The organism is Solirubrobacter soli DSM 22325, assembly GCF_000423665.1.
GTDB classification, from domain to species: domain Bacteria; phylum Actinomycetota; class Thermoleophilia; order Solirubrobacterales; family Solirubrobacteraceae; genus Solirubrobacter; species Solirubrobacter soli.
Map to the genome: position 1 here is coordinate 1 of NZ_AUIK01000027.1, position 178,838 is coordinate 178,838.

Sequence of the window (178,838 nt, forward strand, 5' to 3'; positions counted from 1 at the left end):
TCCTCGGCCGAGGCGGAGGACTGCTCGGCGACCGCCGCGACCTCGGTGATGTCGGACTCGGCGCGGGTGGCCTCGGCGCTGATCTGGTGCACGGCCGTCGCGATCGCGCTGACGCGGTCGGTGACGTCGGCGACCGCGGTGCCGATGGCCTCAAAGGCCTCCCGGGTCTGCTCGACGGTGGCGACACCGTCGGCGGTGCGCTGATTGCCTTCCTCGACGACGGTGACGACGTTCTGGGTCTCGGCCTGGATCTCGCCGATCAGCGACGAGATCTGACTGGCCGCCGACTGGGACTCCTCGGCGAGCTTGCGCACCTCCTCGGCCACGACGGCAAAGCCCTTGCCCTGCTCACCCGCCCGCGCGGCCTCGATCGCGGCATTGAGCGCGAGCAGGTTGGTCTGCTCGGCCAGACCGGTGATCGTGTCCACGATCCCGCCGATCTGCTCAGACTTGGTCGCCAGCCCCAACATCGCCGTCCCGACCTGGGCGCTGGAGCGCTCGACTTCACGGATCGCCTCCGTCGCCTGGGTGGCGGCACGGACGCCGTCCTCGGCCGCACCGCGCGCCTCCTCGGCCGCACCCGCCGTCGCGGTGGCGGTCTCGGCCGAGGCGCCCGCGGCGCGAGCGGCCTCCTGCACGGCCTCACGCGTGGACTCGACCATCCGCACCTGCCGCTCAGCACCCTGCGCGACATCAGAGACCGCAGACGCGATCTCACCCACGGCCCGACCAGCCTCCTCAGACGTCGACGCCATCTGCTGCGACGCCGACGCCACCGTGCCCGCGCCCTCGGCGACCTCGCTGAGCACGGAGCTGAGCTCACCGCGCATCGTGTTGTAGCCGTTGATCGAGTGCTGGGCCTTGCCGAGCATGTTGTTGAAGGTGGCCGACAGGCGGCCGAGCTCGTCCTTGCTGGAGACGTCGATCGGCTGCGTCACCGGCACGACCGGGATCGTCAGATCGCCCTGGGCGACGGCGTCGAGGCTCGTGGAGAGGTCGCTCAGGCAGTGCGTGTCGAGGCTCTCCATGCCCGTCGCGAGCCTGCGGACCGGGCCCACGATCGAACGCGTGACCCAGAGCGCCAGCACGATCGCGACGATCAGCGCCAGCACCGCGATGATCACGATGAAGCGGGTGCCGCTGGACGCGGTGGCCTCGGCCTCGGACACCGACTGCGCGGCGGCGGCGGTCGACGCGGCGATCAGCTTGTTGCCGGCCTGCTCGAACGCGGTGTCCGCCTCGAGCAACTTGTTGCGGTAGAGGCCGCGCGAAGCGTCGCGCTCCTCCTCGTTCTTCACGGTCTCGGCGCGTGAGAGCGCGACCGCCTGCTTCTGCGCGGCGACGAACGTGTCGCGCAGCTTCGCGTACTCGGCGAACTCGTCGGCGAGGTCCGTGCCCTTCACGAGCGCGGCGAGCTTCGGCATGTCGGCCTTGTTCGCCGCCCAGTTGGCCTTGAGCTCGCCGTTCACGCGGTCCTGGTTGGTGAGGTCGCCGTCGTAGACGTAGAGGTGCTGCGCGGTCAGGCTCATGTTGTCCTTGGCGCGCTGTTGGATCCCGCCGATCAGCTCGGCGACGCGGAGGTGGCGGTGGGCCAGGTTCTGCGAGTCGTCACGCACGCCGTTCATCGAGTGCACGCCGGTGACGGCGACCAGCGCCAACATCAGGCAGAGTGCACCGAAGGCGCCTCCAAGCCTTGCGGCGAGCGGAAGATTGCGAATGGAGGTCATGCGAATGACATCGGCCTTCTTCTGCGGTAGATAAAGGCAATGAGAAGTTCGCTAACGGAAATGGGAGCTTTTTGAGTGAGATCGGCGTGGTCGGCGCCGGCACGGCCGGGCTGGCCGCAGCCGCGCTCCTGGCCAAGGCGGGGCACCAGGTCCAGGTCCTCGAACGCGCCCCGAGTCCGGGGCCGGTCGGCGCCGGGCTGCTGCTGCAGCCGACCGGGATCGGCGTGCTGGAGCGGCTCGGCGTGCTCGACGAGATCACGGCGGGCGCGACGCGGGTGACGGAGGTGCACGGCACGACGGTCGCGGGCCGGCGCTTCATGGATCTCGCCTACGAGCGGATCGGGGCCGGGGTCCACGGCCTCGGCGTGCACCGCGGCGCCCTCTTCTCCGCTTTGCGCGGCGCGGCGGAGCGGGCGGGGGCGACGATCCTGCCCGGCGTCGAGATCGTCCACCGCGCCGACCGGACCCTGATCGACGCCGGCGGTGCCCGCTTCGGCCCGTACGACCGGATCGTCGGCGCCGACGGCGCCCGCTCGACGATGCGGCGGTTCCTCCCGTACCGCGCCCGCATCCACGAGCACCGCTGGGGTGCGCTCTGGGGCGTCTTCGACGACCCGCGGAGCACCTTCGACGGCACCCTGGACCAGTACTACGACGGCGCGCGGCGGATGGTCGGGTTCCTCCCGACCGGAACGCGAGCCGTGTCGGTCTTCTGGTCGGTCCGGCTGGACCGGATCGACGCCGTCCGCGCCGCAGGCGTCGACGCCTTCCGCGACGACCTGCTGTCGCTCGCCCCGATGGCCGAGGACGTGATCGGCGGGCTGCGCTCGACCGACGAGCTGCTGCCCGCCTCCTACCGCACGGTGATGCTCCCGCACTGGCACGACGGCACGCTCGTCCTGCTCGGCGACGCGGCGCACGCCTTCAGCCCGCAGCTCGGCCAAGGCGCCAACCTCGCGCTCCTGGACGCGGCGGCGCTCGCCGACGCCGCCTCACTCGACGCGTTCGAGGCGGCGCGCCACGCCCACGCGCGCTTCTACGGCTTCGCGGCGCGGACGCTCAACACGATGTTCCAGAACGACAACGACCTCTACGCCTGGCCGCGCGACCACCTGATGCTCACGGTCTCACGGCTGCCGTGGTTCCGGCGGCGCGCCATGGACGTGCTCGCCGGAATCGCCACCGGGCCGTTCTCCAGTATGTAAAGAGGCTATTTCTTTGTCCAAGTCACGGGCTGGAGCGGCAGCGCCAGGACCGCCTGCCACGTCGCCGCGTCGGTCTCGCCGCTCACCGGCAAGCCCTTGGACGTCTGGAAGTTCCGCAGGGCCGTGTCGGTCGCCGCGTCGAAGGTCGCCGTGACCGTCACGGCCGGGTCGAACGACGCGAGGTGCTGCTGCAGCCAGACGACCTGGTCGCCCTTGTTGCCCTGGGCCAGCGGCGGCCAGCCCGGGTCGGGCGGGGGCGCGGGCACGGGCTCCAGCGGCAACGCGAGCACGCCCCACTCGGCCTCGCCGGTCGCCTGCCAGGACCACCACGACAGACCCGCGCTGCCGTAGGCCGCCCACAGCGAGCGGAAGCGCGCGAGGTCCTCGGCCGGCGGGTTGGAGTAGGTCTGGCCGAGCGGCGCGATCGGCGTCCCGTAGATCCGGTTCTGCGCGACCGTGCGCGCCGAGACGGCGTCGACGGTCCCGCCGATGTCCTTCCAGTAGACCTGCGGCAGGTTCGCCTGCGCCGCGCCCGGGGCGAGGAACACGGAGTAGGGGAGCCGTGCGTGGTAGTCGACGTAGGGGAACGAGGTCAACCCGATCGGGTACGCCGGGCCGACCGCGGCCCGGAGCGCGGCGACGTACTGCTGCGCCGCCGCGTACTTGCCCTCGTACTGGGACTCGGCGTCGATCACGAGGCAGTCGGCGCCCGAAGCGACGGCGTCGACGCCCATCGCGGCCTCACCGGCGGGGTCGTTGCCGTAGACGAACTGCCAGGCGCAGACCTTCAGCCCCTGCGCCTTCAACGCGGCGACGAACGTGGGGTTGAACTGTGCCCAGCGGCTCGAGCCGCCGTCCGAGCTCTTGACGAACACGGTCGAGATGCCCGCCGAGCGGGCGCGGTTGGCGATCGCGACGGGGTCGCCACCCTCGCTGCGGCCCACTTCCCAGATCCACATCCCGTTGCCCCTGAAGACGTCCGGCAGCGCGCCTGGCGGGACGACGGTCCCGCCGCTCGGCTTCGGCGGCGCGAGCACCGTGATCGTGCGCGCGTTCGAGCGCCGGCCGGCGCGGTCGGACACGGTCAGCGAGACCGAGCCCGCCTTCGTTCCCGGGGGCACGCGCGCGACGTAGCCGACCCGCGTGTGGTCGAGCTTGGTGGCCAGCGCGCCGCGCGGCCAGCGGAAGGAGACGCGCATCCCCTTGTAAATGCGTTTGCCGGAGATCTGAAGCTGGCGCCCGATCGTCACCTTGATCGCGCCCTTGCACGTCGCCGAGGTCGCGGGGACGCACCGGATCCGGGTCAATTCCGGGGCTTTCTTGCGTGCCGCGCTCGCCGGCGCGGGGGCGGCGAGCGCGAGCAGAGCCGCGGCCGCGGTAAGTGTTCGGCGTCCGTTCACCACTCGCTGCCAACAGGCTAGGCGGTCGGAAGTTCCGGACCTCTCGTTACGCTTCTCCGCGAATGTCATGGCGCCGCCACCGCATGGAACGGCCGCCGCGTGTTGGCGCCGCCGTGCTGGCGAAGGGCCTCGCAGGCGTGTTCACCATCTTCATCGCGACGTCCGCGGGGGTCGCCGGCGCCGGATATCTGCAGATCCAGCCGCCTGAGGTGCCGCCGGGCCAGCCGCCCGCGCCGCCGCCGATCCAGGAGATCCCGGACAAGGAGCTGCCGGACGTAGAGCCCGGCGGCCCGCGCACGCTGCTCGTGCTCGGCTCGGACCGCCGCGCGAAGACCTCGACCGACGCCAAGCTCTACGGTCAGGCCGACCAGCCGCACTCGGACACGATCGTGCTGGTCCGCCTCGATCCGAAGCGCAACCGGATCGCGGTCATGTCGCTGCCGCGCGACCTCGCGGTGACGATCCCGGGCTACGCCGACAACACCAAGATCAACCAGGCCTACGACGAGGGCGGCCCCGGGCTCACCCTGGACACGGTGAAGCTGCTGTTCCGGAACGCGACCGGCACGCCGATGACGATCAACAGCGTCATCGACGTCAACTTCAACGGCTTCCAGCGGGCGGTCAACTACATCGGCGGCGTCTACGCCGACGTCGACCGCCACTACAACAACCCCGAGGGAACCGGGTTCGCGGCGATCGACATCCAGCCCGGCTACCAGCGCCTGGTCGGCTCGGACGCGCTGGCGTATGTCCGCTACCGCCACACGGACTCGGACATCTTCCGCAACGCGCGCCAGCAGGAGTTCCTGCGCCAGGCCTCGCTGTCGCCCAAGATCGACGATCTCAAGAGCATCCCCGCCGCCGAGAAGTTCCTGGGCACGATGCGCAGCTACTTCCGCTTCGACAAGAAGTTCCTGTCGCGGCGCAACCTCGCCGGGATGATCAAGACCGCGATCTACCTCGCGATCCATCACGCGCCCGTCAACCAGATCTCGCTGGCGTCCGGCATCACCGAGTCCGAGGACCCGACCGCGGACACGCGCCTGTACATCTCCAACGAGCGCCTACAGAAGGCCTATGACCAGTTCATGACCGGCAGCGCGGCGACGAGCAACCCGAAGCCGACGAAGAAGGTCAAGAAGGTCTCCAAGAAGGAGGCCAAGAAGAGCGACTCGGTCACCGGCCTCGAGAACGCCCGCCGGCTCGGTGAGGACATGGCGGTGATCGCCACGCCGAAGCTGAAGAACCTTCCGTTCTACTTCCCCGAGCTGCGGACCGTCGGCTCGCAGTACGCGAACGAGACGCCGCGCGTCTACTCGCTGCGCGACGAGAACAACCAGCTCCAGCGCGCGTACCGGATCGTCATCTCCGCCGGCGCGCCGGGCGAGTACTACGGCGTCCAGGGGATGACCTGGCGCAACCCGCCGGGCTTCGACCAGCCGGACCGCGTCCGCGAGATCAACGGCCGGAAGCTGCTGCTCTTCTACGACGGGTCGAAGATCCGCCAGATCGCCTGGCGCACGCCGAAGGCGCTCTACTACGTCACCAACACCCTCGATCGCAAGATCACCAACGAGCGGCTGTTGGCGATCGCGTCGTCATTGAGACGACTCAATAGTTAGGGCCCGCCGCCGAATAACGGTGCGCCCGCCGCGGCACATCCGCGGCGTCTCGCGCCACCCGCGCTGCTCACGGCCCAGAGGGCCGCATCGCGAGCGCGGCCGTCGCGAGCCACTGGCGGCTGCACCACGTCGGTCGGACCGACCATTCGTCGGCGAACCCAGCGAGACTTCTCGCCTCCGACGGGGTTGGAGTCGCGATGCGCTTCTTCGTCGCCGCGCTCGCGGCTGCCCTGATCCTGCTCGCCCCGGGGGTCGCGACCGCGGCCTGCCCCGGCGCCGACCCGTGCCCGTACTCCGCCTCGAGCGTCACCGGCCAGCGATCGGGCGGCGTCCTGCGCTTCCCGCAGGCGACCGCGCTCGGCCCGGACGGGTCGATCTACGTCGGCGACCAGCTCTCGCACGTGATCCAGGTCTTCGGCCCTGACGGCGCCTTCCAGCGCGAGATCGGCGCGCCCGGCACCGGGCCGGGGCAACTGACCGCGGTCGGCGGCGTAGCGGTCGCGGCCGACGGCACGGTCTACGTCGTCGACGGCAGCGACCGTGTGCTGCGCTTCGCGGCGGACGGGACCTTCCTGAGCCAGTTCGGCTCCAGCGGCAGCGGACCCGGGGAGTTCCACTTCGGCGCCGGCGGCGGCAACGACGCGCCGGCGGGCGGCGGGATCGCGCTCGGCCCGGACGGGACGGTCTACGTCGCCGACACCCGCAACGACCGGATCCAGCGGTTCGCCGCCGACGGCTCGTCGCCGGTCGTGATCGTCCCGGCCGGCCGGGTGAAGCGTCCGCAGGGGCTGGCGGTGAGCAAGTCGCGGCTGATCGTCGCGGACGACCTCAACCACAGGCTGGCGATCTTCGACACGGGCGGGCGCTTCATCCGCACCGTCGGCACGGGCGAGGGCAACCAGCCCGACGAGTTGCAGAACCCGTACGACGTCGCTGTCGACCCGTCCGGGCGGGTCTACGTCGCCGACAACTCCAACCACCGGATCGTCCGCTACGGGCCGGCACCGGCGTACACGTACCGCGCGCGCTGGGCCTCGTTCGGGCCACAGCCCGGGCACGTGCAGTTCCCGCGCGGGATCGCCGTCGACGCGTCCGGCAAGAGCTTCATCGCCGACCCGGGCGGCAACCGGATCGATCTCTTCGACGTCGGCGGCACGTCGCTGGGCGCGTTCGGCATCGACGGCCGCGCGTCCGGGCAATTCATCCAACCGCTCGGGGTGGGCGCCGACGCGAGCGGGATCCGCGCCGTCGCGGACTCGATCAACGGGCGGATCGTGCTGCTCAACCCGGACGGGAGCGTGGCGTCGATGTACGGCGCTCCCGCGCCCGGGCCGACGCTGCTGCCGGACCCGGTCGGCGTCGCCTTCGACGCGTCCGGCGAGATCTACGTCGTCGACCAGGAGCGCTCGCGCGTGCTCGTCTTCGACCGCACCGGGCGGATCGTCCGCAGCATCGGCTCGCGCGGGCGCAACCCGGGGCAGCTGCTGGCGCCGTCAGCGGTCGCGGTGTCGCCGGGCGGGACGGTGTACGTCGCCGACGAGGGCAACGGCCGCGTCGTGCGCTTCACCACCGCCGGCACCCACCTCGGCTCGTTCGGCTCCTACCGCTCGCTGCGCGGCATCGCGGTCTCGCCGGACGGCTCGCGGGTCTACACGGTCGACTCGGCGCGCAACAAGATCACGGTCTCGACCGCCGCCGGCGGCGATGTCGCCGAGTTCGGCGCGACCGGTTCCAAACTCGGTCAGCTGCGCTCGCCGAGCGGGATCGCCACGGACGCGGCCGGAAACGTCTGGGTCGCCGACCGCGGGAACGACCGCGTGCAGGAGTTCACGCCCGACGGCACACCGGTGACCGCGTTCGGCGAGTGGGGGACCCAGCCGGGCCAGTTCATCGAGCCGGTCGGGATCTCGGTCGACTGCCGCGGGCTGGTGACGGTCGGCGACTCCGACAACAACCGCGTCCAGACCTTCCAGGCGGCGACGCCCGGCGCCTGCGCCACGCTGCCGCAGATCCAGAGCCCGCCGGCGCCGATCCTCTACACGCAGCCCGGTCCGGTCCCGCCCGTGATCGACGTGACCGCCACGCGGACGGCGAACATCCTCGGCATCCGGCAGTTCCCGCTGCGGGTCAACAGCGACACACCGGTCAAGCTGGCCGTCACGGTCACGCTGAAGCCGCGCTCGGGCTCCAAGCGCTCGGTGAAGTTGACGCTTTCGCAGCCGCTTGCGGCCGGCAAGACCGTCACGGTCCGCCCGCGGCTGAGCGCGTCCGGGGCGGCGACGTTGCGCCGCGCGCTCGGCAAGCGGCGCGGTCTCACGGCAGATGTGCGGGTCACCGCCACGCCGACCGACGGTCCCGTGGCCGTCTTCGCGAAGCGACTTGACATAACGGGCTGAAATCTCACTCGACCGGTTGGGGTGGTTGAATCCCGGCCAATGGTCCGCCGTCTGACGTTGTTCCTCGCCCTGTTCCTCACCGTGGGCGGGGTCGCCCGCGCGGCCGAGCCCCCGAACCAGAACGATCCCTGCTCGAAGGCCGGCCGCAACACCTGCGGCACCGCTGGGGAGGGGTCCTACCGGAACTATCGGTATGGCATCCGCTGGTTCGGCGACTACCGCGGCGCGGTCGAAGGCGTCACCGGCGGGACCTTCTGCATCGACCTGCGGTTCTGGTACCCGTCGAAGAAGTTCGAGTACGAGAAGCGTTCCGCGTCCGGGCTGAAGAACAAGGACGGGGACGCGATCTCGGCGGTGAACCTGCGCCGGATGAACCGCGCGCTGTGGCGCTACGGGCGCTCCAACGACGCCACCCAGCAGGCCGCGGTGATGGTCTACGTGCACCGGTTGATGGGCGACGGCGCGCCGGGAGAGGCCGACCCGAAGGCGCTCTCGGCGGCGAGCCAGTCGATCTACGCCAAGGTCGTGTCCGACGCGGAGCGCTTCGCCGGGCCGTACAAGGTCAAGGCGACGCTCCCGGACAAGCTGGTCGCGGGCCAGGAGGCGCAGCTGACCGTCGAGGTGCTGACGGCGGGCGGGCGCCGCGTGCCCAACGTGGATGTCGACTTGAAGGCGACCGGCGCCGAGGGGCTGCCGGACTCGGTCAACACGGGCACGAGCGGCGTCGCAAAGGCGCCGATCACGGGCACCGATCCGGCGAAGGGCATCGACCTCGACGCGACCGCGGCGTCGCTGCCGGACGTCCTGCCGACGCTGTTCGCCCCGACCAAGGGGCAGTCGGTGCGCAACGCGCAGCGGCTGGTCCAGGCGGCGGTCGCGAAGCCGAGCGCGTCGGTCCAGGCGCCGGTCCGCGCGCAGCCGACGCTGGCGACGCAGATCAGCGCCCAGACGGCGGCGCCCGGCTCGGAGATCTCCGACACGATCCTCGTCCAGGGGCTCGCCGGGCAGCGGGCGACGATCCAGGCCGCGCTCTACGGCCCGTATCCCTCCCGCGAGGCGATCAAGTGCGACGACACGCCGGTCTGGACCGGCACCGTCGAGGCGACGGCCGACGGGAACTACAACACGGCGCCGGTCAAGCTCGACACGCCGGGCTACTACACGTACCGGGAGTCGATCGCCGAGAGCGACACGATCGCCGGGGTCGTGACCGCGTGCGCGGAGGTGTCGGAGACGACGATCGTCCGCGGCACCCCCAAGATCACGACGCAGGTCTCCGCCCAGGAGACCGCGCCCGGCGCCCAGATCACCGACTCGGCGATCGTGACCGGGCTCGGCAAGCTCGCGGCGACGGTCAACGTCGAGCTGTGGGGGCCGTTCCCGACCCGTGACGCGATCAAGTGCGAGGGCACGCCGTTCTGGACGGGCACGTTCCCGGCGGCCGGCGACGGGACGTACACGACCGCCCCGGTCGCGCTGACCGCGGCGGGCTACTACACGTACCGCGAGTCGATCGCGGCCACGGAGGCCTTCGACGCCGTGGTCACCAACTGCGGCGAGGCGTCGGAGACGACCATCGCCAAGGCCGCCCCGCAGGTCGAGACGGTCGTCTCGGACGCGGTGGTGCGCCCCGGCTCCGACCTCTCGGACACCCTGAAGGTCTCCGGGCTCGGCAAGACGCCGGTGCAGATCGAGGTCGAGCTCTTCGGCCCGTACGCGTCGCGGGCGGACATCGACTGCGCGGGCACGCCGTACTGGAAGGGCACGGTCGACGCGAGCGCCGGCGACGGCACGTACACCTCGCCCAAGGCGACGGTGCGGCGGGTCGGCTTCTACGTGTTCCGCGAGAAGATCGCGGGGAGCGAGACCGTCGCGGCCCATCAGGCGGAGTGCCAGGTGGAGTCCGAGACCTCGCTCGGCGCGCCGGCCATCCTCGGCGGCCGCGGCGACAGCGTCGCCTACGTCGCCCAGGGCGGGGGCGGCCCGTCGAAGGTCAAGCTCGCCCGGCTCGGCATCGACGCTCCGGTCTCCGCGATCGGGATCGACATGAAGTCGGGCGCGCTGGGCATCCCCGAGAACATCAAGCGGGTGGGTTGGTGGCGTGACGGCGCGACCCCCGGCGACGAGGCCGGCACGGCGCTGATCGCCGGCCACGTGGACAGCGCCAAGGCCGGCGCTGGGGCGTTCTACGCGCTCAAGAGCGCCCGCCGCGGCGACATCGTGACCGTCCAACAGGGTGGCAAGACCCTCAAGTACCGCGTGACGACGATCAAGATCATGCGCAAGGCGCAGCTGCCGACCAACATCTACACCCGCGCCGGCTCGCCGAAGCTCGTCCTGGTGACGTGCGGCGGCCCGTTCGACGCCAAGATCGGCCACTACCGCGACAACGTCGTCGTGACCGCCGTCCCGGCCTGATGCTCCTCGCGCATCGGGGGAAGTCGCCGACGGTCGATCCGAGCGCCTACGTGGCGCCGAACGCGATCGTCTGCGGCGACGTCCGGATCGGCCCGGACAGCCGCGTCCTGTTCGGCGCGGTGCTGACGGCCGAGGACGGGCGGGTGGATGTCGGCGCGCGCTGCGTGATCATGGAGAACGCGCTCGTCCGCGGGCGAGCGCAGCACCCGGCGGACATCGGCGACGACGTGCTGATCGGCCCGCACGCCCACGTCAACGGCGTGCGGATCGAGAACGGGTGCTTCATCGCGACCGGCGCGGCGCTCTTCCCCGGCGCCCGCGTGGGCGCGGGCAGCGAGGTCCGCATCCACGGCGTCGTCCAGGTCAACACCGTGCTCGACCCCGGATCGACCGTCCCGATCGGCTGGATCGCGGTCGGCGACCCGGCACAGATCCTCCCGCCCGACCGTCACGAGGACATCTGGGCCATCCAGCGCGAGCTCGACTTCCCCGGCACCGTCTACGGCATCCCGCGCGGCACCGACGCGACGACGATGATGCGCGGCCAGGCGGAGTGGTTCGCCGCCCACCGCGGCGACGCCGAGACCTAGGCCAGTGCTCCTGCCGATCTCTCCCGACGACGTCGCGGCGGCGGCCCGGCGCCTCGAGGACGTGGCGAACCGCACGCCGGTGCTGACGAGCCGAGCGCTCGACGAGCGCCTCGCCGCGACGGTGTTCATGAAGGCGGAGTCCTTCCAGCGCGGGGGCTCGTTCAAGTTCCGCGGCGCGTACAACAAGGTCGCGTCGTTGTCGGAGCGCGAACGCGCCCGCGGCGTGGTCGCGTCCTCGTCGGGCAACCACGCGCAGGCGCTGGCGATCGCCGCCTCGCTGGCGGGCACGCGCGCGACGATCTTCATGCCGCAGGACGCGCCCGCGTCCAAGCGCGCCGCCACCGAGGGCTACGGCGCGCGGGTGATCGAGTGGGACCGCTACGCCGATGACATCGAGACGATCGTGGAGGAGTTCGCCGAGCGCGAGGGTCTCGCGATGGTCCACCCCTACGACGACCCGTTGATCATGGCCGGGGCGGGGACCTCGACCCGGGAGCTGCTCGAGGAGGCCGGCCCGCTGGACCTGGTGGTGGTCCCGGCCGGGGGCGGCGGCCAGATCGCGGGCGGCGCCGTCGCCGCGGCTCCCACCCGTGTGATCGGCGTCGAGCCGGCCGCGGTCGGCCAGTGGGCCGCGGCGATCGCCGCCGGCCGCCCCGCGCCGATCGATGTCCAGCGGACGATCGCCGACGGTCAGCAGGTGCGCGCGCCCGGGCACCTGACATTCGCCGTCACGAAGGCGCTGGTCGAGGACGTCGTCGGCGTCAGCGACCCGCAGCTGCTGGACGCGATGCGGTACCTGTTCGAGCGGCAGAAGCTCGTCGTCGAGCCGAGCGGAGCGAGTGCGCTCGCGGCGATCCTGGCCGGCTTGATCGACGTCCGCGGCCTGCGGGTGGGCGTGATCCTCTCCGGCGGAAACATCGCCATCGACCGCTTCCTGCAACTGATGTCATGACCGGCCGGCGGCGAGCCACGCCCAGAACGCAGTCGTCGCCGCGCTCGCCCGGCCCCGCCGGCGGACGGCGCGCAGCTCGCGGTGCAGACCGCCGTCGCGCAGCGGCAGCGCGTGGACGGTGCCGGCCGTCAGCTCGGCCTCGATCGCCAGCCGCGACAGCAGCGTGAAGCTCCCGCCGTCGAGCGCGCGCTTGACGCTCTGAAAGCTCGCGAGCTCCAGGGCGGGGGTGAGTTCGATGCCGGCCTCGCGTAGCGCGGCGGCGGCGACCGCGCGGGTGCCGGAGCCGGACTCGCGGGTCACATAGGCGTCCGTGACGAGCTCGCGGGCGGTGACCGACGTGCGGCGCGCCCAGCGGTGGCCGGAGGCGACGACGACCACGATCTCGTCGCGCCACACGTCGATCGCCTCGAACTCGTCGAGCGGGTCGAGACCCTCGACGAGGCCGATGTCGACCTCGCCCGCGCGCAGCCGCGCGAGCACGCCGGTCGAGTTGACGATGTCGACCGTCGCCCGCAGGCCCGGGTGGGCGAGCCGGAACTCGGCGAGCCAGCCGGGGAGGAGGAACTCGCCCGTCGTGTGGCTGGCGGCCAGCGACAGGACGCTCGCGGTCGCGGCCCGGCGGTCGGCGATCGTCGCCTCCGCCCGCACGAGCGCCAGGACCGCCTGCTTGGCCTCCGGGTACAGCAACCGCGCGTCCTCGGTCGCTCGCAGCCCGAACCGCCCGCGTTCAAAGAGCGTGACCGCGAGCCGCTTCTCGAGGTTGCGGATGCGCTTGGTCACCGCGGACGCGGTCAGGTCGAGCGCGTCGGCGGCGCCGTGGATGCTCCCGACCTCCATCGCCACCGTGAACGCCACGAGCTCTGACCCGGAGAGTGGCGTGGCGTTCATCGGCGACCATTCTGGCGGTGTTGGTCGCGGCGGTCAGCCACGCGCCGACCAGGAAGACATAGAGCGCGACGGCGAGCCACCCGAGCGCGATCGAGCCGCTGTGGCGGGCGAGCTCGCTGGTTCCGGTGACCACCGTGCCGACGGGGAACGTGAAGCTCCACCACGTCAAGGAGAAGCGCAGGCCCGGCGTGCGGATCGTGATCGCTGCCGCGATTGCCATCCACAGCAGCGCGAAGCCGAGGACCGGCATCCCGTAGAGCACGCCGGCGAAGCTCGGGAGGCCGGCGACGTCGGCCAGCAGGTTGGCGGCGGTGATCGACTGGCCGAGCGGGCCGAGCACGATCCAGAGCGTCGGGACCAGTGCCGCCGGCCCAACTCCGTGGTGCAGCAGCTTGTTCCAGAGCACGGCGATCACGACGAACGCGGCCAGCAGGCTCAGCCCGAACATCGCCCCGCAGGCGAGCAGCAGGTCGAGGCGGGCCTCGCCAGGCGGCAATCGGTCGATCAGTGCCGCTCCGGTCGCCGCCGACACCATCGGCGCGACGACCGGCATCAGCCACGCGCCCCACGCGCTGTCGGGCGCGAACTCGTGGCGAGTGAACATCAGGTACGGGACCGCGACCGCCGCGGCGAGCCCGGTCAGCGTGCCCGCGGTCCACAGCACCACGTCGATCCCGACCGGCAGGCCGAGCAGCAGCGAGCCGGCGCCGACGGTCATGAGCGCCATCGGCGGCGCGCCGTAGAACGGCACCATCGCGGGGTTGCGCGCGTGCGCCAGGAACTCCCGCCAGCGCAGCGCGGTCGCCACGACCAGCCCCGCCAGCAGCGTCGCGGCGAGGCACCAGACGCTGAACGCCGCGTCGTGCAGCGTCTCGGAGCGGTGGGGGAGGAGCAGCGCGGCGTTGGCCACGATGCCCGTTCCCATCACCGTCGCGTACCAGTTGGGAGCCATGCCGCCAGCTTGCCCGAGCCCGGCGGCACGTCCCAGTCGGATCAGGCCGCGTTCGTTTCCAATCTGGAAACGACTAGCGGTTGCCGAACAGGTTCAGCAGCGAGAGGAAGATGTTGATGATCGAGACGAAGATGCCCGTCGCGAGCCAGACGACGTCGTCCTCGGTGGCGTGCTTGCGCACGTAGTTGAAGTCGACCAGGATCAGCAGCGCCGAGGCGGCGAGGATGATCAGTGAGATGAACGGCGAGAGCGAGCCGATCCCGCCCACGAAGATCGCCACGATCGAGACGACGACGGCGCCGAGGACGATGAACGACAGCGGGCGCGCCCAGCCGGACACGTCCTTGCTCCAGGCGAAGCCGGCCGCGCCCATGCCGACCACGGTCAGCGCGGTCAGCGCGGCGGCGCTGGTCACGACGCCGGGCTGCGACTCGAAGTAGTAGTTCAGGACCGGCCCGAGCCCGAACCCGATCAGCGCCGCGAGCGCGGCGAGCCAACCGATGCCCAGCGGGCCGTAGCGCAGCGGGCGCACGAAGTTCTGGACCAGCAGCATGCCGAGGCCGGCGAACGACAGCAGCCGCGCGGTCCCGAAGCTCAGATCACGGCCGAGGTAGGTCCCGAGGGCACAGAGCCCGAGGGCTGCGCCGACGAGGAACAGGACCTGGCCCATGATCGTGGGCACACTCCGCGCGCGTACGGAAGATGAGGCCGCAATGAAAGACATGCACTACAGGATAGTTCAGCCGCCCGTCACGTCGCGCCGGATGAAATGGGTGAAAGCCCAGGCCAGAGCGGGCACGGCGAACAACGCGCTCGTCCACGCCGCGCGAATCACCGGAGTCCAGTCGATCGGGTCGCGCAGGAGGCCCTGCCACGCGTTGAACTGGGTCGGCAGCAGGTAGGGGCGCAGGAAGTCGAGCGCGGAGATGATCCCCAGCAGCTGCATGATCAGCGACAGCATCAGGGTCGCCACGACCGCGGCGGCGCTGTTGCGGGTGACGGTCGAGAGCAGGAGCGCCAGCGAGGCGACCGCCATCGTCGGCAGGAAGTACGTGAGCGTGGTCGCCCCGAGCAGCACGAGCGAGCGCTCCGTGGAGATCTTGTTGCCCGACAGCGAGACCAAGGGGTCGAAGCCCCAGATCAGACCGCCGATCACGAGCCCGATCCCGACATAGAGCACCAGCGCGGCGAACGCATAGGTGAAGGCGGCCAGCACCTTGGCCACGAAGATCTGCCAGCGGTCGACCGAGCGGGTGAAGATCGTCTTCAACGTGCCGTTGCCGTCCTCGTTGGCGACGATGTCGCCCGCCACGAGCGCGGTGATCAACGGGAAGAACCAGAACGCGGCGAAGTACAGGCCGACGAGCGGGATCGCCACGCCGGACTCGCGCACATAGTCCGCGAACGGGATGCCCTCCGGGCCGGAGTCGTCGGCCAGCAGCGCGGTGATGAAGATCAGCGGGACGAGCAGCGCGCAGCCGAGGCCGATGAACGTGCGCTTCTGCGCGCGCAGCTTGCGCAGCTCCCACGCGTAGACGGTGCGCACGCCAGGACGTCGCACGACGTGCTGCGCCGCCACTTCGCGCGGCCGGGCCACCTCTGAAGCATGCGCGCTCACGCGGCGGCCCCCTCGGTCATCCGGAAGAACAGCTCCTCCAAGGTCGCGGTGCGGGGGACGAGCGCGAGCAGCCCGATGTCCGCCTGCGCCAGCTCCAGGGTAAGCGCCGCGACCTCGCGCTCCTCGGCGGCGAACTCGATCCCGCCGCCATTCACGGTCACGTCGAAGGCCCGCGAGGCGATCTCCGCCGCGGCCTCGTCGTCGGTCGTCCGCAGCGTGTAGCGCCCGCCGGTCGAGGCGATCAGCTCGTGCAGCTCGCCCTCGTAGACCACCCGCCCGCGACTCACGATCGCGACGCGATCGCAGAGATCCTCGACCTCGTCCATCAGGTGCGAGCTCAAGAGCACCGTCAGCCCGTCCTCGGCCAGCCGGTGCACGAGCGCGCGCATGTCGCGCATGCCCGCCGGGTCCAGCCCGGTCGTGGGCTCGTCGAGCAGCAGGAGCTTCGGATCGCGCAACAGCGCCCCGGCGATGCCGAGGCGCTGCTTCATGCCGTGCGAGTAGCCGCGGACCTTGTCGTGCGCGCGGCCCGCGAGGTCCACGGTCTCCAAGGCGTCGTCGATGCGTTCAGGCGCGTCGCCGCCGTCGAGGGCGGCGACGAGCTCGAGGTTCTTGCGCCCCGACATGTACGGGTAGAAGCGCGGCGCCTCGACGAACCCCGCCACCCCGTCGAGGGCGCGGGCGCCCTCGAGCAGCGGGTCGCGGCCGAACAGCGCCGCGGAGCCCTCGTCGGGCCGGATCAACCCGAGCAGCATCCGCAGCGACGTCGTCTTCCCGGCCCCGTTGGGCCCGAGGTAGCCGTAGACGTCGCCGGCCCGGACCGTCAGGTCGACGTGGTCGACGGCGGTCACCGGCCCGTAGCGCTTGACGAGGCCGCGCGCCTCGATCGCCGCGCTCACTTCAGTCCCCGCGCGGCGTTCTCGGCGGCGACGGGCGGGACCGAGCCGGCGACGAGGTAGTTCACGTCGCCCGACTGGAACGTCACGAGCGTCCCGAGCGCGGTCGCCAGCTCCTGCCCGGTCGCGCCATCGATATTGACCTGGGGGAGGGTCACGCCGTCGCGGCCGTTGCCGAAGAGCGGCTTCTGCTCGCCGTCGGCCTTGCGCTGGAAGACGAGGATCTGGCCGAAGCCCTCGCCGTAGGTGACCAGCGCGCCCTTCTCGGAGCCGTACTTGACGAGGGTGACCGACCGGCGCGGCAGGCCGGCCAGCTCGGCGGGGGCGGAGAGCTGGAAGTCGAGCTGCTTCTGGACGTTCTCGGCGCCGGTGACGTGCACGGGCTTGCCCTGCTGGTCGACGCCCGCCGGCGGGTTGAGCTCGGTCACCTTGGCGCCCGCGGGCGGCGTGGTCGAGATCATCGAGGCCGGGATCGGGCCGTAGGCGACGTCGGTCGCCTTCAGCTCGAGGACCGGGTCCTGCGAGCCCTGCGCGTAGATCGCCGCGCGCAGCGGCACGCCGCGGGTGGCGTCCCAGGCCAACTCGGCGGCGCCGAGCAGCCCGCCGTCGTCCTTCGGGGCGATCCGCACGGTGTAGGTCGGGCGGTTGCCGGTCACGCTGGGGATCGCGCCGGACAGCTGCCACACCTTGCCGAGACGGGCAAGGCCTTCACGGACGCCGGCGAGGGTCGCGGGCTCCTTCTTGGCGGTACGCGGCGTCTCGTCCTGGGGGAGCGCGCCCGTGAAGGCCGTTTTCGAGGTCGCGTCGTAGAACAGGAACTTCTTGCCGTCGGAGACGATCTGGGCGTCGCCGTTGGTCGACTGCAGCTCGAGCCGCGCGCGGCCGTCGTTCGCCAGCCACACGCGACCGGTGGCGCCGGTCAGCGTGGGGGAGGCGGTGTCGCGCGGCAGCGAGCCGCTGGGGAGCAGGTTGTTGGTGAACTCGATCCGGGCGCTGACGCCCTGCACGGCGGGTGCGTTGGCGGCGTCGAGGATCGCGCGGTCGAGGGCCTTGGGAGCGGGCTTCTGCGCGCCCGTGAGGGCGGCTTGGGCAATGCCGGCTCCGGCCACCACAGCCACCAGCACGGCGACGATCGCCAGCAGGCGGGGGGAGGATGCGGTGCGGAGTCTTCTCATCGTGGAGGCAGTTGTACGGGCGGAGTTGGAGAGATCTCTGACAGTGCCGATATAGCCTCAAGGATGCGCCGGATCGCCCTGATCGCCCTCGTCGTGCTCGCCGGTTGCGGCCAGACGGCCTCGGAACCGCTCCCGGACGTGCGCCCGGTCGCGCCGACCCCGCAGCAGTCCGCGGCGCTCACCCGCGTCGTCACCGACTTCACCCGCGGATTCCGCAGCCGCGACGGCGAAGCGGTGTGCGCTCTCCTGACACCGGTCGCGCAGAGCTACCTCGCCGGCACACGCGGCACGGGCTGTGCGGACGTCGTCATCGGCCACGAGCGCGTCCCGGCCAAGACGCGCGCCGTCACGGTCTCGACCGACGGGACCGGCGCGACGATCGTCTTCGCCGACTGCCGCCGCTGGCGGCTCGTCCTGCAGGGCGACGCCTGGCTGATCGACGACCTGCCGCTCAGTCGCCCGCGCTGCGAGGCCACTGATCGACCCACAGCGTGAACGCCGGGCCGTCGACGGTGACGGCGCCGCCGTGCCGCTCGACGATCGCCTTCACGATCGCCAGGCCGAGGCCTGAGCCCTCGCCGCGCGCGGTCGGCCCGCGGGCGAAGCGCTCGAAGACGTCCTCGCCCGGCGCCGGACCCGGGCCCTCGTCGGCGACCCGCAGGAACGCCCGGCCGTCCTCGCCGCCGACCGTGATCGTCACCCGCCCCTCGCCGTGCTTGCGCGCGTTGCGGACGAGGTTCTCGACCGCCCGCTCGAACGCCGGCCGTTCCACCCGCACGGTCACGTCCTGCTCGACGATCAGCTCGTCCGCGCCCCGCGCCAGCTCCGACAGCGCGACCGGCTCGCCCTGCGCGGGGGCCGCGGCGTCCTCCCGGGCCAGTGCGAGCAGGTCGTCGAGCAGCTCGGAGAGCCGTTCCGCGCCGGCCTCGATGTCGGCCAGCACGGCCGGATCGGCGCCGTGGCGGGCGATGTAGGCCGCGTTGCCGCGCAACGCGGTGAGCGGGGTTCGGAGCTCGTGCGAGGCGTCGCCGACGAACCGGTGCTCGGCCTCCTGCGCCCGTTGCAGCGAGGCGAGCATGGCGTTGAGGGTCCGCGCCAGCTCGGCGACCTCGTCGCGGGTGGGCGTCTCGGGGAGGCGCTCGCCGATGTCGCCGGAGTGCTCGATCGCCCGCGCGCCGGAGGACAGGCGGGTGAGCGGGCGCAGCGCGCGGCGGGTCAGCCACGCCGCCATCAGCGCGGCCAGCGCCGCGGCGAGGAGCGCGAGCGGTGCGATCAATCGCCGCGTCTGGTCGAGCGTGCGCTCGATGTCGGCGAGCGAGCCGGCGACCAGCACGGCGCCGCCCGACGCCTGACCACGGCCGAGCTCCCCGAGCGGCGCCGCGTACATCCGCAGTCGCTCGGAGCCGAGGTCGCCGTCGGCGAACGAGGACTGGCGCTGATCGAGCGCCCGCTCCGTCGCGCCGTCGGCGTCCAGCACGCGGCCTCCGAGCGCGCTCGATCGCCCCAGGATGCGGCCGTTGCGGTCGATCACCTGCACATAGAGCGCGCTGCCGGACAGCGTCCCTTCGAGCGCCCCGGGGGCGGTCAGCTGGTCTGGCGCCGTGGCGTTCAGCCGCGCGACGTCGGCCGCGCGCCGCACGAGCGTGTCCTCGAGGCTCGAACGCAACTCGCGTTCGAGCAGCTTCGGCACGGCGATCACGAGCAGCGCGACCGCGAGCGCGATCGACGCCGCCGCGGCGAGGGCGACGCGCCTACGTAGGGTCACTCCCTATCGAACCTGAAGCCGACGCCGCGGACCGTGTGGATCAGCGGCGGGTCGCCGAGCTTGCGGCGCAGGTAGGCGACGTAGCGGTCGACGGCGTTCATCGTCACCTCGCCCTCGCCGCCCCATTCCTCCAGCGCCAGCTCGCGGGTGACGACGCCGCGGGCGTTGCGCAGCAGCAGCGCGAGCAGCTCCGCCTCGCGGCGCGTCAGCTCGAGGTCCGTGCCGCCTCGGCGCGCCGTCCCGGTCTCGAGGTCGAGCGTGACGTCGGCGAAGGCCAGCTGCTCTGTGGCGAGCGGCGCGTTGCGGCGCAGCAGGGCCCGGACCCGCGCCCGCAGCTCGTCGACGTCGAACGGCTTCACGAGATAGTCGTCCGCGCCCGCGTCCAGTCCGGCGACCCGCTCGTGGACCGCGTCGCGGGCGGTCAGCAGCAGGATCGGCACGCGCAGGCCCTTCGCCCGCAGCCGCCGCGTCACCGCCAGGCCGTCGAGGCCGGGCATCGTCACGTCCAGGACGATCGCGTCGGGCACGCTGCGCTCGACCGCCGCGAGCGCCGCCCCGCCGTCGGCGGCCGCGACCACGTCGTAGCCCTCGGCGGTCAGCGTGCGCTCGAGCATGCGCCGGATCGGCGCATCGTCATCGACGAGAAGGAGTGCGGCTTCGGACATTTCAGAGAAGGTACGTCACAAATCCAGGTCCATCAGAGTCCTCTCAAAGATGCTCCGTAGAACTCGGCCTGGGTGATGGGCTTGCGCGAACTAGAGACTTTGATTGGAACCGCGACCATGCCGGTGGCGCTCGACCGCGCCGGCGAGCCGCGGCGACTGCCGCACGTCGTCGACCACAGCGCGTACCGGGTGGTGCGCGAGACGCTGGCCGGTGCGCGCAAGGCGACCGGCGCGACCGTCGCGATCGAGTACATGCCCGGCGCGCTCGCCGTGCAGGTCGACCACGACGGCTGCGGCTCCTCGCTGGAGGAGGTCGCGGAGCTGGCGGCCGCGCTCGGCGGCGGGCTCACGGCCGCCCGGGCGCAGGGAGGCTTTCGGGTGCGTGCCTGGCTGCCGACCGAAGCCCAGCCGCTGTATCCCGCAGGGCTGCTCGCAGCGCATTGAGCGCAGGCCGCCGCGCGCTGCCGTGGCGGATCGCCCCGAACACGGTGCGGGTGAGCGTCGCCTCGGCGACCTCGCGGGCGACGACCGACGGCTCGCGGTCGGCGCCCACCAGATCCGGCAGCAGCGTCACCGCCTGCCCGTTGGCCACCAACGCCAGGAGCATCAGCAGGTCGTTGGAGTGGTGGCGGACGTCGGGCTCGAAGCCGCCGAGCGTGCGGCACGCCCGGATCATCAGCTCGGCGTAGGCGCTGTCGTCCTTGCCGATCGCCCACGGCTCGTCCTTCAGCGCGGCGAGCGCGACCGGTCCTTCACCGCGCGCCAGCCGATGGTCGGCGGGGATCACGAGGTGGAACTGCTCCTCCAGCAGCGGCTCGAGATCGAGCCGGTCATCGCGCGGGCGCGGGAGGAACGGGTACTGGTCGGCGAGGACCATGTCGAGCGTGCCGAGCGCGAGGCTCGGCAGCGAGGTCTCGGGCTCGGCGTCGGTGACCTCGACGCGCAACGCCGGGTGCTCGGCCCGCAGCCGCCGCAGGGCCGGCGCGAGCAGGTACAGACCGGCCGACTGGATCGCGGCGACCCGCAGAGTCCCGGTGATCTGCTCGTGGGTCGCCTCGAGATCGGACTCCGCCTCCTCCATCCGCTCCAGCAGCGCGTCGGTGTGGTGGACGAGCTGCTGCGCCGCGGCCGTGAGGCGGACGTTTCGGCCGACGCGCTCGAGCAGCGGCACGCCCGCCTCGCGTTCGAGCAGCGCGAGCTGCTGCGACACCGCGGACGGGCTGTAGTCGAGCGCCAGGGCCACCGCGCCGATCGTTCCGCGGGCGTTGAGCTCGCGCAGCAGGCGCAGGCGCTTCAGGTCCAGCATCGTGAAGAAGAACTACACGATCATCGTCAGAACTTCCAGTGGGAATGGATGATCATGCGCGCTGGAATGACCCACATGAACCAGCGCACCGGAGCCCTCCTCGTCCTTGCGTCGGCGGCCGCGTTCGGTGTCATGCCGATCTTCGGCAAGCTCGCCTTCGAGGCGGGCGTCGGCGTCGCCACGCTGCTGTTCGTCCGCTTCGCGATCGCGGCGCCGGTCCTGTGGGCCGCCGTCGTGGCGCGTCGCAGCTTCCCACGCGTGGCGCGCGGCGTGCTCTACCGCGCGCTCGCGCTCGGCGCCGTCGGCTACGCGGCTCAGGCAGGTCTGTACTTCATGGCGCTGCGGCGGATGGACGCCTCCGTGCTCTCGCTGATCCTCTACAGCTACCCCGCGCTCGTGACGGGGGCGGCGATCCTCCTCGGACGCGAGCCGGCCAACCGGCGGCGTCTCGTCGCCCTCGTCACCGCGTCGGGCGGGCTCGTCCTGGTCCTGGCGGGCGCGGGTGCGGGGGACTTCGACCTCGTCGGCGCCGCGCTCGGCGCCGGCGCGGCGCTGACCTACACGACGTACATCCTCGTCAGCGACGGCGTGACCGGCGAGCTCGACGCGCTGCCGCTGGCCGCGCTCGTCTCGACCGGAGCGGGCGTCTCGCTCGGCGTCGTCGCGTTCGCCACGGGCTCGATCGACCTCGGCTTCGACCCCGCGGGCTGGCTGTGGCTGGCGCTCGCGGCGCTGGTCTCGACCGTCGGCGCGGTGGTGCTGTTCTTCAGCGGCATGAGCCGTGTCGGGCCGTCGACGGCGGCGATCCTGAGCACGCTCGAGCCGCCGGTGACCGTGACGCTCGTGTTCGTCACATTCGGCAGCGCGCTCGGCGCGGTCCAGCTGCTCGGCGCCCTCGCCGTCCTGTCGGCGGCGGTGATCGTGAACCTCCCGTCGCGGACCGCATCGCTCGCCTGAAATCCGGGTATTCGGTGGGCCATGCTCAAGCTCACCGCCGCAGCAGCCTTGTCCACGCTGTTGATCGCGACCGCGCCGGCGGAGGCGAAGACCTTCCGCGGGAAGACCAGCCAGGGCCGCACCGCCTCGCTGGTCACCGGCGCGGACGGTGTGCCCAAGAGCGTGCGCGTCTCCTGGCGCGCGCCCTGCAAGAAGAAGGGCTACCGCGCGACGGGCGGCACCCGGTTCACCGCGCCGTTCTCCTCGGTGAGCGCGGACGTCGTGACCGACACCGGCAAGAGCTACCGGGTCCGGATCAAGGGCGGCATGCGCGGGCGGATCACGACGAACCTCGTCGTCAACCGCTCCGGCGAGCAGTGGGTCGGGACGCTCGGCGTGCGCGAGCTGTTCTCCCGCAAGGGCCGCGTGATCGACGTCTGCGAGGTCAAGCGGGTCCGCTTCACGCTGGGCTAGCCTTCGGGGCGTGGCGAGCCTCGTCTCCGTGAACGTCGGCAGGCCGCGGGAGATCTCGTCTCGCCGCGGCAAGCCCTTGATGTCGGCGATCTGGAAGGCACCGGTCGAGGGTCGCGTCCGGGTCGAGGGCGTCAATCTCGCCGGCGACGACCAGGCCGACCGCAGCGTCCACGGCGGCCCCGAGAAGGCCGTCTACGCGTACGCGCGCGAGGACATCGACTGGTGGGAGAACATCCACGGCGACCTTCCGAACGGCGTCTTCGGCGAGAACCTGACGACGCTCGGGCTCGACGTGTCCGGCGCGCTGCTCGGGGAGCGGTGGCGGATCGGGACGGTCGTGCTGGAGGTCTGCCAGCCGCGTCTGCCGTGCTCGAAGCTCGGCATCCGCTTCAACGACCTGCGGATGGTCAAGGCGTTCGCCAAGGCCAGCCGCCCCGGCGCCTACATGCGGATCGTCGAGGAGGGTGAGCTCGGGGCGGGCGACGAGATCGAGGTCGTCTCGATCCCGGACCACGGCGTCACGCTCGCGTTCGCCGCCGACGCGTGCTTGAAGGACCGCTCACTCGCGCCGGCGGTGCTGGCCGTGCCGGGCCTCTCGCACGAGCTCCGCGCCGAACTCCTCGAAGCCGCTTAGCCATGGACCGGCGAGCGGTGCTCGCGGCCTTCGACGAGCAGATTCGTCGCGATCCGACGCCCGAGCCCGACGGACTCATCGAGCACGACGGCCGTGTGATCCGGCGCATCGGCGGGGTGGATGGATGGAACGGCGTGGTCTGGAGCGGCTTGGACGCCACCGACGCCGACGCCGTCATCGCAGCGCAGGTCAGCCGGTTCGCAGAACTGGCTCGCCCGTGGGAGTGGAAGCACTACTCACACGACCGACCCCTGACCTCCCGGAACGGCTCCTCGCCGCCGGTTTCACACCCGAGCCCACCGAGGCGCTGCTCGTCGCCGAGATCGCCGACCTGACACTCGACGTGCCGCCGCCCGCCGGCGTGGAGCTGCGTGCGGTCGTCGACCAGCCGGGCGTCGACGCGCTCGTGTCGGTGCACGACGAGGTGTTCGGCGAGGACCACGCCGCGTTGGGCAGGGCCTTGCTGTCCGCTCTCGAGCGCGGGTCCAGCTCGGTCGCGGCCGTGATCGCCACCGCGGCGGACATTCCGATCGCCGCCGCACGAGTGAATTTCCACGCCGGAACCGACTTCGCCAGCCTCTGGGGCGGCGGCACGCTCAGCGCATGGCGCGGTCGCGGGGTGTTCCGAGCGTTGATCGCCCACCGGGCGGCCCTGGCGTCCGCCCGGGGCTTCCGCTACCTCCAGGTCGACGCATCGGCCGACAGCCGGCCGATCCTCGAGCGCCTCGGTTTCGTCGAGCTGGCCGCCACGACGCCGTTCGTGCACCCCGGTCGTCGCTGACGGGTCAGAACTTCTTCGACTCGGCGACCGCGAGCTGGTCGGCGCGGTCGTTGAGCGCCTTGTACTCGTTGCCCGCGCCGGTCTCGTGGCCGCGCACCCAGTGCCAGCGGACGTTGCCGAGGCGGTTGACCTCAGCCTCCAGTGCCACGATCAGGTCCTGGTTCTTCACGGGCTTGCCCGCCGCGGTCTTCCAGCCCTTGCGCTTCCAGCCGGGCAGCCAGACCGTCATCGAGTTCAGCATCAGCTGGGAGTCGGTGACCACGGTGACGTCGGCACCGTCGGGGAGCGAGCGCAGGCCCTCGAGCGCCGCGGTCAGCTCCATCCGGTTGTTCGTCGTCTGGGGCTCACCGCCCGAGTGCTCGACCGGTTCGCCGCCGTCGGCGGGGATCACGATCGCGGCCCAGCCGCCGGGCCCGGGGTTGCCCGAGCACGCGCCGTCGGTCCAGACCAGCGCCTCTCCGGGGCGCTGCTCGACGGGGGTCTCCTTGATGGCGGGGCGACGGCGAGGGGCAGGCATCGGCCGGAGAAGATAGAGGGGGGTGGGGACAACCTCAGTACGAAACGCCATCGCGCCCCAGGGAGAACGTGACGATTCGGCGCGATGGTTGACACCATGGGAAACACGTACATGGAAGAGCACGACGAACCCCGCTCGGAGATCGACTGGAAGCTCGCCCGCACGATGCAGCTCAGCTTCTCGGCGCTGATCGTCTTCGTGATGGTCGTGATCTGGATCGCGACGGGGTTCGGCGATTATTTCTGGCCGATCTGGGTGTGGTTCGGCCTCACCGTGCCGATCGCGGTGCAGTACGCGATCCGAAGGGCCGGCGCGGGACCGCGCCAATGGCGCGCGCTCAACACCCACGCCAGCCTGGCGGTCGTCGCCGGCGGCATCCTGACGTTCATCTGGGCGATGACCGGGTTCGGCTTCTGGCTGTTCTGGCCCCTGTTCGGCATGGTCGCGTTCCTCGGCCTGCATGGGCTCTCGACGGTGTGGTGGCGCGCGCTGCATCCGCAGCGTGAGAAGGAGCTGACCGAGCGGGTCGAGACCCTCACCCGCACCCGCCGCGGCGCGCTGGACGCCCAGGCCGCCGAGCTGCGCCGGATCGAGCGCGACCTGCACGATGGCGCGCAGGCCCGCCTGGTGGCGCTCTCGATGCAGCTCGGCCGCGCCGAGGACCGGCTCGACGACCATCCCGAGGCGGCGGAGCTCGTCCGCAACGCCCGCATGGAGGCGTCCAACGCGATCAAGGAGCTGCGCGACCTCGCCCGCGGCATCGCCCCGCCCGTCCTCTCCGACCGCGGCCTGCCGGCGGCCGTCGTCTCGCTCGGCGAGCGCAGCGCGCTGCCCGTGAAGGTCTCCGCGCGGCTGAACCGCCGGCTCTCGCCCGTGGTCGAGTCCGCCGCGTACTTCGTCGTGGCCGAGTCGCTGACCAACGCCGCCAAGTACGGCAACGGCGCCGAGGCCAAGGTCTCGCTGTTCGAGGAGGGCGGCCGACTGGTCGTCGAGATCGACGACGAAGGGCCGGGCGGCGCCGACCCGAACGGCAACGGTCTTTCCGGCCTGCGCAACCGCGTCGAGGCGCTGGATGGCATCCTCGTGGTGGTGAGCAACCCAGGAGAAGGAACGACCGTGCACGCCGAGCTGCCGTGCGAGTAGTCATCGCCGAAGACCAAGCACTTTTGCGCGAAGGCATCGTCGCGCTTTTGAGAGACAAGGGGATCGATGTCGTGGCGCAGGCGGAGGACGCCGACGGCCTGCGCCGGATCCTCGCCGGGCACAAGCCGGACCTCGCGATCTGCGACGTCCGGCTGCCGCCGACGTTCACCGACGAGGGCATCCGCGCGGCTCTGGAAGCGCGCGCGAAGTACCCCGGTCTCGGCGTCCTGATCCTCAGCCAGTACGTCGAGCCCGTCTACACCGCCGAGCTGCTCGACTCGGGCGAGGGCGGGATCGGCTACCTGCTCAAGGAGCGGGTGGGGGACGTGAAGGCGTTCATCGGCGCGGTCGAGACCGTCGCGCGGGGTGGAACCGCGCTGGACCGCGAGGTCGTCTCGGAGCTGGTCCGGCGAAGAGACCCGTCCGGCTCCGGCGGCGCGCTCGGCGCGCTGACCCCGCGAGAAACGGAGGTCCTCGGCCTGATGGCCGAGGGCCGGACCAACACCGCCATCGCCCGCGCCCTGGTCGTTACGCCGGGCGCGGTGGAGAAGCACATCTCGAACATCTTCAGCAAGCTGGACCTGCCCGCCACGGACGAAGACCACCGGCGGGTTTTGGCCGTTCTGACGTTCCTCCGCGACGAGGGGTAGGGAATTCCACAGGGTCAGACACCCGTGCTCCGCATGGTCGCGGAGCACGGATCGGGCGAGCATGAAACCCATGCTGATCCCCGCTCTGAACCGCACCGCCCGTGACGCCGCCTACCTGACCCTCGGACTGCTCACCAGCGTTCTCGCCTTCGGCGTCTGGGTCGCCGCGCTCACGCTTTCACTCACGCTCGCGATCCTGATCGTCGGCATCCCCGTGATCATCGGCTCGGCCTACGTCATGCGCTGGACCGCCGAGCTCGACCGCCAGAACGCGGCGCTTGTCTTCGGCCGGCCCGTCCGCGGCCACTACCGCTCGCACCGCGGCGGCTCGCTCGGCACCCGCGTCATGAAGACGCTCCGCGACCCGCAGGTCTGGCGCGACCTCGGCTGGCTGATCACCCACTCGATCGTGGGGTTCGCGTTCGGCGTCGCCGCCGTCACGCTCGTCGCCGTCGTCGCCGGGGTCGCCGTGCTCCCGCTCTGGTACTGGGCGCTGCCGGACGGCTTCGACATGGGCATCTACAACGCCGACACCTTCCTCGAGGCCGTCGGCACCGCGTTCCTGGCCATCCCGGCCGGCTTCATCACCGTCTGGGTCCTGCGCGGGATGGCCAAGTTCCACGCCTCACTGGCCGTCGAGTTCCTCGGGCGGCGCTAGGACGTGGCCGAAGCGCAGGTACGTGTGGATCTCGCCGGGCTCGGACCACTCGAGCAACTCGCTGGTCGTGGGGGAGAAGAGCACGCGCACGGTGGCGCGCCCGGTCGGGATCTCGACCCCGTTGCCCGCGCGGCCGCGGTGGTCCTTGACGTTCTCCAGCGGCGTGACGCCCTCGTAGTTGCGCAGCACGGTGATGAGGGCCGCACGCTGCGCGGGCGTCGCGTTCGCCTCGGTGAGGAGCAGGATGATGTCCCGGAGCACGTCGTACTTGACGTCGCTCCCGAGCGGGCGCCATGACCCGCCAGGCGTCCACCGGCCATCCCGGTGGGCGTCGATCAGCAGCGCCCCGAGCTGCGCCGGGTCGGTGGGGAGGTCGCGCAGCGGGACCTTGGCCAGCGCGCCGTCGCCGTAGAGGTTCGGCATGTCCTTCGGGGTCTCGAGCCGGCGGTCGGCCAGCATCCGCTGCGACTGGTCGGTGAACTTCGCCTTGGCCAGCGACGCGAGCGCCTTCTTGCGCTGCTCGGCCGGCAACTTCTCGAAGCGCCGCGCCCAGTCGGCCCGCTCCTCGTCCGGGGTGGGGAAGTGTCCGGAGACGAGCTTCGCGCCGGTCGTGAGCCGCACGCCCTGCCAGTCGCTGCTCGTCCAGCTCTCGTCGGTCGTCTCGAGCGTGTAGCGGTCGTTGGTGCGCCGCTCGACCTGCTCGACGTAGCGGAAGCCGGTCCAGGCCGCCGGGCCGGGCTGCTCGGCGGCGACCGCCGCCGCCGTGTTCAACAGCGCCGCGGCGCTGAGCGGCGCGGCGGGCGGCGCGTTCGGGTCGCTCGGCAGCGCGGCGAGGGCCGCCGTGACGGCGACCGCGGCTGTGGCGGTGACGGCACCGATCCGAATCCGGCGGCGTCGCGTGCGCCGGTCGGCGCGGGCGAGCAGGTGACGGATCTCGTCGTCCGTCGGCTCTTCGGGCACGAGCGGGGCCAGCAGCTCATCGATCATCTTCGGCCTCCAAGGTCTGGCGCAGCGCCTCGCGCCCGCGGCTCAGCAGCGAGCGGACGGTGGCGGGGCGGCACCCGAGCGCGCGGGCGATCGCGTCGTCGGGCAAATCGTGGACGTAACGGAGCGTCAGCGCGGCGCGCTGGCGAGGGGGGAGGGGGGCGAGCAGCGCGAGGGCCTGCTCGAGCGGCTCCTGCGCCGGATGGTGCGCCTCGGTCAGCTCGACGGTCTCCCGCCGCTTGCGCCGGCGGGTCTCGTCGATCGCCTTGCGCACGGCGACCTTGTGGAGCCACGCGTCGAGCTTGGCGGGATCGCGCAGCGAACGGGCACGCTGGACGGCGACGATCGCCACCTCCTGCGCGACGTCCTCGGCGGCCGCGTGGTCCCCGAGCACGCCGAGCGCGGTCGAACGGGCGACCGACAGCGCCCGGGCGGCGAGGTCGGTGCGCGAGTCCGCGCGTACCGCCGAAAGCGACGCGGCGATCACGCGGTGGTCTGCGGGTTGGGCATGCTCGTAAGACGCCACGGGCCACCCGCAATGTTGCGATACCTGGCAACAAAGTGGCCGGACCGGTCCAGTAACTTATGCGGGCATGAAGGGATTGGCAGGGCGGGGAGTGCTGGGAGCGCTCCTGGTGTGCGGAGCGCTGGCCGCGCCCGCGCAGGCGACGATCCGGCAGGGCGCGGGAAGCGACCCGGCCGGAGATTCCACCGGTGGACCGGGGACGGACATCACGCAGGTGGCGGGAACGGCGGACGACGCGGGGAGCGCGACCGTCGCGATCCAGACGAGCGCTGCGTCGTGGGCGGACACGTGGCTGGTCGGCATCGTGGGAACGCGCAACGGCAGCGCTTGCGGCGCGCCGTTCGTGCTCTTCCTCGGGTCGCCCACGACGAACGAGGTGGCGTTCTCGCGCGAGTCGGGCTCGAGCAAGGTCGGCCAGATGAGCATCTCCGGCACGACGGTCACGCTCTCGGGCTCTGATCCGAGCCTCGCGCAGCCGTTCGACTGCGCGATCGCCTACACGTTGCCGGCGGGCAACACGAACCTCAACGCGGCCTACGACACCACGGCGAACGCGCCGGCGACGCTTGCGCCGCCGCCGCCCGCGGCGACGCCGGCACCGACGCCCGTTCCGCCCGCGCCGACGCCCGCGCCGACGGTCACCAACACGCCGCCGGTGCCGGTGTCCAAGGCGGCCAAGCTGACGATCTCGCTCGGCGGCGCGCCGGCGACGATCAAGCGCAACACGTCGATGACGCTGACCCTGAGGATCGCCAACGACGGGTCGAAGAAATCGTCGAAGGTCACCGTGTCCTTCGGCAAGGCGCGCGGGCTCTCTGGGCTCGGAGGGCCCAAGGCGCTGACCGCGCTCAAGCCCGCGCAGAAACGGACGCTCAAGCTCAAGGTCAAGCTCACGAAGTCCGCCCGCAAGACCACCACGCTCAAGGTCACGGTCAAGGCCGGCAAGCTGAAGGCGACGAGCGCGGTCGTGTTGACGATCGGCACCGCGAAGAAGCCGGTGCCGCAGCCCGAGACCAAGAAGAGCCCGATCGTCGGGACGTTCTGGTGGCGCAACGTCAACCACGTCGACTACGCGTGGGACAACCGCGCGCTGTACTTCGTCGACGGCGGGACGGTCTACAGCGGCTTCCCGAAGGGCGGTCTGCCGGCGACGTGCACGACGCCCGTCGCCGAGCCCGACGAGGAGGTGGACACCCGCGAGGGCTGCCTGCCGTACACGTTCGACGAGAAGACCGGCGCGGTGACGATCGGCGACAAGACGGGCACGTTCAAGGACGGCCGGCTGACCATCGACGGCAACGGCTACACGCCGCTCTCCATCCCGCCCGCCGGAAAGCGCTACCAGTTCAACGAGCAGAAGCACTCGAGCTTCAGCGGCTTCTGCGGCTTCATCACCGGCTGCACGACGACGCAGGAGTACCTGACGATGACGCCCGACGGGCAGTTCGTCCTCACCCGCAGCACGCTGTCGACCATGGGGGACCCGGGCTTCGGCCCGTACACGGCGGCCGCGAGCTGGCCGCCGGACCAGCACGGGACCTATGACGTCCAGGCGGGCGGGAAGATCGTGCTCACGTTCGCCGACGGCACGGTGCGGACCGAGACGTTCGCCGAGGACACCAAGGACGGCCGGCCGAGCCCGACCGGAGAGGGCGTCTTCGTGGGCGAGGACAACTTCTACCCCGAACCCACCTGATTTCAGCATCGTGGTGATCCGGGCGCGTTTCTTGCCGCGGATCACCACGAGTGGCATCTCTCCGGCGACCGACACGGAGGAGACGCATGTCCACTCGCTTGAAGGCGGTACTCCCGCTCACGTTGTCCATCGGCGTTCTGGCGTTCTTGGCCTCGGAGTTGGCGCTGAACTTCACGTTCCACTGGGTGACGGTCCAGGACGGGGTGTTCGGGAAGTACGGGCTGCCGCAGAACCTGCATCTGGTGCTGCCCGCGCTGTTCGTGTCCTGGGGCCTGTTCTTCATGCTCGGCGCCGACACGGCGGCGCTGGGGAAGACGATCACGGCCGCGTTCACGGGCGCGCTGTTCGCCGGCATCGCCATGTACTTCGGGCCGCTGTTCGCCGACTCGCCGGACTTCTGGGGCCTGGCGCTGTGGATCGGGCTGACGGCGGCCGGCCTGATCATCCTCTCGACCGTCGTGGAGGACGACCGCTTCGCGCCCGCACCCGCGTTCGCCTGCTACGCGTCGGTGTTCTTCTGGTGGATCGCCACGGGCCTGGACAACTTCGTCCCGGGCGGCAAGGGCGCGCACTCGGTCGACGCGGTCACGGCGGCGATCACGAACAAGCCGCTCGCGGCCGGCACCGGCGCCTTCGGTGGGCTGATCTCGATGTCCTGGATCGCCGTGGTCGTCAGCATCTTCGTGTCGCTCGTGGTCGGCAGCCTGTTCGGGCTGTTGTCCGTCAAGCTGGCGGGACTGTTCGGGCGGATCGGCGCTCCGGCGCCCTCAGAGCCGAACGTCGCCGCTCCCGCGTAGGGAGTCGGTCTGGACGCTTCCGGGTTTCCGCCCAGGGCGTCCAGGGCAGGCGAGCGCCATGTACCGACGTACAAGAACCATCGCTGCCGTGCTCTCCAGCGCCGCGTTGTTGGGCGCCGGAGCGCCGGCAGGAGCGCTCGCGCACGGCGGTGACCACGGCCGTCACGGCGACCGCCACGGCTGGCACGGCAAGCGCGGCCACGACCGCGGGCTCGGCAGGATCGCCCGCGAGCTCGGCGTCACCAAGGACCAGCTGAGATCCGCGCTCAAGGCCGCCTCCGAGCAGCAGAAGGCCGCGGCCAAGCCGCCGTCGTTCAAGGAGCTGCTGGCGCAGCATCTCGGCGTCACCACCGATCAGGTCAAGGCCGCGGCCGAGGCCGCCAAGGGCGCCGACTCCAAGGACGCCTGGCTCGCCGCCTTCGCCAACGCCCTCGGCAAGGACACCGCCACGGTCACCGCGGCCTTCGACGCCGCTCGCACCGACCTCAAGGCCCAGTTCAAGGCCGCCCACGACGCGTTCATCAACGCCGTCGCGCAGCAGCTCGGCCTGCCAGCCGACAAGGTCGCGGCCGCGTTCGAGCGCAAGCACGGCAAGCGTCACGCCAAGCACCACTAGTCCGTGTGCGCGAGGAGGCTTTGTAGGGGAGCCTCCTCGTCAGATTAAGAACCTGGTCGAATTGCGTGGTCGGGGCGTGGGCCGCCAGCTAGCTTCACGCCCTACATGCGGCGCACTTTCCTGCCGGCGGGCGCTTTGGCGGCCCTCGCGGCTCTGACGGTCACCACCACCGCCCGCGCGGGGACGATCAACGTGCCGGCCGGCGATCCGGCCGCGCTGATTGCAGCGATCACCACCGCGAACGGGACACCCGACGCGGACACGATCAATGTGACCGGCGTCTACGCGTTCAGCGCGGCTAACAACTTCTGGTACGGCCCGAACGCGCTGCCCGCGATCACCAGCGACATCACGATCGCCGGCGATACATCCACCGGCGCGACGATCCAGAGCACGGCAGGAACGCGCCTGCGGTTCTTCTTCGTGTCCGGTGGCCGCTCGGGCCTCAGCGCCGGGACGCTGCGGCTGACCCGGGTCCAGCTCGCCAACGGCCTCGCCCTCGGCGGCAGCACGGCCTTCGGCGGTGGCGGGGCCGGCATGGGCGGTGCGGTCTACAACCAGGGCACGCTCACGCTCGACGGCGTCACGATGTCCGGCAACACCGCGACCGGCGGCACCGCAGGCAACGTCAACTCCAACAGCGGCGGCGGGATGGGCCAGGACGGGCAGCTCGAGGGCGGCGGCGGGTTCGGCGGGTCGGTCCCCGCCAGCGCCGGTACGGGCGGCAACGGCGGCGCGGCCGCCGGCGGCGGCGGGGGTGGCGGTGGCTACGCCGCCGGTGAGAACGGCGCGAACGGCGGACAGCCGGGCGGCGGCGCGGGCGGCGGGTCCGCGAACGGTCTCGGCGGCGCGAACGCCAGCGGCACGCGCGGCGGCAACGGCTCAGGCGCGGGCGGCCAGGGCGAGCCCGGCCAAGGCGCGGGCGGCGCGGGCGGCGCGTTCGGTGCGGGCGGCGCCTCGAGCCCGGCGGCCGGGGGTAACCGCGGCGGCTCCGGCGGTGGCGGCGTCGGTGGTGGTGGCGGCGGCGGGTCGCCCATGTTCGGCGGCGGTTCCGGTGGCTTCGGCGGCGGTGGCGGCTGGGCCAATTACCGCTCCGGCAGCGGCGGCTTCGGCGCCGGCGGGGCCGGCGGCGACGGGCGGGTGGCCGGCGCGCCTCCCGGCAAGGGCGGCTTCGGCGGCGGCGACGGCGGAGGGAACGTGGCCGGCACGATCGGCGTGGGCGGCGGCGGCGCCGGGATGGGTGGGGCGATCTTCAACGACCGCGGCACGGTGACGGCGGTCAACAGCACGTTCGCCGGCAACACCGTCACGGGTGGCACGAGCACGTCCGCTTTCATCGGTGGCGTCGGCAGCGCGGGGGAGGGCGGCGACGCGCTCGGTGCGGCGATCTTCAACCTCAACGGCACGCTGACGCTCACCCACGCCACGATCGCGGGCAACACCGCGACGGCCGGCACGGGGAGCACCAACGGCGTCGCCTCCGGCTCGATCGCGACGGTCGGCTACGACTCCGCCGTCGCCCGGACCGCGATCACGACGATCCGGCAGTCGATCGTCACGGCCGCGGGCACCAGCGCGACCACTACGTCGTCGCCGACCCAGGTGGCCGATGGCACCACCAACCTCTCAACATTCACCCAGACCGTTACCGGCGGCGCGTATGTCGGCACCGCCGATCCGCAGCTCGCGGCGCTCGGCGACTACGGCGGGCCGACCCGCACGATGGCGCCCAATCCCGGCAGCCCGGTGATCGGCGCGGCAACCGCGCAGGGCCTCGCGACCACCGACCAGCGTGGCTTCCCGCGCGACGGGGCCGCTGACATCGGCGCCGTCGAGACGCAGGCCACATCGGTCGCGGTCAACAACGCCACGACCCCGTTCTCCGCGACGGCGCGCAGCATTCCCGTGAGCGCGACCATGACCCCCGCGCGAGGCGACACCGCGCCGGGCACGTTCACGTTCTCGGCGGGCGCGGCCGGCAGCGGCTCCGTGATCCCGACGAGTGGGTCCGTCTCCGCTTCGCTCGCCATCCCGGCCGGCGCGGCGCCCGGCACCTACACGCTCACCGGCAGCATCCCGGCCTCACCCGGGTTCGGCGCCGGCACTGGCACGGCCACGCTGCGCATCCTCAACCCGCCGCAGGTCTGCAAGGACGTCTCCGGCACCACGCCGTTCGAGACGGCGATCACGATCAACACGGACTGCGCGGGCGTGGGCCCCGTGACCGTCGCCGCCGGCACCGCGGCGCACGGCACCGTCACGATCGTCTCGGGCGCGCTGCGCTACACGCCTGCCGCGGGCTACGCCGGCAGTGACGAGTTCACCTACACGACGACCAACGAAGGCGGCGTGTCCAACACGGCCAAGGCGACCGTGAAGGTGCTCAACAAGCCGCAGGTCTGCAAGGACGTGTCGGGCACGACGCCGTTCCAGACGGCGATCACGCTCAACACCGACTGCACGGGCGCCGGCCCGGCGACGGTCGCGGCGGGGAGCGCGGCGCACGGCAGCGTGGCGATCGTCGCGGGCGCGTTGCGCTACACGCCTGAGGCCGGCTTCATCGGCACCGACGAGTTCACCTACACGACCACCAACGAGGGCGGCGCGTCCAACGCGGCGAAGGCGAGCGTGAAGGTGCTCGCGCCGCCGCCGGTCTGCAGCCCCGTGAGCGCCACGACGGCGTTCGAGACCGCGGTGTCGATCGCCGTCGACTGCACGCGCACGGGAACGGTCGCAGCGGCAGCCGCTCCGGCGCACGGGACGGTCTCGGTGGTCGCGGGCGCGCTGCGCTACACGCCCGCCGCGGGCTACGCCGGCAGTGACGAGTTCACGTACACGGTGACCAACGAGGGCGGCACCTCGAACACGGCCAAGGCGACCGTGAAGGTGCTCAACGCGCCGCAGGTGTGCAAGGACGTCAGCACGACCACGCCGTTCCAGACGGCGGTCGCCGTCGGTGCCGACTGCACCGGCGCCGGGCCGGGGACCGTCACGATCGTGGCCGCGCCGGACCACGGCACGGCGACGGTCGAAGGGAGCACCCTCCGCTACACGCCTGCCTCCGGCTACGCCGGCACCGATTCGTTCACCTACCGGGCGACCAACGAGGGCGGCGCCTCCAACACGGCGAACGTGAGCGTGAAGGTGCTCAACGCCGCGCAGGCGTGCAAGGACGTGAGCGCGACGACCGCCTACCAGACCGCGGTGACGATCGACCGTGACTGCGCGGGGGCCGAGCCGGGGACGCTCGCGGTCGCGGCCGACCCGTCGCACGGGACCGTGACCGTGGTCGCGGGAGCGCTGCGCTACACGCCCGCGGCGGGGTACATCGGGGCCGACGAGTTCACGTACACCGTGACCAACGAGGGCGGGACGTCCAACGCCGCCAAGGCGTCGGTCCGGGTGCTCGCGCCGCCGCCGACGTGCAAGGACGTCAAGGCCACGACCCCGTACGAGACCCGCATCGAGATCCCCGCGGACTGCTCGCGCTCGGGTTCGCCGGCGGTGTCGACCGCGCCGTCGCACGGCACGGCGACGATCGCCGAGGGCGCCATGCGCTACACGCCGGCTGCGGGCTTCAGCGGCAAGGACACGTTCCGGTACACGTCGATGAACGAGGGCGGGGTCTCGGAGTCGGCCGAGGTGGAGGTGACGGTCCTCCCGCCGGCGCCGACCTGCGCGAGCTACACGACGACCGCCGGAGCCGGACGAGCGCGCACGCTGACGCTCGCCTGCGTCAGCGTCGGCGCGCCCACGTACGCGATCGTCGGCAGCCCGGCCCACGGCACGCTGACCGGGTTCGACCCGGCGACCGGGACCGTGGTCTACACCTCCGACGACGCCTACAAGGGCACGGACACGTTCACCTACCGCGCGAGCAACGCGGGCGGCGGCGCCGTTGCCGCCACGGTCACGATCGCGGTGGCCGAGCGGCCCGGGATCCAGTCGGCGCCGTCCGGCGGCGTGACCCTCGGCGGGACGGTCTCGGCGACCGCGGCGGTGTCGCCGCGCTTCGACCCCAAGCCGGGCGACAAGGTCGAGTTCCGCCTCTACAAGGACGGCTGCACGGGCGCGCCCGTGTTCACCGACGCCGCCGACGTGGACGCCGACGGGAAGGCGGCGTCCGGCCAGTTCACGCCGACCGCCGCCGGCGCGTATGCCTGGCAGGCGACGTACCTCGGCGATGCCGGGAACCTGCCGGTCACCGGCACGTGTGACCCGGTGACCGTCACCGCGCCGCCGACGGTGCAGCCGGCCACGGTCCAGCCCGCTGAGGCGCCGGTCTGCGGCGATCCGGTCGTCCTGCTCGACGTGTCCCCGGTGGGCAAGCAGGCGCGGGTGAGCGGCATCGTGCGCCGTGCCTTCGCCGGCCGCGAGGTCACGATCCTGCGCGCCGGCAAGGCGGTCGGCGCCGCGACGGTCACCGCCGATGGCGCGTTCGCGGCCACGGTCGACGGCCCGGCCGCCGGTGACGTCAAGCCGGTCATGTACACGGCCGCGGTCGACGGCAACCGCAGCCGCGCGTTCCGCTACGACCGGTACGTGCGCATCACCAAGCGCTCGGGGATGAAGATCACCGGCCGGCTCGCGATCAACCGCAAGCCCAAGACGGCCACGGTCCTGCGGGTGAACGTGTGCACCGGCCGGCGGACCGCGACCACGATCAAGGTCAGCCCGAGCGGCGCGTTCACGTTCACGATGCGCGGCCCTGACGCGGGCTCGCCGTACGTGCTCTACCGCGTCACGGCGAAGCTCGCCGGCAACGGCAAGACCTACACCACGCAGGTCGCCGCTACATAAGCCGGAGAACACGGCGGGGAGGCGGCCTTCGCCTTCCCGCCGATCACCCCGACCGGGTGATCTCGCGCCACCCCCGGAGCAGTACGGTCGCGCCCATGAGCGCCTACGGCTACGCCGACCGTCCCGCACCGCAGATCGCGACCGGCACGCTGTTCGGTCGCGTCATGGGCCTCGTCGCCGTCACCGTCCTGGCAGCGACGCTCGGCGTCTACGTCGCGCGCGGCTGGGGCGGCGCCTGGTGGTTCGTCGCCTGGCTGCTGTCGCTCGGCTGCCTGATCGGGCTCAACGTCGCCAACTCACGCGGGAACACGGGAATGGCGCTCGCGCTGCTGCTGCTCTTCGGCCTGTGCACCGGCGCCAGCGTCGCCGCCACGATCAACTACTACGCGGAGACGGACCCGATGGCGGTCCGCCAGGCGTTCGGCGCGACCGCGCTGTTCGTCGGCGTCCTCGGAGCGGGCGGGTACATGACCCGCCGCGACCTGTCCTTCCTGTACCGGTTCGCGTTCTTCGCGCTGCTCGGCCTGCTGCTCGCGGGCATCGTCCTGATCTTCGTGCGCATCCCGGCCGCCTACACGCTCTACAGCTTCTTCGGCCTCGCGGTCTTCGGCCTCTACGTGGTCATCGACTTCAACCGCCTCCGCCGCGCCGGCAGCGAGGAGGCGATCCCGCTGGCCGCGGGCATCTTCCTCGACGTCTTGAACATCTTCCTGTTCTTCCTGCGGATCTTCGGCGGGCGCAATTAGCGGGGAGGTGTCGCACCGATTGGGTGTCGGTGCTACACTTCGGCCGTGCCGACGACCCGCCCGCGTTACACGATCACCGACGCGGGGGAGATCACCGCGATGCTCGACGTCGCGCAGCGCCGCTGGCCGGATGTGACGGATCGCAAGGAATTGCTGGTCCGGCTCGCCGCGATCGGTCTGGACGCGATCGCGTCCGAGGTCGACGCACATGCACGCGAGGAACGGAGGCGCCGGCAGCTGGATGCGATGCGGCGAGCGGCGGAGCTCGTGGACGTCGACGCGCTGCTCGCCGACACCGCCTGGCAGTGACGCTGTTGCTGCTCGACAAGTCGGCCTACGTCCGCGGGGCGCCGACGGCGGGTGAAGAGGACGAGCTCTGCCTGTGCGCGATCACTCGGCTGGAGCTGCTCTACAGCGCCCGCTCGCCGGCCGACTACCAGCAACTCGAGACCGACCTCGCCGAGTTCCGTGACCTGCGTATGAACGCCGAGACGTTCGACATCGCGCTCGGCGCCCAGCGAGAGCTCGCCGATCGCGGCCGGCACCGCGTCTCGATCCCCGACCTACTGATCGCCGCGTGCGCGCAGCAACACGGAGCGGACGTGCTCCACGTGGACCGCCACTTCGACGCCCTTGCGTCGGTGCTCTCGTTCACGCTACGGCGGGCTGACGCGCCGGATGGTAGTGCTGAGGCGTGACAAACGGTAGCGTATATAGCTGCCATTTGGTAGCGTAGAGGAGTGGCGGGCTACCGGCGCAGGAGCATCGACGACGAGTTGGACGAGCTGGTCGGCGCGCTCCCGGCGCTCGCGCTCGAGGGTCCCAAGGGCGTCGGCAAGACCGCGACCGCCCAACGACGCGCCGCGACGATCGCTCGTCTGGACGAGCCGGCGCAACGGCAGATCGCTGAGGCAGACCCCGGTCGGCTCCTTGCCGGGGACGGCCCGGTGCTCCTGGACGAATGGCAGCGGGTCCCGGCGCTCTGGGACGCGGTCCGGCGCGCGGTGGACGACGGCGTTCCGCCGGGGCCGTTCCTCCTGACGGGCTCGGCCGCTCCGGCCGACGACCCGCAGCGACACTCCGGTGCCGGTCGCATCGACGTGCTGAGGCTGCGCCCGATGACGCTCTCCGAGCGCCTCGACCTGGACACCACGGTCAGCCTCCGAGCGCTCCTGAGCGGTGACCACGACGAGGTGGGCGGCACGAGCGAGCTCGGTTTGTCCGCGTACACCGAGGAGATCCTCAGCTCGGGGTTCCCGGGTATCCGCGCGTTATCGGGGCGCGCGCGGCGGGTGCGCCTGGACGGCTACATCAGCCGCATCATCGACCGCGACTTCGCCGATGAGCTGGGCCAGCAGGTGCGACGTCCGGACACGCTTCGCCGATGGATGATGGCCTACGCCGCGGCCACGTCGACCGTGACCAGCCTGGAGAAGATCCGCGACGCGGCGACGCACGACCAGGCGACGCCCGCCAAGACGACCGTCCTGGCGTACCGGGACGCGCTCACCCGCCTGTTCATCCTCGACCCGGTCGACGGCTGGGCGCCGACCAACAACCACCTCAAGCGTCTGACGCAGAGCGCGAAGCACCACATCGTCGACCCGGCGCTCGCTGCCGCGCTCCTGGGACTCACCGAGGACAAACTCCTCAAGGGCGAGGGCGGACTCGCGGCGGTGCCGCGCGACGGCGCCTTCCTCGGCGCGTTGTTCGAGTCCTTGGTCACGTTGTCGGTTCGGGTCTTCGCGCAAGCGGCCGAGGCGCAGGTGCGGCACCTGCGCACGCGGCGCGGCGACCGCGAGGTCGATCTGATCGTGCAAGGGCGCGGCGGCGAGATCGTCGGCATCGAGGTCAAGCTCTCAGCCACCGTCGATGACGTCGACGTCGCGCACCTGCGCTGGCTGCGCGACGAGCTGGCGGGCGAACTGCGCGCCGCGGTCGTGATCACCACCGGCCCGCACGCCTACCGTCGTCCCGACGGCATCTATGTCGTGCCGCTGGCGCTGCTCGGCCCGTGACGCAAGGCGGTTCGCGACGGGGAACCCCTCTCTCGTCGCACCTTGAATGCTCGCTAATCGACGTTATGTGAACTTGGAACGAGAGGGCGGAAGGAGCCCGACGATCAGGTGGTTGTGCTGTGAGCAGGGCCTTCTTTTCCGGCGGACCGTGGTTACGCTCACTCGCATGACAGCGCCTGCACGCCGCCAATGGACCGATGAAACCATCCGTGTTGAACTGCTTCCGATCGCCGAGGAGCTCGGCCGGATGCCCAAGAAGACCGAGCTGACCGAGCGCGGCATCGGCGGCCTGTGGGCCGCGATGGGTCGCCGCGGCGGGGTCGACTCGTGGCGCGAGGTCGTCGCCGCGCACCTCGCTGGTGCGCCGGTCGCCGAGCCCGTGGTCGCGCCGGTCGCCGAGCCGGTCGTCGAGGCGCTGGTGCCGGTCGAGGAGCAGATCGCCATCGCGGCGTACTTCCTGTTCCAGAACGGGCATCCCGGCGGGCCTGAGACGCACTGGCAGGTCGCCGAGCGTCAGCTCGCCGTCGCCTAAAACCGCCTAAGCGATCTGGAGAGCGGCGCGGCGTTGCGCTTTGATAGCCCGCCGTGCGTGTCGCTCTCCTGACCGGTGTCTGCTTTCTCGCGCTCGCCGCGCCGGCGAGCGCGTGGATTCCGAACGACCCGGGAACGGCCGGGACGACGCCGGGTGGCTGGCAGCAGGATCAGTGGAACTTCCTGCCCGGCACGGGCGTCGATGCGCCGCGGGCGTGGGACAACCTGATCGCCGCGGGTAGGCCGGGTGGCAAGGGCGTGAAGATCGCCGTGCTGGACTCGGGCGTGGACTACGACCGCTCGCCGGACCTGTCGAGCATCCACTTCGCGCGCGGGCGCGACTTCTGCTCGCGCACGCTCAACACCGAGCTCGCGTGCCAGGGCGAGGACAACAAGCCCGACGACCAGTACGGGCACGGGACGCACGTCGCGAGCACGATCGCCGAGACGACCAACAACGGCAAAGGTCTCACCGGGCTCGCCTACGGCGCGACGGTGATCCCGGTCAAGGTGCTCAACCGCTACGGCGACGGCGACGAGTTCTCGATCGCCAAAGGCCTGCGCTACGCCGCTGACCAAGGCGCGCAGGTGATCAACCTGAGCTTCGAGTTCGGGTCCTCGATCACCTCGGGCTCGGAGATCCCGCGCATCCGCGCGGCGGTCAAGTACGCGCGGCGCAAGGGCGCGCTGATCGTCGCCGCCTCGGGCAACATCAGCTTTGACCGCGTCTCCTACCCCGCGGCACTGCCCGGCGTCGTCTCGGTCGGCGCGGTCACCGAGCACGGCTGCCTTGCCGAGTACTCCAACACCGGCTCCGGCCTGGACCTCGTCGCACCCGGCGGCGGCAAGGACGCGCCGCTGCCCGAGGCCGCGTGCCGCCCGAACGACCCACCGGGCCGCTCGATCCTCCAGCTCGCCTTCACCCGCAAGAACCGCACGTTCCGCTACCCGAAGAGCTACGTGGGCACGAGCATGGCCGCGCCGCACGTCTCCGCGACGGCGGCGCTGATCATCGCTTCCGGCGTCCTCGGCGCCAGGCCGACGGCCAAGCAGATCGAGAACCGCCTCAAGCTCACCGCCCACGACCTCGGCACGCCGGGCAAGGACACGGTCTACGGCTTCGGGCTGATCGACGCCGGCGCGGCGACCGCGCCGGCCTGATTCACGACAGGCGACGCTCGAGCAGCAGCTCGCACGCGTCGACCGAGGTACGCAACGCGTATGAACACGAGCTCGTCTCCTCTCGAGCGCCCCTGCCGAGCCTACCGGCGGCGGCTCGGCGAAGGCAAGGCGGAGCTCAGCCCCGGCGCATCAGCCGGCCGACGGCGCTCATCAGCTCGTCAGCCTGGTCGCCTGAGTCGTCCGGGCCGCCGTGGCCCTCGAGCAGGCAGTGGCGCGCGTGGCCGTCCAGGAGGCCGAGCGCGACTTTGTCCAGCGCCGCCTGGATGGCGGAGATCTGGGTCAGGACGTCGATGCAGTAGCGGTCTTCGTCGACCATGCGGGAGACGCCGCGCACCTGACCCTCGATGCGGGCCAGGCGCTTGTTGAGCTGTTCCTTGGTCGCGGTGTAGCCGCGTGTCTCGGCCATACCCCCACAGGGTACACCACCGGGGGGTTGCCGCCCCCCGGACCCCCCGCTTCAGACCGCGATGCGCTCTTCCTCATGCAGGAGGAAACCGGCCGCGTCGAGGACCTTGCGGTCGCGCAGCCGCGTCAGCCGCTCCTGGGCTTCGACGTCGGTCTCCCAGGCGGCGACGGCGGCGGTGTCCTCCATGCTGCTCAGGCCGTGCTGCTCGGGCTCGTCGAAGGCCTGGCGCAGCCAGGCGAGGTCGTCGGAGATGCGGCGCGGACGCTCGGCACGGCCGGCGCCCGGCTCCCAGGGATTGTCGCCGGCGCGGCGCTCGGGAACGCCTTGCGGGCGCGTCAAGGCGACGGTCAAGGCACCCATCCAGTCGGGGCGCGAGGTCACGAGCTCCAGTACGGCCATGGCGGAATTCTTACCCTTTCTTGCGGCGATCTATGGCAGTTGTCCGTTGAGCGCATCTATGTAGCGCTGCGCTGAGCGCTTCACGATGGCCTTCCCGTCCGCTGGGATCACGGTGCCCCACCAGGCACCGTAGATCGTCTCGTAGTCGAAGGGCTCCAGCGCGGCTTCGATCGAGCGGATCTCGGCCTCGGGCAACGGGATGAAGTTCGGGAAGCTGTACATGAAGGAGACCCAGCCGCGGTCCGGGATGACCTGGACGATGTCGCCGGTGAGCAGGTCGTTCCCGCGGTGCAGCACGGTTCCGCCCGCGAAGTGCCCGCCGCAGCGGACGAGCGTCATCCCGTCACCGAGGTCATACGTCGGACCCGACCAGAAATGGAGCTTCGGGTCGTCGCGCATGACCCACTCGCGGTCGTCCTCATGCAGCCAGACCGGGCAGTCGAACGCGTGCGCCCACTCGACCATGGCCGAGTAGTAGTGCGGGTGCGAGATCGCGATCGCGTGCAGGCCGCCGCGCGACTCGACCTCGCGCTCGGTCTCGGCCTCGAGCAGCGTCACGCAGTCCCACAGGATGTTGCCGTCCGAGTGCGGAACGAGCAGCGCGCGCTGCCCGATCGCGAACTTCGGCTCCGTGCCGATCCCGACGAGCTCCCCCTCGTCGCGGATCAGGTTCTTATGTCCCCCGCGCAGCTCGTGCAGCGTCGTCCATTGCTGGCCGTCGAGCCCCACGTATTGGCGGGGGTCGTCGCAGATCGGGCAATCCTCCCGCTCGGCGGCGTACTGGACCCCACAGGTCACGCAGATCGGTAGCGACACGGCGCAATCGTGTCACGGTGGAGCTGTGTCACGTCAGTTCATCGAGGCCAACAGCATCCTCCTCGCCTTCCAGGCGCTGCTCGTCGCCCTCACGGGCGCGGGCATCCCGCCGTGGCTTGACCGGCTCCGGAGCCGCGGCTGGGCGCTGATCCTGCCGGTCTCGATCGCGGGCGTCGTGGCCGGGATCGCGATCTTCCCGCAGCTCGCCGACGGCCTGACGTGGGTCGCGCTCATCCTGATCCCGCCCGGCGCGGTGCTCGCGCTCTCGTGGGCGATCCACGGCGCCCGGCCGTGGATGGGGCTGATCGCCGCCGCGCTGTTCGTGTTCGCCTGGGTCGAGACCGGCACGCTCGCCGGCGACGCGGCCGCGGCGGCCTGCACGGCGCTCTCGGCCGCCACGCTCGGCCGCCTGTTGGCGGGTGGCGTGCCGGTGACCTATCTCAAGCTCGCGATCGTCGCGTTCGCGGTGATCGACGCGATCCTCGTCTTCGGCAACCAGCTCCAGGGCCCGAACGCGGTCCTGAACGCCGCCGTCCCCGCGCCCGGCCTCCCCCAGCTGCAGTACCTCGATCTGCACTACGCGTCGATGGGTTATGGAGACGTGTTCGTCGCCGGCGTGCTCGGCGGGGTACTCGCCACCGAGGGTCGCAAGCAGTGGCCGGTCGCGATCCTCGTGTTCGTGCTGGCGGCGCTGTGGGACTTGCTCTTCCTGCTGGACTCGATCAATACGCTCCCGGCCACCGTGCCGATCGCCGCAGCCCTGATCATCGTCGAGGTCCGCCCATGGCTCACCCGCCGCCGCCCTGGCATCTCTTCGGCGAGCTGATCATCGTCCCGGCGCGCGTCGGGCGCTCGCTGGGCGGGGTGATGCTCGCCAACTACACGTCGGGCACGCTCGTCTACCGCGAGCTGATCGTCTTCTCGCACGCGACCGCGCGCGGGATGGTCGTCAGCCACATCTACGTCGACGACGAGCAGTCGCTCAGCGGCGGGCACGAGATCTGGGGCCTGCCGAAGGAGCTCGCGACCTTCGAGTACACGCGGACGCACTTCGTGGCGCGGCAGGAGACGACGCTGCTCAGCGCGAGCATCCGGAGGCGCCCCGGCGTCATCCCGCTGGTGATCCCCGCGCCGATCGTCTCCGACGCCGGCGCGACGCTCGGCCGCGCGCGGATCAAGGCCGCGCCCGCGCTGGTCACGCTCGACGTCCCGCCGACGAGCCCGTTCGCCCACCTGGGTCTGTCCGGCACCCGCCCCGCCTTGGCGGGCGACGATCTCGCGCTGACGATGCCTGCTCCTAGGCTCTAGCGCAGACCATGCGCAACCACCTTCGCCCCCTCTTCGATCGCGTCGTCGTCAAGGAGCTCGAGCCGGACCGCATCCGCCAATCCGGCCTGCTCGTCCCCGCCGGGACCCACGAGCCGCCGCCGCAGCACGGGATCGTGCTCGACGTCGGCCCCGGCCTGGACTGGTGGGAGGGCGCGAACATCGCGATGCCGGTCAAGCCCGGCGACCACGTGGTCTTCCCCGCGTCCGCGGGCGCGTGGGTGGAGGTCGACGAGGAGCGCCTGCTATGTGCCGCGTCGGCGAGCTGCTCGGCGTGCTCGAAGAGGTGAAGGAGCCCGTCTCCACGTGAGACGCCTCGCCCCTGGGCTCTGGTACTGGACCGCGCGCCACCCGGAGTGGCACCCGCGAACCGAGTTCGGCGCCGAGGTCGGCTGCTAGCTCGCCCACGAGGGCGGGCGGACGATCGTGATCGACCCGCTCCATACACGTGATCTGGGCGAGTACATCGACGGTGACGTCGTGGTCGCGATCACGCTGACGTACCACGTGCGCGACGCCGCCGAGGTCGTGCGCCGGTACGGCGGCGTGGTCAGCGGGCACGAGGACGTCCAGAAGCGGCTGCCGGACGACATCCCCTTCGAGCCGGACGCGGGATTGCGCTGGCACACGATCAGGGCGAGCAAGGAGACGCCGCTGGAGCTGCCGGGCCTGCGGGCGGTCGCGTTCGGCGATCGGTTCGTCGGCGTCGAGGGCGGGCTGCGCTTCTGGATGCAGCGCGAGCCGACCGACGAGCGCCGCGCCTGGTACCGCAGAACGGCCGTCCCGCGGCTCGCGCACCTGCTCGAGATCGACTTCGACCGCGCCCTGGTCACCCACGGCGAGCCGGTCATGAACCACGCCCATCGAGCGCTCGAGGACGCACTGAACGGCGAGCCTTGGTATCACCGCCCGTCATGAGCGATCACGTGTACAAGTCGGTGGAGATCACCGGCTCCTCCACGGAGGGCGTCCAGCAGGCGATCGACACCGCGCTGGCCAAGGCGAAGCAGACGCTCCGCCACATCGACTGGTTCGAGGTCATCGGCACGCGCGGCGGCTTCGACGGCGACACCGTCTACTACCAGGTCACGCTCAAGATCGGCTTCCGTCTGGAGTAGCTGAGAGGCGCCCTGTAGGGCGCCTCCCAACCTCAGGCCCGCGCCGCGTGAGCGCGCCGGGCGTTCCGGCGCGCCTTGCGGGACGTGTCGCCTACGGCGCCTGCTCATGAGGCACGTACGAGTCCGCTGAGTAACGTCCAGGGGGTGGACAACGCCTTCACTGGAGCCGCGCTGGACCGCGCGGGCGACTCCCGCCGCCGCGACCCCGAGTGGATCGCCGCCCAGCAGACGCATCCGGGCGCTCGGGCCGTCGTGGCCGGGGACCGCGGGCTGCGGATCGCGGGCGACCACCTGGAGCTCGTCCCGCTCGCCGAGGTCGAGCGAAGCGGTGACGAGCCCGCCGGGCCGAACGCGGACGGGCGTGCGGACCTCGGGCGAGGCAGGGATTCCTACCCCTACCTGCTCGGCATCGACACGGACGGCCCGCTGTTCGCCGTCGACGAGGATCCGCTGCGCACCGGCCGCGTCCCGATGGTCGGCTCCGGCGGCGTGCGGGGCGAGCCGCCCGTGGACGGGTCCGGCGACCGCATCCCGCTGCGGCAGGCCGCGGCCCGGCTGAGTCTCCAGGAAGGCGGGCTCGCCGCCTACGCGGCGGCGCTGCTCAACTGGCACCGCCGCCACCGCTTCTGCGCGGCGTGTGGTCATGAGAGCGACATCGTCGAGGCCGGCTTGACCCGCGTGTGCCCGAACTGCGGCGCCGAGCACCACCCGCGCACCGACCCCGTCGTGATCATGCTCGTCACCGACGGCGACCGGCTGATGCTGGGGCGCCAGGCGAGCTGGCCGAGCGGGCGCTACTCGGCGCTCGCGGGGTTCGTCGAGCCGGGCGAGTCGCTCGAGGAGGCCGTCGCGCGCGAGGTGCGCGAGGAGGCGGGCGTGATCGTCGGCCGGCCGCGCTACATGGCTTCGCAGCCGTGGCCGTTTCCCGCCAGCCTGATGCTCGGCTTCAGCGCTCCGTACATCAGCGGCGAGCCGGCGATCCACGACGACGAGCTCCAGGACGTGCGCTGGTTCGACCGCGCCGAGATCGAGGAGGCGTCTCATGCGGACGACAGAGACGACTGGGGAACGCCCGGCGATCCGGGCGGTCCGCTGCGGCTTCCGCCCAGCCTGGCGATCGCTCGGCGCCTCATAGATGCGTGGCTAACGGACTGAGGTTGCAGAGCCCGCTTGCCTGGCTTACGCTTCATCTGAAGTGAGCCTGGAGGGGTGGATCTTCATGGTTGGCCTCCGCGTCTTCGACGTCGGGGCTCTTGTCGTGTGGTTGGTGTGGTTCTTCCGCCTGCGTGACGACAACGACGACGATGGGGACGACTTCCGTCGCGGCAAGGGCGATGGGAACGAGCCGGAAGAGCCCTCGTGCGGGCCTGGCGGCCTGCGGCTGCCGCTGCCCGAGTCCCAGCCGTGGCATTCGCGCCGGCGCGACCACGGCGGCGACCGCCGTCCGACGCCGCTCCCGACCCGTCGCACCGCGCCGCACCGCGCCCCGGTTCGCACGCGGCACCGCTGAAACTGTTCCCGCATCGCGAGTACGCCCGTGAACGCGTGGCTCAGCACGCCGCTCGGCTGCCGGTCTTCGGCGCGCCGGTCCCGCTGACGCTCGAGCTGTCCGGCCCGGTCGAGCGCGGCGAAGGTCCGGGTGCGTACCGGGCCGTCGAGGTGGGCGAGCGGCTCGGCCCGCTGTTCGCGACCTACTGGCTGCGGGCGTCCGGCCACGTGCCCGAGAACGCGTGGCTGTTCCTCGACTTCGGTGGCGAGGCGACACTGTGGCGGGACGGCCGGCCCGTCGAGGCGCTGAGCTCCGGCGCCCGGCAGGCGCGGATGTCCGTCCCCGTGCCCGCGGGCGAGCAGGTCTTCGAGCTCGAACTGGCCTGCAATGACCCGTTCGGCTACGGCGAGACCGGCCAGGGGCTCGCGATGCGCTTCGAGCTGCGCGCCTGCCACGCGGCGGCGCGCGACGACGCCGCCTGGCGCACCTTCCACGACCTCGACTTCCTGCTCGCGCTGGAGGCCGTGGCCGAGCCCGAGTGGGCGGGCGAGTTGCTGGCGCGGCTGCACGACTTCACGGTCGACGGCGACCGCGGACACCTCGACGCGCTGCTCGCGCGGCGCTCCGGCGCGCTGCATCGGACGTCGGCGATCGGCCACGCCCACCTCGATACCGCCTGGCTGTGGCCGCTCGAGGAGACCTACCGCAAGCTGATCCGCACGACCACCGCGCAGCTGCGACTGCTCGACGACTATCCGGACCACGTCTTCGCCCACTCGCAGGCGCAGCACTATGCATGGCTGCGGGACCGCGACCCGGACCTCTTCGCGCGGGTGCGCGCCGCGGTCGCCGCGGGCCGCTGGGTCCCGGTCGGCGGCACGTGGATCGAGCCGGACTGCAACCTGCCCTCGGGCGAGTCGCTCGCGCGCCAGTTCCTCTACGGCCAGCGCTTCTTCGAGCGCGAGCTCGGGCGCCGCTGCACGGAGTTCTGGAACCCGGACGTGTTCGGCTACACCGCGCAGCTCCCGCAGCTGATGCGCGAGGCCGGGATCAGCCGCTTCCTGACCCAGAAGCTGTCGTGGAACCGCTTCAACCAGCCCGAGCACCACACGTTCACCTGGCAGGGGCTCGACGGCAGCGAGGTCCTGACCCACTTCCCGCCCGCCGACACCTACAACGCCGAGGCGACGGTCGCCGAGCTCTGGCGCGAGTCCGCGGCCTACAAGGACCACGGTCGCTCGCGCCATTCGCTGCTCGTCTTCGGTCACGGCGACGGCGGCGGCGGACCGACCGACGCGATGCTGGAGCGCTTGAGCCGGGCGCGCGACATCCACGGCCTCCCGCGCTGCGCGATCCGCTCTCCGGTCGCGTTCTTCGATCAGCTCGAAGACGACGCGACCGACCTGCGCACCGTCGTCGGCGAGCTCTACTTCGAGCTGCACCGCGGCACCTACACGTCACAAGCGGCGCTGAAGCGCGGCAACCGGCGCTGCGAGAACGCGCTGCATGACGCGGAGCTGCTCGCGGCGCTGGTGGGCGACGAGTACCCGCGGGAGGAGCTGGCGGGTCTGTGGGAGACCCTGCTGCTCAACCAGTTCCACGACATCCTGCCGGGGTCCTCGATCCGCGAGGTCAACGCCCGCGCGGTGTCCGACCTCGCGACGGTCGAGGTGGGTGCGGACGCGATCAGCGCCCGCGTCCTGGGGCGCGGCGACGTGCCGTTCAACACGCGCGGCTTCGCGCGCCGAGAGGTCGTGGAGCACGACGGCGCGCTCGTGGTGGTCGACGTGCCGCCGTGCGGCGCGGGCGCGATCGTGGCGAGGGGCGACGAGATGGCGGCGGCGGCCAGTGTCGCGGCGGTGGGCGGCGCGGCGGTGGGCGGCGCAGCCGCGGGCGATCGCGCCGCGGCGGTGTGCGTCACACGCCGCGCGGACGGCTCGGTCGAGCTGGCCAACGAGCACCTCCGCGCCGTCATCGCCCCCGACGGGACGGTCGTCTCGCTCGTCGCCGGCGGGCGCGAGGCCCTCTCCGCGCCCGCGAACCGGTTCGAGCTCTACGAGGACCTCCCCACCGCGTGGGACGCGTGGGACGTCGACCCCGCGCACCTCGAGACCCGCGAGGACGTCCCGCCCGCGACCGGGATCGCCGCGCTCAACGAGCACCCGCTGCGCGCCGAGGTCGTCTTCGAGCGCGGCTGGATCGCGCAGACCATCCGGCTCGACGCGGGCTCGCGGCGGCTGGAGTTCGTCACCGACGTCGACTGGCGCTTCGACCACCGCTTCCTCAAGGTCGCGTTCCCGCTGGCCGTCCACGCGCCCGAGGCGACGTACGAGGTCGCGTTCGGCGCCGTCCGCAGCCCGACCCACTACTCGACCCGCGCCGACCTCGCCCGCTACGAGGTCCCCGGCCACCGCTGGGCCGATCTCTCCGAGCACGGGTTCGGCGTCGCCGTCCTCACCGACTCGAAATACGGCTATTCCGCGTTCGGCGACACGCTGCGGATCTCGCTCCTGCGAGCGCCCCGGTCACCGGACCCTGAGGCCGACAAGGGCCTCCACACGTTCACATACGCCCTCCTCCCCCATGCCGGCTCCTGGCAGGACGCGGGCGTCGTCGAGGAGGCGATCGCGCTGAACTCGCCGATCCGCTTCGGCTCCCTCTCCCCCGGATCGCTGGTCGGCGTCAGCGGAGGCCTCGTCCTCGACACCGTCAAACGCGCGGAGGACTCCGGCGCGCTCGTCCTGCGCCTGTACGAGCCGCACGGCGCCCGGGGGGTATGCCGTATACGCCTACCGGGTATCTGCGCCCACCGCGCGAACCTCCTCGAGGAGCCCGGCGAGGCGCTCGAGCGCGAGCGCGACGCCTTCCTGCTGCCCTTCCGGCCCTGGGAGATCGTGACCGTCTACTCGTCCTCGTCGGTGTAGATCTTCACGATCTCGCTCCACTCGCCGGTCTGGCGCTCGTAGTCGGCGAACTCGGCGTCGCTCGCGTCGAGGATCGCGCCGTCGGACTCGACGTAGAGCACGACCCGCTCGCCCTCGAGCTGGTCGAGGTCGGCGTCCGCGTGCTCCTGCGGGTTGACGGCGAAGGCGCGGATGCGGGCAAGCGGGAGCGGGTTCGAGCCGTCGTCGGCGACCCCGGTCAGCAGCAACGCCCACGCGACCGCGAGGACGGCGCTGTCGGTGACCCGCGTGCGGTCCTCGATCCAGCCCACGCCGAGGGCGGTCCCGCCGTTGCCTTCGTCCTCGCCGAAGCCCTCGGTGCGGGCGACGACGAAGAAGTTCGCGTTCTCGCCCAGGTCCGGCGGCCGATACTCCGTGAGGAACTCCGAGGTGATGAGCACGCGCTCTGTCTAGCACTCGACGAGTGTCGGGTTCCGTCGCGCCGGAATCCACGTCATCCTTGTGGGCAATGCCTGACCGCAGCCGATGCCCCAATTGTCGTGAGCCGGTGAGCCCATTCGCCGCCGGGTGCGCCATCTGCGGCGCGGACCTGGACACTAAGCGCTGGGACACCGGGCCCGGCATCGCGAACCGGATCGGCTCGTGGTTCGGCGCGCTCAGCTCCGGGCCCACCAAGGGCGGGATGACGCCCTGGCTGATCGTGTTCCTGATCTTCTTCGGGACCGGCATCCTCAGCACGCTGCTGGCGTTGTTCCTGTAGGGGGCCGTCGGGGGCCCCGCGGGGGAATGAGCGGCGGGGCGATTGCGTTTCGCCCCATATGCGCATCCTTTTCGCCACGACACGCGGCGCCGGGCACGTCGGCCCGCTGGTGCCGTTCGCCCACGCCTGTGTCGCCGCCGGGCACGAGGTCCTCGTCGCCACGGCGCCGTCGGCCGCCGTCCACGTCAAGCGCGCGGGGCTGCCGTTCGCGGCCCTCGACGAGCCCGACGAGGCGATCATGGACGAGGTCTGGGAGCGGGTGCGTGCAGCTCCGAGCACGGTCGACCAGAACGCGATCGTGTTCGAGGAGGTCTTCGCCGGCGAGTTCGCCCGCTCCGCGCTGCCGAAGCTGCTGCAGCTCGCCGATCACTGGCTGCCGGACGTGATCGTTCGCGAGACGTGCGAGTTCGCATCGATCCTGGCGGCCGAGGCGATCGGCGTGCCGGACGTGCACGTGGGCTGCTTCCTCGCGGCGCGCGACGTTCCCCTGCGCACGCCGCTCGCCCGGCTGCGGCGGGAGTTCGGGCTCGCGGTCCCGCTGCGTCGCCGCACCCACGCGCCGTACCTCACGCTCGCCCCGCGCGCGCTCGAGGATCCAAGCGTCCCCGAGTTCCCGGGCACGCGCCGCTTCCGGGCACCGGTCGCGCGGCCGCGGGCGCTCCCGGACTGGTGGGACGGGTCGAGCGCCCCGCTCGTCTACGTCTCCTTCGGCAGCGCGGCGGCGGGCAACGGCTACTTCCCGGACGTCTACCGCGGGGCGATCGACGCCCTCGCCGACCAGCCGGTGCGGGTGCTCCTGACGGTGGGCATGGAGGTCGACCCGGCCGGGCTCGGTGACGTACCTGGCAACGTGCACGTCGAGCCGTGGGTGCCGCAGAGCGCGGTGATGGGGCACGCCGCGGCGATGGTCGGCCACGGCGGCTCGGGCTCGACCCTGGCCGCGATGGCCGCCGGCCTGCCGCTCGCGGTCGTCCCGCTGTTCGCCGACCAGCCCGAGAACGCCCAGCGCGTCGCCGACGTCGGCGCCGGGCTGCGGCTCGACGGCGTCTCCGAGCTCGCCGAGGCCGTGCGCGCGCTGCTCGACGACCCGTCCTACGGCGAGAACGCCCGCGCCGTCGCGGGCGAGATCGCCGCGCTGGAGTCCGTCACTCACGCGGTCGGCCTGTTCGCGGACATCGCCGAAGCGGGTTTGCCGCTCGCGGCGTAGATAAAGGGGTCAGGCCCCTTTAGGGTTTGCGGTGTGAGGGCACAATGAGCGTGTGCGCACCGCTCTGCTCGCCCTCACGGCGTCGCTGCTCCTCGCCGCTCCGGCGCGGGCCGACATCCAGCTGATCGACCCCGCGACCGGCGCGGCGACGACGCTCGTCGCCGACGACTACGTGCGGCTGCTGGGGTCGGTCGGGGACGGGTTCGTCGTCGAGATCGCGCGATCGGGCAATCGGCTGCGGCTGACGACCTCCGGCGCGACCTGGCCGGCGCCGGAGCTCAAGGGCGCCGCTGAGATCGGCCCCGCGGGGCGGACGCTCTGGCGGACCGCGGAGGCCTTCGAGCTCCACGCGCCCGACGGGCGCGTCCTCGGCACGTACCCGCTGCCGCTGTTCTCGTTCTCCGAGCCGGACGTCGCGTGGTCTGCCGACGGAGCGCGGGTGGCGATCGTCGGCGGCGGCCGGCTGCGGGTCGTCGACGCGGTGACGGGCGCCGTGATCGCGGAGCGGCGCGCCGAGGACACCCGGCTGAGCCCGCAGGCGTTCTCACCCGACGCGGCGGCGCTCGCGTACGCCGACGAGCGTGGCGTCGTCCGCTACGACCTCGCGACGGGCGCGGTCACGCGGCTCGGCCGCGCCGACCACGTGGCCTGGAGTCCGCTCGGGCAGCTCGCGCTCGCCCGTGAGCGGAGCATCGCCGTGCTCGGTACGGCGGGCGTGAAGGCGCGCCCCGACTTCTTCTTCCCGCCGCAGTGGAGCCCGGACGGGCGGACGCTCGCCTACGCAGCGCAGTTCAGCCAGGGCGAGTGCTCGGACCCGCTGCTCGGCGTGGCCGTCGCCGCGCCCGGCGGGTCGCCGCGGACGCTGGTCGAGCCGTCCGGCCGCGGGCTGCGCGGCTTCGCCTGGGCCGCCGACGGGCGGCTCGCCGTCGACCGCGAGCCGGACTTCAGCGACAACACTCGCGGCAAGCGGCATCCGTGGCCGAAACGGGTCGCGAGCGAGTACGAGGTGATCGGGCGCGGCGGGAACGCGGCCGTGCGGCGCGTCCTTGAGCGGGTGGCGCGATCGCTGAAGGCGGGCGCCGAGCGCGAGCCGGTCCTCGCCCGCATGCGACGCGACATGGCGCCGATCCAGGACCGCTACGACGTGGACGACACGGTCGTCCGCGACGCGATCGGGAACGAGCTCGACCGCTGGCTGTACGCCGCAGGTTTCGAACCGGTCGAGGCGGCCGACGAGTTCATGTGTTGAGGACGCTGCTGCTCTCCGTCGCCTTGGTCGGGCTCTTTGCGGCGCCCGCCTCCGCGGAGCTCCACGTGGTCGACCCCGTCGCCGGCACGGAGCGCGTCGTGGCCGCGGGCGAGGAGGAACTGCTCGGCTGGAGCGACGACGGCGCCGCCTTGTGGATCCGGAGCGGGCGCCGGGTCCTGCGCGTGGCGGTCGCGGACGGCGCGGCGAGCCACGTCCCCGGCCTCGATGACGCCGAGGCGATCGGGCCCGGCGGCCGCTGGGCGACGGACGGCGAGGTGCACGAGGCCGACGGCCGCGTGACCGCACGGTACGACGTATCGCCCCTCGACGCGGGTGAGCCGCCGCCGGTCGCCTGGTCGCGCGACGGGGCGCGCGTGGCCGTGCTCAGCGCCGAGGAGCCGTTGGCCGCGGATTCGCGGCTGATCGTCTTCGACACCGCGACCGGTGCCGTCCTCGCGCGGCGCAGGGGCGTGGAAGCGATCTCGCCGCAGGCGTTCGCGCCGGACGGGAGCGCGCTGCTCGTCGTCACGCGCAAGGACGTGCTGCGGCTGGCCGTGCCGGGAGCCAAGCTGCTCGAGCGGCGGCGGCTGACGTCCTTCTACGGGCAGGTCGCGGTCTGGAGCGCGACCGGCGCGGTCGCGATCGCCCAGCGCGGTCGGATCGAGGTGGACGGCGGACCGCGGATCGGGGTCGACAACGCCGAGCAGATCGCCTGGAGCGGCGACGGGACGTTCCTCGCCTATCGCTTCTCGACCCCGCGCACGCGCTGCGCCTATCCCCAGAGCGGTCTCGACGCGGTCGCGCCCGGCGAGACGCCGCGCGTCGTGCTCGCGCCGGGCGCCGGGGAGCTGCGCGGCTTCGCGTGGGCGCCGGCCGGGCACGCGTTGGCCGTCGACGTCGAGCCGGCCCCCGCTCCGGCGCCGCGTGGTCAGCGCCACTCGTGGCCGAGGCGGGTCGCGGTCCACTACGGGATGCCGACCCGCGCCGGCGACCGCGCGCTGCGCCGGCTCGTCCTGCGTGCCGCTCGCTCGCTGCGGCGCGACGCGGCGCGCGCCACCGTCCTCGCTCGCGTGCAGAGCGACTACGAGGCGATCGCCGGCCGGTACGGCGAGGCGGCCGACACGGCCGTCCTGGAGCGGCTCGGCCACGAGCTCGACCGCTGGCTGCACGCGGCGGGCTGGGCCCGCCTCGGCTCGCTGCGCGAGATCACCTGCTGAGCTGGCCCGCGTACGGGCCGCGGCCGGTCAGGTTGGCCGCGCCGGCGCGGGCGGCGAACGCGAGCGAGTCCTCGACGCTCCGGTCGGTGCCGAGCCCGTAGGTGAGGCCGGCGGCGAACGTGTCGCCGGCGCCGTAGGCGTCCATCAGCGGGCCGGGGAGCGGCGCCGCCGCGAACGTGCCGCTGCGTCCGCCCTCGCGCCACGTCCCGCCCTCCGAGCCCGCGGTGGTGACGACCAGGCCGACGTCGTAGGCGTCCGGGTCGACCTGCTCGAGCCGGTCCTCGCCGCTGCCCACGAGGGCGTCGATCCGGATGCCGCGCAGGGTCTCGATCGCGCGCGGCGTCGCGATCAGCCGGTCGGCGCGGCGGGCGTGGCGCATCGCGGCGTGGTCGCCGCCGGAGACGAACACCGCGGCGGCGCCGTCGAGCCGGTCCCACGGGAGGTCGTCGGCGCCCTCCGGTGCCAGGCGCTCGCCGACGATCGAGATCGTCCGCTCGCCGTCGTCGGTGAGGTGGACGAAGCCCCAGCGCTGCATCGCGTCGCGGGGCGCGGCGTGGACGCGCACGCCGAGCTCGGTCAGGCGCTCCTGCGAGCGGCGGCCGCGCTCGTCGGTGCCGAGCGCGGTGAAGAAGTCGACGTCGCCGCTCAGCTTGGCCAGCTGGACGGCGGCCACCGCGGCGCTGCCCGCCGCCTCGGAGAACCACGCGGTCGCGTCGATGATCTCGCCCGGCTCGGGCACGTGGGTGAAGCGCCCGAACTCGATCCACTCGACGTGGCCGACGACGGCGAACCGGCTCATCGCGGCACCCTCGGAATGCCCGAAACCGCTCGTCCCCCGGCCGCCGGGCTCCTCATGCGCGAAGCTCCGCCGCGGCGAACTCGTGCATGCCCGCCTCGAAGTCCTCGGTCGCGGTGAACCCGAGCTCGTGGGTCGCCCGCCGCGGTGACGCGAAGACGTGGCGGACGTCGCCGGCGCGCCACTGGCCGGTGACGACGGGCGGCAGCGACGGGTCGACGGCGCGGGCGAGCGCGGCCGCCATGTCCCCCACGCTGCGCGGCGTGCCGGACGCGACGTTGAACGCGCCGGGCACGCCGGCCTCGAGCGCGCGGACGTTGGCGGCGGCGACGTCGCGGACGTGGACGAAGTCGCGCCGCTGGCCGCCGTCCTCGAACACCCGCGGCGGCTTCCCGGCGGCCAGCGAGGAGCGGAAGATGCTGGCGACCCCCGCGTACGGCGTGTCGCGCGGCATCCGCGGGCCGTAGACGTTGTGGTAGCGCAGCGCGGTGACCGTCGCCCCGGTCTCGCGGGCGAAGGCGGCGCAGAGGTGCTCCTGGGCGACCTTGGTCGCCGCGTAGACGTTGCGCGGGTCCAGCGGGGCGTCCTCCGGGACGGACTCGGGGTCGAGCGGGCGCGCGCAGACCGGGCAGGGCGGCTCGAAGCGGCCGGCGTCGAGGTCTTGCGGGCGTCTCGGCCCCGGCCGCACGATGCCGTGCTCGGCGCAGCGGTAGCGGCCCTCGCCGTAGACGACCATGCTCGAGGCCAGGACCAGCGTGCCGGTGAAGCGGCCGGCGGCGAGCGCGCGCAACAGCGTCGCCGTGCCGAGGTCGTTGTGGGAGACGTAGTCGCTGATGTCCGAGAGGTCGACGCCGAGCCCGACCATCGCCGACTGATGGCAGACGGCGTCGACGCCCAGCACGGCGGCGGCGATCGTCTCCGGGTCGCGCACGTCGCCCTCGACGAACTCGGCGCGGGGGTCGAGGTAGCCGGGGCGCTCGCGGTGCGCGGCCTCGAGCAGCGCGTCGAGGACGCGGACCTCGTGGCCCTGGTCGAGCAGCGCGTCGACGATGTGCGAGCCGATGAAGCCGGCGCCGCCGGTGACGAGGATCACGGCGGGCCAGGCTACCGTCTCGCCCCGTGCCCGACGTCATCCTGCCTGTCCTCAACGAGCGCGCCGCGATCCCGTGGGTGCTCGAGCGGATGCCGGCCGGCTATGCGCCGATCGTCGTCGACAACGGGTCGACCGACGGCTCGGGTGAGCTCGCCGCGTCGCTGGGCGCGCGGGTGGTCGTCGAACCGGTGCCCGGGTTCGGAGCCGCCTGCTTCGCCGGATTGACGGCCGCTGAGAGCGACGTCGTGTGCTTCATGGACTGCGACGCCTCGTTCGACCCGCGCGAGCTCCCACGCGTGGCCGACCCGGTGCTGGCCGGCGACGTGGGGCTCATGCTGGGCGCGCGCAAGCCGGTGGCGCGCGGCGCCTGGCCGCTGCACGCGCGGGTGGCGAACGCGGTGCTGGCGGCCGAGTTGCGGCGGCGGACGAAGGTCCCACTGCGCGACCTCGGGCCGATGCGCGCCGCCCCGCGGGAGGCGCTGCTGGCGCTGGGTCTGCGCGACCGCCGCTTCGGCTGGCCGCTCGAGATGGTCCTGCGCGCCTCGGCGGCGGGCTGGACGATCCGCGAGATCGGCGTCTCTTATCACCCGCGCGACGGCAAGTCGAAGGTCACGGGCACCGTCCGCGGGACCGTCAGGGCGATCCGCGATATGACGGATCTCTTACGGTGACGCCCGTTCCATAGTGATCCGCGAGGGCGCCGTGCACGCTACCTCACTGTGCGCCCCGCTCTCATCGTGATCGCCAAGGCACCGGTCCCCGGTCGCGTCAAGACCCGCCTGTGCCCGCCGTGCACGCCGCTCGAGGCCGCCCTCCTGGCGCGCGCCGCCCTGCTGGACACGCTCGCCGCCGCGGCCCGCAGCCGCGCGGGCCGCCGGGTCCTCGCCCTCGATGGCGCGCCCGGAAGCTGGGTCCCGACGGGCTTCGAGGTCATCGCCCAGCGCGGCGAGGGCCTGGCGGAGCGGCTCGCCGCCGCGTTCGCCGACGTGGGTGGGCCCGCGTTCCTGGTCGGCATGGACACGCCGCAGCTGACGCCCGAGCTGCTCGACGAGGGACTCGACGCCGTCGCCGTCGGCGACTCCGCGTTCGGCGTGGCGCTGGACGGCGGGTACTGGGGCATCGGTCTGCGCCGCCCGGACCCGGCCGTGTTCGCCGGCGTCCCGATGAGCACCGCGCGCACCGGCGCAGTCCAACGCGCCCAGATGGCCCTGCTCGGCCTGCGCCCCCGGACCCTCCCCCCGCTCCTCGACGTCGACACCTTCCAGGACGCGCTGGCGGTCGCCGCCGATGCACCGGGGACGCGGTTCGCCGCCGAGGTGGCCGCGGTGATGAGCGACGAGGCGGCCGCATGACCGCGCTGGACGCAGCGGCGGGCGCGACGCTGCCGCAGCGCGGCGCGGCGACGCCGCGGGGCGGCGCGACGATGGCCGGCGCGACGCCGCCGCACGGCGGCGCGGCGACGCCGCCGGCCGCAGGGGCCGCTCCGCGCCACGTCTCGCCCCTCCCCGCGGACCTGCTCTATGGCCGCCTCCTCGCCACGGCGGCGCAGCACGGGCTCTCGCCCCGGGCGGGCATCCGCCTCGCCGACGGGCGCCTGGAGCCGCTCGAGATCGACCGGTGGCTCGCGGACGCCGACGCCGTCGACGAGCAGGTGCTCGCGGGTGTCGAGGCGCCGGTGCTCGACCTCGGCTGCGGGCCGGGGCGGCACCTCGCGGCGCTGGCCGCCGCGGGCAAGCGCGGGCTCGGGGTCGACCTGTCGGCCGTGGCGGTCGAGATCGCGCGCGGGCGTGGCGCGGACGCGATCAACGCGTCGCTGTGGTCGCGGATTCCGGGGCGGTGGCGGACGATCCTGCTGCTCGACGGGAACATCGGGATCGGCGGTGCTCCGACGTTGCTGCTCCGGCGGGCCGGGCAGTTGCTCGCCGCAGGCGGCGCGATCGTCGTCGAGGTCGACCCGCCCGGGTGCCCGACGCAGCGGGTCCGGGTGCGGCTTGAGGCGCCGGGCGTGGTCTCCGAGTGGTTCCGCTGGGCGCGGGTCGGTGTGGACGGCGTCGACGCCGTGGCACGGCGCGCGGGGTTCGCGGTCACCGACGTCCGCGAACTCGCGGGCCGCACGTTCGTGACGCTGCGATGACGCGGCGTGCCGTCCGCCGCCGTCGCGCCGCGATCGCCCCGCCGGGACCGTTTCGCCCCGCCTTCTGGCGATCGCCGCTGCGCGGACCGTGGCTGACTTCGGCGCTCGGGTCGATCCTGCTCGTCCTGATCGCGATCGTCGCGACGACGGGCTTCCTCTCGCACGCCGCGTACATGCCCGACCTCGGCCGCAACGCGATCGTCCCCAAGGGCCGCGACCTGCCGCTGCTGTTCAACTGGCCGACGAGCCCGAGCTGGCTCTACGGCCTGACACAAGGCCTGCACACGAACGTCGGGCTGATCGCGATCCCGTTCCTGCTGGCCAAGCTCTGGTCGGTCATCCCGCGGCTGTTCGTGTTCCCGCGCCCCTCGGAGCTGATCGAGCGCCTCTCGATCGCGCTGCTGGTGTCGAGCGCGGTCTTCGAGCTCGCGACGGGCGTGATGAACGCGCAGTACTGGTACCCGTTCAAGTTCAACTTCGTCGTCGCGCACTACTACGGCGCGATCGTGTTCGTGGCCTCGCTGGCGCTGCACGTGATCGTCAAGCTGCCCGTGATCCGGAAGGCCTACCGCGAGCGGGGCGTGCTCAAGCCGCTGCGCGACGACCTCGCCCACACGAAGCCGGAGCCGACCGGCGATCTCGTGACGCCGAACCCGGCCGCGCCGACGATCAGCCGCCGCGGCCTGTTCGCGTTCGCCGGAGCGGGCGCGGCCACCCTGCTGGTGGCGAACGCCGGCCAGTCGATCGGCGGTCCGCTGCGCAAGGTCGCGTTCCTCGCCCCGCGGCGCGAGGACTTCCCGATCAACAAGCGCGCGGCGCAGGCGGGCGTCACCGAGGCGATGACGGGCGACACGTACCGGCTCGTGCTCACGGTGGGCGACACGGAGGTCGAGCTGAGCCGCGACGACCTGCTGGCGCTCCCGCAGCGCACGGCGACGCTGCCGATCGCCTGCGTCGAGGGCTGGACGACCAAGCAGGAATGGACCGGTGTGCAACTCAAGCTGCTGGCCGCGAAGGCGGGCGCGCCGGGCGCGAGCCAGGTCCTGGTCGAGTCTCTGCAGCCCAAGGGCGTGCTGCGCCAGGCGACGCTCAGCGGCGGCCAGATCGCCGCCGACGACGCGTTGCTGGCGCTCAAGGTCAACGGCGAAGACCTCTCGATGGACCACGGCTTCCCCGCGCGGATCATCGTGCCCGCGCTCCCGGGTGTCCACAACACCAAGTGGGTCGGGCGGATGACGTTCGCATGAGGGCGCTCGCCTACCTGATCTTCCTGCCGCTCGCGGGCTGGGCGCTGCTCACGGTGCTCGACTTCCGCGCCGCCGACAACGTCGTCGTCTGGCTGGTGGCGGCGGTGATCCTCCACGACCTCATCCTGCTGCCCGCCTACTCAGGCCTCGACCGCGTCGCGCGCCGCGCCGCCGGCGACGCGATCAACTACATCCGGATCCCCGGCGGGATCAGCCTGCTGATGCTGCTGGTCTTCTGGAGCACGATCCGCGGCAAGGGAGACGGCGCCTACCACTACGTCAGCGGCGTCCACTACGACGGCTACGGCCAGCGCTGGCTGCTCGTCAGCGCCGGGTTGTTCGCCGTCAGCGGGGCGCTGTATCTCGCACGACGGGGCGGCTCCCGGCGACGTACCGCACGACCGTCCCCGTCCGCTTGAGGCCGATCGTCAGCTCTCCAGCTTCGAACGCGATGGCGTACGGTCCGCCGATCACGGACACGCGGCGGATCAGCTGGAAGCGAGGACGCAGGTGGAAGACCAGCAGCGCGTCCCCCTCGACGTCGGTGACGTAGAGCAGTTGGCCGCCGTCCGTCGCCAGCCCGACCGGCCCGATCCCGGCGCCGGTGCGGCCCAGCCGCTTCAGCGTCCGTGCGTCGTAGACGTCGAGGACGCGCTCGCGCCCGCACAGGACCGCGACCTTCGCGCCCCGGTCGACCAACGCGACCGCGGTCGGCTCCCGACAGGTCGCGACGGCGTCGCCGCCGCGGGTCAGCCGGTCGCGGGCCGGATCGACCGAGAACCCGCCCGCCCGCTGCGCGCCCGGAACGACACCCGCCGGCGCGGGCAGCTCCGCCGCGGGCAGCGAGCCGCAGCCGGCAAGGCACACCAAGAGGACCAGCGGTAGGTGCCGCACGCGTCGAAGATAGTCGCGCCGCTCGGGATGGCGGTGATGGCGGCCACCGTCGTCATCGGATTGTCATTGGATTGGAGCGGCACGCAGCTCGGGGTCCCGCACCCGCCATTCATCGGCGCCTGGGGGCCGCGGGCGAACGTGCTCGAGCTGGTCACGATCCCGTGCTTCGTCGCCGCGGTCGCGCTCGTCCCGCACCTCCTGCGAGCCCGGTGGTTCGGAGTGTGGATCTACGCGACCACCTTGATCCTGCGCGTGACGCTCAACACCGGCCGCGGAGGCACGCACCAGCTCGACCGCGCGCTCTTCGTCGGCCCCAAGGGCGAGGGCAAGAACGAGTACCTGCCGTCGCTCGCCGCCTTCGACCACGGGCCGCGGTTCGTGCTGGACCGCTTCGCGGAGCTGGTGCCGAGCCTGCCCGTGCACAGCGCCGGCCACCCGCCCGGGCTGCTGCTCGTCATGCACTACCTGAGCCTGGACACGTCGCCCCGGCTCACCGCGTTCATCCTCTTCGTCGGCGCCGCGAGCGCGCCGCTGACCTACGTCCTGGCGCGCCGCCTGTTCGACGAGCCCACCGCGAGAGTCGCCGGCCTGCTCGCCGCGTTCGCGCCCGCGATGCTGCACTTCGGCGCCACCAGCGCCGACGCGGTCTACCTCACGCTCGGCCTGCTCGCGGCGATCCCGCTCGTGTCGGGGAGGCCGATCCTCGGCGCGCTCGCCCTCGCCGTCGTCAGCCTGTTCGCGTGGTCGCTGCTCGCCGTCGCCGCGTGGGCGACGCTGCTGGTGTGGGCCAAGGACGGGTTCAGAGCCGCGGTCAAGCTCGGCCTGATCACCGGCGCGATCCTGCTCGCCTTCCACGCCGCCTTCGCCGCGGCGACCGGCTTCGACCCCCTCGGCACGCTCCAGGCCACGCACCAGGTCTACGACATCGGGATCGCGAGCCGCCGCCCGTACGCCTACTGGCTCTTCGGCTCCCCCACCGCGTTCCTGCTGATCCTCGGCGTCCCGATCGCGTGGCTCGCGCTGCGCTCCCTCGGCGAGCGCGCGCCGCACGCACTCGCCATCGCGGCCGTGATCGCGATCTCGTGCATCCTCGGCTTCACCAAGGCCGAGACCGAGCGGATCTGGCTCTTCCTGGCGCCGCTGGTGATCCTCTGCGCCGCGCCGCTCGTGCGCCGCCCGCAGCTGCTGATCGCCCTGCTCGCGACGCAGGCCGTCGTCTACGAGCTGCTCTTCGACACCTTGTGGTGAGCGACCTTCGGCGCGCGTCCGAAGAGCAGCTGCGCGTCGCGCCACAGCGTCCAGTTCGCCACGTAGGCGTCGTCGAGCGAGTCGGCGTCGCAGCCGTCGCCACCGCGCTGGGCGGGGCCCGTAAGGCCCGGCGCCATCAGCCGCCGCGGCCCCGTGTAGCCCGAGCCGGTGCCCGGCGGGAGCGCGCGCGGGCCGACGAAGCTCACGCGCCCGCGCAGGACCGACAGCAGCACCGGGAGCTCACGCGCGCCGATCCGCTCGAGCCCGCGGCCGAACGCGCCGCCCGGCAGCTCGCCGAAGCGCACGAGCACGACCGAACGCCCGTTGCGCCCCAGTCGCTCACGCTTCTCGAACCAGCGGTTGCCCGCGAACGCCATCAGCAGCACGACGACGATCACCAGGGGGAGCAGCGCGACCAGCATCACGAGCGCGAGAACGACGTCGCACACTCGCTTCAGCGCGAGCGAAATGCGGGCACGCGGGCGCCCGAGCCGTTGCGCGGCTCGTGCGACGTCCGGTGACCGGTCTTCTTGGCGCTCCATCGCTTGGGTCGACACAGCCCTCTCCCCCTAGGGGTACACAGTGGTTATCTCAGATCGACCCTTCTGTAGGAAGCAGAAACCGACATATGTTCGGTGTCTACCGAGAATCTGACCGCAATGGACGCAACTCTTCGGCATACGACATTGCATGTCGTCGAAGTTCTCCGCCCGGGAGGATCTCGTAGGCGCCCATCCGCCACAACGGTGGCGAATAGGCGTGGATCGTCACCGCCGGAGCGTCGCCCGTGTGGCGCACACGGTGGATGTCGGCGGCGCTGAAGCTGAACGCCTGGCCCTCGCCGAACGTGCGTGTGACCGGCGGACCACCCAGTGCGAGGCGGTCCTCGGCGACCTCGCCCTGCACGACCGCGACCGCCCCGCCGGACAGGTCGTGATCGTGGAACCCGGTGTCCTGGTCGTCCATCCAACAGATCAGCCACACCGCGACGTCGTCGTCGCGGCGCAGCTCCTCGTAGTGCCGCTGGTCGGCCGAGTGCTGGACGAGGTGCTCCCAGACCGCCGGGTCGGCGGCGAGGTCGCGGACGAGGGACTCCAGGGCGGAGCCGTCGAGCTCTGTCATACGAAGCGCTCCGGGTTGGTGACGTAGAGGGCGTGCTCGGCCGCGGGGCCGAGCTGGGACAAGACGTGCGGCTCGACGACCGGGCGATCGGAGCCGTAGAGCAGCCGGTCGACGCCCACCACGCGCAGCATCGCGTCGATCGCGCGCGGTCCATACGACGAGGTATCGAACGCGGTCAGCGGGTCATGAACCGCTTCAGCGGGGCCGCCGCGGGCGGCGAGCCGCTCGGCGTGCAGCGGCGCGAGCCCGGCGAGCATGGCGAAGATCACACGCAGGTTCGGGTGCGCCGGCCTCCCCCACTGCGCCCACGCGTGCCAGGCGGTCGACATCTCGGCGACGTACGACGTCAGCGCGGGAAACCAGGCGGGCGAGCCGGACGCGGGACCGGGATGGATGAACAGCGGGCGGTCGCCGAGCGCCTCGAGCGCCGGACCGAGCCTCTCGATGCCCGCGGGCCCGCTCAGCGCGCCCGCGGGCAGGGAGAGACCGACGGCGCCCGCGTCGAGCAACGCGCGCACGCGCTCGCCTGAGGGGTCGGCGAGCACGAGCGCGGCCCACAGCTCGAACGGTGCGCCGAGCTCGCGCACGCCCCGGTGGTAGTCGTCCAGCAGCACTTCGGCGTCCGGCAGCCACTCGATGCCGAGCGGCGAGGACGGCGCGACGATGATCCGCTGCGCTGGGTCGCTCGCCGCGCGCGCCGCCGGATCGTGGTCGCGCGGGTCGAACGGCGCCGGAGCGTCACCGGAGAGCTCGAGCAGCCAGCCGCGTCCGTCGCGGCGCAGGCGGGGAGGGACCGCGCGCCGCGCCAGGGAGGAGAGCAGGGCATCCGGCCACAGGTGCTGGTGGATGTCTACGCGGCGCGCGGTCACGCCGGAGAGGATACACGACTAAATCGGTCGAGTATCAGGTATTTGTGGCAGCGTGCCCTCGACGCGGGTCCTGTCGGCCCCGTCGAGCTCGACTTTCCAGATCGGCGCCTCGGCCTTGACGCGGTCGATCAGGGCGCGCGCGCCGGCGAACGCCTCGCCCCGGTGACCGGCGCTGGCGGCGACGATCACGCTCGGCTCCGACAACGGCACGCGGCCGGTCCGGTGGACCAGCGCGACGGCGCACAGCCCGTGCCGCTCGGCCTCCTCGGCGCCGATCGCCCGCAGCTTGGACAGCGCCATCTCCGCGTAGGCCTCGTAGTCGAGCGCCTCGACGTCGCGGGTGACGCCCTCGAAGACCACGACCGCGCCGGCGCGGGAGTCGCGCACCGCCGCGGAGACGGTCGCCAGGTCGAGCGGCTGGTCGGTGACCTCGACGAGCCGCACCACGGACGCACCGCCGCTGACGGGCGGGATCAGGGCGACCTGGTGCCCGGGCAGGACCGGCTCGTCCGGCGACGCGTATTCCATGTCGAGCGCGACGATGCACTGCCCCGGCAACAGGTCCATCGCGGCCAGCACGTCGCCCGCGCGCGCGTCGTCGGGCAGCTCGAGCTCGACGTGATCGGCGCCCGCGCGCTCGCGGAGACCGGCGAATAGTCGAACCGTGATCAGCACTCCCCGTACCATACGAAGTGTGGACGGTGCACTGACTCACCTCGACGCCTCAGGCAACGCCCGGATGGTCGACGTGTCCGAGAAATCCGAGACCTCCCGCTGGGCGCGGGCGCGCGCGGTCGTGCGGATGTCGCCTGAGACCGCGCAGCGGGTCGCCGCCGGGGACGCGCCGAAGGGCGACGTGCTGACCGTCGCCCGGCTCGCGGCGATCCAGGCCGCCAAGCGCACGGACGAGCTGATTCCGCTCGCGCACTCGCTCCCGCTCAGCCACGTCGAGGTCGACGCCGACGTCGATCCCGACGCCGGGACGGTGACGCTGGTCTGCGAGGCGCGCGTCGCCGCCCGCACCGGCGTCGAGATGGAGGCGATGGTCGCCTGCAGCGTGGGCGCGCTCGCGATCTACGACATGGTCAAGGGGATCGAGCAGGGCGTCGTGATCGAGCGCGTCGAGCTGCTCGACAAGACCGGCGGGAAATCGGACTTCCATCGATGAGACCGCAACTCGTCGACGGCCACGGGCGCGACATCGGCGACGTCCGCATCTCGGTCACCGACCGCTGCAACTTCCGCTGCCAGTACTGCATGCCGGCCGAGGGCCTCCCCTGGCTGGACCGCGACGCGATCCTCACCTACGAGGAGATCGCCCGCCTGGCGGGACTGCTGGCGAGCATGGGCGTCCACGACGTGCGGCTGACCGGCGGCGAGCCGCTCGCCCGCCGCGAGCTCTGGAAGCTCGTGGAGCTGTTGAGCGCCGACGAGCAGATCCACGACCTGTCGCTCACCACCAACGGCTACCTGCTCGAGCGCCAGGTGGAGCAGCTGGTGAAGGCCGGCCTGCGCCGCGTGAACGTCTCGCTGGACGCGCTCGCGCCCGACCGCTTCTTCCAGCTCACCCGCCGCAACTCGCTCAAGCAGGTCCTCGAGGGCCTGGCGGCGGCGGAGAAGTACCCGGAGCTGCGCCCGATCAAGGTCAACGTCGTCGCGCTCAAGGACTTCACCGAGGACGAGGTCGTGCGCTTCGCGGAGTTCGCCCGCAAGCACCCGTACGAGGTCCGCTTCATCGAGTTCATGCCGCTCGACGCCGACCACTCGTGGTCGCGCGACCGCGTGCTGCCCAACGCCGAGGTCCGCCGGCTGATCCACGCCGCGTACCCGCTCAAGGACCTGGGTCGCGAGCGCCACGGCACCTCGCGCCGCTGGGAGTTCGAGGACGGCCAGGGGTCGATCGGCTTCATCTCCCCCGTGTCCGAGCCCTTCTGCGGCGACTGCAACCGGATCCGGGTCACCGCAGAGGGCAAGCTGCGCACCTGCCTGTTCTCGATGACCGAGACCGACCTGCGCGGCCCGCTGCGCGCCGGCGCCTCCGACGACGAGCTCGAGAAGATCATCCGTGCCGCCGTTTGGGAGAAGGAGCTCAAGCACCACGTCAACGACGAGGGCTTCGTGCAGCCGCTGCGGACGATGTCCCAGATCGGTGGATGAAAGACTTTTCTGAAGCGCTGGCGCTCGTCCTTGACGGGATCGAGCCGGTCGAGACCGAGATCGTCGGCCTGCACGACGCGATCGGGCGCGTCATCGCCGCCGAGGCGCTGGCGGGCATCGACCTGCCGCCGTTCGACCGGACCGCGATGGACGGCTACGCGGTCCGCGCGCAGGACGTCTCCCCCGGCGCCGAGCTGCGCGTGATCGGCGACCTGGCGGCGGGCGGCGGGAGCGTCACCCTGGGGCCCGGGACCGCCGCGCGGATCTCCACCGGCGCCGCGATCCCGCCCGGCGCCGACGCGATCCTCCGCGTCGAGGACGCCGACGTGCGCGACGGCACCGTGATCGCCACCGCGGGGGTCGCCCTCGGCCAGCACGTGCGCCGCCGCGCCGAGGACGTCCACGCGGGCGACGTGCTCGCGCTCCCTGGGGACGTCCTGACCGTGCCGCGCCTGTCCGCCCTCGCCTCGGCGGGTGTCGCGACGGTGCGCGTGCCCCGTCCCCCGCGCGTCGACCTGATCGTCACCGGCAGCGAGCTGCTGCCCCCGGGCGCGCCCCACGAGCCCGGCAAGATCTACGAGTCCAACTCGCTCGTGGTGGGCGCGATGGTCGAGGCCGCGGGCGCGCGGCTCGTCCAGCATCCGTCGGTGATCGACGACTTCGAGACGACCCGCGCAGCCATCGAGGCCGGTCTCGAAGGCGACGTGCTGGTCGTCTCGGGCGGCGTCTCGGTCGGCCCGCACGACCACGTCAAGCCCGCGTTCGAGGCGTGCGGGGTCGACGAGGTCTTCTGGCGGGTGCGGATCAAGCCGGGCAAGCCGCTGTGGTTCGGCCGCCGTGGGAAGACCCTCGTCTTCGGCCTCCCGGGCAATCCGCTCTCGGCGATCGTCTGCACGGCGCTGTTCGTCCTGCCCGCGCTGCGCCGCCTGCGCGGCGAGTCGGACCCCGGCCCGCGCTTCGACCGCGGCCGCCTCGGCGAGTCCGCCGGCCCGAGCGACAACCGCACGACGTTCCTGATCTCCAAGCTCGTGCCCGGCTTGGACGGCGTGCTCGAGGCCTGGCCGACGGAGCGCCAGGGCTCGCACATGACCGGCGCGCTCGGCGAGAGCGACGGGTTCGCGGTCGCCCCGCACGGCTCCGGCGCGCTCCCGGCCGGCGCCGAAGTGGACCTCCTGCGCGTCTAGCGCGCCTCGATCACGCTGACCGGGCCTGCCGGGGTCTCGCCGACGACCGTGTAGCCGGCGGCGTCCAGCAGCGCCGCGTACTCGTCCTGGGTCCGCTCGCGCCCGCCCGTTCCGACGAGCATGTTGAGGTCCGAGAGCTTCCCCGCGGGTTCGGTGTTGGGTGGCCCGAGTTGCCGCTCGACGATCAGGACCGCCGCGCCCGGGGACGCCGCCTGCCGGATGCTGCGCAGGATCGCGATCGCCGGCGCGTCGTCCCAATCGTGCAGGATCGACTTGAGGACGTACGCGTCCGCCCCTTCCGGGACGCGCTCGAAGAAGTCGCCGCCGACGACGTCGCAGCGTTCGCCGGGCTGAGCGCCCGCGACGACCCCCGGCTGATCGAAGAGGATGCCGCGCGCATCCGGGTGGCGCGCCAGGATCGCGGACAGCAGCGCGCCGCGGCCGCCGCCGACGTCCACGATCACCGAGTAGCCGCTGAAGTCGTGGGCGTCGAGCACCCCGGCGGTGACCCGGCGCGACAGGGCGGTCATGGCGGCGTCGAAGACCCCGCCCTCCTCGGGATGCTCAGCCCGGTAGGTCCAGGTGTCGACGCCGTGCACCGCCCGGAACGCCGTCTCACCCGTGCGGACGCTGTGCAGCAGGTGCGACCAGGCGGCGAAGTGGTACGGCCGGCCCACGAACGCCGCCCACCCCGCGGGCGAGTCCGGCGCGTCGCTCCGCAGTCCCTCGCCGAGCGCGGTCAGCGCGAACCGGCGCTCGGCGTCCTCATGGAGGATCCCGACGGCGGCCAGCGCGCGAAGAAGCCGGTACAGCGACGGCGGGTGCGCGTCCGTCGCCGCGGCAAGGTCGTCGGCGGTGAGCGCCCTCTGCGCCAATCGGTCAGGGACACCGAGCGTGACGGCGACGTGGATCGCTTGCGTCACCTGGTAGCCGTTGATCAGGCGCAGGAGGTCGTCCATGACGCGGACGTTATTGCCAGCGAGCGCCTCGAGCGGTTAAGTACGGGCGATGGGGTTGTTGGGCGACTGGCTGCGCGGGCAGCGGATGAAGGACCCGGTGAGCGGGACGGCGCAGGTCGTCGCGTGCAGCCGGATCACGCAGGCGGCCGTGGCGTCGAACTGCACGATGAGCCTGGTCGTCTCGGCCGACGGCATCCCGGCGACGCCGGTCGACCACCAGTGCCTGTGCCGGCAGGACCGCTGGCCGCGCGGAGGTCAGGTGCTGCCGGTGACGGTCGATCGCGCCGACCCGTCCCGGTTGCGGATCGAGTGGGACGAGGTCCGCACGCACGAGGACCGGATCGCCGAGCAGGCCGAGGCGCTCGCCGCGCGGATGAACAACGGCGAAGGCACGGGCAACGATCTCGTCGACCAGTTGCGCGCCGCCTTCCCCGGGGCCGAGATCACCGTCAGCTCGCACCAGCCCAACCTCTCCGACCTGACCGGCGTCGACTCGGTCGAGCGGTTGGAGCGTCTCGCCGCGCTGCACCGCTCGGGAGCGCTGACGGACGAGGAGTTCGCGGCCGCTAAAGCGCGCCTGTTGGGCTGATCCGAGAAGTGTCGCGGGCTTGACACGTCGAACGTCGCCGGGTGCAACGACATTGCCCGCGCAGCGCCAGGCCGCCGCCGCGCGCACCGCGAGCCAGCAGGAGATGCTCGCGGCGCAGGCCGACGCGACGAAGTCGATCATCAAGGGCTGACCCGGTAGCGTCCCCGGGGTGCAGTGGCCCATCCTGGCGGGATTGCCGGAGGAGGACGTCCGGCGGGTGCTTCAGATCGCCCGGCGGCGCGTCTTCGGACGCCGTGAGGTCGTCTTCCACCGAGGCGATCCCGCCGACACGCTGCACCTCGTGCACTCGGGCCGCTACGCCGTGCGCATCGGCACCCGCTACGGCGACACCGTGATGCTGAACATGATCGGGCCGGGTGAGACGTTCGGCGAGATCGCGCTGCTCGACGACTCGGCGCCGCGCAGCGCCACGGTCGTCGCCGTCGAGGCGGGCGAGACCCGTGCGATCCACAAGGTCGACTTCGACGGCCTGCGCGCGCGCAATCCCGCGATCTCGGACATCCTCGCGAGCGCGCTCGCGCTGCGGGTCCGGCGCCTGTCCGAGCTGTTGGTCGAGGCGCACTACGAGCCCGCGGACACCCGGGTCCTGCGCCGCGTGGCCGAGCTCGCCGGCGACGGCGGCGTCGTGCCGCTCACCCAGGAGGAGATCTCCGACCTGGCCGGCACCTCGCGCGCGACCGTCAACCGCGTCCTGCGCGACGCCCAGTCACGCGGCGAGATCGAGCTGCGCCGCGGACGGATCGCCGTGCTCGACGGCCGCCTCGCCGAACGCGCCGGCTAGATAAAGGGGTCAGGCCCCTTTAGGTTCCGAGCGCGTAGTTCTCGACGATCCGGCGCTGCACGTCGGTCAGGCCGGTGAGCGGCTCGCCGCGCTCGAGGCGCGCGGCGGCCTGCGGGAGCGTCAGGCCCGTCCCGGTCAGGACCTGGCCGATCAGGGGCGGGACGTCGCCGCCGCAGATGCCCGTGTCGCAGCTCATGTGTTGAGCTTTCCCGCCAGGCACGTGGCGAAGTCGCGCAGGAGGTGGTTGGAGACGTCGCGGATCACGCCGCTGCCGACGAACACGGCGAGCGGGCCGACGACGTGGAGCTCGGCGACCGCGTCCACCCGCGTGCCGCCGTCGACCTCGGACAGCGTGTTGACGATCGTCGCGCCGTGGCCGGACGAGCCCGCGACGGCGAGGCGCTGGACGCGCGCGGCGTGGTCGGCCTCCTCGACGCGGATCGTGCCGGTGTGGACGGTCGCGAACGGCCCGACCTTGACGGTGAACTCGCCGTGGTAGATGCCGTCCTCGCGACCGGTGATGGCCGCGCCGCGCAGGCAGGGCGCGACGACGTCGAGGTCGTTGAGCGCCGGCCAGACGAGGTGGATCGGCGCGGCCACGTGGAAGTCCAGGTCGAGCTTCACAGCCGCGCGAGCTCCTCTTGGGTGTCGACGTCGGTGGCGCTGGCGAGGTGCCCGGCCTCCCAGCGGTGGACGCGGAAGCGGCTGAGCAGTTCGCGCGCGCCCGCGTCCCCTTCGAGCTCGGGGACGGCGGCGAGCACGCGCGGGCCGAGCACGACCGGGTGACCCGGCTCGGCGCGGTAGACGACCCGCACCGCATCGTGGCCGTCCAGGTGGCCGAGCGCGCCGGCGATCACCTGCGGCGTGATGAACGGCTGGTCGCCGAGCGTGATGACGACGGCGTCGGCGCCCGCGAGCGCCGCCACCCCGGCGCGCAGCGAGTACCCCTGCCCGCGCGCCCAGTCCGTGCACAGCACGACCTCGGCGGGGCCGAAGTCGACCGCCGCGCGGATCGCGTCCGCGTCGTGGCCGAGCACGACCACCGCACGCGAGAGCGCCGCGTTCATCGCGTCGACGGCGTGCTGGAGCAGCGGCTTGCCGTGCAGGTCGGCGAGCTGCTTGGTCTGCGCGCCGAAGCGCGTTCCCGCGCCCGCCGCGAGGATCAGGCCCGCCGCCTTCACGAGGTCCCCTCTTCCATCAGCTCGGCCAACGTCTCCAGCGAGGAGATCGAGTTGCCGGGCAGCAGGCGGTCGACGTGCGGCATCGCGGCCTTCATCCCGCGCGTCAGCGGCTCGTAGCGGGGGTCGGCGGCGAGCGGGTTCAGCCACACGACTTTGTACGCCGTGCGCTGCAGGCGCGCCATCTCCTCGGCCAGCTCGTCGGGGTCGCCGCGGTCCCAGCCGTCGGAGAGCAGAATCACCATCGACCCGCGGCCGATCCGGCGGCCGTGCTCGCGGTTGAGCTGGGCGATCGCCTCGCCGATCCGGGTGCCGCCCGACCAGTCGTTGACCGCGGCGGCGGCGCGGGCGAGCGCGCGGTCGGAGTCGCGGCCGCGCAGCTCGCGGGTCACGCGCGTGAGCCGCGTGCCGAACGCGAACGCCTCGACCCGGGCGCGGGCGGCCACGCACGCCTGCATGTACTGCAACAGCATCCGCGAGTACGGCGCCATCGAGCCGGACACGTCGCAGATCAGCACGAGCCGCCGCGGCCGCAGCGCGGGCTCGCGGTAGCGGCGTTCGAGCAGCTCGCCGCCGGTCTTCAGCGAGGCGCGGATCGTCGCCCGCAGGTCGTGCGTCTCGCGCCGGCGCTTGGTCGCGATCGTGCGCCGCGAGCGGCGCTTCGGGCCGCGCAGCGCGATCCGGGCGAGCAGCCGGCGCGCCACGGCGCGCTCGGCGTCCGAGTAGGCCGCGAAGTCCTTCTCGCGCAGCAACTCCTCCTCGCTCCACGCGGCGGGCGCGGGCGTGAGGTCGTTGGCGGGCGCCTCGTTGCCCTGCGGCGGGACCGCCACGCGCGGTAGCGCCTGCTTGGCGATCTCCCCCAGCTCGTCGAGCGGGTTCGGCGCCTCGTCGGCGCCGAACACGACGGTGAACGCGGCCGCGAACGCGTTGACCTCGGCGCGCGTCGAGCACAGCGAGGTGCGCAGCGCGTAGAAGACCTCGGTGCGATCGGCGGCGTTCACGGCCGCCAGCGCCCGCTCGGCGCCCAGGACCTCGCCGAGCCCGACGCGAGCGCCATGCGCGCGCATGACCGCCGCGAGCCGCGCGACCTGCGCCGACGCGTGCGCGCCCAGCTCGGTCAGCGTCTCCGGCTCGGCGAGCGCGAGCTCCGCGGTGCGGACCGTGCCCTCGTCGGCCTCCTGGGCGAGCCGGCGCGCGACGACGTTCGCCCGCGCCCGCTCGGCGACTTCCGCGTGGCCCTGGGCCACGCGCGCTGGCGCCTCGCGCGAGAGGGGAATCCCCGAAACCCGCGATCGGTCCCCCGGCGGCCGCCCGCCGGGGTTCTCTTCCTTACGCTCCTTCAAGGACCCGGTCGCGCCGCACCCGGTCGATGTCCTCGCGCACCTTCAGCGCGACGCCCAGCGTGTCGTCCAGTGAGGCCGCGCCGTCGAGCGCCAGCAACGCACGGGCCCACGTGATCGTCTCCCCCACCCCGGGCAGCTTGTAGAGCTCGCGCTCTCGCAGCGTCGCGACGGCCGAGCACACCCGGGCCGCGACCTCCTCCGGCACGCCCGGCAGCCGGGTGCGGACGATCTCCGCCTCGCGCTCGGGCGTCGGGTAGTCGATCCAGTGGTACAGGCAACGGCGCTTCAAGGCGTCGTGCAGCTCGCGGGTGCGGTTCGACGTCAGGACTACGAGCGGGCGATGCGCGGCGGCGATCGTCCCCAGCTCGGGGATCGTGATCGCGAAGTCCGCCAGGAACTCGAGCAGGAAGGCCTCGAACTCGTCGTCGGCGCGGTCGATCTCGTCGATCAGCAGGACGGCAGGGCCGCCGTCGTGCTCCAGCGCCTCCAGCAGCGGGCGGCGCAGCAGGAACTCCGGCCCGAACAGCTCGCGCGCGGGCGCGCCCGCCTCGGCCGCCCGGATCGCCAGCAGCTGGCGCTGGTAGTCCCAGTCATAGACGGCGTGGTGCAGGTCGATGCCCTCGTGGCACTGCAACCGGATCAGCGTGGCACCGGTCGCCGCCGCCAGCGCGCGCGCCACCTCGGTCTTGCCCACACCGGCCTCGCCCTCGAGCAACAGCGGCTGCTCGAGGGCGAATGCCAGGTAGGCGGACGTCGCGAGCCCCTGGTCGGCGAGGTACCCCTCGCCTTCCAGAGCCCGCGCGACGTCCTGCGGTGTGGTGAAGCTCACCCGTTCATTGTGACGCGGCGGTCAGCGCGCGCCTGGTGAGCACCCGCGCCAGATGGCGCTTGTAGTCCTGCGAGGCGTTGAGGTCCGACGGCGGCTCGGTCCCGTCAGCCGCGTTCTCGGCGGCCGCGGCGATGCTGTCGGCGGTCAGCGGCTGCCCGCGCAGGGCGTCTTCGACCGCGGTCGCGCGCAGCGGCGTCGAGCCCATGTGGGTGAGCCCCACGCGGACGTCGGCGCACGTGCCGTCACCGCCCTTCTTGACCAGCGCGGAGACGGCCACCATCGCCCAGTCCTCCTGGCGGCGGTTGAACTTCTCGTAGCCGTACCCGTAGCCCTCGAGCGCCGGGATCCGGACCTCGGTGAGGATCTCGTCCTCGGCGACGACCGTCGTCAGGTAGTCCTCGAAGAAGTCCGCCGCGGCGACCTCACGCTCGCCGCCCGGGCCGCGCAGCACCACGGAGCCCTCGTGGGCGAGCAGGATCGCCGGCAGGTCCGACGCCGGGTCGCCGTGCGCCAGCGTCCCGCCGATCGTGCCCATGTTGCGGACCTGTTGGTCGGCGATCGTCGCCGCCGCGGCCGAGACGAGGCCGAAGCCCCCGGTCGCGACCGCGTGGTGGCGCGTCATCGCGCCGAACTTCAAGACCCCGTTCTCACGGCCCACGCCGGTCAGGCCGTCGATCCGGCGCAGGTCGACGAGCAGCGCCGGCGCCGCGAGGCGCAGTTTCATCAGCGGGATCAGGGAATGGCCGCCGGCCAGGATCTTCGCGTCCTCGCCGCCGTCCTTGAGCGCAGCGAGCGCTTCGTCGAGCGTCCCGGGCGCCACGTAGTCGAACTCGGCGGGGATCAAGACTTCGCCTCCTGGATCGCTTCCCAGATCCGCATCGGACTGAGCGGCATGTTGATGAAGTTCACGCCGAGCGGGCGCAGGGCGTCGGTGACGGCGTTGGTGATGGTCGCCGACGCGGCGATCGTGCCCGCCTCGCCGATGCCCTTGACGCCGAGCGAGTTGACCGGCGAGGGCGTCTCGGTGCGGTCGGTCTCGAACGACGGCACGTCCGCTGCGCTCGGGAGCGCGTAGTCGACGAAGGAGCCGGTGAGCAGCTGGCCGCTCTCGTCGTAGTGGATGCGCTCGAACAGCGCCTGGCCGATCCCGTGCACGACGCCGCCGTGGACCTGGCCGTCGATGAGGTTCGGGTTGATCGCGGGGCCGCAGTCGTCGACGCCGATGTACCGGACGATGTCGACCTTGCCGGTGGCGGCGTCCACGTCGACCACGGCCGCGTGCGCGCCGAACGGGAACACGAAGTTCGCCGGGTCGTAGAAGGCGTTCTCCTCCAGCGACGGTTCCATGTCCTCAGGGATGTCGGCCGCGATGTACGCCGTGATCGCGACGTCGGCGAGCGTCATGCCCTTGTCGGGCGAGCCCTTGACGGAGAACTTCCCGTCCCGGAGCTCGATGTCCTCCGGAGCCGCCTCGAGGTTGTGCGCGACGATCTTGCGCACCTTGTCGACGATCTTGGTCGTCGCGCGCACGATCGACTCGCCACCGACGGCCAGCGAACGCGAGCCGTACGTGTCGAGGCCCTGCGGGCCGGTGCCGGTGTCGCCGTGGATGACCTCGACGTTCTGCGGATCGACCCCGAGCCGGTCGGCGACGATCTGCGCGAACGCCGTCTCCAGCCCCTGGCCGTGCGGGCTCGTGCCGGTGTAGACCGTGACCGCCCCCGTGACGTGCACGCGGACCATCGCGGACTCCCACATGCCCGTCTGCAGGCCGAAGCCGCCCGGGCCGACGACGCGGCTCGGCGCCAGGCCGCAGATCTCGGTCCAGGTGCAGAAGCCGATCCCGCGGTAGATGCCCTTCGGCCGCAGCTCCTCGGCCTCCGCGCGCACCTTCGCGACATCGACGTGCTCGAGCAGTTTCGCGAGCGTGCCCTGGTAGTTGCCGGAGTCGTAGACGACGCCGTAGGCGACCTCGTGCGGGAAGGAGTCGGCCGGGATGAAGTTGCGCCGGCGCAGCTCCAGCGGGTCCATCCCGAGCTCGTGCGCGAGCTGGTCGAGGGTGACCTCGATCATCTGCGTCGCCTCGGGCCGGCCCGCGCCGCGGATGGCGTCGGTCGGGAACTTGTTCGTGAAGACGCCGGTGATGTCGGTCTGGACGGCCGGGATGTCGTAACAGCCGCTCATCACGAACGCCCCGAGCGACGGGATCGTCGGCGTCAGCAGCATCAGGTAAGCGCCGAGGTCGGCGATGATCTTCGTGTGGAAGGCGGTGATCTTGCCGTCACGCGTCGCGCCCACCTTCACGTACGCGATCTGGTCGCGCCCGTGGTGGGTGACCTGCATGTCCTCCGAGCGCGTGATGATCCACTTGATCGGACGCTCGAGCTTGCGCGAGGCCCATGCGAGCAGGACCTCCTCGCCGTAGATCTGCAGCTTGGAGCCGAAGCCGCCGCCGACCTCCGGCGCGATCGCCCGCACGCGGTCCTCGCTGATGCCCAGCTGGAGCGCGAGGAACAGCCGCAGGAAGTGCGGCACCTGGGTCGAGGAGTGCAGCGTGAGGCTGCCGGCGCGGTAGTCGGCCAGCAGGCCGCGCGGCTCGATCGCCGCGCCCGCCGTGCGGTGGTTGACGATCCGTCGCTCGACGATCACGTCCGCCTTGGCGAACTGCGCCTCGAGGTCCCCGCCGCCCAGCGACCACTCGTGGCACTTGTTGGTGCCGAGGTCGGCGTGGACGAGCGTTGCGTCCTTCAGCGCCTCCTCGGGGTCGACGACCACCGGCAGCGGCTCGTACTCGACCACCACCTGCTCGGCCGCGTCGACGACGCCGTAGCGGTCGTCGCCGATCACGACGGCGACCGGGTCGCCGAGGTGGTTGACCTCATCCTTGGCGAGCGCCCAGTGCGGCGGGTTGTTGACCTCCACGCCGGGTGGGACCCACGCCATCGGCAGCGGCGCCTCGAGATCGACCTCGTTGCCTGTGAACACGGCGACGACACCGGGGTGGCTCTTGGCGGCCGACGTGTCGATCGAGAGGATCTTCGCGTGGGCCTCGGGCGAGCGGACGAACGCCGCCCACAGCTGCCCGGTGACGTTGATGTCGTCGATGTACCGGGCGCGGCCCATGATCAGCCGCGGGTCCTCCTTGCGCTTGATCGCCCGCCCGACCCAGGGCTCGGCGGCGGTGGCGGTCATGCGTCAGCGGCCGCCAGTACGGCCTTGACGATGTTGTGGTAGCCCGTGCACCGGCACAAGTTGCCCGCGAGCGCCTCGCGGACCTCCTGCTCCGACGGACTCGGGTTGCGCTGCAGCAGATCGGCCGAGGCCATGATCATGCCCGGCGTGCAGTAGCCGCACTGCAGACCGTGGTGCTCCCAGAACGCCTCCTGCAGCGGGTGCAGGTTGCCCTCTTGGCCCATTCCCTCGATCGTCTTGATCTCGGCGCCGTCCGCCTGGACGGCGAGGAGCGTGCACGACTTGACCGCCTCACCGTTGAGATGGACTGTGCACGCGCCGCAGTTGGACGTATCGCAACCGACGTGCGTACCGGTGAGACCGAGCGTTTCACGCAGGAAGTGGACCAGGAGCAGGCGAGGTTCGACGTCGGCGCTCTGCTGAGCGCCATTCACGGTCACTGAGACCCGTACAGAACCAGCCATGTGTCTCCTCCCAGTCGGAAAACCGGGCGGATCATATTCCTCGCCGGTGAGTGAGCGCTACTGACCGGCGCGCCGGCGGTGATACGCGAAGGTCAGCTGCGCCAGGATCAGGCGATCCTCGGCTTCGATCTCGACGAAGCTGAGCGAGACGTCGGCGTCGGTCTCGCGGACGGTCTCGGCCGTCGCCTTGATCTCGCGGTTGGCCTGCACGAGGCCGATCACGACGTGGTGCAGGTCGGCGGGGATGTAGGACGACTGGCGGGCGACGCGCAGGCCGCCGGCGCTGATGTCGCGCGTGAAGGTGGTCTTGGGCGCGCCCTCGGTGCCGAGCGGGCGCAGGTGCGCGGGCAGCACGAGCGGGGCGCGCGAGAACGTGCGGCGCTGGCCGAGCCGGAACGGGTCCAGCAGCGTCGCGACGAGCTCGCCGTCGCTGCCGGCGCGGCGGACGTCCGCCTTGAGCGCCTGCAACGTCCCGCCCGCCTCGATCAGCAGGTAGGTGATCGTGTCACCCGGCTGGAGCGCGTCCTCGGGCAGTGGCGCGCTCGGAGCGAGCACGACGTCGGCGCCGGTGAACCCGACGACGAGGCACGGGACGGCTTCCTCTCCCAGATCCAGCTGGGCGGGCTGTCCTTCACTGAGCGCACTTGCAAACGACGTAGCGGCCATAGTCTTTCCCACCCCGCTTATCGGCTATCCGCCTACTCGGGTTTAGGGAAAATTCCTTCAAACCGCGAACGAAACCTCGTCGCCGCCGCAGAACACGGCGGTCCGTTGCGCTTCCTCGCGAACGGCCTCGTGGTCGAAGTCGGTGTGGGGCTCGATGATCAGCTTCGGGCCGTCCATCCGCCAGCTGGCGGCCACGCGGCCGTCGACGGTGACCGTGCAGTCGCCGCTGAGCGTGAGCTTCAGCGGCTGCAGATCGGGCGGGATGATCCGGTCGCGGTCGGCGTAGGCGAGCAGTGGCTGGTCCCAGTTGCCGAGGAACCGCGGTGGGAGGTGGGTGCTCGCCGGCGGGAGCGGCTGCCCCGGCAGGTCGATCAGCTTCCGGCCCTTCTCGTCGCGGTAGCCGACGGTTCGCACTGCGTCCCAGGGGAACTCTCGCTGCGCCACGCCGGCCCAGTCGGCGACGTCCTTCTTCGAGGCCGGGCCGAACGCGGTCAGGTAGCGGGTGAGGACGAGCGCGGCCGCCTGTCTCTGGTCCGGCAGTGGGCGCGGGTCGAGGACGAAGCGGGCGTTGCGGGTGCTGTCGCGCCAGTGGCCGGCGGGCGGGAGGAACGTGAGCGGGAGCAGCGTGCGGGCGTAGAGCAGCGGCATGTTCGGGTCCGGCGGCGCGCCGTCGTGGGTCGCCATGTGCTCGCGGATCTCGACGTTGGTCCGCGGTTGCTTGAGGAAGGCGCGCAGCTCGGCGTCGACGCGCTCCTCGTCGAGGTCCGGATGGCGTTTGCGCAGCATCCGCATCCGGTGGTGGCGGCACAGCTGCGCGTACGCCGGGAAGTCCTCCGCGTGCGCCAGGTGCAGCGTCATCCGCATCAGCGTCGCCTTCAGGACGTGTTTGGCGTCGATCGCGTCGTCGAGGTCGCGCTGCGTGAAGTCGTGCACGCGGGCGGCGAGACCGATGTGCGGCGCGGGCGGGTGCTGGCCCTGGAGCGGCGTCAGGTGCCGGATCGCGTCCGCGGGTTTCAGACGTTGGCGTTCAATGAGGAACTGGCGGGCCGCCGTCGCCGCCGTGAGCTCTTCGCGCGTGAGGACCCGCATCGCCCGGAGCGTAGGCTGACCGGCATGGCTCTCGCGTTCACGCTGCCCGACACCGACGGTACCCCCACTCCTCTGCACGTCGACGGCGCGCCCGCCGCGGTCGTCGTCTTCACCTGCAACCACTGCCCGTACGCGCTCGCCTGGCATGAGCGCATCCAGGACGTCGCCCGCGACTACGCCGACCGCGGCGTCCGCGTCCTCCAGATCAACGCCAACGATGCGGTCAAGCACCCGCGCGACTCGCTGGACGCGATGCGCGCCCGCGTCGAGGCGGGCGAGTTCGCCGGCCCGTACCTGCACGACGAGACCCAGGAGGTCGCCCGCGCCTGGGGCGCCAAGACGACCCCGGACGTCTTCGTCACCGACGCCTCCGGCGTCGTCTACCGCGGCGCCCCGGACGCCGACCACGGCGACCCCTCGCTGAACGCGGAGTGGCTGCGCGCCGCGCTCGACGACGTGCTGGACGGCCGCCCTGTCGCGAACCCCGAGACCAAGCCGGTGGGCTGCTCGATCAAGTGGAAGTAGAGCTCCTCTACTGGGACGGTTGCCCGTCGCACCCAGAGGCGCTCGCGATGCTGCGCGCCATCCTGGGCGACGACGCCCCGATCAGGCTGCTCGAGGTCGTCGACGAGGACCAGGCCGCCGCGGAGGGCTTCCCGGGCTCGCCGACGATCCGCGTCGACGGCGAGGACCTGTTCCCCATCGACGACCCACCGGGCCTGAGCTGCCGCGTGTACCAGCTGGCCGATGGCCGGTACTCCCCCACACCAGATCCAAATGACCTGCGCGAGCGACTACGCTCGCGCCAAGGTGAGTAGCAGGAAGGACGCCCAGAAGCAGCTCTGGCGCGAGATCCGCGAGGTCGCGGCGGCCGACCTCGAGGCGCTGGACGAGGAGATTGCCGCGCTCGGCGCCGTCTGCGACGAGTACTACCTCGCCGGCGGACTGCACGCGCGGGCCGAGCAGCAGCTGGCGGCCGCCAGGACGCTCGCGGACATCCGCGCCGTCGCGGCGCTCGCGGCCGACGCCCGCCACGAGCTGGACTGCGGCCACGCGCGCGAGTCCGTCCCGAGGCGCGCACGCTGCTTCTTCGACCCCGCGCACGGCCGCGCGGCGCGTGCGGCGGAGTACGCACCCAGCGGCGGGCGGATGGAGCGCGTGGCCGCCTGCGAGCCGTGCGGCGCGGCCGTGGACGCGGGCCACGCCCCGGCGATCTGGAAGGTCGAGCGCGACGACCGCCGCTTCGCCTACTGGCGCGACCCCGCCCACATCGCCTATTTCGGCCACGAGGGCGTGAAGGTCGCCGACCTCGTCATCGTCGAGGAGAGACGCCGCGAGTTCGGCGATCAGGGCCTGGGCCTGTTCGACTGGCTCGACGACTGGCTCTCGCCGGTGTAGCCCCGCGTCCACCTTGGTGGCTTCGGCCCCGGGTCGGCGCGGGCGAGCCTGGGCGGCATGCGCTGGATGACGATGGCCGCGATCCTCGCGCTGGCCGGATGCGGCGCAGACGCCGCGCCGCACCACGACGCGACGACTGCGCCGCGCGACGCTCGCGCCGGCACGCCGGGCACCGGCGGCGCAACGCCCGCCGCCCCGCCGTCCGCCGAGACGCCGGCCGCGGGGCCGACCCGCCGCTCCGCCGGACCCGGCGGTCAGACGACAACCGCGACCGCGACGGCCACGCCGGCGCGGGTCACGGCGGTGCCGAACGGGCCGTGGGCGCTTCGCGCCGGGCAGCGAGTGGCGTTGCGGTGTCCGGCGTCGAGTTCGCGGGCCGGGTGGCCGCCGTGCGCGCCGTGATCCTTCCCGGTGGGCAGCCGTTCACGCTCGGGCCCGCGGCGGACATCACGTCGGTCGCGGCCGAGATCGCCCCGAACGGCCGCGCGGTCGTGGCGTGGACGACGATCGACGGCGGTGAGGAGCGCAACGAGCGCCGCCGCGTCTACTCGGTCACCGGCCGCGACGGGCGCTTCGACCGCCCACGGCTCGTCGACCGCGCCAAGCACCTGGACATCTCCGAGTTCGGCCCGGCGCCGATCAGGCTCGCGGTCGCGCCGAACGGCCGTGCGCTGCTGATGTGGGCAACGGCCCGGAGCGGCGAGGTGGACGATCGCCGCACGGTCCGGATCGCCGAAGCCGGCCGCGACGGTCACTTCGGCACGCCGCGCCAACTCTCCTCGGACGGGACCGTGGGCGACGTCGCGATCCGCAACGACGGCCGCAGGCTTGCCGTCTGGACGGATGACGCGGGCCTGCGCGCCAACCGTGAGCTCGTCGCCGAGGGCCGCTTCGGCGCCCCACGTGCCTCCTTCACCCAGGGCCACCCACGCATCGAGTGGCGCGACGGCGCCGCGACGCGAAGATAAGGGGGTCAGACCCTTTAGGTTTTGAGGGCGTAGAGGGTCGCCGAGACGGCGGTCGCGAGGTTCAGCGACGAAACGCCCGGCATCATCGGCAGCGCGAGCCGCAGGTCGGCGCGGGCCAACAGCTCGTCGGAGAGGCCGTCGCGCTCGGTGCCGAAGGCGAGCACCGCGCGCTCCGGCACAAGGCCGCGGTGCAAGACCTCGCCGTCGGGGTCGAGCGCGACGAGCGGGCGGTCGCCGGGGCGGATCACCCGCGAGCGTGCGACCGGGAGCGCGAAGTGCAGGCCCGCGGAGCCGCGCAGGGCGTCGGGGTGCCAGGGATCGGCGGTGCCGGTCGAGATCACGCCCGCTGCGCCGGCCGCGGCCGCGACCCGCACGCAGGCGCCGAGGTTGCCGAGATGGCGGGGCTCCTCGAGCGCGATGACCGGCGCGGGACCGGGCTGGGCGACGATGCCGTCCGGGTCGAGCTGCCGCGGGCGCCGCGCGACGGCGACGACCTGCGCCCGCGGGACCACCGCTGTGAGCTCGTCGAGCGAGACCACCTCAGGCACCAGCACGACGTCGGGCGCGAGCCGCGCCGCGAGCGCGGCGAGCTCGTCCGCGTCGGCGGTCCAGACGCCGCACAGCTCCGCCCCGAAGCGCACCGCGTGCTTGACCGCGTGGAAGCCCTCGAGCACGATGAGCCCGGGGTCGCGGCGGGCGCCGCGGACCTCGTCGAGCCTCATCGCCGCAGGTACCGGACGCGGTCGCTCTCCACCACGCGCGCGCCCATCGCCGCCGGCAGGCTGTACCGCTCGCCGGTCGCGCCGCCGTCCAGGACGGCGACCGCGTCGCCGAGCGGGACCTCCCAGCGATCCATGTAGATGCCGACGGTCCGCGCCACCGGGTCGCTCGCGCCGAGCAACGCGGCCAGCTCCAGAGCCGGCACCGGCGGGGAGAACTCGATCGACTCCCCCGGCCGCAGGGACGCCACCGCCTCCAGGCCGAGCGGCGGCGCGGGCTCGATCACCACCCGCCGCCCGAGATCCTCGGCCGTCGTCACCGGGTTCTCGTGATGGATGTCCCACTCGAACTGCGCGAAGAACGGCGCGTCCGGCGCCAGGGATCCGTACAGCGGCGCGCGCACGAGGTCCTCCAACGGGACCCCGTGTTCAGCGGCCAGCTCTCTCATCGTGCGCGGCACAGGCGCCCCGACCGTAGCTGCTGGTCGGGACGCCGTCGAGAGGTCCGTCTCTCTGGGGAGGGGAGATCGCGGGGAGCGAGCCCCGGCCGGCTGGGGAGCAGGGCCGGCCGGGGCTCCGGTCACAGGCGGTCGCGCCAGCCGACCGCGGCCGACGCGACGTCGCCGAGCGCGTCGGTCAGGCCGCGGCGGTCGCCGGCGGCGCGTGCCTTGTGGAGCGTGCGCAGTGCGTTGGCCATGACCGCAGGCCCGGTCGGGCCGGCGTCGCGCAGGCGCGCCAGCTCGTCGCGGGTCAGCTGCCGCGGCTCGCCGCAGACCAGCGTCGCCAGCTCGCGGGCGCGCTTCTCGGCCGCCGCCGCGCGAGCCTCGGCCGCACGGGCCGCCGCCATCGCGGCGGTCACCGCGGCAGCGTCGACCTGCGGGCCAAGGGCCGCCGCCTCCGCTGCGGCCAGCAGGCGCTCGGCCGTCTCGGCGCGCGCCTCCGCATCGGCGGCGCGAGCCTCGGCAGCACGAGCGGCCCGGCGGGCCTCGTGGGTATCGGCGACCGCGGCCTGAGCCTGGTCGTATGCAGCACGCACTCGAGCGTTCGCGTCCGCTGCGAGCATCTCGACCTGCTCGCCGGCCTCGCGCTCGATGACCTGCACGCGCTCACGCGCGCTCTGGGCACGACGCACACGCTCGCCCGCACGGCGGGCGCGGGTGCGCGCGTCACCCAGCAGGTCCTCGGCACGCTCGGCACGACGCTCGGCCGCCGCCAGCTCACGTTCGAGCGAGGCGACACGGCGCTCCATGGCGCGCACGCGGTCCGCGGCGTCCAGCAGCGCGTCGTCGACGCTGCGGGGAGCCTGCGGCTCGCGCTGCTCCACGGCGGGCCGTGCGACCCCGGCCGGGCGGCGGCGCGGACCGGAGCGGTGGGGCTCCAGGCCGGCCGCGCGCACGGCGGCGTCGAACGATCCGCCGAACGGGCGCTTGGCGGCGTTGGTCGAGGGCCAGATCCCCTCCTGGTAACGCTCGATGCGCCACTCCTGGGCGCGCCAGCGAGCCAGCGAGGGGTTCCAGTCAGCAGAGCACGGAGGCTCGCCGTACGAGACGTTCCACTCGAGGATCTTTTCGATGATGGTTTCGCGGGTCCAGCGCGTCACTCGACGCCCGCCCGCGGTGTTCGCGGACGGGTGCATGTGACGCTCCGTTCCGCTAGTAGCCGCTCGGCTGGTTGATGAGCGCCATCAGGCTGCCCTGTCGACGCGCCTCGAACCACGACGTCGTACCCGTGCAAACGGGCTTCAGGACGTCGACGTGGGCGGCGTAGGCAGTCATTGCTTCGAAGCAAGGTACAGGCTTCACCGGTCAGCGTCCACCCGAATTCTGAGTCCGCCGGGTTCGAACCCTGCAAAGCTGGATCGCATGCCTTCTGAGGTCGCGCCCGGCGTGCACCGCGTCGGCAACGCGTACATCAACTGCTACCTGATCGAGGATGGCACCGACCTGACGTTGGTCGACGCGGGCGTGAAGGGGTTCCGCCGCGGGCTCGAGGACGACCTGCGCCGTCGCGGGCGCTCGATTCACGACATCGCCGCCGTGGTCCTCACCCACGGGCACCCGGATCACGTCGGGATGGCGGAGGGCTTGCGCGTCGACGCGCCCGCGCCCGTATACGTGCACGAGGCCGACGCCCACATGGCCTGCACGGGGAAGGTCCACGAGCTCGAGGGAACGATGCTCGCCTACGTGCACCACCTGGCGATGTGGAAGCTGCTCGCGATGGGCGCCCGCACCGGCGCGTTCCGGACGCCGAAGATCGCGGCGGTGACCACGTTCACCGGCGGCGACCTCGACGTCCCCGGCCGCCCACGCGTCATTCCCTGCCCCGGCCACTCCCCCGGCCACGTCGCGTTCCACCTGCCCGACCGCGGGGTGCTGATCGCCGGCGACGCGCTGTGCAACTACAACCCGCTCACGGGCGCCCGCGGCCCGCAACTCATGCCGAAGGCGTTCGCCGCCGATATCCCTCAGGCGCTCGCGACCCTCGACGCTCTCGCCGCCATCGATGCGGGGACGCTGTTGTTCGGCCATGGCGAACCCTGGACGGACGGACCGTTCTCAGCGGTCGCTCACGCCCGGGAAGTCGGGGTGACTTAGCGCACGTCCCCTCTACCCTGATACCGCTCTTGAGCACGGAGTCCACAACGTCCGAGCATCCGCTCGTCCCCCTCGCGCCACCCGCCGCTCCGCCCGCACCCGGGCGGCGCTGGTCGCCGCTGACGCTGATCGGGATCGTCGTCTCGATCGTCGCGCTGGCCGGCGTGGTCTGGTGGGCGAGCAAGCAGCAGGCGCCGGATCTGCCGTCGACGCCGAAGGAGATCGCCGCGCTGATCGGGGCGATCGTGCTCTATGGCCTCGCGACGGTCGTCCGCGCCGAGCGCTGGCAGCGGCTGCTGGACGACGAGGGCGCAACCCCCCACCGCGCGGACACGTACTCCTTGACGGTCGTGGGCTACATGGGCAACAACGTGCTTCCCGCGCGAGCGGGCGACGCGATCCGCGTCGTGCTGATGGCTCCGCGCGCGAATACGTCCAACCGCACCGTCGTCGGCACGTTGGTGGCCGAGCGGATCCTGGACGTGGTGGTGCTGCTCGTGCTGTTCGTGGTCGTCGGCTACGGCCTCCTCGGCGAGGTCGGCGGCAGCTCCGTCGAGCTGATCGTCATCGTCGCGATCGTCGGGATCAGCTTCGCCGCGGTCCTCTGGCGCTTCATCCGCAAGAACGAACGGCTGCACGGCGCGCTGGCGCCGATCGCCTCCGCCACGCTCGGCCTGCGCAAGGCGCACCACGGGCTCCGGCTGCTCGGCATGACGCTCGTGATCTGGGCGATCGAGGCGGCGGTGTGGATGAGCGTCGGCGCCGCGGTCGGGTTCGGGATGGACCCGATCGAAGGCCTCTACCTGGTCGCGTTGGCCAGCGTCTTCTCGATGATCCCCTCCGGCCCGGGCTATGCGGGCACGCAGGATGCGGCGGTCGCGATCGGCATCAAGGCGATCGGCGGTACCGGCGGGATCAAGGTCGGCTACCTCTTGATGTTGCGGTTCGTGATCGTCGTGCCGATCACGCTGCTGGGCTTGATCCTGATGATCACCCGCTACGGCGGGCTGAAGAAACTGCGCTCCGTGCGCGCTGAGGCCAAGGGCTAGAGAGATGACCGACACCGCCGCACCGACTGCTCCAGAGCCCGTGGAGACGACGCGGCGACGGCGTTCGCCCGCCGCATGGTTCTCCCGGCAGGACCCGCGCGAGCTGGCCGTGTGGGGCGCGCTGTTCGCGGCGTCGGTCCTGGTCCACCTGATCGGTCTCGGCAACCGGCCGTTCCACCACGACGAGAGCCAGGACGCGTACTTCTCGTTCCTCGGGGGCGACACGGGCTTCCACTACAACCCGCTGCTGCACGGCCCGTTCCGCTTCTACCTGATCAAGGCCGTCTACGTCATCTTCGGCGACTCCAACTTCACCGCGCGCCTGGCGCCGGCGATCATGGGGATGCTGCTGATCCCGCTGACCTGGCCGCTGCGGCGCCTGCTCGGCCGCGGCGCCGCGTTGGGCGCCGCCGCGCTGTTCACGTTCGGCCCGAGCTTCCTCTACTTCGGGCGCTTCACGCGCGAGGACATCTACATGGCCGCGATCACGCTCGGCCTGTTGGTGGCGATCTGGCTCTACATCGAGCGTCCGCGCACCTATCACCCGGCGATCATCGGCGCGATCCTCGCGATCTCCTTCACGACCAAGGAGACGACGTTCATCACGGTCTTCGTGATGGGCTCGTTCTTCCTGTTCTCCTTCGCCGTGCCGCCGTGGCGCAGACGGCTCCTCCACGCGCTCAAACGCGCGGGCTGGGAGGGCTGGGGCTGGTTCCTGGCCGCGTTCCTGGGCCTCATGGTCGTGCTGTTCACGACGTTCCTGACCTACCCCGAGGGGTGGAAGGGCCTCTGGACGGGCCTGAAGTACTGGCTGGACCAGCACGGCGTGGCCCGTGGCGGCGAGCCCTGGAACTTCTACCCGACGGTGATCGTCACGATCGAGTGGCCGCTGCTGCTGTTCGGCGCCATCGGCGCGGTCTCGCTGTGGCGCCGCGACAGCTTCTTCGCCGCGTTCCTGATCTGGGACTTCGCGCTCTCGCTGATCGTCTACTCGATCGCGGGCGAGAAGTTCGCGTGGCTGGTCCTGAACCCGCTGCTGCCGCTCGTGCTGCTCTCGGGCGTCGGCCTGCAGGCGATCTGGCAGGCGCGCGGCCCGATGCGCTACGTGGGCATCGCGGCGGGCGTGGTCGCGCTGTTCTACGTCGGCGTGTCGTCGTGGTGGATCAACGTGACCCGGCCCGCCGACCCGCGCGAGATGCTCGTCTCGACGCAGTCGGCCGAGGACGTCAAGAAGGTCGCCGACCAGGTCCAGGCGCTCGCCGACAGCCGCGGACCCGGCGCGCCGCCGCTGACGGTCACGATCGACTCCGCCCAGGGCGCGACGTTCCCGTACGCCTGGTACTTCCGGCACCTCGGCGTCGGCTACATCGACCTCTCCCAGCAGAACGCGCCCCCGCCCACCTCGGACGTGATCGTCATGACCGACGAGGCCAAGGCGCGGCTCCAGAACGCGCTCGGAGGCTATGACATCCGCCAGTTCCCGTTCCGCGTCTGGTGGGTGCGCGACTACAGCGCCTCCAACCTCAAGCACCTGCCGAAGTACATCCTCGAGCGCAAGGTCTGGAACCCGACGGGCGGGATGACCGAGTGGCTCGCGGTCAAGAAGGGGCTTTGAGGTCCCACACCGTCGTGCCCTGGGCCGAGTAGACCTTGCGGCCCAGCTGGTCCCACTTGGCGACCCCGGCGTCCCCGTAGGTGGTCTGCTCGATCGGGCCGAAGACGACGTAGCGGATGTTGTACTTGGCGATCAGGTCGCGGGCGGCCTGCGCGTCCGGCGTGGTGTAGAGCGTCTGCACGTCCGCCGAGCGGGTGCCCGGGTCGTGCTTCCACTGCAGCTCGTGGCCGGCCCAGCCGATCACGGTCGCCAAGCCGGTGAAGGTCGAGATGCGCCCGTGGCCGAACGCGGAGTAGTCGTCGCCGAAAGCCTCGAGCACGACGGCGTTGCCGGGCGCGTTGGCGCGCAGCCAGTCGATCGCCCCCGGGTCGCCGGGTGACTTGGCCTTCAGCCACTTCAGGCCGTCGAGCGACGGCGAGTTGGCGAAGCCGCCGGTGCGCGCGTAGCTGCCCGCATACGGATAGACGAAGCCCAGCAGGATGAGCACCGCCGCGATCGCCGCCCACGGCGCCCAGAGGACGCGGCGGCGCAGCCACACGCCCGTCCACGGCAGCGCGCAGGCGGCGGCGAGCCCGAGCAGCAGGTAGGCCTGGTAGCCGGCCTTGAAGACCGTGTTCATGCGGAACAGCGGCGAGCCGTCGAACGCGTCCTTGAGGTAGAGGATCTCCGGGATCAGCAGCAGCGCCGCGCCGCCGGCCATGAGGATCCAGAGGAAACGCAGCGGCGCGATCAACTCGCGCGAGAGCGTGGCGCCGATGCCGACCGCCATCCAGACCGCGACGACCATCGCGCCCGCGAGGTCGTCGGTCGCCAGGATCGAGCCGACCACGACGCCGACCGCGAGCCCGCCACCGATCCAGCGCCACGCGTTGCGCGACTCGAACAGCCGCGCAGCGAACGCGCCCGCCAGCGGCCAGGCGAGGATGCCGTAGATCAGCGCCATGTCGCCGAGCCACTTCCCGAACGGCCGCCGGACGTGCACGAACCCGATCCCCTTGGCCTCCGGCTCGAAGTTGAGCAGGAACGGCAGGATCAGCAGGAAGCTGGCCAGGATGACCAGGCCGAACCACACGATCGGGTACCCGCGGCGGTGTTCGGCGTCCGAGCGCACCCACGTGATCACCGACGCGCCGAGGATGCCGGCGGCGACGGGATACGACCAGGAGTTGATCGCGTACAGCGCGCCGATCGCCAGCCCGGTCACCAGCGCCTCCAGCACCGCGCGCCAGACGACGTCCCCGCGCGGCCCGCGCAGCGCGATCTGCAGCGCGAACGCCAGCGCCAGCACCGTGAACGGCAGCGCCAGCACATGCGCGTGCAGGTCGCCGAGCAGGAACGAGAACGACGGGAACTCGTTGATCGTGTCCGGGATCACCCGCGAGGGGTCGAACCAGGCGTAGTCCTTGGGCGGGTCGACCGCCTTGACCCACGCCTTGACGCCCGCGAGGTTGCCGAGGATCGTCACCAGCGCGGCGGCCACCAGGCCGGCCGCGACCGGGCCGCCGCGCGGGGCGTCGGCACCGAGCGCCTCGCGCCCCGCCGCCCACAACGTCCCGGCGAACGCGTACACGGTCGCCGCGGTCAGGCCCATCAAGATGCCCCACGAGAGCAGATAGCCGGCGTCCGGGGCGAGGCCGAGCAGCTTGATCGGCCAGGCGAAGACGACGTGGCCGAAGTAGTAGTAGTTCAGCGACTCGCCGCTCATCCAGGGGTCGTGCGGCGGGAACGAGCTCGACTGGTTGATGGCGTTGATGAAGCCCATGTCCATCGGCTTCTCGGTGTTCCACACGTCGGGCGCGAACGACGCGAGCAGCGCGCCGAGCGCGTAGACGGCGGCGAAGACGGCCTCACCGCCCCAGAACAGCCGCCGGCGGACGGGATCGTCGAGCGGGAGCGCGAGCCGCAGCAGCCGCTTGGACTTGCGCCCCTCCCCCGCCAACCGCGTGCCGAGCGAGTGCAGACGCAGCGCGGCCAGCACGCTCGCGACCGCCAGCAGGATCAGGACGCCGACGATCAGCGGGACGCCGTAGCCGATCATGTGCAGCGAAGCGGCCATCCAGATCAGCCACGTCACGACCAGCAGCCCGAGCACCTTGGAGAAGCCGAGACCGGCTCCCGGCAGGCGCCCGAACACGAGCGCAGCCAGAGGCGCGGTGAGCAGGCCCACCACCTCGATCAGCAAGAAGAGCCCGAGCGCAGCGAGCATCGCGGCCGGGGAGGGTACCTTGGTCGGCCATGTCCCTCTACGACGCCGTCGCAAAGCTCCCACTGAAGATCGACGCGTACGCCCTCGAAGGCCTCGCCCGAACGGTCTCCTCGGGCTTCGAACGCAAGTCCACGATCTTCGTGTTGTCCGGCGCCGGAGAGGAGGGGCGCGGCGAGGACGTGACGTATGAGCCGGGTGCGCACGACGCCCAGCAGTCCGCCGGCCCGGTGCTCGAGCTGGCCGGCGAGTGGACGTTCGACTCCTTCTCCGAGCACCTGGCGACACTCGACACGTTCCCCGGCTACACGCCCGAGCAGCCGGTCTACCGCTCGTACCGCCGCTGGGGCCTGGAGTCGGCGGCGCTGGATCTCGCGCTGCGCCAGGCGGGAACGTCGCTGCACGAGGCCGTCGGCCGTGTGCCCGAGCCCGTGACGTTCGTGGTCTCCTCGCGGATGGGGACGCCGCCGACGATCGCGCCCGTCGCCCAGCGCCTCGCCGTCTACCCCGCGCTGCGCTTCAAGCTCGACGCGACCCCGGACTGGCCCGAGGAGCTGATCGGCCAGTTGCAGGAGACCGGCGCGGTCGACTCGATCGACTTCAAGGGCGCCTACAAGGGCACGGTGGTCGACGTCGAGACCGACCCGGCCTTCTACAAGCACATCGCCGAGTCGTTCCCCGACGCCTGGCTCGAGGACCCGGATCTCGACGGCGAGGAGGCGCGCAGCGCGCTGGCGGCCCATCAGGCCCGGATCACCTGGGACGCCCCGATCCACTCCGTCCAGGACATCCTCGACGCGCCGGTGATGCCGCGAACGGTCAACCTCAAGCCGTCGCGGTTCGGCAGCGTCAAGGCGCTCTTCGAGGGCTACGAGTTCTGCGAGCAGCGCGGGATGGGCGCCTACGGCGGCGGGCAGTACGAGCTCGGCGTCGGCCGCGAGCAGATCCAGCTGCTGGCCGCGCTCTTCCATCCCAACGCCCCCAACGACATCGCCCCGGGCGGGTACGACGCGCTCGAGCCGGAGCCCGGTCTTCCCGCCAGCCCGCTGACCGTGGTCCCGGCCTCGCGCGGCTTTGCCTTCGCCGCGTAAACTGAGAGCTCGCCATGCCGCCCAAGCCACGCCAAGTCCGCATGGAGTCCAAGTCGGCTCTGAATGCGATGCAGCAACTCGAGAGCCGCTCCGACGAGGAGCTGGAGAAGGAGACCCGGTTCAAGGCCGCGGCTCAGGCGATCCTGGGCACGCGGGCGGCCGAACGCATGGACGCGGCGAAGGCGCGTGAGCACTTCCGCGTCGCGATCGCGGCCTCGCGCCCGCAGGAGCGGCTCCAGCTGCGCCGGATGGCCGAGGCGTCGCTGGCGCTGGCCGAGCGCCGCGCCGGGGACCTGAAGGTCGCCACCGAGAAGCTCGGCGGCACCCCGCCGACGAACCGGCAGCTGCTGATGCTGCGGATCATGGGCGTGATCGCGCCGCCGCCGTCCGCGGGCCTTCCGCGCCGGATCGGCGGCGTCCTGCTGGTGATCCTGGCGATCATCCTCGTGATCTGCATCGGGTTCGGGATCATTCAGCTGATCGCGCTCCCGTTGGGCTGGCATCCGGGCAACACGGCCTGGTTCTACGGCTTCCTGCTGGTCGTGGTGGTGCTCGGCGTGTTGGCGTTCGTGGGCCGGCGCCGGCAGCGCACGGCGCGGGCGAAAGCCGCGGAGCAACGCGCTGCCGCGTTCGGCGGCAGGAAATAAAGGCGACGCAGCCCCTCCGCCCCACCCCGATCATCCGACCTGGATTGCGATAGCTCACAGTTTGCGGTGGCCGTGCGTTCCACGGACGTGCTGCCACCGTTCTGGACGCTCGTAGAGACCCACGGCGACGAGTTGCTGGTCCACGCGCGCCGGTTGGCGGGCGAGGAGGCCGAGGACGTCCTGCAGGACGCGCTGCTGCGCGCGCTGCGGGCCTACCCGAAGCTCCGCCACGCCGACCACCTGCGCGCCTGGCTCTACCGCGTGACCACCTCGGCGGCCATGGATCACCACCGCTCGCGCAAGCGTGAGGTGGTCACCGATGACCCGCCGGCACAAGCCACTCTCGACGCGTACGACGACGGCGCCTTCGAGAGCCTGATCGCCCCGCTGAACGAGACCGCCCGCACCGCCCTGCGGCTGCGCTTCGTCGACGACCTCGACTACGAGGGGATCGCGACCGAGCTCGGCTGCTCAGAGGTCGCGGCCCGCCAGCGCGTCTCGACCGCCGTCCGCACCCTCCGGGAGAGCTTCGCATGACCCCCCTGCCCGAATCACTGCTCGAGTCCGTCGCCGCCGCCGCGGTGCGCGAAGGGCTCGCCGACGCCGTCTTCACCCGCCTGAGCTCCCCGCTCGGCCGCCTGCTGGTCGTCCAAGGCCCTGACGGCCTCGTCCGGATCGCCTTCCCCGAGGAGGCGGAGGATCGCGTGCTGGCGGAGGTCGCGTCGGCGCTCGGCCCGAATGTCATCGGCTCGGACCGCGAGCTCGCCCACGAGCGGGACGCGTTGTCGGAGTACCTCGAGGGCGACGCGACGACGCTGTCGCTGCCCGTCGACCTGCGGCTCGCGCACGCGCCGTTCCGGCGGGCGGTGCTGGAGGAGCTGCGCTCGGTCCCGCGCGGGTCGACCGTCAGCTACGGCGAGCTCGCCGCCCGCGCCGGCAACCCTCGGGCGTCGCGTGCGGTCGGGACCGCGTGCGCGCGCAACCCGGTCCCGATCGTCGTCCCCTGCCACCGCGTGCTGCCGAGCACGGGCAAGCTCGGCAACTACGCGGGCGGGCCGGAGCGCAAGGAGACGCTCCTGACCCTCGAGGGCGTCAGGACTCTTTGACGGTGACCGACTTGATGATCACCTGGGCGGCGGGCATCCCCGAGTTCGGGTCCGCCTGGATGCCGCCGATCTTGTCGACGACGTCCATGCCGTTGGTCACCTTGCCCAGGTAGGCGTAGTCGGGCGTCAGTGACGCCGCACCCTCGCCGGTGACGATGAAGAACTGCGAGCCGGATGTGCCCGCCGGCTCGTCGCCGGTCTTGGCCATCGCCACGACGCCCTTGGTGTACTTGAGGTTCTCGTTCGGCGCCTCCTCGACCGAGTACCCCGGGCCGCCCGTGCCGTCGCCCGCCGGATCGCCGCCCTGGATCACGAAGTCCGGCACGATGCGGTGGAACGTGGTCCCGTCGAAGAACTTCTTGTCGGCGAGGTACTTGAACGAGCCGCCGGTGATCGGTGACTGCTTGGAGTCCAGCGTGATCTCGATGTCGCCGCAGGTCGTGGAGATCGTCGCGACGTAGGTCTTGGACTTGCTGAGCTTCTCGGTGGGCTTCTCGATGCCCTCCACCTGCTTGGGCGCCGGCTTCTCGACGTTCTCGCACCCTTCGGGCAGGAACTCGTTGGCGGCCGGGGTCGAGGCGGCTTCCTCGGTCGGCGTGGGGGTGGCGGTGGCCTCGCTGCCGGAGTCGTCGCCGCACGCGGCGGTCACGAGGGCGAGGGAGGCGATGAGGACGGCGAGGAGTCGTGGCACGGCGGGCAAGGATAATGCCGCCGCGTGCCACTCACCCCTCGCCTCCGTCCGTACGACAACGTCCTCCTCGACCTCGACGGTTGCGTCTGGGTCGGCGATGAGGTCCTTCCCGGTGCCGCCGAAGCGGTCGCCGCCCTCCGCGAGGAGGGCAAGAAGGTCCTGTTCTTGACCAACGACGTGCGCCACCCGCCCGAGGGGTTCGTGCGCAAGCTCTGGAAGCTCGGCGTCCAGGCCTCGCTCGACGAGGTGCTCAGCGTCGGCGCCGCCGTCCAGTTCTGGCTCGCCGAGCGCTACACCGGCACCGCCTTCGTCGTCGGCGCCCAGGCCCTCGTCGACCACGTCGCCGACGCCGGCCTGCGCGTCGTCAACAACACCCCCTTCGCCTCCCGCGCCGACGTCGTGGTCGTCGCCGCCCATGACGACGTCGTCTACGACGAGATCCGGGTCGCCGCCCAGGCCGTGATCCGCGGCGCCGAGCTGATCGGCGCCACCCGCGACGTCAACTTCCCGATGCCCGACGGCCTCTGGCCCGGCTCCGGCGCGATCCTGGCGGCGATCGAGGTCGCGGCCGAGCGCAAGGCCGCAGCCGTCGTCGGCAAGCCGGAGTCCGTCATGTACGCGGCAGCGCTCGACCGCCTCGGCGACGGCCGCACCCTCGGCGTGGGCGACCGCCTCGACGTCGATGTCGCCGGCGCCCGCCGCGCGGGCCTCGACTCCGCCCTCGTCCTGACCGGCGCCACGACCCGCGAGCAGGCCGACGCCGCCCAACCCCGCCCGACCTTCGTCGCCGATTCGTTGGGCGATCTCGTGCTAGGCGAGTGAATCGAGGACGTTAACGCACACAAACGAGCGGTCGACGTGGCGCGCATGTGGGGGTGTGTTGCTCTTGTTTCGCTATGCGGGAGCTCAGCAACACACCCCCGAACGGTTCCTGATCGCGCGCGGCGAGCGGGTCCTGCGCGTGACGACGAAACTGACGGCCGAAGCTCTCCGCCAGCCACGCGGGCGGGGCAACTCCGACCGCACTCGATCTGCGGCTGCTGATCGACCATCGCGAGCGCCTCGCCCGCCAGCGCGTCGCGCTCTCGCAGACCATCAAGGCACTCGAGGCCGAGATCGCCGACCTGGTCGACCGCATCGCACCGCAACTGCTCTGCGAACCTGGCCTCGGGCCGTTGACCGCCGCCAAACTCGTCGGCGAGATCGCTGGCGCAGGCCGGTTCGCCACCGACGCCAAGCTCGCACGCAGCGCCGGCGTGGCGCCCACCGCGGCGGCTACCGCCCGATCAACGCGACCATCCACCGCATCGCCGTCACCCGCCTGCGCTGCCGCCCCGAAACCCAGGACTACATCGCCCGCAAACGCGCCGAAGGCAAGAGCACCGAACAGGCCATCCGCTGCCTCAAACGCCACCTCTGGCACCTGCTCCAGAAGCAGCGAAAGCGCCTCAGGATCCCGGCTTCGCTCCAGCGACGTCACGGCGTCCCGCCCACCCATTAGCCTCCCCGCCGCAATGGACGGCCCTGTCTGCCTGATCGTCAATCCCCATGCCGGTGCCGGGCGGGCGTTGAAGCTGCTGCCCGGTGTGGAGGCGGAGCTCCGGTCTCAGGGGCGGCAGTTCCGCGTCGAGAGGACGACGTCGATGGACCATGCCCGCGAGCTGGCGCGGGAGGCGGCGGCCAATGAGGAGATCGTGGCCGCGATGGGCGGCGACGGGATCACCGGTGCGATCGCCAGCGAGCTCAAGGGCGGCAAGGGGCTCCTCGCCGTGATCCCCGGTGGGCGGGGGAACGACTTCGCGCGCAAGCTGAAGGTCCCGTTCGAGCCCGCCGAGGCCGCGAAGTTGCTGCAGAGCGGCGAGGAGCGGCGGATCGATCTGGCGGAGGTCGAGCGAAGCGGTGATGAGCGTTCTGCGCGAGGCAGTGGCCAGTGCTTCCTCGGGATCGCGAGCGCGGGGATCGACTCGGACGTCAACCGGATCGCGCTGGAGACGCGGCTGAAGCTCGGGACGAACGTCTACGCCTACGCGACCCTGCGCGCGTTGCTGACGTACAAGGTCGCAGAGTGGGAGCTCACGATCGACGGCGAAACCCGCTCGTTTACAGGCTATTCGGTGGCCGTGTGCAACTCCGGGGTGTTCGGCGGGGGGATGTTCCTGGCGCCGGATGCCAAGCTGGATGACGGTTTGCTCGACGTCGTCCTGATCGCCAAGCAGTCGAAGTTCGCGTACCTGCAGGGCCTTCCCCGCGTGTTCAAGGGGACGCACCTGGAGCACCCCGCGGTGCAGCTCGTCCAGGGCCGCGAGATCACGTTCCGTGCGGACCGGCCGTTCACGGCCTACGCCGACGGGGACCCGATCGCGGAGCTGCCCGCGACGGTGCGGGCGCTGCCGGGCGCGCTGCGGGTGGTGGCGCCGCGATGATGCGCCTCGCCGCCGGTGTGGCCGCCGCGAAGGCGGTCGGAACGCTCGCGCGCACGGCCGGCCGCGGCGGGGGGACGTCGCTGCCGGGCAAGGTGCTCACCCGCGTCGAGCCGCACGCGATCGGGCGCCTCGCGAAGAACCTCGACCGCGGCAGCGTCGTGATCTCCGCCACCAACGGCAAGACGACGACCGCGGCGATGGTCGCCTCGATCCTCGAGCGGACCGGCGCGCGGCTCGTCCACAACCGCGCCGGGGCGAACATGGCGGGCGGGATCGCGAGCGCGCTCGCCAGCGCCTCGCGCAAGGGCGGGCGGGCACTGACCGGGGACTTCGGGCTCTTCGAGGTCGACGAGTTCTGGCTCGGGCCGGTGGTCGAGGAGCTCGAGCCGCGGGCGATGCTGCTCGGCAACCTCTACCGCGACCAGCTCGACCGCTACGGCGAGCTGGAGACGATCGCCGACCGCTGGGCCGCGGTGGTGGCCGGGCAGGTGGGCCGGACGTCGACGCTCGTGCTCAACGCGGACGACCCGCTCGTCGCCGACCTCGGCCGTGTGCCGCAGCCCGGCGCGAAAGCGCCGTGGCCGGAGGCCGTGACCGTCCCCGGCGCGGTCTACTTCGGCGTCGACGACGACTCGCTCGCGCTCCCTGAGCTGCAGCACGCCTCAGACTCCAAGCACTGCCGCCGCTGCGGCCACGCCTACACCTACGAGGCCGTCTACCTCGCCCACCTCGGCCACTACCACTGCCCGAACTGCGGCCAGAAGCGCCCCGAGCCGTCCGTGGTGGCCACCGACGTCGAGCTGCGCGGGATCAAGAGCGCCGCGTTCACCCTCAACGGGCGGCGGGTCGAGCTCCCCCTCCCCGGCCTCTACAACGTCTACAACGCGCTCGGCGCGGCCGCGCTCACGCTCAGCCTGGGCGTCGAGCTCGACCACGTGGTCGAGGGCCTGCAGGCCGTCGCGCCCGCGTTCGGCCGCGCCGAGACGCTCGACCTCGACGGCCGCCCCGCCTCGCTGCTGCTGGTCAAGAACCCCGCCGGCGCCAACGAGGTCCTCCGCACCCTGGCGCTCGAGGAGCGCGAGCTCGATCTGTTCGGCGTCCTCAACGACCGGACCGCCGACGGCCGCGACGTCAGCTGGGTCTGGGACGCCGACTGGGAGCTGCTCGTGGGCCGCGTGCGCCGCTTCACCGCCAGCGGGACCCGCGCCGCCGAGCTCGCGCTGCGGATGAAGTACGCGGGGCTGCCGGTCGAGCGCATCCACGTCGTCGACGACCTCGAGCAGGGCCTCGACGCGGCGCTGCAAGACGGCGACGGCCCGCTCTACGTCGTCCCCACCTACACCGCCCTGCTGGAGCTGCGCGATCTGCTCACGAAGCGCGGTCAAGTGAAGGCGTACTGGGCCCAGTGAGCCGCGACGACGTCATGTGGCACGACGTGGAGTGCGGCAGCTACGACGCCGACATGCCGCTCTGGCTCGACCTGGCCAAACAGGCGCAGGACGGCGTCCTGGACGTCGGCGCCGGCACCGGCCGCGTCGCGCTCGCCCTCGCCGGGGCCGGCCACGACGTGACCGCGCTCGACCTCGACCCCGGACTGCTCGAGACGCTGGAAGAACGAGCCCGAGCCGCCGGCGTGCACGTCGCCACGATCACCGCCGACGCCGCGGACTTCAGCCTCCCGGAGCCGGTCAGCCTCGTCGCCGTCCCGATGCAGACCATCCAGCTGCTCCCCGAGCGCGGCGGCTTCTTCGCCGCCGCCAGGCGCGCCCTGGCCCCCGGCGGGCGCGTCGCGGTCGCGATCGCCACCGACCTCGAGCCCTATGACGGCGCGCCGCCGCTCCCCACGCCCGACCTCGGCCAGGCAGACGGCTGGACCTACATCTCCCAGCCGATCGCGATCCGCGTCAACGACGACCACGTGCTGATCGAGCGGATCCGCCAGATGGTCGGACCCGACGGGGAGCGCGCAACGTTCGACGACACGATCCGCCTCCAGATCGTGACCCCCGGCGGGCTCGCCGTGGAGGCCGCCGAGCACGGCCTGGAGGCCGAGGAGCTGCTGCACATCCCCGAGACGCCCGAGCACGTCGCCAGCCAGGTGGTGGTCTTCCGTGGCTGACGCGCTGCGCGTCTGCGCGCTGTACCCCGACCTGATGAACATCTACGCCGACCGCGGCAACCTGCAGCTGCTGCGCAAGCGCTGCGAGTGGCGCGGCCTGGGCTTCGAGCTCTCGGGCGCCGGCCTCGGCGACCCGCTCGACCCCGACGCGCACGACCTCTTCTACATCGGCGGCGGGCAGGACCGCGACCAGGCGCTGTGCGCCGAGGACCTGGCCACGATCAAGCGCGACCCGCTGCACGCCGCCGCGGCCGCCGGCAAGGTCGTCTTCGCCGTCTGCGGGGGCTACCAGCTGCTCGGCCACGCGTACGAACTCGGAGGTGAGCGGCTTCCGGGCGTCGGCCTCGTCGACCTCGAGACCGTCCGCGAGGACGGGCCGCGGCTGATCGGCAACGTCGCGATCGAGGTCGACCTCGGCGGGCTCCCGAAGGTCCTCGCCGGCTTCGAGAACCACGGCGGCCGCACCCGCCTGGGAGCGGCGGAGCGCCCACTCGGCCGGGTTCTGAAGGGTCATGGAAACGACGGCCGCTCCGGGTTCGAAGGCATCCGCGGTGGTCCGGAGGGCACGGTCGTCGGTACCTATCTGCATGGTCCCCTGCTGCCCAAGAACAGCTGGTTCGCCGACTGGCTCACGGCCACGGCGCTGCGCCGCGACCCGGGCGAGCTGGCCCCGCTGGACGACACGCTCGAGGCCGCTGCACACGAGGCTGCACGCCGCGCCGCCGGAATCTGACCGCAGAAGACCATCAATCCGGTGGGGTAGCATCCGGCGCCCCCTCCCCGGGACTTCCTCTTGACCAGACCCAACACCGCCCAGCCCGAGGGGCCGTCCGGCTACCGCGAGGCGACCGAGCTCGAGTTCGCCGCGGCGACCAAGCAGTACCCCGGCACCGACGGCCCCGCAGTCGAGGCGCTCTCGCTGAAGGTCCCCGCCGGGGACATCTGCGTGCTCGTCGGCCCGTCCGGCTGCGGGAAGACCACCGCGATGCGGATGGTCAACCGGATGATCGACATCACCAGCGGCGACATCCTCGTCGGCGGGCGCAGCGTCAAGGACCGCGACGTCGACGAGCTGCGGCGCGACATCGGCTACGTCATCCAGCAGGTCGGCCTGTTCCCGCAGCGGACGATCGGGGAGAACATCGCCACCGTCCCGAAGCTGCTCGGCTGGGACAAGCGCCAGGTCGAGGCCCGGGTGGAGGAGCTGCTGGACCTGATCGGCCTGCCGCAGGACATGCGCGGCCGCTACCCGGCGCAGCTCTCCGGCGGCCAGCGCCAGCGTGTCGGCGTCGCCCGCGCGCTCGCCGCCGACCCGCCGCTGATGCTGATGGACGAGCCGTTCGGCGCGATCGACCCGATCAACCGCGACCGGCTCCAGAACGAGTTCCTGCGCCTGCAGGCCGTGGTCAAGAAGACGGTCGTCTTCGTCACCCACGACATCGACGAGGCGATCAAGATGGGCGACCGCATCGCCGTGCTGCAGGTGGGCGGCAAGCTCGCCCAGTACGCGCCGCCCGCCGAGCTCCTGCTGCACCCCGCGAACCCGTTCGTGGAGGACTTCGTCGGCGCCGACCGGGCGCTCAAGCGGCTCGCGCTCCTGAAGGTCTCCGACATCCCGCGAGCCTCGCTCGGCAGCGCCAACGGCGGGCCGGAGATCGCGGTCGACACGCCGCTGCGGACCGCGCTGTCCGAGCTGCTCGGCCAGGGCGAGCTGCACGGCCGCGTGGTCGACGCCGATGGCGGCGCCCTCGGCTCCCTGTCAGTCGACACGATCGCCCGCCTGGCGCACGGAGAGAAGGCGTGATCGTCACCGTCCTCGCCCAGCTGAAGATCCGCGGCCAGGACACCGGTCCGTCCTGCGTCGAGAACAACGGCTTCTGCCCGAGCTGGATCGCCGACAACCTCGACCGCTACAAGCAGCCGCTGATCGAGCACATCGAGCTGACTCTGATCGCGGTCGCGATCGGCTTCGGCATCGCCTTCTGGCTCGCGCTGCTCGCGCACCGGCGGCGGTGGCTGATCCCGCCGATCACCCAGATCACCGGCATCCTGTACACGCTGCCGAGCGTCGCGGTGTTCTTCTTGCTGCTGCCGATCACCGGCCGCGGCAAGGTCACGGCGCTGATCGCGCTGGTCGCCTACTCGCTGCTGATCATCTTCCGCAACATCATCACGGGCCTGGACGGCGTGCCCGCCGACGCCCGCGACGCCGGCCGCGGCATGGGCCTGACCGAGCGTCAGCTGCTCTGGAAGGTCGAGCTGCCGCTGGCGCTGCCGGAGATCATGGCCGGGCTGCGGATCGCGGTGACGACAACGGTCGGGCTGACCGCGCTCGTCTTCCTGGCCGGTGCCGGCGGTCTCGGCGAGGCGATCTTCGCCGACACCCAGTTCCAGTCCAACGTCGTCGTGGCGGGCGGGCTGTGCGTGCTGCTGGCGGTCGTGCTCGACCTGCTCGTGCTGGCGCTCCAGAAGCTGCTCACGCCGTGGACGCGGGCGGCGGCGCGATGACGCACACCTTCGCCGCCCTGGGCCAGTTCGGCGACGCGATCAGCTTCATCTTCACCTCGCGCGAGCACCAGCGCGGGTCACCCGTCGGCGGCAGCCACAACCTGCCGCTGATCTGGGAGCACCTGAAGCTGTGCGGCGCGGCGATGGGCATCGCGCTGCTGGTCTCGCTGCCGCTCGGCGTGATCCTCGGGCACACCGGCAAGGGCTCGTTCCTGGCGATCTCGGTCTCCAACGTCGGGCGCGCGGTGCCGAGCGTGGCGCTGATCGCGCTGTTCATCGCGTTCTTCCCGAGCAGCCCCGAATTCCTGAACGTGACCCTGGCGCTGGCCTTGCTGGCGATCCCGCCGATCCTCACGAACACCTACGTGGGGGTGCAGCAGACCGACCCCGACGCGGTCGACGCCGCCCGCGGGATGGGGATGTCGAGCGTCCAGATCATGCGCACGATCGAGTTGCCGCTCGCGCTGCCGCTGATCTTCGGCGGCATCAAGACCTCGACCGTCAATGTCATCGCCACCGCCACGATCGCGCCGCTGGTCGGCGTGGTCACGCTGGGCGACCCGCTCGTGGCCTACTCGGTCTACGGCACCGAGGGCCGGATCGGCGCCTCGATCATCGTCGCCGTCCTGGCCATCGCTGCCGAGGTCGGCCTTTCCGCCGTCCAACGCGCCGTGACGCCGGCCGGCATCAAGCTCGAGCGTGGCGCGGAGGGCCGCGCGCGAGCACGCTTCGGTCTTACCAAGAGGAGGATTCAGACCGCCCCATGAGAAGAACTCCGACCGCCGTGGCCGCCGCGCTCGCGGCCGCGACCATGCTCGTCGCCGCCTGTGGCGGCGACGACAAGCCCGCATCATCTGGATCGGCCCCGACGCCGGCCGCCACCGAGACGGCCGCCGACACGGGCCAGATCGCCAAGAACGACGCCAACAGCGCGATCTCGCTGAAGATCGGCTCGAAGAACTTCACCGAGCAGAAGGTGCTCGGCGAGATCTACGCCCAGGGCCTCGCGGCCGCCGGGTACAACACGTCGACCGACCTCAACCTGGGCGACCAGGACACGGCGCTGGCCGCGCTGAAGGGCGGTCAGATCGACGCCTACCCCGAGTACACCGGCACCGCGCTGACCGCGTTCTACAAGAAGGACGCGGCCGACCTGCCGAAGGACCCGCAGGCCGCCTATGAGCAGCTCAAGGGCCTGTTCGAGGCCGACGGCATCACGGCGTTCCCGCCCACGCCGTTCACCAGCTCCAACGAGGTCGCCGTCACGCAGGAGACCGCGCAGAAGTACGGCCTGAAGAACATCTCCGACCTCAGCAAGGTCGCCGATCAGCTCACGCTCTACGGCACGCCCGAGTGCCGCAAGCGCATCGACTGCCTGGTCGGCCTGCAGGAGGTCTACGGGTTGAAGTTCAAGAAGTTCGTCCCGGTCGCCGCGGAGCAGCGGCACGAGGTGCTCAGCTCCGGCCGCGCCGACGTCTCGATCGTGTTCACGACCGACCCGCAGATCAAGCGCAACAAGGAAGTCCTGCTCGAGGACGACAAGGGCATGTTCCCGCCCTACAACCCGACGCTGCTGATGAAGACCGAGACGGCTGACAAGGCGGGCGCGGACCTGGCGAAGGTGATCGACCAGATCCAGAAGCCGCTGACCGACGACGCGATGCAGGAGCTCGACGCGCGCGTCGACCTCGACAAGAAGGAACCGGCCGAGGTCGCCAAGGAGTACCTGAGCGAGACCGGCCTAGTGAAGTAGCCGCGGTGCGAGCTGCTCGGGCGGTGCGGGCCGCCCGAGCAGGTAGCCCTGCACGTAGCGGCAGCCGCAGCCCCGCAGCAGCGCGAGCTGCTCCTCGGTCTCGACGCCCTCGGCGACGACACCCAGCTCGGCGGCGCGGCCGATGCTGAGCGCCGCCTCGATGATCCGCCGTCCTCGCTCGCCTTCCGCGCGGGCGACGAACCCGCGGTCGAGCTTGATGCCCGAGAGCGGCAGGCGGGCGAGGCGGGTGAGCGAGCTGTAGCCCGTGCCGAAGTCGTCGAGGTGGAGCTGGAGCCCGTACTCCGAGAGCGCCTCGAGCCCGCTGATCGACGCCTCGCCGCCCTCCATCAGCGTTGTCTCGGTGATCTCCAGCGCGATCCGGTTCGGCTGGACGCCCGCGGCGGCGATCGTGCCGATGATCCGGTCCACGAACGCCGGCTCGCCCAGCTCGCGCGCGGCGACGTTGACGCTGACGCGCACGTCGGGCGGCCAGTGCATGACCTCCAAGCACGCTTGGTGCAGCACCCACTGGCCGATCGCCGAGATCAGCCGCCCGTCCTGCTCGGCGGCGGGCAGGAAGCGGCCCGGGGCGAGCAGACCCTCCTCGGGATGCTGCCAGCGCACGAGCGCCTCGACGGCGACGACGCGTCGCTCGCGCTCGACGTCGACGATCGGCTGGTAGTGCAGCCGCAGCTCGTCGCGCTCGATCGCACGGCGCAGCCCGTCCTCGATCTTCATCCGGTCGCGCAGCCGGCCGCCCATCGCGCGGTCGAAGATCTCGTAGCTCCCGCCGCCGCGGCCCTTGACCCGCTGTAGGGCGTTGTCGGCGCCCTGGACGAGGTCGGCGTCGCCGCCCTCGGCCTCGACCGCGACGCCCACCGCGGCGGTGAGGAAGATGTCGTTGACCGGCGACTCGAACGCCCTGAGCAGCCGCTGGGCGAGCGCGGCCGCCTCTCGCTCGTCCTCGATCTCGGACAGGATCGCGAACTCGTCGCCGCCGAAGCGGGCGAGCGCCTGCGAGGCGTCCAGCCGCGCCCGCAGGCGCTCCGCGACGTGCGTGAGGACCTCATCGCCCGCGGTGTGACCGTGCGCGTCGTTGACGGCGCGGAAGCGGTCCAGGCCGAGCAGCAGCACCGCCACGCGCCGCCGCATCGGCCGCGCGAGCGCCTGCTCGAGCCGCTCGGTGAACAGCAGGCGGTTCGGGAGCCCGGTGAGCGGGTCGTGCAGCGCCTGCTGGATCACGCGCTCGTGCAGCGCCCGCCCCTCGGTCAGGTCGGTCATGCTGATCAGCAGCCCGTCGCGCAGCGGCTGGTAGTTCGCGCTGACGAACACGACGTCGCCCGCGGGCCGCGTGATCGAGACCTGCACGTCGCGCGCCGGCTCGCCGTGGCGCATCGCGCGATACCCGGGGGTCTCCTCCCCACCCGGCTCCATCTGCCTGCCGTCCTCGTAGCGCAGCTGGAACCGCTCCCACCAGCGCGGGTCGGAGACCAGCGCCTCGCGCTCCATGCCGAGCATCGCGCAGGCGGCCGGGTTGACCTCGACGACCTGCCCGGTCCGGTCGACCACCAGCAGGCCTGCCTCGAGCATGGCGAACACCGCCCGCAGGCGCTCCTCGCTCACGCGCAGCTTCGTGTCGATGTCGTCCGAGTGGGAGATGGCGCAGAACTTAACCGGTTGAGCTAGACGGACGGGGTGTCTCATTTCCGTGGTCAGCGGGAATACTTGGTCGATGGACGGCCTGGACATCCCGAAGCTGCGAGGCGTCACCCACGCCTACGCGTTCTGGTGCGCCCTGGTCGCCGCCGCGCTGCTGATCGCGTTCTCGCCCGGCGGGGTCCCGCGGGTCGCCGCGGCCGTCTACGGCGTCGGGCTGTGCGCGCTCTTCGGCGGCTCCGGCCTGTACCACCGGTGGCGCTGGCATCCGCGCTGGCGGCCGATCCTGCGCCGGATCGACCACTCGACGATCTACGTGTTCATCGCGGCCTGTTACACGCCGGTCGCGCTGCTGATCCTCGACGGCGCGACCAAGTGGGTGGTGTTGGGGGTCGTCTGGATCGGCGCGGCGCTGGGCGTCGTGTTCAGCGTCGCCTGGATCAACGCGCCGCGGGCGCTGTGCTCGGCGACGTACGTCCTGCTCGGGTGGGTCGCGCTGCTCTGCGTGCCGCAGCTCAAGGACGCGCTGCCGCTGGCACCGCTGGTCCTGATCGCGTCCGGAGGCCTGCTCTACACCGCCGGCGCGGTGATCTTCGCGCTGGGTCGCCCGAACCCGTGGCCGCGCACCTTCGGCTTCCACGAGATCTTCCACGTGTTCGTGATCCTGGCCGCTGTGGCACATTTTGTCGCCATGGCGGGCTGGATCGTGGTGTCATGAGGAGCCCGGCAACGGGCAGCGCGGCACCGAGCGTGCGGTTTCGGGCATCCCGGGTGTGGTGTCGGTGAACACAGGCTGGGACGCGGAGTACGAGGGCGACGGCGGCGTGCCGTCGAGCTATCGGCACGAGCCGTCGGGCGCGGTCGTCTGGGCGTTCTCGCGCGGGGTGGGCGGCGCGCGCGGCCTCGACGTGGGCTGCGGAACCGGCCGCAACACGCTCTACGCGGCGGCGCAGGGAGTGCGCATGACCGGGTTCGACCGCTCGCCCGCGGCGATCGAGCGCGCCCGCGAGCGCGGCGGCGACGCCGAGTTCCTCGTCCACGACCTGGCTGACGGGCTGCCGGTCGGAGACGGCTCGATCGACGTGCTGCTGGACATCTTCGTCTACAAGCACGTCGTCCACCCGGACGCGCGCCGGGAGTACCGCGACGAGATGCAGCGGGTGCTCGCTCCGGGCGGGCGGGTCGTGCTGCACCTCGCGGAGCCGACCGACGGCTACTACGGCTCCTGCCCGCTCCTCGGCGACGCCCACGCCTGGCCGCACGCGGTCGTCGACCCGGTCGTGGGCGTGGGCAGCGTGCTGTTCACGCTCGACGAGCTGCGCCACGAGTTCGCCGGGTTCGAGCTGGTCGACTCCCAGGCGCGGCGCAAGGACGGCGACATGCACGGCGCCGTCTACGAGCGTCACACGCTGACGGCGATCTTCACGACCTCGACGCCCGCGGCGCCGAGCACGTCCTCCCCGTCGAGCACCGCGTAGCCCGTGCGGTAGTGCACGCGGGCGATGCCGCTCGCGGCGATCAGCTTCGCGCACGGCGGGCAGGGGAAGTCGGTCACGTAGATCTCCGCGCCCTGGGTCGACCGGCCGGCGCGGGCGGCGGCGGCGATCAGGCGCGCCTCCGCGTGCATCGCGGTGCTCAGCTCGAGGTGCACGCCCTTGAAGAAGTTCGACCGCGGGTCGCCGACGGCGTACGGGGACTGCGGGTGCGGGAGGTGCTCGTTGCGGGTCGCCTCGACGGTGCCGTCCGCGAAGCGGATCGCCGCGCCGACCTGGCGCCAGAAGTCGATGCTGTGCTCGGCCTGGGCCTCGGCCAGCGCCGGGAGGTCGTGCTCGTCGATGACGCGGTCCGGCCTCGGGGGCCTCAGCGCGACGACGCGCGGCTTGTCCCAGCGCAGGAACGCGGTGTCGTAGAGGACCTCGGCGCGTGGGAAGAACCGCTCGACGACCTGGTAGCTGACGTCCTCGGCGGGCAGGATCAGTTGGGGGTTCTGCTCGGCGAGAGCGCGGGCGGCGGCTTCATCGAGGATATGGACCTCCAGGCCCCACGCCGCGAGCGCCGGCGCGACCTCCTCGGGCGTCAGTGCGCGGATGTCCTTCGCCAGCGGGCGATAGTCCGTGTAGAGCTCCGGCCCGATCAGGTGGACCGGATGCGAGTGGGCGTGCAGGAAGCGCCGGTACCCCTCGTGGAGCACCGGGATGTACGCCACGACGGCCTTCATGGCCGGCGCAGGATGTCGTCGATCAGCCCGGGCAGGACCTGGGCCAGCTTCGGGCCGAGGCGGTCGCCCATGTGCATGTACATCTGGCGGATACGTTCTGAGGTCGTGACCGACGCCTGACGCGAGACGACCTCGATCCGCCCGACGACGGTCAGCAGCTCCTCCTGCTCGGCCTCGGTGTAGGAGTGGTCCTCGGTGAGCACGAGCACGTCCGGCGCGACGGCCTTGATCAGCGCCCAGCGCGGCTCGTCGTCGTCCTTGAGGTAGATCATGTCGACCGGGCGCTGGTAGGCCAGCATCTCCAGCCGCTCCTCCTGCGGGACCATCGGACGGTCGTCGCCCTTGCGGCGGCGGATCTTGGCGTCCGAGTCCACACCCACGACCAGGATCCCGCCGAACTCCTTGGCCCGCTGGAGGTACTTGACGTGCCCGAGGTGGATCAGGTCGAACGAGCCCGAAGTCAGCACGATCTTGTAGTCGAGCCCGCGCAGATGCGAGACCTTGCGCGTCACTTCGTCGAGCGTCGTGACCAGACGCTCCTCGAAATTCGCCTCGGTGCTGAGAATGCCGCCGCTCATAGCGAAGGAATGACCTTACAAAGCCGAGGTCCGACCGGCGCCTTCGCCAGACTGGATCAGTGCCCAATTACCGACCCTTCGCCGCGCGCCGCCCGAGCACGCAGTACCAGGACATGCTCCGGACGATCCGCGACGACGGGGTCCACGTGCACACCAAGCAGGGCGAGGACGCGCTGGCCGTCGCGGGCGTGCAGATGCGCTTCCCGATGGCCCACGGAGCCGCGGTGATCACCGAGCGGTCGATCAAGGGCTTCGTCAACAAGGCGATCGGCGAGCTGTGCGCGTTCATCAACGGCGCCCGCACGCTCGACGAGCTGCGCGAGTTCGGCTGCGACTGGTGGGACGCGTGGGCGACGCCCGAGAAGTCCGGCTCGCGTGGGTTGCAGGCCGGGGACCTCGGCCCGGGCTCCTACGGGCACGCGTTCCACAACTTCACCACCGACCTCGACGGCGACGACCCCGGGTTCGACCAGCTCCCCCACCTGATCAAGAAGCTGAAGGACCTGCCGCTGGACCGCACGGCCGTGATGAGTCCGTGGATCCCGCAGGCCAACCATCGCGAGGCGGGCGTCAAGTCGCGCAATACGATCGCTCCCTGCCACGGCTGGATCCACGCGCTGGTTCTGGACGACAAGCTGCACCTGATCCACAACCAGCGCTCGGGCGACACGCCGATCGGCGTGCCGTCCAACATGGCGCAGTACACGGCGCTCGGCCTGATGATCGAGCACCTGATCGGCTACGAGTTCGTGGAATACGTCCACTGGATCCAGTACGCGCACATCTACGTGAACCAGCTGGAAGCGGTCGACGAGATGCTGGGTCGCGAGCCGCGCCGCCTCCCCACGCTGTCGCTGTCCGAGGCGGGCAAGCGCGTCACCGACATCCACGACTTCCGCGCCGAGCACTTCGAGCTCACCGACTACGACCCGCATCCCGCGATCAAGGGCATCCCGGTGCTGACGTGATCGCCTGCGTCGTCGCGCATTCCAAGAACCGCGTGATCGGCCGCGACGGCGATCTGCCGTGGCACCTGCCCGCCGACATGCGGCGCTTCCGCGAGCTGACGAGCGGCCACGCCGTCGTGATGGGCCGCAAGACATACGAGTCGCTGCCGGATCGCTTCCGGCCGCTCCCGAACCGCCGCAACCTGGTGCTGAGCCGTGACCCGGGCTTCGTCGCGCCGGGCGCCGAGGTCTTCCCGGACCTCGCGAGCGCGCTCGCGGCCTGCGACGGCGACTGCTTCGTGATCGGCGGCGGCACGACCTATGAGCAGGCGCTCGCGGTCGCCGACCGCGTCTACGCCACCGAGATCGACGCGCACGTCGAGGGCGACACGTTCTTCCCCGAATTGGGAGGCTGGCGGGCGGTCGAGGTCTCGGAGCCTGAGGCCGAGAACGGCCACAGCTTCAGCTTCATCACCTACGAGCGTGGCTGACCTCTACTACCTCGACGCCGCCCGCCACGACGACCAGTCCGAGCGGATGCGCGAGCACGAGGCCGCCGGCCGCTGCGTCTTCTGCCCCGAGCACGTCGCGACGTACCAGACCAACCCGGTCGAGTACACCGGCGAGCACTGGTACTACAAGCGCAACGACTGGCCGTACGCCGGCACCGTCGCCCACTACCTGATCGTTCCGCTGCGCCACGTCGTCGCCTTCGACGAGTTGCCGGACGAGGCGGGTGCCGAGCTGTGGGCGATCAAGCGCCGCCTGAAGGCCCAGCTGGACCCGCTCGCCACCGCCACCGTCGAGCGCTCGGGCGACATGCGCCTCAACGGCGGCAGCGTCGCCCACCTGCACGTGCACTTCGTGGCGCTCGGCCCGGATCCGGTCAAGACCGTGCGCTTCCGGGTCAGCGAGCGAGCCGGCTAGGAAGCCACATCGCCGGCAAGAGGGCGACACCGGCGAGGCCGATCGTCCACCAGAACGTGTCGCCGAACGCCGCCGTGGGGTCGCTCCCGCCCGTCAACGCGTTCTGGAGGATCACGGCCAGGATCGCGGTGCCGAGCGAGCCGCCGATCTGCTGGATGATCCGGATCGACGCCGTCGCGCGCGGGATCGCGCTGCGCGGGATGTCCGCGTAGCAGGCCGACATCGTCGGCACGAGCGCCAGGCCCAGACCGACGCCGCGGACGAACAGCGCGGCGCCGAGGAGCACCTCGCTCGTCCCGTGCTCGACCAGCGCGTACGGGATCGTCGACAGCGTCGACAGCGCGAGGCCCACCAGCACGATCGGGCGCGCCGCCACCTTGTCCGCGAGGCGGCTGGCGATGACGATCGAGACCATCGTGCCGGCGCCCTGCGGGGCCAGCAGCAGCCCGGCCTCGAGGGCGCTGCGTGAACGCGCGACCTGCTCGAACAGCGGCAGCAGGAACATCGCGCCGAACAACGATCCCCCGAGCGCGAACATCAGGCCCGACGACGCGGCGAACGACGGGACGCGCAGCAGGCGGACGTCGATGATCGGTTGGATCGTCGTCCGCAGCGCGTGGATCGTGAACGCCGCCAGCAGGACCGCGCCGAGCGCGAGCGGGACGAGCACGCCCGCCGTGGCGAAGCCGCCCGCGTGGCCCGCCTGCGAGAAGCCGTACACGATCGCGGCGAGCCCGGGCGACAGCAGCGCGAGGCCGAGGAAGTCCAACCGCGACGAGCGGCCCTCGGAGCGGGTGTCCGGCATCAAGCGCCAGGCGAGCGCCAGCGCGATGAGGCACACGGGCACGTTGACGAAGAAGATCCAGCGCCAGCTCGCGCCGTCGAGGATCAGCCCACCCACGACCGGGCCGAGGATCGGGCCGAGCTGCGCGGGGATCGCGACGACCCCCATCGCCCGCCCGATCCGCCGCGGGCCCGCCGCCTGGGCGAGGATCGCCTGCATCAGCGGGACGAGCATCCCGCCCCCGAGCCCCTGAAGGATGCGGAACGCGATCAGGCTCTCCGGTGACCAGGCGAGTCCGCACAGCACCGATCCGCCGAGGAAGCCCGCGAGCGACAGCAACCACATCCGGCGCCCGCCGAACCGGTCCAGCGCCCAACCGGTGAGCGGGATCGCCACCGTCAACGCCAACAGGTATCCGGTCGACACCCACTGGATCGTCGAGATCGTCGTCCCGAGCTCCTCCCCCAGCCGGTCGATCGCGACGGCGACGATCGTCGTGTCGAGGATCGCCGCGATCGCCCCCACGAGCAGAACGCCGGAGAGCCTCAGCAGCTCCGGGGTCAGGCCCGTCTCGTCGTCCTGTCGGAGAGCGGTTTCGGAAGCCATCCGATACACCGTATCGCAAAATCGATACGGTGTATCGGCGAGATACGATGCGTGACCATGCCGGCCGCCAGCGAACGTCCCGTGCTGACCCGCGACGCGATCGTCACCAAGGCCGTCGCGATCGCCGACGCCGAAGGCCTCGAGGCCGTCTCGATCCGCCGGCTCGCCGCCGACCTCCCCGCCCGCCCGATGAGCCTCTACAACCACATCGCCGACAAGGACGAGCTCGTCGGCCTGATGCTGGACCGGATCATCGACGAAGGCATGATCGGCGACGCGCTCTCCGCCGACTGGCGCGAGGCGATGCGCCAGGTCGCGCGCGCCGCCCGCGAATCCGCCGAACGGCACCCCTGGCTGCTCTCCGCCCGCGTCCGCGCGATCCCCCGGCGCGAGAGCTTAATCCGCCACCACGAGGAGTCACTCCGCGCGCTCGACGGCTTTCCGGGCTCCACGGCCGACAAACTGCGCCTGCTCGTCGCGGTCGACACGTACACGCTCGGCCACGTCGCCATGAACACCCCGCACCGCTCGGTGACCTTCGCCGAGTACGGCGTCCCGGAGGACAGCTTCGACGTCGGGCTGGAGTGGCTGCTCGAGGGTGCTGCGCAGACGCTGGGTTAGCGCGCCTGGCACGCCGAGCTGAATAATGCGGGCATGATGACTTCAAAGGCGATGTTGCGATGACGGAGATCGCGCGATTCACGATCGACGAAGCAGGCGGCGACGTCCTCGTCGAGGTCGACAAGACCGCAGGGCTCCAGCGCGTCGCGCGTGGAGACGACGGGATCTACCGAGCGACCGAGCGCGTCGACGCCGCTCTCGCAGCGGTGACGCCGGCGGCGCGCCGTGTGCTCGACGCAGTCAAGGAGATCGCGCCCTCGTCGACCGAGGTCGAGTTCGGGATCAAGCTCACGGCGGAAGCCGGCGCGATCCTGGCGAAGGCGTCGGGAGAAGCGCACTTCACCGTGAAGATGTCCTGGGAGCACAAATAGAGCTCCCCCGTTGAAGGACTGGCTCTCCCGCGGCCTCGCTCGCGTCACGTCCGTCGAGGGCTCCGTGAAGGGTGCCGGCGTGCTGCTCGGCACCCGGCACGTCTTGACGTGTGCTCACGTTGTGGCTGCAGCGCTCAACTGTGAGAGCGATGTCTTGGACGCCCCAAAGGGCCAGCTGAGCGTGGAGTTTCCCGCGTCGGACACGGGCCCTGGGTTCAGTGCAACGGTCGTTCCCGACGCCTGGTTTGGCGTCGACCCGGCGGGCGGTGGGGATGTCGCGGTGCTCGAGCTCGATGCCGACGTACCCTGTGACTGCGCTCAACCGCCGGTCCTGCGCACCGCGGGACGAATCGGCAGCCAGTTCCACGCTGTGGGGTTCCCTTATGGGCTCGGCAAAGGCGTCGAGGCACGCGGATCGATCCGCGGAGGGCTCGGTCCTGGCTGGCAGTGGAGGCAACTCGAGATCGCTGAGCGGAGCTATCCGATCGAGCCCGGATTCAGCGGCACCCCGGTCTGGGATGAACAAGCGGCTGCCGTCGTCGGACTCGTCGCGCTCCAGTATCGCGAGGATGACGCTCCGCCGATCGCGTTCATGATCCCAACGGAAGTGATCGCTCGACTGTGGCCAGGTCTCGACGATCACCTCGGTTGGCGCGTGCGGTTCGAGCCGCGCGACCGTGTCGACCATTGGAGTCCGCGAGCTCGGGGCGTCACGTTCGACAGCGATCCACGGCAGCTGTTCACGGGGCGCGAGCACGCATTGCGATCGGTGGCGGATTGGCTCGCGAAGCCCGACGGCCAGGCCCGCCTTGTCGTCGGCGGGCCGGGCTCGGGGAAGTCCTCGATCCTCGCTCGCGTCGTGATGGCCGCGGACACCGACGCGCCGTTGCCCCTGATCGACTCCGATCCTGGAACCGCGGTCGCCCCCGGCGCGATCTCGCTTGCCATCGTCGGCCGACACGACACAAATGTCGAGAGCGTGGCCGGTGAGATCGCTCGCTGGACCGACCTCGACGCACAGACGCCGAGCGAGGTGGTCAGTGCCCTCGTGCGGCGCAAAGCCGACGCGCCGCCACCGACGATCGTCCTCGACGCGCTGGACGAGACGCGCAACCCCACCGGGATCGCGAGCAGCCTGCTCCGGCCGCTCGCCCGCGAAGGCGCCGCCAACCTCCTGATCGGCGTCCGGAGCACGGAGTACGAGGACTCGCCCCCAGAGCTCCTCCGCGGGGTCGCGCAAGAGATCGACCTCGACGGGCAGTTCTCCGACCCGCGCGACCTTGCGCTCTACGTCTCGCACGTCCTGCACGAGTCCGGTCCGAGCGGCTATCGCGACGACCCTGAGAGGACGGCCGCGCTCGCTGAACGCGTCGCCGAACGTGCCGCCCCGTCGTTTCTCGTCGCCCAGCTCGTCTGCCGGTCGCTCTGCGAACAGGACGTCGTTCTGGATTCGATGCCCGAGACGTTCCCCGACGACGTCGGAGCGGCGATGCACGAGTACATCAGAGCTGTGGCCGAACACCACGTCGAAGGCGAAGAGGACGTCGAATCGACGGTCAGGCGGATGCGCGACCTCCTGGCCGCGCTGGCCTTCGCGAAAGGCGGCGGGCTTCCGTCGGAAGGGCCGGTGTGGCCGACGATCGCAGGCGCGATCTCGAAGCGCGACTACACCCCGAAGGATGTCCGTTGGCTGATCGACTCACGCGCGCGGTCGCTGCTCCAGATCCACGAGATCGATGGGCGCGAAGGCGTGCGGCTGTTCCATGCCGCGCTGGCCGCTCACGTGGCGCCGAAGAACCGCGGGAACGCCGAGGCACGGATCGTACGTCGACTGAGCAAGCTCGCGACCGAGATGCCGCGCGACGAGGTCGATGCCTACGTCGAGGCGCATCTGTCAAGCCACGTAGCCGCCGAGCCCGTCCCGGATTGGAGCGCGGTGGCGCAAGAGCGTGTGCTCGAGCGGCTGGATCCGAACGCTGTCGCGATCGACGCGACGAAGGCGGCGTCGGCGGGCTCGCTTCCGCGGGAGATCGCAGCCGTCGTCGCTACGCGGCATCTGCTCTCGTCGAGCTCGCGAAGCGACCGTGACGGCCTCCGGCAACTCGGCCTCGCCCGCTCGGCCGGCGATCGCCGGTTCTCACCCGCCACCCAAAGTGGCGCGTGGGGCATCCGCTCGGCGAGCCTCAGGCGTCACCCGACGCATACGGTGCTGGCGCTGAAGATGCGGGCGGACTCGATCGCCACCGCGACGGTGGCGGGCGCCGAGGTGCTCGTCGCCGGGTGTGCGGACGGCCAAGTCAGGCTCTGGCATCCATTGACCCTCGACGCGCTCGCCGAGCCGATTCCCGCCCCCGGAGGGAAGCCGGTGCGCGTGTGCTCCTGCGATACGGGAGGCGGCTCATGGATCGCCGCGAGCGGAGGTGATGGGTTCATCGAGGTGCACGATCCGATGAACGGCCAGCTCCGGCAGCGGTTCGGGACCGGCAGCGCTGAGCGCATCCGCGCCCTGGCCGCGTTCACCGATTCCGAAGGGACCATCCGGATCGTCGCGGCCGGAGATGACCACGGCGTACGTGTCTGGGACCCCGCGGCCGAGGTGTCCGTTGCCACCCTCGTCGGGCACAAGGGCGTGATCCGCGCCCTGTCGGTCCTCACCGATCGCCGTGGTCACCGCGTGATCGCGACCGCTGGAGACGATGGTCGGATCCGGCTGTTCAGGCCCGACACGCCGGCGCCTGCGCCAGTCGTGCTCCAAGGCCACCGCGATTGGGTGACCGCGATTGCGACCTACGACGCCGGCGACGGCGAGCCGCGGCTCGCGTCCGTGAGCGAGGACGGGACGCTGCGCCTGTGGAACGTCAGCACGGGCGGACAACTGAGAACGAGTGAGCCACTACCGAGCAAACCCGTCGCCCTCGCGGCGACCCACGCGGTCGGCGGGGCGGTGCGGTTGGTCACCGGACACGCCGACGGAGTGCTCCGTGTCTGGGATCCGCAGACGCTGGCGCAGGTCGGCCTGGATCTCACAGGTCACATCAGCGGCGTCGCCTCGATGGTTGCGTTCTCCGACGCACGCGGCCGCGCTCTGGTCGCGAGCGCCGGAGCTGATCGGACAATCCGGATCTGGGACGTGGGCGCGCCGCCGATGGGACGCGAGTTGCCGAGCGGAGACACTGAGCATGTGGATGCGATCGCACTCACCGCTGATCCCGAACCACATGCCGTCGTCGCTGGTCCAGACGGCACGCTTCGCGTCTGGGACGCCCGCACAGGTCAGCGGCTCGGCACGCCGGTGCGCCGGCATTCCGCTCGCGTTCGCGCGATCGCCTCCTATCGCGACAGTCACGGGACGGCGCGGCTAGCGACCGCGGGTGACGACGAGGCGATCCAGCTGTGGACCACCGCGGGAGGACTGGAGCCCGGACCGCTGCTGCGCGGCCATACGCGGCCGGTGCGGGCACTCGCGCTCGTCGGGAGCGCAGACGCGCGGCTGCTCGCATCGGGCAGCGAGGACGGGACGATTCGCTTCTGGGACCCGGAAACCGGGGACCGCGCGGCGAGCGAACCATTGGTCGGTTCAGGTCCGGTCCGTGGCCTCGCCTCGTTGACGGCCGCCGATGGTGCGGCGATGCTCGCGGCCGTCGGGCATGGCCGATCGGTACGGATCTGGAGCCTTGCCGAAGGCACGCACGTCGAGCTGCCCGCCCTGCACGAGAACTGGCTGATGGCGGTGTGCGTCGGTCAGGGTCCTGCTGGGCCGGTACTGGTGAGCGCGGGAGACGATGAGATGGTCCGACTCTGGGACCCGGCGACGATGACGCCGGTCGCAGACCCGCTCGTGGGTCATACGGGGCCGATCCGCGCGCTGTCGGTGCTTCGGACAGATATGGGCGACACCGTGATCGTGAGCGGGGGCGAGGACCGCACGCTCCGGATCTGGGACCTCGCCCGTGCACGTCAGCTGCGGCGGATACCGCTGGATGTTCCGGTGACTGCGTTGTCCGCGATCGACGGCGGGGTGCTGGTCGGCACAGACGAGGGACACCTCGTCATCGATCTGTCAGAACCCTCCACCCTGGCCGCCGACTGAGCCGAACCCGCTGCCCAAGTCGCGGTAGAAGCGTCGATACAGCCGATCATCGTCGACGCGCGCCAGCTTGAGACGCGCGGTCTCCGGCAACGACGCTCGATCGACCGGCCGCGTGGAGTACTTCGAGTTGAGGTCCGGCGCGACGACGTACTCATTTCCGGCGGTGACGTCCCACTCGAGACGCCCGAACGGACGCGCGTAGTAGGGCTCCTTCGGCCGACTGGTGATCGCGACCGCGCGCAACGCGACACCTTGACGCCACGCAAGCTGGACGATGCGATGGTTCCCGTCACACACGACGAAATCTCGCGCACTGCGCTCGTCGTCGAAGTCGACGGGATGGAGCGCTTCGACGATCGGCGGAGTCAAAGAGACCAGAGCCGGTGCAGCACCCTTGCGGACACGGATGTACCCCCACGGGTCCCAGCCGTCCCTCCGGGCGGGCTCCAGAACCGAGTCTTCGAGCTGTTGCGCTCGCACGAGTCCCGCGGTGACGACGTAGCGCTGAACCGGCCGAAGGAAGCCGAGCACGTCGGCGCCGTCCGGGTCGTACTGGCGACCGTCCTCGTGGGCGTCGGCATCGACCACGAGGATCGCTCCGCGAGGGTCGGCTCCGTCGACGAACACGAGTTCCTGTCGCACAAGGAACACAGGGCGGATGACAGCGTCGGGATACGCAGGGCCGGTGAGATCGGAGTCTTCGTCGAACGTGACCGTTCGGAGCGCGCCAACGGTGCTCGCCGGTTTTCCGTCGGGCCGCATCTGGCCGTTCTCGGCGAACGGATAGCGGTCGACCGGTTCGAAGATGTCCCCCGCCGCCTTCTGGAGCACGAGCTCAGGCGGGAACCCGCCTTTCGGTAGCCGCAGGTCATCGAGGATCTCGTCGATCCAGGTCATCACATCGGCATTGCGCGCCTGGATGGCCGGGCATTCCTTCCAACGGGGCTTGCCATCGTCGCCGAGCGGAAACCACACGGTTCCCAGTCGAACCTTCTCCGCTCGAGCACGCTGTGAGCGATCGGGCGCGTCGAGCAACTCGACCTCGGGCTCCCAGCGCAGCCCGGCGCCTCCCGATTCGAGCGCCGTCATGGTCACGCGACAGTCGTCGATCTCGGGCTGGCCGATCCGCTCGATGCCCCGTAGCCAATGGACGATCTTGCCCACCCGCTCGTCGTCCTGCGCGATGCGCCGATCGACCAACGGCAGGAGAGTTACGAGCCGGTACTGGTACTCGCTGACGGTGCCGGTGGTCGGTGAGATCTTGCGGATCGTGCGGGTCGCGATCTCACGGATCTGGTCCTCCCACACGCGGTCCTGCTCGAGACCGCCGTTGTCGAGGATCTCGTCGACGGCCTCCTCGAACTGCTGTGCGCGCACAGCGCGGGCGGCGTCGTCCGCCTGCTCGACCGACTGGCGCATGACGTCATCTCGCAGGTGTTCGAGGAGCAGGCGGACGTTGGTGAACGCCGGCAGGAGCAACGCGTTCCAACTCGCGATTGACGACTCCGTGATCGGCGCGTGGTGGCTGAGGAGCAGGTCGTGACCACCGTCTTCCCGCTCCCGCAGAAGGAGCAGCAAGTTGTACGGAAGTCGTCGTGCGACCGGCAGATCGGGCAGGCCCCCTTCCGCATCGCTCAGTGGTACGTAGCCGGAAGACGTCCACGTGCGCTCGACGTGCTCGGCAAACCCGTCGGCGCCGGTTGGTGCGTCGTTGAGCAAGCGCCCGACCGCCGTCCGCAGGCGCCGCTCTGCGCTCGTGATCCGAGATGCCGAGATCAGCGGGCGGAGCACCTGAGCCGTCGGCGCACCCGCATGGTCTGACCCAAGGTCGTAGCGGAACGCGATCTCAGCCTCGCCCTTCCACAGGTTCAGGCGCACGCGCGCCATTCCGGGCGTCCCCTCCCCGGCCCGGAACGTCGGGGCGGAGATCAACGAGATCGGCGCCGCGTCCCGACCGGGGCGAAGCATGTCGGTGCCTGCGATCGCGACGATGTCCCTGCGCTGGGCGTGCCGATGGACGACCAACGCCATCCGCAGGTTGCGGCACTGCTCGATCATCGCCTCAGCATCCGGATCGGCCGACAGCAGGTCGGCGTTGGTCACGCCGATCACGTGCACTGGAGTCGTACGTCCGATCGTGGTAGCAAGCTCGCGTACCTGCGCGCCGGGGTCAGTCTGCCCCTGCGACGCGGCGTCGAGTCCGATCAAGGCGATCACGGCCGCGGGGTCGAGCGCCGTCGACTGCCGGACACCGAACACGGACGCGCCTGCGGGGGGAGTGCAGAACAGCCGCCCGCTCGCGCTCTCGGTCGCGAACCGACGCAGTCCGGCGTTCCGATCCACCGCGTCAGGTCCGACCGCGACGAGCACGTCGGCATCCGACTCGAACGGCCTCCGAAGAAACCACGACCGTTGGACCAGCCGGACCTCGGCGGCCGCGGAATCGCTCTCGTCCGCTCTTATCTCACCGGTCGGCTCGCTGAGGACGTCGATCGTGAACCACGGCCGCGTCACGTCCCGGTCGACCCAGACGATCTCGGTCACGTCAGGCCGTCAGGAAGCTCGGGTTGGAGTCCTTGCGCTCCTTCTGCACTCCCGGGAAGACGGCGTTGAAGTCGCGGAAGAGCGCCTTGTAGTTGCCGGGGATCCGGTACTCCTTCTTCTGGAAGAGGTCCGGGAGCTCCTCCATCTCGGTCACGCCGGCCCAGCCGTCCGGGAGGGCGAGGGCGTAGTACGGGTGTGAAGCGCCGTCGACGGTTACGACGTTGATGGGCGAGCCCGCGAGCTTGGCCGCGTAGACGCGGTGGATGCCGTCATTGATCAGCCAGACGTCGCGGCCGTCGGGCTCCGTGGAGCGCTCGACGACCGGTGGCAGCAGAGGGATGCCGTCCAGGTACACGCCACCGTCGAGGGAGAAGACGTCGACCGCCTCGGAGAGCTTGAGGATGCGGCGGACGGTCGGCATCAGCACGTAGCGCTGGGCGGGCGTCAGGTCATCGGGGTCGAACGTCTGCACCTGCAGCGTGGCGTGCTCGTAGACCCGCGCGCCGTCGAAGCCCACGAGGCGGGTCTCGCGCAGGCGGGCGAGGAGTTCCTCAGTGTTGATCGGTTCGACGTGCACGCAGCAGCTGTTCCTTGGCGGCGAGCTCGCGGCCGAGCCAGAGACCGTGGGACGGGAGGCTCACGGCCATGTCGGCGGCGATCGCGTGGGCGATCCTATCGGCCCGATCGGACCGGTACTGCTTGATCAGGGCGCCTTCGAAGCGGTGCTCGGCGAGGATCTCGTCGCCGTCGAGCGACACCACGAAGTAGCCGTTCGGGTCCTCGTCCAACCCGCCTCGCGGGCGGCCGACGCGGGCGGCCGCGGCGGGGTAGCGGTCCGAGGCGGGATCGGCGCCGAGCGAGTGGCTGATCACGGTGATCGGGCCGATCGGCATCTCGACCGCGGCGGCGACGTGGCGCTGGATCGCCAGCAGCCCGTAGACGTTCAGCAGCCAGGCGGTCAGCAGGTTGTGGGCGCGATAGGTGGCGGTCAGCGTCAGGGCGCCCTGCGAGCGGCGGAAGAAGAGCGTGACCAGGCACGGGTTGCTGTGATCGCCGGGCAGGTCGTACGGGGTGTCCCAGAGCGAGATGTAGGCGTCGCGGGACTCCTCATTCGCACGCAGGCGCTCGATCGCCACGTCGAGCGTGTCCAGCCCGAAGTGCTCGCCGAGCCGGTTGCCGTAGGTGTAGTCGGCGCCGGCGAGGTCGGGGTCGAACATCCGGCGCTGGTAGGCGTGCAGCGCACCGAGATCGAAGCCGCGCTCCCGGAGCGCCTGCTCGTCGTCCTCGCGCGGCGCGGTGATCACGACCTTGGCGTTGAGCAGCTCCAGCCGGCCGCCCTTGACCGCGACGGGATGGCCGAAGCGCAGCGTCCGCTCGACGAGCTCGTCCCAGGCCTCGACGGGTGTGCGGCGGATCACCTGGTGGCCGGCGACCTCGGAGGGCGCGAACGCGTAGTCGTCGGGCAGCGCCGGGGGGATCTCGACCCGCACCCGCTCCTCGTCGCCGTCCGCGACCTGCAGCTCCGCCAGCGTGGCGAGCAGCGTCTCCTCCAGTCCGGGCGTCGAGAGCTTGCCGAGCCACCGGAAGCTCAGGCGCCGGCGCAGCCGCTCGGCGTCGAAGCCCTCGGTGACCGGGAACGTGCGCGACGTGCCGACCACCCGCCGCAGGGGCGCACCGAGCAGCTCGGTCTCCTCCAGCCCGTCCCGCAGGAACGCGTCGATCTCGTCGCACGTCGGGAGGTCGAGATCGGCGCCCAACGCGATCAGATGACGCACCTGCGGGTTGTAGAGCAGGTTGCAGAACATCGCGAACATGCCGTCGCCGTAGAGGTTGGCGGCGACGGCGATGCGGCTGCGGGCGGGATCGAGCACCTCGGACGGCAGCTTGCGCTCGACGGTGCGCCACGGCGACCAGAGGGTGATCAGCCCGACGTCGCCGTGCGGGTTGATCACCCGCAGGCGATCAGCGTGATACAGCGCGACGAAGGGCTTAGTTGCCGTTGACGGCATAGCGGCCGTAGCGCTCGGCGACGACCGTTGGGATGCGGGCGGTGATGCGGACGCCGTCCGGGGTGTCCTCGCGCTCCATCTCGCCCGCGAGGTGGTGGAGCTCGTTGATCAGCCCGCCCTGGGAGAACGGGACGAGCAGCTCGACGTCCGAGAGGGTCTTCTCGAACTCGGCCACGATCCGCTCGCGCAGGTCCTCCAGCCCTTCGCCGGTGACCGCGGAGACGAGCGCGGCGTCGGGGTGGCGGAAGCTCAGCTCGCGGCGGCGCTCGTCGTCGAGGATGTCGGCTTTGTTGAGGACGAGCATCCGGGGACTCGAGCCCGCGTCGATCTCCTCCAGCACGTCCTCCACGGCCCGTGTCATGGCGACGAGCTCCTCCTCGTCGGCGGAGGCGTCGACGACGTGCAGCACGAGGTCGGCGAGCTTGGTCTCCTCCAGCGTCGCCGCGAACGCGTCCACGAGCTGATGCGGCAGCTTGCGGATGAAGCCGACGGTGTCGGTCATCAGGAACGTGCGGCCGTGGAGCAGGAGCGTGCGGGTCGTCGGGTCCAACGTGTGGAACAGGCGGTCGCGGACGCCGACCTCTGAGCCGGTGAGCGCGTTGAGCAGCGTCGACTTGCCGGCGTTGGTGTAGCCCGCGAGCGCGACGTTGGGCAGGTGCGCCCGCTCACGCTCGGCGCGCTGGGTCGCGCGGGTGGACTTGACCTGCTCGAGCCGGCGGCGCAGGACCGTGATGCGGTCGCGCGCCAGGCGGCGGTCGGTCTCGATCTGCGACTCGCCGGGGCCGCGGGTGCCGATGCCGCCCACGCCGCGGCCGGCGCCGAGACGCTCCAAGTGCGTCCACAGGCCGCGCATGCGGGCCATGTTGTATTCGAGCTGGGCCAGCTCGACCTGCATCTTGCCCTCGGCCGTGTGGGCGTGGCCGGCGAAGATGTCGAGGATCACCGCGGTGCGGTCGAGCACCGGGACGTCGAGCGCGGCCTCGAGGTTGCGCTGCTGGCGCGGGGTCAGCTCGTCGTCGGCGACGACGAGGTTCGCGTCGGCAGGTTTGAGGAGCGCCTTGAGCTCCTCGACCTTGCCCGAGCCGAGGTAGTGGTTCGGATGCGGCTTGTCGAGCTTCTGGCTGAGCGCGCCGACGGTCGCCACACCGGCGGTGCGCAGCAGCTCCTTGAGCTCCGCGAGGTCTTCATGTTCCTGCGTGGCCGCGATGCAATACGCGCGCTGCCTGGCGCGGCCATTTCCCGATTGTTCCAAGGCTGATCATTCTAGAGTCTGGTCCCGTGCCCGTCGCGGAGCGCCTCGCGGCGCGGACCCTGGAACTGATCGACATCCCGAGCGAGTCGTACGGGGAGGCCGCGGTCGCCGCGCACGTCGCCGACGTCCTGCGCGCCGGCGGGGCCGAGGTGCGCGACCTGGGCGATTCCTGCGTGCTCGCGCAGCCTCCGGGCACGTCGCCGCGCGTGCTGCTCGCGGGCCACCTGGACACGGTCCCGGCGCAGGACAACATCCCCGGCCGACTGGATTCGAACCGCGTTCACGGGCTCGGCGCGTCCGACATGAAGGGCGCGTGCGCGGTGATGCTCGAGCTGGTGCTCGCGGGCGCGCCGTACGCCGCGCTGTTCTTCCCGCGCGAGGAGCTGCCGTCCACCGAGTCCTCGTTGACGCCGCTGCTGGAGCGCGTCTCCTTCGACTACGACTTCGTCGTCGTGATGGAGCCGACCGACAACGAGCTGCACGCGGGCTGCGTCGGCAACATCAACGCGACCTGGGAGTTCCGCGGGCGCTCCGGCCACTCCGCCCGCCCCTGGCAGGCCGAGAACGCGATCACCGCCGCCGCGCTCGGCATCGCCACGCTCGCCAGCTCGCCGATCCAGCCCGTGTCCTTCGAGGGGCTGACGTTCTTCGAGGTCGCGTCGGTGACGAAGGTCAACGGCGGCATCGCGATGAACGTGATCCCGGAGAGCTGCACCGCGCACGTCAACTTCCGCTACGCCCCCGGACGCACCCCGGATGAGGCGGAGGCGCGCCTGCACGAGCTCACGGGCGGCCTCGGCGAGCTGACGGTCACGGGCAACTCGGGCTCGGGCGCCGTCGCCGCCGGGCACCCGCTGGCGCGCAAGCTGATCGAGACCGGCTCGCTGCACGTCGCGCCGAAGCAGGCGTGGACGCCGGTGGCGGAGTTCGCCGCGGCCGGCTTTCCCGCCGTCAACTTCGGCCCGGGCGCGACGGCGCGGGCCCATCGGCGCGACGAGTCGATCGAGATCGCCGCGCTGCTGCGCTCCTACGAGGTCCTGGAGGCCTTCGCTTCATGACCGTCCGTCTGAACCCCGTTCTGGCCGGCCTCGCGAAGTACCCGTTCACTCGGCTCGACGAGGCCAAGGCGCGACTGCGCGCCGCGGGGGTCGAGCTGCTGGACTTCGGGGTCGGCGAGCCGCGCGAGGAGACGCCCGCGTTCATCCGCGAGGCCTTCGCGGCGGCGATCACGCCGCTGGCGCCCTACCCGCTCGCGGTCGGCCTGCCGGAGCTGCGCGTGGCGATCGCGGACTGGGCCGCTCGCCGGTTCGGCGCGACGCTCGACCCGGACACCGACGTGATCCCGACGCTCGGCTCCAAGGAGGCGGTGTTCGCGCTCGCGAACGTCTTCGACGGCGAGGTCGTGGCCGTGCCGACGCCGTCCTACCCGGTCTACGACCGCGGTGCCGCCTTCGCGGGCAAGCGGGTGCTCGAGCTGCCGCTGACCGAGTCAGGCGGCTGGCTGCCGGACCTCGAGAGCGTCGACTGGACCGGGGTCGGCGTGCTCTGGCTCAACTATCCGAACAACCCGACCGGTGCCCGCGCGCCGCTCGCGTTCTACGAGCGAGCCGCCGAACTGGCGCGCGAGCACGGCTTCGTGCTCGCGTCGGACGAGGCGTACTCCGAGCTCTACTTCGCGGGCGAGCCGCCGGTCAGCGCGCTGCAGGTGCGCGACCGCTCGCACGTCGCGGTCTTCAACACGCTGTCGAAGCGCTCGTCGATGCCGGGCTACCGCTCCGGGTTCGTCGCCGGCGACCCCGAGATCGTCGCCGCGCTGAAGAAGTACCGGCCGAACGTCGGCGTGGCGCCGCTGGAGGTCGTCCAGCGCGCGGCGATCGCGGCATGGGGCGACGAGGCGCACGTCGCCGAGGTGCGCGACCGCTACCGGGCCAAGCGCGAGGCGCTCCTCCCCACGCTCGAGGCGATCGGGCTGCGCGACGCGGGCGGCGACGCGACGTTCTTCCTCTGGATGGACGCGGGCGATCGGGCCGACGCGCTCGCCGCGCGCTGGTTGGAGGCGGGCGTGGTCGTGGCGCCCGGATCGTTCTTCGGTGCGCCGAACTACCTGCGCATCGCGCTCGTGCCGACGCCGGAGGCGTGCGCGCGGGCGGCCGCGATCATCCGCGACCTTGCCTGAGGAGCTGTATCGGGACCGCGGGCGAGCCGAGTCGTTCGGGTCGATCGCCAGGCTCTATGACCGCTATCGCCCGGCGCCGGCGCCCGAGTTCATCGCCGAGCTGCTCGCGCTGCGGCCGGCGAAGGTGCTCGACATCGGCTGCGGGACGGGCAAGGTCGCGCGAGCGCTCACCGGGCTGGACGTCCTCGGTGTCGAGCTCGACGAGCGGATGGCTTCAATCGCCCGCGAGCACGGCGTCGACGTCGAGGTCTCGGCGTTCGAGACCTGGGACGACCGCGGCCGGACCTTCGACCTGATCACCTGCGGCGACGCCTGGCACTGGATCGACCCGGCCCGCGGCTGGCGCAAGATCGGCCGCGTGCTGCGGCCTGGTGGGACGGTCGCGCGGTTCTGGAACCACAACGAGATCGCCGAGCCGGTGCGGACGGCGCTGCGCGAAGTCTTCGAACGCGTGATCCCCGAGATCGATCATTCCGGCGGCAAGCGACACGGCGCGCCGGGCGACGACCCGCGCGTCGACCACCGCTCCTACCCCTGGGAGCGCACCTACACCGCCGACGAGTGGGTCGCGCTGATCTCCACCTACAGCGTCAACCAGACGCTGGAGCCCAGCCGGTTGGCCGAGCTCCAGCGTGGCCTGCACGACGCGATCACCGCCCACGGCGGGACCGTCGTCGTGCACGGCGCGACCGACGTCAGCTGGTCGCGGGCCGCACCGCACTGAACGGCCGGAGCATCGCCGCCAGGCCGGCCACGAGGGCGGCGCCGAGGACCGCGGCGAAGATCAGCAGCGCGACGCGCGGCTCGACGTGCTGGGTGAGGACGCCGAGGCCGACGACCGGCACCGCGAGCCCGATGTAGCCGGCGAGGAACAGGCCCGCGAGCGCCTCGGCGCGGCGGGCGGGCTCGGCGACGGCGATGACGGTGCCGACGGCGCCCTTGAAGACGCTGCCGGCGCCGGCGCCGAACGCGACGCCGCCGATCAGGAACAGCGCGAGGCTCGGGGTCGGCAGCCACAGGGCGAGCACGACGAGCGCCAGGCCGGCGAGGGTCACGACGGTGCCGTTGGCGACGAGCTCGCGACGCGGGCGGCGCGCCAGCGCGACCTGCACGACGGCCGCGGAGGCGAACACGATGAACGCGGCCGCGCCGGCGAGCGCCTTCGACGGGTGGTGCAGCGACTGCGCCAGGAACGTGGGCGCCAGCGAGGTGAACAGGCCGAACGCGGCGAAGCCGACGGCGGCGCCGAGCGCGGCCCCGAAGTACTCGCCGCGGGCGGACGCGGGGACCGACACGCGCTGCGGGCGGTAGGCGGGACGCGGCGTCGGGGCGCTGCGCGTCTCCGGCGTGGCTGCGACGACCGCCATCGCGAGCAGCAGCGCGGCGAGGCCGACGACGTACGGGACGGTCAGCGGGCTGTCGACCCACTGGGCGAGGACGCCGGCGACCAGCGCGCCGGTGCCGATGCCGCCGATGTTGGCCGCGACGCCGACGATCTCGGCGCGACGCGCGTTCGCGTCCGGGCGGGCGCCGGCGTGCAGCTCGGCGATCCAGGCGGTCGCGGTCGCGGTGACGGCGCCGACGGCGAGGCCGTTGAGCACGCGGGCGACGAGCAGCCCGGGCAGGTCGCGCCAGACGACGAAGGAGACGGCGGTGACCGCCGCTAAGGCCAGACCCGGGAGCAGTACGCGCTTGCGTCCATAGACGTCGGAGAGGTGGCCGACGAGGAACAGGGAGATCGTCACGCCGACGGCGTAGGCGGCGAAGACGGCGGTGATCGTGAGCGCTCCGAAGCCGTCGCGCGCGGCATACAAGCCGTACAGCGGCGTGGGGAATGCGGAGTACGCCATCACGACCATCAACGCGAACGCGATCGCCCAGAACCCGCGGTCGTGGTTGAGGAGCTTGGTCATGACACCACTATTGCTCACGCAACCATCGCGATCAACGCATGTTCGCGCTATCTGCCATCGCGTATCGTGATGGGTCTCATGGAGCTGCGTCAGTTCGAGGCGTTCGTCGCCGCCGCCGAGGAAGGCGGCATCACCCGCGCGGCGGATCGGTTGCACGTCGTCCAGTCCGCGGTGTCGGCGTCGCTGCGCCGGCTCGAGGCCGAGCTCGGGACGCCGTTGTTCGAACGCCACGCCCGCGGGGTGCAACTGACCGACGCCGGGCGTGCGCTCCTCCCCCACGCCCGCGCGGCGCTCGGCGCCGCCGAGGCGGCGCGTGAGGCCGTCGACGCGGTCCGCGGCGGGCTGCGCGGCGTCGTGCGGCTCGGGATCATGCAGTCGCAGTCCTCACGCGTGAGCGTGCCGGGGATCCTGCGCGAGTTCCGCGACCTGCATCCGGGCGTCGAGCTGCGCGTCGGGCACGGCAGCGGCGGGTCGGTGGAGATGGCGGGGCAGGTCGCGGAGGGCCTGCTCGACATCGCGTTCGTCGCGCTCCGGGAGCCGCCGGCCGGGGTCGAGCTCACGCCGCTGGCGGCGGAGTCGATCGCGCTGATCTGCCCGCGCGAGCATCGGCTCGCTTCCGCGCCCTCGGTGGAGCTCGCCGACCTCGTGGGCGAGCCGATCGCCGAGACGCCGCCCGGCTGGGGCACGCGGATCATCTCCGAGCGCGCGTTCGCAGCGGCCGGGCTCGAGCGCACGCCGGCGTTCGAGATCAACGACATCCAGACGATCCTCGACCTGGTCCGCAACGGCCTCGCGGTGGCGTTGCTGCCCGCGGCGTTCGTGCTCGACGACGACTCGTTGGCCGCGATCCCGGTCCGGGGCGCCGACATGACGTTCGAGATCGTCCTCGCGCGGCCGTCCGGCCGCCGCCTGGGCGCGGCGGCGGAGGCGCTCGGCGAGCTGATCGTCAGTCGTTCGCGTGCAGGGCGGCGTTGAGCCCGGCCCAGTTGCCGGAGCGCGGCAGCGCCTCGACCGTCCCGGTCTTGGAGTTGCGGCGGAACAGCAGGCCGTTGGCGTGGTTGAGGTCGCGGCCCTTGACGACCTCGCCGTCGGGCAGCGTGATCAGCGTCCCCGCCGTGACGTAGAGGCCGGCCTCGACGGTGCAGTCGTCGCCGAGGCTGATGCCGATGCCCGCGTTGGCGCCGAGCAGGCAGCGCTCGCCGATGCTGATGACCTCGTTGCCGCCGCCGCTCAGCGTGCCCATGATGCTGCTGCCGCCGCCGACGTCCGATCCGTCGCCGACGACGACGCCCGCGGAGATGCGGCCCTCGACCATCGAGTGGCCGAGCGTCCCAGCGTTGAAGTTCACGAAGCCCTCGTGCATGACCGTGGTGCCGTCGGCGAGGTGGGCGCCGAGGCGCACGCGATCGGCGTCGGCCACGCGGACGCCGCTCGGCGTCACGTAGTCGGTCATCCGCGGGAACTTGTCGAGGCTGAAGACCTGGACCGCGATGTTGCGCCGGCGCGCGTCGAGCAGCACGTCGGTCAGGTTCGCGGGATCGACGGGACCGAGGTTCGTCCAGGCGACGTTCGGCAGGACGCCGAAGATGCCGTCGAGGTTGATGCTGCGCGGCTTGACCAGGCGGTGGCTGAGGAGGTGGAGCCGCAGGTAGGCGTCGGCGGTGTCCTGTGGCGGCGCGTCCAGGTCCTCGATGACCGTCAGGACGGCCTTCTGGGTCACCCCGCGCAGCTCGTCCGGGGTGTCCGGGAAGGCGAGCGCGTCCGCGGGCGTGCCGTCCAGTCGCGGGTCCGGATAGAAGACCTCGAGGACCTTGTCGCCGCTGTATGTCGCGATTCCCGCGCCCCAGGCCTTCATTTCTTCTCCTTGAACGAATCCACGTGGTCGGCCGCGAAGGCATCGATGGTGCGCGGGTCGCGGTCCAAGACGTCCTTGACGCCGGACGTGACCATCTGGGCGCCGCCTGAGGCATAGACCTCGAACAGCTCCTTCAGGCCTTCCGCGTTCCAGGGCGGGACGCCCGCGCGGACCAGCTCGCGCTTGAGCGTCTCGATCGGGATCTCCTCGACCTCGATGTCGCGCCCGGCGGCCTTGAACACCCGCTTGGCCTGGTCGCGGTAGGAGACCGCCTCGGGGCCGCTCAGGCCGTAGGCCTTGCCCTCATGGCCGTCGGTCGTGAGCGCGACCGCGGCGACCTCGGCGACGTCGCGCGCGTCGACGATGCTGAACGCCGCGTCGGGGACCGGCGAGTAGAAAGTGTTGTTCAGGACGCGGTTGCCCCAGGCGAGCGTGTTCTGCATGAAGCCCGTCGGCCGCAGGAGCGTCCACGCCATCCCGGACTCCTTGAGCGCCTGCTCGACCTTGGCGTGCGTGCGGGCGAAGCGCTGGGGCGCCTCCGGACTGGCGCCGATCACGCTCAGCTTGACGATGTGCTTGACCCCGGCGTCCTTGGCCGTCTCCAGGAACGCCTGCTCGAACTCCGACTGCATCGGGCTGATCGGGCTCACGAGGTAGGCGCGTTCGACGTCCTCGAGCGCCGCGGTCAGCGTCCGCGGGTCACCCAGGTCACCCGTCGTGGGCTCGAAGCCGAGGTCGCGCAGGTGGTGGGCCTTGGTCTCGTCGCGGACGAGGGCACGGGCCTCGGCGCCGCGGGCCTTGAGCGCACGCAGGACCTCCATCCCGGTCGTGCCGGTCGCTCCGGTCACCAGCAGCATCTACTCGGCCTCCATGTCGTGAATGAACTCCTCGCTCAGCTCGCCGCGGTAGATCGGCTTCGCCCACCCCGTCAGGTCCACGTGCAGGGACTCGTCGACGTCGACCGTCAGCTCGCCGCCGTCCAGGTGGACCGTGACGGGCGAGTCGCCGCCTCTCAGCACGTGGGCGACCGCCGCTCCGGACGCCCCGGTGCCGCTCGAGAGCGTCTCGCCGACGCCGCGCTCGAAGATCCGGGCGCGGATCGCGTCCGGTGCGATCTCATGCCAGAAGCTGACGTTGGTGCGGTTGGGGAAGATGGCGGCGTTCTCGATGTGTGGGCCGAGCGTCTGCAGGTCGATCGCATCCGGGTCCGGGACGCGGATCGCGCACTGCGGGTTGCCGATCGCGACGTGCTGGAAGCGGAACGTCTGCCCGTTCGCTTCGAGTTCGCCCTGTCCGTCCGCGGGTCCTCCCGGAAAGTTGGCAGATGTCAGGTGCGCGCGCCCCATGTCGACCGTGCACGTGGTCGGGCTCGTGATCGTCGGGCGGATCTCGCCGGCCTTGGTCTCGATGCTGAACGTGTCGGCCTCGGTCCAGCCGCTGCGCCGGAGATAGAGGATCGCCTCGCGGGCGCCGTTGCCGGAGAGCTCCGCCTCGCTGCCATCGGGATTGAAGATCGTGAGCTTGGCGATGAACCCGGCCTGCGTCGGCTTGTCGAGCACGAGCACGCCGTCCGCGCCCGGCCCGAAATGCGGGTCGCACAGGCGCCGGATCGCGGCCGGGGTCAGGCGCTGCTCCTCGAGGATGAGGTAGTCGTTGCCCAGGGCTTGCCACTTCTCGAACCGCATTCTTGGCGTTAGATCATGGCGACCAGCTCGGAGGCCACGTCCTCCGGCGTGCGGTTCGTGGTGTCGATCAGGTGCGCGCCGGGCAGCTTTCGCAGCCATGTGACCTGGCGCTTGGCGTACTGCCGGGTCTTGGTCTTCATCGCCGCGACGTCGTCGTCGAGCAGCTCGTCGAAGCCGAGCGCGCGGCGGGCCGTGATGCTCGCGCCCGCCTCGTCGGCTCGCCGGACCTCCTCGCGCGCGCCGTTGGCGAGCATCTCGTCGATCCGGCGGTCGATCTTGTGTCTGAGCGCCTCGCGGTCCATCGTCAGCGCCGCCAGCAGCGTCGGGTGGCGGGTATGGCTGGTCCACAGCTGGCTCGACGCCGTGTGCGGCTCGTGGCCGGCGTCGATCAGTTCCAGGGAGCGCAGGATGCGCTGGCGGTCGGTCGGCTCGATGGTGTCGCGTGCCGCTTCGGGCAGCAGCGCGTGCAGCGCCTGGATCGGCCGGTCGTCGGCCGCCCAGCGGGCGCGGATCTCCGCGGGGACGGGCGGGCGCAGGTCGAGCTCCGCGAGCGCCGCGCGGAGATACAGGCCGGTGCCGCCGACGACGATCGGGCGCCGGCCTTGGTCGAGGAGCTCGTCGATCTCCCCGTGTGCCCGTTTCGCATACGCCCCGGCCGAGAACGTCTCGGTGATCGGCACGAAACCGAGCAGCCGGTGCTCGAGCCGCGCCTGCTCGCTCGCATCGGCCGCTCCGGTCAGGACCGGCAGGCCCTCGTAGACCTGGAGCGCGTCGGCCGACACCGCGACCGGGTCCTCCCCTCGCTCGCGCAGTGCGTCCGCGAGGGCGATCGCGACCGCCGTCTTCCCCACCCCGGTGGGGCCGAACACGGCGATCACCTGGGGCGGCTCCGGCACGGCGAAGCAGTATGGCCGCGCGTCGCTGCGCAGTATCGTCAGCGAGACCATGGGCGTCCGCATCGGCACCGGCCTCTCGACCGTCCCGGACGCCCGGACGGCGGCGCTGGAGGCTGCCTCGGCCGCCGCGCACGAGCTCGGCGGGCTGCCGTGTGAGCTCGCGCTCGTGTTCGTGTCCGGCGGCATCCTCTCCGCTCCGGACGCCGTGCTCGAAGCAGTACACGAGATCCTCGCGCCCGACAGCCTGATCGGCTGCGGCGGCGGCGGCGTGATCGGCCACGGGCGCGAGATCGAGAGCGGTGCGGCGGTGTCCGTCTTCGCCGCCTCGCTCGACGAGGGCAGCGCGAGCGCGTTCCACGCGACCGTCGAGGAGATCGAAGAGGGCACCGGCGCGCTGACCGGGATGGCCGACCTCTCCGGCGCGGACGGCGCGATCCTGCTCGCCGACCCCGTGACCTTCCCGACCGACGCCGTGCTGCGCTTTCTCAGCGAGTCCGCGCCGATGCTGCCGCTGCTCGGCGGGCTCGCGTCCGGCCGCACGTCCGATGACGAGACCGTGCTGTTCATCGGCGAGGACGTCGTCACCGAAGGCGCCGTGGGCGTGCGGCTCGACGGCGTCGAGGTGCTGCCGATGGTCTCCCAAGGCGCGACGCCCCTCGGCCCCGAGCTGACCATCACCGCCGGCGAGGGTCACGTCATCGGCGAGCTCGCCGGCAAGCCCGCGCTGGAGAAGCTCCGCGAGACGATCGAAGAGCTCCCGCCCGAGGACCTCCGCCTCGTCCAGGGCGGCCTGCTGGTCGGGATCGTCGTCGACTCCAACAAGCCCGACTACGTCCAAGGAGATTTCCTCGTGCGCGGCCTGGTCGGCGCGGACCCCGAGACCGGACAGGTGGCCGTCGCCGCCGACGTGCACCCCGGCCAGGTCGTCCGCCTGCACGCCCGCGACGCCGAGAGCGCCGACCGCGACCTCCGTGAGGCCTTGTCGATCCGCATGACCGCGTTGGGCGGCCGGACCCCGGCCGGCGCGCTCGTGTTCGCCTGCAACGGCCGCGGCCGCTCGATGTTCGGCCGCGCCGACCACGACGCCGAGGCGGTCGCCGACGCGCTGGACGGCGCGCCGGCGGCGGGCTTCTTCGCCGCGGGCGAGATCGGCCCGGTCGGCGGCGGCTACTTCCTGCACTCGTTCACGGCGACCGTGGCGGTGTTCGCGTGAGGCTCGACGGCGCTCGGGTGCTCCTGACCGGCGCCACCGGCGGCCTCGGGCAGGCGATCGCCCGCGGGCTCGCCGCACGCGGGGCGTCCTTGACGCTGACCGGCCGGCGGGCCGAGGTGCTCGAGCCGCTGGCGGCGGAGGTCGGCGGGCGCGTGATCGTGTCCGACCTCGCGCAGGCCGACGCGCCGGCGCGGCTGCTCGCCGAGGCGGGTGAGATCGACGTGCTGGTCGCCAACGCGGGGCTGCCCGGGAGCGGGCGGCTGAATTCGTTCACGCCGGAGGAGATCGACCGCGCCCTCGACGTCAACCTGCGCGCGCCGATGCTGCTCGCGCACGGGCTGACCGAGTCGATGGTCGCCCGCGGCCACGGCCACCTGCTCTTCATGTCGTCGCTCTCCGGCCGGGCGGCCTCCCCCGGCACCTCCGTCTACGCCGCGACGAAGTTCGGCCTGCGCGGCTTCGCGCTGGCGCTCCGCGAGGACCTCGCCCCCAAGGGCGTCGGCGTCTCCGTGATCCTCCCGGGCTTCATCAGCGACGCGGGCATGTTCGCCGAGTCCGGCGCCAAGCTCCCGCCCTACGTCGGCACGAAGCGGCCCGAGGACGTCGCCCGGGCCGTCGTGAAGGCGATCGAGTCCAACCGCGCCGAGCTCGACGTGGCCCCGCTGCCGCTCCGCGCCGGCGCGCACCTCGCCGCGCTCGCCCCGGGCCCGATCGGCACGATCCAGCGCAAGCTCGGCGCGACCGCGACCGCCGCCCAGTTCGAGAAGGGCCAGGCCGACAAGCGCTAGGCGCTGGCTCCGCCGACGGCCTCGAGGACCTCGTCGGCGAGCTTCGGGCCGTCCGCGTCGTCGAGTGGGGTCGCCTGGATGCGGACGATGACCTCCTGGGCGTCGAGCTCCTCGAGCACGATCGAGGGCTCGCCGCGGACCGGGGTCTCGAGGCCCGCGAGCATCGACTGCACCTCGCTCGGGCGGACGTCGGGGCGCAGGCGGGCGCGGAGGTCGACCGAGGCGGGCTCGCGCAGCGGGACGACCGCGGCCGAGAGGACGACGTTGTTGGGGACCATGATCTGATCGCCGCCACGGGCGAAGGTCGTGTAGAGCAGGCCGAGCGCCGACACGACGCCCTCGACCTGGCCGGCGAGGCCGCCGGCCTGCAGGCGGACCCGATCACCGACCTTGAAGGGGCGGACACCGATCAGGACGATCCCCGCGATCACGTTGCCGAGCGTCTGCTGGGCCGCGAGGCCGATGACCACCGCGGTGACGGCGGCCCCGCCCGCGAGCGTGCTCGGGTTCAGGCCGGCGACCCGCAGCGCGAGCAGCACGGCCACGACGATGAACACGAGCCGGATCAGGAATCCGGCGGTCCCGGCGGTCCCCGGGTCCATGCGCCGGAACAGCGTGGGCGCGGTGAAGCGGCCGAAGTCGCGGGCGACTGCCCAGCCGAGGATCACCATCGCGACGGCGGCGGCGACGCGCACCGGCGTGTCCACGCCGAAGATCCGCTCGCGCTCGCTGTAGATGCCGACGGTCAGGGCGAACAGCGGTACGAGGACCGCCAATTCCCACTTTGCGCGGCGGGCTCGTCGGGCGAGGTGAGGTCGTTGTAATCGCGGCACGCTCATTCCCAACACGAGCCGATGCGCCGGGTTTCAGTTCGTGTGACGGCAATCACAACTCGTTCACTTTTCGTCGACTACGCAGCGTAAGAGTCCTCCTCGAAGTCTCATCAGAACGAACGCGAGGAGGCAGGGAATGCGCGTGCTGCGCATCGGGACGCTCGGCGCGGTGGGTCTTGCGGCGTGTGCCGCGGCCGTCGCCGTGGGTCAGTCGGGTGGACCCGACAAGGCCGCCGACATCAAGGCGTCGATCGACATCTCCAAGCCGAAGAACATCATCCTGTTCATCGGTGACGGCATGGGCGAGCAGGAGGTCACCTCCGGCCGCTACTACGGCAAAGGTGCCGCCGGCCGCCTGAACATGGACGCGCTCAAGCTGCGCGGCGATGTCACGACCTACAACGTCGGCCCGGCTGCCCAGGCGCCGTATCCGCCCAACTACGTGCCGGACTCCGCGCCGACCGCGAGCGCCTGGTCGAGCGGCATCAAGACCCTCGACGGCCGCCTCGGCCAGGGCCCGAGCTCGGGCGTCACCGTCCCGGGCCAGAACTTCAAGACCTACATGGAGATCGCGCGCGACCGCGGCATGGCCACGGGCAACGTGTCCACCGCCGAGATCACCGACGCGACGCCCGCCGGCCCCTCGTCGCACATCTCCCAGCGTGGGTGCCAGGGCCCGAACGACACGCGCTCCGCGTGCCCGACCGAGACCAAGGCCGCGGGCGGCCTGGGCTCGATCGCCGAGCAGCAGGCCGACGAGAAGTTCGACGTCGTCCTCGGCGGCGGCCGCGCCCGCTACGCGCAGCCGCTCGATGCCGGTGGCACCAAGAACGTCATCGACTACGCCAAGGAGAAGGGCTACAAGTACGTGGCCACCAAGGACGAGATGAACGCCGTCACGTCGCTGGGCCAGGGCGAGCGCCTCCTGGGCCTCTTCCACGACTCGAACATGACGACCGAGTTCAACTCGCTGATCGCCTCCGACACGGGCGCCGGCTCGGCCACCACCAAGTGCACCCCGGCCAACCGCGGCACCGAGCCGTCCTTGAAGGAGATGACCGACAAGGCCATCAAGCTCCTGCAGGGCAACGCGAAGGGCTTCGTCCTGCAGGTCGAGGGCGCCTCGATCGACAAGCGCGACCACGCCGCCGACGCCTGCGGCCAGATCGGCGAGCTGCTCGGCATGGACGACGCGATCGGCGTCGCGCAGGAGTTCCAGCGCACGCACCCGGACACGCTGATCGTCGTCAGCGCCGACCACTCGCACACGAGCCAGATCATCCCGGTCACCCAGACCCCGCGCGGCGCCTACACGACGCTGCAGACGGTCGACGGCCAGCCGATCCGCATCTCCTACGGCACGGCCCCGGTCGCCGGCAGCCAGTCCCACACGGGCTCCACGGTCCCGGTCTTCGCCTCCGGCCCGCGCGCCGCGGACGTCGTCGGCACGATCGACCAGACCGAGCTGTTCCCGATCCTGACCAACACGCAGACGTCGCCCAACGGCGGCTCTGCCCCGGTCATCGTCGGCAGCGACGTCGGCGGCAACGTCCCCGCCACGCTCTCCCTCACGACGGCTCAGGGGAGCGCCACGTTCGCCCCTTTCGTCCCGGGCGCTGAGAAGGACTACACCGCCTCCCTGGTCACCAACGTGATCTCGTCGGCGGCCAATGCGACTCTCAGCGTCGCTGACACCAGCTCCATCGCCACCGGCCATCTCGTCAACGGCTCGTACTCGCTCGTCAAGGCGCTCGAGGCCAAGGTCGGCACCGGCGCCTACGCGCCCGTCGGCGGCGGCGCCGCGCCGACGACGCTGATCAACTGGACGGGCCCGGTCGCGAACGCGTCCACCACGATCGACTTCAAGCAGTCGATCGGCGGCACCGAGGCGCTGCGCACGGGCACCTACTCCAAGACGCTCACGCTGACCCTGAGCACGACCGCCCCGTAGGCGCGTCTCGCCGCGCCGCCCTCCGGGGTGGCGCGGCGTCAAAACAGGCTCCCCTGAACGACGCGCGCGGCACGCGCCGGCGCCGGCCCCTCGGGGCGGCGCGCGGCGTTGCCGCGGTGCGGGAAGCGGCTCGGGTACGTGCGCAGCGCCCACGGCGCCCCGGCGGCGAGCTCGATCTTGCGCTTGTCCGCCGGGGACACGTAGGCGCCCTTGGCGTACAGGCGCTCGTAGCGCGGCACGAGGTCCGGCCGGTGCTCGCGCAGCCAGTCGAAGTAGATGTCGCGGACGGCGCCGCGCAGGAACAGGGTCTGGCCGCCGATATAGGTCGCGTTCGCCTCGGTCGCCGCGTCGACGATCGCCTCGACCTGGTCGGGCGCGTCGTTGACGCCCGGCATCAGCGGCGCGATCAGGACGCCGCACGGAATGCCGGCCTCGTTGAGCGTGGCGACCGCGTCCAGGCGCGCCTTGGGATTGGGCGTGTGCGGCTCCGTGGCGCGCCAGGCCTTCTCGTCGAGCGTCGGGACCGACATGCACGCACTGACGTCGGTCACCGCGGCGATCTCCTGCAGCAGGTCCAGATCGCGCAGCAGCAGCGGCGACTTGGTCAGGATCGAGCACGGGTTGCGGAAGTCGCGCATCACCTCCCAGATGCCGCGCATGAGCTTGTAGCGGCCCTCGACCCACTGGTACGGGTCGGTGTTCGTTCCCAGCGCGATCGAGGCGCCACGCCACGAGGGGCGCGCGAGCTCCTTGCGCAGCACCTCGGGCACGTTGACCTTGACGATGATCTCGCGCTCGAAGTCCCGCCCCGCGTTGAGTTCCAGGTACTCGTGCGTCGGCCGCGCGAAGCAGTACACGCACGCGTGCGTGCAGCCGCGGTACGGGTTGATCGTCCACTCGAACGGGACCCGGCTCGTCCCCAGCGGGACGTGGTTGAGCGCCGACTTCGTCCGGACCTCGTGGAAGCGCATGTTTAGCGCCTCTGGCGCGTCGAAGCGCCGCACCACGGTGTCCCCCATCCCTGGCAGCCGGCCCTCGTCATCCGAACCTATGTTCTGCGATTCCCAGCGCATACGAACACATGTTCGCACGGTGGCCAGACGGAACAACAGAACTCGACCATTTGGCGGTGTATTCCGGTCGACCGGTCAGGGATACTCAGCGGGCGCCCACGCCACCGGCGGAGACGTTCACTCCCATCTTCCACGCGGCGGCGTGGGCGCACGACTGGTCGCCGCAGCGTGCTTCTTTACGTCAAGCGACGCGTGAAAGAAGCGATTCGCTGCCGCTGAGCGTCTGGCTCGTGGCTGATGCGATCTCGACCGGCACGATGTCGCCGGCCGACGCGAGGCCGTCGAAGTTGACGACCTTGTTGTGCGTCGTGCGGCCGCGCAGGCGCGACGGATCGTGCCGGGAATGGCCTTCGACGAGCACGTCGAGCGTCCGGCCGACGAAGCGCTGGGCGCGCTCGCGAGCGCGGCGCTGGACGACCTCGACGAGGCGCTCCATGCGCTCGACCTGGACCTCGTGGTCGATGAACTCCTCGACGAACTCGGCCGCCTCGGTGTCCCGCCGCGGCGAGTAGATGAACGTGAACGCGCCGTCGAAGCCGACCTCCTCGACGACCTCGAGGGTCTCGGCGAACTCCGCCTCGGTCTCCCCCGGGAAGCCGACGATGATGTCGGTCGTGATCGCGCAGTCCGGCACGTGCTCGCGGATCAGGGCGACGCGGTCCATGAAGCGCCGGCGGTCGTACGTGCGGCGCATCGCCTTCAGCACGCGGCTGGAGCCCGCCTGCAGCGGCAGGTGGATGTGCTGGCAGACCGAGGCGAGCTCCGCGTGGGCGAGGATCACGTCCTCGGTCATGTGTGCCGGGTGCGGGCTGGTGTAGCGGACGCGGTCGATGCCGTCGATCGCGTCGACGGCCTGCAGCAGCTCGCTGAACCTGCGCGGCCGCGGGCGCAGGCGCGTGCCATAGGAATTGACGTTCTGGCCGAGCAGCGTGACCTCGCGGACGCCGTCGGCGGCCAGGGCGCGCACCTCGTCCACGAGCTCCTCGAACGGGCGCGACACCTCGCGCCCGCGGGTGCTCGGCACGATGCAGTAGGAGCACTTCATGTTGCAGCCGGCGCTGATCTGCACCCAGCCGTGGACGTTGCGCGCCCGCTTGCCCGGCAGGTGGCCGGTGAAGCCCTCGAACTCGAAGAAGCCCTGCGCCGTGAGCGAGTCGCTGGTCAGGAACTCGGCCAGCTTGTGCACCTGGCCGGGTCCGAAGGCCACGTCGACGAACGGGTAGTCGCGGAACACCTGGTCCTTCACCGACTGCGCCCAGCAGCCGCCGACCCCGATCACCCGCTCGGGGTCGCGCCGCTTCAAGGCACGCGCCTCGTACAGGTGCGACACGAAGCGCTCGTCGGCCTTCTCGCGGATCGAGCACGTGTTGAAGAGGATCAGGTCCGCTTCCGCGCGCTCGGGTACCTCGGAATACCCGAGCGACTCGAGCATGCCCTTCATGCGCTCGGAGTCGTGCTCGTTCATCTGGCACCCGAAGGTGGTCACGTGGAAGCGCTTCATCTGAGCTAACGAGCGTAGTCGGTGGCGCGCGACTCCCTGATCACGGTGACCTTGATCTGGCCCGGGTACTCGAGCTCCTGCTCGATCTCGCGGGCGATCTCGTGGCTGAGCAGCACGGCGCCGTCGTCGTCGAGCGTGCCGGGCATGACCATCACGCGGATCTCGCGGCCCGCCTGCATCGCGTAGACCTTGTCGACGCCGTCGTGGCGCGTGGCGATCTGCTCGAGGTCTCGCAGGCGCTTGACGTATTGCTCCAGCGACTCACCGCGAGCGCCCGGGCGGGCCCCGGAGAGCGCGTCGGCGGACTGGACGATCACGGCTTCGACGGTCTGCGGCTCGACCTCGTTGTGGTGGGCCTCCATCGCGTGCGCGACGGCCTCGGACTCGCCATGGCGGCGCGCCAGGTCGCCGCCGACGAGCGCGTGCGGGCCCTCGACCTCGTGCGAGACGGCCTTGCCGATGTCGTGCAGCAGCGCGGCGCGGCGGGCGGTCTTGGGGCTCGCGCCCAGCTCCTCGGCCATCATCGCGGCGAGGTGCGCGCACTCGATGCTGTGCGCGAGCACGTTCTGGCCGTAGCTGGTGCGGTACTTGAGGCGGCCGAGGATGCGGATGAGCTCGGCGTCGAGGCCCTGGACGTTGGCGTCGAGCGCGGCCTGCTCGCCCGACTCGATGATGTGGTTCTCGAGCTCGGACTTGGCTTGGTAGTAGGTCTCCTCGATGCGGGCCGGGTGGATACGGCCGTCGGAGAGCAGCTTCTCCAGCGTCATCCGGGCGATCTCGCGACGGACGCCGTCGAAGCCCGACAGGATCACGGCGTTGGGGGTGTCGTCGATGATGAAGTCGACCCCCGTGAGGTGCTCGAGGGCGCGGATGTTGCGGCCCTCGCGGCCGATGATGCGGCCCTTCATGTCATCCGCGGGCAGCTGGACGACGGACACGGTCGTCTCCGCCGCGTGGCCGGCGGCGAGCCGCTGCATGACGACGGCGAGGATGTTGCGGACGCGGCGGTCGGCGTCGCGCTTGGTCTCCTCCTCGATCTGGCGCACGAGCCGGGCGCTGTCGTGCCGGATCTGGTCCTCGAGCTCCTTGAGCAGCAGATGCTTGGCCTGGCTGGCGCTGAGGCCGGAGACGCGCTCCAGGGCGCGCACGTGACGCTCGTGGGCCGCGCCGGCCTCCTCCAGCCGCTGGTCGAGCCGCGCCTCGCGCTCGTCGAGCTCTGCGCTGCGCGCGTCGATAGCGACCTCGCGTGAGACCAGCCGTTCCTCCAAGCGGCCGATCTCCTGACGGCGCGCGAGCGCGTCGTCGGTTTCCTTCTTCGCCGCCTCCTTGGCCGGCGTATGCGCGGGCCGGGCGCTCGACGGTGCCGTGCCGGCGGCCACGAGCCCGGGGGCCCGCTTCACCAGCAGCAACGCCGCGATCACCAGGCCGGCCGCGAGCACGGCCGCCGCGATCACAGTTTCCATTGTCCGTGTCCTCTCTCCGAACGCCGCCCTGCAGGGCGCGGCGAGATCCGATGCTTCTTGTCTATGAGGCGGCAGATCGAGTCACGCCCGGATGTCCGGAGCGAGGGATCGAGCATGGAAGGCGGCCTTTGGAAGTAGGCCGCCGCGTCAGTAGGCGGCTAGATGTGTGTTCGAAGGGTCCGAGCGGGGCTCGGTGGGCGTTCTCGCCCGGGGATATGCGTTGTGGCCGTCATTGCTGAAGCTGCTGGATGTCGCTCTTAAATGGGGGATTTGCTGCTGTTTCAATGGGTCCGATGTGACCCGGTCTGTCGCTGCGCCGGATCGTAGTACCGGAAGGTGCGGCCTGCAACGCACTGGCGATTTACGGAGTGTCCGTGTAGGCCAGTCCGGTGCCGCAATGGCGGCAGCGGAAGCGGTACGCGGTCTCCCCCGCGGCCTCGCTGGTGCCCACGAAGGCGGCGCCGTCGCCGCAGTGGTACAGCCAGTGCTCCTGCTGGTGGCCGTTGAAGCCCGGCGTGCGCTCGGCGATCTCGTCGAGCACGCCCCCCGGCACCGTGTCCGGGACGTCATCGCCCACGTCCGTGAACTCGATCCGCATCCGCAGCGCCGCCGAGCCGTCGGCGATGCACCACGGGCACAGCGGGCCCTCGACGAAGTCGTCGGCGGCGAACACCGGTCCGGTGTAGACGAAGCCGTAGCGGTGGCCACAGAGCGCGCACGGCAGTGCTGACTCCATGACCGAGCCGGTCTTCAGCGGGTCCGGGTGGTACGGGAACTCCGGGAACGGCGGCGCCGCCTCAAGCGCCGGCGGTTCCTCTTCCTTGGATTTGCGAGACCACAGCGCCATGCACGAATCGTTTCAGGGCCGGTTCCGCCGGCGCAAGGGTGTCGTCGGCGCGGCGACGTGCGTTACGACACTCCCGCTGAGCGAGAGCCGCGTCACACACGTCCGGGTCAGTCCTCGAGGGCGGCGTGGGCGTGGCGGCGCAGCGCGTCGTGGGCGAGGTCGAGGTCGTAGCCCTTGCGGACGAGGAAGCCGAGCGCGCGCTCGCAGTCACGCGGCGTCTCGGGCGGGACCGGAAAGCGGCGCGCGAGCAGCGCGCACGCGGCGCCGAGCTCGTCGTGCTCGCTCTCGCCGACGGCATCGCGAATGAGGTGCCGGTCGACGCCCAGCTCGAGCAGACGCCGTTCGATGCGGTCGTTGCCCCACTGGTCGAGGTTGCGGCGGTCCTCGGCGAAGCGGCGGGCGAACGCGGCGTCGTCGAGATAGCCGCCCTCGAGCAGCGCGGCGATGACCTCCTCGACGAGCGCAGGGTCAGTGCGCTTCTTGACGAAGTTCTGCCGCACCTCGGCCTCGGTGCGGTCGCGGTGCGCGAGGAACCGCCATGCGATGTCGAACGCCTTCTGGCGCTCGAGCTCGTCGCCGGCGCCGAACGGACTCGCCGCGGCGAGCTCCCCGGGTGCGGGCCGATCGACCCCGCTCATCGGGCGCGCTCCGGCGTGGGCTGCGGCCGGGGCCCGGTCAGCGACCACGCGGGACCGCCGATCACCGCCAGCGCCCACACGACCGCCCGCCGACCGAGGCACCGCACGGGCGGCGTGAGCGCGACACCGGGGGGTGATCCCGCTGAGTTGCCTGACGCGAAAGTCCTCGGGTACACCCCCCGACCTCCGTGACCCGTGGCCGCGCGGAGAGACACGGCCGGGGCGGACGGCGCGGCCGCGCGGAGAGGCGCGGCCGGGGCGGACGGCGCGGCCGCGCGGAGAGGCGCGGCCGGATCGGACGGCGCGGCCGCGCGGAGAGGCGCGGCCGGATCGGACGGCGCGGCCGCGCGGAGAGACACGGCCGGATCGGACGGCGCGGCCGCGCGGAGAGACACGGCCGGATCGGACGGCGCGGCCGCGCGGAGAGACGCGGCCGGGGCGGGTGCGTCCGCCGCTGCGAGCGGCGCGGGTGGGTCGGGCGCGCCGGGCCCGTGGGGCGCGGCGGGCTGAGGGTGCCCGGCGGCGTCGCCGCCGGGCGGGTGGTCGTCAGGGCGGTGGGGCACCGCGGCTAGGCGGCGCCCACCAGGGCCGCGGCGGCCTTCGGGTCGCCCTCGATCGGTTCGACGAGGTCCTGGGAGACGCCGAGGATCTCGTAGACCTTGGACTCGATCTCCTTGGCCACCTCGGGGTGGGTGTCGAGGTAGCCCTTGGCGTTGTTGCGGCCCTGGCCGAGCCGCTCGTCGCCGTAGGAGAAGAACGAGCCGGACTTCGAGATGACCGAGTGCTCGATGCCGAGGTCCAGGATGCAGCCTGAGGTCGAGATGCCCTGGCCGAACTCGATGTCGAACTCGGCCTGCTTGAACGGCGCGGCGACCTTGTTCTTGACGACCTTCACGCGGACGCGGTTGCCGACCGCCTCGGTGCCGTCCTTGAGCGTCTCGATGCGGCGGATATCCAGCCGCTGGGAGGCGTAGAACTTCAGCGCGCGGCCGCCCGGCTGGGTCTCCGGCGAGCCGAACATCACGCCGACCTTCTCGCGGATCTGGTTCGTGAAGATGCACAGCGTCTGGGTGCGGTTGAGGTTGCCGGCGAGCTTGCGCATCGCCTGCGACATCATCCGCGCCTGCAGGCCGACGCTCTGGTCGCCCATCTGGCCCTCGAGCTCCGCCCGCGGCGTCAGCGCCGCCACGGAGTCCACCGCCACGACGTCCACCGCGCCGGAGCGGACCAGCATGTCCGCGATCTCCAGCGCCTGCTCGCCGTAATCGGGCTGCGAGACCAGCAGGTCGTCGATGTTGACGCCGATCCGCTGCGCGTACAGCGGGTCCATCGCGTGCTCGGCGTCGATGAACGCGCACACGCCGCCGAGCTTCTGGGCCTCGGCGATCACGTGGTAGATCAGCGTCGTCTTACCGGAGGACTCCGGGCCGAAGACCTCGACGATCCGCCCGCGCGGGACGCCGCCGATGCCGAGCGCGAGATCCAGTGACAAGGCACCAGTCGGAATCGCCTCGACCTTGACCTGAGCCCCCGGATCGCCCATCTTCATGACGGAGCCCTTGCCGAACTGGCGCTCGATCTGGGACAGGGCGCCCTGCAGGGCTGTGTCTCTTGCCTTCAAGGGGTCCTGGTTGCTCATGGACTGCACGCTAGGGCCTGGATCGGACGGAGCGAACGTATGTGCGCCTTTTGGCACACATTTGGTGCAGTTCCGTGACTATTCGGTGGGCAGCTCGAACCAGAACCGCGAGCCGGAGCCCTCGGTGCTCTCGAAGGCCATCCGGCCCCCGTGGGCGACCACGATCTCGTGTGCCAGAGCCAAACCGAGGCCGGTCCCACCCACCCGCGCGGCCGGACCGCGCTCGGCGCGGAAGAACTTCTCGAACACGTGCGGCTGCTCGACCAAGGGGATGCCCAGCCCGGAGTCGGCCACCGAGACCATCACGCTCCCTGCAGCGCCGGTTGCAACGACCTCGACGTCACCCCCGCCCGGCGAGTACTTGATCGCGTTGGACAAGAGGTTCGCCACCACCTGGGCGATCCGCCCGCGGTCGCCGACGGCGGTCAGCGGCGTCGACGGCACCACCAGATGCAACGCGTGCGCCGCGCTCTGCCCCGCGAACGTCCGCACCTGCTCCTCCAAGAGCTCCGTCAGCGAGAACGGCTCCCGCGCCAGCGACAGCCGGTCCTGCTCGATCGCCTGCACGTCGAGGAAGTCGTCGATCAGCGCCGACAGGCGCTTGGCCTCGCGGTGCACGGTCCCGAGGATCTCCTCGCGCGCCGACGTGTCCAGCTGCCGCGTCCGCAACAGCTCCGCGTAGCCCAGCACCGAGGCCAGCGGCGTCCGCAGCTCGTGCGAGACCGTCGCCATCAGATCGGACTTGAGCTGGTCGACCTCGCGCTCGCGGGTGACGTCGCGCAGCACGACCAGCCGACCGATCCGCGCGCCCGCCTCGTCGTCGACCGGCGCCGTGTAGCGCTGGAGCACCAGCCCGTCCACGGTCACCTCATCGGCGGTCGGCTCGTCGGAGTCCGCGAGCATCGCCTCCCACTGGGCGAAGTAGGCCTCCGGGTCGTCGGCGGCGTCAGACGTCCGCGCCGCGCCGATCGCGGCGCCGACCGGCATCGAGAGCCGGTTCGCCAGCGCGTCCATGGCGGCGTTGGCGAACACCAGCTCGTGGTCGAGGCCGACCAGCGCGATCCCCTCGCGGACGCCGTCGAGGACCGCCGCGTTGACCTGGAAGAGCCAGCTGCGCTGCTCGAGCGCGCCCGCCTCGGCCAGCGCCACGGCCGCTTGCGCCGCGAGCCGCTGGAGGATCGGCGCCTCCCCGGCCGCGAACGCGGGCGAGCTCACGCCGCCCAGCGACGCGACGCCCACGGCGCGCTCGCCGGAGCGCAGCGGGACGTGCACCTCCCAGCGCACCACGCTCTCCCCGCCCAGACCCGTGCGCACCCGCAGCGCGGCGTCCTCGACGGCCAGGACCGTGCGCGACGAGACCGCTCGCGCCGCCGCTCCCTCGCCTCCCGCGACCGTGTGCTCGGCGAGCACGACGGGATCGAGGCCGACCACCGCCGCACGCAGCCAGCGCGAGTCGTCGCGCCAGTTCGCGAGGTAGAGCACGCCGACGTCCGCGCCGGCGGCCGTCACCAGCGTGGACAGCGTCATCGACGACAGCGCGGCCACCTCGCGGGTCCCCGCGAGCCGGTCGGCGAAGTCGCCGTGCAACTCGGCCCGCGACTTCTCCAGCGCGAGTTGCCCGGCGATCTCCTCGAGCTCGTCGCGCTGCGCGCGCGCCTCATCGCCCGCCTCGGTCAGCTCGAGCGAGCGCTCCTCGAGCTCGATCGCCTGCATCTCGAGCTCCGTGTTCTGCGTCTCGAGCTCGGCCCGGCTCTCCTCCAGCGACCGCGCCATCGAGTTGAACGCGCCGCCGAGCCGCCCGATCTCGTCGCCGTCGCCCTCGGGCACGGTCACGTCGAGCTCGCCGCGCGACAGGCGCGACGCGGCCACGGCCAGCCGCCCGACCGGCATCACGATCCTTCGCGCCACGTACGCGGTGGCCGACGCCAGGAGCAGGAAGCACACGGCGAAGCCGATCCCGGCGACCCAGTATGCGCGCCCCGTGGCGGTGTCGGCGTCCGCGGCGAGGCGGGTGGACAGCGCCCGCTCGCGTGCACCGAGGCGGTCGATCAGCGCCGTCAGATCCGCGGCGCGAGCGACGCCGTCGTTGTTCCGGGCGAAGTCGCGCCCGGCGGTGACCCCGTCCTCGCGCGTGCGGGCGATCACCGGGTCGGCGTAGTCGTTGACGTACGCCAGCGAGTCCGTGCGGACCCGCTCGGCGAGACGCCGTTGTTCGGGGTCGGACTCGACGAGCGTGAGCAGCTCCAGCGCTGAGTCCGGGAGCGCGTCGCGCGTCGTCCGGTAGTCGGCGAGCAGGTCCGGGTTGCCGCGGATCAGGTAGCCGCGGACGATCGTCTGCACGCCGAGCACCCGCTGCGCGGTGAGGTTGGCGGCGGCGATCACGGCCTGCGAGTGGCGGGCCCGCTCGCCTGCCGAGTCCTGGCGGTCGATCGCGATCGCCAGCCCGCCGAGCACGATCGCCACGACCGCCACCAGCAGCGCGGAGACGGCCAGCGTGCGCGCGGTCAGCCGGCGCCTCATGCGATCCGCTCGTAGGCGTGCGGACCCACCGGGCGCAGGCCGAGCGCCCCCGGGTCGATCAACCGCTCGCTGCGGCCCAGCAGCAGGATGCCGCGCGAGCCGAGCGCCGACACCAGCGTCGCGTAGACCCGCCGGCGGGCCTCGGGTGACAGGTAGATCGCCACGTTGCGGCAGAGGATCAGCCGCCAGCTCCCCGGCGGCGGGCCGTCGGACGCGAGATCGCGCCGCTCCCAGCGCAGTCGCGCACGCACCTCGTCCGGGTACTCGCCGGTGCGCGCCAGCGCGAGGTTCTCCTCGAGCAGGTCGCTGCCGAGCAGCACCGTTCGGCCGAGGACCTCCATCCGGGCCAGCACGAGCGCGAGCGTGTGCAGCTCGGCGCCGTCAGCGCAGCCCGCGGACCAGACGCTCAGCCGTTTGCCGCCTGCCAGAAGCCGCGGCAGGAGCACCTCCTCGACGAGGGCGAACTGCTCCGGGTCGCGGAACATCGCGCCGTGCGAGATCGCGACGGAGCGACGGAACCGCCCCCGCGCGTCGTGGTCGCGGCGCAGCACCCGCGCCAGGCACTCCTCGCTCGCGACCTGCTCGCGCCGGAAGGCGCGCTGCACCTGCTGGGCGACGTGCTCCGAGCGGAAGCTCCCCAGCGGAAGGCCCGAGACGTGCTCGAGCTCAGACCGCATGTCGCACGGTGTCCAGGAGCGCCACGGGCGAGAACGGCTTGCCGACGAAGTGATCGGCCCCTGCCGCCATCGCCGCGTCGCGATCCTCGGGCATCACGCGTGCGGTCACCATCACGATCGTCGCACCGGCGGTGACGGGATCGGCGCGCAGCGCGCGGCACAGGTCCAGGCCACTGAGCCCGGGCATCATCCAGTCCAGCAGCACGACATCCGGCGGTGTGGCGCGGGCGGCCTCGAGCGCGCTGTTGCCGTCCTCGGCCTCCTCGATGTCGAACTCGCCGACATCGACGGTCAGCCGCATGAGCGCCCGCAGGCTCTCATCGTCCTCGGCGATCAGCACGCGAGTACGGCGGTTGCTCGGTTCGGTCGCCTCCACGCCGCGCGAGACGCTAGCCGCCGCGCGAGCGGTCGGCAATATGACCGGATTGCAGATTGTCAGCGCGCCAACTTCCGTGCCGCCGCCGCCTTCGCGGCGGCGACGTCCGGCGAGCCCAGCCGCAGGCTGATCTTGCGGCCGCCGAGCGTGCCGGAGAGGCGCCCGCCGGAGCGCAGCGTGACCGTCCCGTGCGCCGCCTTGGTCCCGCCGATCCGCAGCCGGATCGAGTTGTTGCCACTGCCGGTCAGCGTGACGCCGTCGACGGCCTTGTAGTTCCTCAGGACGAGGCGGTCGCCGCTGATCGTCCAGTACCCGCCGCGCAGACCGCCGCCGGACGTCGCCAGGGCGGCCGGCGAGATCACCAGCCGCAGGTCGTCGAGCGTGGCGCCGAGCGCGCTGACCGTGCGCCCGATCTTGCGCGGCAGTCCACCGGAGACCCGCAGCGATTCGAACGACTTGGGCGCGCCGAGAACCGCTGGGATGCCCGTCGGGATCCGCTTGCACGGGGACTTCGGCAGTGACTTGCCCTCGATGAAGCGATCGATCGCGTCGCGGGAGCAGGTCCGCGGGTCGCTGACGGTCGAGTGGCCGGTGCCGGGCACCACGAGCCGCACCGAGCCCGGGATGCGCGCGGCGACGCGGGCGGAGACCTCAGGCGGCGTCCGCAGGTCCTCCCCGCCCTGGAGGATCAAGGTCGGGGCCGTCGGGTACGGGAGCGGCGCGGCGGTCGACGGCGGTCGCGGGACGTCCGGCCAGCGCAGGCAGAGGTCGATCTCGTCGCCGACCACGACCGGCGGGTCGAACGGGGCGAACGTGTTCGCGGGCAGCGCCGCGATCCGCTGCTGGACGACCGCCGGTCGCTGGTCGATCGGCGTGCCCGGATCCCACGGCATCGGCTCGGTCTCGCAGACCGTCGCGTAGCGGGCGGTCGAGAAGTCGCGCGGCGAGCCGAGCACATCGAGTGCGCTCGAGTCGTGGATCATCCGCGCCAGCAGCGCGCCGTCGCCCTCGAGGGCGGAGCGCACGGCGATCGGCATGATCGCCCGCAACGGCGGGATGTAGTCGGTCACCAGCATCAGATCGAACAGGTCCAGCGGCGTGATCTGCACCTTGTGCGCGCGGCCGCGGTCGTCGTAGGCGCGCTCGGTCATGGGCTTGCGCCGCAGTTGGGCGACCAGCTGCCCGAGATCGTCGCCCGGGTTGGTCGAGATGCCGCGGCACTTGCCGGGACAGAGCGACTGCAGCGAGGGGCTCATCGCGCGGAAGGTCGACGTGAAGTACGGGTCGGAGTCATCCGGGTCCACGACCGAGTCGAGGATTAGCCGGTCGACGTGCTGCGGGTAGGTGCGCGCGTACTGGATCGCGAGCTCCGTCCCGTAGGAGATCCCGAACAGCGTCACCTTCTCCACGCCCAGCTGCGCGCGGATCGCCTCCATGTCCTCGACCGAGTCCGCCGTCGTGTAGTGCTTGCGGGCGACGCCGAGGCGCGCCGCGCACTGCTCGGCGGCGGAGGTCGAGCGCAGGTGCGGGTCCTTCTCGAGCTCCGGGCAGCGCAGCAGGCCGGAGCGCCCGGTCCCGCGCTGGTCGTAGCCGATCAGCCGGAAGCGGTCGCCCAGCTCGGGCAGCGTGCTGACGACGCTCAGCATCTCGCTCAGCCCGGCGCCGCCAGGGCCGCCGGACAGGTACATCAGCGTCGGTCCGGTGAGGTTGCCGGCGCGGCCGACCCGGAGGTCGATCGTGCCGGGATCGACCCCGGAGCGGTCCAGAGGAACCGTGAGGCTCGCGCAGCGCGCCTCCTTGAAGTCGACGCAGGACCCGAAGTCGAGCGCGGCGCTGGCGGTGCTCGGGAGTGCGAGCAGCGCGACGAGCGCGGTGAGAACGGCCATCCGGGCCGAGGTGGCGACCATGGCGGCTCAGGCTAGCCGAGCGTGGCGCGTGTGAGCGCCTCATATCGGGCGCCGCCCGGGTGCAGTCTCGACGCGTACAACGTGACCGCCGTCGCGCCGAATTCGCGTCGATCGAGCTGCGATGTCGCGTTCCGGGGCGGGCGGGCCCGGGGGCGCAACCGGGCGACGGTCACATGCGGGCGGAACGGGCGCGTCTCAGGTGTGTAGACGCCGGCGGCGCCGAGGGCGGTCGAGACGCGCGACTGCAGGGCCGCGAGGGCGCCCGTGGGGTCGGCGAGCGCGACGGTGAGCACCCGCGCGCGGCGCGGCGGCAGCAGGAGGACCTTGTCGAGCGCGAGCTCCGGTGCGGCGTGCTCGGCCGCGACGATCGGGGCGATCGCGTCGACGTCCTCGGGCGGGCGGTTGCCGAGGAACGCGAGCGTGACGTGGAGGGCCTCGCGGGCGACGGGACGCCAGACGGCCTGATCCGCGGCGGCGCCGAGGGCCGAGAGCACGTCCCGGATCTCTTCTGGGATCTCGAGGGCGACGAACAGCCGCAGCGGCTTCATGCCCGCAGCAGCAGCGCGCGGAGCATGTGCAGCGTGACCGTCGTCGTCCGGTCGCGCACGTCGGCGCGTCCGCCCGGGAGGCGGACGGTGCGCTCCTCGGCGTCGGTGGCGCTCGAGACCGAGATGCAGACGGTGCCGACCGGCTTGGCCTCCGAGCCGCCGCCCGGCCCGGCGATCCCCGTGATGCCGATGCCGTAGTCCGCGCCGAGCCGCGATCGCGCGCCCGCCGACAACGCGGTCGCCACCTCCGGCGAGACCGCTCCGTGGGCCTCGATGAGCGAGGCGGGAACGCCGGCCAGCTCGGTCTTGGCCTCGTTGGAGTAGACGACGAGCCCGCCGAGGACGTAGGCCGACGAGCCCGCGAGATCGGTCAGGCGGCCCGCCATCAGCCCGCCGGTGCAGGACTCGGCGGTCGCGATCGTCGAGCCGGCGAGCAGCCGCGCGATCACGACGTCGATCGTCGCCCCGTCGTCGGAGAAGAGGACGTCGCCGTGCCGCTCCCGCAGCGCCGCCTCGAAGGTCTCGTACTCGCCCATCTGCTCGGGGGTGAAGACCGTGGCGACCTCGAGCTCGCCGCGCCGCAGGCAGGTCGTGACCTCGAACGGCACGTCGCCGATCTCGCGCAGGCTGGCGGCGATCTGCGGCTCCGGGAGCGGGAAGAAGCGCAGGATCCGTTGTTCGAGCGAACCCGCGGACTCCAGCAGCTCGCGCAGCGGCGACGTCGTCACCGCCGCCTCCCACATCGTCTGCAGCTCGCGCGGCGGGCCCGGCAGCACGAGGACCATGGGCTCCGAACCGATGATCAGCCCCGGAGCGGTCCCGACCGGCTCCAGGACCGCGGCGCCGCGCGGCACGAACGCCTGCTTGCGCGCCCCCGCCCGCATCGCCTCTTCCTCGAACGGCATCCGCCGCCGCAACCGCGAGACCACGGACCAGATCCGCTCTTCCAAGGCGGCGTCGTGGACCATCTCCGCCCCCGCCCACGCGGCGACGACGTCGGCGGTGAGATCGTCGGCCGTCGGGCCCAGCCCGCCGCTCGTGACGATCAGGTCATGGTCGGAGAGGAAGTCGAGCGCCCCGCGCAGGTCCTCCTCGCGGTCGCCGACGACGACGATGTTGGTGACCGTCACCCCGCGCGCCCGCAGCGCCTCCGACAGCCACGGGCCGTTCGCGTCGCGGATGATCCCGCTCAGCACCTCGGTGCCGGTGACGACGATGCCGGCTCTCATGCGGAGCACCGCAGCTTCAGCCGCGCCGAGTCGGAGAGGCGGACCGGCTTCTTGCCCGGGCGCACCTCGTAGCCGATCGGCTTGCCCGTGTTCTGGACCGGATAGCTCTTCCCACCCACGCGCAGTCTCACCGAGCTGTTGCCGAGGTTCACGCGGAAGCGTTGCGAACGGAACGTCTTCGTGCTCTTGCCCGGCTCGAGGTACTCGCCGTCGACGACGGCCTTCCCGGTCGCGTCGATCAGGCAGACGTACACGCGGGCGTCCGTCGCGGTCAGGCGCAGAGCGGCGCGCGCGGGCGGAGCGGCCTTCTTGTGCTTCTTCGGCTTGGCGGTCGAGGTCGGCGTCGCGGTCGCGGTGGGCGTGGTGGTCGAGACGACGGGCGGGGACTCCTCCTCGGGCGAGTTCCCCCACACGACCCCGAGCAGGTAGAGCGCGCCGAGCAGCACCACGACGCCGCCGAGCACGACGAACAGCGGGCCGAAGGAGCGCCGCGGCCGTTGACGCCGCCGCCCGCCCATACCGGGCCCGAACGGCGTCAGATCCTGCGTCGACGGCCGCTCGTAGCGCTGGCGGTACTCCTCGACCAGCATCCGCGGATCGAGCTCGAGGTACTCCGCGTAGGTGCGCAGGAACGTCTTGACGAACGTGGGACCCGGCAACAGGTCCCACTCCTCGTTCTCCAGTGCGCGCAGGTACTTCGCCCGGATCTTCGTCGCCGCCTCGACCTCGGTCATGTCGATGCGACGGCGCATCCGGGCTTCCCGCAGCGTTTCCCCGATCTCCGCCATTAGCCGCCTCCGAGGCTACAAGCGCCGCTACTCGGGTTCGTCGGGCACGGGCTGCGGGTCGAGCGCCGCGAGCACCCGCGGGACGTCGGCCTCGGTCACCAGTACCTGACGCGGCTTGGAGCCTTCGTAGCCCGAGATCACGCCGCGCCGCTCGAGCATGTCGATCAGGCGCCCGGCGCGCGTGTAGCCGAGCCGCAGCCGCCGCTGCAGCATCGAGGTCGAGGCGGTCTGCATCTCGGCCACGAGGCGGATCGCGTCGGCCAGCAGCGGGTCCTCGTCGGGGTCGAACTCGTCGGGCGGGCCGTCACCGGAGACGGCCTCCTCCTCTTCGACCTCTTCGAGCAGGTCCTCGCGCAGCTCCGGCTCGCCCTGCAGGCGCCACGTCGTGGTCAGCTCCTCGATCTGCGCCTCGTCGATGTAGGCGCCCTGGATGCGCTGCAACCGCGACGACCCGACGGGCGAGAACAGCATGTCCCCCATCCCGAGCAGCGACTCGGCGCCGTTCTGGTCGAGGATCACGCGCGAGTCGGTCTGCGAGCTCACCGCGAAGGCGATCCGCGACGGCACGTTGGCCTTGATCATGCCGGTGATGACGTCGACGCGCGGGGACTGCGTGGCGAGCACGAGGTGGATGCCGACCGCGCGCGCCTTCTGGGCGATCCGGATGATCGAGTCCTCGACGTCGGCGGGCGCGACCATCATCAGGTCGGCGAGCTCGTCGATCACGCACAGGACGTACGGCAGCGGCGGTTCGTCGCGGGTCGCGCGGACCTTGTTGAGGTCCTTGAGCGTGCGGGTGCGGGCGAGCGCCATGTACGCGTAGCGCTGCTCCATCTCGCGGACGAGGTTCTGGAGCGCGATCGCCGCCTGCTTGGGGCTCGTGATGACCGGCGTCAGCAGGTGCGGGATCGAGTCGTAGTGGGTGAGCTCGACCTGCTTGGGGTCGACCAGCACCATCCGCACCTCGTGCGGGGTCGCCTGCAGCAGGATCGACGAGAGCATGCTGTTGATCGCGCCCGACTTGCCGGCGCCGGTGGTGCCGGCGACCAGCAGGTGCGGCATCTTCGCGAGGTCGGCGCCGATCGAGCGGCCCGCGACGTCCTTGCCGAGCCAGACGGTGAGCGGCGACCAGTCCGACGGGACGGGCTGGAAGACGTCGCCGAGGTGGACGATCCGGCGGCGCGCGTTCGGGACCTCGATGCCGACCGCCTGCTTGCCGGGGATCGGCGCGAGGATGCGCACGTCGGAGGCGGCGAGCGCGTACGCGAGGTCGTCCTTGAGCTGCGCGACCTTGCCGACCTTGATGCCGGGCGCCAGGCGCAGCTCGTAGCGGGTGATGTGCGGGCCGGCGACCATGCCGATCACGCGCGCCTCGATCTTGAAGTGCGCGAGCGTCTCGATCAGCTGCGCCGCGACCTTCTCCTGCCCCACCGTGTCCGGGCGCGAGGCGTCCTCGTCGGATCGCGTGAGCTTGGCCGGGTCCGGCAGCTCCCAGACGAAGTCCGGCGCGTCGGTCACGTCGCGCCGGTAGCGGCCCTGCGGGGTCAGGTCGGCGGGGTCGACCGGCTGCGACGGGCCGCGGGTGACACCCTCCTCGTCCTCGGGCGGGTCCTCGGCGAGACGCTCGAGCTCCGGGACGGCCTCGACCTCGACCTCGGGTTCAGGCTCCGGCTCGGGCGCCTCGATCTCGAGTTGAGGCTCCGGTTCCGGCACCTCGCCGCCGTAGATGTCCGGGTAGCGCTCCTCGCCGGACCAGAAGCTGTCGTCCTTGGCCGCGGGCTTCTTCTTCGCCGCCCGCTTGGGCTTGGGGGTCTCGAACTCGGGCGTCTCGCCGAACACGTCCGGGCGCTCGACGCGCACCCGCGTGGACTGTTCGAGCGTCTCGAGATCCGACGCGGGGCGGGGGCGGCGCGTCACCACCGCGTCGCGCACCTCGCGCGTCGTGCTCGTGACCGAGGTGTGCGTCGCCTTCAAGACGCCGGCCACCGACGCGCCCGTGAGCAGCAGCACGCCCGCGAGGAAGAGGAAGAGCGCGAGGATGTGCGCGCCGATCGTCCCGGTGAGCGTCGTGACGACGTAGTCGATCGCCTCGCCCGTCATCCCGCCGCGGGTCTTCACCCACTCGGAGTCCCACCAGTCCGGCCGCGCGCCCTCGGGACCGAGGCCGAGCGTTCCGGCCGACAAGCCGAGGGTGACCGAGATGAAGATGCAGATCGCGCCCGCGCGGAACGGCTTGACCGCGGGCAGGACCGGGCGCAGCATCAGGATCGCCCCGGCCGCCGCCAGCGCGACCGGCACGAGGTAGTGGGCGGCGCCGAGCAGCCAGCGCAGCCCCTCGACGGCGTTGGTCCCCGCGCGCCCGCCGTCCCACCCGGCGTACACGAGGAACCCGAAGAACAGGGCGAGCGCGACGAGCCCCAGCCCGATCAGGTCGAGCTGACGCTGCTCGAGCGTGGGCAGGTGGAGCTTCGGCCGCGAGCGCCGCGCACGGGGCGCGGGCTTGCGGGCGGGCTTCTTCTTGGCTGCTGGCATCTGGCCCGGCCCCCTTCGACGCGGGCGGGCCGACCCCTCCCTAGGGGCCTGATGAAGCATTCCGGTGCGCCCGCTGCGGCGCATCCGCGGCGCCTCGCGCCAGCCGCGCTGCTCACGGCCCAGAGGGCCGCATCGCGAGCGCGGCCGTCACGAGCCACTGGCGGCTGCACCACATCGGTCGGACCGACCATGCTTCAGCGAACGCCGACCCTCGTTTTCACCGGCGGGCGCATGTAGGTGAGACGGCTCGGGCGCACGCCGAGGCGGACGGCGGTCTCGAGCCAGCCGATCGCCGCGCCGGTGGGGTCGACGACCGGGACGTAGAGGCCGTCGTCCTCCAACCGGTCCTGGAGGGCGCGGGCGACGCCGAGCATGCCCGTGCAGCCGAGGACGATGACGTCGGCGTCGCGGGTCGCGACGGCTTCGGAGGCCTGCTCGTGGAGCCGATCGAGCAGCACCTCGTGGTCCTCGAGCCCCAGGACCGGGAGGTCGACGACGCGGATCGCACCCATCCGGTCGGCGAGGCCGTAGCGGCGGACGAGGCCGTGCAGCATCCCGAGCACGTTGTCCAGGACGGTGATCACGCCCACCCGCTCCCCCAGGCTCAGCGCGGTCAGCACCGCCGGCTCGAAGCCGCCGACGACCGGCGCGTCGATGATCTCGCGCGCGGCGTGGACGCCTGGGTCGCCGAAGCAGCTGATGAAGAGGGCGTCGACGCCGTCGCCGGCGGCCTGCTCGACGCGGTCGAGGATGCCCGGGCCGGCGAGCGCCTCGTCGTAGGAGGACTCGATGCTGGCGGTGCCGCGCTCGAGCGAGACGGCGTCGATCTCGGTGCCGGGTCCGGCCCACGCGACCGCCTCGGTGCGGACGGACTCGATCAGCCCGTCCCCCACGATGGGAAGGATGACTCGGAGGTGCATGGCCCGACACTAAGCGGGGCGCGGCGCGCGGCCCATGTGCGTCCTGCACTGCTCAGGCGGGCGGATTGTGCAGCGCGAGTACGCGGCAGGCGAGCTGGAGCGCGAGGCGGTGGTCGGCGTCGTCGAGGTCGACGTCCAGCAGCTCGCGCAGGCGCGCGATCCGCGCCGAGACCGTGTTGCGGTGCAGCCCGAGCGCCGAAGCGGTCGCCGAGACGGAGAGACCCTCCTCCAGATACGCCTGGAGGGTTCGCAGCAGCTCGTCGTCGCGGACCGGGGCGAGGATCGAGTCGGCGTACGCGCGCATCAGGTCCGACTCGTTCCACGAGAGGAGCAGGCGCGAGACGCCGAGCTCGTCCGCGTGCTCGACGGCGGGTGTGAGCTCGCGCGAGCGGGCCAGGAGCGCGGCGTCGCGCGCCTCGGCGAGGGTGCGCGCGACGCCCGCGATCCCCTCGTGCGGCCGCCCGATCCCCGCGTGCAGACCCCACGACCCCGGCAGCGCCAGCAGCGCCGTGCGCACGCGGGCGAGCATCCGCCGTGCGTCCTGCGGCGGCGGCTCCGAGGTCGCGGTCACCCAGGTGGTCCAGCCGTCGCCGCGCTCGACCAGCGGGCCGACGAGGTCGTGCGCCGCCAGCGCCTCGCGCATCCGCGCGGTGCGCAGCATCACGTCCCCACCGGCGCGCCAGCCGATGTGGACGCCGGTGTGCCATCCGCGCAGTGCCCAGCCGGCCGCGACGGCGCGTTCGACGACGTCGCGGCGCACGGCCGCCCCGCCCGCCAGCAGCTCGCCGAGCAGGTGGGCGCTCAGGCGCGAGTCGCGCTCGGCCGTCAGCCGCTGCGCCGCCAACGTGGCGCGGACCACCGGTTCGGCGGCCTCCAGCACGGCCGCCGTCGTCGCCGCCCACGCCTCGACCGGCGCGGGGGTGCGGGACGCCAGCCAGGCGACCGTGCTCCCCACCGGCTGCAGGACCAGCACGCCGTCCGGCAGCTCGATCCGCTGCGGCGCGTCGAGGTCGAACCGCCCGACCACCTCGAGCGGGTCGCCTTCCAGCGCCGTGCCGTCCGCCGCCAACAGCGCGACCGGCTGCGACAGGACCTCACGCAGCACCGCCAGGCTCGCCGGGAGCGTCTGCGGTCGCGCCCGCAACGTCCGCAGCGTCTTCGTGAGCGCGCGGGCGCGCTCGACCTCCGGCGCCCGGATCGTGACGATCAGCCGGTGCAACAGGTCGACGAGGTCGGGCGCGGCGACGGAGATGACCGGCAGGCCGAGCCGATCGGCGATCCGCACGGTCGACAGCAGCGGCGCCGTGTCGGACGCGATCAGGAGCGCCGCGGCCCCGCCGGTCTCCGCGCGGCGGACGAGCGCCTCGAGCCGGTAGGCGGGAGTGACCGCGGCGGTCGCGCAGACGACGAGCTGGTCGCCGCACGGCGCGAGCTCGCCGCCGCCGTGCCACGCGAGGTCGGCGACATCGCGGTCGAGGCCGTTCGCGCCGGCGAGCAGCGACGCGCCGTCGAGCACGGGGTGGGCGACGAGGTCGCGGACGCGCACGCTCACGTGACCAGCCCGAAAGCGGGTGGGCCGAAAACGCCCGGGCGCTCCAGCAGGGCCGGCGGCGGCGCGAGCCGCAGCACGAGGACGTGGCGGCCCGCGCGCAGGGCGCCGACCGCGACCGGCCGGCGGTCGTCGCGGTCGAGCACGCAGATGATGTCCGGGACCACCGCGATCGGCTCGCCGTCGACGGCCACCGCGAGGTACTCGTCGCCGACGTCGACCCGCGCGACGTGCGCGAGCCGTTCCGGATCCTCCAACACGACGCTGCGCAGGTGGCTCTCGGAGCGCTCGATCTCGGCCACGCGGCCCGCGAACAGCAGCTCGCCGCGGAGATCGTCCGCCGCGAGCCCGGCGCCCAACGAGCAGGCCCGGGTCACGGAGCCCGCGATCCCGAACTCGACGAGCACCCCCGCGTCGACCGCGTAACAGGCGACCGCCGCCGCCCCGCCGACGCTGTTGATCAAGGCGCGCATGACGCGCTCGACGGACTCGTCGGTCGGGCAGTCGAAGACGACGGTCTCGCCGCTCGCGCCGACCAGCGCCATCGGCCCGACGCGCACCCCGGCCACGGCCAGGACGGTCTGGTTGATCCGGGGAAACGCGCGACCCATCAGATCGCCGTCGACGACCGGGAGATCGAGCGCCGCCCCCGCCACGAACGGCAGGAGCGCGTTCAGCCCGCCGATCTCGATCACGCCCAGGGCGGACGCGCGCCGGTCGAGGTGGTGCTCCAGAGCGCGGATCGCCGCGCCCCACTCCTCGCCCGACGGGAGCCGCTCGGCGACGATGTCCGGCGCGCCCGCCAGCCCGACGTGGACCACGAGCGCGTCCGGAGCCAACGCGGAGGCCGACACCATCCGCAGCGACGAGACGGTCCTGCGCGCGATCGACGCCCCGACGGCGATGTCCCCACCGCCGCCGGAGCCCAGCAGCGCGGCGCCGAGCGCCAGCGCGTCGATCGGGGTGTCAGCCGATGGGGACGTAGTCGTGGTCGTAGCCGAAGTAGCGCGGGCCGGCCAACGCCAGCCCTTCCGGACTCTGCCAGCGGGCGTCGCACGGCGCACCCAGCACCGTCACGCGCAGCCCGTAGCGGAGCATCTCGGTCGTGACCGGCTCGCCGGTCTCGGTATCCAGCACGCAGATCAGGTCGGGGACGCTCGCCACCACGACCCCGTCGCGCACGGCGATCAGGTGCTCGTTCTGGAACGACAGGGAGAACGTCACGTCCTGCTCGTCCCCCAGCCCGGCCAGCGTCGCCTCACCGCGCGCGAAGCCCGCGACGGTGCGCCGCGCGACATCGGTCACCTTGCCGGTGAACAACACACGCCCACGCAATCGCGAGACGGCGGCCGCGACCGGATCGCGATGCTCGGCGCGCGCGACCCGGATCGCCCGCCCGACCTCCTCGCAGAGCGTGATCGTGCCCCAGACCATGTGATCCTTGACCTGGCGGCCGTCGAGCGCGTACAGCGACACGGCCGACGACGCGCCCATCTCGACCGTCACCGCCCGCGCGAGCCGTTCCGCCCACACGTTCCCCGACGTGTGCAGCACGGCGCTGTTGCCGCGCTCGTCGGCCATCGCCATCGGCGTCGCGGTCACGCCGCCCAACGTCGGGAGCACCATCTGCAGCTCGGGGAACGCCCGCCCCATCCCGTCCGCGTCGATCAGCGGCAGCCCCAGCTCGGCCGCCGCGATGAACGGGATCACCGAGTTCAGCCCGCCGGCCTCCAGCGAGACCGTGTGCGTCACCGTGACGCCGAGCAGCCGCTCCAGCGCCCGCAGGGCGTTCGTCGCCTCGTCGCCCCGCGGCAGCTTCTCGAGCATCACCGTCGGAGCCCCCATCAGCGCGGCCGGAGCGACCACGGCGTCGTCCGGGACCTCGGACGGGTCGAGCAGCGTCACCGGCCCGTGCGAGCGCAGCGCCTGCTCGGCCAGCAGCCGGCCGACGTACGGGTCTCCCCCGCCGCCCGTGCCCAGCACGGCCGCGCCGCGCGCGATGTCGGCGAGCTGCGAAACGTCGATCTCACGCATCGGATCCTCCCAGGGACAACTCGCCGACGGCCTTGATGCGGATCCGGGTCGCGTTGCCGGGCAGGTACGCGAGCGGGACCTCTTCGACGTCGACGATCGAGACGGAAGCGGGGTGCGCGCCGGCGGCGACCGCGCGGTCGACGGCCTCCTGGCGCGCCTCGTCGAGCACGGCGCCGCGGCGGCCGGGGTCGACGGAGAAGACGCGGTCGACCTCGCCGCCGACCTGCGCGATCGCGGCGCCGATCGCGTTCGCGACCGCGTAGTGCTGGGGGCGATGGACCTCCGCCGCGCCCGGCAGGGAGTCCGGGACGAGCATCGAGCCGCCGCCGACGCCGACCACCGGGATCGGCTCCGACGAGGTGCGCATGCGGTCCACGAGCGTCGCCAGCCGGTCGGCCACGTACGCCATGCCGCCCGTCACGAGCGAGCGCTCCAAGCGCGCCACGCGCTCGGAGTCCCCGATCTCGGCCACGCCCGCGGCGACCGCGAGATCGGTTGCGGTGAGGGTGTCGCCGCCGAACACCAGCGCGTCGTCGACCAGCCGGTAGCCGACGCTCTGCGGGCCGACGGTCACGTCGGCGCCGCCGCCCGAGACCAGCGAACCGCCGCCGATCCCCACCGACAGCACGTCCGGCATGCGGAAGTTGGTGGAGACGCCGCCGAGGGTGACCTCGGTCGCGGCCTCGCGCGGGAACCCCTGCTGGAGCACGCCGATGTCGGTCGTCGTGCCGCCGACGTCGATCACCGCGCAGGACTCCAGCCCGGAAAGGAACGCGGCGCCGCGCATCGAGTTGGTCGGCCCGGACGCGAACGTGGCGACCGGGTACTGACGCGCGTACTCCACGTCCATCAGCGTCCCGTCGTTCTGCGACAGGTAGAGGGGCGCGCGGATGCCCGCCTCGGCGACGGTCCGCGACAACCCCGTGGCGATCTGCTCGGCGAGCTCGCGCAGCGCGGCGTTGATGATCGTCGCGTTCTCGCGCCCCAGCAGACCGGTCCGGCCGATCTCGTGCGACAGGGAGATCGCGACGTCCGGCAGCTGCTCGGCGATGATCGCCGCGGCGCGCTGCTCGAACTCCGCGTTGACCGGCGAGAAGACCGAGGAGATCGCGATCGAGCGCACGCCGGCCGCGGCGACGGCGTCGAGCACGGCGCGGAACTCCGCCGGGTCGAACGGTGCGATCTCGCGCCCGTCGAACTCGTGCCCGCCGTGGCACAGATACGAGTGCCCGCCGATCGCGGAGACCAGCCGCTCCGGCCAGTCCACGAGCGGCGGGAGCGCCTTCGTCGCCGGCAGGCCGAAGCGGATGGCCGCGGTCGGCGCGAGCCGCTTGCCCTCGATCAGCGCGTTGATGAAGTGCGTCGTGCCGATCATCACCGCGCCGATCTCGGCCGGCGCGAACGCGGTCTGCGCGCGCAGTGACGCCAGCGCGGTGACGATGCCCGTGGTCACGTCGGGCGTGGTGGAGGTCTTGACGGCGCCGATCACGCCGCGGCCGCTCATCAGGACCGCATCCGTGTTGGTGCCGCCGACGTCGATGCCGATGCGCCGCATGGCTCAGCGCCCCACCGGCTCGGCGACCTTGACGGGCGGGGTCTCAGGCGCGACGGCGAGATCGACGCCGGTCGCGCTTGACCCCACGCCCCGCACCAGGCCGAGCCGGCCGAGGACGACGTAGGCGGCGAACGCGAGCGCCAGCGAGTTGATCGACGGCAGCCCCCAGTCGACGTACTTGCCGACCGCCGCCGCGCCGAGCCAGATCACCAGCGCGGCCGGGACCCACAGCGGCGCGCTCTCGGGCAGCCGCCCGACGGCGCGGCTCTCCTCCAGCTCGCCCCGCCACGTGCGCACGACGAAGTACTCGGCGACCATGATCCCGGCGATCGGCGGGAAGACCACGCCGAGGAAGATCAGGAAGTCCGTCAGCGAGTCGAGGATGCCCATCGCCGACAACACCGAGCCGACCACGCCGAGCACGAGCGTCACCGTCGCGCGGTTCAGCCGGCGCCCGAGCACGCGGTCGACGAAGTTCACGACGCCCAGGCCGGCGGCGTAGAGGTTCCAGTCGTTGATCTTCAGCGTCGCCGCGATGACCACGAGCGTGCCGATGAAGCCCGACGTCGAGGTCACGATCGCCACCACGTCGTTCGTCTTCAGCGCGAGCGCGAGCAGCACGCCGATCAGGCCGATCACGTACTCGCCGAGCGTGATGCCGAGCACCGTCTGCTTGACCACGTCGGCGGCGGAGCGGTTGAAGCGCGACATGTCGGGCGTGATGACGGCGCCGACGATGAACCCGCCGGCAACGATCGTCGTGCCCTGGATCAGCGTCAGGGCGGGCCCGGCGGGCGCGGCGCTGGTCAGGTCGCCGAGCGGGTGCTTGGAGAGCTCGGAGACGATCGACCAGCCCGCGAGCACCAGGAACGCCGGGACGGCGATGTAGGCGGTCCACGTCATCGACGCGAAGCCGAAGGTCACGATCACGGTCACCGCGAGGCCGAAGACGAGCGCCCAGCCCCACGTCGGCAGCACGCCGAGCAGCGACTCCAGGCCCTGCGCGGAGACCGCGTTCTGGATGCCGAACCACCCGAGCGCGCTGACGCCGATCGCGAGCCCGATCAGCGTCGAGCCCCCGGCGCCGAACCCGGTCCAGCGCGCCAGCACCGAGGTCGAAAGCCCCTCGCGCTGGCCGGCGATGCCGGTGAAGATCGTCACCAGCTCGAGGATCGCGGCGCCGAGCGTGATCGCCAGCACGGCGTCCCAGAACCCCATCCCGAAGCCGAGCGTGGCGCCGAGCAGGAAGCTCGCGAGCGAGCTCAGCTGCCCGAAGCGCTGTATCGCGACGGAGAACCAGTGGTAGCGCGCGTCCTCCGGGACGCGGCGCAGCGCGTAGTCATCGTGGCCGAGCGACGATGCCGACATGTGATCTCTACCTCCCCAGGTAGCTGTGTCCACGTCGAATCGTGCAGCCGGCCCAGGCGGGGGTCATTGTGCAGCGTGCACTGCGAGAGCGCATTGCGTGTGCACGGCGCAACCCTAAACTCCCACTGAAGGTTTCGTCACTTCCGCCGCTCGAGCCGTAACATAAAGACGTAATGGAAGCCGCGAGCCGTCCCGTACGTGTGCTCGTCGTCGAAGACGACGAGGAGATCGCCCAGGTCCTGCAGCGTTCCCTGCGCCTGGAGGGCTACGAGGTCAAGCTGGCCGCAGACGGTGTGCGCGGCCTCGACGAGGCCCACGCGTTCCTGCCGGACATCATCGTCCTCGACCTCGGCCTGCCGCGGTTGGACGGTCTCGATGTCGCCCGTCGCCTCCGCGACGACGGGGACGACACGCCGATCCTGATGCTCACCGCCCGCGACGCACTGGAGTCGCGCGTGGAGGGCCTGGACGTCGGCGCCGACGACTACCTCGTCAAGCCGTTCGAACGCCAGGAGCTGCTCGCACGCATGCGCGCGCTGCTCCGGCGTCGCCCCCCGCGCGGCATGGCCCCGCTGCGCGTCGGCGATCTCACGCTCAACCCCGATACACACGAGGTCGCGCGCGAGAACCGGCAGATCGACCTCACGCAGCGGGAGTTCGAGTTGCTCGAGTACCTGATGCGCAACGAGCGGCTGGTGATCTCGCGCCAGAAGCTGCTCGACGAGGTGTGGGGCTATGACCCGTTCTCGATCACGAACACGATCGAGGTCTTCGTCTCGAATCTCCGAAGGAAGCTTGAAGCCGGTGGCGAGCCTCGACTCCTCCATACGGTCCGCGGCGCGGGCTACGTACTCCGCGTATAAGCGCCAGCCGATCCGCTGGCGGCTCGCCGGAGGCTCCGCTGCACTGACGTTGGTGATCCTGCTGGGGTTCGCCGTGATCGTCGGGACGCTCACGACCCGCGCGATCTACGAGGACTTCAACCGCCAGGTCTCCTCCGCGGCCGACCGCCTGCAGACGCAGCAGTACTACCAGTACAACGGGCTCAACAAGCTCAACCAGCCGACCTACAAGTACCCGCTGTCGCTCGACGCGTTCGCGGGCTCCAACAACGCCGCGATCCGGGTGGTGACCGCCGGCGGGCGCAAGTTCGCGGCCTCCAAAGCGGCGCCGAACTTCGGCCCGCCCCGTGACGCGCCCTACGAGATCAACGGCTGGAAGGTCGAGACCCGCGAGCTGCAGATCTATCCCAACCTGGACGAGCACCCGGAGGGCGCGCAGTACGACTTCCGGATCTTCGCCCAATACGGGCGCCGGATCTCCGACGTGCGCGCGACCGCCAACCGGGTGAAGCTGTTCCTCGGCCTCGGCGTGCTCGGCGGCACGGCCCTCGCGCTGCTCGCCGGCCTGGCGACCGCGCGACGCGCGATGGAGCCGATCGCCGAGCTGACGGACGCCGCGCGCGAGATCGCCCGCACGCGTGATCCCACGGGCACGATCCCGCGGCCGCAGGCCGACGACGAGGTCGCCGAGCTGTCGACCACGCTGGAGTCGATGCTGCACGCGCTCGACGACGCCCGCACCGAGACCGAGGCGGCGTTGATGCGCCAGCGCGAGTTCGTCGCCGACGCCTCGCACGAGCTGCGCACGCCGCTCACGAGCGTGCTGGCGAACCTCGAGCTGCTCGAGGAGACGCTCGACGGCGAGCACCGCGAGGCGGCCGCGTCGGCGCTGCGCTCGAGCCGCCGCATGCGCCGGCTCGTCGCCGACCTGCTGCTGCTCGCCCGCGCCGACGCCGGCCGCGAGCCGCTCAAGCGCACGGTGGACCTATCGAGCGTCGTCACCGACGCCGCCTCCGAGCTGGAGCCGGTCGCGGGCGACCACGAGATCTCCATCTCGGCGCCGCACGGCCTCGAGATCGACGGCGTGCAGGACGAGTTGCACCGGCTCGTGCTGAACCTGATGGAGAACGCGCTGCGCCACACGGACCCGGGCACGGCGGTCGAGGCCAGCGTCGAGCGCTCCAACGGGCACATCGTGCTCGCCGTCGAGGACGACGGCCCAGGCATCCCGCCCGAGCTCCAGGACAAGGTCTTCGAGCGCTTCTTCCGCGCCCACGGCGACCGTTCGGGCTCCTCCGGCCTCGGGCTGTCGATCGTGCGCGCCGTGGCCGAGAGCCACAGCGGAACGGTGACGCTGGAGCCGCCCTTGGACGGCCGCGGCGCTCGTTTCGTCGTCCGTTTCCCCGCTCGGCAGTAAAGAACCTCACAAGTCCTCAAGCTCGGCGCGTAGGAGCCGATGCTGTGGAGGACATGTCTGACATCACTTCACAGCAGCTCGTGGTGTTCTCGATCGGCAGCGAGGAGTACGCGCTTCCCATCGGTGCCGTCCACGAGATCATCCGTTACACCGAGCCGCGTTCCGTCACGTCCGACGTGCCGTGGATTCGCGGGGTCATCGGCCTTCGCGGCAAGATCATCCCGATCTACGACCTGGCGTCGCGCATGATGCTCCCGGTCGCCGACGCCGACTTCGGCAAGATCGTCATCGTCGAGACGGGCACCGGCCAGGCCGGCGTCCTCGTCGGCGACGTCGAGGAGGTCCTGACCGTCACGACCGAGCAGCTCGAGGCCGTCCCGACGGCCGACACGCAGACGATCGAGTCGATCGCCAAGATCGACGACCGGCTCGTCATCCTGCTCAACCCGGAAGGGCTGTTCGCCCGCGCGGGTGACTACGACGAGCTGGCCGCGGTCTAGCCCCCTCTGTTCCGGTGGCCGCGATCTCCTCCCAAACCGCGCAGCGAGTCGTCGTCGCCGACGACTCGCGCCTGATGCGCCGCATCCTGTCCGACGCGCTCGCGCGTCAGGGGTTCGACGTCGTCGCCACTGCGGCTGACGGCGATGAGGCGCTGGCCGCCTGCAATCAGTTCCGGCCGGACGCGATGACCCTGGACCTGCACATGCCCGGTCTCGACGGCATCGGCGTGCTCAAGGCACTCCGGGCCGGCAAGGCCGCGAATGTCCCGGTCGTCGTCGTCTCGGCGTTCTCCCCCGCCCACGGCGCCCGCGCCGTGGATGCCCTGGCCGAGGGCGCGATGGAGCTCGTCGCCAAGCCGGCGATGGGCGAGTCGATGGCGGAGTTCACCGCCGAGCTGTCCAAGAAGGTCGGCGACGCCGCTGTCGCCGGCAAGCTCCGCGCCCGTCGTCCGCGTGCCGTCGCCCCTCGCCGGGTCGCCACGCGGCCGCCGGTTCGCCCCACCGCCGCCGCGGCGGCGCGTCCGGGCACCAAGAAGTTCGTCGTGATCGCCTCCTCGACCGGCGGCCCCAAGGCCCTCGGCGAGCTGATCCCGAAGCTGCCGGCGCCGCTGGGCACCGGCTCGCTGATCGTCCAGCACATGCCGCCGGGCTTCACCGCGTCGCTCGCGGCGCGCCTGGACGGGATGTCGCGCCTGACGGTCAAGGAGGCCGTGGGCAACGAGGCGATGGACCCGCGTCACATGTACCTCGCGCCCGGTGGCTCGCACCTGCGCATGGGCGAGGACCGCAAGATCCGTCTCTCCGACGAGGCGCCCATGGGCGGCCTGCGTCCGCGCGCTGACCTGACGATCGCCGACGCCGCGAAGCTCTACGGCAACCAGCTGGTGCTCGTCGTGCTCACCGGCATGGGCAAGGACGGCCTCGACGGCGCCCGCGCCGTCAAGCAGGCCGGCGGCCGCATCCTGGTCGAGGCCGAGTCCACCTGCGTCGTCTACGGGATGCCCCGCGCCGTGGCCGAGGCCGGCCTGGCCGACGAGATCCTGCCCCTTCACGAACTTCCGGCCGCAATCGCCAGAGAGGCCGGAGCATGAGCCTGACCCACGGTCACCGCGGGACCAACCGCAGGTTTCAGGCGTCCCATGGCGCCGAGGAGATGCGATGAGCCTTCCGCCCCGCCAGCCGTTGACCCCGCGACCCGGCCAGACGGCCCTCGAGCGGCTCGCCGCGGCCCGCGCCGCCCGCGAGTCGGCGACCACGCCGCGCACCGCGCGCGACGTCCCGCCCGTGCGCGCGGCCCGTGAGGCCGCCGCGTCGCGTCTGACGCCGGCCTCGGAGCGCCCCGCGCGCCCGGCCGTCCCGCCGCGCTCGTCCGGCCCCAGCTTCACCGCCACGGTCTCCACCGATGACTTCATCGCGCTCTGCGAGCTCGTCCGCCAGCTGTGCGGCGTCGACCTCGGCCAGTACAAGCGCAACCAGATGGAGCGTCGCGTGCGCACGTGGACCGAGCGCCGCGGCACGCCGGACCTGACCGAGTACGGCAAGCTGCTCAAGTCCGACTCGGCCGAGCTCGACGCGTTCCTGGACCGCGTGACGATCAACGTCTCGCACCTGTGGCGGCACGAGGACCAGTTCGAGGTCCTGCGCACGAAGATCCTCCCGGAGCTGACCGCGACCAAGAACCGCCTGAAGATCTGGAGCGCCGGGTCCTCCTACGGCGCCGAGGCGTACACGATCGCGGCGGTCTGCCGCGAGACGATCCCCAACGTCGGCGTCGAGATCAACGGCACCGACCTCGACAAGCGCATGGTCGCGCGTGCGCGCACCGGCGTCTTCACCCCCGAGGACGCCCGCACCTCCCCCAAGCAGATGCTCCAGCGCCACTTCGACCCGCAGCCGGATGGTGGCTGGGTTGCAAAGCCCGAGCTGAAGCGCATGGTCAAGTTCGAGAACGGGGACCTTCTCCGTATGCCGGTCCCGAGCGAGCGGTATGACGTCGTTTTCTGCCGCAACACCGTGATCTACTTCACCGAGGAAGTTCGGGACGCGCTGCACGCGCGGCTGGTGTCCTCGCTCGCCCCGGGCGGGTATCTGGTGGTCGGAACGTCTGAGCGTGTCGCCGACCCACGTGGAATGGGGCTAACCTCGCCCTTCCACTTCATCTATCGGAAGGGCTGATGGACGAGTACCTCCCAATGTTCCTGGCCGAGGGGCGCGAGCACCTGCAGGAGCTCAATCTCGCCGTGGTCAGGATCGAGGAGAAGCCCGACGACCAGGAGACGGTCGACGAGATCTTCCGGATCGCGCACTCCATGAAGGGGATGAGCGCGACGATGGGCTTCGCCGGCATGGCGGCGCTCACGCACGAGATGGAGGATGTCTTCGAGCTCCTGCGTCAGCGCACCGGTGGGCTCGAGCGCGCCGCCGTCGACGTCCTCTTCGACAGCCTCGACGCGCTCTCCGCGGCCGTCGAGGCGATCGACGCCACCGGCAAGGAGGAGATCAACGCCGAGCCGCTGATCCAGCGGCTCCAGTCGCTCGTGCGCGAGCGCACGCCCCAGCAGGAGGCCGAGCGCGTCGGCGCCGCGCCGCCGCCGGACAACCTGTCCGAGCTGGCCGACGGGCGCCGCGTGGTGCAGGTCACGGCGATCCTCAATGACGACGTCTCGATGCCGTCCGTGCGCTGCTACATGGTGCTGTCGGCGATCGCCGAGCTCGGCGAGACGCTCGCGTGCCGCCCGAAACCCGATGAGGTCGACACGTTCGACGGTCGCGAGATCGACGCGTGGGTGGTCTCCGAGCACACCGACTCCGAGCTGGCGAACGCCGCGAGCTCCGTCCCCGAGGTCGCCGACGTGGTCGTCTTCGAGGCAATCAACGACGCGGCGGTCGACGAGGGCGAGCCGGACGAGATCGCCGACGCCGTCGCCCCCACCCCCGAGCCTGAGCTCAACGGCGCTCCGCCCGCCGAAGCGCCCGCCAACCCCGCCGCCGCGGCGACCGCCGCTGCCGCTGCCGCCGCGCAGCAGCAGCAACAACAGCAGCAGCCCGCCGCGAGCAAGGCCCACGCCAAGGGCGGCTCCTCGACCGTTCGCGTCGACGCCGAGCGGCTCGATCAGCTGATGCACTACATGGGCGAGCTCGTCCTGCACCGCACGCAGGTCGAGGCACTGGCCGCCGGTGCCGACGTCCCCGGCCTCTCGCAGGCCATGCAGAACCTCACGCGCTCGTCGCACGCGCTGCAGTCGATGGTCATGCAGGTCCGGATGATCCCGGTGGAGGCCGTGTTCCTGCGCTTCCCGCGGCTCGTGCGCGACCTGTCGACCAAGCTCGGCAAGCAGGTCGAGCTCGCGCTGGTCGGCAAGGACACCGAGCTCGACCGCACCGTGGTCGACTCGCTCGGCGACCCGCTCGTCCACCTGGTCCGCAACTCGCTCGACCACGGCCTCGAGGGGCCGGAGGAGCGCGTGGCGGCGGGCAAGTCCCCGACCGGCACGCTGACCATCTCGGCCGAGCACGCCGGCGGCAACGTCGTCATCACCGTGGCCGACGACGGCCGCGGCATCAACCCGGCCAAGGTCGCCGAGAAGGCCGCCGAGCGCGGGCTGATCGATCCCTCGCAGGTCGAGTCGATGGACATGCGCGGCGCGATCGAGCTGCTCTTCTCCGCCGGCTTCTCGACCGCCGAGTTCACTTCGGACATCTCCGGCCGCGGCGTCGGGATGGACGCCGTGCGCGCGGCGATCCGCGGGCTCGGCGGCGAGGCGATCATGACGTCCGAGCTCGGCGTCGGCACGCAGGCGCAGATCCGTCTGCCGCTGACGCTGGCGATCATGGCCGCGCTGGTCGTCGAGGCCGACAACCGCCCGTTCGCCATCCCGCTCGATCGCATCGAGCGCACCGTGCGCGTCGCCGATCAGACCGTCCGCTCGGTCGCCGGTCGCCGCATGCTCGTCCTCACCGACGGCGTGCTGCCGATCATCGACGCGTCCGAGCGCTATGGCGGCTACCCGTCGCCCGACGCCGAATACGCCGTGGTCGTGCGCGGCGGCTCCGAGCGCTTCGCGTTCACGGTGGCGCGCCTGATCGGCCAGCACGAGCTCGTCACCCGCCCGCTGCCCCCCGAGGTCGCCGATGGCGCCGCCCTGTCCGGCGGCGCGGTGATGTCGGACGGGCAGATCGCCCTTATCGTCGACTGCGACGCGGTCGTCGACGTTCCCGTCTCCGCCTGAGCGCGAAAGGACCTCCGTTGACCCAGTACACCGATATGCAGCTCGACGCGCTGCGCGAGCTGGCCAACATCGGTTCCGGAACGGCTTCGACGGCGCTGTCGGGCATGCTCGGCCGCAGCGTCGACATCTCCGTCCCCAACGCCAAGGTGCTGCCGATGGCCGACGCCGTCGGCGCGATCGGCGACGCCGAGGCCGAGGCCACCGGGATCGCCCTGGGCGTGACGGGCGACATGCCCGCCACCGTCCTGCTGCTCTTCTCCCCCAACGACGCGTCCCAGATGTGCGGCTTCCTGGGCGTCGAGGCGGGCACCGAGATCGGCGAGTCCGCGCTGATGGAGATCGGCAACATCGTCGGCGCCTCGTACCTGAACGCGCTCGGCCAGATGACCGGCATGGAGCTCGAGCCGACGCCGCCCGCCGCGGCCACCGACATGCTCGCCGCGATCGTCGAGACCGTGCTGGCGCAGCGCGCCGGTGCCGGTGACGTCGCCCTGCTGCTCGACACCGACCTGGTCGTCGAGGACTCCGACGCGTCCGTGTCGTTCCTGCTCGTCCCCGACGCCAACGGGGTCGATCAGATGCTTGCTCGGTTGGGCGTGTAAGCGGTGACGGAGACGATGGTCAGGATGGGTGAGCTCGCCGCCTCGGCCGTCGCCGGTGATGTCCTCGTGTCCCTCGGGCTGGGGTCGTGCATCGGCCTCGCGCTCGTGGACCGCCGGCTCGGCGTCGCCGGGCTGGCTCACGTCGTGCTGCCCTCCAGCGGCGGGCACGCCGTTCCCGGGTCCTTCAAATTCGCCGACAAGGCCGTTCCCGAGCTCATCGAACGGGTCGTCGCCGAGGGGGCTCGCAAGCAGATGCTTGACGCGGTCCTGGTCGGAGGCGCCAGTATGTTCACTGTGTCCTCCGCTTCCCTCGAGGTCGGCCAGCGCAACGAGGCCGCCGTTCGCGACCAACTCTCCGCTGCCGGGATCCCGATCGTCGCCACCGAGACCGGTGGCGATCGCGGCCGCACGATCCGTGTCTTCGTCGGCAGCCGCAAGGTGACCGTGCGTGAGGCCGGTGGTGCCGACCGCGTGCTGGTGCGGGAGGCGCTCGCGTGAGCGGCCCCGTCCTCAGCCCCGACGCCATCGCGGCCCTCGTGGACGCGGCCCGTGAGGGCCGTCTGCCCGAGGAGAAGCCCGCGCCGCAGCGGCGTCGCCGCATGCGCGCGGTCGACTTCACGCGCCCGACCAAGTTCACCGCCGAGCAGACGCGGCGCCTGCACCGCACGCTGGACGCGTTCTGCCGCACGGCCTCGACGCGCTTGTCGGCCGAGTTGCGCGTCCCGCTGGAGATGGAGGTCCTGACCTCCACGCAGCTGACCTGGGCGAACGCGCACGGCGCGGTGCCGTCGAACTCGACGGCGGCGATCTTCAATGTGGAGCCGATCGGCACGCGGATGCTGCTCTCCACCGAGAGCACGCTGCTGCTGGGCGCGATCGAGCTGCTCCTCGGCGGGTCGATCGACGGCGGCGTCAAGGACCGCCGCATGACCGACATCGACCAGGCGCTCGGGCGGCACTTCTTCGAGCGCCTGCTCGCCCAGCTGACGCTGATCTGGACCGACGTCGCCGGCCTGGACCTGTCGCTGGAGACGGTCGATCAGCACATGGAGACCGCGCAGATGGTGTCCGTGTCCGAACCGACGCTGTCGTTCATGCTCGAGGCGCGTTTGAGCGGGATCTCCGCCACCCTGGCGCTCCTGATCCCGTGGTCGGCGATCGCGCCGGTCGCGGACCAGTTCGCCGCCCGCGAGGAGGCTCGCGGCGGCACGCGCAGCGAGGAGGACGAGTCCTCCGTCCGGCGCGCGGTCGGCAACGTCGAGATGAACGTGCGCGCCGAGGTCGCCGCGATCCAGTTGCCGATCGAGGAGGTGCTGGCGCTCAAGCCCGGCGACCTCCTGCGCCTCAACGCGCCCGCCACCGGCGGCATCACGCTCTACGCCGACAAGATCCCGGTCCACACGGGCCGCCCCGGTCGCTCCGGCAGCCGCCGCGCGGTGCAGGTCACCAGCCACGTGGGTGGGCCGCAATGAGTGCGCCTGAGGCACTGAACCGGCTCGGGGAGTCGTCGGCCGAGGCCTGCCAGGGCGTGCTCGAGATGTTCGCCCCGGGCAAGATCTCGATCGGCGAGGTCACGGCCGTCGAGGACTCGGCGTCCGCGTTCAACGGCGTGCCCGTCCCCGCGGTGGCGATGTCGGTCTCCTACGTCGACGGCGTCACCGGCGGCAACGTCTTCCTGATCACGCTCGACGGCGCGAAGCTCCTCGCCGCCTCGATGATGGGGATGGAAGAGCCCGAGGACCCGGAGGCCACCGAGCTCTCCGAGCTCGAGCTGTCCGCCGTGTCCGAGGCGATGAACCAGATGATGGCGCAGGCCGCGGCCGCGACGTCGCTGGTGCTCGGGACCGAGGTCGAGATCGGCACGCCCGAGACCAAGACCTTCACGGGCGCCGACGCGATCGGCGCCTCCTACCCCAAGACCCCGCACGCCGTCCGCGTCGCGATGTCGATCTGCGGCGAGCCCGCGCGGCTCGTCCAGCTCGTCCCGAACGCCTTCGTCGTGCGCATGTCGAGCGCCCTGGACGAGATCGGCTCCGACGTCGGCGCGGTCCCGGATTCGGGTCCGTCGCGGCCCGCGGGATCGACCGCAGCCCAACCGTCGCTCGCCGGCATCCCGGTGCGCGTGTGGGCCGAGCTGGGCCGCGCACGCATGCCCTCCGCGCAGATCGTCGGGTTGCCGACGGGCGCGGTCGTCGAGTTGGACAAGCAGGCCGATGACGCGATCGATCTCTACGTCAACGGCACGCACTTCGCCACGGGCCGCCTGGTCGTCGTGGATGGAACCGACTGGGCCGTGCGCATCGAGCACGTGCTCGATGTAAGTGAAATCAACTCCGAATCCGGAATGGAGGTGGCCCGGTGGCCAGAATCCTGGTAGTCGACGATGCCGCGTTCATGCGGAAGATGGTCAGCGACGCGCTGACCAAGGGCGGCCACGAGGTCGTCGGTGAGGCCGGCAACGGCAACGAGGCCGTGGCCCGGTTCCAGGAGCTCAAGCCCGAGCTCACCACCCTCGACATCACGATGCCCGAGAAGGACGGCCTCGCCGCCCTCAAGGAGATCATCGAGCTCGACCCGGGCGCGCGCGTGATCATGTGCTCCGCCCTGGGCCAGGAGTCCAAGGTGCTCGAGTCGATCAAGCTCGGCGCCCGCGACTTCGTCGTCAAGCCCTTCCAGGCCGAGCGCGTCCAAGAGGCCGTCGCCAAGGCCCTCGCGTAGTTCCTCGCTGCTTCGCCTCAACGGGCGGCCTCCGGGCCGCCCGTTCGCGTTTAACGAGGGTCAGGACGTGGGGGTGGCGAACTTTTCGCCCCTGTGGAGGGGCGAAACGTACGCCACCCCCGCGAGGATCAAGCCCGCACGCAACTGCGATCGTCGAAAGGCCGCGCTTCGCCGGCGACGGGCGACGGTGCGGGGAGCTGGCCCGGACATGGACTTCGACCCGCGCGAGGTGATCTCCCGTGTGCGATGTCCGGTTCTGGCCTTCTGGTCCGCAGTGGATGCGTGGGTCCCGATCGACCGGAGCATCGCTCGCTGGCGACCGCCGGACCACTGTCGGTCATTCGGCTGCCCGATGCAACCGCCGGACGGCGACTTCGCTTCAGTGTGGCGGTCGCAGGCCGTCCATCAGGATGTTCAGCAGGCGGCTGGCTCTGGCTTGGTGCTCCGGTGGCGGCGCGACGGTGAAGATGCCGAGGAGGCTGGCGGCGATGTCGTCGGCGGTGACGTCTTGGCGAAGGTCGCCCGCGGCGCGGCCGGCGTCGAGGATGTCGGTGATGGCGGTGAGCAGTTCGGTCCTGGTCTGGCTGTGGGCGATCTCGCCGGACTTGATCATCGTGAGCAGCGTGTCGAGCATGCCGTTCTTGGTTGCGATCCAGTCTCCGAACAGGTCCATCCAGCTCCGCAGCGCGGCGGCCGGCGGTAGCCGGGCGAGCAGCTCGCCGGCGCCGCCGACGAGCCGCGCGACCTGATCCTGGTAAACGGCCTCGACCAGCGCCTCGCGGGTTGGGAAATGCCGGTACAGCGTGGCGATGCCGACCTCGGCCTCGGCGGCGATGGCGCGCATCGACGGCGTGCCGTCGGCCGCCACGATCACGCGAGTCGCCACCGCGAGCAGCTGTTCACGGTTGCGGGTCGCGTCGGACCGCGGCGCGCGGGTTCGCTCATCAGCCAAAACGGATCACGCTCCGCTTATGCTAGCTTGGCTCGAGAAACGGAGATGCAGAGCGACGGCGAGCAAGCGGCGACGAACACGATGAGCAGGGCGGTCCGGCTGGAGGCGTTCGGCGGCCCGAAGGTCCTGAGCCTCTGTGAGGTGCCCGCGCCGCAGGCCGGTTCGGGTCAGATCCGCGTGCGGGTCGCCGCTGCCGGGCTGAACCCCATGGACTGGTTCATGACCTCCGATGCCCAAACCGCCGCCCGGTTCGGCCTCAGCCTGCCGAGCGGATTCGGAACCGACTACGCCGGAGTCGTGGATCAGGTCGGAGATGGCGTGACCGGGTTTGCGATCGGCGACCGCGTCTTCGGCGGCGCCCTGTCCCGCGCGGTGGCCGACTACGTGATCCTCGAGCCTGCCGCGGGCATCGCGGCGGGCGGAGCCGCCCACCACACGCCCGACGGCGTCGACGACCGCACCGCCGCGACCATGACGATCGCGGCCAGCACCGCAGCCGCCGCCCTCGCCATCGTCGAACCCAGGGCCGGCGACACCGTGCTCATCGGCGGCGCGGCCGGCGGGGTCGGCGTGTTCGCCGTCCAGCTCGCCCGGCTCGCGGGGGCCCGGGTGATCGGGACAGGATCAGCGGCATCGTCGGATTACCTGCACGGCCTTGGAGCCGAGCCGGTCCCCTACGGCGACGGGCTGGCCGACCGAGTTCGCGCCCTCGCCCCCCACGGCGTCACCGCGGCGATCGACCTGTACGGGACCGAGACGGTGCGGGTCGCACGGGAACTCGGCGTTCCCGACGAGCGCATCACCACCATCGCCGCCCAGGTCGACTCAATCAGGCCGGCCAACGGCGCCAACGCCGCCCCCGGCGTCCTGGAGGAGGTCGCTCGCCTGGTCGCGGCAGGCCAGATCCGGGTGCCGATCGCGGCGAGCTTCCCGGTCGAGCAGATCCGCGCCGCGGTCGAGTTGCAGGCCGCCAGGCACGTGCACGGCAAGGTCGTCGTCGACCTCTAGCCGGCCTAGAGGTCGTGCAGGAAGCAGAGGCCCTTGGGCGCCTGCTGGCCGGCCTTGGTGGGCGCGGCGTGGTCTGACTGGCCTTCCGCCATCGCGGCGCCGACGGAGAGGCCGAGCGCGCAGAGGGCGGCGGCGAGCGTCGTGGCGATGATGCGGAGTGCCTTCATGTGTCAGGGAGAGTCGTGCTCCGACCGGCGTGTCACGGACGGTTCAACTCACCTGCTGCGACCGCGTTGCCGCGCGGCGCAAGGGAGTGGAGCTCACCCTGGTGATCGGCGGCGGTGGACCGGTTCTTGATCGAACGGGTGTCCAGCTCGGACTCGAAGTCGACCTCGTCGGCGTGGCTGAAGGCGATCGCGCCCTCGAGGATCATCGCCTCGAAGGCCTCGACGACGCTGGGGTCCAGCTGGGTGCCGGCGACGCGGCGCAGCTCGGCCAGGGCGGCCTCGGAGCTCACGGGGCGGCGGTAGGAGTCGCGTGAGGTCATCACGTCGTAGGTGTCGGCGGCGGCGATGATGCGCGCGCCGAGCGGGATCGCCTCGCCGGAGATGCCGGCCGGGTAGCCGCCGCCCTCGAAGCGCTCGTGGTGGTGCAGGACGATCTCGGCGACTGGGCCGTAGCCCTCGATGCGCTCGACGAGCTTGGCGCCCTGCTCGGGGTGCTGCTTGATCAGCTCCCACTCCTCGTCGGTCAGCCGCCGGTTCGCGAACAGGACGTTGTCCGGGAGGATGAACTTGCCGATGTCGTGCAGCAGGCCGGCGGTGTGGATCAGGTCCTGCTCGCGCTCGTCGCAGCCCAGCCGCGACGCGACCTCGCGCGAGTAGCGAGCGACGGCGGCGGAGTGGCGCGCGGTCATCGCGTCGCGCATCGAGAGGGTCTGCAGCACGGTCGAGAGCACGCCCACCTGCAGCGCGCCGAGCTCGTCGCCGCGCCGGGTCAGCTCCTCCCCACGCTCGAAGGCCTTCACGCCCGTGCGCGTGAGGTGATGGAAGACGAGGAGCGCGACCACCAGCAGCGCGACCGCGCCGAGCCCGATGCGCTGGTAGCTGAAGGCCACACCGGCCGTCAGGAGCGCCGTGGCGAGCTCGAACGGCAACACGGTCCGGTAGACCGTCGAATAGGCCTCAGCGACGCTGAGAACGCGTGTCAGACGGAGGTACGTCGCGACCGCGGCGAAGTTGATCGCGTTGGTGACCAGGTAGATCAGGACCACGCACGCGGCGAACGCGATCGGGTCCTCCCTGCCCACCAGCGTCAGCAGCCACCCGCCGAGCAGCGAGAAGCCGATGAACGCGCACGCGTTCCAGACCAGCTCGCGCCAGCAGCGCTTGGTGATCAGGTGGTCGAAGACGACCGCCACGACCGCGATCGCCGCTGCCGGCACCGCGCCGAGGAGCGCCATCGCCAGCACGAGCGCGGCGAACGAGCCGGAGATCCGCACGCCGCGGAACTGGACCGTGAACGCCTCGGCGACCACGGCGATCACCAAAAGAATCGTCGCGATCGGCGTCTGCGGCACTACGGTGCCCGCGCAGACGACGGCGAGGAGTGCTACGGCGAGATTGACGTGATTCCGGGGCAACCCATGGTTACCTCGGCGGCGCAGCGTCGTGTCTTGATGTGCGAGCACTGACCTTGTGTGAGGTTGGACAAGCGGATCTCGAGAAAATGGACACTTGTCCTATTCAGCTCTCGGCGTCCACGGGGCATCATGCGTCTTGTCACGGACGGTTCAACCCACCTCACACACCGCCTTGCCGGGCGGCGCGAGGGAGACCTAAGGAGCTGACATGGGCTGGAAGATGTAATTCCCTTGGCGACTGACCGGTCGCCACATGTTGCGAGCGAGCGCCATGGAGGCGCTCGTTCTCGTTAACGGCCGAGACGGGCGATTGCTGAATCGAACAGGTGTCTAGGCGGCAGCCGCCAGCCGCGGGCGCGCGTAGTCGATCACCCGGCGCTCGAACGCGAGCTCGTACTCGAAGTCCGCCTCGTCGGAGTGGCTGAACGCGACGCCCTTCTCGACGATCATCCGCTCGAAGACCTCGACGACCTTCGGGTCCAGCTGGGTGCCGGCGACACGCCGCAGCTCGGCGAGCGCCGCCTCGCGGCTCACCGGGCGGCGGTAGGAGTCGCGCGACGTCATCACGTCGTAGGTGTCGGCGACCGACAGGATCCGGGCGCCGAGCGGGATCTCCTCCCCCCCGATGCCCATCGGGTACCCGCCGCCGGCGTACTTCTCGTGGTGGTGCAGGACGATCTCGGCGACCGGGCCGTAGCCCTCGATGCGCTCGACCAGCTTCGCGCCCTGCTCGGGGTGGAGCTTGATCAGCTCCCACTCGTCGTCGGTCAGCTTGCGGTTCGCGAACAGCACCGAGTCCGGAAGGATGAACTTGCCGATGTCGTGCAGCAGCGCGGCCGTGTGGATCAAGTCCTGCTCGCGCTCGTCGAGGCCCATCATCCCGGCGACCTCGCGCGAGTAGCGCGCGACGGCCGCGGAATGACGGGCGGTCATCGCGTCGCGCATCGACAGGGTCTGGAGCACGGTCGAGAGCAGGCCCATCTGCAGCGCGGCGAGCTCGCGCGTGCGCTGCGTGAGCTGCTCGCCACGATGATCGGCCTGGACGCTCGTCTGAAGGATGTAGAGGAAGACGAACAGGATCACGGCCGCCAGGGCGACCGACGCCATCCCGAGATGTCCGTATGTGAACGCGACGGAGGCCGTGAGCAGGCCGGTGGCGAACTCGGACGGCACGGCGGTGACGAAGGACTGCAGGAGATCGCGCATCCGGGCGCCGTAGGCGTAGTGCGTCGCCGTCGCCACCATCGCGAAGTTCAGGACGTTCGTGGCCATGAACACGGCGAAGACCACGCCGGCGAAGGCGAGAGCGTCGCCCTGCGTCGGATTCGAGCCGCCCGTGAGCCAGACGATGCCGATGCCGCCGACGACCGAGAAGGTCGCGAACGTGGCCAGGTTGGTCAGGACGCGGTCGATCGAGCGGCGCGAGAGCGCGCTGTCGACGATCACCGACGCCACGCCCAGCGCGGCGGCCGGTGCCGGACCGAGCAGGGCCATCGCCAGCACGATCGAGAGGAACGAGCCCGACAACCGCAGGCCGCGGACTTCGACGTTCATCACCTCGCTCGCGGACGCGAGCACGAACAGCAGTCCGAGCAGCGACAGCGGAGCCCAGTCCTCAGCGCGGTTGGCCAATGCGGCAGCCGTCAGCGCGCCGCAGAGGATCACGACGGAGACGCACGACAAAACGAGCCGTTGCTTGGCCACTGCCCCCGTATTCGGCACGGGGTGCTCGCAGTTGAATCCTGGCTGCGCTTGAGACAGACCTCACTACGCGGTCAGATTTCTTCAAGCTAGAGTCCCACTCGTGCGGAGGCGGCTTGAACCCCTGCGCGTTCGGCCGTTCGGTCGTCTGCTGGGCTCGTACACGGTCAACGACCTCGGCGACTCGATCGGCGTCGTGGCGCTCTCGATCCTCGTCTACGACCAGACGGAGTCCGTCGCGCCCACCGCCGGCTTCTTCCTCTTCGCCAAGTTCCTGCCTGCGCTCCTGGCGACCGCGCTGACCGCGCACCTGGACCGCTTCGGCCTGCGCAAGACCCTGCCGGGCCTCTACACGGCCGAGGCGATCGTGTTCGCGCTCCTGGCGTTCCTGGCCGACGACGACCGGTTCTTCCTGCCGCTCGTGCTGGCGCTGGGCGCGATCGACGGCACGCTGGCGATCACCGGCCGCGGCCTGACGCGCGGCGCCGTCGCCGTCCTGCTGCAGCCCAGGGACATGCTCAGCGAGGGCAACGCCCTGATGAATATCGGCTTCGCGTTCTCCTCGGTCTTCGGTGCGGCGCTGGCGGGCGCGCTGATCGCCGCCTGGGGGGTCTCCGTCGCGCTGCTGGTCGACGCCGCGTCGTTCACCGTGATCGCCGTCGTCCTCGTCGCCGCCAGCGATCTCCCGGACCCCGAGCACGAGGACCGCACGCCATGGCGCGAGCGGTTCTTGGACGGGCTCGAGTTCGCGCGCGACTTCCGCCCCGTGCGGACGCTGCTCGTCGGCCAGGCCCTGGCGCTGATCTGCTTCACGATCGTCGTGCCGATCGAGGTGATCTACGCCAAGAAGAGCCTCGATACCACCGATGCGGGCTTCGGCATCCTGATCTCCTCCTGGGGCGCGGGGATCGTGCTCGGGAGCCTGATCTTCCTGTGGCTCAAGAGCCGCGTCGGGCTGGTGATGATCCTGATCTCGAGCGCCGCGGTCGGCGTCGCCTACCTCGGGATGTCGCAGGCGGGGACGCTGGCCGTCGCGTGCGCGTTCTCGGTGCTCGGCGGGGCGGGCAACGGGGTCCAGTGGGTCGCCGTGATGACGCAGCTGCAGGAGGCGACCCCCGCCGAGTTCCAGTCGCGGATGGCGGGGCTGCTGGAGTCGCTCGGGGCGGCGATGCCGGGCGTCGGCTTCCTGCTCGGCGGCACGATCGTCGCGCTCTGGTCCCCGCGCACGGCCTTCGCGGTCGCGGGCGCGGGGATCCTGGCGTTGGTGGCGGTGGCCGCGATCCTGCGGCCGGGCCGTCAGACCTCGACGACGACCGGCAAGACCATCGGGCGGCGCTTGAGCCGGTCGTAGATGAACTTCGCGAGGTCGTCGTGCAGATGCGACTGCAGGACGTCGACCTCGGTGATCTGCTGCTCTGCGGCGCCGTCCAGGGAGTCCTCGACGGCCTCGCGCAGCTCCTCGATGAAGGCGCTGTTGTCGTCCAGGAACGGGACGCCGCGCGCGAGGACCTCGGGCGGGACGACGCTCGAGCCGTCCTGCTCGGAGATCGTGGCGACGATGATGAACACGCCGTCCGCGCTCAGCATGCGGCGGTCGCGCAGGGCGACGTCGGACACGTCGCCGATGTCGACTCCGTCGACGAAGATCATCCCCGACTGGACCGGCGTGCCGAAGCGGGCGCCGTCGGCGTCGATCTCGAGCGGCGTGCCGTTCTCGGTGCGGAAGATGTGGCTCGCGGGCACCCCGACCGCCTGCGCGAGCTCGGAGTGGATCAGCATCCGCTTGTAGTCGCCGTGGACCGGCATCACGTACTTCGGGCGGGTGAGGTTGATCATCATCTTGACCTCCTCCGCGTAGCCGTGGCCGGAGGCGTGGATCGGCGCGTCGCGGGCGGTCACGACCTCGCAGCCGATGTGGTACAGGCGGTCGATCGTCTCGTTGACCGCGCGCTCGTTGCCCGGGATCGGCGTCGCGCTGAAGACGACGGTGTCGCCGGACTTCAGCTCGACCTGCGGGTGGTCGCGGTACGCCATCCGGCGCAGCGCGCTGAGCGGCTCGCCCTGGCTGCCGGTCGAGATCACGACGATCTTCTCGTCGGCGAACTGGTCGATCTCGCGCGGCGCCACCAGCATCCCCTCCGGGATGTCGATGTGCCCGAGGCTGCGGCCGATGTTGACGTTCTTGCGCATCGAGCGGCCGACGAGGGCGACCTTGCGGCCGTTCTTCTCGGCGGCGTGGACGACCTGCTGGACGCGATGGATGTTCGACGCGAAGCAGGTGACGACGATGCGGCCCTCGCAGCGTCCGAAGACGCGGTCCAGGTGCGGGCCGACGATCGACTCGGAGTCCGACACGCCCGCCCGGTCGACGTTCGTGGAGTCGCCGCAGAGCAGGAGCAGGCCCTCGCGGCCGAGCTCGGCGAGGCGCGCCATGTCCGCCGGCGCGCCACCCACCGGCGTCTGGTCGAACTTGTAGTCGCCGGTGAAGAGCACGGTGCCCAGCGGGGTCTTCAGCGCCACGCCACTCGAGTCCGGGATCGAGTGCGTCAGGTGGATGCGCTCGATCTCGAACGGGCCCGCGTCCACGGTGTCGCCGATCGGGAGCACCTCGAGCGCGACGTCGCGCAGCTTGTGCTCGTCGAGCTTGGAGCGCGCCATCGCGATCGTCAGCTGGCCGCTGTAGACGACCGGGATCTTCTCCTGGCCGAGGTCGCGGATCATCCACGGCAGCGCGCCGAGGTGGTCCTCGTGGCCGTGGGTGATGACGATCGCCTCGAGCGCGTCGATGTTGTCGCGCACGTAGCTGAAGTCGGGCAGGACGAGGTCGATGCCCATCATCTCGGCCGTCGGGAAGCGCAGGCCGCAGTCGACGATGACCATCCGCCCGTCGTACTCGACGACGGTCATGTTCTTGCCGATCTCGCCGACGCCTCCGAGCGGGAGGACGCGGAGTGGTCCACTCACCCGGTGGTGACCCCCGCGAGCAGCCCCTGGCGGGCGAGCACGTCATGGACGGCCGCGCGCTCGGCGTCGTCGCACTCGACCAGCGGAAGGCGCAGCGGGCCGCAGTCGTGGCCCTGCATCTTCAGTGCCGCCTTGACGGGCGCCGGGCTCGCCGTGATGAAGAGCACCGCGTAGAGCTCCTGCAGCTTCGCGTCGATCTCCGCGCGCGCTTCAGGCTCGTCGTACATCCGGCGCATCTCGTTGCCCGCGACGTGGCTGGCGACGCAGATCCCGCCCGCGCCGCCGATGTCCAGGCAGCGCGCGTAGATGTCGTCGTTGCCGGCGAGGACCGCCAGGCCGTCGATCAGCTGCAACTCGTCGGAGTTGGCCTGCTTGACGGCCTCGATCCCGTCGATCTGGCCGAGCTCGGCCAGCAGGTCCGGCGGCATGTTGACCGCCGTCCGGCCGGGAATGTTGTAGAGCACGACCGGCGTGTCACCCGCCGCCTTCGCGACCTCGGTGAAGTGGGCGATGATGCCGCGCCGGTTCGGCTTGTTGTAGTACGGCGTGACGGAGAGCACCGCGTCCACGCCCGCCTCGACCGCCTTCTCGGTCAGGTGGATCGCGTGGCGCGTGTCGTTGGACCCCGTGCCGCCGATGACGACGCACTCGTCCCCGAGCTCGCGGACGATGAGCTCGATGAGGCCCAGATGCTCCTCGTCGGTCATCGTCGCCGCCTCCCCCGTCGTGCCGGCCACCACCAGGCCGTGGGAGCCGTTCGCGAGCAGGTGCCGGCCGATGGCGACGGCGCCCTCCTCGTCGACGGAACCGTCGGCACGGAAGGGCGTGACCATGGCCGTGAGAAGGCCTTCGTAGGGACGCATGGCGATTAGGATGGCACGCCCGGCGGTCAGCCCGCCAGCGGGTCCCCTCCGGTCAGCTTCGGCGGCGCGTAGCTCGGCTTGTCGCCGTCGTCGTCCGCGCCCGCGAGCGGCGCGCTCGGCGGCGGCGAGGACGGCGTGTCGGGCAGACCGGGCGCAGGGGGCGGCGGCACCGACGCCTCGACCGGCGCGGGCGGCCCGGACGATGGCGTCGTGGGCGGAACGCCGGGGGTGCTCGCGACCGGCGGGGCCGGAGCCGGGGGCGCGGGCGGAGCCGGCGGGGCGGGCGGCGCGCTCTGCGCGGGCGACGAGGAGGGCGAGGACGCGACCGGCCCCGCCGCGGGAGGCGCGCCGAGGGGGTCGCCGGACGAGGGCGGCGCGGCGGGTGCGCCGCCGAGCGGGTCGCCGGACGCCGGTGCGGGCGCGCCGAACGAGGGCGACGCGGCGGGCGGCGGGCTGAAGGACTGCGCGGGCGGTGCGGCGGGCGCGCCGCCGAGCGGGTCGCCGGACGCCGGGGCGGGCGCGCCGAACGAGGGCGACGCGGGCGGCGCGGCGGGCGCGCCTCCGAGCGGGTCGCCGGACGCCGGGGCGGGCGCGCCGAACGCGGGCGGCGCGGCGGGCGTGCCGGCCAGCGGGTCGCCGGAGATCGCCCCCGGCGGGACGTTGCCCGGGTCGCTGTAGCCGGCCGGGGGTGCGGGCGGCGGCGCGGCACCCGCGAGCGGGTCGCCATGCGTGGCGCCGGCGAGCGGGTCGCCGAACGACGCGGCCGGGGCTCCCAGCGGCGGGGCCGACGGGTCAGGGGTCGGGCCCGGCGCGGGTGGCGCGGCGTGGTGTCCGCCCATCAGCGGGTCGCCGTGCGGCGGGGCCGCGTCCTGCTGCTGCGGGATCGGGCGGCCGTGCTTGTCGTACTCCACGATCGGCCCGGGCGGGCGCATCGTGCCGGACGAACCGCCGGTGTTCACCTGCTTCTGCACCTCGTCGAGCTTGGACTGCGCCTGCTCGGCGAGCTTCTTGGCCTTGTCGAGGAACCCCATGCCGCGACACTAGCGCGGAAAGCCCGCCCGTGAGGGCGGGCCGTTGCGGGCGGCGACGAGGCCGCGGCGGGCGCGCGGTGAGGCGGGGCGCGGCGAGGCCGCGGCGGCGCGCGGTGCGGCGGGGCGCGGCGAGGCCGCGGCGGCGCGCGGTGCGGCGGGGCGCGGCGAGGCCGCGGCGGCGCGCGGTGCGGCGGGGCGCGGCGAGGGCGCGGCGGCGCGCGGTGAGGCGGGGCGCGGCGAGGCCGCGGCGGCGCGCGGTGACGCAGGGCGCCGCGGGCGGGGCCGTCGGCGCGGCGCGCGTGGGTCGTGGCGTGGCCCGCCCCCGTCCAGGGCGGGCCACGCCGGGTTTACGCGGTGACCTTGAAGCGGCGGACCAGACCGTTGAGTTGGTCGGCGGTGGCCGAGAGGGTCTGGGCGGACGCGGCGATCTCCTGGGCGGAGGCGCTGGTCTCC

Annotated in this window: 181 protein-coding genes and 1 pseudogene; 99 read left to right on the forward strand and 83 right to left on the reverse strand. The window is 71.8% G+C overall.

The window, feature by feature from the left end; genetic code table 11:
- On the reverse strand, window positions 1-1,661 hold a 1,661-nt coding region (locus G569_RS0121580), incomplete at its 3' end, for a methyl-accepting chemotaxis protein (RefSeq protein WP_028064969.1).
- Window positions 1,662-1,798: 137 nt separating this feature from the next.
- Between G569_RS0121580 and G569_RS50380 the strand changes: the two genes are divergently transcribed.
- Window positions 1,799-2,932 carry an FAD-dependent oxidoreductase gene (locus G569_RS50380; protein ID WP_037498230.1) on the forward strand — a complete coding sequence of 378 codons (1,134 nt, stop codon included), beginning with the start codon at window positions 1,799-1,801 and terminating at the stop codon, window positions 2,930-2,932.
- A 5-nt stretch (window positions 2,933-2,937) separates the two neighbouring features.
- On the opposite strand, the gene G569_RS0121590 is transcribed toward G569_RS50380, so the two are convergent.
- Window positions 2,938-4,239 (reverse strand): peptidoglycan-binding protein, encoded by a 1,302-nt coding sequence (locus G569_RS0121590; protein WP_037498166.1) that lies wholly within the window; start codon window positions 4,237-4,239, stop codon window positions 2,938-2,940.
- A gap of 155 nt (window positions 4,240-4,394) precedes the next feature.
- Here G569_RS0121590 and G569_RS58590 point away from each other — a divergent pair, with 155 nt between their 5' ends.
- From G569_RS58590 to G569_RS0121615, 5 genes are all read left to right on the forward strand, one after another.
- Window positions 4,395-5,957 (forward strand): LCP family protein, encoded by a 1,563-nt coding sequence (locus tag G569_RS58590; protein WP_084285341.1) that lies wholly within the window; start codon window positions 4,395-4,397, stop codon window positions 5,955-5,957.
- A gap of 197 nt (window positions 5,958-6,154) precedes the next feature.
- Window positions 6,155-8,353 carry a 6-bladed beta-propeller gene (locus tag G569_RS0121600; RefSeq protein WP_028064972.1) on the forward strand — a complete coding sequence of 733 codons (2,199 nt, stop codon included), beginning with the start codon at window positions 6,155-6,157 and terminating at the stop codon, window positions 8,351-8,353.
- Between the two features lie 39 nt (window positions 8,354-8,392).
- The gene (locus G569_RS58595; protein ID WP_053226768.1) at window positions 8,393-10,771 is read left to right on the forward strand and encodes a sortase domain-containing protein; all 2,379 of its coding nucleotides are present in this window, start codon (window positions 8,393-8,395) and stop codon (window positions 10,769-10,771) included.
- A complete protein-coding gene (locus tag G569_RS0121610; RefSeq protein ID WP_028064973.1) occupies window positions 10,771-11,361 on the forward strand; it encodes a gamma carbonic anhydrase family protein in 591 nt (196 codons plus the stop codon). The genes G569_RS58595 and G569_RS0121610 overlap by 1 nt, the downstream gene beginning before the upstream one ends.
- Window positions 11,362-11,365: 4 nt before the next feature.
- Window positions 11,366-12,313 (forward strand): pyridoxal-phosphate dependent enzyme, encoded by a 948-nt coding sequence (locus G569_RS0121615; RefSeq protein WP_211233046.1) that lies wholly within the window; start codon window positions 11,366-11,368, stop codon window positions 12,311-12,313.
- On the opposite strand, the gene G569_RS50395 is transcribed toward G569_RS0121615, so the two are convergent.
- The 6 genes from G569_RS50395 to G569_RS0121645 all read right to left on the reverse strand — a co-directional run bounded on the left by G569_RS50395 (window position 12,308) and on the right by G569_RS0121645 (window position 17,842).
- Window positions 12,308-13,150, reverse strand: a complete 843-nt coding sequence (locus tag G569_RS50395) for a LysR family transcriptional regulator (RefSeq protein WP_053226769.1) — start codon at window positions 13,148-13,150, stop codon at window positions 12,308-12,310. The two genes, G569_RS0121615 and G569_RS50395, sit on opposite strands and share 6 nt — an antisense overlap.
- The gene (locus tag G569_RS61355; RefSeq protein ID WP_211233047.1) at window positions 13,041-14,153 is read right to left on the reverse strand and encodes a TDT family transporter; all 1,113 of its coding nucleotides are present in this window, start codon (window positions 14,151-14,153) and stop codon (window positions 13,041-13,043) included. Before G569_RS61355 ends, G569_RS50395 begins: the two co-directional genes overlap by 110 nt.
- 73 nt (window positions 14,154-14,226) lie before the next feature.
- Window positions 14,227-14,835: a Bax inhibitor-1/YccA family protein gene (locus G569_RS58600; RefSeq protein WP_053226770.1), complete on the reverse strand. Its 609-nt coding sequence runs from the start codon at window positions 14,833-14,835 to the stop codon at window positions 14,227-14,229.
- Window positions 14,836-14,892: 57 nt separating this feature from the next.
- A complete protein-coding gene (locus G569_RS0121635) occupies window positions 14,893-15,750 on the reverse strand; it encodes an ABC transporter permease (protein WP_028064976.1) in 858 nt (285 codons plus the stop codon).
- A 17-nt stretch (window positions 15,751-15,767) separates the two neighbouring features.
- Window positions 15,768-16,670, reverse strand: a complete 903-nt coding sequence (locus tag G569_RS0121640) for an ABC transporter ATP-binding protein (RefSeq protein ID WP_028064977.1) — start codon at window positions 16,668-16,670, stop codon at window positions 15,768-15,770.
- Entirely contained in the window at window positions 16,667-17,842 is a 1,176-nt protein-coding gene (locus tag G569_RS0121645) for a LolA family protein (protein WP_157592207.1), read from the reverse strand. The genes G569_RS0121640 and G569_RS0121645 overlap by 4 nt, the downstream gene beginning before the upstream one ends.
- A gap of 63 nt (window positions 17,843-17,905) precedes the next feature.
- On the opposite strand from G569_RS0121645, the gene G569_RS50410 reads away from it, so the two are divergent.
- Entirely contained in the window at window positions 17,906-18,337 is a 432-nt protein-coding gene (locus G569_RS50410; RefSeq protein WP_037498170.1) for an LptM family lipoprotein, read from the forward strand.
- On the opposite strand, the gene G569_RS58605 is transcribed toward G569_RS50410, so the two are convergent.
- Window positions 18,294-19,607 (reverse strand): sensor histidine kinase, encoded by a 1,314-nt coding sequence (locus G569_RS58605; protein ID WP_053226772.1) that lies wholly within the window; start codon window positions 19,605-19,607, stop codon window positions 18,294-18,296. The genes G569_RS50410 and G569_RS58605 overlap by 44 nt on opposite strands.
- A complete protein-coding gene (locus G569_RS0121660) occupies window positions 19,604-20,272 on the reverse strand; it encodes a response regulator transcription factor (protein ID WP_028064979.1) in 669 nt (222 codons plus the stop codon). The genes G569_RS58605 and G569_RS0121660 overlap by 4 nt, the downstream gene beginning before the upstream one ends.
- 117 nt (window positions 20,273-20,389) lie before the next feature.
- On the opposite strand from G569_RS0121660, the gene G569_RS0121665 reads away from it, so the two are divergent.
- Window positions 20,390-20,716, forward strand: a complete 327-nt coding sequence (locus G569_RS0121665) for a sensor histidine kinase (RefSeq protein WP_028064980.1) — start codon at window positions 20,390-20,392, stop codon at window positions 20,714-20,716.
- On the opposite strand, the gene G569_RS0121670 is transcribed toward G569_RS0121665, so the two are convergent.
- Window positions 20,619-21,578 carry a LysR family transcriptional regulator gene (locus G569_RS0121670; protein WP_028064981.1) on the reverse strand — a complete coding sequence of 320 codons (960 nt, stop codon included), beginning with the start codon at window positions 21,576-21,578 and terminating at the stop codon, window positions 20,619-20,621. The two genes, G569_RS0121665 and G569_RS0121670, sit on opposite strands and share 98 nt — an antisense overlap.
- Window positions 21,579-21,653: 75 nt before the next feature.
- On the opposite strand from G569_RS0121670, the gene G569_RS50420 reads away from it, so the two are divergent.
- The 4 genes from G569_RS50420 (at window position 21,654) to G569_RS50430 (ending at window position 24,403) form a co-directional block, all read left to right on the forward strand.
- Window positions 21,654-22,535: a DMT family transporter gene (locus tag G569_RS50420; protein ID WP_053226773.1), complete on the forward strand. Its 882-nt coding sequence runs from the start codon at window positions 21,654-21,656 to the stop codon at window positions 22,533-22,535.
- Between the two features lie 21 nt (window positions 22,536-22,556).
- The gene (locus G569_RS0121680) at window positions 22,557-22,988 is read left to right on the forward strand and encodes a hypothetical protein (protein ID WP_028064982.1); all 432 of its coding nucleotides are present in this window, start codon (window positions 22,557-22,559) and stop codon (window positions 22,986-22,988) included.
- Between the two features lie 10 nt (window positions 22,989-22,998).
- Window positions 22,999-23,622 carry an MOSC domain-containing protein gene (locus tag G569_RS50425; RefSeq protein WP_037498173.1) on the forward strand — a complete coding sequence of 208 codons (624 nt, stop codon included), beginning with the start codon at window positions 22,999-23,001 and terminating at the stop codon, window positions 23,620-23,622.
- A gap of 223 nt (window positions 23,623-23,845) precedes the next feature.
- Window positions 23,846-24,403, forward strand: a complete 558-nt coding sequence (locus tag G569_RS50430; protein WP_211233048.1) for a GNAT family N-acetyltransferase — start codon at window positions 23,846-23,848, stop codon at window positions 24,401-24,403.
- 4 nt (window positions 24,404-24,407) lie between these two features.
- Here the strand turns inward: G569_RS50430 and G569_RS0121695 are convergent, their stop codons facing one another.
- Window positions 24,408-24,920, reverse strand: a complete 513-nt coding sequence (locus G569_RS0121695) for a ribonuclease H family protein (RefSeq protein WP_028064983.1) — start codon at window positions 24,918-24,920, stop codon at window positions 24,408-24,410.
- 84 nt (window positions 24,921-25,004) lie between these two features.
- Here G569_RS0121695 and G569_RS50435 point away from each other — a divergent pair, with 84 nt between their 5' ends.
- The 3 genes from G569_RS50435 to G569_RS0121710 all read left to right on the forward strand — a co-directional run bounded on the left by G569_RS50435 (window position 25,005) and on the right by G569_RS0121710 (window position 27,371).
- Window positions 25,005-26,063: a sensor histidine kinase gene (locus tag G569_RS50435; RefSeq protein WP_053226774.1), complete on the forward strand. Its 1,059-nt coding sequence runs from the start codon at window positions 25,005-25,007 to the stop codon at window positions 26,061-26,063.
- Window positions 26,054-26,713, forward strand: a complete 660-nt coding sequence (locus G569_RS0121705) for a response regulator transcription factor (protein ID WP_028064984.1) — start codon at window positions 26,054-26,056, stop codon at window positions 26,711-26,713. Before G569_RS50435 ends, G569_RS0121705 begins: the two co-directional genes overlap by 10 nt.
- A gap of 70 nt (window positions 26,714-26,783) precedes the next feature.
- Window positions 26,784-27,371 (forward strand): sensor domain-containing protein, encoded by a 588-nt coding sequence (locus tag G569_RS0121710; protein ID WP_028064985.1) that lies wholly within the window; start codon window positions 26,784-26,786, stop codon window positions 27,369-27,371.
- Here G569_RS0121710 and G569_RS0121715 read toward each other — a convergent pair.
- Both G569_RS0121715 and G569_RS50440 read right to left on the reverse strand, forming a co-directional pair.
- Window positions 27,339-28,358, reverse strand: coding sequence for a hypothetical protein (locus G569_RS0121715; RefSeq protein WP_028064986.1), 1,020 nt, complete (start codon window positions 28,356-28,358; stop codon window positions 27,339-27,341). The genes G569_RS0121710 and G569_RS0121715 overlap by 33 nt on opposite strands.
- Complete coding sequence (locus G569_RS50440) at window positions 28,348-28,881, reverse strand: RNA polymerase sigma factor (RefSeq protein WP_084285346.1); 534 nt, start codon at window positions 28,879-28,881, stop codon at window positions 28,348-28,350. The genes G569_RS0121715 and G569_RS50440 overlap by 11 nt, the downstream gene beginning before the upstream one ends.
- A gap of 67 nt (window positions 28,882-28,948) precedes the next feature.
- On the opposite strand from G569_RS50440, the gene G569_RS0121725 reads away from it, so the two are divergent.
- The 10 genes from G569_RS0121725 (at window position 28,949) to G569_RS50455 (ending at window position 41,246) form a co-directional block, all read left to right on the forward strand.
- Entirely contained in the window at window positions 28,949-30,577 is a 1,629-nt protein-coding gene (locus tag G569_RS0121725; RefSeq protein WP_157592209.1) for a hypothetical protein, read from the forward strand.
- A gap of 86 nt (window positions 30,578-30,663) precedes the next feature.
- Entirely contained in the window at window positions 30,664-31,374 is a 711-nt protein-coding gene (locus tag G569_RS0121730; RefSeq protein WP_157592210.1) for a hypothetical protein, read from the forward strand.
- 88 nt (window positions 31,375-31,462) lie between these two features.
- Window positions 31,463-31,990: a hypothetical protein gene (locus G569_RS0121735; protein ID WP_028064989.1), complete on the forward strand. Its 528-nt coding sequence runs from the start codon at window positions 31,463-31,465 to the stop codon at window positions 31,988-31,990.
- Between the two features lie 105 nt (window positions 31,991-32,095).
- Window positions 32,096-36,790, forward strand: a complete 4,695-nt coding sequence (locus G569_RS58610; protein ID WP_157592211.1) for an Ig-like domain-containing protein — start codon at window positions 32,096-32,098, stop codon at window positions 36,788-36,790.
- 95 nt (window positions 36,791-36,885) lie between these two features.
- Window positions 36,886-37,536 carry a Bax inhibitor-1/YccA family protein gene (locus G569_RS0121745; RefSeq protein WP_028064991.1) on the forward strand — a complete coding sequence of 217 codons (651 nt, stop codon included), beginning with the start codon at window positions 36,886-36,888 and terminating at the stop codon, window positions 37,534-37,536.
- A gap of 45 nt (window positions 37,537-37,581) precedes the next feature.
- Window positions 37,582-37,845 carry a hypothetical protein gene (locus G569_RS63930; protein ID WP_028064992.1) on the forward strand — a complete coding sequence of 88 codons (264 nt, stop codon included), beginning with the start codon at window positions 37,582-37,584 and terminating at the stop codon, window positions 37,843-37,845.
- Window positions 37,842-38,234 carry a PIN domain-containing protein gene (locus G569_RS62810; protein ID WP_053226775.1) on the forward strand — a complete coding sequence of 131 codons (393 nt, stop codon included), beginning with the start codon at window positions 37,842-37,844 and terminating at the stop codon, window positions 38,232-38,234. Before G569_RS63930 ends, G569_RS62810 begins: the two co-directional genes overlap by 4 nt.
- Before the next feature lie 42 nt (window positions 38,235-38,276).
- Window positions 38,277-39,554: an ATP-binding protein gene (locus G569_RS0121760; RefSeq protein ID WP_028064993.1), complete on the forward strand. Its 1,278-nt coding sequence runs from the start codon at window positions 38,277-38,279 to the stop codon at window positions 39,552-39,554.
- 166 nt (window positions 39,555-39,720) lie between these two features.
- On the forward strand, window positions 39,721-40,086 hold the full coding sequence (locus G569_RS61370; RefSeq protein WP_169542215.1) for a DUF2934 domain-containing protein: 366 nt from the start codon (window positions 39,721-39,723) through the stop codon (window positions 40,084-40,086).
- Between the two features lie 53 nt (window positions 40,087-40,139).
- On the forward strand, window positions 40,140-41,246 hold the full coding sequence (locus G569_RS50455) for a S8 family serine peptidase (RefSeq protein ID WP_053226776.1): 1,107 nt from the start codon (window positions 40,140-40,142) through the stop codon (window positions 41,244-41,246).
- Between the two features lie 136 nt (window positions 41,247-41,382).
- On the opposite strand, the gene G569_RS0121775 is transcribed toward G569_RS50455, so the two are convergent.
- From G569_RS0121775 to G569_RS50460, 3 genes are read right to left on the reverse strand one after another with little or no spacing between them, the layout of a single operon-like run.
- Window positions 41,383-41,673 (reverse strand): metal-sensitive transcriptional regulator, encoded by a 291-nt coding sequence (locus tag G569_RS0121775; RefSeq protein ID WP_028064995.1) that lies wholly within the window; start codon window positions 41,671-41,673, stop codon window positions 41,383-41,385.
- Window positions 41,674-41,724: 51 nt separating this feature from the next.
- Complete coding sequence (locus G569_RS0121780) at window positions 41,725-42,072, reverse strand: hypothetical protein (RefSeq protein WP_028064996.1); 348 nt, start codon at window positions 42,070-42,072, stop codon at window positions 41,725-41,727.
- A gap of 30 nt (window positions 42,073-42,102) precedes the next feature.
- Complete coding sequence (locus G569_RS50460) at window positions 42,103-42,888, reverse strand: MBL fold metallo-hydrolase (RefSeq protein ID WP_037498175.1); 786 nt, start codon at window positions 42,886-42,888, stop codon at window positions 42,103-42,105.
- 25 nt (window positions 42,889-42,913) lie between these two features.
- On the opposite strand from G569_RS50460, the gene G569_RS0121790 reads away from it, so the two are divergent.
- The 8 genes from G569_RS0121790 (at window position 42,914) to G569_RS50480 (ending at window position 49,745) form a co-directional block, all read left to right on the forward strand.
- Entirely contained in the window at window positions 42,914-43,714 is an 801-nt protein-coding gene (locus G569_RS0121790; RefSeq protein WP_028064997.1) for a hypothetical protein, read from the forward strand.
- Window positions 43,672-44,196 (forward strand): acetoacetate decarboxylase family protein, encoded by a 525-nt coding sequence (locus tag G569_RS58615; protein WP_053226777.1) that lies wholly within the window; start codon window positions 43,672-43,674, stop codon window positions 44,194-44,196. The genes G569_RS0121790 and G569_RS58615 overlap by 43 nt, the downstream gene beginning before the upstream one ends.
- An 8-nt stretch (window positions 44,197-44,204) precedes the next feature.
- Complete coding sequence (locus tag G569_RS50470) at window positions 44,205-44,504, forward strand: co-chaperone GroES (protein WP_064750416.1); 300 nt, start codon at window positions 44,205-44,207, stop codon at window positions 44,502-44,504.
- Window positions 44,505-44,640: 136 nt separating this feature from the next.
- Complete coding sequence (locus tag G569_RS0121805) at window positions 44,641-45,132, forward strand: hypothetical protein (RefSeq protein WP_028064998.1); 492 nt, start codon at window positions 44,641-44,643, stop codon at window positions 45,130-45,132.
- Window positions 45,129-45,332 (forward strand): dodecin, encoded by a 204-nt coding sequence (locus tag G569_RS0121810; RefSeq protein WP_028064999.1) that lies wholly within the window; start codon window positions 45,129-45,131, stop codon window positions 45,330-45,332. The genes G569_RS0121805 and G569_RS0121810 overlap by 4 nt, the downstream gene beginning before the upstream one ends.
- Window positions 45,333-45,476: 144 nt before the next feature.
- Complete coding sequence (gene nudC / locus G569_RS50475; protein WP_037498178.1) at window positions 45,477-46,487, forward strand: NAD(+) diphosphatase; 1,011 nt, start codon at window positions 45,477-45,479, stop codon at window positions 46,485-46,487.
- A gap of 40 nt (window positions 46,488-46,527) precedes the next feature.
- Window positions 46,528-46,842: a hypothetical protein gene (locus tag G569_RS0121820; protein WP_028065000.1), complete on the forward strand. Its 315-nt coding sequence runs from the start codon at window positions 46,528-46,530 to the stop codon at window positions 46,840-46,842.
- 35 nt (window positions 46,843-46,877) lie between these two features.
- The gene (locus G569_RS50480; protein WP_053226778.1) at window positions 46,878-49,745 is read left to right on the forward strand and encodes an alpha-mannosidase; all 2,868 of its coding nucleotides are present in this window, start codon (window positions 46,878-46,880) and stop codon (window positions 49,743-49,745) included.
- Here the strand turns inward: G569_RS50480 and G569_RS0121830 are convergent.
- Entirely contained in the window at window positions 49,724-50,164 is a 441-nt protein-coding gene (locus G569_RS0121830) for a hypothetical protein (RefSeq protein WP_028065001.1), read from the reverse strand. The genes G569_RS50480 and G569_RS0121830 overlap by 22 nt on opposite strands.
- A gap of 107 nt (window positions 50,165-50,271) precedes the next feature.
- On the opposite strand from G569_RS0121830, the gene G569_RS0121835 reads away from it, so the two are divergent.
- Genes G569_RS0121835 through G569_RS0121850 form a run of 4 tightly spaced genes read left to right on the forward strand, consistent with a single transcriptional unit; the run spans window position 50,272 to window position 54,157 of the window.
- The gene (locus G569_RS0121835) at window positions 50,272-50,484 is read left to right on the forward strand and encodes a hypothetical protein (protein WP_028065002.1); all 213 of its coding nucleotides are present in this window, start codon (window positions 50,272-50,274) and stop codon (window positions 50,482-50,484) included.
- Window positions 50,485-50,542: 58 nt separating this feature from the next.
- Entirely contained in the window at window positions 50,543-51,691 is a 1,149-nt protein-coding gene (locus G569_RS50485; RefSeq protein WP_053226779.1) for a glycosyltransferase, read from the forward strand.
- 52 nt (window positions 51,692-51,743) lie between these two features.
- Entirely contained in the window at window positions 51,744-52,940 is a 1,197-nt protein-coding gene (locus G569_RS0121845) for a TolB family protein (protein ID WP_028065003.1), read from the forward strand.
- Window positions 52,937-54,157: an SMP-30/gluconolactonase/LRE family protein gene (locus tag G569_RS0121850; RefSeq protein WP_028065004.1), complete on the forward strand. Its 1,221-nt coding sequence runs from the start codon at window positions 52,937-52,939 to the stop codon at window positions 54,155-54,157. The genes G569_RS0121845 and G569_RS0121850 overlap by 4 nt, the downstream gene beginning before the upstream one ends.
- Here the strand turns inward: G569_RS0121850 and G569_RS0121855 are convergent.
- Window positions 54,147-54,956 (reverse strand): PfkB family carbohydrate kinase, encoded by an 810-nt coding sequence (locus G569_RS0121855; protein WP_028065005.1) that lies wholly within the window; start codon window positions 54,954-54,956, stop codon window positions 54,147-54,149. The genes G569_RS0121850 and G569_RS0121855 overlap by 11 nt on opposite strands.
- Before the next feature lie 52 nt (window positions 54,957-55,008).
- Window positions 55,009-56,046 carry an NAD-dependent epimerase/dehydratase family protein gene (locus tag G569_RS0121860; RefSeq protein ID WP_028065006.1) on the reverse strand — a complete coding sequence of 346 codons (1,038 nt, stop codon included), beginning with the start codon at window positions 56,044-56,046 and terminating at the stop codon, window positions 55,009-55,011.
- A gap of 26 nt (window positions 56,047-56,072) precedes the next feature.
- On the opposite strand from G569_RS0121860, the gene G569_RS0121865 reads away from it, so the two are divergent.
- The 5 genes from G569_RS0121865 to G569_RS50500 are packed head-to-tail and all read left to right on the forward strand — an operon-like array spanning window position 56,073 to window position 59,846.
- Window positions 56,073-56,717: a glycosyltransferase family 2 protein gene (locus tag G569_RS0121865; protein ID WP_028065007.1), complete on the forward strand. Its 645-nt coding sequence runs from the start codon at window positions 56,073-56,075 to the stop codon at window positions 56,715-56,717.
- A gap of 48 nt (window positions 56,718-56,765) precedes the next feature.
- Window positions 56,766-57,398 (forward strand): TIGR04282 family arsenosugar biosynthesis glycosyltransferase, encoded by a 633-nt coding sequence (locus tag G569_RS50490; RefSeq protein ID WP_037498182.1) that lies wholly within the window; start codon window positions 56,766-56,768, stop codon window positions 57,396-57,398.
- Window positions 57,395-58,180 carry a methyltransferase domain-containing protein gene (locus G569_RS50495; protein WP_053226780.1) on the forward strand — a complete coding sequence of 262 codons (786 nt, stop codon included), beginning with the start codon at window positions 57,395-57,397 and terminating at the stop codon, window positions 58,178-58,180. Before G569_RS50490 ends, G569_RS50495 begins: the two co-directional genes overlap by 4 nt.
- Window positions 58,177-59,427, forward strand: coding sequence for a molybdopterin-dependent oxidoreductase (locus G569_RS0121880; protein ID WP_053226781.1), 1,251 nt, complete (start codon window positions 58,177-58,179; stop codon window positions 59,425-59,427). The genes G569_RS50495 and G569_RS0121880 overlap by 4 nt, the downstream gene beginning before the upstream one ends.
- Window positions 59,424-59,846, forward strand: coding sequence for a hypothetical protein (locus G569_RS50500; RefSeq protein WP_037498184.1), 423 nt, complete (start codon window positions 59,424-59,426; stop codon window positions 59,844-59,846). Before G569_RS0121880 ends, G569_RS50500 begins: the two co-directional genes overlap by 4 nt.
- Here the strand turns inward: G569_RS50500 and G569_RS0121890 are convergent.
- Complete coding sequence (locus G569_RS0121890; protein WP_028065009.1) at window positions 59,773-60,321, reverse strand: YncE family protein; 549 nt, start codon at window positions 60,319-60,321, stop codon at window positions 59,773-59,775. The genes G569_RS50500 and G569_RS0121890 overlap by 74 nt on opposite strands.
- A gap of 36 nt (window positions 60,322-60,357) precedes the next feature.
- Between G569_RS0121890 and G569_RS0121895 the strand changes: the two genes are divergently transcribed.
- Window positions 60,358-61,569, forward strand: coding sequence for a hypothetical protein (locus G569_RS0121895; RefSeq protein ID WP_157592212.1), 1,212 nt, complete (start codon window positions 60,358-60,360; stop codon window positions 61,567-61,569).
- Here the strand turns inward: G569_RS0121895 and G569_RS58620 are convergent.
- The 4 genes from G569_RS58620 to G569_RS50520 all read right to left on the reverse strand — a co-directional run bounded on the left by G569_RS58620 (window position 61,539) and on the right by G569_RS50520 (window position 64,235).
- The gene (locus G569_RS58620) at window positions 61,539-62,111 is read right to left on the reverse strand and encodes a sugar transferase (protein ID WP_084285353.1); all 573 of its coding nucleotides are present in this window, start codon (window positions 62,109-62,111) and stop codon (window positions 61,539-61,541) included. The genes G569_RS0121895 and G569_RS58620 overlap by 31 nt on opposite strands.
- A 97-nt stretch (window positions 62,112-62,208) precedes the next feature.
- On the reverse strand, window positions 62,209-62,691 hold the full coding sequence (locus G569_RS50515; RefSeq protein ID WP_037498192.1) for a cysteine dioxygenase: 483 nt from the start codon (window positions 62,689-62,691) through the stop codon (window positions 62,209-62,211).
- On the reverse strand, window positions 62,688-63,560 hold the full coding sequence (locus G569_RS0121910; protein WP_037498193.1) for an amidohydrolase family protein: 873 nt from the start codon (window positions 63,558-63,560) through the stop codon (window positions 62,688-62,690). The genes G569_RS50515 and G569_RS0121910 overlap by 4 nt, the downstream gene beginning before the upstream one ends.
- Window positions 63,561-63,578: 18 nt before the next feature.
- A complete protein-coding gene (locus G569_RS50520) occupies window positions 63,579-64,235 on the reverse strand; it encodes a molybdenum cofactor biosynthesis protein (protein ID WP_053226783.1) in 657 nt (218 codons plus the stop codon).
- Between the two features lie 19 nt (window positions 64,236-64,254).
- Here G569_RS50520 and moaC point away from each other — a divergent pair, with 19 nt between their 5' ends.
- The 3 genes from moaC to G569_RS0121930 are packed head-to-tail and all read left to right on the forward strand — an operon-like array spanning window position 64,255 to window position 66,901.
- Entirely contained in the window at window positions 64,255-64,728 is a 474-nt protein-coding gene (moaC, locus tag G569_RS0121920; RefSeq protein WP_028065012.1) for a cyclic pyranopterin monophosphate synthase MoaC, read from the forward strand.
- Entirely contained in the window at window positions 64,725-65,717 is a 993-nt protein-coding gene (moaA, locus tag G569_RS0121925; RefSeq protein WP_028065013.1) for a GTP 3',8-cyclase MoaA, read from the forward strand. Before moaC ends, moaA begins: the two co-directional genes overlap by 4 nt.
- On the forward strand, window positions 65,714-66,901 hold the full coding sequence (locus G569_RS0121930) for a molybdopterin molybdotransferase MoeA (RefSeq protein WP_028065014.1): 1,188 nt from the start codon (window positions 65,714-65,716) through the stop codon (window positions 66,899-66,901). The genes moaA and G569_RS0121930 overlap by 4 nt, the downstream gene beginning before the upstream one ends.
- On the opposite strand, the gene G569_RS0121935 is transcribed toward G569_RS0121930, so the two are convergent.
- Window positions 66,898-67,860: a methyltransferase gene (locus G569_RS0121935; protein ID WP_028065015.1), complete on the reverse strand. Its 963-nt coding sequence runs from the start codon at window positions 67,858-67,860 to the stop codon at window positions 66,898-66,900. The two genes, G569_RS0121930 and G569_RS0121935, sit on opposite strands and share 4 nt — an antisense overlap.
- A 49-nt stretch (window positions 67,861-67,909) precedes the next feature.
- On the opposite strand from G569_RS0121935, the gene G569_RS0121940 reads away from it, so the two are divergent.
- Genes G569_RS0121940 through G569_RS0121950 form a run of 3 tightly spaced genes read left to right on the forward strand, consistent with a single transcriptional unit; the run spans window position 67,910 to window position 69,251 of the window.
- Window positions 67,910-68,449 carry an SHOCT domain-containing protein gene (locus G569_RS0121940; protein WP_028065016.1) on the forward strand — a complete coding sequence of 180 codons (540 nt, stop codon included), beginning with the start codon at window positions 67,910-67,912 and terminating at the stop codon, window positions 68,447-68,449.
- A 19-nt stretch (window positions 68,450-68,468) separates the two neighbouring features.
- Window positions 68,469-68,600: a hypothetical protein gene (locus G569_RS66035; RefSeq protein ID WP_306765168.1), complete on the forward strand. Its 132-nt coding sequence runs from the start codon at window positions 68,469-68,471 to the stop codon at window positions 68,598-68,600.
- Window positions 68,601-68,618: 18 nt separating this feature from the next.
- On the forward strand, window positions 68,619-69,251 hold the full coding sequence (locus G569_RS0121950; RefSeq protein ID WP_028065017.1) for a Crp/Fnr family transcriptional regulator: 633 nt from the start codon (window positions 68,619-68,621) through the stop codon (window positions 69,249-69,251).
- 19 nt (window positions 69,252-69,270) lie between these two features.
- Here G569_RS0121950 and G569_RS62815 read toward each other — a convergent pair whose 3' ends face one another.
- From G569_RS62815 to G569_RS50535, 10 genes are all read right to left on the reverse strand, one after another.
- Window positions 69,271-69,447, reverse strand: coding sequence for a hypothetical protein (locus G569_RS62815; RefSeq protein ID WP_157592214.1), 177 nt, complete (start codon window positions 69,445-69,447; stop codon window positions 69,271-69,273).
- Complete coding sequence (locus G569_RS63935) at window positions 69,444-69,875, reverse strand: SRPBCC family protein (RefSeq protein ID WP_053226785.1); 432 nt, start codon at window positions 69,873-69,875, stop codon at window positions 69,444-69,446. Before G569_RS63935 ends, G569_RS62815 begins: the two co-directional genes overlap by 4 nt.
- A complete protein-coding gene (locus G569_RS0121965) occupies window positions 69,872-70,432 on the reverse strand; it encodes a nucleotidyltransferase family protein (protein ID WP_028065018.1) in 561 nt (186 codons plus the stop codon). The genes G569_RS63935 and G569_RS0121965 overlap by 4 nt, the downstream gene beginning before the upstream one ends.
- Entirely contained in the window at window positions 70,429-71,676 is a 1,248-nt protein-coding gene (locus G569_RS50530) for a vWA domain-containing protein (protein ID WP_053226786.1), read from the reverse strand. Before G569_RS50530 ends, G569_RS0121965 begins: the two co-directional genes overlap by 4 nt.
- An 82-nt stretch (window positions 71,677-71,758) precedes the next feature.
- Window positions 71,759-72,601 carry an AAA family ATPase gene (locus tag G569_RS0121975; protein WP_028065019.1) on the reverse strand — a complete coding sequence of 281 codons (843 nt, stop codon included), beginning with the start codon at window positions 72,599-72,601 and terminating at the stop codon, window positions 71,759-71,761.
- Window positions 72,602-72,605: 4 nt separating this feature from the next.
- Window positions 72,606-73,445 carry an FAD binding domain-containing protein gene (locus tag G569_RS0121980; protein WP_028065020.1) on the reverse strand — a complete coding sequence of 280 codons (840 nt, stop codon included), beginning with the start codon at window positions 73,443-73,445 and terminating at the stop codon, window positions 72,606-72,608.
- Entirely contained in the window at window positions 73,442-75,793 is a 2,352-nt protein-coding gene (locus G569_RS0121985; RefSeq protein WP_028065021.1) for a xanthine dehydrogenase family protein molybdopterin-binding subunit, read from the reverse strand. The genes G569_RS0121980 and G569_RS0121985 overlap by 4 nt, the downstream gene beginning before the upstream one ends.
- Complete coding sequence (locus tag G569_RS0121990) at window positions 75,790-76,257, reverse strand: (2Fe-2S)-binding protein (protein WP_028065022.1); 468 nt, start codon at window positions 76,255-76,257, stop codon at window positions 75,790-75,792. The genes G569_RS0121985 and G569_RS0121990 overlap by 4 nt, the downstream gene beginning before the upstream one ends.
- 57 nt (window positions 76,258-76,314) lie before the next feature.
- Window positions 76,315-76,923, reverse strand: coding sequence for a PilZ domain-containing protein (locus G569_RS0121995; protein WP_084285359.1), 609 nt, complete (start codon window positions 76,921-76,923; stop codon window positions 76,315-76,317).
- Window positions 76,924-76,980: 57 nt separating this feature from the next.
- Entirely contained in the window at window positions 76,981-78,012 is a 1,032-nt protein-coding gene (locus G569_RS50535) for a winged helix DNA-binding domain-containing protein (RefSeq protein ID WP_053226787.1), read from the reverse strand.
- 24 nt (window positions 78,013-78,036) lie between these two features.
- Between G569_RS50535 and G569_RS0122005 the strand changes: the two genes are divergently transcribed.
- Genes G569_RS0122005 through G569_RS0122025 form a run of 5 tightly spaced genes read left to right on the forward strand, consistent with a single transcriptional unit; the run spans window position 78,037 to window position 80,378 of the window.
- Complete coding sequence (locus G569_RS0122005; RefSeq protein WP_037498194.1) at window positions 78,037-78,537, forward strand: thioredoxin family protein; 501 nt, start codon at window positions 78,037-78,039, stop codon at window positions 78,535-78,537.
- Complete coding sequence (locus tag G569_RS63940) at window positions 78,528-78,830, forward strand: hypothetical protein (protein ID WP_028065025.1); 303 nt, start codon at window positions 78,528-78,530, stop codon at window positions 78,828-78,830. The genes G569_RS0122005 and G569_RS63940 overlap by 10 nt, the downstream gene beginning before the upstream one ends.
- Window positions 78,823-79,410: a hypothetical protein gene (locus G569_RS0122015; RefSeq protein ID WP_053226789.1), complete on the forward strand. Its 588-nt coding sequence runs from the start codon at window positions 78,823-78,825 to the stop codon at window positions 79,408-79,410. Before G569_RS63940 ends, G569_RS0122015 begins: the two co-directional genes overlap by 8 nt.
- A gap of 57 nt (window positions 79,411-79,467) precedes the next feature.
- Complete coding sequence (locus tag G569_RS50540; RefSeq protein ID WP_037498195.1) at window positions 79,468-79,812, forward strand: hypothetical protein; 345 nt, start codon at window positions 79,468-79,470, stop codon at window positions 79,810-79,812.
- The gene (locus G569_RS0122025) at window positions 79,764-80,378 is read left to right on the forward strand and encodes a hypothetical protein (protein WP_028065027.1); all 615 of its coding nucleotides are present in this window, start codon (window positions 79,764-79,766) and stop codon (window positions 80,376-80,378) included. Before G569_RS50540 ends, G569_RS0122025 begins: the two co-directional genes overlap by 49 nt.
- 14 nt (window positions 80,379-80,392) lie before the next feature.
- Here the strand turns inward: G569_RS0122025 and G569_RS50545 are convergent, their stop codons facing one another.
- The 4 genes from G569_RS50545 to G569_RS66040 form a co-directional block, all read right to left on the reverse strand.
- Window positions 80,393-81,100 (reverse strand): TrmH family RNA methyltransferase, encoded by a 708-nt coding sequence (locus G569_RS50545; protein WP_037498198.1) that lies wholly within the window; start codon window positions 81,098-81,100, stop codon window positions 80,393-80,395.
- On the reverse strand, window positions 81,097-81,558 hold the full coding sequence (locus tag G569_RS0122035; RefSeq protein WP_157592217.1) for a hypothetical protein: 462 nt from the start codon (window positions 81,556-81,558) through the stop codon (window positions 81,097-81,099). Before G569_RS0122035 ends, G569_RS50545 begins: the two co-directional genes overlap by 4 nt.
- 119 nt (window positions 81,559-81,677) lie before the next feature.
- Window positions 81,678-82,733: a hypothetical protein gene (locus G569_RS0122040; protein ID WP_157592218.1), complete on the reverse strand. Its 1,056-nt coding sequence runs from the start codon at window positions 82,731-82,733 to the stop codon at window positions 81,678-81,680.
- 16 nt (window positions 82,734-82,749) lie between these two features.
- Entirely contained in the window at window positions 82,750-82,872 is a 123-nt protein-coding gene (locus tag G569_RS66040) for a hypothetical protein (RefSeq protein ID WP_306765172.1), read from the reverse strand.
- Window positions 82,873-82,959: 87 nt separating this feature from the next.
- Between G569_RS66040 and G569_RS0122050 the strand changes: the two genes are divergently transcribed.
- From G569_RS0122050 to G569_RS0122060, 3 genes are read left to right on the forward strand one after another with little or no spacing between them, the layout of a single operon-like run.
- Window positions 82,960-83,694 carry an MBL fold metallo-hydrolase gene (locus G569_RS0122050; RefSeq protein WP_028065030.1) on the forward strand — a complete coding sequence of 245 codons (735 nt, stop codon included), beginning with the start codon at window positions 82,960-82,962 and terminating at the stop codon, window positions 83,692-83,694.
- A gap of 29 nt (window positions 83,695-83,723) precedes the next feature.
- Window positions 83,724-84,743 carry a lysylphosphatidylglycerol synthase transmembrane domain-containing protein gene (locus tag G569_RS0122055; RefSeq protein ID WP_028065031.1) on the forward strand — a complete coding sequence of 340 codons (1,020 nt, stop codon included), beginning with the start codon at window positions 83,724-83,726 and terminating at the stop codon, window positions 84,741-84,743.
- A gap of 4 nt (window positions 84,744-84,747) precedes the next feature.
- Complete coding sequence (locus G569_RS0122060; RefSeq protein WP_084285361.1) at window positions 84,748-86,358, forward strand: flippase activity-associated protein Agl23; 1,611 nt, start codon at window positions 84,748-84,750, stop codon at window positions 86,356-86,358.
- Here the strand turns inward: G569_RS0122060 and G569_RS0122065 are convergent.
- Window positions 86,342-88,564 (reverse strand): DUF2298 domain-containing protein, encoded by a 2,223-nt coding sequence (locus tag G569_RS0122065; protein ID WP_028065033.1) that lies wholly within the window; start codon window positions 88,562-88,564, stop codon window positions 86,342-86,344. The genes G569_RS0122060 and G569_RS0122065 overlap by 17 nt on opposite strands.
- A gap of 29 nt (window positions 88,565-88,593) precedes the next feature.
- Here G569_RS0122065 and G569_RS0122070 point away from each other — a divergent pair, with 29 nt between their 5' ends.
- The 4 genes from G569_RS0122070 to G569_RS64675 all read left to right on the forward strand — a co-directional run bounded on the left by G569_RS0122070 (window position 88,594) and on the right by G569_RS64675 (window position 91,405).
- On the forward strand, window positions 88,594-89,652 hold the full coding sequence (locus tag G569_RS0122070; RefSeq protein WP_028065034.1) for an enolase-like domain-containing protein: 1,059 nt from the start codon (window positions 88,594-88,596) through the stop codon (window positions 89,650-89,652).
- Window positions 89,653-89,720: 68 nt separating this feature from the next.
- Window positions 89,721-90,299: a hypothetical protein gene (locus G569_RS50550; protein WP_245602533.1), complete on the forward strand. Its 579-nt coding sequence runs from the start codon at window positions 89,721-89,723 to the stop codon at window positions 90,297-90,299.
- A 72-nt stretch (window positions 90,300-90,371) separates the two neighbouring features.
- Window positions 90,372-90,836, forward strand: a complete 465-nt coding sequence (locus G569_RS0122080; protein WP_037498297.1) for an RNA polymerase sigma factor — start codon at window positions 90,372-90,374, stop codon at window positions 90,834-90,836.
- The gene (locus G569_RS64675) at window positions 90,833-91,405 is read left to right on the forward strand and encodes a methylated-DNA--[protein]-cysteine S-methyltransferase (RefSeq protein WP_028065036.1); all 573 of its coding nucleotides are present in this window, start codon (window positions 90,833-90,835) and stop codon (window positions 91,403-91,405) included. The genes G569_RS0122080 and G569_RS64675 overlap by 4 nt, the downstream gene beginning before the upstream one ends.
- Here G569_RS64675 and G569_RS62830 read toward each other — a convergent pair.
- Complete coding sequence (locus G569_RS62830) at window positions 91,392-92,096, reverse strand: peptidylprolyl isomerase (protein ID WP_169542216.1); 705 nt, start codon at window positions 92,094-92,096, stop codon at window positions 91,392-91,394. The two genes, G569_RS64675 and G569_RS62830, sit on opposite strands and share 14 nt — an antisense overlap.
- A 24-nt stretch (window positions 92,097-92,120) precedes the next feature.
- Here G569_RS62830 and G569_RS62835 point away from each other — a divergent pair, with 24 nt between their 5' ends.
- The 10 genes and pseudogenes from G569_RS62835 (at window position 92,121) to G569_RS50575 (ending at window position 100,899) form a co-directional block, all read left to right on the forward strand.
- Entirely contained in the window at window positions 92,121-92,918 is a 798-nt protein-coding gene (locus G569_RS62835; RefSeq protein WP_053226792.1) for an HAD-IIA family hydrolase, read from the forward strand.
- Between the two features lie 326 nt (window positions 92,919-93,244).
- Window positions 93,245-93,379, forward strand: a pseudogene (locus G569_RS66440) (transposase); the annotation flags it as partial.
- 231 nt (window positions 93,380-93,610) lie between these two features.
- Complete coding sequence (locus tag G569_RS0122100) at window positions 93,611-94,519, forward strand: diacylglycerol/lipid kinase family protein (RefSeq protein WP_028065037.1); 909 nt, start codon at window positions 93,611-93,613, stop codon at window positions 94,517-94,519.
- Window positions 94,516-95,928, forward strand: coding sequence for a Mur ligase family protein (locus G569_RS0122105; protein ID WP_053226793.1), 1,413 nt, complete (start codon window positions 94,516-94,518; stop codon window positions 95,926-95,928). Before G569_RS0122100 ends, G569_RS0122105 begins: the two co-directional genes overlap by 4 nt.
- Complete coding sequence (locus tag G569_RS63950) at window positions 95,925-96,638, forward strand: class I SAM-dependent methyltransferase (protein ID WP_028065039.1); 714 nt, start codon at window positions 95,925-95,927, stop codon at window positions 96,636-96,638. The genes G569_RS0122105 and G569_RS63950 overlap by 4 nt, the downstream gene beginning before the upstream one ends.
- Window positions 96,631-97,371, forward strand: a complete 741-nt coding sequence (locus tag G569_RS0122115; RefSeq protein WP_028065040.1) for a type 1 glutamine amidotransferase — start codon at window positions 96,631-96,633, stop codon at window positions 97,369-97,371. Before G569_RS63950 ends, G569_RS0122115 begins: the two co-directional genes overlap by 8 nt.
- A 60-nt stretch (window positions 97,372-97,431) precedes the next feature.
- Window positions 97,432-98,442, forward strand: coding sequence for an ABC transporter ATP-binding protein (locus tag G569_RS50565; protein WP_037498202.1), 1,011 nt, complete (start codon window positions 97,432-97,434; stop codon window positions 98,440-98,442).
- The gene (locus G569_RS0122125) at window positions 98,439-99,146 is read left to right on the forward strand and encodes an ABC transporter permease (RefSeq protein WP_028065041.1); all 708 of its coding nucleotides are present in this window, start codon (window positions 98,439-98,441) and stop codon (window positions 99,144-99,146) included. The genes G569_RS50565 and G569_RS0122125 overlap by 4 nt, the downstream gene beginning before the upstream one ends.
- A complete protein-coding gene (locus G569_RS50570; RefSeq protein WP_064750417.1) occupies window positions 99,122-99,913 on the forward strand; it encodes an ABC transporter permease in 792 nt (263 codons plus the stop codon). Before G569_RS0122125 ends, G569_RS50570 begins: the two co-directional genes overlap by 25 nt.
- Window positions 99,910-100,899: an ABC transporter substrate-binding protein gene (locus G569_RS50575; RefSeq protein ID WP_084285367.1), complete on the forward strand. Its 990-nt coding sequence runs from the start codon at window positions 99,910-99,912 to the stop codon at window positions 100,897-100,899. Before G569_RS50570 ends, G569_RS50575 begins: the two co-directional genes overlap by 4 nt.
- Here the strand turns inward: G569_RS50575 and G569_RS50580 are convergent.
- Window positions 100,888-102,522 (reverse strand): putative bifunctional diguanylate cyclase/phosphodiesterase, encoded by a 1,635-nt coding sequence (locus G569_RS50580; RefSeq protein ID WP_053226795.1) that lies wholly within the window; start codon window positions 102,520-102,522, stop codon window positions 100,888-100,890. The two genes, G569_RS50575 and G569_RS50580, sit on opposite strands and share 12 nt — an antisense overlap.
- A 109-nt stretch (window positions 102,523-102,631) precedes the next feature.
- On the opposite strand from G569_RS50580, the gene trhA reads away from it, so the two are divergent.
- Window positions 102,632-103,273: a PAQR family membrane homeostasis protein TrhA gene (gene trhA / locus G569_RS50585; RefSeq protein WP_037498205.1), complete on the forward strand. Its 642-nt coding sequence runs from the start codon at window positions 102,632-102,634 to the stop codon at window positions 103,271-103,273.
- Window positions 103,274-103,331: 58 nt separating this feature from the next.
- Window positions 103,332-104,033, forward strand: coding sequence for a class I SAM-dependent methyltransferase (locus G569_RS58625; protein ID WP_169542217.1), 702 nt, complete (start codon window positions 103,332-103,334; stop codon window positions 104,031-104,033).
- Here G569_RS58625 and G569_RS58630 read toward each other — a convergent pair.
- The gene (locus G569_RS58630) at window positions 103,958-104,773 is read right to left on the reverse strand and encodes a deaminase (protein ID WP_053226797.1); all 816 of its coding nucleotides are present in this window, start codon (window positions 104,771-104,773) and stop codon (window positions 103,958-103,960) included. The two genes, G569_RS58625 and G569_RS58630, sit on opposite strands and share 76 nt — an antisense overlap.
- A complete protein-coding gene (locus tag G569_RS58635; protein ID WP_053226798.1) occupies window positions 104,770-105,351 on the reverse strand; it encodes an adenylyltransferase/cytidyltransferase family protein in 582 nt (193 codons plus the stop codon). The genes G569_RS58630 and G569_RS58635 overlap by 4 nt, the downstream gene beginning before the upstream one ends.
- Before the next feature lie 59 nt (window positions 105,352-105,410).
- On the opposite strand from G569_RS58635, the gene thyA reads away from it, so the two are divergent.
- The 3 genes from thyA to G569_RS0122175 are packed head-to-tail and all read left to right on the forward strand — an operon-like array spanning window position 105,411 to window position 107,225.
- A complete protein-coding gene (gene thyA, locus G569_RS0122165) occupies window positions 105,411-106,319 on the forward strand; it encodes a thymidylate synthase (protein ID WP_028065042.1) in 909 nt (302 codons plus the stop codon).
- Entirely contained in the window at window positions 106,316-106,789 is a 474-nt protein-coding gene (locus G569_RS0122170; RefSeq protein WP_028065043.1) for a dihydrofolate reductase, read from the forward strand. Before thyA ends, G569_RS0122170 begins: the two co-directional genes overlap by 4 nt.
- Window positions 106,782-107,225, forward strand: a complete 444-nt coding sequence (locus G569_RS0122175; protein ID WP_028065044.1) for an HIT domain-containing protein — start codon at window positions 106,782-106,784, stop codon at window positions 107,223-107,225. The genes G569_RS0122170 and G569_RS0122175 overlap by 8 nt, the downstream gene beginning before the upstream one ends.
- Here the strand turns inward: G569_RS0122175 and G569_RS50605 are convergent.
- Entirely contained in the window at window positions 107,206-108,615 is a 1,410-nt protein-coding gene (locus G569_RS50605; protein ID WP_053226800.1) for an MDR family MFS transporter, read from the reverse strand. The genes G569_RS0122175 and G569_RS50605 overlap by 20 nt on opposite strands.
- Window positions 108,616-108,672: 57 nt before the next feature.
- Here G569_RS50605 and G569_RS50610 point away from each other — a divergent pair, with 57 nt between their 5' ends.
- From G569_RS50610 to G569_RS0122195, 3 genes are all read left to right on the forward strand, one after another.
- Entirely contained in the window at window positions 108,673-109,236 is a 564-nt protein-coding gene (locus G569_RS50610) for a TetR/AcrR family transcriptional regulator (protein ID WP_053226801.1), read from the forward strand.
- Between the two features lie 59 nt (window positions 109,237-109,295).
- Window positions 109,296-109,607: a CU044_2847 family protein gene (locus G569_RS0122190; RefSeq protein ID WP_028065045.1), complete on the forward strand. Its 312-nt coding sequence runs from the start codon at window positions 109,296-109,298 to the stop codon at window positions 109,605-109,607.
- 79 nt (window positions 109,608-109,686) lie between these two features.
- A complete protein-coding gene (locus G569_RS0122195; protein WP_169542218.1) occupies window positions 109,687-113,697 on the forward strand; it encodes a trypsin-like peptidase domain-containing protein in 4,011 nt (1,336 codons plus the stop codon).
- Here the strand turns inward: G569_RS0122195 and G569_RS0122200 are convergent.
- The 4 genes from G569_RS0122200 to hflX all read right to left on the reverse strand — a co-directional run bounded on the left by G569_RS0122200 (window position 113,668) and on the right by hflX (window position 119,502).
- Window positions 113,668-115,914, reverse strand: a complete 2,247-nt coding sequence (locus tag G569_RS0122200; protein ID WP_169542219.1) for a hypothetical protein — start codon at window positions 115,912-115,914, stop codon at window positions 113,668-113,670. The genes G569_RS0122195 and G569_RS0122200 overlap by 30 nt on opposite strands.
- A gap of 328 nt (window positions 115,915-116,242) precedes the next feature.
- Window positions 116,243-116,818 carry a hypothetical protein gene (locus G569_RS50615; RefSeq protein WP_053226802.1) on the reverse strand — a complete coding sequence of 192 codons (576 nt, stop codon included), beginning with the start codon at window positions 116,816-116,818 and terminating at the stop codon, window positions 116,243-116,245.
- Window positions 116,793-118,250, reverse strand: coding sequence for a thymidylate synthase (locus tag G569_RS0122210; protein ID WP_028065048.1), 1,458 nt, complete (start codon window positions 118,248-118,250; stop codon window positions 116,793-116,795). The genes G569_RS50615 and G569_RS0122210 overlap by 26 nt, the downstream gene beginning before the upstream one ends.
- Window positions 118,231-119,502: a GTPase HflX gene (gene hflX / locus G569_RS50620; RefSeq protein ID WP_053226804.1), complete on the reverse strand. Its 1,272-nt coding sequence runs from the start codon at window positions 119,500-119,502 to the stop codon at window positions 118,231-118,233. The genes G569_RS0122210 and hflX overlap by 20 nt, the downstream gene beginning before the upstream one ends.
- 26 nt (window positions 119,503-119,528) lie before the next feature.
- Here hflX and dapE point away from each other — a divergent pair, with 26 nt between their 5' ends.
- The 3 genes from dapE to G569_RS50630 are packed head-to-tail and all read left to right on the forward strand — an operon-like array spanning window position 119,529 to window position 122,402.
- On the forward strand, window positions 119,529-120,560 hold the full coding sequence (gene dapE, locus G569_RS0122220; RefSeq protein WP_037498208.1) for a succinyl-diaminopimelate desuccinylase: 1,032 nt from the start codon (window positions 119,529-119,531) through the stop codon (window positions 120,558-120,560).
- Window positions 120,557-121,678, forward strand: a complete 1,122-nt coding sequence (locus G569_RS50625; protein ID WP_053226805.1) for a pyridoxal phosphate-dependent aminotransferase — start codon at window positions 120,557-120,559, stop codon at window positions 121,676-121,678. The genes dapE and G569_RS50625 overlap by 4 nt, the downstream gene beginning before the upstream one ends.
- Window positions 121,671-122,402, forward strand: coding sequence for a class I SAM-dependent methyltransferase (locus G569_RS50630; protein ID WP_053226806.1), 732 nt, complete (start codon window positions 121,671-121,673; stop codon window positions 122,400-122,402). Before G569_RS50625 ends, G569_RS50630 begins: the two co-directional genes overlap by 8 nt.
- Here the strand turns inward: G569_RS50630 and G569_RS50635 are convergent.
- Complete coding sequence (locus G569_RS50635; RefSeq protein WP_064750418.1) at window positions 122,374-123,591, reverse strand: MFS transporter; 1,218 nt, start codon at window positions 123,589-123,591, stop codon at window positions 122,374-122,376. The two genes, G569_RS50630 and G569_RS50635, sit on opposite strands and share 29 nt — an antisense overlap.
- 78 nt (window positions 123,592-123,669) lie before the next feature.
- Between G569_RS50635 and G569_RS0122240 the strand changes: the two genes are divergently transcribed.
- Window positions 123,670-124,566, forward strand: coding sequence for a LysR family transcriptional regulator (locus tag G569_RS0122240; protein WP_028065050.1), 897 nt, complete (start codon window positions 123,670-123,672; stop codon window positions 124,564-124,566).
- Here G569_RS0122240 and dapD read toward each other — a convergent pair.
- From dapD to miaA, 4 genes are read right to left on the reverse strand one after another with little or no spacing between them, the layout of a single operon-like run.
- Window positions 124,538-125,446, reverse strand: a complete 909-nt coding sequence (gene dapD / locus G569_RS0122245; protein WP_028065051.1) for a 2,3,4,5-tetrahydropyridine-2,6-dicarboxylate N-succinyltransferase — start codon at window positions 125,444-125,446, stop codon at window positions 124,538-124,540. The genes G569_RS0122240 and dapD overlap by 29 nt on opposite strands.
- Window positions 125,443-126,303, reverse strand: a complete 861-nt coding sequence (locus G569_RS0122250; RefSeq protein ID WP_028065052.1) for an SDR family oxidoreductase — start codon at window positions 126,301-126,303, stop codon at window positions 125,443-125,445. Before G569_RS0122250 ends, dapD begins: the two co-directional genes overlap by 4 nt.
- Window positions 126,304-127,131 carry a diaminopimelate epimerase gene (gene dapF / locus G569_RS0122255; protein ID WP_028065053.1) on the reverse strand — a complete coding sequence of 276 codons (828 nt, stop codon included), beginning with the start codon at window positions 127,129-127,131 and terminating at the stop codon, window positions 126,304-126,306.
- A gap of 8 nt (window positions 127,132-127,139) precedes the next feature.
- Window positions 127,140-128,090: a tRNA (adenosine(37)-N6)-dimethylallyltransferase MiaA gene (gene miaA, locus G569_RS0122260; protein ID WP_245602534.1), complete on the reverse strand. Its 951-nt coding sequence runs from the start codon at window positions 128,088-128,090 to the stop codon at window positions 127,140-127,142.
- Between miaA and G569_RS0122265 the strand changes: the two genes are divergently transcribed.
- Both G569_RS0122265 and G569_RS0122270 read left to right on the forward strand, forming a co-directional pair.
- Entirely contained in the window at window positions 128,077-129,240 is a 1,164-nt protein-coding gene (locus G569_RS0122265) for an FIST signal transduction protein (RefSeq protein WP_037498211.1), read from the forward strand. The two genes, miaA and G569_RS0122265, sit on opposite strands and share 14 nt — an antisense overlap.
- Window positions 129,237-130,028 (forward strand): SDR family NAD(P)-dependent oxidoreductase, encoded by a 792-nt coding sequence (locus tag G569_RS0122270; RefSeq protein WP_028065055.1) that lies wholly within the window; start codon window positions 129,237-129,239, stop codon window positions 130,026-130,028. The genes G569_RS0122265 and G569_RS0122270 overlap by 4 nt, the downstream gene beginning before the upstream one ends.
- Here the strand turns inward: G569_RS0122270 and G569_RS58640 are convergent.
- Window positions 130,025-130,804 (reverse strand): mechanosensitive ion channel domain-containing protein, encoded by a 780-nt coding sequence (locus tag G569_RS58640; protein ID WP_028065056.1) that lies wholly within the window; start codon window positions 130,802-130,804, stop codon window positions 130,025-130,027. The two genes, G569_RS0122270 and G569_RS58640, sit on opposite strands and share 4 nt — an antisense overlap.
- Before the next feature lie 193 nt (window positions 130,805-130,997).
- On the opposite strand from G569_RS58640, the gene G569_RS50645 reads away from it, so the two are divergent.
- Complete coding sequence (locus G569_RS50645; RefSeq protein ID WP_053226807.1) at window positions 130,998-132,812, forward strand: alkaline phosphatase; 1,815 nt, start codon at window positions 130,998-131,000, stop codon at window positions 132,810-132,812.
- 38 nt (window positions 132,813-132,850) lie between these two features.
- Here the strand turns inward: G569_RS50645 and G569_RS50650 are convergent, their stop codons facing one another.
- From G569_RS50650 to G569_RS50680, 20 genes are all read right to left on the reverse strand, one after another.
- Complete coding sequence (locus tag G569_RS50650) at window positions 132,851-133,885, reverse strand: radical SAM protein (RefSeq protein WP_053226808.1); 1,035 nt, start codon at window positions 133,883-133,885, stop codon at window positions 132,851-132,853.
- Between the two features lie 181 nt (window positions 133,886-134,066).
- Entirely contained in the window at window positions 134,067-135,386 is a 1,320-nt protein-coding gene (miaB, locus tag G569_RS0122290) for a tRNA (N6-isopentenyl adenosine(37)-C2)-methylthiotransferase MiaB (protein WP_028065057.1), read from the reverse strand.
- A gap of 5 nt (window positions 135,387-135,391) precedes the next feature.
- Window positions 135,392-136,849, reverse strand: a complete 1,458-nt coding sequence (gene rny, locus G569_RS0122295) for a ribonuclease Y (RefSeq protein ID WP_028065058.1) — start codon at window positions 136,847-136,849, stop codon at window positions 135,392-135,394.
- Window positions 136,850-137,210: 361 nt separating this feature from the next.
- Entirely contained in the window at window positions 137,211-137,696 is a 486-nt protein-coding gene (locus G569_RS50655; RefSeq protein ID WP_053226809.1) for a CbrC family protein, read from the reverse strand.
- Window positions 137,697-137,803: 107 nt separating this feature from the next.
- On the reverse strand, window positions 137,804-138,334 hold the full coding sequence (locus G569_RS58645) for a regulatory protein RecX (RefSeq protein ID WP_157592220.1): 531 nt from the start codon (window positions 138,332-138,334) through the stop codon (window positions 137,804-137,806).
- 568 nt (window positions 138,335-138,902) lie between these two features.
- The gene (gene recA / locus G569_RS0122310; RefSeq protein ID WP_028065060.1) at window positions 138,903-139,973 is read right to left on the reverse strand and encodes a recombinase RecA; all 1,071 of its coding nucleotides are present in this window, start codon (window positions 139,971-139,973) and stop codon (window positions 138,903-138,905) included.
- Between the two features lie 78 nt (window positions 139,974-140,051).
- Entirely contained in the window at window positions 140,052-142,493 is a 2,442-nt protein-coding gene (locus tag G569_RS0122315) for an ATP-binding protein (RefSeq protein WP_028065061.1), read from the reverse strand.
- Complete coding sequence (locus tag G569_RS0122320; RefSeq protein ID WP_028065062.1) at window positions 142,490-143,170, reverse strand: CheR family methyltransferase; 681 nt, start codon at window positions 143,168-143,170, stop codon at window positions 142,490-142,492. The genes G569_RS0122315 and G569_RS0122320 overlap by 4 nt, the downstream gene beginning before the upstream one ends.
- Window positions 143,160-143,546 (reverse strand): response regulator, encoded by a 387-nt coding sequence (locus tag G569_RS0122325; RefSeq protein ID WP_037498214.1) that lies wholly within the window; start codon window positions 143,544-143,546, stop codon window positions 143,160-143,162. The genes G569_RS0122320 and G569_RS0122325 overlap by 11 nt, the downstream gene beginning before the upstream one ends.
- Window positions 143,547-143,605: 59 nt before the next feature.
- Window positions 143,606-145,453 carry an alpha/beta hydrolase gene (locus G569_RS0122330; protein WP_028065064.1) on the reverse strand — a complete coding sequence of 616 codons (1,848 nt, stop codon included), beginning with the start codon at window positions 145,451-145,453 and terminating at the stop codon, window positions 143,606-143,608.
- A gap of 11 nt (window positions 145,454-145,464) precedes the next feature.
- Window positions 145,465-146,001: an RNA 2',3'-cyclic phosphodiesterase gene (gene thpR / locus G569_RS50665; protein ID WP_037498217.1), complete on the reverse strand. Its 537-nt coding sequence runs from the start codon at window positions 145,999-146,001 to the stop codon at window positions 145,465-145,467.
- A complete protein-coding gene (locus tag G569_RS0122340; protein ID WP_037498364.1) occupies window positions 145,998-147,230 on the reverse strand; it encodes a competence/damage-inducible protein A in 1,233 nt (410 codons plus the stop codon). Before G569_RS0122340 ends, thpR begins: the two co-directional genes overlap by 4 nt.
- Entirely contained in the window at window positions 147,227-148,018 is a 792-nt protein-coding gene (locus tag G569_RS0122345; RefSeq protein ID WP_084285380.1) for a helix-turn-helix domain-containing protein, read from the reverse strand. Before G569_RS0122345 ends, G569_RS0122340 begins: the two co-directional genes overlap by 4 nt.
- Window positions 148,019-148,045: 27 nt before the next feature.
- On the reverse strand, window positions 148,046-150,550 hold the full coding sequence (locus tag G569_RS50670; protein ID WP_053226810.1) for an FtsK/SpoIIIE family DNA translocase: 2,505 nt from the start codon (window positions 150,548-150,550) through the stop codon (window positions 148,046-148,048).
- A gap of 194 nt (window positions 150,551-150,744) precedes the next feature.
- Entirely contained in the window at window positions 150,745-151,470 is a 726-nt protein-coding gene (locus G569_RS0122355) for an aspartate/glutamate racemase family protein (RefSeq protein ID WP_028065067.1), read from the reverse strand.
- A 52-nt stretch (window positions 151,471-151,522) separates the two neighbouring features.
- Complete coding sequence (locus tag G569_RS50675) at window positions 151,523-153,022, reverse strand: helix-turn-helix domain-containing protein (RefSeq protein ID WP_157592221.1); 1,500 nt, start codon at window positions 153,020-153,022, stop codon at window positions 151,523-151,525.
- Window positions 153,019-154,083 (reverse strand): DUF917 domain-containing protein, encoded by a 1,065-nt coding sequence (locus tag G569_RS0122365; protein WP_084285382.1) that lies wholly within the window; start codon window positions 154,081-154,083, stop codon window positions 153,019-153,021. The genes G569_RS50675 and G569_RS0122365 overlap by 4 nt, the downstream gene beginning before the upstream one ends.
- Window positions 153,986-155,053, reverse strand: a complete 1,068-nt coding sequence (locus tag G569_RS0122370; protein ID WP_028065069.1) for an S-methyl thiohydantoin desulfurase family protein — start codon at window positions 155,051-155,053, stop codon at window positions 153,986-153,988. The genes G569_RS0122365 and G569_RS0122370 overlap by 98 nt, the downstream gene beginning before the upstream one ends.
- Entirely contained in the window at window positions 155,046-156,608 is a 1,563-nt protein-coding gene (locus G569_RS0122375) for a hydantoinase/oxoprolinase N-terminal domain-containing protein (RefSeq protein WP_028065070.1), read from the reverse strand. Before G569_RS0122375 ends, G569_RS0122370 begins: the two co-directional genes overlap by 8 nt.
- Window positions 156,609-156,611: 3 nt before the next feature.
- Window positions 156,612-157,976: a purine-cytosine permease family protein gene (locus tag G569_RS50680; protein WP_053226813.1), complete on the reverse strand. Its 1,365-nt coding sequence runs from the start codon at window positions 157,974-157,976 to the stop codon at window positions 156,612-156,614.
- A 173-nt stretch (window positions 157,977-158,149) separates the two neighbouring features.
- Here G569_RS50680 and G569_RS0122385 point away from each other — a divergent pair, with 173 nt between their 5' ends.
- The 11 genes from G569_RS0122385 (at window position 158,150) to G569_RS0122435 (ending at window position 168,284) form a co-directional block, all read left to right on the forward strand.
- Complete coding sequence (locus G569_RS0122385) at window positions 158,150-158,839, forward strand: response regulator transcription factor (protein ID WP_028065071.1); 690 nt, start codon at window positions 158,150-158,152, stop codon at window positions 158,837-158,839.
- Between the two features lie 52 nt (window positions 158,840-158,891).
- Window positions 158,892-160,235, forward strand: a complete 1,344-nt coding sequence (locus G569_RS58650; protein WP_169542220.1) for a sensor histidine kinase — start codon at window positions 158,892-158,894, stop codon at window positions 160,233-160,235.
- 53 nt (window positions 160,236-160,288) lie between these two features.
- A complete protein-coding gene (locus tag G569_RS50690) occupies window positions 160,289-160,735 on the forward strand; it encodes a chemotaxis protein CheW (RefSeq protein WP_064750426.1) in 447 nt (148 codons plus the stop codon).
- Window positions 160,736-160,749: 14 nt separating this feature from the next.
- The gene (cheB, locus tag G569_RS0122400; protein WP_053226816.1) at window positions 160,750-161,826 is read left to right on the forward strand and encodes a chemotaxis-specific protein-glutamate methyltransferase CheB; all 1,077 of its coding nucleotides are present in this window, start codon (window positions 160,750-160,752) and stop codon (window positions 161,824-161,826) included.
- 67 nt (window positions 161,827-161,893) lie between these two features.
- The gene (locus G569_RS50695) at window positions 161,894-162,910 is read left to right on the forward strand and encodes a CheR family methyltransferase (protein ID WP_053226817.1); all 1,017 of its coding nucleotides are present in this window, start codon (window positions 161,894-161,896) and stop codon (window positions 162,908-162,910) included.
- Window positions 162,910-164,964, forward strand: a complete 2,055-nt coding sequence (locus G569_RS0122410) for a chemotaxis protein CheA (protein ID WP_037498221.1) — start codon at window positions 162,910-162,912, stop codon at window positions 164,962-164,964. Before G569_RS50695 ends, G569_RS0122410 begins: the two co-directional genes overlap by 1 nt.
- Window positions 164,965-164,981: 17 nt before the next feature.
- On the forward strand, window positions 164,982-165,566 hold the full coding sequence (locus G569_RS0122415; RefSeq protein WP_037498224.1) for a chemotaxis protein CheC: 585 nt from the start codon (window positions 164,982-164,984) through the stop codon (window positions 165,564-165,566).
- Between the two features lie 24 nt (window positions 165,567-165,590).
- Window positions 165,591-166,064: a chemotaxis protein CheD gene (locus tag G569_RS0122420; protein WP_028065075.1), complete on the forward strand. Its 474-nt coding sequence runs from the start codon at window positions 165,591-165,593 to the stop codon at window positions 166,062-166,064.
- A complete protein-coding gene (locus G569_RS0122425; protein WP_028065076.1) occupies window positions 166,061-167,038 on the forward strand; it encodes a flagellar motor switch protein FliM in 978 nt (325 codons plus the stop codon). Before G569_RS0122420 ends, G569_RS0122425 begins: the two co-directional genes overlap by 4 nt.
- Window positions 167,035-167,943, forward strand: a complete 909-nt coding sequence (locus G569_RS0122430; RefSeq protein ID WP_028065077.1) for a FliM/FliN family flagellar motor switch protein — start codon at window positions 167,035-167,037, stop codon at window positions 167,941-167,943. Before G569_RS0122425 ends, G569_RS0122430 begins: the two co-directional genes overlap by 4 nt.
- A 17-nt stretch (window positions 167,944-167,960) precedes the next feature.
- The gene (locus tag G569_RS0122435) at window positions 167,961-168,284 is read left to right on the forward strand and encodes a response regulator (RefSeq protein WP_053226820.1); all 324 of its coding nucleotides are present in this window, start codon (window positions 167,961-167,963) and stop codon (window positions 168,282-168,284) included.
- Between the two features lie 379 nt (window positions 168,285-168,663).
- On the opposite strand, the gene G569_RS0122440 is transcribed toward G569_RS0122435, so the two are convergent.
- Window positions 168,664-169,128, reverse strand: a complete 465-nt coding sequence (locus G569_RS0122440) for a TetR/AcrR family transcriptional regulator (RefSeq protein ID WP_211233049.1) — start codon at window positions 169,126-169,128, stop codon at window positions 168,664-168,666.
- A gap of 153 nt (window positions 169,129-169,281) precedes the next feature.
- On the opposite strand from G569_RS0122440, the gene G569_RS0122445 reads away from it, so the two are divergent.
- Window positions 169,282-170,244 (forward strand): NADP-dependent oxidoreductase, encoded by a 963-nt coding sequence (locus G569_RS0122445; RefSeq protein ID WP_037498227.1) that lies wholly within the window; start codon window positions 169,282-169,284, stop codon window positions 170,242-170,244.
- Window positions 170,245-170,249: 5 nt separating this feature from the next.
- Here G569_RS0122445 and G569_RS62850 read toward each other — a convergent pair whose 3' ends face one another.
- The 3 genes from G569_RS62850 to G569_RS58660 all read right to left on the reverse strand — a co-directional run bounded on the left by G569_RS62850 (window position 170,250) and on the right by G569_RS58660 (window position 173,530).
- A complete protein-coding gene (locus G569_RS62850) occupies window positions 170,250-170,411 on the reverse strand; it encodes a hypothetical protein (protein ID WP_157592222.1) in 162 nt (53 codons plus the stop codon).
- Between the two features lie 32 nt (window positions 170,412-170,443).
- Window positions 170,444-171,730, reverse strand: a complete 1,287-nt coding sequence (locus G569_RS58655) for an HD-GYP domain-containing protein (RefSeq protein ID WP_157592223.1) — start codon at window positions 171,728-171,730, stop codon at window positions 170,444-170,446.
- 426 nt (window positions 171,731-172,156) lie between these two features.
- Window positions 172,157-173,530: an HD-GYP domain-containing protein gene (locus G569_RS58660; protein ID WP_157592224.1), complete on the reverse strand. Its 1,374-nt coding sequence runs from the start codon at window positions 173,528-173,530 to the stop codon at window positions 172,157-172,159.
- A gap of 100 nt (window positions 173,531-173,630) precedes the next feature.
- Here G569_RS58660 and G569_RS0122465 point away from each other — a divergent pair, with 100 nt between their 5' ends.
- The gene (locus tag G569_RS0122465; RefSeq protein ID WP_028065081.1) at window positions 173,631-174,878 is read left to right on the forward strand and encodes an MFS transporter; all 1,248 of its coding nucleotides are present in this window, start codon (window positions 173,631-173,633) and stop codon (window positions 174,876-174,878) included.
- On the opposite strand, the gene G569_RS0122470 is transcribed toward G569_RS0122465, so the two are convergent.
- The 3 genes from G569_RS0122470 to G569_RS64680 are packed head-to-tail and all read right to left on the reverse strand — an operon-like array spanning window position 174,824 to window position 178,385.
- A complete protein-coding gene (locus G569_RS0122470; protein WP_028065082.1) occupies window positions 174,824-176,491 on the reverse strand; it encodes a ribonuclease J in 1,668 nt (555 codons plus the stop codon). The genes G569_RS0122465 and G569_RS0122470 overlap by 55 nt on opposite strands.
- Window positions 176,488-177,354, reverse strand: a complete 867-nt coding sequence (dapA, locus tag G569_RS0122475) for a 4-hydroxy-tetrahydrodipicolinate synthase (protein WP_028065083.1) — start codon at window positions 177,352-177,354, stop codon at window positions 176,488-176,490. Before dapA ends, G569_RS0122470 begins: the two co-directional genes overlap by 4 nt.
- A gap of 26 nt (window positions 177,355-177,380) precedes the next feature.
- The gene (locus G569_RS64680) at window positions 177,381-178,385 is read right to left on the reverse strand and encodes a hypothetical protein (protein WP_028065084.1); all 1,005 of its coding nucleotides are present in this window, start codon (window positions 178,383-178,385) and stop codon (window positions 177,381-177,383) included.
- Window positions 178,386-178,838 lie beyond the last annotated feature (453 nt).

Excerpts from the sequence above, each read along its gene's own strand:
- G569_RS58590 (WP_084285341.1), top strand. The coding sequence starts at position 4,395 with ATGTCATGGCGCCGCCACCGCATGGAACGGCCGCCGCGTGTTGGCGCC.
- G569_RS0121600 (WP_028064972.1), top strand. The coding sequence starts at position 6,155 with ATGCGCTTCTTCGTCGCCGCGCTCGCGGCTGCCCTGATCCTGCTCGCC.
- G569_RS58595 (WP_053226768.1), top strand. The coding sequence starts at position 8,393 with ATGGTCCGCCGTCTGACGTTGTTCCTCGCCCTGTTCCTCACCGTGGGC.
- G569_RS0121610 (WP_028064973.1), top strand. The coding sequence starts at position 10,771 with ATGCTCCTCGCGCATCGGGGGAAGTCGCCGACGGTCGATCCGAGCGCC.
- G569_RS50395 (WP_053226769.1), bottom strand. The coding sequence starts at position 13,150 with ATGGAGGTCGGGAGCATCCACGGCGCCGCCGACGCGCTCGACCTGACC.
- G569_RS61355 (WP_211233047.1), bottom strand. The coding sequence starts at position 14,153 with ATGGCTCCCAACTGGTACGCGACGGTGATGGGAACGGGCATCGTGGCC.
- G569_RS0121645 (WP_157592207.1), bottom strand. The coding sequence starts at position 17,842 with ATGAGAAGACTCCGCACCGCATCCTCCCCCCGCCTGCTGGCGATCGTC.
- G569_RS50410 (WP_037498170.1), top strand. The coding sequence starts at position 17,906 with ATGCGCCGGATCGCCCTGATCGCCCTCGTCGTGCTCGCCGGTTGCGGC.
- G569_RS0121660 (WP_028064979.1), bottom strand. The coding sequence starts at position 20,272 with ATGTCCGAAGCCGCACTCCTTCTCGTCGATGACGATGCGCCGATCCGG.
- G569_RS0121665 (WP_028064980.1), top strand. The coding sequence starts at position 20,390 with ATGCCGGTGGCGCTCGACCGCGCCGGCGAGCCGCGGCGACTGCCGCAC.
- G569_RS0121670 (WP_028064981.1), bottom strand. The coding sequence starts at position 21,578 with ATGCTGGACCTGAAGCGCCTGCGCCTGCTGCGCGAGCTCAACGCCCGC.
- G569_RS50420 (WP_053226773.1), top strand. The coding sequence starts at position 21,654 with ATGAACCAGCGCACCGGAGCCCTCCTCGTCCTTGCGTCGGCGGCCGCG.
- G569_RS0121680 (WP_028064982.1), top strand. The coding sequence starts at position 22,557 with ATGCTCAAGCTCACCGCCGCAGCAGCCTTGTCCACGCTGTTGATCGCG.
- G569_RS0121695 (WP_028064983.1), bottom strand. The coding sequence starts at position 24,920 with ATGCCTGCCCCTCGCCGTCGCCCCGCCATCAAGGAGACCCCCGTCGAG.
- G569_RS50435 (WP_053226774.1), top strand. The coding sequence starts at position 25,005 with ATGGTTGACACCATGGGAAACACGTACATGGAAGAGCACGACGAACCC.
- G569_RS0121710 (WP_028064985.1), top strand. The coding sequence starts at position 26,784 with ATGCTGATCCCCGCTCTGAACCGCACCGCCCGTGACGCCGCCTACCTG.
- G569_RS0121715 (WP_028064986.1), bottom strand. The coding sequence starts at position 28,358 with ATGATCGATGAGCTGCTGGCCCCGCTCGTGCCCGAAGAGCCGACGGAC.
- G569_RS0121725 (WP_157592209.1), top strand. The coding sequence starts at position 28,949 with ATGAAGGGATTGGCAGGGCGGGGAGTGCTGGGAGCGCTCCTGGTGTGC.
- G569_RS0121730 (WP_157592210.1), top strand. The coding sequence starts at position 30,664 with ATGTCCACTCGCTTGAAGGCGGTACTCCCGCTCACGTTGTCCATCGGC.
- G569_RS58610 (WP_157592211.1), top strand. The coding sequence starts at position 32,096 with ATGCGGCGCACTTTCCTGCCGGCGGGCGCTTTGGCGGCCCTCGCGGCT.
- G569_RS0121745 (WP_028064991.1), top strand. The coding sequence starts at position 36,886 with ATGAGCGCCTACGGCTACGCCGACCGTCCCGCACCGCAGATCGCGACC.
- G569_RS61370 (WP_169542215.1), top strand. The coding sequence starts at position 39,721 with ATGACAGCGCCTGCACGCCGCCAATGGACCGATGAAACCATCCGTGTT.
- G569_RS0121775 (WP_028064995.1), bottom strand. The coding sequence starts at position 41,673 with ATGGCCGAGACACGCGGCTACACCGCGACCAAGGAACAGCTCAACAAG.
- G569_RS0121780 (WP_028064996.1), bottom strand. The coding sequence starts at position 42,072 with ATGGCCGTACTGGAGCTCGTGACCTCGCGCCCCGACTGGATGGGTGCC.
- G569_RS58615 (WP_053226777.1), top strand. The coding sequence starts at position 43,672 with ATGGCTCACCCGCCGCCGCCCTGGCATCTCTTCGGCGAGCTGATCATC.
- G569_RS50470 (WP_064750416.1), top strand. The coding sequence starts at position 44,205 with ATGCGCAACCACCTTCGCCCCCTCTTCGATCGCGTCGTCGTCAAGGAG.
- G569_RS0121810 (WP_028064999.1), top strand. The coding sequence starts at position 45,129 with ATGAGCGATCACGTGTACAAGTCGGTGGAGATCACCGGCTCCTCCACG.
- G569_RS50485 (WP_053226779.1), top strand. The coding sequence starts at position 50,543 with ATGCGCATCCTTTTCGCCACGACACGCGGCGCCGGGCACGTCGGCCCG.
- G569_RS0121855 (WP_028065005.1), bottom strand. The coding sequence starts at position 54,956 with ATGAGCCGGTTCGCCGTCGTCGGCCACGTCGAGTGGATCGAGTTCGGG.
- G569_RS50495 (WP_053226780.1), top strand. The coding sequence starts at position 57,395 with ATGACCGCGCTGGACGCAGCGGCGGGCGCGACGCTGCCGCAGCGCGGC.
- G569_RS0121880 (WP_053226781.1), top strand. The coding sequence starts at position 58,177 with ATGACGCGGCGTGCCGTCCGCCGCCGTCGCGCCGCGATCGCCCCGCCG.
- G569_RS50500 (WP_037498184.1), top strand. The coding sequence starts at position 59,424 with ATGAGGGCGCTCGCCTACCTGATCTTCCTGCCGCTCGCGGGCTGGGCG.
- G569_RS0121895 (WP_157592212.1), top strand. The coding sequence starts at position 60,358 with ATGGCGGCCACCGTCGTCATCGGATTGTCATTGGATTGGAGCGGCACG.
- G569_RS58620 (WP_084285353.1), bottom strand. The coding sequence starts at position 62,111 with ATGGAGCGCCAAGAAGACCGGTCACCGGACGTCGCACGAGCCGCGCAA.
- G569_RS50515 (WP_037498192.1), bottom strand. The coding sequence starts at position 62,691 with ATGACAGAGCTCGACGGCTCCGCCCTGGAGTCCCTCGTCCGCGACCTC.
- moaA (WP_028065013.1), top strand. The coding sequence starts at position 64,725 with ATGAGACCGCAACTCGTCGACGGCCACGGGCGCGACATCGGCGACGTC.
- G569_RS0121930 (WP_028065014.1), top strand. The coding sequence starts at position 65,714 with ATGAAAGACTTTTCTGAAGCGCTGGCGCTCGTCCTTGACGGGATCGAG.
- G569_RS0121935 (WP_028065015.1), bottom strand. The coding sequence starts at position 67,860 with ATGGACGACCTCCTGCGCCTGATCAACGGCTACCAGGTGACGCAAGCG.
- G569_RS0121940 (WP_028065016.1), top strand. The coding sequence starts at position 67,910 with ATGGGGTTGTTGGGCGACTGGCTGCGCGGGCAGCGGATGAAGGACCCG.
- G569_RS62815 (WP_157592214.1), bottom strand. The coding sequence starts at position 69,447 with ATGAGCTGCGACACGGGCATCTGCGGCGGCGACGTCCCGCCCCTGATC.
- G569_RS0121985 (WP_028065021.1), bottom strand. The coding sequence starts at position 75,793 with ATGACCGCCACCGCCGCCGAGCCCTGGGTCGGGCGGGCGATCAAGCGC.
- G569_RS0121990 (WP_028065022.1), bottom strand. The coding sequence starts at position 76,257 with ATGGCTGGTTCTGTACGGGTCTCAGTGACCGTGAATGGCGCTCAGCAG.
- G569_RS0121995 (WP_084285359.1), bottom strand. The coding sequence starts at position 76,923 with ATGGCCGCTACGTCGTTTGCAAGTGCGCTCAGTGAAGGACAGCCCGCC.
- G569_RS50535 (WP_053226787.1), bottom strand. The coding sequence starts at position 78,012 with ATGCGGGTCCTCACGCGCGAAGAGCTCACGGCGGCGACGGCGGCCCGC.
- G569_RS0122005 (WP_037498194.1), top strand. The coding sequence starts at position 78,037 with ATGGCTCTCGCGTTCACGCTGCCCGACACCGACGGTACCCCCACTCCT.
- G569_RS50540 (WP_037498195.1), top strand. The coding sequence starts at position 79,468 with ATGCGCTGGATGACGATGGCCGCGATCCTCGCGCTGGCCGGATGCGGC.
- G569_RS50545 (WP_037498198.1), bottom strand. The coding sequence starts at position 81,100 with ATGAGGCTCGACGAGGTCCGCGGCGCCCGCCGCGACCCCGGGCTCATC.
- G569_RS0122040 (WP_157592218.1), bottom strand. The coding sequence starts at position 82,733 with ATGCACCCGTCCGCGAACACCGCGGGCGGGCGTCGAGTGACGCGCTGG.
- G569_RS66040 (WP_306765172.1), bottom strand. The coding sequence starts at position 82,872 with ATGACTGCCTACGCCGCCCACGTCGACGTCCTGAAGCCCGTTTGCACG.
- G569_RS0122050 (WP_028065030.1), top strand. The coding sequence starts at position 82,960 with ATGCCTTCTGAGGTCGCGCCCGGCGTGCACCGCGTCGGCAACGCGTAC.
- G569_RS0122060 (WP_084285361.1), top strand. The coding sequence starts at position 84,748 with ATGACCGACACCGCCGCACCGACTGCTCCAGAGCCCGTGGAGACGACG.
- G569_RS0122065 (WP_028065033.1), bottom strand. The coding sequence starts at position 88,564 with ATGCTCGCTGCGCTCGGGCTCTTCTTGCTGATCGAGGTGGTGGGCCTG.
- G569_RS0122070 (WP_028065034.1), top strand. The coding sequence starts at position 88,594 with ATGTCCCTCTACGACGCCGTCGCAAAGCTCCCACTGAAGATCGACGCG.
- G569_RS50550 (WP_245602533.1), top strand. The coding sequence starts at position 89,721 with ATGCAGCAACTCGAGAGCCGCTCCGACGAGGAGCTGGAGAAGGAGACC.
- G569_RS64675 (WP_028065036.1), top strand. The coding sequence starts at position 90,833 with ATGACCCCCCTGCCCGAATCACTGCTCGAGTCCGTCGCCGCCGCCGCG.
- G569_RS0122100 (WP_028065037.1), top strand. The coding sequence starts at position 93,611 with ATGGACGGCCCTGTCTGCCTGATCGTCAATCCCCATGCCGGTGCCGGG.
- G569_RS0122105 (WP_053226793.1), top strand. The coding sequence starts at position 94,516 with ATGATGCGCCTCGCCGCCGGTGTGGCCGCCGCGAAGGCGGTCGGAACG.
- G569_RS50575 (WP_084285367.1), top strand. The coding sequence starts at position 99,910 with ATGAGAAGAACTCCGACCGCCGTGGCCGCCGCGCTCGCGGCCGCGACC.
- trhA (WP_037498205.1), top strand. The coding sequence starts at position 102,632 with ATGGACGGCCTGGACATCCCGAAGCTGCGAGGCGTCACCCACGCCTAC.
- G569_RS58630 (WP_053226797.1), bottom strand. The coding sequence starts at position 104,773 with ATGAAGGCCGTCGTGGCGTACATCCCGGTGCTCCACGAGGGGTACCGG.
- G569_RS58635 (WP_053226798.1), bottom strand. The coding sequence starts at position 105,351 with ATGAGCGGCGGCATTCTCAGCACCGAGGCGAATTTCGAGGAGCGTCTG.
- G569_RS50605 (WP_053226800.1), bottom strand. The coding sequence starts at position 108,615 with ATGGCTTCCGAAACCGCTCTCCGACAGGACGACGAGACGGGCCTGACC.
- G569_RS50610 (WP_053226801.1), top strand. The coding sequence starts at position 108,673 with ATGCCGGCCGCCAGCGAACGTCCCGTGCTGACCCGCGACGCGATCGTC.
- G569_RS0122190 (WP_028065045.1), top strand. The coding sequence starts at position 109,296 with ATGACGGAGATCGCGCGATTCACGATCGACGAAGCAGGCGGCGACGTC.
- G569_RS0122210 (WP_028065048.1), bottom strand. The coding sequence starts at position 118,250 with ATGCCGTCAACGGCAACTAAGCCCTTCGTCGCGCTGTATCACGCTGAT.
- G569_RS50625 (WP_053226805.1), top strand. The coding sequence starts at position 120,557 with ATGACCGTCCGTCTGAACCCCGTTCTGGCCGGCCTCGCGAAGTACCCG.
- G569_RS50635 (WP_064750418.1), bottom strand. The coding sequence starts at position 123,591 with ATGACCAAGCTCCTCAACCACGACCGCGGGTTCTGGGCGATCGCGTTC.
- G569_RS0122240 (WP_028065050.1), top strand. The coding sequence starts at position 123,670 with ATGGAGCTGCGTCAGTTCGAGGCGTTCGTCGCCGCCGCCGAGGAAGGC.
- dapD (WP_028065051.1), bottom strand. The coding sequence starts at position 125,446 with ATGAAGGCCTGGGGCGCGGGAATCGCGACATACAGCGGCGACAAGGTC.
- G569_RS0122250 (WP_028065052.1), bottom strand. The coding sequence starts at position 126,303 with ATGCTGCTGGTGACCGGAGCGACCGGCACGACCGGGATGGAGGTCCTG.
- dapF (WP_028065053.1), bottom strand. The coding sequence starts at position 127,131 with ATGCGGTTCGAGAAGTGGCAAGCCCTGGGCAACGACTACCTCATCCTC.
- G569_RS0122265 (WP_037498211.1), top strand. The coding sequence starts at position 128,077 with ATGGGCGTCCGCATCGGCACCGGCCTCTCGACCGTCCCGGACGCCCGG.
- miaA (WP_245602534.1), bottom strand. The coding sequence starts at position 128,090 with ATGCGGACGCCCATGGTCTCGCTGACGATACTGCGCAGCGACGCGCGG.
- G569_RS50645 (WP_053226807.1), top strand. The coding sequence starts at position 130,998 with ATGCGCGTGCTGCGCATCGGGACGCTCGGCGCGGTGGGTCTTGCGGCG.
- G569_RS50650 (WP_053226808.1), bottom strand. The coding sequence starts at position 133,885 with ATGCGCTGGGAATCGCAGAACATAGGTTCGGATGACGAGGGCCGGCTG.
- miaB (WP_028065057.1), bottom strand. The coding sequence starts at position 135,386 with ATGAAGCGCTTCCACGTGACCACCTTCGGGTGCCAGATGAACGAGCAC.
- rny (WP_028065058.1), bottom strand. The coding sequence starts at position 136,849 with ATGGAAACTGTGATCGCGGCGGCCGTGCTCGCGGCCGGCCTGGTGATC.
- G569_RS50655 (WP_053226809.1), bottom strand. The coding sequence starts at position 137,696 with ATGGCGCTGTGGTCTCGCAAATCCAAGGAAGAGGAACCGCCGGCGCTT.
- G569_RS58645 (WP_157592220.1), bottom strand. The coding sequence starts at position 138,334 with ATGAGCGGGGTCGATCGGCCCGCACCCGGGGAGCTCGCCGCGGCGAGT.
- recA (WP_028065060.1), bottom strand. The coding sequence starts at position 139,973 with ATGAGCAACCAGGACCCCTTGAAGGCAAGAGACACAGCCCTGCAGGGC.
- G569_RS0122315 (WP_028065061.1), bottom strand. The coding sequence starts at position 142,493 with ATGAGGCGCCGGCTGACCGCGCGCACGCTGGCCGTCTCCGCGCTGCTG.
- G569_RS0122320 (WP_028065062.1), bottom strand. The coding sequence starts at position 143,170 with ATGCGGTCTGAGCTCGAGCACGTCTCGGGCCTTCCGCTGGGGAGCTTC.
- G569_RS0122330 (WP_028065064.1), bottom strand. The coding sequence starts at position 145,453 with ATGGTCGCCACCTCGGCCCGGATGGCCGTTCTCACCGCGCTCGTCGCG.
- thpR (WP_037498217.1), bottom strand. The coding sequence starts at position 146,001 with ATGAAGCCGCTGCGGCTGTTCGTCGCCCTCGAGATCCCAGAAGAGATC.
- G569_RS0122340 (WP_037498364.1), bottom strand. The coding sequence starts at position 147,230 with ATGAGAGCCGGCATCGTCGTCACCGGCACCGAGGTGCTGAGCGGGATC.
- G569_RS0122345 (WP_084285380.1), bottom strand. The coding sequence starts at position 148,018 with ATGGCGGAGATCGGGGAAACGCTGCGGGAAGCCCGGATGCGCCGTCGC.
- G569_RS50670 (WP_053226810.1), bottom strand. The coding sequence starts at position 150,550 with ATGCCAGCAGCCAAGAAGAAGCCCGCCCGCAAGCCCGCGCCCCGTGCG.
- G569_RS0122355 (WP_028065067.1), bottom strand. The coding sequence starts at position 151,470 with ATGCACCTCCGAGTCATCCTTCCCATCGTGGGGGACGGGCTGATCGAG.
- G569_RS0122370 (WP_028065069.1), bottom strand. The coding sequence starts at position 155,053 with ATGCGTGAGATCGACGTTTCGCAGCTCGCCGACATCGCGCGCGGCGCG.
- G569_RS0122375 (WP_028065070.1), bottom strand. The coding sequence starts at position 156,608 with ATGCGGCGCATCGGCATCGACGTCGGCGGCACCAACACGGATGCGGTC.
- G569_RS50680 (WP_053226813.1), bottom strand. The coding sequence starts at position 157,976 with ATGTCGGCATCGTCGCTCGGCCACGATGACTACGCGCTGCGCCGCGTC.
- G569_RS0122385 (WP_028065071.1), top strand. The coding sequence starts at position 158,150 with ATGGAAGCCGCGAGCCGTCCCGTACGTGTGCTCGTCGTCGAAGACGAC.
- G569_RS50690 (WP_064750426.1), top strand. The coding sequence starts at position 160,289 with ATGTCTGACATCACTTCACAGCAGCTCGTGGTGTTCTCGATCGGCAGC.
- G569_RS50695 (WP_053226817.1), top strand. The coding sequence starts at position 161,894 with ATGAGCCTTCCGCCCCGCCAGCCGTTGACCCCGCGACCCGGCCAGACG.
- G569_RS0122410 (WP_037498221.1), top strand. The coding sequence starts at position 162,910 with ATGGACGAGTACCTCCCAATGTTCCTGGCCGAGGGGCGCGAGCACCTG.
- G569_RS0122420 (WP_028065075.1), top strand. The coding sequence starts at position 165,591 with ATGGGTGAGCTCGCCGCCTCGGCCGTCGCCGGTGATGTCCTCGTGTCC.
- G569_RS0122430 (WP_028065077.1), top strand. The coding sequence starts at position 167,035 with ATGAGTGCGCCTGAGGCACTGAACCGGCTCGGGGAGTCGTCGGCCGAG.
- G569_RS0122435 (WP_053226820.1), top strand. The coding sequence starts at position 167,961 with ATGCGGAAGATGGTCAGCGACGCGCTGACCAAGGGCGGCCACGAGGTC.
- G569_RS0122440 (WP_211233049.1), bottom strand. The coding sequence starts at position 169,128 with ATGCGCGCCATCGCCGCCGAGGCCGAGGTCGGCATCGCCACGCTGTAC.
- G569_RS0122445 (WP_037498227.1), top strand. The coding sequence starts at position 169,282 with ATGCAGAGCGACGGCGAGCAAGCGGCGACGAACACGATGAGCAGGGCG.
- G569_RS62850 (WP_157592222.1), bottom strand. The coding sequence starts at position 170,411 with ATGAAGGCACTCCGCATCATCGCCACGACGCTCGCCGCCGCCCTCTGC.
- dapA (WP_028065083.1), bottom strand. The coding sequence starts at position 177,354 with ATGCGTCCCTACGAAGGCCTTCTCACGGCCATGGTCACGCCCTTCCGT.
- G569_RS64680 (WP_028065084.1), bottom strand. The coding sequence starts at position 178,385 with ATGGGGTTCCTCGACAAGGCCAAGAAGCTCGCCGAGCAGGCGCAGTCC.